The organism is Acinetobacter cumulans (assembly GCF_003024525.3).
GTDB classification, from domain to species: domain Bacteria; phylum Pseudomonadota; class Gammaproteobacteria; order Pseudomonadales; family Moraxellaceae; genus Acinetobacter; species Acinetobacter cumulans.
The window spans coordinates 2420040-2650725 of the sequence record NZ_CP035934.2 but is presented as its reverse complement, the minus strand read 5'-3'; the positions used below and the strand labels follow the sequence as shown (position 1 = coordinate 2650725).

Sequence of the window (230686 nt, the reverse complement as noted above, 5' to 3'; positions counted from 1 at the left end):
TAGCGAATAATTGTTCGCTCACGGCATTCATGCTTTGTGGAATAGCCAAGGCAGCCACAAAACGGTCAGGACGTAAAATCACGATAGAGTCTGAAGTTTTACCGAACCATGTGCGAATATCTGTACCGATATCACCGATCGTAATCACACCTTCAAATTTCTTACGGTTTTCATTGCCCAATTGAACCGCTGGAATCACTTGGATAAATTTAACACCCAGTTTTTGCCATTGTTTCATATTTGCTTCTGACAGACCCCATTGAGGATCAACACCCCAAGCAATCACCGCGAAATCATTACCAATCACTTCATCTAGTAAAATGGTTTCACCATTTTCAAGTTTTACGTGTGGTTGAATAAACATTTTGCCTACAGGGCTGTCTTTACTGTTATTGGTTACCAAAGCACCGTCATTGTATTTAGGCATTGGTTTGAAACGCATTTCGAGTAAGTACTGTTTGATTGGCTTGATGTAATTTAATGCATAAGCAATACCATCACGTACAAAACCTTGCCATTTTTTAGGTGGCGCAAGTACATGACCCGCCATAACAGATAGGTCGATCATCGCTTTTGCATGGTCTTTACGTTCTACTTGGTAGGTGTCTAGTAATTCAGGACCTGCATTACCTTTCACAACCAATGCGACTTTCCAAGCCAAGTTGAAGGCATCACGCATACCGCTGTTATAACCTTGACCTTGCCATACTGGCATGATGTGCGCAGCATCACCCGCAAGTAAAATACGGTCTACACGGAATTTATCCGCAATACGTGCATTGTGTGTATAAACACGTTGACGAATGACTTCAATACCATCTGTATTTGGCAATACTTTAGACAATAATTTTGCAATATTTTCTGGTTTGCTTAATTCTTCTTGAGTTTCACCTGGCATCACCATGAACTCGAAACGACGGATACCGTGTGGTAATGCAGCCGATACGTATGGACGAACAGGGTCACAGCATAGATAAATATGTGGTGTTGCTAATGGGTCGTTTTCAATATCAATAACGATCCATTGGTTTGGTGCAGTTTCACCTTCAAAAGGAACACCTAAAGTACGACGTACAATGGAGTTACCGCCATCACATGCAATAAGATATTTTGCAGTGATCACTTCTTCAGCGCCGTCTTTATTCTTCACATTTAAAGTCACACCATCAGCATTTTGGCTAAAGTGTGTTAAATGACGGGCAAAGCGAACTTCAGTGGTTTTGTATTGTTTTAAACCTTGTAGTAAAACATTATCCACTTGTGGCTGAATGAATGCGTTACGACGAGAGAAACCAAATTCACGTGTTAATGGCTGAATATCAGCAAAGCAACGACCTTTAGGCGTTAAGAAGCGCATTGCGTGATTTGGTGTGGTATGAGGCAGTACTTGGTCAACTAAGCCCAATGACTGAATGGTACGTAAAGATTCATCATCAATACCAATTGCACGTGGGTAATCAATTAGACTGTCGAGTTGCTCAACTACAGTGACTTGAACACCTTGTTTGCTCAAGTAGTTTGCAATCGTTAAGCCGACTGGGCCTGCACCCAAAACAGCGACTTCAGTAGTGTAATTTGCTTTATTGCTCATGTGCAAAGATCCAATCATTTGACATCCGTTGAGCTCTATTAAGGTCTAAGTGTTTGGTCTAAACAAGCTATGCATAAGTAGAGACTATGTATGCTATTCATGCCTTATTCAATTGGGTCTTTTTTTTAAGTATTTGATATAAAATAATATAATTAAATTTATGGTATAGATTTAGCTAATTTATCTATTCATTTTTTCTATGGTTGATAGGCATTTTTGATCAAAAAAAGCGGAATAACTGTAAAGGTTATTCCGCTTTTAAAGTTGAATAGAGTTGATGATTCAGCAGTCCCTCAACCCAATCAACTTTATGGCAATAAAACTTCTTCTGGAGTAAAAAGAATTATTGTGCTGCTGGAGCTGTTTCTGCAGAAGCTTCAGATGCTGGTGCAGATGCATCTGCTGCAGTCGTTGTTGTGTCAGTTGTTGCAGGCTGTTCTTGTGTGCTTACAACGACTTTGTCAGTTTGAGGTTGAGTTGCTTGTTCTTCTGTTGCAGCAAAAGTTGTTAATGCTGTTGCAGATAAAAGCGAAGCTAATAATACTTGAGATAATTTCATGATAGGGCATCCTTAAATTTAATTTGATCTTTCTCAAACCAATGCATCACCATCCGTTTGGATGTAGGACATGCTAAAAGTTGAATTAAGGATGATCAATGCAACTCACAAAAGTTACGTTTAGAGATTACTTTTTGTCACATATCCATACGCTTTGTAGGGGAATTGTTGGTATGGCGCCTAGAAAATAATCAAATGTAAATTATTCATGTTCTGATGTGCCATGAAATGACGATTTATCTTCACAGTTGGGTTACATCAAACAGTCAAAGTGCTTGTTTTATGAGAATATTCACATAATCAAGTGTAAGATGATGTTTCGAAAAAACAGAATTTCGGCACATAATGATAAGTACTTCACATTTATTTTTTTCTTGTGTGGTGTGGCATTGAGCTGTCTCATGGTTTATTCGTTTTAGTATTCACCTTCGGTTCTGGTTGATGAGATAGGCGAGATCAAAGCTTTTCACTTGCAAGCTCAAGTCTAAGCCGTTATAAGCAGTAGGTCTTGATGCAAACCTGACTTGGGTGAAGTTTTGAAAATTATCGCAACGCCAAAAGTGATTCCTGTCCATATTATTTCTGGTTTTTTGGGCGCAGGAAAAACCACTTTACTTAAGCATGTATTGAGCCAAAAGCCCGATGGTGAAGTGTGGGCAGTGCTCATGAATGAATTTGGCCAAATTGGGGTAGATCAGGCCTTGCTTCCACAAGATCAGGGCTATGCAGTCAAAGAGCTATTAGGGGGCTGTTTGTGTTGTAGTAGCCAAATGCCTATGCAAATTGCTTTATCGCGCTTATTAAGCGAAAACAAACCAGACCGTTTATTTATAGAACCCACAGGTTTAGGCCATCCTGCACAGCTTTTGGAGCAATTGACTGAACCGCATTGGCAAAGTCATCTCAATATGCGTGCTTTGGTAACAGTGGTAGATGCCTCTCGGTTGCATGATCGTGAGTGGAGCACGCAAAATTTATATGCAGATCAATTAAAAGCAGCGCAAATCGTTGCTTTATCTCATGTTGACCAGATGACGGATGCTGACCAGCAAGCTTTGGATCTTTTAAAACAGGAATATCAACCTTACCAACAACTATGGTTGGATGCACCGCAGGGTCAAGTAGCACTTGCACAGATCGATTTAGCTTACACCGCCAGTACACGAAAAATGCAGCCTTTATTGCAACGCATACAACAGCAACCTGAATTGGCTCAACAAGTGATTAAACAATTGCCTTATCACTATGTAGAAACGAGAGCTGACTATAGTGTGGCAGGTTGGAAGCTTCCTAAAGGTTGGCATTTTCATTTTATGGACTTGCTGGACCTTTTGTGTGAACAACAAGATTGGCTGCGGATTAAAGGAATATTTGCTACGGATGAAGGCTGGAAAAGCTTTAACTTCAATCCTGCACAATTTAATTATCAGTCGGTTGAAGAAGGCATTGATAATCGAATTGAGATTATTTACCCCACCACCGAAGCGCGTGATTGGTTAGCTTTTGAAAATGCTTTAATGCAATGTCGTATTGTAGAGGCAGAGTAGTCAGCTCGTGAGTAATCGCGTGCTAAACCTGTGCCGAATCAGGGGCAATCATGAGCCTTAAGCGATGTTTAATCATCAGCAAAGCCACATTCGATGGGTGAAATCGAGTATGCTAAGCGCCAAATTTGAGGACTTAATGTATGGCGCTTAAAGCTACGATTTATAAGGCAGACTTGAACATAGCCAATATGGATGTACACCAATATGGTGACTTTCAATTGACCATGGCACTGCATCCGTCTGAAACCATTGAACGTCTTATGGTTCGTATTTTGGCCTATGCACGTTATGCCGATGAAGCTTTAGAGTTTACCAAAGATCTCTTTGAAACGGATGAACCTGCGCTATGGGAAAAAGATCTCACGGGTCAGCTGATCAAGTGGATTGAAGTCGGCTTGCCAGACGAAGACAAAGTGAAAAAAGCTTGTGCACGTTGCCAACAAGTCGCGGTTGTGGCTTATGGTAATTCGGTGGATGAGTGGTTTAAGCGTAATAGCAAGCTAAAAACACTTAAAAACCTTGAAGTATGGCAACTTTCAACGGCAACCACAGACGCAATTCAAGCGCTTTGTGAACGTACAATGCAGTTACAGCTGAACGTGATGGATGGTGAATGGACTTTAATTGGCGATTCAGCACAAGCTGTAATTGAGTGGGAACAATTAAAATAAGCTGGGTTTTGACCCTATTGATACGGCCAACTTGTTTCCAAATAGGGCCAATCACATGAAGAAAGATGCGGTTTAGGCTTGCATCTTTCTTTTGTTTTTGGGTATACCAAAGAGAGTTAAAACAACAATAGGCCACAGCATGCCAAATGAGATTTATCATTTGCTGATTGCACTTGCTATTGGTGCAGTCATTGGCGCAGAACGCGAATATCGAAGTAAATCCGCAGGCTTAAGAACCATGATTATGGTGAGCCTCAGTGCATGCTTATTAACTATGCTGTCGCTGAAAATTGGGGTAGAAAATCCAGATCGTTTAGCCGCTAATATTTTAACGGGCTTAGGTTTTTTGGGCGCAGGGGTGATTTTTAAAGATGACAACCGAATTTCAGGGATTACAACAGCCACCACCATTTGGATGACCGCAGCGCTCGGAATGGCCGTTGGTGCAGGTTATGTGGTGCTGAGTTTATTTGCCACTTTTGTGGTATTGGTGGTGCTGGTGTTACTCATGTATGTACAAGAGTGGATAGAGCAGCGCCATCAGGCACGTAAATACCGCATTGTATGCATGTATCAGCAAGAAACCTTAGATAAATATGAAGAGCTATTTAAGCACTATGGCATGCAAGTGATTCGTAACGAACAATATAAAAGTGAACAGAAAATTGTGGGCAGATGGGTGCTCATTGGTTCTGCACAGCACCATCGGCAGTTAACCGATTATTTGTTAGATGATCGCGATATTTTAGAGTTAAGTTTTTAAAGATAGTGACGCAACATGAGGACATATTCGCGCTTTGACAATATCGCGTTGATGAGCTGTTATAATGTCCTTATCTTGTTATATCTGTAATTAGGCAAAATCATGTCAAACGAACTTGAAATTATTGATTTAAAAATTGGTGAAGGTAAAGAGGCTGTAAAAGGTGCGTTAATTACTACGCATTATACAGGCTGGTTAGAAGATGGTACTAAGTTTGACTCTTCAATTGACCGCGGTAATTATTTTGAAACTGTCATTGGGACTGGCCGTGTGATTAAAGGTTGGGATCAAGGGATTATGGGTATGAAAGTGGGCGGTAAACGTAAACTTTTGGTACCTGCGCATTTGGCTTATGGTGAGCGCAAAATGGGCAAAATTATTCCTGCGAATTCAAACTTAATTTTTGAAATTGAATTGTTTGACGTGAAAACACGTGATTAATAGCGAAAAGTGAACATCGTGATAAACAGCAATTGCTGTTTATCACTAAAATTAAAAAATATTTGTCGATTCAGTAATTTAAACGTACATTAAGTTTGATGTGCAAAATATCTAAATAAATTGGATGCTCAAACTAGTGTCGATAGCTGTAAAGTTTCTGTGCAAATTAAAAACCTGGTTATTTTTAGGTTGGTTGCTGGCGTGTCTATCGACTGTGGCGTTTGCACAGTATGAACCAGAGCCTGAGTCTTATTATTCAAAGCACCAGGTCCACACGCTTAATTTTAATACTGACAATACCATTGCCTTAGGTGGTGACTGGTTATTTTATCCAAATCATTTATTACGTGACCCCAATACCGTACTGAGGGCAGAACCTATAACGCTTCCTAGTGCCTTGGAAAAAGGCTTAGGTTCTAACCGTGGTTATGGCACTTATATTGCGCATTTTCGCTTACCTCAACATGCTGTAGGGCGCCGTGTTGCGATTAAAATTCCTCATCAATATGGCGCTTATAAGGTTTTTTTAAATGGCGACTTGCTGGTTCGTGCAGGTGAAGTGAATGCAGATTTGGCTAAAATTGAAGTTGAAAAAGCGCCTAAAATTGCATATTTCGTAGCGAATGATGCGTATTTTACGCTCAGTATTCAGGTCGCTAATACATCTGAATTACATGGGGGCTTAGAAAATCCACTGCGAATTGGCTTAGCCCGCAATATTAATCGGCAGTTTCAACAACAACAAATGAGTATAGCGGCTGTATGTGGTGCAGTGCTCGGTGTGAGTTTATTTACATTATTATTTTCATTGTTTCGTGGCCCAATGGTACGTGAAAGCCAAAAAGAGTTTGTTTTCGGTCTGTTTATTTTATTTTTGGCCTTACATAATCTTTTTACAGCGCCCTATGCTTATACCGCTTTTACCACAATAGATTGGAAACTAGGGGCACGCCTAGAATATTTATTTAGCTACATCGCGATTTTATTTTTTCTCAGCTATATCTATATGCTGAAGCGTAAATATTTACACCGTTATATTTATGGAATGTCAGTTGTTCTTCTCAGTATAAATATGGGCGCGGTATGTGTACTTGAGCCAGAGCAATTTAGTCAGCTTGGTATGTATTGTGCGATTTTTTGTTTGCCGGTAATTATTAATCTTATCTATGGATTTTCACAGACGCTGAAGTTTAAAGAGAGCTATTCTGTGTGGAATCTGTGGGCTGTTATTTTCTTATGTAGTGCATTTTTAAATGACTTCTTGCTCATGGCCAATGTGATTGATTCGGTGTACTTATCTTTTGTGGCGACCAGTTTGTATGCTTTATTAATTATGTTTCAGCAATCGAGAAATTATGCGTTTTATACTTATCATACAGAGCAATTAAATACCCGCTTACGTGAGTTAAACAGTTCACTCGATCAAAAAGTGAAAAGTCGTACTGAAGAGTTGCATAACTTAAATGCAAAGCTAGAATTACAAGTGAAAACTGATGCATTAACAGGTGCTTTTAACCGCTATGCGTTAAATCATGAGATACAACAGCTATTTGATCAAACGCCAACTTATTCAGACAAAACCCTGATTTTTGCCATGTTAGATGTCGATTATTTCAAAAATTATAATGACTATTATGGGCATCTTAAGGGTGATGTGATTTTACAGAGCCTTGTGAAAGTTCTGAAGCAAAGTTTGCCTGAAACAGCATTTTTGGCACGTTACGGTGGTGAAGAGTTTGCAATTGTGATGCATAACGTGCCAATTCCCGTGGCAGAGCAATATTTACTCCAAGTTTTGGATGCAGTCCGTCAGCAACAATTTGAACACCTTAACCGTAGTGATGGCAAAGACTATGTCACATTAAGCATAGGGGTGGCGTATAAAAACCGTGAGCACCCTTATGCAAATATTCATGAGTTAATGAAAGCCGCCGATGTTCAATTGTATGCTGCAAAACAAGCAGGGCGAGACCAACTGAAGGTGAGTCCACATCAAGCTTGAGTCTAATGTTAAAAGATTTATAGTGGGCTTACTTGTTTGACCAATAACATAGAATCACTATTGGAAGGCTGAGTGCGTTCGAAGCCATATTTTTGGTAAAACGGCAATGCGGTCTGTGTACTTTCTAAGGTCAATTGAGGAATATTTTTAGTGTGGCAAGTTTCAAATAATTTGAGTAACAGGGCTTCGCCAAAGCCACGAAGTTGCATCTCAGGGGCAACATAATTCAGTAGAATGTTTCCTTGATCATTCACCATAATAACGCCCGCAATGCGGTACTCATCTACATAGACCCAGCTGTCGTTATAGAGCATCCATAAGGTTAAATTTGCTTGATTCATTTCTTCAAGTAGAATCTGAATGCTACTTTCATCACGTTGATGATCGTCTATACAGGTGCGAATACTTTCGTGAATAATTTTTAATATATGCGGTATATCTTCAATCCTTGCTTCGCGTATCATATTTTTTTCTAATTGATCAATCTGAAAATATTTTTAATTTCACAAGAAAAGGGTTAAACATAAAAGCCAAGAACTGTTGCATTGTGATGCGTTTCTGAAGCATTTGTGCCTGAGTTTTATGTTTTATGACAGTTGTGTTGCGCTTTTAAGGTGACTTTGTTTTGAATATGTGACTTCACAGCGTGTGAATATGGCTGGATGGTTGGTATTTGCGTGCGCCATCTAGAAGAATAATAATGAGATGAGTGCGTAGCTCTACAGGTGAAAAATAATGCTCAATTTTTTATTGTGGATTTGTGTTCTTATTGTCCTGAGTGTGCTTTGGATGGTGATAAAGAAAATTGTGAAAAAGCAACGCTATGTCGAGCGTTTAAAGCGCTATCAAGCACCAGAAAAACTAGCCAATATTAGCGCACAAAGCGCGGGACAAAACGACAGCATTACGCATGTGGTGGATGAATATGAGCAACAATTGTTTGATGATGTTGCCAGCATGTTTTGTGAACAGCACTATGAAGTGAGCACTCTAGATGAAGCTAAAGCATTACAGGCCGAGATTCTGCGCAAAATGCCTGTGACCTGTAAAACCCAAATTCGTGCCTTAGATCTAGATGAATACTCGATTTACTGGAATTTTTACGAGCAGTCCTTGGAATATTATATGGGGCGCTATGGTGTGTTTTATGCGCATGTAGACCGTTTGGGAACAGAGCACAAAAGAGAAATTACCAAAGCTCCCATAGAATGATCTCAAGTTCGGCTAAAGATCATCTTTCATGTCATGTACTCAGTGCTACGTACAAAGGCCTTTGAAACGAGTTCGGCATGCTCACGTCATTAAGCTGATTTTTGCACAGATAGATCTTGAGTAAATGTATTGAGCATATCGTCCCATAGCTTTTCTGCACCTTGGCGGAAATAGCCCATGTGACCAATGGCTTTTAAGCCTAAATCTTTGGCTTGCACATCGATATAATGTAATGGTGCCTGACGATAGTGTTGCATAAAGGCTTGTCGTGATGCTGGTAAGGCCCAGTCATCATCTAAGGCTGCCACTGCATAAATTGGGGTTTTCACTTGAGCATATTGTGCATGCAAATGTTGTTGCTGTGGATCTGCAAAAAAGTAATTCGGGTGTTTGCACCACTGACGCCATTGACGATAAACATCCAATGGTAAATCAGCGCCCATATTAAATTTACTCCATGGCAAATAACCATGTGTAGCTACAAAGGGTGGGAAAATAATATTCCAAATTACTTGCACCTGTACTTTGGTTTTGAAAGGCATATAACCATGCCAGCCGGCGCCTGTGCCAAAGCAGTACATCATTCTTACTAGATCATGATTGCGGGTGAGTCCAAGTGCTTGTCCACCATAAGAGTGTCCAACCATATAAATGGGTAAGTCCGACTGTGCCAAATAATCGATTGCAGCAGTTAAGTCATGTTGGCCCCAATCTAAATAAGACATACGAAAGTTTTGTAATTGTGCAGGTGCGGATTGCGCAATCCCACGGTAATCAAAGGTGAGTACTTGAAAGCCCTGTGTTGTGGCATGGGTTGCAAAGCGTCGATAAAAACCTTGAGGTACACCTGTCGCACTCGCCACGACAATACTGGCCTTGGGCTGTTTACATGTATATAAATGTGCAGCAATACTGTAGCCATCTGCTGTACTGATATAAATAGGTTTTACCGCTTCATTGGTCTGAGTGTGCTGGGTCATAAAAGGCTCTTATCGTTTTATGTTTTTAAATGGTCATATAGGCTTTTCAAGTTCTATTTTTGTACTCGTGTGCTCGAATTGTCAAATGATGGTTGTATACGTACGCGTTCAGAAAGCACATGAGCAGAAAGAGGCGTGCATAACAGAAAGAGGATTGCAGTTATTGTATTTTTTTCCATAATAGCGCTTTTAAAATAAAGTAGGCGACAGGCATGTCGGAGCTCGAAATTATTGCGGTACTGGTGAGTTGTATTGCGGTTGCACTTACGGTATGTCGCCACATGTTGTGCTGGCCGTTTAATTTATTGGCTTATGTGCTTTATGCTTTTATTTTCTTTGATTATAAATTGTATGGTGAAACCATTCTGCAAATCTTATTTATGGGATTGGCAGTGTATGGCTTTTTACAGTGGAAGCAAGGTCAAGCCACAGATCATGAAATTCGTATTGAGCCTTTGCCACAGGGTCAGCTCTGGTTACAAGTTGCAGTGACTGCATTGTTTGGGGTGCTGTTTGGGGCTGGCTTAAAATTCCTCACCGATGCGGCCGTGCCGTGGCTGGATGCGCAATTGGCAGCCTTTAGTTTGTTGGCAACTTATTGGACCAGTCGAAAATATATTGCCACTTGGGTACTTTGGGTAGTGGTAGACATTATTTATGTCGGCATGTTTATTTATAAAGATTTACTGTTAACAGCGGGTTTATATGCCGTTTTTGTGCTGTTGGCGGCCTATGGTTGGTATACATGGTTGCAGGCGAAACACAAACAACAGAGCATGCCGAGTGGATAAAATGACATGGTAGAGAAAGAACATGTTAATTGATTTCAAGCTTGAGCAACAAAAGCAGTTTGATGCCGTGGCCGAGCAAATTTATCAAACACCTGAGCAATTTCTAAATTTTGCGCAGCTTAGCGACGCTTATGCAATACCGTGGTTGCAGGACTTTCCTAAAGCCACACAAATGATTGTATCTGGTTTAGATGATGGTGCAGAGCATTACTGTATGAAGCTTCAATATTTAGCACAATATATGCAGATTGATTATGCCACCCAGATCAGTGTGTTGTGGTGTGGTCGATTTGGGCATAAGCATGCGCTAAAGTTGGTATGAACTAGGCTCTAGGCGATTTAGCGGTATCAACTTTTATTGTATGTTGCAGTATTGGCATATTTAGGTGGTTGGCTCAAATGATGGTTAAGTTTGCAACGATAGGCCAGTTTGCCGATAAAATGTAGATCTATAGTCAATGTAAAGACTCGATTTAAATTATTTAATAGTATGAGTTATTCAATAGCATAAGCTATAAATCAAACTGTAATGCTACAGTGATGAATACAACAATAAAACGAAATATAAAAAGGGTATAACATGGCGCATCAATTTACTGTGCAAGCTTCAATTCAAGGCATTTCATTACAAGATTTTAAACGTTTAGCTGCTCGAACAGAACTACACGAAGCTGTGTGTAAGCGCATTCCAGGGGAGCAACTTGAAATTATTGAATCAGAAAAAATGGGCGATATTTATACGCTGAAGCGTGCTTATAACTTAGATGTAAAAATTCCTGACACTGCGAAAAAATTTTTGAAAGATGCATTTCGTTTACATCGCACGGATGTGAGTAATTTAGAGGCCATGACCTCAGAAGTGATTTTAAAGCCAAATCTTCCACTTAAGGCCAACTGCCAACGCCGTGTGACTGGCGATGACACTCATGTGGTATTTCATTTAGATTGGAATGTGAATATTAAAGTACCACTCATTGGTGGGATGTTAGAACGTCATGCTGAAAGCGAAATCCGTCGTTTTAGCCAAGTCGAAATTGAAATTATTGAAGACGAATTACGCAAGCATTTATAAATAAAGCTTAAGCGCTAGACCTGATTAATCGTGCATGTCTTATAATGTAAAAGCTTGGTCAGAATGCACGTGTTAAGCATCATGCATATATAAAAAAGAGCAGTTTAACTGCTCTTTTTGAGTTTCAAGGATGAGGTGTTTTAAGTGTTGCCCAGCCTTTTTTTAGCACATACTTTGTTAATAATCATTGTTTAACGATTTAATTTAATTCGCGCCATTAGCTCGGCCGAAAGTTGGCTTTCTCAAATTTTGCGCGATACAGCATGGCTGTGAAGAATGCCACCATGCATACCACCCAAACATAGTACAAAGCACCAATTGGGCTAAACGCGCTTAACCACTGTACCAATGGCAAAGTAATGCCTCCAGCAATGGCATAGGCCAAGTTGTATGAAAATGAAATGCCTGTAAAACGAATTTGTGCAGGGAACATTTTCACCATGCTATAAGACACCATTCCGACAGTACCTGAGCTAAAGCCCAAAAGCATATACAACACAAACACAGTCGATGGAGCAACATGACCTAAGCTGTTGTAAAACACAGTAGCCAGTACAGTGACGAGTAAAGAACCAAATAGCATGACTTTGCCCGCACCTAAGCGATCTGCCAATAAGCCTGCAACAATACAACCTGCCATTTGCATAATAATGGCCGCACTTTGCATTTTAAACGCATCGGCACGTTCAAAGCCAAAGCCTGTGCTGAGTAAGTTGGGCATGGCCAAAATCAGGACCACGACACAGCCTGTTAAGAACCATGTAAACAACATACCAATTACGACAGCTGTTTTATGCTTTGCCAGCACCTGTTTAACAGGCAGTTCTTTTGCCAGTGCTTTTTTCTCTTGCATGGCTTTAAATACAGGAGTTTCTTTGAGGTAACTACGTAAATACAGCGCTACAAAACCAAAAATACCGCCAACAATAAAGGGAATACGCCATGCCCAGTCGTGAATTTCAGCTTCAGAAAATTTGAGCGAAATAAACAGTGACATTAAAGCACCTAACAAAATGCCTAAGGATAAACCCGCAGTCAGCAGGCCATTGGCAATCCCAATTTTCTTTTCAGGTACATGTTCAGAAACAAAGGTCCAAGCTGCTGGAATTTCACCGCCAATTGCAATGCCTTGAACCATACGCATAAGTAAGAGTAATAAGGGCGCTGCATAACCAATGCTTTCGAAGGTTGGCATGACACCAATGAGTAAGGTAGGCAAAGCCATGAGTAAAATAGACAAGCTAAATAGGCGTTTGCGGCCCACTAAGTCACCAAAATGCGCCATGACCACGCCACCCAATGGGCGGAAGAAGTAACCTGCTGCAAAAATGCCATAAGTATTGAGCATGGCCCAAAATGGACTGAGTGTACTTGGGAAAAATAATTCAGAAATAATTTTGGCGTAAAAAACATAAATCACGAAGTCATAGAACTCAAGCGCGCCACCTAATGAGGAGAGATGGATCCGTAAATTTGAACAACTCCTATAAGTGATATTCTGCTCCTCAAATGATGTTATAAACATCAATATATGGAGTATTTTATGGCACGTAGACCAAGAAGAAATCATTCAAATGATTTTAAAGCTAAGGTAGCACTTGCTGCGATTAAAGCAGAAAAAACACTTGCTGAATTGAGTGCTGAGTTTGATGTTCATCAAAACCAAATTATTGACTGGAAAAATCAATTGATCTCAGCTTCCTCGCAAGCTTTCGATCAATCAAAAGCTCCAACAGAACCACCCATCGATCTAAAAAAACTACATGCAAAAATCGGTGAGCAGGCATTAGAAATTGATTTTTTAGAAGGTGTGTTGAAGAAACTGGGCCGCTTCAACCACAAAAGTTAATCGACGACTCACTTCAGATTTCAGTATCTAAGCAAGCTAAGCTGCTGAAAGTCTCCCGTGGTTGTTATTACTATCGCCCAAAACCTGTGAGTGCATCAGATCTGAAGCTGATGCGATGTATTGATGAATTACATATGCAATATCCTTTTGCAGGCAGTCGTATGATGCGTGATTTGTTGAATCGTCAAGGACATCATATAGGACGACGTCATACACGTACTTTAATGAAGAAAATGGGTATTCAGGCGTTATATTGCAAACCAAATTTAAGCCAGGCTAATCAAGCTCACCGTAAATATCCATATCTGCTCAAAGGATTGGCTATTCAGCGCAGTAATCAAGTGTGGTCTACGGATATAACGTATATCCCTATGGCAAAAGGCTTTGTTTATTTATGTGCTGTGATTGATTGGCATAGCCGCAAGGTACTTGCGCATAGAGTATCGATTAGTATGGAGGTGGATTTTTGTATTTCGGCTTTAAATGAAGCGATTGAAAAATATGGTCGACCTGAAATATTTAATACAGACCAAGGCAGCCAGTTTACCAGTGATGCATTTATTGATGTATTGAAATCAAATGGCATTCAAATCAGTATGGATGGTAAAGGTCGATGGGTAGATAATGTGATGGTTGAACGATTATGGCGGAGCGTTAAATATGAAGAGGTGTATCTCAAAGCTTATAGCAGTGTCACAGATGCGAAAAAGCAATTAAGTGCATATTTTGAGTTTTATAATTTGAAACGACCTCATTCGAGTCTAGACAAAATGACACCAAATGAGTTTTACTATGATCAGCTACCCCAACAAAACAAGGTGGCTTAACTAGAGCGGAATATCACTTATAAATACGCTTTTAGTTGTTCAAACAAGTGGGACCACCTCTGAGGAGAGGCCAAGTGTTCGTTTGTCTTCACGAGTTAAGCGTGGATGAGCTTCCATGCGAAAATCCAAGGTAAAACAAGTCAGTATCCTTGGATTGTAGATAAGGGATATCTGCTTGAATAATCAAACTTTATTGGTGGTTTAATAACTTTTAATTATATAATTTTGTATTACTTATCATGTAAATATTTAAAAAATAATATGCTTTAGATGAAGTTTATAGACGAATAAATTTAGGAATCACACAAAGAATAAGGCCAAGCGCCAACATGATGCTGATGTTTTCAATAAAATAAGGGTAAATAATTAAAGCAATACCGCAGATCAAGGGCACCGATTTTTGTTGTTTTTTACCATATAAAAAATAGCCGAAGCCGATGGAGCTAAACAGCACACCCAATAAAAGTATAGTCGCGTTCACGCTAACTTCCTCCCTGTAAAATTACATATATAGCAACAGGAACTGAAAATTAACTTAAGTGCATGTGTATCAGTATTTTATATCTCGGTGACTCAATTGCGAGATTAAATTGCGAGATTAAATTGATTAAGATGAGCGCGTCTCTGAGGACTCAGTGCTTTTGGCGAAACGGCCATACACAATACGCACCAACAAAATACAGAAGATGACTGCGCCAATAATGACAATTTTATGTTGATGGGGCAGAAGCATGTGCCAAAAAATATGAAGCCAATGACTGACCTGTAAACCGACACTCACGACCACAAAGGCCCAGATAAAACTGGCAATCAAATTGATCACTAAATAGCGCAGTGCTGGATAATGCATAATGCCAAAGCTCATGGGGATGATGGTTCTTAAGCCCCATAAAAAACGCATGATTAAAATGGCAACTGTGGGATAACGCGCAATAATTTGGCTGGCACGTTCAAATTTTTGATTGAGCCGTGGGCGAGTTTGAATAAAGCCGTAGCCATATTTTGCACCAATGAAATAATACAGTTGATCGCCTAAAAAGCCACCAACCATGGCAATTCCCACCAGAGGCCAAAAAGATAAAATGTGTTGATGTACTGCATAAGCACCGAGCATTAATACGGTTTCGCCTTCAAAAAATGCACCGACAAATACAGCTAAATAGCCGTAATGTTGCAATAAGGCAGACCAGTCAAACATAATAATTTACTTAATCTCAATCCAAAGCAGGTTTATTCTCTCTTACGAGGCTTAAGCCATAATGAAAAAGCATCAAATAATTTATATTAAATAAAATACCTGACAAATAGACCTTTAATATTTGGAGTAACTTGTATGAATACGGTATTAACTGTCGCACAACAAGGTGAGGCTATTCTGAATTTAGTGGCTGTTGCAGTGAGTGAAGCTGAGTTTAATTGTCCGTGGTTAACTGAGCTAACGCAGGCGATGCATGCAACCATGCTGGACCGCAATGGTGTCGGTATTGCGGCACCACAAGTGTATATTTCTAAGCGAATTATTATCGTGGCTTCACGTCCTAATGTGCGTTATCCCGATGCACCTGAAATGGATGCAACTGTGATGATTAACCCTGAAATTGTGTTTCAGTCTGAACAGACCTTAGATGGTGAAGAAGGCTGTCTGAGTGTGCCAGACAGGCGTGGTCAAGTTGCACGAGCTGCCCAAATTCGTGTGCGTTATCGAAGCGTACAAGGCGAGCAGATCGAAACAGAGTTTTCAGGCTTTCCTGCACGTATAGTACAACACGAGGTAGATCATCTAAATGGCGTGCTCTTTGTTGAACGTTTAACAGATTAAAATAATGTTCGGCATTATTTAGCCCCTTGCCTAAACTGCTGTGGTGTTTGTCCCAAATGCCGTTTAAACATGGCACTAAAAGCACTGGGGTTACTGTAGCCAAGTGTCCTAGAGATTTGTGCCACAGATTCGCCAATTGAAATTTTACTTAGCGCATGCGCGATATGCATTTGCTGAATCCAAGCCCGATAAGAAAGCCCCGTTTCTTTTTGGAACATACGCATGAGGGTACGCGCACTTGTGCCAATATCATCGGCCCATGTGCTTAAATCCTTCAGTTGGTCGGGTGTATCTAACATGGTTTTACATATTTGTAGCAGGCGTTTGTCTTGTGGCCAAGGAATCTGAATAGGCAACAGATTTGCTTTATGAATTTCATCGAAGATTAAAATTTGCAACGAGCGTGATAACTCATCTGCGCTCAGCACTTCAGATGGTGGCATACTTTCGAGCGCATTTAAGCGAATCAGTAGTTCATGCAGTAGTTTGCTTACACGAATAATAAAACAATTTTGGCCCATCAGGTCCGCGGCTGCTGTATCGACCAGCGCCGTATTCATTTTGACATGACTAAGTGAAATGACACTGTGCTCGATCCCAGCAGGAATCCACAGCGCACACATAGGCGGTACAATCCAAACATGGTTGGGCGTATACACTTGAATCATGCCACTAGATGCATAGAGAAATTGTGCCCGCGAATGATGATGTGGTGGCGTAATCTCCCGATAGCTATGCTCAGAAGATAAGCCAATGACCAGTTCCGACATTTCAGTTTCAATCAGCAAGCTATGCATGCAGGCCTCATTTTTGTCACTTATACAATGATTATTGGAAGATAATGCTATGAGTGACAATTTACAATCAAAAATCGATCAATACAGACATGGAGTGAACGGGCAATGAACGCTTCAATACCCGTGAAGAATGATGCTGACGTAGCAAGTACGCAGCCACAAGGTATGGTGATTAAAATTGTGGGTGCAGTTGCGGTAGCGCATCTGCTAAATGATTTAATACAAGCGGTTTTACCTGCTATTTACCCGATGCTGAAAGTCAACTTTTCACTGAGTTTTGCAGAAGTCGGTCTGATTTCACTGGTCTATCAACTGACAGCTTCATTATTGCAACCATGGATTGGCCTCTATACCGATAAGCATCCTAAGCCTTATTTGCTCCCAATGGGCATGGTTGTTACGTTCAGTGGTATTGTGCTATTGGCTTTTTCCCCAAGTTTTACCGTACTGCTGATCGCTTCTGCCCTCATTGGGGTAGGGTCATCGACTTTTCATCCTGAAGCATCGCGGGTGGCGCGTATGGCATCAGGTGGTCGTTTTGGCACAGCCCAATCTACATTTCAGGTTGGTGGGAACACAGGTTCTGCTATTGGCCCACTATTGGCCGCGTTGATTATCGTCCCTTTTGGACAGCATGCAGTCGCATGGCTGGTGGTCTTTGCTTTGTTGGCCATTTGGGTACTGTTTGCTGTGAGTCGCTGGAATATTAAACATAGCCTTAGCCAAGCCACATCAAAAGCACAGCAGGTACAAAGCAAGCTACAAGGCAGACAGCTGTTTATTGCATTAGCAACTATTTGCGTGCTGATGTTTGCCAAATTTACCTATATCGCCAGCATCAGCAACTATTTCACCTTTTATCTAATGCATAAATTTGGCTTAAGTTTGCAAAATGCCCAGCTACATTTATTTGCTTTTTTGGCAGCCGTTGCCTTGGGCACATTTGCTGGCGGGCCGATTGGCGATAAAATTGGCCGTAAAGCCGTAATTTGGGTGTCTTTTATTGGCATGGCGCCTTTTGCACTCATCATGCCCTATGCAAATTTATTTTGGACGACCGTGCTGTCTATTATCGTGGGTTTAGTGATGTCATCGGCTTTCGCTGCTATGGTGGTCTATGCGCAAGAAGCCGTACCTGGTCGCGTAGGCATGATTGCAGGATTAATGTTTGGCTTAATGTTTGGTGTAAGTGGTATTGCTGCTGCGGGTTTGGGTTATTTGGCAGATATGAATGGCATTGAATGGGTGTTTGGTGTTTGTTCATTGTTGCCTTTACTGGGTTTAGCAACATTCTTTTTGCCAAAGACGCAGATTAAGCCTGTAGGCTAATCATCGCGCTGTCTGATAGGATCAATCAGGTGGCGCTTTTTATTAGGTCAATGCTGGGTTTGAATTGAAGATTGCTAGGAGAATATGCTCATGAGCGATTCGCAAGCAGAGATTGCATTTTCACTGGCTGATGAACAGCTGAAATTTGAAGTAGACGGGCAAATAATTGAAATTTCAAAAGGTCTGAATTTTATCATTGCGCAAAGTGTGCGTTTTGGCGGTATCGATGCTTTGGCGATTGAAAATATGATCTATGTGATTGAAGAACTACTGGAACAGCTGAAGCTGGATTTTCGCAAACAGCGGAAGTCACAAACTGCTGATGAATCTATGCGACAAATCAGCACGCTGTTTTTTAATGATGCAAAGCACATAGACCGAAATATGCTGGAACATGCATTTAATGAGTGGGTGGAGCGACTAGAATATTATACGAACAAAGTAGGGCATGATTTTAAGCTATGGGCTTACTTTGTAATGATTCGAGAAATGATGCATCATTTGAATGTATTCACAATAAATTTGAATAATTAATTGATATTCAAAGTAAAAGTGGTGGACTATTTAACATTTTTGATTATAATTTTTCTAATTAATCAACTAATTACGATTTAGAGAATAATCACTGTGGCTGAACTGATTCCCCCAAGTATTCAACAATTAAGATCAGCCAGTAGCGGTGAAAGAAAAGTCTATCAGTTATTGGAGCATGTTTTTAAGGATGAAAATGCCATTATTTGGCATGAACCGAAAGCACTCAACCGTTATACGGATTTTATTGTTTGGTTACCAAAGCACGGCTTATTGGTGATAGAAGTTAAAGACTGGTCTAAAGACAGATTTGAAACCTTAAACCCAGAAACATTTACGGGACGTTTTTATAATAAGAATAATGCCAAAAGTGTTTCCGTACAAAACCCAGAAATGCAGGTGCGTAAATGCATGCTGAATATTCTGAATCAATTTAAAAAGACCGCAATATTTTTACAGCAAAATGGGCCTTATCAAGGCAATGTTAAATTTCCAATCACAAGCTGTGTTATTTACACCGAGCTGAAACAGCAAGAAGCCAATGAAATTGGCTTGAGTTTGCCTGCAATTAGCTCCGAACATAAAACCATTTATAAAGATGATTTACGCTTAGTTGCAGAGAATAAAACTTTCAAACAAAAACTGATTCATGCTTTTAAAGAAGTTGCCTTCCCATTTGAAGCCCTAGCTTATGCTGAGGAAAAATTTTTACGCTATATGATTTTCCCTGAAATTCGTGTCAATGAATTTAAGCAAGATGAATTATTTGCCGTAGAGCCACAAGACGTAAAAGCACTCGATTTATCACAAGAATCTATTGCCAAAAATATTGGCGATGGTCATCGCATTTTAAAAGGTGTGGCAGGTAGCGGTAAAACACTGGTTTTAGCTTGTCGCGCAAAATATTTAAAGACGATTTATCCAGACTATAAAATTTTAGTGGTGTGTTATAACAATTCACTTTGCAATCATCTCAGCCAAATGTTTGGTGATGATTTTAATGACAAAATCGAAGTACTGAACTTCCATAGTGTGGTAAAGAAAATTACCAGTGCAAATCTGTCGATGCTGAAAAATGAGAAACAGACTGACTATAACAGTCGTGTCGGTCAAATTTTATTGGATTATCTTGAGGAAAGCGGGTTATCTGAAACCGAACAATATGATGCCATTTTGATTGATGAAGGGCAGGACTTTGCACAAGAGTGGATTATTGGCCTGTCAAAATTAGTCAAAGCAGAAAGCAATAACATTTTGTTTTGTTATGACCCTGCGCAAAATATTTTTAACCGTAAAAAGCCCAGCTGGCGTTCAGTGGGCTTACAGGTACAAGGCAAAAAACCTGTTGAACTGTATAAATGCTACCGTAATACCAAAGAAATTTTAGATATTGCCAAAGCATTTTTAAATCCAAAGCAGTTCGAGAGCTTACAGAATAGTGATGAATATGACCGTGTTTTAGACCCCGATACAGGGGAGTGTAAAACGGGTGAATATCCAAGTATTTATCATGAAAATGATGTGCGCCATTTGGCTGATTTAATTGCCCGTAAAATTCGACAATTGCTGAAGTCGGATATCGCGCCGAGAGATATTGCAGTGTTACAGGCGAAATCGACTGCATACGATATTTTTGTGCATGAGCTGAAAACCAAACTGGAAAGTTATGTTCCAGATGCTGAGGCTGAATTGATTTTCAACAGTGCAGAAAAGAAAGCACTCGATTTGAATAAAAATACCATCAAAATTATGAATGTAGAATCTTCTAAGGGTTTAGAGTTTCCGCATGTATTTTTTGTTGGGTTGGACCACATGCCACGACTGGGAGAGAATCGAGATTTAGATTCTGAGCGTAAGCTGGCGTATGTGGGCATGACTCGTGCGCAGAATAAGTTATTTATTTTAGGATGTGAAAATAAAGGCTTTCTTGCTGATATAAAAGCAATTTATGAGCAAACAGCAGTACCCCAAGAACCAGAAGAAAGTTCCGTGCAGGTCAGCATTGAAAAAGCGGTAGATGAAGCAGAAAGTGCTGAGCCAGAAACCGAAACAGACTCAATGATTGGCCAAAAATGGACAGAAGATGAAGAAGTTCGCCTGATTGATGCTTTTATGGATGAAAAGCTACCAATTAAGGAGATTGCACTGCGCCATAACCGTAAAATTGGCGGGATTCGTGCAAGACTGCGTAAACTACGTTTGATTGATTAAGCGGTTGAAGATCATGACTCGCATTGCTGAAATATAATGATATTTCAAACCATAAAAAGCCCTAAAAACTGCAAAGTAATTAGGGCTTTTTTAGATTCAAACCATTATTTCAAATGTTCAGCAATATCTGTAAAGATTACACCTAAACCATGTGCGCCAGCATCTGGATAGCCAAGACTGCGATCGCCCACAGTTCCTGCACGTCCCATACGCGCTACAATTTCTTTAGTCTTTTCGGCGCCTTGAACAGCCGCTTTTGCACCTAATGTAAAGTTTTCTTTAAACGATTTATCGGTATGGGCAGACCATGAATCTGCACATGGCACTAAGGCGTCAATGAGGGTTTTATCACCGACCACTGCGCCACGCCCAAATGAACGTTCGCCAGTTACTTGAATGCCTTTAACCGCAGCTTGTAGCATGTCTGCAAAATCTGCGGTACTTAACGTGGTTTTACCTTTAATAGCTTTGCTTGCAGCACGGAATGCTGAACCCCAAATTGGGCCAGACGCGCCACCACAATGTTCCATAATAATCATTGAGCAGTTGAGTAGGAATTCATCCATGCGGTCGGCTTGTACCAGCTGATGCCATTCACGTTTTAGCTGTTTAAAGCCTTTAGCTACGCTCATGCCGAAATCGCCGTCACCTGCATGTGCGTCTAATTCACAAAATGGCACTTCATTTTTAATGATACATGCACTCATAACATCCACTACATAGCGCATATTTTCAATAGTGAACTGCTCATTAGAAATTTTGGCATGCTCTGGATGCGTTTCTACATCTGTATTGATACTGCGTTCAGCAGTTTCATTTTGGTTAGAAAACTCAAGCGGAAGCGCAGGAGAGCCATCCATTTTAAATGCAGGTGTGCTGGCTTCGGCATCTAAATAGGTTTTTAGCTCATCATCTAGTGCAAGAAGCGATACAGACGCACCGTTCATGTCGATGCTGGTCATGTAGTTACCAACGAAAGTGCGGTAAATTTTAATGCCTTTATTGGCAAGATGTTGGCAGACATCATGGTTAAATACATACAGCTCTTGTAATGGTGTAGTGCCAAAACCATTTACCAGTACCGCTACCTCTTTTAGGTCTGGGCGGTCAAGGAACAGGTCATCCACAATACGCTGTGCTAATTTTTTAGATGGCAGGATTTTTTCGCGGCGAATACCTGGTTCACCGTGAATGCCAACGCCGTATTCCATTTCGTCATCGGCCAATGTAAATGTTGGTGTACCTTTGGCTGGAACGGTGCAAGAGGTATATGCAAAGCCAAGACTGGTCACGCTGTCGGCAGCTTTTTGTGCTAATTCTTTTACACGTGAAAGTTCATAACCTTGAGCTGCTGCAGCGCCCGCAATTTTATGCACAAATACTGTGCCAGCCACACCACGACGACCCACAGTATATAGGCTGTCTTTGACGGCAATGTCATCTGCCACTTTCACATAATCAACTTTAATACCATCATCAGTTGCCAGTGCTGCACCATTTTGGAAATTCATCATATCGCCAGAATAGTTTTTGATGATCATCAACACGCCTTTGTCTGTTGCGACGTGCTGCAGTGCTTTGTAGATTTGAATTTGTGAAGGTGATGCAAATACGTCACCACATACGGCAGCATCGAGCATACCTGTACCAACAAAGCCTGCATGTGCAGGTTCGTGACCGCTACCACCGCCACTGATCAATGCCACGTTGTGGTGTTTTTCTTTACGTGAAATGATTTTGTGTGACTCAGTAAATGCAAGTTCAGGATGCGCAAGAACAAAGCCTTTGCACATTTCAACAACCAGATTTTCAGGGTTGTTTATGAGTTTTTTCATGGATGTACCAATCTATATTTATAGGGGAGAATGTAAAAAGTTTATTATTATCGAAAAACATCATGTTTGCTGACATAAAAGTGTAAAAACGCAATTTTTTGATTAAAGGTTGTGTTCTTTAATTGAATGGCCTTCTAAAAATGAAGATTACTCATTTGCGATAGGGAAAAATTGCAACGTTAAAAGGGGCTTAAATAATTTGTTAAAAAGAGGCCTAAAGTTTTGCAGATCAACATGGCTAATGGTGCTATAAAGAAAAGCAATCCTTAAATTTAAACAAAAGGATATCAGTTGGAACAGCCATTAAATTTTTTGATTTATAAATATATATGGGCACAATGCTAAGAATAAAAAATAAAATAATTGAATATTTTAAGTCTTTGAAATTTCATTTATTTGAGACAGAAGATGTATTCATTTACTGGCCAGACTTTAATAAGGGCATACTTTTACTTGTATTTGCGCTGCTGATCTTGCTTGGGCATTTGAGTTGGTATGTGGTGAATTACGAGTCTGCAAACCAAATTTGGTTTAGTCAGAGCTATCATGATGAGCGTATTTTTACCACGTGGTGTCAGATATTTTTAACCGCCTTTGTACTTTTGCTTGCTTTAGCATTTAAGCAAAATGCGAAGTTCCGTCATGTTATGGGCTGGCTTATTCCGCTATTTTTTGGGCTACTGCTGCTGTATTCAGCCAAAAGCGTTGGCCTTTATAGCCCTGCATCTATGGGCGGAATTTTGAATATTTTGCTGATAGGCTTTGTATTTTATAAACCCAAAGTTATTTATAGCATTATGCTGATTGTGACCTTGGTTTTTGGGGCGATGTGTTATTTCACGGCCATTGGTACATTGGCTTATGCGCCTTTATTTAGTGATCAGCTAAATCAAAGTGATTTGTACAGCAATACTTTTTGGCTTAAAAGTATGTTGATTCTTTATTCTCCCATATTAATAACTTCAGCATTATTTTTTGAGATATTGCTGCGTCAGTGGCGTAATCGTGATCAGAAAATTGAAATTTTGAGCCAAATTGATGGTTTAACTGGGGTATACAACCGTCGTTATTTATCTGAATTTGTGAATAAAAGACATCAAAAGAATTTCCAAAAATATTCGATGATTCTTTTGGATTTAGATCATTTTAAAAAAATTAATGATAGTTATGGGCATGAAGCCGGCGACTTAGTATTGCGCCAAGTTGCCCATGTGCTCAGACATGCAGTTCGTGAGCAAGATAAGGTTGGTCGTTTTGGTGGAGAAGAGTTTTCTCTAGTTCTAGCCGATCAGGACTTGGCAAAGGCTTTAGAAATTGCGGAACGCTGTCGTCAGGCTATTGAAGCATTGGAGATCACTCTGCCAGATCAAAGTGTTTTGAAAGTAACTGCGAGTTTTGGTATTGCGACTGCACAAGACGGTATGAGCATGGATGAAGTGACGCGTTTGGCGGATCAGGCTCTATATAAATCGAAAGAAAATGGGCGGAATCAGGTGCAGTTTGCTGTATTAGCATGATTGATTTATCTCCTCCTTATGGGAGGAGAAACACTGCCTCGCAAGGGGGTGAGGGGTTTGATATTTGATAATGGGCTGATGATGAATGAGATTGATAGAGTAGTGGAAGCTATTTATCATTACTGTCTTAAAGAATCTCCCTCTTGCGAAACGTAGTTTCTCATCTTTGTTAAAGAGGGACTTCTCGCGAATTTGATGGTAGTTGTGGATTCACGGTGTTCCTCCTTTTTTCAAAGGTGAGCCATGTATGGCGCAAGAGAAGGGATTAAAATATTAAAAAAGTAGAATAAAATGAAACCTTACAATAAAAATTTAAAACAAGTTTCGCGCGACCTGCGTAACAATATGACTGATGCTGAAAAGTTGTTGTGGTCACGGCTTCGCAATAAGCAAATACTAGGTTTGCAATTTTATAGGCAAAAGCCAATTTTGAATTACATCGTCGACTTTTACTGTCCTGCTGCCAATTTAGTCGTTGAGTGTGATGGTAGTCAGCACTATATGGATGAAGGATTGGAAGCAGATCGAGTTCGAGATGAGGCTTTGGCTCAGCTTGGGTTGAAGGTGCTGAGATTTGATAATGGGCAGGTGTTGGGGGAGATTGCTGGGGTTGAGGAGGCTATTTATCATTACTGTTTTAAAGAATCCCCCTAAATCCCCCTTTGCTAAAGGGGGACTTCACGCGAATTAGAAGAAGATTTTGGATTCGCGTTGTTCCTCCCTTTTTCAAAGGGAGGTTAGGAGGGATTATTTAAATATTGCATCACCAAAAATATTATAATCATGCATAATAGCTTCAAAAGATTTTGAGTCGGCAGTTTTATCGAGATTATCTAAAGCCATTTTCTCTACTTTTTCTTGTTGATCATTAGACATACTTCTTCTTTTTTCTTGGATTTCTAAAGCTTTATTCTTCATATATCCAAGCAGATATTCTGGCATTACAAGATTTGATGGTTTACATATTCCTTGTTTTAAAGAAACCCGGCTTGCCCTCATTTTTGATGAAAAATTGGAATTCACAATTCCTAAGATAAGAAAGGTAGGAAGTTTGGTGAATGTGTAAATATCATTATCTCCTTGTAAGACATCTACACCAATACTTCTAAGAAAATATCTATTTATGTTACTTGGTAAGTTTAGTGATTTAGGTGGAGTGTCTATTTCAGATAAAGGAAAGATATGTTGTTCATATTTATATAAATTATCTTGTTTACCTAAAATGAAATTTCTTAAGTTTAATTCAGCAAGATCGATCTGATTTATGAAGTATTCACTTTCATTTTCAAAATTAGAATTCTTATTTCTTATGTAGATTAATGTTCTCCATGAAAGCGAAGCACAGAATTTTGCTAACCAATCTTTATACTCAATAACATAGTTTTTTTGATCTAAAAAAGGTATAAACATTTTTTCAGAGAATTGTTTTTCCCAACTTGAAAATAGAAGCTCACAATCGCTACACAAGAGGTATTCCTTAATAACATTTTGTTGCCTTTTATTGATGTTATCTACATTTCTAAGATATCCTGTAGCGCTAGTCTTTTTAAGCCATTTACCAACAAATTTGGGTATAAAGTGGCTTTCTTTTAACTCTTTTGATTCATGGCAAAGCGCGCATATATGATTCATTTTAAAAATATATATGTTTTTAAGATTTAGATAATATCACCTAACTTTTAATATTAATCAATTAATCTTCCCAACCTCCCTTTAATAAAGGGAGGAGCAGTCACGTAACTCATTAGATACGCAAAAGTCCCCCTTTGTAAAAGGGGGATTTAGGGGGATTACCTAAAAATTAAAGTAAATCTTTTAGTTCTTTAATTCGTTGATCAATAAGATCGGCATTGCATGATAGATTGATTAACTTAGAGCCTGCACCTTGTACGCCACTAGAAAGATAAGAAACTAATTCATCACAATGACTATTTTTATATAACAACCAATTCTTTTGAGAGGTTTCTAAAATTTTCTTACCTTCCTCATTCATAGTGTTATAGAGCTTTTGATAAGTTTGGTTGAGCTTGGTTTTATTAGATTTTAATTCTTTTTCATAACAGGCAATTTCATCATAAACATTACTTGTTTTACACTCTGCAAAAGCAAAAGATGAAATAAAAGGTAAAACTAAAAGTAAGAATATTTTTTTCATTTTATAAAATTCGTTTATGTGTTTTTAAGATTTTTGATTATAAATAAAAAATCCCCTCATTCGAGGGGATTTTTTTCAAACTAATTACTGAACTGAATCATCCAAATTCGGCGCTAACCAACGCTTCGCTTCATCTAAAGTCCAACCTTTACGCTTCGCATAATCCTCAAGCTGATCGCCTGCGATTTTACCCACGTTAAAGTATTGGCTTTCAGGGTTTGCATAATAGAAACCGCTGACAGATGAAGGTGGCCACATTGCAAAGCTAGTCGTCAATTGCGTGCCAATCTTGTCGGTAGAACCTAACCAGTCAAACAACGGCGCTTTTTCAGAATGCTCAGGACAAGCAGGGTAGCCCGGTGCAGGACGGATGCCCACATACTTCTCTTTAATCAATTCTTCATTGCTTAAGGTTTCAGACGCTTGGTTGCCCCAGAACTCTTTACGAATGCGCTCATGCAAATGTTCCGCAAACGCTTCTGCAAAACGGTCACCTAAAGATTGCGCAAGAATTGCAGAGTAGTCATCGCCTTTGGCCTTGTACTCATTTGCCATTTCTTCTGCACCAAAGATCGATACAGTGAAGCCACCCAAGTAGTCATCAACATTTGCATCCGCAGGCGCAATAAAGTCCGCCAATGACAAGTTTGGTTTACCCGTTACTTTGTCAGACTGCTGACGGATATGCTCAAAAGTATGCGTCACTGTTTTCGCAGTTTCATCAAACACTTGAACCGTGTCCGCAGCTGAACGGGCAGCAGGGTAAATACCAAAGACAGCACGTGCATCAAAACGTTTGTTGTCGATAATATCTTTCAGCATGGTCTGCGCTTGTTCATACAAGTCAGTTGCTGCTTCACCCACCACTTCATCAGTCAGAATCGCAGGGAATTTACCCGCCAAGCTCCACGAAATAAAGAACGGTGTCCAGTCGAAGTATTCAACCAAAGTTTCCAATGGATAATTGGTCAGCGTTTGCGTACCAATAAAGTTTGGCTTCACAGGCGCATTGGCTGCAAAGTCAATTTTCAAACCATTTTCAACCGATTCAGCATACGTCAGTTTTGCTGCTTTAGGCTGTTTGTTAGCAATACGCTCACGCACTTTTTCATATTCTGCACGGGTTTCCTCAACAAACTTCGGTTTCATTTCTTTAGAAAGTAAAGTTGTTGCAACACCTACCGCACGTGAAGCATCGGCTACATAAATGACTGCATCATTTGAATATTGCGGATCAATTTTCACTGCCGTATGCGCTTTAGACGTCGTTGCACCGCCAATCATCAATGGAACATTAAAGCCTTTGCGCTGCATTTCTTTGGCAACAAACACCATTTCATCCAAAGACGGAGTGATTAGGCCAGACAAGCCGATGATGTCAACTTTTTCATCAATTGCCGTTTGCAGAATCTTCTCGCAAGGTACCATCACGCCTAGGTCGATAATGTCATAACCGTTACAGCCAAGTACCACGCCTACGATGTTTTTACCAATGTCGTGCACGTCGCCTTTTACAGTCGCCATCAGGACTTTGCCCTTAGACTGACCGCCAGACTTTTCAGCTTCAATGAACGGGTTTAGCCAAGCTACCGCTTGTTTCATTACACGTGCAGATTTCACCACTTGCGGTAAGAACATTTTGCCCGAACCGAACAAGTCACCTACGACGTTCATGCCGTCCATTAATGGACCTTCAATTACATCCAGCGGACGTTTGGCTTTAAGACGCGCTTCTTCAGTGTCTTCATCAATAAAAGTCGTGATGCCTTTCACCAAAGCATGCTCAAGACGTTTTTCAACTGGAAGCTCACGCCATTCCAAGTTTTCAACTTGTTTTTGCGCTGCGCCTTGACCGCGGTATTTCTCAGCCACTTCAAGCAGCTTCTCAGTCGCATCGTGCTGACTTTCACCTTGGTTTTGGTTCAAAATCACATCTTCAACTGCAGCTTTCAGTTCAGCGTCAATATCATCATAAATCGCCATTTGACCTGCGTTTACGATACCCATAGTCATGCCTTGCTGAATAGCATGGTACAAGAACACTGAGTGAATCGCTTCACGAACGGGTTCGTTACCGCGGAATGAGAACGATACGTTAGACACACCGCCTGAAATCATCGCGTGTGGCAAGTTTTGCTTAATCCAGCCTGTCGCTTCAATAAAGTCCACAGCATAGTTGTTGTGTTCTTCGATACCTGTAGCGACTGCAAACACGTTCGGGTCAAAAATGATGTCTTCAGCAGGGAAGCCCACTTCATTCACCAATACATCATAAGAACGCTTGCAAATTTCTTTTTTACGTGCAGCAGTGTCGGCCTGACCATTTTCATCAAAGGCCATCACAATCACGGCAGCGCCATACTGACGGCACAAACGCGCTTTATGCACAAACTCGTCATAGCCTTCTTTGAGGGAGATCGAGTTAACAACTGCTTTACCTTGTACGCATTTTAAGCCTGCTTCAATGATTTCCCATTTAGATGAGTCAATCATGATTGGCACACGTGAAATTTCAGGCTCAGATGCGACTAGATTCAGGAAGTGCACCATTGCGCCTTCTGAATCCAGCATGCCTTCATCCATGTTGATGTCGATAATCTGAGCGCCAGCTTCAACTTGCTGCTGTGCAACTTCTAACGCTTCGGCAAAATTTTCTTCACGGATTAAACGCAAGAATTTTTTAGAACCTGTCACGTTGGTACGTTCACCGACGTTCACAAACAGCGAATCTTCTGTAATGTTGAACGGCTCTAAACCGCTTAAACGGCAAGCGGGTTTGGTTTCTGGCACTTGGCGTGGGGCAATGTCTTTTACGGCATTGGCAATGGCGCGGATGTGATCCGGCGTTGTGCCGCAGCAGCCACCAGTAATGTTAATCAAGCCACTTTCTGCAAATTCTTTAATGAAGGCTGCAGTTTGTTCAGGGGTTTCATCATAACCGCCGAAGGCATTTGGCAAGCCTGCGTTCGGATGCGCTGAAACAAAAGTATCGGCAACGTCTGCAATGGTTTTGACGTGTGGACGCATGGCATCTGCACCCAGAGCACAGTTAAAGCCAATCGACAATAAGTCGCCATGACGCACGGAGTTCCAGAATGCTTCAGCGGTTTGACCGGTTAAGGTACGGCCAGAGGCATCTGTAATGGTGCCTGAAATCATCAATGGCAATTCATAGCCAAGCTGATTAAACACTTCTTTCACTGCAAAAATGGCAGCTTTACAGTTTAAGGTATCGAATACAGTTTCAATGAGCAGAATGTCCGCACCGCCTTCAATCAGGGCATGCGCAGCTTCAATATAGTTTTCTTTTAACTCATCAAAAGTAATGTTACGGAATGCAGGGTCATTTACATTTGGCGAGATTGAGCAAGTGCGCGAAGTCGGTCCAAGCACACCCGCAACAAAACGCGGCTTTTCAGGCGTTGAGTATTTTTCACAAGCGGCTTTGGCAATACGCGCTGCTTCACGGTTGATTTCAGTGACTAAATCTTCCATGTGGTAATCAGACATCGAAACTTTTGTGCCGTTAAAGCTATTGGTTTCAATGATGTCTGCACCAGCATCTAAGTAGGCTTCATGAATGCCTTGAATGATTTGAGGCTGAGTCAGCACCAAAAGGTCGTTGTTGCCTTTCAGGTCAGATGCCCAGTCAGCAAAACGCTCACCACGGTAGTCAGCTTCTTCGAGTTTATGACGCTGAATCATAGTGCCCATAGCACCGTCGATAATCAGAATCCGTTGAGCGAGCAGCTCTTTTAGGGTGGTAAGCGTGGACATAAATAACCCCAATCCGATGGAATATAAAATCGGCAAATATATTAACAGAATTCAGTTCATTATTTCTGATATTGAGTTTAATTATTAAGCGCAAAGTTGAGCTTGTTGAATATTTCGCCGTGCCTCAAAGTGGTTGCTGTAGCAAGATTGGATTGTCATAAATACTTCATCAAGTTGTCATATCTCTCTAGCATGCTATGTCTTGGTCTGTAGAACCCTTAAGTACAGCTTATATTTCATGTTTTGTAACATGATCTTTTGCGGTGCAAAAACAGCGTGTTTTAATAATGATAAATGAACAGAAATGGTTGTAACACTATGAATATTAATGATTGATTTGAATGCAAATAAGCATAATTGATGGCAAGCTGTAAAAAATAAAGTATGAAATATTGCTTTATATGACACCGCTTTGTCATATAATTGTCACAATTTAATTGAACAATATGGGGATTCTTAAATCCTCCATTCTTGCTTGCATGAATTCTAATCAAACTCCCGTAGATTCAGCACACCAGTCGACAAACAATAAGTCGACGAATGTTCATGTGCCTACACCGAAATTTTTTATGCCGGTGTTTCTAACGTTAATTATTTCAACGTTAATTTATATTGGTTTTCAACTTACAGCTGATCTTGCGCATGTTCCTGCACTTAGCCTCTACTCCATGATTTTATTGGGTACGGCTTTGTTTATTGCGCTCGGTTTTGAGTTTGTAAATGGTTTTCACGATACAGCGAATGCTGTCGCAACGGTGATTTATACCAACGCATTATCTGCACCAGTGGCGGTGATGTGGGCTGGTTTTTGTAATTTCTTAGGCGTAATGGTTGCCAGTGGTGCAGTTGCCTACGGCATTATTGCATTACTTCCTGTTGAACTGATTATGAACGTCGGTTCAAGTGCTGGTTTTGCAATGGTCTTTGCCATGCTCATCGCCGCCATTCTTTGGAACCTTGGTACTTGGTTCTTGGGGATTCCTGCTTCTAGTTCGCATACTTTAATTGGTTCGATTCTAGGCGTAGGTATCATGAACTACATTCTGCACGCAGGTAGCGGTGCATCGGGTGTAGACATGGACCAAGTGATTAAAGTGGGTAAAGCTTTACTGTTTTCTCCTTTAATTGGTTTTGCATTTGCTGCGGTATTGTTCTTATTGGTTAAAAAAATCTTTAAGAAACAAATGGAATTATTCCAGCCACCTGAAGGCAATAAACCACCACCACCGCTTATTCGTGCAATTTTGATCTTTACTTGTACAGGCGTAAGTTTTGCGCATGGTTCAAATGACGGTCAAAAAGGCATGGGCTTAATCATGTTGATTTTGATTGGTTGTGTGCCTTTGGCCTATTCTTTAAACAAGAATTTAGACCAAGCGCATATTCAATCATTTGAACAATTGTCTGCACAAACAGCGACTGCAATTTATGCACAGCATGATGATATTGCAGATGACAAAGCGCGTGATGTGATTACCAAATACATTCAGACCAAAGAAATTACCCCTGAAGTTGTGCCTGCTTTAGCAAGCTTAACTGATCACTTAGGTGAGCGTGTGGGTCAGTATGGCGATCTAAAAGATATTCCAGAAACTGAAGTTTCTACAATTCGTAACGACATGTACTTAAGTACTACGGCATTTAAGCGTTTAGATAAAGCAGAACAGCTTCCAGCAATGACGGCTGATCAAGCGAAAAACGTCAAAGAATACCGTAATAACTTAGACTCGTTCCTTCAATACATTCCTACATGGGTGAAAGTCGCTGTTGCATTGGCACTTGGTCTAGGCACTATGGTGGGTTGGAAACGTATTGTAGTGACTGTGGGTGAGCGTATTGGTAAGCATCACATGACTTATGGTCAAGGGATGTCAGCAGAGCTTGTTGCAATGACCACAATTGCTGCTGCAGATGGTTTTGGTATGCCAGTTTCAACCACTCACGTATTGAACTCTGCGGTTGCAGGTACAATGGTTGCCAACAAATCAGGCCTGAACTTTGCCACAGTGAAAACCATTCTTTCAGCATGGATCTTCACATTACCAGCGACAATCTGTTTGTCTGGTGGTTTATATTGGTTGTTCTTACAAGTGTTCTAAGCACTTTTAAGGCATAAAAAAACGCTACTTCGGTAGCGTTTTTTTATGCTGTTATTTTATGTTTAGGTGCTCTGTTTAAGTTCTGGCTCGGCTTTATGAGCTAGGCCATGTACGTGCACAGAACCCATTTGAATATGTAGCTAATCAAGCCTTCTTATTGACTGTGTAAGTCGTAGAAAATGAGAAGAACTGATTCATTGCATTATGCTTTTTTCAACATGCGGAGCATGGATTTGATAGGCAGTTTATCTGTTGCAAAGCCATAGACTGCAGCAAATGGCAATGCAGTTCGCGCTAAATATGCAACACGCCATAAACCACCGTGGTTTGCGCCTTTCATCATCAGTTCAAGTGGATGATCTAACTTAAGTTCTGGGTTAGCCACCGATTCAGGATTGCGAAGATCGTGTATCCATAAAGCTGCCATAATGGCATTGGTGGTTTCAGGGGTAAAGGCTTCTACATCAAATAGCTCAGCACCATTAAAGGCTGCTTTTAGCAAAGGATTTTTGGTCACTGAATGCGTGGTTGTAGAGGGCGCAATATTGATACTCACACGTTGACCATTATGTCGGGCTAATGTGGCACGCCACTGTTGAATACGTTTTGCCAGCGCATAGTTTGGTCCTTGTTCCACCACCAAGCAATCAGCAATACCATAGGATTGACCATTGCTGGAAAGAATTAAGTCATGTGAATTCTTTTGGAAAAAGTGCTGAGCACTGAGCGTAGAAATCCCTTGGCTCAGCAATTGCTGCGCTTTAGAGCGATGCGTGAATTTGTTTTGTGATGCTTCAACCACTTCTTTAGGTACAGCATAGACATCGGTTGGTGTGCACATGTATATAAGGCTGGTATCGGGCTTTTGTACACTGACATATTGCATAATGGCATCCATCGCCATAGATACGCGAACGTGTTTTTCACCATCTAAATACGCAATGGCCGCCAAGTCTAATTGATGTTGGCTTTGTGCCAGCCAATGGGCAATTTCAGGTGTTTGCGTCAATAGATTGGCACCAAGCTTTTCTCTAAGCTCTGCTTCGGTTGCTTCGTCTGACAGTGCTTCTATACATGGCGCATATAGTGTGGCATTACCGTGCTTTACGGTGTCTAATATTTTGCCCCAAATACGTGGGTGAGGTAAATCAACAGCGGCAATATTGGCTTTCCATTTAGAGAGCCAGGTAAGTGGGCCAGCCTCAGAAGCTGCACCAAACAGTACAACCGTACGGTCAGATAGATCGAACCATTCTGGGTGCGCTACACAAGCTCTTAAAGCATCAGCATGACTCGGTTCAACAATACCTGCATCTTGCCAATTTTGAAGCTGTGCTAAAAGTGCATCACCTTGCAAGTTTTGCCCTTTATAAGGTACATACCATTCAGGTGCAGCATCACTTTCACCTTTTAATTGAATGGTATGTAAAGGCTTTGCTGGCAAAGACATCACATCAACTAATAAGTGCTTTTCACCATCTCGATAAAACTCAAAACTATGATGCGCTTTATTTAAACCTGAAGTCGCAATATGAAGCGGAGCTTGGTCATTGAGAATGCCATGTTGGACCAAAGCTTTGAAATATTTTGGATATTGTTTACGCCAGTTTTTTTCTTGCGTAGCTTTGAGTGACAGGTTGTGATCGACCGAGGCCAATGCTTCCGCAATAATTTCACGCCCGACTTTGGATGTGCTGGGCTTTTGCTGTGTAGCAGAAATTGGAAACTGGAGGCCTTCTAAAGAACTAGACATGCAAAATATCTCACCTGACATTGTCGTTAATATACATTTGTATACATTATCTATGCCAAATTCGATTCGGTCTTGGCAGAAACTACCAATGTTTTGTAGAAAAATATTTCGAGATATTTCATGAAAAAAAGGAAGTATAAACTTCCCTTTTGATTTCAAGCGGTTTGACTACGTTTAAGGTTGAATGGCTCGTTTCAGCTCTTTGAGCATTGCAATCGTATTATCTAAGCCTGCACCAGTTAAATACCATGAATCAGCATTTACATTAATGACCTGATTGTTTTTCACCGCATCGGATTGGCTTAAAACGGGGTGCGTTTTAATACTATCTTTTGCTGTGTACTGTTGTGTATTGACTGCACCACGGTCTAATAAAATGATGTAATCAGGTTGTGCTTCCACAGCTTTTTTAAGCAATTGAGCATTCTTTTCTGCCAAGGCAAGGGCAGTAGCAGAACCCGCTTCTGGGCGTGGTGCATCAGACTTTTCACTTAGCGGGAGTACAGATTTAAATCCTGTTAAATCATAGACAAAACCAAAACGATCATTGGCTGCATGTAGCATGTAGTTGTCTTTATTTACAAATAGCATGAGCGCAGATTTATTCTGTGTTAAAGATTTAAGTTCAGCCTGTAGCTTTTTAACTTCTGCTAATTTTTCATTGGCAATTTTTTCACGTTTAAATGCTTTTGCCAGTAACTGAGTACGCTGTTCTAAGTCGGCGACATAATGCTCAGTTTGAGCCGATAAGCTTACAGTAGGCGCCAGTTGTTGGAGTTGGCTCTGCGCTTTTGCTGAACGTCCACCTACAAAAATAAGATCAGGCTTGGCTGCTTTTAACTTTTCTAGATCAGGTTCAAATAGAGAACCAGCTTTAATGAATTGATTATTTTGATATTTGGCTAAATCACCATTGAAACTGGTTTCAGGAACAATTTTTGCGTCTATACCTAAAGCATTTAGGGTATCGAGTATAGTAAGATCATAGACAGCAATATTTTGTGGCGCATTTTTAAGTTCAATCGTATTTTGTTCTGTGGCTTTTAACGTAAATGGTGCAGCAAGAGCTAAGCTGGATACAGGAGAAGTTAGCGCTAAAATCACAGTATACAATAATGATTTTTTAATCATCTTCTTGAATATTTCCAAAAAATTTCAATGAATGTATCAGAATAATTATTAAATGAAAATAATTAGCATTATTATTCAGTTTTAATGCTAATCAATACTATTTTCTATTGATGTCATATTGGTTACGAAAGTTGGCTAAAATGACAGCAAAAAAACAATAAAGTGTGATATGCATCACAAAATAAAAGATGTAGATTAAATCATCAAAAGAAGAATTCGTTCTTAGGGGAAAAATTATGAGTGATTTAACGAGCGTCTATTTATTTAGTGCACAAAAATCCAATTTCTCTTCTGCAGTATTTTCTAACTATCTGCAAGCCAAAGACTGGATTGAAAATAATTATTTAAGTGGTGTTTTAATCGAATATCCATTGGATCAGAGTTGTTATGACTGGGCGATTAATGCAGGTCATTTTAAAGAAAAAACTCCGATTGATCGTGCGCCTGTATTTATTGCCAAGTTTGTGTCTGCTTATCAGCGCAATTGGCATTTTGAACATGGTGAGCTTTTGGTCCACACAGATGTTTAATCCTTCTTAAGCAGAAGTGATTAATACCAATCACTAGCCAGTGAACTAAAAAGGGATTCTGCATAAGAATCCCTTTTTTTATGTTGCCAATATCGGTTTTTTACTCAATCTATGCAGTAGGCTCAGTGGTTAAAATGGCAATTGCATCAGCTGATTAAAGAAGTGAGGAAGGACCCTTGGCTCAATAATAATGGTCATGAGGACCCCGTAGGCAGCTCCCCACAAATGTGCACTGTGGTTAATGTTGCTGTTGCCACGCTTGCCAGACCAAATGCTATAAGCCACATACAGCACGGCAAAAATAATGGCTGGAACAGGAATAAAAAATACAAAAATCAGCTTCCACGGCTGAAATAAAATATAAGCAAACAATACAGCTGAAACAGCGCCAGATGCACCTAAGCTGGCCCAGCGATGATCATTTTTATGCTTGAGATAACTGGGAATAATTGCTGCAATCAAACCACCGATATAGAACAGCACAAAGCCCATTTCAAATAAGTAATGGCGATAGAACTGCTCAATAATGCTACCAAAGAAAAATAAGGTGATAATGTTAAATAACAGATGTGCACCATCGGCATGTATGAAGCCATGCGTCACAAAGCGGTCATATTGGCTTTGCTTAATAGCAGGGGGCCAAAAAATCAGACGGTTCATGATTTTTTCGTTTTGAAAGGCAAGAAATGAAACAACCACGGTAATTAAAATAATGGTGACCGTGTGATTAAAGGGTAAGTCCAGCATAGGATTCTGTTCTATATTTTGACTATTTAAGATGCATCATGCCATTAAAAAGGGCTTTAAAGTGAACTTTCAAGATAATTCCGACAATTTTGGTTGATTTTTTTCTACTGAACCGCATCTTCAGGTAAAATAGATAATTCAGCATGAGGAAATATTGTTATGTCGACTGAGAACACCAGCACTGTAGTTGCAGAAGAGATTCCAAATTTATTAATTACACCCAATGCACAAGAGTATTTAAAAGACTTATTGGCTAAACAAAATACGCCAGGTATTGCGGTACGTGTTTTTGTGGAAAATCCTGGAACACCGCGTGCTGAGTGCTGTATGGCGTACAGTGCACCAGAAGAAATTGTGCCTACAGATTACAAGCAAGACTACCCAGATTTTGCAGCTTATGTTGATACCCCATCTATTCCATATTTGTTAGATGCTGTTATTGATTACAACAAAGACCGTTTTGGTGGTCAGCTGACGTTCCGTGCGCCAAACTCTAAAGTGCCACGTGTAGGTCCAGATGCTTCTGTAGAAGAACGTATTACTTATGTTTTACAGTCAGAAATTAACCCAGGTCTTGCAGGCCATGGTGGTAACTGTGCTTTGGTTGAAGTGGTTGAAGACGCAGAACATGGCTTAACTGCGGTGCTTAAATTTGGTGGTGGTTGCCAAGGTTGTTCATCAATTGATTTAACCTTAAAACAAGGCGTGGAAACGACTTTAAGACAACATGTCCCAGAATTGATGCGTGTAGTGGACCAAACAGACCACAGTAATACTGAAGGCGCTTATTTTAAATAAGCACTTAGAAATTAAAAAAATAGCCTCAATTTGAGGCTATTTTTTTTGTGCCACATTTTATGACAGCTACATTTTTGGTGTTATAAAAATGGCGTGTAGATACTTGCTTGACCATTGGACAGTCCACATTCTATCCATTGAGGGGGGAGTACTGTTGCTAAGCTTAAAGTAATAAAAATAATAAACTTGTTTTTATTTAGTGCACTGCTTTCGTAGGTTAAATAAAATGCACGTGAAATTTGGTTATTTATTCACCTTAAAATATGGCCAAATGAGTCTACAAATAGAAGTGACCCTAGTAACTTGGAAAAATCACCATCTCACTTAGCGTGTCGAAAAACCTCACTTTAATGGGATAATGAGTTTCATTTTTTATTGTTGAGGATATGAATTATTAATCAATAATGAGAATAATTATTAATTATAATTGCATTACGTTTGTATTTTGTTACACTGAGCCCCGAAAATCAAAGACCATCCATAGATAGTAAGTAAGGGCATACGAGTATGAATAAGCCATTGATTCGTTCAACTTTAGCATTTGCAGTTGCATCAGCATTCACTGCGCAATTACAAGCAAATGAGCAAAATTCTGCTGTTCAAGAGAATCTGACAAAACTTGAAACCATTGTTGTAACAACCGCTGGCGGTTTCGAGCAAAACATTGCCGATGCACCTGCTTCAATTTCAGTGATTACGGGTGAGGAATTACAAAAAAAATCATATACCGATGTTATTGATGCCGTGAAAAATATGCCGGGTGTTTCGGTACAAGGGGGCGGTAACAATAAGGAAATTACCATTCGTGGGATGGGGGCAAGTTATACCAAGTATTTGGTGAATGGACGTCCTGTCAGTGCTGGCCGAACAGTCAATGGTAATGGTACAGACGGCGGTAAGATTGGCGCTTATTTACCACCTATTGATATGATTGAGCGTATTGAAGTGGTACGCGGCCCAATGTCTTCATTGTATGGTTCAGATGCAATGGGCGGTGTAATTAATATTATTACTAAAAAAGCCTCATCAAGCGATTGGCACGGTAGCATCTCTCCCGAATATACAAAATCAGATAACGACTATGCCAATGACAGCTACGGTGTTGGTTTTTATGCGACAGGCCCGCTGATTAAAGACAAACTCTCTTTGAGCTTGGATGGTAATTTCCAAGGCAATGATGAAAGTGATTATATTGGTGGCGAAGGACAAAAATCAGGTTCAAGTGAATCTGAGAAAAAAGTCAAAAAACTGGGCACTGAATTGGTGTGGAGTGTCGATGAAAACAACGACATTGGCTTACGCTATGATTTTAGTGGACAGCAATACACCACAACTTTAGGTAAGAGTGTTGGTACGGCAGCAGAAGCGTCTATCAACGAAAATGAAAAAGAAATGTACACCTTAACCCACAAGGCGCATTATGATACATTTATTCTTGATTCATATTTCCAAGACGAAAAAACCAAGAAAGTGTATAGTGGCGCAGTTGCGGATCGTAAACAAGAAGACTTAAAAGTATTCAATACACAAGGGACATTCTTCTTGGGCGATCATACTTTAACAGTTGGTGGTCAGTATCAAACAGAAGAAATTACCGATACGACCAATGGTTTAGCGAGTGTTACCGGTGTAACTTCGCTTGAACGTTGGTTATTTGCATTGTATGCAGAAAATGAGTGGAACATTACTGATAATTTTGCATTAACAGTTGGTGCTCGATTCAATAAAGATCAATATTTCGGTGGCGAAATTACCCCGCGAATTTACGGTGTTTATCACTTAACGGATGCTTTGACTTTAAAAGGTGGTGTAAGCACAGGTTATAAACAACCAACCATCAGCCAAATTTCTGAAGGTTTTGGTAGCCGTACTGGTAAAGGTAGTGGTGTGATTATTGGTAATCCAAACCTTTCTCCAGAAAAGAGCACAAGCTATGAGTTGGGCTTTAATTTTTCAGATCCTAGTTTGGGCCTCAATACCAGCTTAATGGTCTTTAAGTCAGACTTTAAAGATAAAATTGTTGAAGACCGCTTATGTGAAACACCAGGAACCACAAACAGTTCACCTGTAGAAGATTGGAAATGTGAGGCGAATGGTAAACCTTACCGTTTTGTTAGCCAAATGATGAACGTGTCTGATGCTGAAATGAAAGGTGTTGAATTCACATTAGATTATGACTTACTGGATAATTTAAGTGCGAGCACAAGCTATACTTATACAGAATCTGAGCAAAAAAGCGGTGAGTTTAAAGGTCAGCCTTTAAATAAAATGCCAAAGCACATGCTTAACATTGGTTTAGATTATGATGTTTCAGATCGTTGGAATACATGGATGGATTATAACTACCGTGGTAAAACCAGTGATTACTTAAGCCGTACGTCTATGGCGAGTGGTACACCAGCTTATGGTACATTTGATGCTGGTGCAGTATTTAAAGCCAGCGAAAAGTTAAGCTTAACAGCTGGGGTTTATAACTTGGCCAATAAAGAAATTACCAATGGAGAATACGATATTGTGTTGGATGGTCGTAGATATACTGTTGGTATGAATATCAAATTCTAATTTGCCAATAAAAAAAGCCGCCTAAAGCGGCTTTTTTTATTTGATCTGTTTGCTTATTCAGATATGGCTAAAATTTTTAAAGTTTCAGCTGCGTAATAGAACTGCTCTAAATAATGGCGTGAACGTTCCCGTAACCAACCTGAAGCGATCATTTGCTGTATGACAGGTTGTAGCAGTGCACTTAATTCATGTTGAATTAGCGCTTCATCAATATTTAAATCGCGCAGTAATAAGTCAAAAGGGCGCTCCGCATTACGCACATACCATGCATACACACCATCATGCACTTGTTGTTTTAAATATTCACTTTGACGAATAAAATCCCAAATTTCTGCACCCATGCCTACAGTGGCTGGGAGGTCTTGAACTTCAATATAATTTTTAAGTACAGACACAGGCATTGCTTTGATTTTATGCCAAAGATTGGCTTGGAAATGATACAGCTTATGGTCATCAAAGTGCTGATTTAATACAGTTTCACTCATTTGGCTGAGCTTTAGAATATTTTTTTGTAAGTACTTGGCAACTGCATCATCTAAGTTTGTATCGGTGACATTTTCTAGTACAGATTTACCCATTTTCATAAAGCGCGATACGCCAGGTACGCTTTTGGCCAGTACTGAGTTATCAAGATAGTCTTGAATGGAATGCTGTATGAGCTGGCTAATCATGGCTGAAAAAGCAGGATTATTCACCATGGTTTTAATAAGGCGTTGACGATGTCCACTTTTACTTGCGACATATTGCGCAATTTTATCTACGGTGAGCACAGGGATAATATCGGCAATTGTTGTGCTGTCATTGATGGGATGCACCAAGGCAAATTTGATATGTTCTGCAATTTGTTCGATTAAAAAACCAGAGGCCGGTGTTTGTAATATTTGCTTTTCAATCAGGCCATGAATCTGTTCAAAAGACCAGAGCTGTTGCAGCGGTTGCTTTCGGAACCATTGATAAAAATGAACAAACTCAGTGTCGACAGTAGGGCTTTGGCTAAAAGTGTGATCTAAAAAATTAAGTTGAGCTTCAATGAGCTGCTCAATCATAGGGTGCTTTTGCATACTGTCTGGGTGTACCTAATTTAAAGGAATGAGTTTATCCGTAAGCGGATTGATAAATTTTTGGCTTTTGGCCAGAAAGGGTAAATAGTGATTCGCCACTTCTTGATCGGCCTCAATAATCGGCATGTGACCGACATTATTAAGAATGACAGGAGCTTCAGCACGTTTCAATAAGGATTTTAATTCATTTGCCGCTTCGACATTAATAATCTTGTCCTGCTTACCCCATAAAATTAAGGTGGGTGCTTCTACATTTCGCGCTAAGCGTGCAAAACTATCAGGTGTGTAAATTCGATTAAGTGTAATGATTTGCTCAATCATTTTTTGTGTTTGAGGCGACTGAGCAATAAGGACTTTTTCTTGGGCTTGTTTGAGTTTAAACGGTACATTTGGTGGCTGTTGCATCAGCTGATGGCTAACTTCATCTAAATCACCGGGTTTGCTCACAATGAGGTTTTTTAAAAAATACGGGTCTTTGCTATAAATAGTATTGGCTTTTTTATAAATGCCTGCACTGTTGATCAAAAATAAACTTTGAGTATCGAAGGGGAATTGTGAAGCATATAAAGTCGCAATAGAACCACCTAATGAATGTCCTGCGATATTCAGCTTATCTTCAACATCAATTTTAATCACAAATTGACGCAGTTGCTCGGTCACATTGGGGACAGAAATATCAAAATCGGAGGGAACTTGAGTATCACCATTGGTTGGTAAGTCTGGAATAATCACATGATAGTAAGGCGTAAGATAATGTGCCACACGATTCCAATTGTCGCGGTTACCTGCAAGACCATGAATCAATAGGATTGAAGGTGAACTTCGAGAACCTCCCTCGTTATAAGTCCACTTTACATTGCCTACTTGTATGCTCTTCGATACTAAGCCAGCGGCTTTTCGTTCTTGGCTTAAATAGTCTTGTAAAATATAAGGCGTGGTAAATGTTGACGTTGGTTGCGTCGTTTGAGCAGCTAAACTTGAGATACTTGTTATACACGCCAAACACAGTCCAGCGAGTTGAAGGATCCTTTGTGCTGTCAAATGCAATCCTTTCATTGACATTCACCCCTTAGAAATGTGCTAAAAATTATTATCGTGATTCGTAGATCAATTTATTGATTGCAAAAAATGCTTTAATTGAAATGACTTATGCTTTTATTTTAATGAAATCGCGTTATAAGTCACGATTTTGTTGTGAACGTGGCGTGAAAAACACAGCTTAAAATGTGATGGAGTTAAATAAAATATGTGTTTTAGGTGTGCATACAACATTGTTGCATTGAGCGAGTTTTCATTCACTTTGATTGTGCTCAGAATGTATGAAGATGTTCAGTCCAGATCGATGCTATTCATTTGAATCGGCATAGCTCTTGCATGGTGGATTGCAAGTAGAATGTGCTTGTGCGAAGTGGTGTGAGATTGAAATAAGTGATAAATGTAACAAAATATTATAAAAAAATTACGCACTATTGCTTTTTGCAAGTGACATTCAAAATAGGCAAGCATAAAATATGTTAACTTCAAATCAGGGTAGAAGAACATGCTAACAGCAGAAGAAGCTTTAGAACGTTTAAAAAAGGGTAATGAACGTTTTGTCAGTGGTCAAACACAACACCTTAAGCTTTTGACGCATCAAGAGCGTGCAGCGATGGCAGAAAGCCAAGAGCCGTTTGCAATTATTTTGGGCTGTTCAGATTCACGTGTACCTGCCGAAATGGTTTTTGACCAAGGTCTGGGCGATTTGTTTGTTATTCGTGTTGCAGGGAATATTGTTGCACCATCTCAGGTGGGCAGTGTGGAATTTGCAGCCGATAGCTTTGGCTGTCCATTGGTCATTGTATTAGGTCATACCCACTGTGGCGCAATTCATTCCACTATCGAAGCATTGATGAATCCAGCAACACCACCATCAGCGAATTTAATGTCGATCGTGAATCGTGTACGTCCATCTGTAGAAATTCTGCTACAAACTGAGCTAAAAGATGATTTAGATAAATTGTCAGTGCATGCAGTACGTTCAAACGTATTTGCTTCGGTAAATCAGTTACGTCATGGTTCTGCAGTGCTTGAAAACCTAATTGCGCAAGGCAAATTAAAAGTAGTGGGCGCGGAGTATTCACTCGAAACAGGTAAAGTAAGTTTCTACGACTTTTAACTGTTGATAGATTCTGCATAAAAAAGGCGCTATGTTTAGCGCCTTTTTTATGCCTCAGTTTTGCTATAAATGACGCTTAATATAGGGATAGGCATTATTCAACAGCATAGGCTGTGCTTTAGCATTTGGATGAATTTGGTCGCTTTGGATCAAGTTTTTATGACCCGCAACGCCTTCTAAAAAGAAGGGCAATAGTTGAACCTTGTATTGCTGACTCACAGTTTTGTAATTATTTTCGAAAGCCTTGCTATAGGCTGTGCCATAGTTTGGTGGAATCTTCATACCAAACAGCACCACCTTGGCTTTAGCTTGCTGACTCTTTTGTACCAATTGTGCTAAATTTTTTTCAATCATTTTTGGTGGTTGCCCACGCAGGCCATCATTGCCACCTAATTCAATCACCACAAGGTCTGGGCGGTGTGTTTGCAATAATTTGGGTAAACGCGCTAATGCGCCACTGGTGGTTTCACCACTTACACTTGCATTGACCACTTTATGTTGTTTCGGATACTGTTGGTCTAAGCGCTTTTGTAGCAAATTTACCCAGCCTTGCTGTGCGGGTATGCCATAGCCTGCACTTAAACTATCGCCCACAATCATAATGGTTTTAGCCTGTACGTACACAGGGAGCATACTCAAACTGAAAAGTAGTGCGCATGGCACAATAGCGATTTTAACTTTAAATTTTTGCACACGTTTTAGCATATAAGCCCGCATATTAGGAAAATTATGAGCCAATCTTCGACTGATAAATCCATCATGCCACAGGCAATTATTTCTGCCCAGCAACTGACACAAAAGATAAAACTTGCAGATAAAGAATTATGTATTTTTGAAAATTTAAATTTAGCCATTCATGCAGGTGAGCAAGTTGCGATTACAGGGCGTTCTGGCTCGGGGAAGTCTACATTATTAGGGATTTTAGCCACCTTAGATCAGGCCAGTTCTGGGCACTTACAGGTTTGTGGAGAAGTAGTTGAAACACTCAATGAAGAACAACGTGCTGTGATTCGCCTTAAACATATTGGTTTTGTCTTTCAGTCCTTTCAGCTTTTACCCCACTTAACAGCACTTGAAAATGTGATGTTGCCTTTACGTTTAGATGCTAAATTTCATTATGCAACAGCAGAGCAAAAGGCACTCGCTTTATTAGAGCGTGTAGGTTTGACGCGACAAGCGGCTCAAACACCCAAGGTTTTATCTGGCGGTGAGCAACAGCGTGTAGCGATTGCACGCGCATTGATTCGGCAGCCTAAAATTATATTTGCTGATGAACCGACAGGTAATTTAGATGGAGCAACAGCCAAAGAGATTGAACAATTGCTGTTTAATCTAAATCGTGAGTTGGGGACTACCTTGGTGCTGGTGACCCACGATCAGCAGTTAGCCCAGCAATGCCAACGCCATTTTGAATTGCATGATGGCCAGCTCATTGAGCATATAAAGGGGAGCTAAGCATGAATGCATTATTTAGCCCTTTACTGCGTCAGAGCTTTCAAACCACTGGGGTTTATTTACTGATTATTGCCTTAACTTTGGCCATCAGTGCCACTACGGCACTCAAGTTTAGCAATGAGCAAATACAACATGCGGTTGCTTTACAAGCGGCTGAAATGTTGGCTGCTGATTTGGTGCTGAACGATACGCAGCCTATTGCTCCAAAATGGCGGGAGCAAGCGCAGGCGCTAGGTTTAAAGCAATCTGAAGTGACGGTATTTAGCTCAATGGCTCATACAGATGAGCAGTTTGTGATGGTCAATGTAAAAGCCATACAAACCAACTTTCCATTGCGGGGTGAACTGACGATTGAGCCCAAAGCTCAACAATTACAGTCAGGTGAAGTCTGGTTGAGCCAACGTGCGATGGATTTGCTCAAGGTCAAATTGGGCGATCGTATTGCAATTGCAGATGGCCAATTTCGAGTGAGTGGCAAAATTTTACATGATTCGAATCAGGAATTAGGCTTTAGTGGTTTTTCCCCAACAGTCATGATTGCACAGCAAGATGTAGCAAAAACCAATGCGATTCAACTGGGCAGCCGTATTGATTACCGCGTGTTATTGGCGGGGGAGCCGAAGGCCATACAACAGTATGAGCAAGACTTTAAGCAGTTTAAAAACCAACAAAAGACTCAATCTACACAGGTCGCACAAGCTGAAGATGAACAGCAGGCAGGACTTCGCTTAAGAAATGCCAGCGAAGGTAATACACGCTTAATGAAGCCGATTACGAATTTGGATACTTTTTTACAACTGGCCAATATTTTAACCATTTTGCTTTGTGGTATTGCCATCGCACTGAGTAGCCAACGCTATATTTTGCAAAATCAAGATCATATTGCGTTACTGCGTTGTATGGGGGCTTCTAAGGTTCAGATTTTTAAGGCCTACCTATTTTTGTTATTGGTGGTTTTTGCTGTAGCAATGTGCTTTGGTACGATTGCTGGCGTGGTGCTTGGCTATGGCTTATTACAGTTGATGATGCAGTTGATTCCACAGCTGAATGTTCCTTTTTCTGCATTTGCCATGTTGTGGGGACCATTACCGATTGCTTTATTGACCAGTGCCACGTTGTTACTAGGTTTTGTGTTGCCTCAGCTTTGGCAACTCCTCAACACGCCACCTATACGTGTGATTCGACAACAAGAAAAGTCTGTGCAGTCTATGTTATTGGTTCTGTTTTCAGGCATGCTTAGCCTCATCATTTTTAGTGTGGTATTGACGGAAAATCTTGTACTCACAGCATGGGTGATGGGGGCTATTTTAGTACTTTGTGCTGTGCTGTATGGCTTGATTTGGGGTTTACTGAAATTTATTCGCCGTTTGAAACTAGGCATTTCTGCTTATGTACGAACGCCGTATCAGACTGCATTTCAAATTACTGCATTGGCTTTGGGGCTGAGTTTAATCACGGTATTGGCCGTGCTCCGCACAGATTTATTGGAGCGCTGGCAACAACAATTACCCGTAGGTACGCCAAACCAATTTGTATATGGTCTACCGCCGTTTGAGAAAGATGCATTTCAGCAACAACTGAACCAACATGGCTGGAAAGGGACACCGCTATATCCAAATGTACGTGGGCGTTTGGTGGCCAAAAATGATCAACCTTTTGCCACGCAATTGGTACAACACAATAATTCATTACGCCGTGAGTTGAATTTGACCCAAGCCAGCACATTTCCAAGTGATAATGTCATTGTGAGTGGGGCCAAACAATTTAGCCAGTCGCATCAGGTTTCTGTAGAAGCAAAAACAGCAACAGAGCTTGGCATTCAAATTGGTGATCGACTGACCTTTAGTTTACCTGAGGGCGTATTACAGGCCACGGTGATTAACTTGCGCAGTGTAGAGTGGGAAAGCTTTAGTCCGAATTTCTTTTTTATCTTTTCACCACAAACGATGGATGCAAACGCGGGTAGCTATTTGGCCAGCTTTTATGTACCACCAGCGCAGAAGCCTTTGTTAATTGACATGATTCAGCAATTTTCCAATACGGTGTTTATTGATGTGAGTTTGGTGCTGGATGAAGTAAAACGTATTGTCGGTTTATTGGTTCAAATTATCAGTATTTTGGCATTATTGGTGGCACTTTCAGGCATCTTGGTGCTTATTGCATGTTTAAACTTGTTAATGGATGAACGTAAGCGTGAAGTCGCTTTGTTGCGTTCATTTGGAAGCTCTAAGCAAAAGCTGAAACGCATGCTTAGTTTAGAAATTGGCTTCATGGGTTTTATTGCGGGTGTCGTTTCCTGCTTTTTTGCAGAAGTCATTAGTGCAATCGCCAGTTATAAAATGGAATTGGTGCTACAGCCTCATTGGGAAATTTGGTGGATCTTACCGCTGTGTATGACGCTAGTGTGTATGCTGATCGGGCGTTATCGACTTAGTTATTTAAGTGACATTCCACCACTTCAAAGTTTAAGAGAACTGAATTAGGTGTATTAGCATCTATTTGAGTTTAGTACATAAAAATGCAGCCCAAGTGAATGATCATTTGGGCTGCATTTGTTGTAACAAGCGTAATTTTAGGCATGTGGTTGTTGTATAGATTGCGTCATCCATTGCAGTAGTTCATGCCAAAATGGTGCAATGGTCGCAACTTTAATTAGGCAATATTGATAGACTACCCAGCAGATCATGCCCCCTGCAATGAGCGCGATCAATTGAATGAGGCGCGGGCGTTGAATTTTTTCACCCCAATACCATGCCAATGCCAAAAAACCACCCATGAGCATGCCACCAATATGGGCGGCATTATTAATCCCACTGATGGTAAAGCCCATGGCTAAGTTAATCCCCATGACCATTAATAAGGTTTTTTTATCCAGTAAAAAACGCTGGTTAGGTAAGTTTGGGAATAATGAAATAACAGTCAATGCAGCACCTAGCCCCATTACCGCACCTGATGCACCTGCACCGACACTGGGGAGTAAACTTGGATTGGCTGTGCCAATTTGCAACAACTCATAAGAATCCTGAATTGCCACATAGCCACTGAGCAATGAACCACTTAGGCCAGCCAGCATATATAGGCCAATATAGTAATAACGTCCTAACATTTGTTCTGCAATATTGCCAAAGATATACAATGCCCACATATTGAGTGCGAGATGAATCAGGCCAAAATGAAAAAACATGCTGGTAAATAAGCGGATGGGTTCCGCTAAATAACTTAAAGGTGCATAATCAGCACCCCAACGAATAGCATCCGCTGTACTTGGGCTCGTAATATCTATGCCATGTAAAACTTGCCAAGCAAATAAACCGACATTAATGGCAATCAGCAGTGCAGTAAACCACCACAGTTGAAGGTTGGTTTTGTTGCGGTGGATTTTAGGGGGTGCGTATTCAGGCATGCTATTCTTTTGCTGTGATTATTCGTTTAAAAATAAGCTTAACACGAAAATAGTGAGATTCAGGAGCAACAAACTGACATGAAAGCCTTTATTGTCCGATCTTTGTTAATTCTAGTCAGTGTGGTGCTATTGATTCAGCTTTGGATCTTTTCAAGTTTAGTCTGGTGGCGTACAAATCCAGTCGACACCACCATGATGATGCGTTTGGATTATTGGTCAACTCAGTCTAAACCCATTCAGCACGAATGGCGTGATTACGATCAAATTAGTGATTATATGAAACACGCAGTTGTGGCTGCCGAAGATGGTAAATTTTTACAGCATAATGGTTTTGACTGGGCGGGTATGCAGTTTGCCATGGAGCGTAATAAAGACAAAGGCAAGGTGGTTGCTGGCGGTTCAACCATTTCACAGCAATTAGCGAAAAACCTATTTTTATATAATAAGCGTTCTTTTATGCGTAAGGGCCAAGAAGCGGTTGCAACGTGGATGATGGAACGTATGTGGTCTAAAGAACGGATTTTAGAGGTTTATCTGAACTCGGTAGAGTTTGGCGATCATATTTATGGGGTGGAAGCGGCAACGCAACATTACTTTGGTAAAAGCTCAAGAAGCTTGAGCCGTGAACAAGCTGCATTTTTAGCAGCGATCTTGCCCAATCCTAAATATTATCAAGATCACCGCGATGACCGTAAATTAAGATATCGCAAAGGCCTTATTTTAAAATATATGCGTTATAGCCATATTCCTTAATGGTTTAAAAATATAAAAAAAGCCGAGTAAAATCGGCTTTTTTTATGAAATTGTCACAAATTTGAAGCATACTAAATATAGCCAGTGAATTAAGCATTTTAGTAGGGCAGATATGAATACGGCAGCGGATACAGCACTTGTAAAACCTGAATATACTTATAACGATCGCTACATTAACCGTGAGCTATCCATTTTAGATTTTCATTTGCGTGTATTGGAGCAAGCTGTTGATCCATTGCATCCTTTATTGGAGCGCATGAACTTTCTATTGATCTTCTCACGTAATCTCGATGAATTTTTTGAAATTCGTGTCGCGGGTATGATGGAGCAAATTGCTTTAGGTTTAGAGAGCCATACACCTGATGGTCTCACACCAAAGCAAGTTCTAGATCAAATTTCAAAAACAGCGCATGCAGCCATTGAGCGTCAATATCGTATTTTAAACGAAGAAATTTTGCCTAAACTACGCGAAGAAGACATTTGCTTCTTGCGTCGTGGAGAATTAACACCTGCACAATCTGCGTGGGTAAAAAAATATTTCCAAGAGCAAGTTGCACCTGTACTTACACCCATTAGCCTTGACCCAGCGCATCCATTTCCACGCTTAGTCAACAAAAGTTTAAACTTTATTGTGACCTTGGAAGGCAAAGATGCTTTTGGTCGTCAAATTGATTTGGCAGTTGTTCCTGCGCCACGTTCATTGCCACGCGTAGTCCGTTTACCTGATGAGCTTACTGGTGGGAAAGAACATCATGTGATGCTGTCAGCAATTATTCATGAGCATGTTTCGGATTTATTCCCAGGCATGACGGCAACAGGTTGTTATCAATTCCGTGTAACACGTAATGCCGACTTAGCATTAAATGAAGATGTAGAAGATTTGGCGAAAGCTTTAAAAGGTGAACTTTCTTCGCGTCGCTTTGGTCGTGCTGTGCGTTTGGAAGTAACTGAAAACTGCCCAGAACACATTTACCAATATTTACTAGAAGAATTCGATTTAGAAGATGAACAACTTTACAAGGTCGATGGTCCAGTCAACCTCGCACGCTTACTTTCAAATTTTAAGCGCCCACATTTGCGTTATGAGTCACATACACCAGTAATTCCAAAGGTGCTGAAAAAGTCTGAAAATATTTTCAGTGCGATGCAGAAGCAAGACATTTTGCTTCATCATCCGTTTGAATCTTTTGCACCCGTAATTAACCTACTACGTGAGGCAGCACGCGATCCACAAGTGCTTGCAATCAAACAAACTTTATACCGTAGCGGTGCAGATTCTGAAATTGTACAAGTACTGGCAGAAGCAGCACGTAATGGTAAAGAAGTCACCGCAGTGATTGAGTTACGAGCACGCTTTGATGAAGAGTCAAATATTGCTGTGGCAAATGTTTTGCAAGAAGCAGGCGCGGTAGTCGTATATGGCATAGTGGGCTATAAAACCCATGCTAAAATGATTTTAGTGGTACGCCGTGAAAATAATAAATTAGTGCGCTATGTCCATTTGGGTACGGGTAACTACCATGCGGGGAATGCGCGTATTTATACCGACTATGGCTTACTCACCACCGACAAAGAATTGTGTGAAGATGTGCATCGTATCTTCCAAGAATTGACGGGCATGGGCAAGATGGCGAAGCTGAAAAAGCTTTTACATGCACCATTTACATTGCACGCACAATTGGTCAATTTTATTGATGATGAAATTGCCAATGCAAAAGCTGGTAAAGCTGCACAAATTATTGTGAAAGTGAATGCGCTGACCGAAGTACAGTTAATTAATAAATTATATGAGGCATCTCAAGCTGGAGTGCAAATTGATTTAATTATTCGTTCGATCTGTTGCTTACGCCCAGGCTTACCAGGCTTGTCTGAAAACATTCGTGTACGTTCAATTGTGGGGCGTTTCTTAGAACATACGCGTGTGTATTATTTTAGCAATAATGGCGATGCACGCATTTATGCATCGAGCGCAGATTGGATGGACCGTAACTTATTTAATCGTGTAGAAGCTTGTTTCCCAATTGAAGATGTAGCCTTAAAAAAACGTATCTATCAGCAAGGTTTGGTGAACTATTTAAAGGACAATCAACAAGCATGGTTATTGCAAGGTAATGGTGAGTGGGTACGTGTACAAGCCAATGAAACGGAAACGTTGCATAATGCACAGCGCGAGCTTTTAAATGCGATTAAATAAACGTGATTAAATCATTGTTGAGTGGTTTGAATAGATTAGCCTGATGCTTTGCATCAGGCTTTTTTATGCCATCGTTTTTCGTCTTATATAAAAAGGCAACAGGACAGACGATGTTTACGGTATGGCTATTGCCTTTTAGTGATAATACAAACTAACCTTCCGCAGGATTTGTTTAATCAGACTACTGACTTGAGCAGGAGAAAGTTGAAGTAGTGATGCGGTTTGTTCCAGCGTTTGTGTGTGTGCAAACTGCTGCAAAATTTGAATTTCAATTGGCGAATACGCTATAGCTGAAGTAGCAAGCGCAGTTGCATGTGTCTGCGCGATTTGAGTAGATGGGGTTAAGTGTGTATTAAGCAGATAACTTGCCAACTCAGGATGTAAAATAGCACCCCCACGTAAAATAATACGAATATGCTCAGCAAGTTGTTCAGATTCACTGGTATTGAGTAAATAAGCATTTGCCCCAAATTTGAGTGCCTGTAAGATTTCTTCACCCTGAATGGATGAATGTAAGCTGATCAAATGAGCTTCAGGATGGATTTTGCGTGTAGTTTGTAAAAAGACTAAATCTTCAAAATTTTCAACAGAGCATAAAATTAAATTTGGAAGATGTTGTTCAATCAGTTGCGTTGCAATGCTTAAATCTGCGCTATGCAAAATAAGATCTTCGGGATAGCCCAAGTTCACAAGTATTGTATGTATGTGTGTGTGCGGCATATTTGGATGTTGATGAATAATCAACACGGGTACCGGTAAACTTAGAATTGAAATCATTATATAGCTCTAAATATTTAAATAAAAATAACCGTAAATTAAAATCAGTATTTCAATGTTTTTATATTGAGTTACTGTGCCTTAAAAAAATGCAGTCGCATATACCTAGAAATGGTGATTTTAAGGGGAAGTTATAATTAAGTATTTGTAGAGCAATTGATATTTTCATTTTTTTAACGCTATGTTGGTTTTGGGTGTAAATGTTTTTGTTTATGTTACAAATATCTATTGCGGTTATTTTTATGTTATTTTTCATTGTAAAATAATAAAATTTACTACATTGGGTTAAAATAAAAAGAATATATACATTAAATGTGTGAGCGGTATATAAATGAGTTTTTTCTAAGTTTTTTTGAGCAGCGTGGGGCTGATCGGGTGGACTTAATGGTTCACTAAAATTTATCATTTGGCAAATTTTTAAAAACTCAGAAAGTATGATTAATGTCACGTAAATTAATCAACTTTATGATATTAGACGATTATTTGTTATAAAAAATAATATTTCTTTGCAAAAATACCCAAAAATAGGGATAGGCAATTACAAACGCTAATCTTAATATAAACACATCTTCAAACTGATCTGGCTAGTGAGAAGATTTCTAAAGGAAGTAGATGATATTTCATTTATGTATTACCTTATTTAGGGCAACCATTTTGGATTGCCCTTTTCTTTTTTTTAATATTAAAAAATAAAATAGCGTTGCTTTAGGGGGAGTTTTAACCATTCTCAGCTAAGTGTTTTGCAGAAGAAAATGAAGTCTTTATCTTGCGATTATCAATGAAATATTTGCTTTAACATAACTGAATTGAAGTATATGTCCGTATATAACTAATTTGGTTTCATACTTCTCACGATGTTAATTCCCTGCGATGCTATTGAGCGAGTCGCGACTGAATACCAAGACAAAACTAAAAAAAACTGTATCTAGCTTATTCTTGCAATAGTTAGCAAAGGAGCTCAGTAGCGCCTAAGGTGGTGATCGTCTGCTTTGCATGGGTGGGGACAGGGCAATAAAAAAACCTGAGCTTATTACACTTTCCCATATAGGACGGATAATAAAACTCAGGCGATGCGCGAATACTTAGCTAAGTTTCAACTTAGTGTAAGTTCTGCGTAATTTTTTGCAAAATTTGAAGTAAAACGTCAAATTCACTTTGTAGCGGTGTACTTTTACGTGTAACCAATGCCAACGTACGGCTAGGACCAGCTTCAATTGGTTTTACAACCAAATCTGGGTTCGCTTTAATCATATTGGTATGCAGTGCAATTTCTGGCAACAAGGTGAAACCAAGATTAGCAGAGACCATTTCAACCAAAGTTGGTAATGAACTTGCTTTTAAGCGATGGTCATTTTTACGTTCACCAATTGGGCATGCGCTGAGTGCATGATCACGTAAGCAATGGCCTTCTTCTAAAAGCATTAAGCGAGAAAGGTCTAAATTATCTAAAGAGCTTGCATGCGCAGCATTTTGGTCGGCTTTGTGGTAAACCAAATATAGATTTTCTTTCGCAATTTCTGCAACTTTTAAGCTACGTGTATCGAAAGGCAGGGCAAGAACAACCATATCGAGGTTGCCATGCTCTAAACGTTCAACAATTTTTTCACTTTGCGCTTCATGCAAATGCAATTGAATTTTAGGCAATTGTTTATGCACTTCATCTAGCAATTGAGCAAGAATGAAAGGTGCAATGGTTGGAATAACCCCAAGGTGCAGATCACCAGTGAGCGGTTCGCTCATTTCACGGCTTAATCGCATTAAGTCTTGTGCATCGGCCAATAAAACACGAGCTCGACCAACAACTTGTTCACCAAGTGGTGTTAAACGTACATTTTGGCGGTCACGTTCTACCAGAACACCACCAAGAAGGCGCTCTAGTTCCATGATACCCCCAGAAAGGGTAGACTGAGTGACGAACGAACGGCGCGCAGCTTCTGTAAAATGCAGCGTTTCTGACAGCGTTACAAGATATGACAGCTGTCTTAGAGATGGTAATGCAGCCATAGTGTCCTAATGTTTATGATTTAAAGTGATCAGCAAATAACCCGCTAAGATATGGAATAAAATGCGGTGGGATATCATGCCCCATTCCATCAATTAATTCAAATTTTGCGCCAGAAATTGCTTTAGCAACTGCCTTACCATGGCTAGGGGGTAACAAGCGATCTTTAGAGCCATGAACCACCAGCGTCTTGTGATCGATTTGTTGATCTAGTTTAAGCAAGGAGCCTGTACATAATATTGCTAAAAACTGTTGAAGTACACCCGCTGGATAATAACTTCGTTGATATAACTTACGAGCGGTCTGAATTGCTTCTAAATGATTGACATATCCAGGGGAGCCAATAATTTTAAAAACTTTCAGACTATGATTCACAATGCCTTCTTCATCTGAAGATTCAGGCTTACCAATTAAGCTAAAAAGTTGCTTTGGAAAGGGTGGGGGTAATAAAGGCTGGTTGTTACTGGTAAACATCAAGCCCAGTTTTTGTACTTTATCAGGGTGCTGTGCTGCTAATATTTGTGCAATCATGCCCCCCATAGATGCACCAATCACATGAACTTTGTCTAAGCCTAAACGTTCAATGAGCAGAGCTGCATCATTGGCCATATCATATAAATTATAGGGTGAGCCTTGATTGTCTAAACCCAGTGCGAATCGACCCATCAGTTTGAGTGTATTTAAGCGTGGGCCTTTGTTTCGAATTTTTGAGGATAAGCCGATATCGCGATTATCGTAACGGATAATGCGATAACCTTGATCAATCAAAGATTTGCAGAAAAAATCGGGCCAATACAACATTTGTGCGCCCAAACCCATAATCAATAATAGAGTGGGGTGTTCAGGATTGCCTCCAACTTCGACATGTAATTCAATGCCATTACCTAAATCCACTTTTGTTTCATGCATAAATGGTGTGTAAGGCGAAGGTTGGTATTGCAGGGCACTATTCATTTTTATTTTCCTGAAAAACTGAACGCTTCAATGCGTGAAGCGTTCATGTATTTAAACCTTAAACTGAAGCAGGAATCAAGTCAGGAACTAACTTGGTCAGACTAAGTCGTTGCTTGGCAGCCGTTGCGCCCAGCAATACAAAACCACGCAGTGTGCCCTCATTATCCAGTGCTTTAGATAGCATGCCATCTTCAAATTCTTCGGTTTCCCACTGAACTTCTACATTTAAAGGTGCAGGTAAAACAGTTAATGGCGCAGCTGGCGTTTTTACAGCAACAGGCATAGCAGGATAGTGCACAGCTGTTGTTTCACCATTTAAGGTTTTTGCTAATGCGCGAGCTTGTTGCATGATTGGCATGACATAAGGCAACAGCAAACCATTAACTTCTGCGCAGTCGCCTAAAGCATAAATGTTGGCTTGATTGGTTTCTAAGTGGCCATTGGTCACAATGCCACGGCTGGTCTGAATGTTCGCTTCTGCAGTCAATGCAAGATTCGGTTGTAAGCCAATTGCAGACAAGACCGCATCCGCTGTAAAGCTTTGACCATTTGCCAAAGCGACGCTATATGATCCATCGGCATTTTTGGCAACTTTTTCAACTGTAGTGCCTAAGACAAATTGAATCCCTGTAGATGACAGCTTGTCTTTAAAAGATTCCGCAACGTGTGTCGGCAACAAACGACCTAAAGGCAGTGGTGCTAAGTCTACAACCGTAACGTCATAGCCTGTATTTTGTAAATCGTTGGCAAATTCACAGCCAATTAAACCTGCGCCTAGAATCACTACACGTTTGTCTTGACGTTGATCTAAGCAGGCACGGAATGATTTGTACTCGCTTAAGCTGTTTACGGTATGAATGTCATCGCTACCATCACCAGCAATGGCTAAGCGAATGGCATGTGCCCCCACGGCAAGCACGAGCTGAGAATAGGCTTGAGTTGAAGCTTCACCTTGAGTATTTTCAAGTTGAATTTCCTGAACTGCCGTATCAATGTTTTTAACCCAAGTATGATTCACAATGCGCATATTGAGCTGTGTTGCCATTTTTTCAGCATCGCCAAGTGCAATTTGTTCGGGTGCTTTTTTGAGTGCAAATGCATTGGATAGGGTCGGTTTTGCATAATTGGCTGCATCGTCAGCACAAATCATAACCAGTTCTTGTTCTGTATTTAGCTTGCGAAATTCACGTGCAGCAGCATAACCAGCCATACCTGAACCAATAATGACAATTGGGTGCATACTCGACTCCAAAGAGATTTTATTTTATTAAAGACGTAAAAAAAGACCATAAGCTTATGGTCTTTTTAAAGATGTATCAGATCTCAACCATTTCAAAATCGGCTTTTGACACGCCACAGTCAGGGCAAGTCCAATCGTCTGGAATATCTTCCCATTTTGTACCTGCGACGATACCGTCTTGAGGCCAACCTTCTGCTTCGTCATAAATCCATCCACAAACGATGCATTGATACTTTTTCATTTGATTCTCCAAAAACCGACCGTATGTATAAACAGTCAGAAATACTCAATCTACTGCAAGACTCTAATAATTTGACTTTAAACAGCATAAACTTCGGTTAAATTTTTACGCAGTTCCGAGCATAAAGTAAAGTGCATAAGAGTTTAAACAGTGAAATTAAAAGCAGAATGTCAGCCGAGGACAGAAATTGTCATTAAACCCATCAGTCATCGTTTCAAGTTTTGTGTTTTTCTAACTTAGCAAGTCGTATAAATCATGCGATTGATCGCACTTTTATCGATCACCATCTTATATAGGATGTACTGGATTAAAACTTTGGCTTTTTAGACTAAAGCCGTGTATGAAAAAAGCTGATTGTTCGTTAAATTATAATTAGAAGAATATATACTGAATATTTTTTAAATAAATGTTTTATTATAAAACAATAAGTTAGTTTGTTTTTGGGTGTTTTTGACTTGAGTTGAAATTGTATATTGACTATTCATTTTGTTGAATAAGCGTTAAAATTCACGCATTCCTTATTTATTTTTTAAATTTCTCCTATGAGCAACTCGTCTACTGCATTGTGGTCACACATTCGTTCGGTCCAAGATTTTCCAAAACCTGGTATTTGCTTCTTCGATTTAACACCGTTGTTCTTAACACAAGTGGGTCCGTTGACGGATGCGCTCATCGCGAGTATTCCTGCAGAACAATTGGCAGCAGTAGATAGCTTTATTGCAGTAGAAGCACGTGGTTTTGTTTTAGCAAGCTTGTTGGCACAGCGTACTGGCAAGGGCCTTATCTTAGTACGTAAAGCTGGCAAGTTACCACCGCCAGTTGTTGGTGTGGGTTATAGCTTAGAATATGGTATGGACCGTTTAGAAATGTCTGCTGAAATTCAAGCGCAAAAAGTGATTATTGTGGATGATGTTTTGGCTACTGGTGGCACTTTAAAAGCGGTTAAACAGTTGGCTGAAAAATGTAATCACGAAATTTTAGGTGCGAGCATTTTCTTAGATCTTCCTGATTTACACCAAGATTTGGGTATGAAAATCTGGACAGTATTAGATGATAAATCTAAGCCTGAAGCAGATGCTGCTTAATGAAGGATTGATTTGAATCAGTCAATCAAAGCCTTGCTGATGCAAGGCTTTTTTTTGCCCAGCACAGAGTTTTGATGTATATGCCCAATTGTGTTGCGCTATGCTTTTTTTGCATAGTATGAAAAGGCATTTTTATATCGCCTGAGCCAACAAGATTATTTTTGGCGCTGTGTCGTTTCAATTTGTTGAATGAGTGCATTAATACATTCAGGATGTGCTAGGCGATGGTGCCCACCTGTATATGTTTCAACTTGCATAAAATCTTCTAATTGGTGTTTGACTTCGTACATATCTAGAATTTCATCGCCCAGCTCCAAATAAGCGAGTTGTGGAATATCATGGTCTAAATCGTAATCGCTAATCGCATGGTAGTCATCACGGAAATTTGGCTTGAGACTTGGATTGGCGATAACACAGGGAATGTGATGAGCATGTGACATTTTTAAAGCCCAATAGCCCCCTAAACTATGTCCCACAATAATCTCAGGTTGAATTTTTTGAATAATATCGTGATAAAAGTCAGCCACTGTCCGAAAATTTAGGTTTCGGTAGTCGATATTGATGCAGTACTTTTGTTCGGCATCAATTGCATGGAATTTTGTAGATTCTTTTGAGGAATCAAGTCCATGCAAAAACAGAATTTTAGATACACAAGAAGTCATTTTTTTTGTTCGCACTGAATTTTTTTAAAATGTCTGGCAATTGAAAATAATGTAATTTTCAATCAATACGATTGACTTATTGTAGGGCTTAATCACAAAAAGATAATTTAGCTATTGGTCTAATCTACTAAGGGATAAGTCATAAGTAGATCATCTTTATCAATATTTTAGGTTGGCTTAACACTGAGTGAAATAGTGATGTACGCCAACAACTTGCTGAGCTAGTGAGATGTATGATGAAGAATTGATAAAAGGTTTATGGTTGCATTAGAGCGTTGTTTTAATGCGTAGGTGAAGAGGGTAAGTCAGCCTTTGGACTGTGCAATTACCGATAGTTGTAAAAGTTGGCTCAGGACTAAAAAAATGGCCATAGTAGCTTAAAAGTGCGGAGCAGAGTGAAAGCACATTGAAATTCACAGAGATTCTTCGAATTTTTCTCTATTTCTGCTATGCTATGCAACTTCTTATTTATTTGATCATATTCGAGGCAGAGATGACGCAAAATAACGCTCAATCGACTTCTGAACAACACATTTCCGAAAACGATTTAATTGCACAGCGTCATGCCAAGTTAAAGCAAATTGAAGAACAGGCAAAGGAAAAGGGTACAAGCCCTTGGCCAAATACGTTTAAACGTGAGCACTACGCACAAGACTTACAAGACCAATTTGCAGACGTATCGAAAGAAGATATCGAAGCGGGTGAAAAGGTGTATGTATCTGTAGCGGGTCGTGTAATGTTGAACCGTGGTTCATTCATTGTGATTCAAGATATGACAGGTCGTATCCAGTTATATGTTGCACGTAAAGAGCTTGCACCTGAAGTATTGGAAACAATCAAAGGTTTAGATCTTGGCGATATCATCGCAATTAAAGGTTATGTGGGTCGCTCTGGTAAAGGTGATCTTTATGTACATATCGAACATTTCGAATTATTAACAAAATCATTACGCCCACTTCCTGATAAGTTCCATGGTCTAACTGACACGGAAGTAAAGTATCGTAAGCGCTACTTAGACTTAATCGTAAACGAAGAAACACGTAAAACTTTTGAAATTCGTGCAAAAGTAGTGTCAGGTATTCGTGCATATTTAACCAATGAACGCTTCATGGAAGTTGAAACTCCAATGATGCATGTGATTCCAGGTGGTGCATCTGCACGTCCATTTGAAACACATCATAATGCATTGGATATGCCGCTATTCTTACGTATTGCACCTGAGCTTTATTTAAAGCGTTTGGTTGTTGGTGGTTTTGAACGTGTATTCGAAATTAACCGTAACTTCCGTAACGAAGGTGTTTCTACACGTCATAACCCTGAATTCACTATGATTGAATTCTATCAAGCTTATGCAGATTATAAAGACTTGATGGAACTCACTGAAAAAATGCTTGAGAAACTGGCAATCGACATTTTAGGTTCTACAGATGTTCCTTATGGCGAAGAAGTGTATAGCTTCAAAGGTCCATACAAAAAAATCTCGATGTTTGATGCGATTCTTGAACACAACCCAAGCTTTACTGCTGAAAATGTCGCTGACCGTCAATTCCTTGCAAACTTTGTTCGTGAAGAACTTAAAGAACAAGTAAAACCTGGTTTTGGTTTAGGCAAACTTCAAACGATTGTATTTGAAGAAACTGTTGAAACTCAATTACGTCAACCGACTTTCATTACTGAATATCCTGCGGAAACTTCTCCATTGGCTCGTCGTAACGATGACAACCCGCATATCACAGACCGTTTTGAATTCTTCATTGGTGGTCGTGAACTTGCAAATGGTTTCTCAGAGTTAAATGACCCAATTGACCAAGCAGAACGCTTCCAAGCACAAGTTGCTGAAAAAGATGCAGGTGATGATGAAGCGATGCATTACGATGCAGATTTCGTTGAAGCATTAGAATATGGTTTGCCTCCTACAGCTGGCCAAGGTATTGGTATTGACCGTTTAGTCATGCTGTTTGCGAATGCACCAAGTATTCGTGATGTGATTTTGTTCCCACACATGCGTCATAAAAATGCTTAAGTGATAAAAACTGAGTGTTAAAAAAACCCGCTTTATAGCGGGTTTTTTATGCAAGCAGTTTTAAAAAAAATTGTGTTGTTTTTTATTGGTGATTAAACAAAATTGAAAAAATCATAAAAAGAATAGTTTAATCATGTTTTTAAATATATCTGTTGGTTATTTTATTGTAAATATTCTTTAAGAAATGATTATTTTTCACGAGAATAATTTAAGAATTAAGGTTGAATTAAGTATTAGAATTTAAGAGAGAAGGTTTGAAAATTGTAAATAAGCGCTGTTTGTCATTTTGGCTGTTGAGTATGTGTGTAGCACCTGTTTGGGCGCAAGGCTTGGTTTTAAATGATGAATCAGTACATCGACTTGGCCCTTAAGTGGAGATGAGGTGCAGCGTGCTTTAGCGTCTGCCAAAGTGAGTACTGTTGCACAGCAAAAAGTGATTCAATCGATCAAAAGTCAATTGACTGCAAACAATACATTATTAAAAGCGGAAGTGTTTGCTGAGTCAGATCAAAAAAATATCCCACAAAACTTTGATGATCATCAAAAAGCTCAGTTTCAAGCGGCTGTAGAATTGAACGCAGGTAGTCAAAATTGGGATGCACGTTTACGTGTAAATGCTGAAACAAACCGTCAATGTTGAAGGTTCATATCTTGCAGGCAAACTTTGGAATCAATGGTTGATTGCAGGTCAGATCCTAACTTACTGGGGGCCAGGGCATGACGGTAGTTTGATCCGTGGTGATGCAAGTCGGCCTGTTTATGGTTTTACTGCGCAGCGTGCCACACAAAGTGCTTTTGACAGCAAGTGGTTGTCATGGGTTGGGCCTTGGCAATATCAAGTTTTTGCTGGACGTTTAGATGATTATCGCGCTATTCCAGATACTAATTTAATTGGTATGCGTTTAACAGCACAACCATTGCCTTATCTAGAGTTTGGTGCATCTAGAACGCTTCAGATTGGGGGTAAAGGTCAGCCTAAGTCATTTAATGCGTACTGGAATGCAATTATTGGTAAAGATAATGACTGTACTGATGGTAATTGTGTAAATGATAAAAATGCATCTAATCAGATTGCTGGTTTTGATGGTCGTTTAAATTTACAGAAGCTGATGAATGTGCCGATGAGTCTGTATAGTCAATATGTTGGTGAAGATGAGTCTGGCTTACTGCCAGCGAAAAAAATGTATCTTGCAGGTGCTGATTATTCTTCATCAATGAAGGATATGCCTTATCAGCTTTATGCAGAGTGGGCTGATACGCGTACTAATGGTGATGCTCGAGGTATTTCATATAATCATCATAATTATAAGGATGGCTACTACCAACATGGTTTCCCATTGGGTCATGCCATGGGTGGTGATGGTCAAATGGTATCTACTGGTGGTAGTGTGACGATTAATTCAGCCAATCGTGTGAATGGACGTGTGTTATTTGCCAAACTTACTGGCAGTGAACGAGGTGCAAAAAATAATTTAGCTTTCCCAGAAAAGGATGAAGTTAATGCACTTGATTTAACTTGGACGCATCAGCTACGTACTGATATTCCTGTCAAATTGAATGGTTGGCTCAGTGATTCTGATCGTCGTGGTACAGATGCTGGGGTGTCTTTGGGGATAGAGTTTCCATTAAATTAATATCTGATTCAGTTATGAATTGAAGAAAGCCCACTTAATTGTGGGTTTTTTAATATGGCTTAATGTGAAATATTTGGTTGAATACATGATTTTTGGACAAAAAAATACGCAATGATTGGGGTTGTCATTGCGTATAACAACGAAACTACTCGCGTAGTCTCGGTAAAGGAGAAATGTATGACTTAGGGTTTCCTAAAACATGGGTAGATCATAAAACGAAAGTGTGGATCATTCATGAGTATTCGAGTTACGCGATGTTACGAAGCGTTAAGAATGCGCACTTTGTGTGACTGATGTCAAAGAATTTGTATAAAAAAAGCCCTTCATCAAAGAAAGGCTTTTAATTTGCGATGAAAATTCTTAGAAATGGAATACACCAAGACCTGCTTTAACTTCATCTAGCGTTTGCTGTGTGATATCGCGACATTTGTCTGTACCATGCTTCAAAATATCCATGATGTAATCTGGATCTTTTGCAAGTTCGATACGACGCTCACGGATAGGCGTGATTAATTCTTTAAGTACACCTTCAAGACGTTTCTTCACTGTACCATCGCCTAAACCGCCTCGACGGTAATGTTCTTTTAGTTCTTCAACTTCTTCTTTGTTTGGATCAAAGGCATCTAAATAAGTAAAGACAACGTTACCTTCCACTTGGCCTGGATCTTCAATACGAAGGTGATTTGGATCTGTATACATCGCATTAACAGCTTTTTTAATGTCTTTGTCAGATGCATCAAGCACAATAGTGTTGCCCAAAGATTTAGACATTTTAGCCTTACCATCGAAGCCAGGTAAACGACCAACATTTGATAAGAGTGCTTTACATTCTGGCAGTAAGTCATGACCAATTTGACGGTTCAAACGACGAACAATTTCATTGGTTTGTTCAATCATTGGAATTTGGTCTTCACCTACAGGCACAATGCTGGCTTTAAACGCAGTAATGTCGGCAGCTTGAGCAACTGGATAGCATAAGAAGCCTGCTGGAATATCACGCTCAAATCCACGCATTTGAATTTCAGATTTAATGGTCGGGTTACGCTCTAAACGTGAAACCGTTACAAAGTTTAAGTAAAGCATGGTGAGTTCATTTAATGCTGGTAAGCATGATTGAACACAAATTGTTGTTTTAGTAGGGTCAATGCCGACTGCCAAATAATCGGTTGCAACTTCAATAATATTGCGACGTACTTTTTCGAAATTATCGGCATTATCAGTCAGCGCTTGAGCATCAGCCAATAACAGGTGTTGGTGATGTGAATCTTGTAAGCCTACACGTGAACGTAAAGAACCTACAAAGTGACCGAGGTGAAGTTGTCCTGTTGGGCGGTCGCCAGTCAAAATCACTGGACGATTATCTTGATTACTCATTATCTATTCCATCTTTGCAGCCAGTGCTGCGATACATTTTTAACGAATGGCAACATTGTACGGGATAATTTTTCAATATGTCAGTCACATTAGAAAACTGCAAAAAAATATCTAAAAAATCATCATGCAGATACATTATTTTGCGTTGAAAGAGATTAAACTCATGCAAAAAATGAGGAAGAATAAAAATGGCCAGTAGTTTGTTGTTATTGCTAGATGATATTGCCACGGTTTTAGATGATGTTGCGGTCATGAGTAAAATGGCAGCCAAAAAAACGGCTGGCGTATTAGGGGATGATCTCGCCTTAAATGCCCAGCAAGTCAGTGGTGTGCGTTCAGAGCGTGAATTACCTGTGGTCTGGGGTGTTGCAAAAGGTTCATTTGTTAATAAATTAATCTTGGTGCCCTTGGCGCTTTTAATCAGTGTGATTGCACCGTGGCTGATCAATCCTTTGCTGATGATCGGTGGTTTATTTTTATGCTATGAAGGTGTAGAGAAGGTTATTCATAGTTTATTTCATAAAAAAGCAAAAACTGCAGAAGATGCACAGCAGGAACTGGAAAATACTGAAATTGATTTGGCTACATTTGAAAAAGACAAAATAAAAGGAGCGATTCGTACCGACTTTATTCTGTCAGCTGAAATTGTGGTGATTTCCTTGGGTACTGTTGCGACCGCAACATTTTTGACCAAGCTAAGTGTGCTCAGTGTGATTGCAGTCATTATGACTGTGGGTGTTTATGGTTTTGTGGCAATGATTGTAAAAATTGATGATTTAGGGCTTTATCTGACTCAGAAACCTTCAGCATTTAAAAATACAATTGGTCGAGGCTTACTGGCATTTGCGCCAAAGTTAATGAAGACGCTTACGATTGTGGGAACCATCGCGATGTTTTTAGTGGGTGGTGGTATTATTAATCATGCTGTGCCTTGGATGCATCATTTTACAGAGGATGCAGTACAATTTGCGCAGGAGCTCCCAACTATGTCGAGTATTATTGGTGCAATAACACCCACGGCAATTAACTTGGTGACAGGTATTGTGGCTGGCCTCTTGGTCTTGTTGGTTGTTCATCTGATTGGGAAAGTTCGACATAAAAGCACCTCGACCCAAATGAAAGAATAGGCTTAACATAACCAAAATAGCTGAATAGGGAGATTGAGATGCGTTGGAAAGGTCGCCGAGTCAGTGCAAATGTAGAAGACCGTCGTGGTGGCGGTGGTGCGAAAGCGGGTGGGATTAGTATCCTCGGTTTAGTCGTGGCTTTTGTTGCGTGGAAGTTTTTTGGTGTTGATCCTCAGCAGGCTTATCAAGCGACTAAACAAGTCACACAGCAGGCGTCGTCTGCGGAAACTAAAGGTTTGGATAATCCTACACCTGATCAGCAAGAGTCCATGCAATTTGTAGGTACTGTGCTTGCAGATACTGAAGATACATGGAATGAAATATTTAAACAGCAGTTGAATGCACAATATACGCCACCTAAATTGGTGATGTTTAATGGTGTAGTGAACTCAGGCTGTGGTACTGCACAAGCTGCAATGGGGCCATTTTATTGTCCAGCAGATCAAAAAGTTTATATAGATACAGCATTCTTTAAAGATATGCGCACGCAAATGGGTATTTCGGGTGAGCAAAATAACACTGAACTGAGTCGTGATGATCAGGCTGGAGATTTTGCACAAGCATACGTGGTTGCTCATGAAGTTGGTCATCATATACAAACACTTTTAGGTGTTTCTCAGCAGGTGCAGCAAGCACGTGCCAAAGCAACGAAAGTACAAGGTAATCAGTTGTCCGTTCGTCAAGAATTACAAGCAGATTGTTTCGCAGGAATTTGGGCAAATCACAACAATGCGCGTACGCAATTTTTAGAATCAGGTGATGTCGAAGAAGCGATGGATGCTGCACATAAAATTGGTGATGATTATTTGCAAAAAAGCGCAACGGGCCAAGTGGTACCAGACAGTTTTACCCATGGTACTAGTCAACAGCGGATGAAATGGTTTGACATTGGTTTAAAGTTAGGTCGAATTGACAGTTGCGATACGTTTAATCAAGCAATTTAAACAAGTTTTATTGCATCAAAAAAAGACTTTCCTCTTTTCTTTTTTTGATGCTGATCTAGATTTTGATTTTAAAGACATGTTTATTTATTTAAGAATTTCTTGAAATTAACTAAAATTCGGAAGCTAACAAATAGGGCTGCGCACGAAAATAATCCAATCCCAAACACTGTAAATTTTAAATTATTTATGTCTTGTTGATATGCTTGTTGTATTTGGGCTTGATCGTATTTGAATTCCTGAGAGTGTTGTGTGCGACTATCCGTATATTTAACTTGATGAATATAGAAGTTGTAGCCTACTTTTAGTAAATCGACTTGATGAATCTGTCGGGTTTGTTGCTGGTTGTATTGATCTGTACAAATATTTGCATAGTGCTCGCAACTAATTTTGGCAATATAACCATTTTGCGCAATCGCAATATATATAGCTGGGTCTGGTTTTTGATTGTTAGAAATTAACACCAATTGCTCTTTCTTTGTGGAAACCAAATGAATCGTTTGAGCATTTTGAAATGTTTGATCAGCTAAACGTATTTCATTTAATTTTGAGATACACGTCCAGACCAAAGAGATGGTGATGAAAAAAATAACAGCCGCGAAACACATGCGGAAAACGGTTTTTACAGTAAGGTGCATAAGATCATCACAACAAGCAGTTTAAACCATAAGACACTAAACCTATGGCAGTTACTTTATGGTAAAACATTCTGTATGAAATAGTGAAATAAACTGAATTGCTACACGAAAATAGTCGCGATTTGAGTACAATATTTACAATCTAAATGAGTTGCTGTTAGGTATTTTTTATTTAAATATATAATTTGAATTTGCTCATTAGCACTCAGGCTCAAAGAATTGGATGAGGAATGGGAAACTTTTTTTTCTTACAGGTATTTACTGTAATTTTTGCACTCTCAATTGCAACTACAATTTTTAATAAGCGGATCTTGGGCTTTCCACAAGCCATTGGTGTGCCTATTGTTTCAGCAATTTTTGTCTTTATTTTACAGTGGGGCGCAAGCCTGCTGAATGGTAATCAATTTGTGGTCATCAATATTCATAATATTGAGGAAGCAGTTCGACATATTGATTTTTATGACTTTTTAATTAATGGTGTGATCTGTTTTATTTTGACGTCTTCCGCGTTGAAATTTAAGGTCTCAGATTTACGTAGCCATTGGAAACCTATTAGTATTTTGGCCAGTATTGCGCTGGTTTTGTGTGCCACGTTCTTTGGGATGGCGCTGTATGGTTACCAATTTTTAATTGGACAGCATGTTGATTTACTGGTGCTGTTATTGCTTGGTGCTGCTTTGGGGGCGACGGATCCAATCGGGATTAAAGGCGTATTAAGTTCTGTACGTGCTCCCCATCATTTAATTGTTAAGTTGGAAGGTGAGTCACTATTTAACGATGCAATGTGTATTGCCTTATTTATGACCTTGTTAAATGTACTGCAGGGTGCGCACGTCACATTGTATGGCATTTTAAAAACCTTACTCTATGAAATTGTGGTAGCTATTATTATTGGTTGGGCTTTTGGTCAGGCCATATTGCGTATTTTACGTGGTAAGCATGAGATGGAGTCACTGATTCTGACTACAGCATTGTTAGCATGTGGGTCTTACTTGGTTGCATTGTTTGCCCATGCTTCTGCACCTATTGCATGTGTGATTGGTGGCTTAATTGTGGGTAACCGCTGGAAAGAGATTTTAGAAGCACGTGAAATCCGTGAAGTGAATCATTTTTGGCATACAGTTGAAGGGATTATTAACTCCTTTTTATTTACGCTTATCGGTTTAGAGCTTTTTATTTTAGATCTCAGTATTAGCTTAATTTTGGGCGGGATTGTTGCCTTCTTAATTTTGCATGCTTCACGCTTTGCTGCCAATTATCTTTCCTTTGCCTTTTTCCCAAGTTTTCGCAAAAAGAGTTACAACGGTAGTTTGGCCATACTGTCTTGGGGTGGGGTGCGTGGTGGGATTTCGCTTGCCTTAATTTTGGCGGTCGCGAACGTGCCTCAGTTAAGTGAATATAGCAGTATTTTAATTGGCTATACCTTTATTGTGGTGCTGTTATCTGGTTTGGTCTGCGGTTTAGGCCTGCCTGCGGTCATGAATGCTTTTTATCATAATCCCAATGAAGAAACCCAAGGCTTTAAAGGTTGGTATCAACGGATGTGCCATAAAATGAACCGTAAAGGTTTTCAATATGTGGTGGGTGAGGATGCATTAGGTAATGAAACGATTACCGTGTATAAGCCAGAAGCATTGATTGATGAAAAGGCTGAGGATGGTGTAGCTGCGGTACATAACCCTGAGCGTGTACAAGAAGTAAAACGCTTAGAAAACCCAGATAACTTCTAAGGATTAGTACAAATTTTATTCTGATATTTATCTTATACATTTAACCTGTATAAGAATTGCGAAAGCCAAATAAAGTATAACTTTATTTGGCTTTTTTATTATTTATGTAAAGTATTAATTTATAACCATTTGACGGAAACTTGGTATATGGCTTTCTATTTTTAAGTAAAAAGCTGGAAATTCGGTTACAAAAAATGTGACTCATGTCACAAAAAATAAGTTGTTGTTATTTAATGGTTATATTACAGTTTTAGGAGTGTAGACATGGCAATTAAACAATATTTTTCAAGCAATTGTGCAAAAAAAAAGCAAAATGTGATATAAAACACATTATTAAAAATAGAGTTTCTAATGGGTTGTATTTTAATGAAAAAGTTAAAAAAACAACACATTGCAAAACTAATCTAAAACAGAAACATACATAACACATATTGAGGGTCACGCTATGACGCAAATTTCTGTTATTTCGAAGGAAAGTCATCAGGTTCTAGAACAAGTCGATTCGAACCGTGTTGGACTTACACAAAACTCAGTTGTTGTAGTTAAGGTCCCGAAAGAGGATGTGGCTTCAATTACGCGAGATGGCAACAATGCAGTAATCACGCTAAAAAGCGGTGAAACTATTGTTATTGAAAATTATTTTGCTGGTGACAAACCAGATAACAGTCTGGTTTTTGAAAGCGATGATGGCGGTTTGTTTTGGGCTAAATTTACGGATGCAAATGGCGCGATTGCAGACGTGATCCAATATCAACCTTTAGCAGAAATTGAGCCTTTACTGTATAAAGATTCTTTGGTTGGTGCAATTTTACCTTGGGCATTGGGTGCTGCTGGTGTTGGTGCAGTAGGTGCTGCAGTTAATAATGGTTCATCAAATAACAATGATGGTACGCCAAGCCCTGTTAAAAAATTAAGTACATTGGTTGTGACTGATAACGTTGAGCCTAAAACTGGCCAACTTACAGCGGGTAGCGCAACAAATGACAAAACACCTGTTGTCTCAGGTACAGGTGCTGAACCAGGCGCGACAATTAAAGTTTATGACGGTAACCAGCTAGTTGCAGAAACTGTCGCAAAAGCAGATGGTAGCTGGAGCGTTAAACTTCCTAAAGAATTGACAGATGGCGACCATTCAATTTCTGCAACACAGACAGTGGATGGCGTTGAAGGTCCTAAATCGGATGCTTTAAATTTCACAGTTGATACTCAAGATCCGACTGTTAGCATTAATGATTTGGGCGATACCAACGATACGACCCCTACGATTAGCGGTAAAACCAACGAGCCAAAAGCTGAAATTGACGTTGTAATTAAAGATAAAAATGGCAATGTGGTTGACAGTGGTAAAGCAAATGTAGATGACCAAGGCAACTGGAATTACACTCCATCAAAACCTTTGCCAGAAGGCGAATACAAAGTTGAAGTGACTGCGAAAGACCCTGCAGGCAATGAAAGCACACAAGATAAAGGTGGTTTGGTTGTAGATACGACTGATCCTACAATTACGATTGATCCGTTAAAACCAACGGGTGACTCAACACCAACGATCACTGGTAAAACAGATCCTGATGCTTCTGTTGATGTAGTCATTAAAGACAAAGATGGCAACATTGTTGATTCAGGTAAAGGCACTGTAGATGGTAATGGTGATTGGACTTATACACCATCTAAACCGCTTCCAGAAGGTCCGTATGAGGTTGAAGTTACTGCAAAAGATCCAGCTGGTAATGATAAAACTGTAACTGATAAAGGCTTAGATGTAGATTCATCTTTACCTGTAATTAGCATTGATCCGCTTAAACCAACCAATGACACGACACCAACGGTGACAGGTAAAACTGAGCCAGGCGCAACAGTTACTGTTGAAGTTAAAGACTCGACAGGTAAAGTTGTAGATTCTGGCCCAGCAACTGTAGATAGCAATGGCAACTGGTCATACACACCATCTACAACACTACCAGATGGCGCATATACTGTTGATGCGACTGCAAAAGATGCTGCAGGTAATCCATCGACTGCGACAGACAAAGGCTTATCTGTAGATACGCAAGCACCAACAATTAGCATTAACCCACTTGCACCAACCAACGACACGACACCGACTGTTTCAGGTAAAACTGAAGCGGGCGCAACTGTTAATGTAGAAATTAAAGATGCAACAGGTAAAGTTGTAGAGTCTGGTCCTGCAACTGTAGATAGCAATGGCAACTGGTCGTACACACCATCTACAACACTACCAGATGGCGCGTATACTGTTGATGCAACTGCAAAAGATGCTGCAGGCAATCCAGCAACTGCAACAGACAAAGGCTTAGCTGTTGATACGCAAGCACCAACAATTAGCATTAATCCACTTGCTCCAACCAATGACAATACACCAACGATTTCAGGTAAAACTGAGCCTGGTGCAACTGTTAATGTTGAAATTAAAGACCCAACTGGCAAAGTTGTAGAGTCTGGTCCAGCAACTGTAGATGGCAATGGTAACTGGTCATATACACCAGCAAACCCACTTCCAGAAGGTCCATATACGGTTGATGCAACTGCAAAAGATCCTGCGGGCAATCCTTCAACAGCAACAGAGCAAGGCTTAGATGTTAATACATCTGCACTTACTGTATCGATTGATCCATTAAAACCAACGCAAGACACAACACCAGATATTTCTGGTAAAACAGCTGTTGGTGCAACAGTAACAGTTGAAGTGAAGGACTCGACTGGTAAAGTTGTGGCTACAGGCCCAGCGACAGTGGATTCAAATGGTAATTGGACATTTACACCATCTACTGCACTTGCTGAAGGAAACTATACAGTTGCAGTTGAAGCCGTAAATGTTGCCAACACGAAAGCAAATGCGACTGCGACGGGTTTAATTGTAGACACTACTTTACCAGCAGTGACTATTGATCATTTGGTTTTAACCAATGATGCAACTCCAACAGTAAAAGGCACAACAGAAAAAGGTGCAACGGTCACTGTTGAAGTTAAAGATTCGACAGGTAAGGTTGTAGATTCTGGTCCAGCAACTGTAGATGCGAACGGCAACTGGACTTATACGCCATCTAAAACACTTCCAGATGGTGCATACACTGTTGATGCAACTGCAAAAGATGCTGCAGGCAACCCAGCTACTGCAACAGACAAAGGTTTGGTTGTAGATACAACTCCACCAACAGTGACGATTGATGTATTAGGTTTGACGAATGCTACGTCACCAATCATTAAAGGTACAGCTGAAGCGGGTGCAACAGTTACTGTAGAAGTAAAAGATGCAGCAGGTAATGTCATTGACTCTGGTAATGCGCAAGTTGATGGCAGTGGCAATTGGACATTTACACCAAATAAACCGCTAGCAGATGGTTCTTATAAAGTTGAAGCGACTGCTAAAGATGCTGCAGGTAACCCTGATATTGCAATTGATACAGGTTTGAAAATTGATACTGTTCCACCAACAGTAGACATTGATAATCTATTTGGTGCTGCTTCAGCACGTATGCTAATGAGTGTTGCAAGTACAACATCAGCATCGTTACCACAAACCAATCAAGTAAAACCAACATTCTCTGGTAATTCGACGAAGAGTGTTGAAGTCATGATTTATCTACAAGATGAATCAGGTAAAAATATTGATTCGGGCTTAGCAAAATTAGACACAGCTACAGGTAAGTGGACTTACACACCATCTCATGATTTGGCTGAAGGCTATTACATGCTTCAAGCAATTTCTAAAGATGCTGCAGGTAACCAAAGTGCGCCAGCTGCGAAAGCATTTATTGTTGATATTCAAGCACCTGTGGTTGAGGTGGATGATGTTGGCTTAACCAATGACGCAACACCTGATGTGAAAGGTAAAGTAAATGAACCTACATCTACAGTGACTGTAAAAGTTGCTGATGCGACTGGCAAAGTTATTGAGACAGGTATCGCAACAGTTGCTTCTGATGGTAAATGGTCATATACCGTTAAAACATCGCTTACAGATGGTGACTATGTTGTATCTGCAACAGCAAAAGACAAAGCAGGCAACATTAGTGCAGAAGATAGTGCAACAGCTAAGATTGATACAGCAGCACCAACATCTACACTTACAGTCAGCCCTACAGGCGAAGTTGTTATCACCTTCAGCGAAGCTGTAAAAGGTTTTGATAAGTCAGATGTGACAGTGAATGGCGGTACACTGCTTAACTTAACACAACAAGCGGATGGTTCTTGGAAAGGCCAAGTTGTTGCGAATGGAACCACAGGCGCGAGTGGCAAAATAGATGTAATTATTGCTGATAGCTCATATACAGATACAGCGGGTAACGCAGGTAAAGGTTCGAGCGTTCTTGGTATGGATGTAGTTAGCGTTGATACCACACCGCCTGCAGCGACGATTGTGATTTCACCTGCTGGTGATGTGACAATTAGTTTTAGCGAGCCAGTAAAAGGCTTTGATGCATCTGATGTCAAAGTGACTGGTGGTACATTGCAAGGCTTAACACAACAAGCAGATGGTACTTGGACGGGTCACGTTGTTGCAAATGGCAACACGGGTGCGTCAGCAAACGTAGATTTAACCATCCCAGCTGGCTCATATACAGACTTGGCTAATAATCCTGGTGCTGCTGCAACTCAATCACAATCTGTACCAAGCATCGATACTACAGCGCCAACGCCAACAATTACGTTGACTCCAGCAGGCGAAGTAACAATCAGCTTCAGCGAGCCAGTAAAAGGCTTTGATGCGACTGATGTGAAAGTGACTGGCGGTAAATTGGTGAATTTAACTGAACAACCAGATGGCACGTGGACGGGTCAAGTCGCAGCAAATGGTGCGACAGGTGCTCCAGGAAATGTAGTTGTTTCGATTGGTGCAGGCTCTTATACAGACGTGGCAAATAACCCAGGTAATGGTGGATTTGCAATTGAAAATGTACCAAGTATTGATACCACAGCGCCGACTTCAACAGTGACACTCGATGCAAACGGCAACTTAAAAATCACATTCAGCGAAGCGGTTAAAGGTTTCGATGCATCTGATGTGAAAGTAGCTGGCGGCACAGTAAGTGGCTTAACACAACAGCCTGATGGCTCTTGGACTGGTAAAGTTGTTGCAGATGGCAACACAGGTGCATTGGGTAAAGTGACCGTGAGTGTTGCAGACAATTCTTATACCGACCTTGCGGGTAATAATGGTAAAGGCAATAGCGCAACAAATGATATTGCGAGTGTTGATACGACAGCGCCGACAGCAACGATTGTGATTACGCCAGCGGGCGAAGTAACGATCAGCTTCAGCGAGCCAGTAAAAGACTTCACTCCATCTGACTTGGTTGTAGCGGGTGGTGCTGTCACTGGTTTGGTTCAACAGCCAGATGGTACTTGGAAAGGTCAAGTCGTGTCGAATGATCCAACAGGCGCACCAGGTCAAGTAGATATTACGATTCCAGCGGGTTCATACACAGACAATGCAGGTAATCCAGGTCAACCAGCAACAGCTAGTCAATCTGTTCCAGGTTTCGATACTACGGCACCAACGTCTACGATGACTCTAGATGCGAATGGCAACTTGAAGATCACGTTCAGCGAAGCAATCAAAGGCTTCGATGCATCTGATGTGAAAGTGACAGGTGGTACAGTGAGTGGCTTAACTCAACAGGCTGACGGTTCTTGGACAGCTAAAGTTGCAGCAGATGGCAACACAGGTGCACCAGGTCTAGTCACAGTTACTGTTGCAGACAACTCATATACAGACCTTGCAGGTAATAACGGTAAAGGTTCAAAAGTTGAAAATATCAGTGTGCCAAGTATCGATACAACTGCGCCAACATCTACGACAACCCTAGATGCAAATGGCAACTTGAAAATCAGCTTCAGCGAAACGGTTAAAGGTTTCGATGCATCTGATGTGAAAGTAACTGGCGGTACAGTGAGTGGCTTAACTCAACAAGCAGACGGTTCTTGGACAGGCAAAGTGGTTGCTGATGGCAACACAGGTGCATCTGGTCTAGTTACAGTTACTGTTGCAGACAACTCATTCACAGACCTTGCAGGTAACAACGGTATTGGTTCGAAAGCTGAAAATATCAGCGTACCAAGTCTAGATACAACTGCACCGACAGCAACGATTGTGATTACGCCAGCGGGTGAGGTAACAATTACATTTAGCGAGCCAGTAAAAGGCTTCGATCCAACTGATGTGAAAGTGACTGGCGGTACGGTGAGTGGTTTAACTCAACAGCCAGACGGTTCATGGACAGGTAAAGTGGTTGCTGATGGCAATACAGGTGCCGCGGGTAAAGTGGATTTAACCATCCCAGCTGGTTCATATACTGACAATGCAGGTAACCCTGGTACTGTTGCGAACCAATCACAATCTGTACCAAGTATCGATACTACTGCGCCAACATCTACGACAACCCTAGATGCAAATGGCAACTTGAAGATCACATTCAGCGAAACGGTTAAAGGTTTCGATGCATCTGATGTGAAAGTGACTGGCGGTACAGTAAGTGGCTTAACTCAACAAGCAGACGGTTCTTGGACAGGCAAAGTGGTTGCTGATGGCAACACAGGTGCACCTGGTCTAGTTACAGTTACTGTTGCAGACAACTCATTCACAGACCTTGCAGGTAACAACGGTATTGGTTCGAAAGCTGAAAATATCAGCGTACCAAGTGTCGATACAACTGCACCGACAGCAACGATTGTGATTACGCCAGCGGGTGAAGTAACAATTACATTTAGCGAGCCAGTAAAAGGCTTCGATCCAACTGATGTGAAAGTGACTGGCGGTACGGTGAGTGGCTTAACTCAACAGCCAGACGGTTCATGGACAGGTAAAGTGGTTGCTGATGGCAATACAGGTGCCGTGGGTAAAGTAGATTTAACCATCCCAGCTGGTTCATATACTGACAATGCAGGTAACCCTGGTACTGTTGCGAACCAATCACAATCTGTACCAAGTATTGATACCACAGCGCCGACTTCAACAGTGACACTAGATGCAAATGGCAACTTGAAGATCACATTCAGCGAAACGGTTAAAGGTTTCGATGCATCTGATGTGAAAGTGACTGGCGGTACAGTGAGTGGCTTAACTCAACAAGCAGACGGTTCTTGGACAGGCAAAGTGGTTGCTGATGGCAACACAGGTGCATCTGGTCTAGTTACAGTTACTGTTGCAGACAACTCATTCACAGACCTTGCAGGTAACAACGGTATTGGTTCGAAAGCTGAAAATATCAGCGTACCAAGTGTCGATACAACTGCACCGACAGCAACGATTGTGATTACGCCAGCGGGTGAAGTAACAATTACATTTAGCGAGCCAGTAAAAGGCTTCGATCCAACTGATGTGAAAGTGACTGGCGGTACGGTGAGTGGTTTAACTCAACAGCCAGACGGTTCATGGACAGGTAAAGTGGTTGCTGATGGCAATACAGGTGCCGTGGGTAAAGTAGATTTAACCATCCCAGCTGGTTCATATACTGACAATGCAGGTAACCCTGGTACTGTTGCGAACCAATCACAATCTGTACCAAGTATTGATACCACAGCGCCGACTTCAACAGTGACACTAGATGCAAATGGCAACTTGAAGATCACATTCAGCGAAACGGTTAAAGGTTTCGATGCATCTGATGTGAAAGTGACTGGCGGTACAGTGAGTGGCTTAACTCAACAAGCAGACGGTTCTTGGACAGGCAAAGTGGTTGCTGATGGCAACACAGGTGCATCTGGTCTAGTTACAGTTACTGTTGCAGACAACTCATTCACAGACCTTGCAGGTAACAACGGTATTGGTTCGAAAGCTGAAAATATCAGCGTACCAAGTGTCGATACAACTGCACCGACAGCAACGATTGTGATTACGCCAGCGGGTGAAGTAACAATTACATTTAGCGAGCCAGTAAAAGGCTTCGATCCAACTGATGTGAAAGTGACTGGCGGTACGGTGAGTGGCTTAACTCAACAGCCAGACGGTTCATGGATAGGTAAAGTGGTTGCTGATGGCAATACAGGTGCCGTGGGTAAAGTAGATTTAACCATCCCAGCTGGTTCATATACTGACAATGCAGGTAACCCTGGTACTGTTGCGAACCAATCACAATCTGTACCAAGTATTGATACCACAGCACCAACTTCAACAGTGACACTAGATGCCAACGGCAACTTGAAGATCACATTCAGCGAAACGGTTAAAGGTTTTGATGCATCTGATGTGAAAGTAACTGGCGGTACAGTGAGTGGCTTAACTCAACAGGCAGACGGTTCTTGGACAGGCAAAGTGGTTGCTGATGGCAACACAGGTGCGCTAGGTGCTGTTACTGTGAGTGTTGCAGATAACTCTTATACAGACCTTGCTGGCAATAATGGTAAAGGCAATAGCGCATCTAACAATATTGCAAGTGTTGATACAACTGCACCAACAGCAGCGATTGTGATTACGCCAGCAGGCGAAGTGACAATTACATTTAGCGAGCCAGTAAAAGACTTCACTCCATCTGACTTGGTTGTAGCAGGCGGTACAGTGAGTGGCTTGACTCAACAGCCAGATGGTACTTGGAAAGGTCAAGTTGTATCGAATGATCCAGTGGGTGCACCAGGTAAGGTCGATATCTCGATACCAGCGGGTTCATACTCAGATGTCGCAGGTAACCCAGGCCAATTGGCAACAGGTAGTCAAACTGTTCCAGGTTTTGATACCACTGCGCCAACATCTACGACAACCCTAGATGCAAATGGCAACTTGAAAATCAGCTTCAGCGAAACGGTTAAAGGTTTCGATGCATCTGATGTGAAAGTAACTGGCGGTACAGTAAGTGGCTTAACTCAACAAGCAGACGGTTCTTGGACAGGCAAAGTGGTTGCTGATGGCAACACAGGTGCACCTGGTCTAGTTACAGTTACTGTTGCAGACAACTCATTCACAGACCTTGCAGGTAACAACGGTATTGGTTCAAAAGCAGACAATATCAGCGTACCAAGTATTGATACCACAGCACCAAGTGTGACAGTTTCATTTGATGTGAATGGTGTGACGGTAATTAACTTCAGCGAGGCTGTAACTGGCTTCGATGCATCTGATATCACTGTAGCAGGCGGTACATTAAACAACCTTGTGCAGGTTTCTGAAACACAGTGGACTGCACAAATTAAGGTGAGTGGTTCGGCAGCAGTTCAAACAGTTGAAGTGTCAATTGGCAATGGTACGTATACAGATAAAGCTGGCAACGCTGGTACTGGTACGACTGTGAAAGGTGATATTACACTGCCAACAGTAGAAATTGATCCATTCGATTTCTTCGCAGCACCAGTTGCTGCACCGGTAATGAAATTTGCAGCGCGTGCATTGCTCGCAGCAGAGCCATTACCTCCTGCAACCAATAACCCTAAACAAACTTTCAACGGTTCATCTGTGAACAGTGTGGAAGTGAAAATCAACATTTATGACAGCTCGGATAAAATTGTTGAGTCAGGTTTAGCGACATTAAATACATCAACAGGCCGTTGGTCATTTACACCGTCTAAACCTCTTGCAGATGGTCAATTCCGCTTAGAAGCAATTTCAAAAAATGCTTATGGTGTGACAAGTGCGCCTGCAAACATCAAGTTTATTGTTGATACAGTTAAACCAACAATTGACATTGATGATTCAGGTGTCGTGAGTGATGCAACACCAAGCTTCTCAGGTAAAACTGAAGCGAATGCGACTGTAACTGTAACGGTTAAAGATGCAGCTGGTAAAGTTCTTGCATCTGGTGCTGCAGTCGTTGCGGCAGATGGTAGCTGGACATATACAGCACCAAATCTTGCAGATGGTACTTATAAAGTTGAAGCAGTTGCGAAAGATCGCGCAGGTAACTTGAGTGATCCAGATTCAACAAATGTAACTGTGGATACCGTTGCACAACTTGACGCATTGACTGTGACAGCAAATCCAGATGGTACAGCAACCATTACTGGTAAGTCTGAGCCTGGCGCGACAGTGACTGTGAAAGATCCAAATGGTAATGATCTGAAAGTAACTGTTAATCCAGACGGTACATTTAGCGCGGTTGCAGCTGCACCAGCAGCGGAAGGTACATATACAGCAACTGCAAAAGATGCGGCGGGCAATACTGCAACATCTACCGCTGTACTTGACGACAACGTAGCTCCAGTTGTGACTGTAGACGTAACGCCAAATGCAGATGGTACTGCGAGCATTACAGGTAAAACTGAACCAGGCGCAACAGTGACTGTGAAAGACCCTGCAGGTAACAATGTTCCTGTAACGGTTAATCCAGATGGTACTTACACAGCAACAGTTCCAGCACCAGCAGCAGAAGGTACATACACTGCAACTGCAACGGATAAAGCTGGCAATGTTGGTACAGGTACAGATGTACTTGTAGATAATGTTGCACCAACGATTGTGAGCTTGGATGTAACACCAAATGCAGACGGTACTGCGAGCATTACAGGTAAAACAGAACCAGGTGCAACGGTAACTGTGAAAGATCCAGCAGGTAACAACGTTCCTGTAACAGTTAATCCAGATGGTACGTTCACTGCGACAGTTCCAGCACCAGCTGCAGAAGGTACATATACTGCAACGGCAACGGATAAAGCAGGTAATACTGGTACTGCAACCGATGTACTTGATGACAATATTGGTCCACAAGTAACGGTAGACATCACACCAAATGCAGACGGTACTGCGAGCATTACAGGTAAAACAGAACCAGGTGCAACAGTGACTGTGAAGGACCCAGCAGGCAATAATGTTCCTGTAACAGTTAACCCAGACGGTACGTACACAGCAACAGTTCCAGCACCAGCAGCAGAAGGTACATATACTGTCACTGCAACAGATAAAGCAGGTAATCCAAGCACAGCAACTGATGTGTTGGATGATAATGTTGCTCCAGTTGTAAGCATCGATGTGGTTTCGAACTCAGATGGTACGGCAACAGTGACAGGTAAAACTGAAGCAGGTGCCACAGTGACTGTGAAAGACCCAGCAGGCAATAATGTTCCTGTAACGGTTAATCCAGATGGTACATATACAGCGACTGTTCCAGCGACAGCAGCAGAAGGTACATACACTGCAACTGCAACGGATAAAGCAGGTAATGTAGGTTCTGCAACAGATGCATTGGTAGATTCTTCTGTACCAAGCATTTTGACTGCACAAGTTGATAGTCAAACGGGTGCATTTGTGACTGGTAAAGCACAGCCAGGTTCATCGATTACGGTATATACAGAAGACGGAAAAACTGTCTTGGGTACAGGTACTGTAGATGCTTCTGGTCAGTACTCAGTTACATTGAATCCAGCTCAGGTAGATGGCGAAACAGTTAAAGTGACCGCCAAAGATCCAGGTGGTGAATCTGCACCAGTAACAGCAGCTGCACCAGACTTATATGCACCAGATGCACCAACTGCACAAGTTGCTACAGATGGTAAATCAGTAACAGGTGTAACTGAGCCAAATGCAATCGTACAAGTGTATGGTGGTAGTAAAGGCACAACTGTGATTGGTACTGCAGTAGCAGGCGCAGATGGCAAATATACAGTGCCGCTCAACCCAGCATTGGTGGATGGTGAAGCTGTGAAAGTTACAGCGAAAGATCCAGGTGGTGAATCGCTTGCGACTCCTGCAACTGCACCAGACTTGTATGCACCAGCTGCACCTACTGCAACGATTAATGCAAAAGGCGATACTGTAACAGGTACAGCAGAAGCGAACTCTGTGATTAAAGTCTATGCACCAGATGGTAAGACTGTAATTGCACAAGGTAATTCAGATGCAAATGGTAACTACAGCATTAAATTGCCAACATCATATACAGATGGTCAAACACTTCTAGTCAGTGCGAGTGATGCAGGTGGTGAATCTGGTAAAACAGGTTCTAAAGCACCAAACATTACTGTGGATGCGGTAGATAACCTAGTCGATGCAGGCATTAACTTTGAATATCCTGTACTGGCAACACGTACTTCTGAGCTATTTAATAAATTTGTTGGTTTCAATATTGGTGAAAAAACATTTAATGGTGTGTTTGTTGTTGGTGAAAACGAAGTTGCAAACGCAACCATTACCGTAACAACGAAATCACTCATTAACTTGTTCGACCAAGCTGAAATGAAGCTTTATAAAGTTGTGAATGGTGTAGATGTACTTGTAGGTACAAATAAGGATGCAGGTTTATTTGACTTACTAGGTATTTTTGGTGAAAGCACACAAATACAAGTGAAAAACCTACTTCCAGGTGAATACAAATTTGCATTCTCAGGTGGATCATTAATTGGTGTTGGTACTTCAATTAGCGCTGGCTTATCACTTCAAGTATTTGATACAGCGAAAGACCCAGTGGTTTCAGGTGTAACCAATAAGTCTGGTAACGTGATTACAGATGCTGATGGTATTTACGGTAAAGACAATGTTCCAGCAGGTACAACTGTAACGACCGTAAATGGCAAAGCTGTAAATGCTTCAGGTACTACAGTGATTACAGGTGACCACGGTACACTGATCATTGCTAAAGATGGCTCGTACACCTATAAACCGACTGAAAATGTAACGAATATTGGTAAGTCTGAAGTATTTAGCTATACAGTAACTGATCCAGTTACAGGTAAATCAGATACTGCGAGCCTCATTATTCACATTGGTACAGCGGGTGATCTTGCTGTGAAATGGGATGCAGCAAATCCGAAAAATGATGCAACAACAGTTGTTGCAACAGACAATACGGATACCATTGGGGTACAAGCTACAAATGCGGTGAGTGTAGGTGCTGCTAAATCAATTAGCTATAGTTGGCTTATCGGTCTCTTTGGTGTTGCAATTGGTAAAACGAGTGGCAGTACTGACATTACTGTAGCGAAAGGCACAATTGAAAATGTAAATATCAATTTTGGTTCTGCACAGCTGGTATCACTACTTGGTAGTACAAGTGTGAATGTGAAAGATACTACTGGTAAAATCGTTGCATCAACAAATGCAGGTACATTGGTTGACGTGATTGGTATCTTACCAAATGGTAATTCACTCAGCATTCCAGGTCTGAAAGCAGGTACGTACACTATTGAGATTGTGACTAACTCTGGTTTAGTCAGTGTTGGCGGTAGTGTAAATGCTTCAATTACACGTAGTGTGATTGATCTTGATGACTTCACTGCGAAATCACTTGCAACGAAAACCACTGGTAATCTACTTACAGATAATGATGGCCATGGTGTAGATGTACTTGCTTCGAAATATACAGACCTGTATATCTCGCAAGATGGTGGTCAAACCTATACTGCTGTGACCACTACGGGTGTTACGGTTAAAGGTGCACACGGCGACTTGAACATTAAAGCTGACGGTAGCTACACATACAGCGTGACAGACTCAGCATTCAAGGTGGGTACTGGTGATCAATTTACATATAAATTGGTTGCACCAAATGGTGATGTTTCAGTGGCTCACCTCAACGTTGAAACAGGTTTTGAGTACAACACAAGTATTGGTAATGATGTGATTACAAGCTCTGTAGGTAATGACGTTTATACAACCAATGCAGGTGCAGATACCGTAATCTTCAAGTTGTTGAATACTGCTGAAGCAACAGGTGGTAATGGTCATGACACTTGGACAGACTTCAAGAAAGCAGATGGCGATAAGATCGATATCAGCGCATTGTTACAAGGTCAAAATGTAACTGCTTCTAATATTGGTAACTACGTATCTGTAGCGAAAGACGGTCATGGTAATACGATTATTAGTATCGATCGTGATGGTCAAGGCAGTACATTCAACGGTAAGACAGAATTGCTTACTTTGAAAAATACAGATGTTACATTACAAGAACTTTTAGACAACAATCACTTGATCTACCATTGATCTAGCAATTGTCTAAATAGTTTAAATAATTAACAATAAAAGAGGGCCCTCGGGCTCTCTTTTTTTATGCTTGAGTCATTCAAAATGCCAAATCCAAACGCTGAGCTAGCCATACAAATTTTAAATGTGGTGAAACTGATTCCGTATGGCAAAGTTGCAACTTATGGTCAGGTTGCGAAGCTTGCAGGCTTACCTAAACATGCACGGATGGTAGGGCGGGTTTTAAAATACCTAGACAATGAACAAGCTATTCCATGGCATCGGGTAATTAATGCACAAGGGCGTTTTAGTGTTGTTGAGCTAAATGCACAGGGTATGAATAAACAACAGCAATTGTTATTGCAAGAAGGTGTAACTGTTATTGAGGGGCGGGTGAATTTAAAACAATACCAATGGCAACCATAAAAAAACCTCTTCAAAAAATTGAAGAGGTTTTAGTGTCATTAAAGCGTTCTTGAAAGCAAAAAAAATCGTGAAAATCTAAGCTAAGCTTTCAAGTGCGACAGATTACTTACGTACAATTAGTACAGGTGCTTGAGCAGAACCCAACACACTTTGTGCAACACTGCCTAAGAAGAATTTTTTCAGACCAGTACGCCCATGTGAGCCAATAATAATCAGATCCGCCTGGATTTCATCTGCAGCTTTCGCAATTTCACTATGCACAACTTGCCCTTCAAGAAGTTTTGATTCAACGTTCAGGCCTGTGCCTTCAAATTTAGCCAAGGCTTCATTGAGTGTGGCTTGAATTGAAACACGTGCGCGCTCAATTAATTCATTTGTTTGCGATGCGCTAATATATTCTGCTGCAATATATGGGTCTAAAGTGAGGACTTGAACCACCGTAATTTTACTTTTAAATGCTTGTGCAATTTCGATGGCTTTATCTACTGCGGCATAAGAAGTTTCTGAACCGTCTACAGGAACTAAGATATTCTGAAAAGTCATGTGAATACTCCTGATCTAAATATAAATTTATAGAGAAATTAAAATGGTTTTAAAGCTTATTAATTGAGCATACCTAAGTTTTAAATAAAATAAAACCTAGTAAATACATAGGGATAATTATTATTGATGAGTTAAAAAATGATGTGTAAACAGATGCTTGTGGATGATTTTGGGTTGAATTAGAAATATCTTGTTATTTAAAAAAATTAAAATAAAAACTTAGCGCTGGAAGATATAGAGAATAAAAAATTTAGCCTCAAACTTAAGCTTGAGGCTGAAAATGTAACGGACGATTAGTCACACTGAATTTGTGTGGCATCGAGTTTAATTTTGGGTGCCAATTGCGCATAGCTGAGAAGTACTTTTGCGGTTTTTTCACCAAAAATTTGTTGCTGAAGCTGTTGAATTTGCTTTTGGCTTAATCTTTGCGAAGCACAGCTTAATGCAATTTGATTTTCACGTGCCAATTCTAATTGTTGCTCTGTATTTAAATCAGCAAAGCGCACGATTTTTTGTTGTGCACGACTCAATTGCGCCATACTGCGTTTTTGTTGCATGCTGAGGAAGCTGTGATGGTTGATCCACTGTGCAACATCACGGCGTACACCGTTGTAATCGACAAAAATAGGCGAGATGATTTGACAGCCTGTAAATAAGCACATGCTCAAGAGCAGGATGAAAATTTTTTGCTGCATACTGTGGCCCTCAGCGGATTTAAAAGGAATTAAGGATAAAAATACGTGAAAAAAATACTAAATACTGTTGAATTTGTTTGTTTTTTGGCTGAAACAATCACATTTGATTAAACACTAAACATTTGCGAATAAAAATGCTTGACGCTGGGGGGCTAAATTTAGATAATGCCCACACAGTTTACGGCTATGTAGCTCAGTTGGTTAGAGCACCGCACTCATAATGCGGGGGTCACAAGTTCAAGTCTCGTCATAGCCACCATTTTTATAGACCAAGCTCTCAGCTTGGTCTCTTTTTTTGTGCTTTAAAAAAGTATAAATAATTCAGCACAAATAAAATGAAAATTCTGTATTTATCTAAATAGATGATGCTGTTGTACTTCGGTTTAAATTTAACTGAGTTCAGATCTAAAAAAAGCCCAAACACTAAGTTTGGGCTTTTTTATATTGCGCATCTGCTGTATTTAATTAGATGCCTGGTTTCCAGCCATTAACGATTGGGTAACGGCGTTCACGGCTAAATGCGCGTGAGCTAATACGTGGGCCAATCGCACCTTGACGGCGTTTGTATTCATTGAAATCTACTAAGCGAATGATTTTTGCAACCACTTCAGCATCAAAGCCTTTGGCAACAATATCATCTTGGCTCATGTCTTCTTCAATGTAAGCATACAAAATCGCATCCAATACATCATAAGCAGGTAAAGAGTCTTGATCGGTTTGATCTGGACGTAATTCTGCTGAAGGTGGGCGCGTAATTACACGTTCAGGAATAACAGGGGATTCTGCAATGCTGTTACGGTATTTAGCCAATTCAAACACGATGGTTTTGTATACGTCTTTTAATACCGCAAAGCCACCGACCATATCGCCATAAAGCGTGCAATAACCCACGGACAATTCAGATTTGTTACCTGTAGACAGTACCAAGTTGCCAAATTTGTTTGAAAGCGCCATTAATAGCGTACCGCGTGAACGCGCTTGCAAGTTTTCCTCTGTAGCATCTGCTGGTGCATTGCCAAAGAAAGGATAGAGCGTTTGCATAAAGCTGTTCACAATTGGATTGATTTCGGCAATACCAAAGGTCACACCCATATTTTTCGCTTGTTCAGCAGCATCTTCCACACTGATTTGTGCAGTATAGGTATACGGCATCATTACGGCTTGTACTTTGTCTGCGCCAATGGCATCAGCAGCAATCGCCAACGTTAAAGCTGAGTCAATACCGCCTGATAGGCCAAGAATTACACCTTTAAAACCAGAGCGTTGTACATAGTCGCGTGTTGCAAGTACAAGGCTTTGGTAAATTTCAGCCATGGTTTCAAGTACAGGAGCAATTGAACCAGCTTTAAAGGTTTTTTGTGCGCCATCGTATTCTGCAATGTACAGCTCTTCTTTAAAGCTTGGTGCTTGTAGTGCAACTTGACCATCTTTGTTCATCACAAAGCTTGTACCGTCGAAGACGAGGTCATCTTGTCCACCGACTTGGTTACAGTACACCAAGTTAATGTGCAATTGTTTAGCCAAAGCACTCATGGTTTCAACGCGATGCTGTGGTTTACCTACTTCATACGGTGAGGCATTTAATACCAGTACAGTTTCTACGTTGAGTTGAGCCAGCTGCTGGACTGTTGGTAAAGACCATACGTCTTCACAAATTAAAATACCAAATTTATGGCCAAAGTATTCAAACACAAGGTGTTGATGTCCTTCGCTGAAATAACGTTTTTCATCAAATACGCTATAGTTTGGTAAATTTTGTTTGTTATATACACCCAAAACTTGACCGTCTTTCATAACGGCAGCTGAGTTATAGCGGTGGCCATCTTCAGTCGTGTTGACGAAGCCAAAAACCAAAACGATATCTTTAATTTCTGCTAATTGATCAAAAGCGAGTTTAGTGCGTTTATTTAAGCTAGGGCGTAGCAATAAATCTTCAGCAGGATAACCTAGCGTTGAAAGTTCTGGGAAAACAATAATATCGGCATTTTGTTTTTTAGCTTCATTTGCTTGCTCGAGCATTTTTGCAGTATTAGCTTCTATATTTCCAATATGTGGAGAGAATTGAGCAAGTGCAATTTTAAAACTATTCATTCCAACTAAATCCTATTCCTATAGGTGAATACACTTAAATTACTGATATTTTTATTATAATAATCCAGTGGAGTGTATTTGCGGATTAATAAACAACGAACTTAAATGCGAAAATTGACATATAAAATGTGTGCTTGAAAATTACTGGCGACGCATAAATTAAGTCTCAGCTATTCTAGCTGAATTTAACATAGATACTAGGGGCTATTTATATCATTTCAAGCTCAAAGCTTGGAGCTTGTCCTAAAAATGTGAGTTTTTGGAGATTTTAAAGGTTAATTTTTGCTAAATATGCGGAGGGTATTTGTGTATTTATGGGGTCTAATAATAGTATATTTTTTAAATCACTTTATATTTCATTATTATAAATAAAATTAATGATATAAAACCGTTCATTATGGTTGAAGAATAATATTTGGAATTTTCTTTAAGAAAATATCACGCGCGATATCACCTTGTTGTTCAATATTATAGCAAGCAAAGGCTTTGTGGGCTTTAAAGCGGTAAGCATAGGGATTGTATTTTCGTGCAGAGAGAAAATAAGCCGTTTGCAACAAGGCACCGCGGAGTAAAACATTGATGCCTTGCTGGTATTGATAAATATGCGTCATTTCATGAATAAACAGTGCTTGGTACGCTAGGCTGGCTTGGCTATAGTCAGCTTTATAATGCCGATTATGTGCATGAATATCACCACAAGGTGCCATCACGACCCAAGGGCTTTGCCAAGGGACAAACAACTGATTCATGATGCGCACTTGGCTGTAATCAATTAAGTCACCAAATACGCTTTGGCACAGTTGAACTTCTGCTGGCGTTAACTGTCGGCACTTAAATTGATCGAGTTTTAAAAAGGGCAGGAGCACAGACAGTATAGGCAACATAGTTAAATCGAGTAATACACTGTGGTTATTAATAGCAGTCTGTGGTGTGGCTTTTCAAGTGTAGACCGCAGAAGGTTTCATCTCTAGAACATGAAAGTTACAATAGTGCGGTCTCACTCAGGTTTTAAGCACTATGAAAAAACGTATTCACACTCTCATTTCTGCCATGAGTGAGCACATGTATGAGCGTGAACAGATTATTGCCCTGAGTTTGCTTGCAGGTGTGGCGGGTTTAAATACCTTTTTATATGGTCCACCCGGTACAGCTAAAAGCTTGATTTCGCGCCGTGTGTCGAGCGCATTTGAAATTACAGAATATTTTGAATATTTAATGAATCGCTTTAGCACGCCTGAAGAAATTTTTGGTCCTGTGTCAATTAAGGCGCTGAAAGAAGATCAATATATTCGTAAAACTGAGCATTATTTGCCGCGTGCTGAATTTGCATTTTTAGATGAAATTTGGAAAGCCAGCCCTGCGATTTTGAATACCTTACTGACTTTGGTGAACGAACATAGTTTTAAAAATGGTGACATGATTCAACACGTACCACTAAAAGTCCTTATGAGCGCTTCAAATGAAATACCAGAAAGCGATCAGGGACTTGATGCACTTTATGATCGTTTTATCTTACGCTTGGTAGTGCCTCCCATACAGCAGGTCAATCATTTTCATGCCTTGTTGCAAGCCAAGCCTGTAATGGCAAAGCCTGAAGTCGACAGCGCACTTAAGATTAAAAAGCACGAGCTTGATGAGTGGCGTATACAGATCTATGCAGTGCAGTTACCTGATGCTGTTTTAGCTGTGTTTGATGAAATTAAACAACGTTTAGCGCTGAATCTGGATGAACTTGATATTTATGTGTCCGATCGACGTTGGCAACGTGTGGCTTATTTGGTTAAGGCTGCTGCTTTTTTAGACCAACGCAGTCAAGTTGCGCTAAATGATTTGTTTATCTTGCAGCATTGTTTATGGACTCAACCCGAGGAAATTGAACTTATTGCTCAAATTGTCGAGGAATCAATTTTAGAGTTTGGCCTAAAGCATGCCTCAGCATTAGATGAATTAATTGTAGAAAAAGAACAGTTAGAACAAGACATTTTAAATGCCTTTTACTATACCGACGACGTGTATGAAAGTTATCTCATAGCTGATACTGAATATTTGCGTGTCACGATGAATTTAGATGAACATTATAAAGATCGAACTTTGTATTTGGCACTGGATAAAATGGGCACCAATAAAGACTTTTTTGCTGTAGATGTTACTGGTGAAGAAGTGCGCGGTATTGTGTGCAATTATAACGGTGGTCGTCGTTGTACCTTAAAGGGTGGCTACTATGGTTTGGAAGAAGTGGTGACGCCTTATATTAAATATCCAAAAGGCAGTCTGCGCAATGTGGTAGATGATGCACAAGTGGTGCAATTGAAAGCACAGATTAAACAGCTCACAGCGAAACTACAACAAGATGCTATGCAACAAGCGCAGGCTTTTGCACATGAGCAACAAGCCTTGCAATCAATATTTGTGTTGCCTGCGCAGGCAGAAAAATTGGCTCAAGGCATGCAAGCAAGAGAAGCGCTGTATCAAATCCAACAACAGGATTGTGTACGTTTGGAACAGTTATGCCAGCGCTAAAAACAGCATCGGCACGGCAAACGCATGCTTCTATTCAGCGTTTAACGGATCAGCTCTATAGTGAGCTTGGGCAATCGAGTGTTAAGCATTGGCTAGATGATCGTAAAGTGGTACAAAAGTTAGATGAGCGTGTGCATGAATGGGCTTATCAGGCTAAAAATAATTTAGACACGCAACATCCTTATTTGGCTGAAGTACAACAGTTTGAGTTTTGGATGGCACAGCCAGAAGTGAGTGCCACGCAATTCAAGCAGATGCAACAACAGTATCAGGCCATGACGGAACGTTTGCAGGACACACCGCTTTTAGATGCATGGCACTATGCAGATGAACCACTGAATGACAATCGTAGGCAACTGCATTTTCAAATATTGAAAGATAAGTGGCAACGTAAGTTAACTGAGGCGATTGCACATTGGGAATTTGAACAATTGGCGCTGATGCGTGATGCATTTTTACAAGATATTCAGGACTTTTTGTTGTCCTTACAAAAAATGTCGAAACATCAAGATAGCTTAGGTGCAGATACGGGTATTTTTATTGATTATTCCAGTGGGAAACTGAGCCCACAAGCGGTTGAAAAATTTGCAGAATGGAGTGAATACTTAGCCAGTGATGTTGCTTTGCAACGTTTGTGTAAGCTGATTGGTTCAGCACAGCCGACACACTTTGCACGTAAGCGTATTGCGACACAGTGGCATAACCAGCCTGATAGTGCTGTTGTTCAGCAGGCTTCAGATGAAATTGCAGGTATACAATTAGGTCGAGAGCTGTCGTGGGCACTGCCGAATGAACTGGCTTTGTTGGCAGATCCTGATTTGCAGATTCTATTTGATTTAAAATATCTTGAATCCAATATCAGTAGTTTTCATTTGCAAGGACAGCAAGCCAGTCGAATTTTTCATGATGCAAAACCGAAGCAAAAGCCCGTGGGTAAAAAAGGTCCGATGATTGTCTGTCTAGACACCAGTGGGTCTATGCATGGTCAGCCTGAACTGATTTCGAAAGCGATGTGTTTGTATTTATCTATACAAGCACTGCGTGAAAAACGTCCCATGTATTTAATTAACTTCTCGACCCATTTGACGGCTATTCAGTTAAAAAAAGGGCAGGCGCTTGATGATGTGATTGAGTTTTTAAGCCAATCTTTTCACGGGGGCACCGACATTATTCCAGCCATGCAACATGCAGTAGATATGCTAGAACAGCCCACCTTCCGCCAAGCGGATATTGTAGTGATTTCAGACTTTATTATGGGTCAGTTGGGTGTAGAGCTGATGCAAAGCATTGAACAACATAAACAGCAAGGTACAGGCTTTTATGCTGTGGCTATTGGTAATTTTAGATTTGATCATTTAGATCAGGGTTTATTTGATCATCAATGGATTTATCAGTCGGCAACTGGCAAGGTGATTGAGCTTCCTAACAAGTCAGTACGAGAGATACCTTTAAAATAGGGCGTGACCTGAACTGATAAGAAAATGGTTTTTAAAGAAAAATAATTGAAAAAATTGTTAGACATGCGTCGAGATAGGTAAAAAATGCCAATCTAAAGACGATTTTTGCAAATGGATTGCATAGCCAGTTGGCTTACTTTTTTTACATCGGTTGGTGTATTGCGTACACCACATTGGCGTATTTCGCAGATCGGATGCGAATAAAAAAGAGTAAGCATTATGCAAATGATTAGCCCAATTAAAAAAGCACTGTCTAAGGTATTTACCACTCCTATATTTGATGAAAATAGCCAATCGAATGTTGTGCCAATTCGTCACATGAAATTTGATTTTGAGCCTCAAAAAATCGATGAAAAATTTTATATGAATGCAGAATTGGCCAGCGCTTATTTTGCCTCATTATCAATTTTTTTGACTCGCGGTGAAGACCTTGTAATTGATACCGCGCGATTTCACCGTGATTTCATTCAAGACCCTGTGCTCAAGCAACGCGTGACCTCACTCATTGGTCAAGAAGCTATACATTCAAAAATGCATGAAGAGCTGAACGAAGCTTATTTACAACGTGGCTTACCTGTGACGATTTTTCGTAAATTAGAACATTATGTCTTTGCTTATGGTTTTGAACGCTTACCACAACCAATGAAGCTGTCATTGATGGCTGCAATTGAGCATTTTACAGCGGTATTGGCTGAGTACATGATGAATCATGAAGAGCTATTTTTTAAATCGAGTGATGAGAAGCAACGTGCCATTTGGATGTGGCACATGCTAGAAGAATCAGAGCATAAAGATATTGCCTTTGATGTATTTCAGGTTTTATCCAGCAATTATGCATTGCGTGTGGCAGGCTTTTTTCCAGCCCTGATCACGATTCTCGGCTTAATCTCAGTTGGTGCTTTCTTTGTGCCGTTTTACCGCAAGCCATCAAACTTAATCAGTCTGAGTTATTGGAAAGATGTACCGCGTAGTTTCCAGTTGATCTTTGGCTTAAAAGACGGGGTTTATGGTAGCAGTATTGGACATATTTTTGACTATTTGCGTCCGAGCTTTCACCCGAATGATCACGATACCTCGGTGTTTTTAGAATATTACAAAGATCGTTTATTAAACCCAGAAACAGGGGTGTTAACGCCGTATTTTACCAAAGAATTTACGCCAGCGTTGCGTGTGTAAGTGCAGATTGAGATAAGGACATATCGATGGGATTATTTAGTCAAAAGAAAAAGCCAAGTCACCAAGCATACGCAGTTGTAACAGGTGCAGGAAGTGGTATTGGACGTAGTTTTGCACTTGAGCTGGCACAGCGCGGTGGTCAAATTGTATGTGCAGATATTAACTTAGAGGCAGCGCAAGAAACAGTAGAGCAGATCCGTAGCAAAACCGGTCAACAAGCTTATGCCGTACAGTGCGATGTGGGAAATAAAGAGTCGGTGCAGGCTTTGGCATCAGAAGCTGAAGCTTTGCTTGGACATCCTGTAAGTTTGTTAATTAACAATGCAGGCGTGGGCTTGGGCGGTAAGTTTGAAGAGGTTTCTCTAGAGGATTGGCAGTGGTGTATGCATGTCAACTTATGGGGGGTGATTCATGGTTGCCACTATTTTGTGCCGAAGTTTAAGCAACAAGGTTTTGGTGCCATTATTAATGTGGCATCTGCTGCAGGTTATACCGCAGCGCCCGAAATGACTGCATATAACGTGACCAAATCGAGTGTGTTGGCATTGTCTGAAACCCTAGCTTCTGAGTTACACGCATCTAATATTCGCGTGAATGTGCTTTGTCCTACCTTGGTTCCAACCAATATTATGAAAAATGGCCGTTTACCGAGTCGTTATTCGGGTATGGCCGATAAATTATTGATGCAACATGCTTTTACCACCAGTGATGCGGTTGCAGCGAAAACACTGAATCAATTGGATGCAGGCAAGCTGTATACCATTCCGCAACCCGATGCGAAGTTATTTTGGTGGTTAAAACGTGCTTCACCAAGTTTGTACGTCAAGCTTTTAGGTTTGGGTTATCCCATTTTTAGTAATTTGACCAAATAAAAAAGTGAATAAAATGAATATGGAAACACAATTAGATCTAGCAGATGAATCTCAGGCCGTATCTGAGCAAGGCGATTCAACACAAGTGAAAACAAAGACAGTGGCGAAGACTGATAGCGCTAAAGCTACAAAAAAAGCAGTTGAAAAAGTACTGCATACTTACGACACAATTGTGATTGGCGCGGGAATTTCAGGAATTGCCGCTGCACATAAAATGCAACAAGCAGGCTATGACAATTATCTTGTGCTCGAAAAAGCAGACCGTGTGGGTGGAACATGGCGTGATAATAATTATCCAGGCTGTGGCTGTGATGTACCTTCAGCACTGTATTCGTTTTCATTTGCACCGAGTCATCAATGGAGTCATTTGTTTGCCAAGCAACCTGAAATTTTAAGCTACTTAGAAGGCGTGGTAACTAAATTTAAGCTACAAGATAAAATTCAGTTTAAGCACGAACTGCTGGAAGCAAAATGGGATGCAAAAGCGCATGTGTGGAATTTGGAAACCTCACAAGGTGCATATCGAGCAAAAACTGTGATTTTTAGCACTGGCCCGATTACAGAGCCATCTTTACCAAAAATTAAAGGTATTGAAAGCTTTAAGGGTGAAATGTTTCATTCTGCGCGCTGGAATCATGATTATGACCTAAAAGGTAAGCGTATTGCGGTGATTGGCACTGGTGCTTCTGCAATCCAATTTATTCCACAAGTACAGCCTTTGGCTAAAGCGTTGGTGGTATTTCAGCGCACAGCTCCTTGGGTATTGCCAAAAGCAGACATGCCACTGGGCAATAAAACCAAAGCATTGGTCGAGCGATTCCCTGCCATTCAGCAAATCTGGCGTGGTAGTGTGGCGCAGATTTTAAATGGCATTAACTTTGGTTTACGTCATCCTAATTTTTTAGAGCCTGCGAATTACCTCAGTCGCCAATTGTTAAAATTGCAAATTAAAGATGACACACTCAGAGAAGCCGTAACCCCCAATTTCTCGATTGGCTGTAAGCGACTTTTATTTGCCAATAACTATTATCCTGCATTGCAACAAGACAATGTTAAATTGGTGCCGCATGGTTTAGTTGAAATAGACGGAAATACCGTCATTGCAGCCAACGGTGAGCGCTTTGAAGTGGATGTAATCTTACTGGGTACGGGCTTTGAAGTGGCTCATCCGCCTATTGGTCAGCGAGTTTGGGATACGGACGGTATTCGACTGTCGGATCGTTGGAAAGACAGTTCTCCTGAGGCGTATTTGGGGGCGAGCATTGAAAAAGTACCGAATGCATTTTTGGTGCTAGGGCCAAATATTTTGGTTTACGATTCATTTATTGGTATTGCAGAAGCACAGATTCAATACATTGTGGATGGGCTACTTCAAATGAAACAGCAGGGCTTAAATCAAATCTCAATTAAGCCAGATGTATTGCGTTACCATAATGTGAAGTTACAAGCCAATCTGCATAAAACCGTATTTAATGCAGGCGGATGCTCAAGTTATTATTTAGATCAAAATGGCCGAAATTTTGCTGCATGGCCGTGGTCCTTAACTGAGTTAAAAACACGCCTACAGAAGCTCGATTTATCGCGTTATGATGTTACTTAAAGCTAAAAAACAGATTTCATTAAAAGCCTGAGTATATCTCAGGCTTTTTTATTTATCGTTTGAATGGGTGCTTCGATAGAATTTAGCTCTTTTTGATTCCGCTTGAATATGCCGAGTACTTAAAACGTCTTAAACGCCTGCCTAAGCTAGCTAATGAGGATTGTGCGTGGGAATCTTAAAATGTTTGTGGTTGCGCTGATATGAGCGCGTAGGCACATCATTGGAGTGACTTAAAAAGCAATATACAGATTTAATTGTTCAGATATAAAAAAACCGCCACAAAGGGCGGTTTTTTTATATCGAAGAATTCTTGCGAATTAACGACCTTGGATGTCGCGTTCAACTTCACCAGTGTAAAGCTGACGTGGACGACCAATTTTGTAAGGTGCGCTGTGCATTTCTAACCAGTGGCTGATCCAACCAACAGTACGTGCAAGAGCGAAGATTACAGTAAACATTTCTGTTGGGATACCAATCGCTTTAAGGATGATACCTGAGTAGAAGTCTACGTTAGGGTAAAGGTTACGTTTGATGAAGTATTCGTCAGAAAGCGCAATACGTTCAAGTTCCATAGCCAAAGCAAGTTGTGGATCGTTGATACCAAGTGCAGTTAACACTTCGTCACAAGTCTCTTTCATTACTTTCGCACGTGGATCGAAGTTTTTGTAAACTCGGTGACCGAAGCCCATAAGTTTAACTTCTTTAGTTTTCACTTTTTCCATGAACGGAGCAACGTTCTCTACAGTGCCGATTTCATCAAGCATCTTAAGAACAGCTTCGTTTGCGCCGCCGTGAGCAGGGCCCCAAAGTGCAGCGATACCAGCAGCGATACATGCGTACGGGTTAGCACCAGTAGAACCAGCTAAACGTACTGTAGACGTAGAAGCGTTTTGTTCGTGGTCAGCATGAAGCGTGAAGATACGGTCCATTGCTTTCGCAAGAATAGGGTCAACTTTGTAGTCACGATCTGCTGGAGTAGCAAACATCATGTACAAGAAGTTTTCTGCATAGCTTAAATCGTTACGTGGGTAAACGAATGGTTGACCTACTGTGTATTTGTAAGTCCAAGCAGCCAAAGTAGGTACTTTAGCGATTAAGCGGATTGCAGTGATTTCACGGTGGTCAATGTTTTCAACATCGAAGCCGTTGTGATAGAACGCAGAAAGCGCGCCAACAACACCACACATGATCGCCATAGGGTGCGCATCACGGCGGAAGCCATTGAAGAAACGGCTAACTTGGTCGTGAACCATAGTGTGGTTACGAACTTTAGCATCAAATACTTCTTTTTGTTCAGCTGTTGGAAGCTCACCATTCAAAAGAAGGTAACAAGTTTCTAAGTAGTCTGCTTTAGTTGCAAGCTGAGCGATTGGGTAACCACGGTGTAAAAGAACGCCTTTACCGCCATCGATGAATGTGATTTTAGATTCACATGCAGCTGTAGATACAAAACCAGGATCAAAAGTAAAGTGACCTGCGGCCAATACATCTTTAACGTCGATTACATCTGGGCCCAATGTGCCGCTGTAAATTGGTAATTCAATTTCTTTGCCATCAAGCTGTAAAATAGCTTTCTTGCCAGTTGCTTCAGACATTCAATAGATCTCCTGTCCCGGTGAGTGTTTATCTGACTCTTAATGCTAATATTTTAATGCGAGAATCAGACGGATCAAAATTTGCTATAAGATTAGTGAGTACTGAAATTTTGTCAATTATACTTATGGATAAAAGTGCCACCTTCACACAGGTTTGGTCATCTCTTTATCCAACTTGAAATGAGTCAATTACAGCATCGACGCAGTATGATAAGTCAAATTAGAGCAGAGTTGCAGACTTAAATGATGTTGCTGCTTTATTTGTAAACAAATTTTAATTGCTAAAAACTCTGAATGTTTCTTATTAATCAAGTCATATTATGACTTAAATTATTATAATTCTCGTAACTTACAGGTTTGTGATTCATGAAAGTGTCGTTTTATTACTCATAATTAAAAGCGCTAAATAGAAGTTGTAAAAAAGTTTGTTTGCTCAAAAAATGACTTATTAAAAGTATAAAATTGGGTGTTTAGTATTCGATTTTTAATTTTTTTGCCAGTTAAATGGCAGTTTTTAGCGTTAAAATTGTGCAAAACATAGAGTTATTCACAGACTAAGTTGTTATTAAGTCACGTGATATTTCACAAATGTTTTTGAAAATAAATAATAAGTATTTAGTTGCTAAATAATGGTGTTGGATAAACTTATGTTTTTGATTAAAATAAAGAGGGGACAGACATAAACTTTTTTTGTGCTTTAGTCTAAAGTAAAAAACAACTATTACAACGCCAAAAACTATTAATGAAAATAACATTTAATATTTGAAAACCAATAACATAGTGTTTAAATCTGATCTTTTTACATTGTTTTTATGTTTAAATTAATTGTTAATGATTCTTATTTAAGGATTTTTTTGATTATTTCCTAAATGGCATTGTTTGTATTTTGATAGTTCACGTTTTATAATTCAGTGTCGTTAAAAGTTTAGGTCTTATTTATCTAGCTTTAATATATAAATAAGTCCGAACAATGCCAGCTTTCCTTCGAATTAATTCCAACAAACTCCGGATGGAGTTTTTACTTACAGGATGCCCGCTGTGAAAAGCAACAGACCTGTCAATTTGTCCATGGGTCAAGTTTTATCAGTAAACTTAAAATCCCCTGTGGCTATTGCATCAATTTTACACCGTCTTTCAGGTGTTATCGTATTTTTACTTGTACCGGTACTGCTTTGGTTATTAGACAAATCATTGTCTTCACCAGAAGGCTTTGCAGCGGTTCAAGAAATCTTTAATGGTTTCATTGTTCGCTTCATCGTATGGGTATTTGTAGCCGGTTTAATCTATCACTTTATTGCTGGTGTTAAGCATTTGCTTGCTGACGTTGGCGTAGCGGAAGAGCTACAAAGTGGTCGTACAGCAGCTACTATCGCATTAATCTTGTCTGCAATCGGTATTATTGCGGCATTTGTATGGATCGTACTCTAATGAAAAGTGCTTCAGGTTTTTCGGGTTCAGGTTCTCGTGATTGGTTTGTCCAACGCTTAAGTGCTGTGGTACTGGCTGTATATACTGTTGTTGTCTTTGGTTGGATCCTTTGCAACAGTGGTTTTACATTTGAACAGTGGTACGGCTTTATGATGACATTACCAATGAAGATTATGTCTTTATTGGCTGTCTTATCTCTTGTTGCGCATGCGTGGATCGGTATGTGGCAAGTATTCACAGACTATGTGACTACTCGTCAAATGGGTCCTTCAGCAAATGGTCTGCGTTTAGTGCTGACTTCTGCAGTTATTATTGCTGTATTTGCATACGCAATCTGGGCGATCCAGATTTTTTGGGCGAATTGATAGGAAACAATCATGGGCGCTATAACCCCTAAAGAAGATTACACAAATATTCCACACGAAACTTTCGATGCAGTCATCGTTGGTGGTGGTGGTTCAGGTATGCGTGCTTCTTACCAACTTGCTCAAGCTGGTTTGAAAGTTGCTGTATTGACTAAAGTATTCCCAACTCGTTCACATACTGTAGCGGCGCAGGGTGGTATCGGTGCATCTCTTGGTAACATGCAAGAAGATAACTGGCACTATCACTTCTACGACACTGTTAAGGGTTCTGACTGGTTAGGCGACCAAGACGCAATCGAGTTCATGACTCGTGAAGCGCCTCAAGTTGTATACGAGCTTGAACACCTTGGTATGCCATTTGACCGTAACGCTGACGGTACAATTTACCAACGTCCATTTGGTGGCCATGCTGCGAACTATGGTGAAAAACCAGTTCCACGTGCATGTGCAGCTGCCGACCGTACAGGTCACGCGCTTCTTCACACGCTTTATCAAAGCAACGTGAAAATGGGTACTCAATTCTTCGTAGAATGGATCGCGCTTGATCTTATTCGTAACGAAGCTGGTGATGTACTTGGTGTTACAGCAATTGACCAAGAAACTGGTAAAATTGCAGTATTCCAAGGTAAAGCAACATTGTTCGCTACTGGTGGTGCTGGTCGTGTTTACCGTGCATCTACTAACGCTTATATCAACACTGGTGACGGTCTTGGTATGGCGGCTCGTGCAGGTATTCCATTACAAGATATGGAATTCTGGCAATTCCACCCAACAGGTGTTGCGGGCGCAGGCGTATTGTTGACAGAAGGTTGTCGTGGTGAAGGTGCAATCCTTCGTAACGATGCTGGTGAGCCGTTCATGGAACGTTATGCTCCGACACTTAAAGACTTGGCACCTCGTGACTTCGTATCACGTTCTATGGACCAAGAAATTAAAGAAGGTCGTGGCTGTGGTCCTAAGAAAGACTACATCTTGCTTGATATGACGCATCTTGGTGCTGATACAATCATGAAACGTCTTCCATCTGTATTCGAGATTGGTAAGAAATTCGCGAACGTTGACATTACTAAAGAGCCAATTCCTGTAGTACCTACAATCCATTACCAAATGGGTGGTATTCCTACAAACATTCATGGTCAAGTAGTTGTTCCTGTAGCTCGTGAAACTGAAGCTTTGGTTGCGAACTACAACAAAGAAACTGATGTGTACTCACACAACGCGGGCGACCGTGATTTCACTAAACCAGTGAAAGGTTTCTATGCAATCGGTGAATGTTCATGTGTATCTGTACACGGTGCAAACCGTCTAGGTACAAACTCATTGCTTGACTTGGTTGTATTTGGTAAAGCTGCTGGTGAACATATTGTTGACTATGTAACTAAACACCATGGTGATGAATACGCTCCATTACCTACAACTGTTCTTGAAAACACTTTGAATCGTGTTCGTCATCTTGATGAATCTACTTCTGGTGAAAATGCTCAAGAAGTTGCAGATGCAATCCGTGACATCGTTCAAGACCACGCTGGTGTATTCCGTACATCTGCACTTCTTGAAGAAGGTGTGAAACAGATTCTTGCGATCGAACCACGTGTACGTAACATTCACTTGAAAGACAAATCTAAAGTATTTAACACAGCGCGTGTTGAAGCTCTAGAAGTTGAAAACTTGTATGAAGTTGCGAAAGCTACATTAATTTCTGCAGCTGCACGTAAAGAATGTCGTGGTGCGCATACAGTGGTAGATTTCGAATTACCACCTGATCATGCTGACTACCCATACGGCCGTCGTGATGATGAGTGGATGAAACACACTTTATGGTTCTCTGTAGATAACCGTCTAGAGTACAAACCAGTACGTTACCGTCCATTGTCGGTAGATGCTATTCCACCTAAACCACGTACATTCTAATTGGGAGAAGTAAGATGAGTAGAGGTACTCGTACATTTAATATCTACCGCTACGATCCTGATAAGGATGCAGCTCCGTACATGCAAACTTTTAAACTAGAGTTGACAGACAAGCACCGTATGTTGCTTGATGCGCTTCTAGCATTAAAAGTGCAAGACGAATCTTTAACGTTCCGTCGTTCATGCCGTGAAGGTATTTGTGGTTCTGATGGTGTAAACATCAATGGTAAAAATGGTTTAGCGTGTCTTTGGAACCTAAACGACTTGCCAGACGTGATTACGATTCGTCCATTACCAGGTCTTCCAGTAGTGAAAGACTTGGTTGTAGATATGAATCAGTTCTACGATCAGTACAACAAAATCCATCCGTTCCTAATCAACAATCAGCCTGCGCCTCCTAAAGAGCGTTTGCAGTCTCCTGAAGATCGTGAACACTTAGATGGTTTGTATGAATGTATTCTTTGTGCATGTTGTTCAACTTCATGCCCATCATTCTGGTGGAACCCAGACAAGTTCTTGGGTCCTTCAGCATTGTTAAATGCATACCGTTTCATCATTGACTCACGTGATACATCTACACAAGAGCGTTTGGAGCGTCTTGACGACCCATTCTCGCTTTTCCGTTGTAAAGGTATCATGAACTGTGTGTCAGTATGTCCTAAAGGCTTGAACCCTACTAAAGCAATCGGTCACATCCGTAACATGCTTTTAGATATGGCTGGCTAATGCGGTACTGACGTAAGTCAAAAAAAACGCACCTTTGGGTGCGTTTTTTTTATGCTGATCATTTATGTCATGGGAATGTCATGAAAACTTATGCAAAATAGCGATGTTTAAAATAGCTTTAAAATATAACGCTACAGTATTGAGTTGCTAGATGTCAGCAAAAATTGATGAAATTTGCAAAATTATTGTGGTTAATAAATGACGGGTTGCTCAGCTGGGCATGTAAATGTGAATGGAAAATGTTATCATATAACGCATAAGAGGGTGTCGGTAGAAATATTGAACACTCTTTTGTTTTATTTGGCACTATTTGTTAAGACTTTAGTATCGATTGCAAGATTTTTGAACTTAAAGCACCATATCTTAGCTGGAAAATATTGAACTGTATTTAGCCAATTTATGGGAGGTATGTGTCAAAAAAATCAATTGAAAACAGGTTACGTGTTAGCATTTAACATACGACTATATGCGAAAAATGTGAATGAAATTGGTACATTTTTTCTACATTTTAAAGCATTAAAGCAGTATATAAATGTCAGATGACATGTTTTGAAGTCGGTTTAGACAAAGTAAATAGTCGAATTTATTTTATCTAAGACGATTTGCAAAAAATTGCCCGGTTTTGCTGGGTATTACAATGAGTGATGATGCCGCTGAGGGGTGTTATTGTTCGTTAATCACATTGGGAAATCCTAATGTAGTGATAACGCCTCATGGCTTAAGCCTAATGGGGACTAATGTCTTTTTACCAATAAGACATTATTAATCATGGGTTCGCTTAAAAAGCATCCTGAAATGTTTTTGCAATAGGAAATGGGTCCACAAATGCAAGAAGTTGCTGACGCACTGCGTCTTGACACTGAACTTTCCGCTGACAGTGCAGCGTATATTGAAGAACTTTATGAGCAGTATTTAACGGCTCCAGACTCAGTGGAAGCTGACTGGCGCGAATACTTCGATAAATTCCCTAAAGGTGATCAACCGCACAGCAATGTACGTGAGCAATTCCTATTATTAGGACGTAATTCAAGTCGTGTTCAACCTGTCGTTCAAAGCGCAGTAAGCACTGATCACGAACGCCGTCAAATTGGTGTATTACAACTCATCGCTGCATACCGTAACCGCGGTCATCAAAAAGCAAAATTAGATCCACTTGGTTTGGCTAAGCGCGAAATCGTGCCTGATCTAGACCTTGCTGCACATGGTTTAACTCAATCAGATATTGATACACCGTTCAACACGGGTAATCTTGCGATTGGTAAAACTGAAGCAACTCTAGGTGAAATGGTTCAAGCGATGGAAGCAACTTATGCTGCTTCAATTGGTGCTGAATACATGCACATTGTTGATACCAAAGAAAAACGTTGGATTCAACAACGCCTTGAAGGTGCTAAAGGTCAATTTGGCTTTAGCGCTGAACAGAAAAAGCATGTACTTGAACGCTTAACAGCTGCTGAAGGCCTTGAAAAATACCTAGGTAACAAGTTCGTTGGTGCGAAGCGTTTTGGTGTAGAGGGTGGTGAATCATTCATCCCTATGGTTGACTCTTTGATTCAACGTGCAGGTTCTGTAGGTTGTAAAGAAGTGGTTATCGGTATGCCTCACCGTGGCCGTTTAAACCTTCTTGTAAACATCATGGGTAAAAACCCAGCTGACCTATTTGGTGAGTTCGAAGGTAAAGCACTTCATAAAAAAGGCTCTGGTGACGTTAAATACCACCAAGGTTTCTCTTCAAACGTTATGACTCCGGGTGGCGAAGTTCACTTGGCACTAGCGTTTAACCCATCACATTTAGAAATCGTTGGACCTGTAGTTGAAGGTTCTGTACGCGCACGTCAAGTACGTCGTAAAGATATCGGTGGTGATGATGTATTACCAATCATCGTTCACGGTGATGCTGCATTTGCAGGTCAAGGTGTAAACCAAGAAACCTTCCAAATGTCACAAACTCGTGGTTACACAGTGGGTGGTACAGTTCATATCGTCGTGAACAACCAAGTTGGTTTCACAACGTCTGATCCACGTGATGCACGTTCTACAGAATACTGTACTGACATCGCGAAAATGATCCAAGCACCGATCTTCCATGTGAACGGTGATGATCCTGAAGCTGTATTGTTTGTTTCTCAATTGGCACACGATTTCCGTCATACATTCCGTAAAGACGTCGTAATCGACATGTTCTGCTACCGTCGTCGTGGTCATAACGAAGCCGACGAGCCAGCTGCAACTCAGCCAATGATGTATCAAATCATCAATAAAAAAGCGACTACTCGTACGCTTTATGCTGACAAACTTGTACAAGAAGGCGTTCTTGATCGTGCTTCTGCTGATGCAATGGTTGAACAGTATCGTTCTGACCTTGAAGCAGGTAAACACGTTGCAAATGCGTTGGTACTTGAGCCAAATACAAAAATGTTTGTGGACTGGAAACCTTACCTAGGCCATGAATATACAGACAAATGGGATACCACTTTCCCAATCGAACGTCTAAAAGAGCTTGGTGCGAAAATGCGCGAGCTTCCTGAAGGCTTCGTGATGCAACGTCAGGTTGCTAAAGTAATTGACGACCGTCTGAAAATGCAGACTGGTGAAATGCCATTGAACTGGGGTGCAGCTGAAACTTTAGCTTATGCATCTATTCTAGATGAAGGCTTCCTTGTTCGTTTAACAGGTGAAGACGTTGGCCGTGGTACATTCTCACACCGTCATGCAAAACTTCATAACCAAGTAGATGGTTCAACTTACATTCCATTATGTAACTTGAAAGAAAACCAACCACGTACTGCAATTTATGACTCATTATTGTCAGAAATGGCGGTTCTTGCATTCGAATACGGTTATGCAACGACTCTTCCGAAGAGCCTTGTAATTTGGGAAGCGCAATTTGGTGACTTCGCAAACTGTGCACAAGTTGTAATCGATCAGTTCATCGCGTCTGGCGAAACGAAGTGGGAACGCGTTTGCGGTCTGACTATGCTTCTTCCACACGGCTTTGAAGGTCAAGGTCCTGAGCATTCATCAGCTCGTTTAGAGCGTTTCTTACAGCTATGTGCTGAAGAAAACATGCAAGTGATCACACCGACTACACCAGCGCAGATTTACCATGCGATGCGTCGTCAAGCACTTCGTCCAATCCGTAAACCAATGATCGTGACTTCACCGAAGTCTCTTCTTCGTCACAAACTTGCAACATCTACATTAGAAGAGCTTGCAAATGGTACATTCCAAACTGTGATCGACGAAATCGACAACATCAACAAGTCAGACGTAACTCGTCTCGTACTTTGTGGTGGTAAGGTTTACTACGACTTACTTGAAAAACGTCGTGAAAAAGAATTGAACAACACAGCAATCGTTCGTATCGAACAATTGTATCCGTACCCAGAAGCGCGTCTTGCTGAGGTTCTTGCACAATATCCAAACGCTACTGAATTGGTTTGGGCTCAAGAAGAACCGAAAAACCAAGGTGCTTGGTTGTTCATTGCACCACGTCTATACGAAGGTGTAATGAAGTCTGGCAAACAACTTCAAATTAGTTACGCAGGCCGTGAAGCTTCAGCTGCACCGGCATGTGGTTCACCATATTTGCATGCAAAACAACAAGCTCAGCTCGTAAATGATGCTTTAGCGATCGTAGCTGAATAACAGGAGATTCTTAATAATGGCAACCGAAATTAAAGCACCGGTATTCCCAGAGTCAGTTGCTGACGGTACAGTTGCAACTTGGCACAAACAACCTGGTGAAGCAGTATCACGTGATGAAGTGATTTGTGATATTGAAACAGACAAAGTTGTTTTAGAAGTTGTAGCTCCTGCTGATGGTACGCTTGTTACAATCATCAAAAACGAAGGTGATACTGTTCTTTCTGCTGAAGTGATTGCTGAATTTGCTGAAGGTGCTGTTTCTGGCGCTGCAGCAACTCAAGCAGTTCAATCTGAAGAGAAAGTAGAACAAGCTGCTGCACAAACTCAAGCGGGCAATGCACCGATTGTTGAACGTGCTCAAGTTGCTGACCAAGCACCTGCAGTGCGTAAAGCATTAACTGAGTCTGGTATTGCTGCAACTGATGTTGCGGGTACTGGTCGCGGTGGTCGTATTACTAAAGAAGATGTTGCAAATCATCAAACTAAACCAGCTGCTGCTCCTGTTGCACCGCTAAGTGTTGCTGTAGGCGAACGCATCGAAAAACGTGTTCCAATGACTCGTCTTCGTAAGCGTGTTGCTGAACGTCTACTTGCTGCTACTCAAGAAACAGCAATGTTGACTACGTTTAACGAAGTGAACATGAAACCAATCATGGAAATGCGTGCGCAATACAAAGATGCTTTTGAAAAGCGTCATGGTGCACGTCTTGGCTTTATGTCATTCTTCGTTAAAGCGGCAACTGAAGCACTTAAACGCTACCCAGCTGTAAATGCTTCAATTGATGGCGATGACATTGTTTACCACGGTTTCTACGACATCGGTGTAGCGGTTTCTTCTGATCGTGGTCTAGTGGTTCCAGTGCTTCGTGATACTGACCGCATGAACTATGCTGAAGTTGAAAACGGTATCCGTGCATACGCTGGTAAAGCGCGTGATGGTAAATTGGGCATCGAAGATATGACTGGTGGTACGTTCACTATTACTAATGGTGGTACTTTTGGTTCATTGCTTTCTACACCTATCTTAAATACGCCACAAACTGCGATTTTGGGTATGCATAAAATCCAAGAACGTCCTATGGCTGTAAATGGTCAAGTAGAAATCTTGCCTATGATGTACTTAGCGCTTTCTTATGACCACCGTCTAATCGATGGTAAAGAAGCAGTAGGCTTCCTTGTAACAATCAAAGAATTGTTAGAAGAACCAGCTAAGCTAATCCTTGATCTTTAATACTTCAGAATAATGCAATGGGCTTAGAGTGATCCTCTAGGCCCATTTTTGGAGATACACATGTCTCAATTTGATTTAGTTGTTATTGGTGGCGGTCCTGGTGGTTATGAAGCTGCTATCCGCGCTGCTCAATTAGGCTTTAAAGTAGCTTGTATTGAAAAACGTATTCATAAAGGTAAACCATCTTTAGGTGGTACTTGCTTAAACGTGGGTTGTATCCCATCTAAAGCATTACTTGATTCATCTCACCGTTATGAAGATACAGTTCATCACTTAGATGACCACGGTATTACAACAGGTGAAGTGAAGTTTGACCTTGCAAAATTACTTGCACGTAAAGACAAAATCGTTGACCAATTAACTGGCGGTATTGACCAGTTATTAAAAGGTAACGGTATTGAATGGTTAAAAGGTACTGGTAAATTACTTGCTGGTAAAAAAGTTGAGTTCGTATCTCACGAAGGCGAAACTCAAATTTTAGAACCTAAATACGTGATTCTTGCGACTGGTTCTGTACCTGTAAATATTCCTGTAGCTCCTGTAGATCAAGACATCATTGTTGACTCTACTGGCGCATTAGAATTCCAAGAAGTGCCTAAGCGTCTTGGTGTGATTGGTGCAGGTGTAATCGGTCTAGAACTTGGTTCAGTTTGGCGTCGTCTAGGTGCAGAAGTTGTTGTATTTGAAGCAATGGATGCATTCTTACCAATGGCTGACAAAGCTTTGGCAAAAGACTACCAAAAACTATTAACTAAACAAGGTCTTGATATCCGTGTTGGCGCTAAAGTTGCTGGTACTGAAATCAACGGTTCTGAAGTTACAGTTAAATACACTCAAGGCGGCGAAGAAAAAACTCAAGCATTCGATAAATTAATCGTTTGTGTGGGTCGTCGTGCTTATGCAGAAGGTCTATTGGCTGATGACTGCGGTATTAAATTGACTGAACGTGGTTTAGTTGAAGTGAACGATTGGTGTGCAACTTCAGTTGAAGGCGTATACGCAATTGGTGACTTGGTACGCGGTCCAATGCTTGCACATAAAGCAATGGAAGAAGGCGTAATGGCTGTTGAACGTATTCACGGTCATGCAGCACAAGTGAACTATGACACGATCATTTCTGTAATCTACACACACCCAGAAGCGGCGTGGGTAGGCTTAACAGAACAACAAGCGACTGAAAAAGGTCACGAAGTTAAAACTGGTCAATTCGGTTTTGCTGTGAACGGTCGTGCGTTGGCTGCTGGCGAAGGTGCTGGTTTTGTTAAGTTTGTTGCAGATGCAAAAACGGATCGTTTACTTGGTATGCACGTGATTGGACCTGCAGCATCTGATATCGTACACCAAGGTATGATCGCGCTTGAGTTTGTATCAAGTGTTGAAGATCTTCAGTTAATGACTTTCGGTCACCCGACATTCTCTGAAGTGGTTCATGAAGCTGCGCTTGCAGTCGATGGACGTGCGATTCACGCGATTCAGCGTAAACGTAAATAAGATGTTAAAAAGAGTGGCTTTGGCCGCTCTTTTTTGTTTTGATGGTTGTTTTTGTATGAACAATCATCTATTAATAAAGAATAAAGAAATTGAATAACAAGCCAATATTGTGTTGATGGATGTCTAAATATTGGTCGGTAATAACAAAGTAAAAGCAGTAAAAAGGTAATTGAATGAATTTACATGAGTACCAATCCAAAGCGTTATTAAAAAAATATGGCATGCCAGTCCAAGAAGGCGTATTTGTTACGACTGCAGAAGAAGCGGTAAAAGCTTTTGAGCAATTGGGTGGTAAATTTGCAGTACTCAAAGCCCAAGTTCACGCAGGTGGCCGTGGTAAAGCAGGTGGTGTTAAGGTTGTAAAATCTGTACAAGAAGCGACAGACTACGTTAACCAAATGGTTGGTTCACGCTTAGTGACCTATCAAACAGATGCATTGGGTCAACCTGTAAGCGGTATTTTGGTTTCTGAAGATGTATATCCTGTAGAGCGCGAATTGTACCTAGGTGCAGTTGTAGATCGTTCAAGTCGTCGTGTGACGTTTATGGCATCCACTGAAGGTGGTGTCGAAATTGAAAAAGTCGCAGAAGAAACACCTGAAAAAATTATTAAAGTTGAAGTTGATCCATTGGTGGGTTTAATGCCATTCCAAGCCCGCGAAGTGGCATTTGCTTTAAATCTTAAAGATGGTCAAATCAACCAATTTGTCAAAATTATGACGGCAGCTTACCAAGCTTTCATTGAAAATGACTTTGCTTTATTTGAAATTAACCCACTTTCTGTACGTGAAAATGGCGAAATTTTATGTGTTGATGCAAAAATTGGTATCGACTCAAATGCCTTGTATCGTTTACCTGAAATTGCAGCGCTACGCGATAAATCGCAAGAAAATGAGCGTGAACTTAAAGCCTCTGAGTTTGACCTCAACTATGTGGCTTTAGAAGGGAATATTGGCTGTATGGTCAATGGTGCAGGCCTCGCAATGGCGACCATGGACATCATTAAATTGTATGGTGGACAACCTGCAAACTTCCTTGATGTTGGTGGTGGTGCAACCAAAGAACGTGTAATTGAAGCTTTTAAAATTATTTTGGCAGATACATCTGTACAAGGGGTTTTAATCAATATTTTTGGTGGAATTGTACGTTGTGACATGATTGCTGAAGCAATTATTGCGGCGGTTCAAGAAGTCAATGTGACTGTGCCTGTAGTGGTGCGTTTGGAAGGAAATAACGCAGAACTCGGAGCAAAACTACTAGACGAATCTGGACTGAAATTGATTTCTGCAAACGGCCTAGCCGATGCTGCAGAAAAAATAGTTGCTGCAGTAAAAGGCTAAGGGGAATCAAGCATGAGCGTATTAGTAAATAAAGACACAAAAGTATTGGTACAAGGCTTTACTGGTAAAAACGGGACATTCCATTCTGCGCAATCAATTGCTTATGGTACAAAAGTTGTGGGTGGTGTAACGCCGGGTAAAGGTGGTCAAAAACATTTAGACCTACCCGTGTTCAATACTATGAAAGAAGCAGTGCGTGAAACAGGTGCGACGGCAACTTCTATCTATGTACCTGCACCTTTTGTTTTAGATTCAATTATCGAATCCATTGATTCGGGTATTGAGCTGATTGTTGTAATTACAGAAGGTGTGCCAACCTTAGACATGCTCAAAGCCAAGCGTTACTTAGAAACATACGGTAATAATGCACGCTTAATTGGGCCAAACTGTCCAGGTATTATTACCCCAGGTGAATGCAAAATTGGCATTATGCCAGGTCATATTCACCAAGCAGGCAAAATTGGTATTATTTCGCGTTCAGGCACATTAACTTACGAAGCTGTAGCGCAAACTACCAAGCTTGGTCTTGGTCAGTCGACTTGTATTGGTATTGGCGGTGACCCAATTCCGGGTATGAACCAAATTGATTGCTTGAAACTGTTCCAAGAAGACCCACAAACCGAAGCCATCATTATGATTGGTGAAATTGGCGGTACAGCGGAAGAGGAGGCAGCTGAATATATCCAGTCGAATGTAACTAAGCCTGTGGTTGGTTATATTGCTGGGGTAACTGCGCCAAAAGGTAAACGTATGGGTCACGCTGGGGCGATTATTTCGGGTGGTAAAGGCACAGCAGAAGAAAAATTTGCTGCCTTTGAAAAAGCGGGTATGGCGTATACACGCAGTCCTGCTGAATTAGGCTCGACCATGTACGAAGTGCTAAAAGGCAAAGGTCTGGTTTAAATACTTGATCTAAACATAAAAAAGAGAGTCTTAGGATTCTCTTTTTTTTTGTGCGCTAAAAGGCGTTTTTAAGCTTGTATATAAGAGCAATAATGGCTTGGGTATTTGTTCGGTTTTAGGGTTAAGTGAAACTGCATGAGAAGATTGAGCCTACTCTTAAATAAGAGTGAAGTTTGAAGGCTCTGAAAAAAACGAAGCCATAAAAAAGCAGTGCGAACACTGCTTTTTTAATTCATCCAGAATGTATAACTCACTCAAAACTTAGTTTTTGCTGGTTTTTAAGCTTTGAGTTAAGCCATTAATATCGCCACCTTGAATGCCAAGTTCACTCATTAAGCTGTCAATTAGCGGGGCTTGAGAGCGATAGCGTAGGGCACTATTCACGACTTGATCAGACAATGCAACTTGACCTTGTTCGCCTTCAACACCAGCTGTTGAGCCAGTTACACCACCAAGACCATTGACTTGCAAAATCTTAATGTCGTCAATGTTTTCCATTGGTTTTACGCTTTCACGGATAATTTCAGGCAAGTACTTCAGCATCGCTAAACGAATCTGCATTTCAACCTGTTCAGATGACAATACGTTATTTGCTTCGTTTACAGCGCGTGTACCTTCAGCATCCACTTGATATTGTTTTTCCATCGCCTGTGCGAGCAAAACTTTCGCATCTGCTTCACCTTTGGCTTTTAAGCGAACTTTTTCGGCTTCTGCTTCAGCTGCAATACGTATCGCTTCAGCATCATCAGCAGCAGCTTGTTTGCCTGCTTCGGCAGCCACAGTAATTGCAATCGCTTCTTTCTCTGCTTTTTCTTTTGCAGATACCAATTCAACAGCCTTTTGACGCTCTGCTTGTTGAATTTGGCGGACGGTAATCACTTCTTCTTCAGCTTTTACCGCTTGAGCGCGAGCTTGATCGGCATGTGCTTTGGCTTCAGATTCTGCACGAGATTTTTCCGCAATCGCAATTGCGCGGTCTTGCTCAGCCAGTTCAATGGTTTTCTTTTGCTCTACTTGTGCTTGCTGAATGATCTGTGACTTTTGAATATTTTGATTTTCAACGTCACGGGCAGCAGTAATACGCTTTAAGTCGACTTCACGTTCAGCTGCAATACGCGCTTCTTCAGCTTCACGTTTTTTAGCTGCTTCTTGCGATGCAATTTCTGCAAGCTGTTCTGCGCGACGTACAGAAATTTCACGTTCTTGTTGTAACTTGGCATATTCTTCTTCACGTAGAATCTGCAAGCGAGCTTGTTCTGCTTCTAAGTTTTTGGTTTTGATCGCTAAGTCAGCATCTTGTTCAATCGCATTACGCTTACGACGGCGGTCTTCAATGGTTTCTGTGAGTTTAGTTAAACCTTCGGCATCGAAGGCATTTTGTGGGTTAAAGTACTTAAAGCCAGTTTGGTCTAAGCCCGTTAATGAAACAGTCTCAAGCTCTAAACCGTTTTTATGCAAATCTTCAGATACGACCTGCTGTACTTTTTGCACAAAGTCGACACGTTTTTCATGTAATTCTTCCATCGCCATTTCAGCGGCAACGGCACGAAGCGAGTCAACAAATTTACCCTCAACTAAATTTTTCAGCTCATTGGGTGACATGGTTTTTTGACCCAAAGTTTGTGCTGCTGTTGCAATGGAGTCAGCAGTTGGTTTTACACGTACATAAAACTCTGCCATCACGTCCACACGCATACGGTCGCGGGTAATCAGCGCTTGGTCATCCGCACGGCGTACTTCTAGGCGTAGGGTATTCATATTGACTGGAATAATTTCATGTAACACAGGGAGCACAATTGCACCGCCACCTAAAATTACTTTTTCACCGCCAAAGCCAGTACGCACAAAAGAAATTTCTTTGCTTGAGCGACGGTAAAGTCGAGCCAAGATAAAACCAATAAAAATAAATGCTGCAAAGATAATGCCTACGCTAATGAGTAGGCTACTTGGAATCATGTCTAACATTGTTGTAAATAACTCAAGATTGTTGTAATTGAATAAAAAATAAAATTAAAGAGAATAAATTAAAGTACTTATACAGATACAGCCTGAAAAACGGTTTTGATTTTATGCGTTAAAATAACAGACTGACCTTGACCAAATGTCGCTTCGGTTTCAGGTTCGACCAAAATGTAATGCGTTGTGCCATGGTGGTCGATCACTTTGGCCTGAGCAGGGTAGTTTTGTCGTGCTTCACCCAAAATAATGGTTGCTGTACGGCCAATTAACTCATCACTATAAATGGCCATCGTTTCATCTTGAGGTAAGATTTTTGCCACTAACTTCGCTACAGTGCGAACCACAGGCATACATAAAAACAGGCAAGCAAATGAAATAAGCCAAACATTAAACAACATGTCGGTCATTTGAAGGGTGATGCCTTGAATGATAAAACCTGTGAGCGCATAGGCTGTTAAAAAGATAATTAACCAAACAAACAAAGGAACACGTCCTAAGTAAAGCCAATCTAAAGCCTTACCCATTAAGCCGTGATCGGCATCAATGTGTGTTTCTGCATTGGGAGTTGCGCTATCTGTTAAAAATTGGTCAAGCAGTGTTTGTGAACCGCCTCCAATGATTGTTAGCAGAATTTCAAAAATCCCAAACAAAAACATTAAGCACAAACTGGTGCTAAATGCGATGTTCGCTGGATGTGTGAATAATTCCCACATATAGGTTGTTCTCTTTTATATTTGGAGTTTTGTTTCAAACATTTAAGCTTAAATATTTGCTGGCTACTCATATTTATTCAATTAAAGATACCATTGAATGATGGAGTTGTGTAAAAAATAGCTGACAAAAATTGTCAAAATGTATAAGAAATTTTCATCTCAATTACATATTTTTTGCATAAAACGTGCTTTAAATCTTGGAAGATTGGCATTTTGTTTGATTGAGTCACGCTTTAAGTGTGGTAAAAATACAGCATGCGTTTACTCAAATTACATGTTTTAAATTGACTCAGCTTTATTATTTTTGTATTTGAGCCTTCAGAATAGAACTTAGCCAGTCCTTATTTAACTGGCTAAACCACAGAGTAGGTGCATGATTTCAATACCTGCGCATCTTAATTTCATACAGTGCTTTAACTTTTGTTATTTCAAACGATGTGTTTGGTGTACATAGGCTCGTATTTAGAGTAAAGAGGTTTGAATACGGACTTTCATATCTAAGGCATTTTGTTCAATAAATGCTTTCATCCATTGCACTTGTTCACCCATAGGATTGGTTTTTACAGCGCTGTCTAAAAATGCCATTTCAGGCAGTGCATATAGTTGCTCTTCAATGGCATTTTTTAATTGGGTAGCATTGCAGGCCAAGGGCATACTAATGGTATAAAAACCTTTCGGATAATTATAAAACGCATACAGTAAATTAAAGGCCCGTTGATCGCCTTTTAAATTACCCGCACCAATTTCATAGCGACGGTCTTGGTTGCTGTGGGTAATCCCAATCACAAATTCCCACTTTTGCTCCGAAAGTCGTAGACCAAATTGCAGACCTAATTGATCAGAGCTCAGTTCATGTTGTACAAAATTATTTAGTGCTGAACCGTCTTCGCTCAAGGCTTCTTGTAAAATAAGCATGTGTTGCTGATGCTGATAGATAAAGCCAGCAAGTTTCGCCTGTGCTAAGCGGGCATTAAGTGCTTCAAGGTCAAAATGGCTATAAGGCATAGTCTATGGGTGAGATTGGCTAGATTCACTTTAATCTAAAGTGAAAAATGAAACTTGCAAATACATGCTTAAGAGTTATTAACTATGGCGTTATTGTTACCTAAACTTAATATTTTGGCGCTAAAGCGCTAGAATCAGCTGGTTTGATATAGTGTGCTTTATTGATTAATTAAAATTGATATGTACTATCAGCAAAGTTTTATATGACGAATTTGCATATCAATATAATAAAACAAGCAATAGTCTAGATAACTAAATCACTATAATGAATATAAATTTTCAAAAGTGTCATAAGTACACGTTTTTCTAAGCTGGTGTTGTCCATGTCGTTAAATGAGGAAAGACTTACTCATCTTAAACAGCTAGAAGCTGAGAGTATTCATATTATCCGTGAAGTAGCAGCTGAGTTTGAAAACCCAGTCATGCTCTACTCGATTGGTAAAGATTCAGCAGTCATGCTGCATTTAGCATTGAAAGCATTCTATCCTGCCAAACTACCATTCCCACTACTGCATGTAGATACGGGTTGGAAGTTTAAAGACATGATTACTTTCCGTGACAACATGGCGAAAGAGCATGGCTTTGATTTGATCGTGCATCAAAACAAAGAAGGTAAGGATGCAGGTGTAAACCCATTCGATTACGGTAGCTCTAAATATACTGACATCATGAAAACTCAAGGCTTAAAACAAGCACTTGATAAATATCAGTTTGATGCTGCCTTTGGTGGCGCGCGCCGTGACGAAGAGAAATCTCGTGCTAAGGAACGTGTTTACTCATTCCGTGATACTAAACACCGTTGGGACCCTAAAAACCAACGTCCTGAGCTTTGGAACCTTTACAACGGTAAAGTGAACAAAGGCGAAAGTATTCGTGTGTTCCCATTGTCTAACTGGACTGAGTTGGATATTTGGCAATACATCTACCTCGAAAACATTAAATTGGTTCCTTTGTACTTGGCTGCTGAACGTCCAGTGGTTGAGCGTAGCGGTACACTGATCATGGTTGATGATGAGCGTATGCGTTTGAACGAAGGTGAAGTGCCACAAATGAAATCGGTGCGTTTCCGTACTTTAGGTTGTTACCCGCTTACAGGTGCGGTTGAATCAACTGCAACAACTTTACCGGAAATTATCCAAGAGATGCTTTTAGCTACCACATCTGAACGTCAAGGCCGTATGATCGACCATGACGAAGCAGGTTCGATGGAAAAGAAAAAGCAGGAAGGTTACTTCTAAGAATCTCTCCCCTTGCGCAGCAGTGCCGCTCATCTTTGAAAAAGAGAGGAGAAAGTCCCCCTTTTATAAAGGGGGAAACAGGGGGATTAAAAGAAACCGATTTCAAAAGAATATGTGGAGCTTTGAGCAATGTCTCATCAATCAGATTTAATTAGCCAAGACATCTTGGCGTATTTAAAACAACACGAAAATAAAGACCTTCTACGTTTCCTGACTTGCGGTAACGTGGATGATGGTAAATCGACTCTAATTGGTCGTTTGCTTTACGATTCAAAATTGATTTATGAAGATCAATTGCAAGCCGTAACACGTGACTCTAAAAAAGTGGGTACTACGGGTGATGCACCTGACTTGGCTTTACTTGTCGATGGTCTGCAAGCGGAACGTGAGCAGGGTATTACCATTGACGTGGCTTATCGTTATTTCTCTACTGAAAAACGTAAGTTCATTATTGCCGACACCCCAGGGCATGAGCAATACACACGTAACATGGCAACTGGTGCGTCGACTGCCGATTTAGCGATCATCTTGATTGATGCGCGTTATGGCGTTCAAACGCAAACTCGTCGTCACTCATTCATTGCGAGTCTTTTGGGTATTCGTAATATTGTGGTTGCAGTGAACAAAATGGACTTGGTTGAATTCTCTGAAGCGCGCTTCAATGAAATTCAAGCAGAGTACAACGAGTTCGTAAACCAATTGGGCGACCGTAAACCTGCGAACATTATCTTCACGCCAATTTCTGCGTTGAATGGTGATAACGTTGTAAACAAATCTCCATCTACACCTTGGTACCAAGGTCAGACTTTAATGGAGACTTTGGAAACTGTTGAAATTTCGCATGATACGAGCAAGCACGAATTCCGTTTCCCAGTTCAGTATGTCAACCGTCCGAACCTCGACTTCCGTGGCTTCTGCGGTACGATTGCACTTGGTGAAGTGAAAGTTGGCGATACCATTACTGCATTGCCATCTGGTAAGTCGTCTACTGTTAAAGAAATCGTGACTTTTGACGGTAACTTAGACTATGCTGTTGCAGGTCAAGCGGTAACACTTACGCTAAATGATGAAATTGATATTTCACGCGGTAACGTGTTGGTAAAAGCGGGCGAACAACCGTTAATTTCACGTTCTGCACGTGCCTCTGTGGTATGGATGACAGATGCGCCTTTAGTGGTTGGCAAACTGTATAACGTGAAGTTTGGTACACAAACTATTCCTGCGAAAGTTGCGAAAATCAACTATCGTACCAATGTAAACACATTGGAAAAAATGGAAGTGTCTGAGCTTGAGTTAAACTCAATTGCGGATGTAACCATCGAGTTTGATGCGCCAGTGGTATTTGACCGCTATCAAGACAGCCGTTACACAGGTTCATTTATCTTTATTGACCGTTTAAATAACGTAACTGTTGGTGCGGGTATGGTTGAGTCTGCAATTGAATGGACTGCACACAACGAGCCTGTGACTGCTGAAGTGCGTGCTGCACGTTTAGGTCAAAAACCTGCTGCGGTAACTGTGACTGCGAAAGCCCTTGAAAATGCGCAAGCGATTGAAAGTTTGTTGATTCAGCAAGGTGTAGTTGCGATTGCGAAAGCTGGTTTAACTGTAGAGCAAATTGCACTAGTTCGTGAAACTGGTGTGGTTGTGATTACAGATACTGCTGAAGGTACTGATGTGACTTATACAGTTGAGTCTGCTGAAGAAGTTGCTGAGAAAATTGTTGAGTTAGTTCGTCTGTAATTGGTTGAATTGATTTAAAAAAAGACCCGCCGAAAGGCGGGTTTTTATAAAAAATATATAAATTTAACGATTTAAGTTGATTTTGTTTTAAGCATCCCAATAAAAAGAAATAGAAAAATTTCATGGATGATTCGATGACAGTACCACGTAACCCTGAATTATATCATATAGCACACATTGATAAACTTTCTTCGATAATATCCCATGGATTATTGTCAGATAGTCTTGTGTCTCAAAATCAGTTTGGTGGTACGGTAATTGGTCTAAGTCATATAAAGCAAAGGCGTTTAACGGAGCTGACTTTAAGTTGTTATCCTAATTTATATGTAGGGCAATGTGTTCCATTCTATTTCTGTCCTAGATCAGTAATGTTATATATGATTAATCAGGGTAATTCGGATTTAACCTACGATGGAGGGCAGTCTAATATCATTCATTTACGTTTTGATATGCATGAATGTGTTCAATGGGCAATAGCTAATAGTAGACGTTGGGTCTTTACCTCTACTAATGCTGGATCTAGATTTTTTGAAGATTACAATAATTTAAGTGATCTAATTTTATTAGACTGGAATGCTATTTTCAGTCGATATTGGAGTAGTTGCCGAGATCAAAAACAAGCAGAATTTTTGATTGAGAATTCAATTCCATGGAGCTTAGTTAAAGAAATAGGTGTTTGTAATCAAGCTATGTTGACTAGAGTTAACACTGTATTGGTTGGTCAAAGCTATAGGCCTCATGTTAGAATTATGCCAGAATGGTATTATTGAGATTTCGTTATGATTAGATTTACTCATGGCGACATATTAAAAGCAGATGTCGAAGCTATTGTAAACACAGTTAATTGTGTAGGAGTAATGGGGAGAGGTATTGCTCTTCAATTTAAAAAAGCATGGCCAGAAAACTTTAAACAATATGCTTTAGCTTGTAAACATAACGAAGTAGTACCTGGAAAAATGTTTGTTTATGAAACACTAGAATTAACAAATCCTAGATATATCGTTAATTTCCCAACAAAAAGACATTGGAAAGGTGCTAGTCGTATCGAAGATATAGATTCAGGTTTAAATAGTTTGGCTTTAGAAATTAAGAATAAAAAAATAAGCTCAATTGCAATACCTCCATTAGGTGCAGGTTTAGGTGGTTTAGATTGGCATAATGTAAAAGATAAAATAGTTCAACATTTAAGTGATCTATCTGATGTTGATATTCTTGTTTTCGAACCACTAAGTTTAGATACAAAAATTGAGAAAGTTATCAATAAGAAAGTTCCCAAAATGACGCCTGGGCGTGCAATTTTAATTGAGCTAATGCAAAGATATTTAAAGGGTTTATTGGATCCTTTTGTATCATTATTGGAGGTTCAGAAACTTTTATATTTTATGCAAGAAGTTGGCGAGCCATTACGTTTGAATTATACAAAGGCGCATTATGGTCCTTATGCAGATAATCTAAGACATGTATTGAATGTGATGGAAGGTCATTATATTCATGGTTATGATGATGGTGGAGATGATCCATCGAAAGCTTTAAGCTTGGTGCCGGGAGCAATTGAAGAAGCTAGAGAGTTTCTTAAAAGCTATCCTGAGACATTAGAGCGCTTCGAAAAGGTTACAGATATAGTAGATGGTTTTGAAAGTAGGTATGGTTTAGAGTTACTAGCATCTGTTCATTGGGTAGCTAAATATGAAGGATCTAATAATAGGGAAGATTTAGTAAATAAAATTCACAATTGGAATTTAAACAAAAAAAATTTTACTCCACGTCAAATTGATATCGCATATAAAAACTTACAAAACAATTATGTATTGTTGTAATTAAAAACCACCATCAAGGTGGTTTTGTTTAATTTAATATGAAGAATTAAAAAATGCATTAAGATGCATCTTAATTAATCTTAAGGTGTATCTTTACAATGTCAAATTCAGATCTTTTCGCAGCTAATAGTAGCCCTGTTAAAACACGCAGATGTCTTTTAGTAGCAGGGCTTTTTTCACTCAAATCGAATCTTTGCCAAAACGCTTCTTCAACTTGTTTACATAACGCTTAAACGGCCAAGTGAACTGCTTTACAAAGCTATTGGGAATCTTATAGCCAACTGTCCCATATACACTCGCCAAATGATTCGGCATATACACCGACTTAAACACCACATCATAAAGCGGAATAAAAGCAGCATAATTTTTATCAATCGCAGGCTTTTCCGAAGAATGATGCCAATGATGAAACTCAGGTGTAGCAATAATCCAGCGCAAATACGGAAAGCGAAAACGCACATTCGAATGAATAAAAATCGCGTGAAAAGAAATAAACACCAAATACGCAAATACCGCAGAAGTATGAAAACCTAAAAGAAAAATAGGCAAAGTAGCAATAAAGCGCGTCATTAAAACTTCAACAATGTGCAAACGAGAAGACGCCAGCCAATCCATTTGCTCCGTAGAATGGTGAATAGCATGAAAACGCCATAAAAAATTCACCTCATGCATAGCACGGTGCAACCAATAGGTTGTGAAATCTACCACAATTAATAGCTCAATAAACTGCAGCCACATCGGCTGCGCTTGCACCCAAGGAACAATCGGGTTAGAAGGCAGGTGCGTAATCCAATATTGAATTGGCATTACGGTTAAAAACGAAAACAGCTGAATCCCCACATGGCTAAACATAAAATACTTCATGTCTGTCACCCAGCCTACACGCAATAACTTTTGTTCCTTATTTTTGGCAAAAAAACCTTCAAGCGGAATAAACACAGCCGCCAAAATAATCAGCGTAATCACAAAGTAATCAAAACCTGCATAAAATGGCAAAGCAGGAAGCGTAGGCGCTTTAATTAAGCCACAGCCCAAAACCACAGCCAGCAAACTAAAACACAGCCCATAAAAACCATATCTATTTTGCTTAATAATGGCGCTATAAGCCCCAAAACCCGCAGCCAAAACAATTCCCGCCAAAAGCGTGTAATAAAACACATCATAATGCTTGCTATACAGTGGGCGTAATTCGGGGGTGGTTAGTACACTAGGAAACAAAAAGCACAAAGCAGAAAATATGCCTAAAAGCCCTAAGGACATGGACATAAACGCACTGATTTTGCCTTGGCCAGCTTGAAGTTCAAGATTCTCAAATTTATGTCGCAGATGATCGGTCATTGTTATTCTTTATATCGTGATTGTTATTGGTTTTAGGCGGTATGCTTAATTTAAACACAGTCGAATTATATACGAAATTGTGCGATGAAATCGAATGCTGAAAAATTTTAGGCTGTACACATCACCAAGATGTACTGCCAAAACAGAGTTGAATTTCAACACATTGCCCAGCAAATCAAACGCTAAAGCTCACGTTAGGGCAGAAAATAAATCATTTGTGCTGATTGTGTATACAGAGTTGAAAATTTTTTAATTTAATATAAGATATATCTTAATAAATCTTAAGGTGTATCTTTGCGATGTCAAATTCTGACCTTCTTGCTGTTAACGATAGTCCTGCTAAAACCCGCAAACGCTTGTTTGAAGCAGGGCACATGAAACTATTGGTGCTACATTTGATCTCTCAAGCGCCTAAGTTCAGCTACGATATTATCAAAGATGTCGGTGCAATCGTCGGCGGTGGCTACAGCCCAAGCACAGGGACAATTTACCCAACGCTGAATTACCTCGAAGAACAGCAATACATACACGCAGAACTGAATGCAGAAGACCGTAAACAATACAGCGTTACGCAGTCAGGCATACAGCACCTAGATGCAGAAAAAGCCACAGTAGAGAAAATTCTGTGCCGTTTTGATACCCGCAAGCAAATTCATAACAATGAACAATACGTTGACATCAAGCGTGCGATGGAAAACCTAAAAGCATCACTACGCATCAAAATTCAGCACTGTGAACTGACATCTGAACAGGTGTATGCCATTGCAGAAAAAATCGATCAGGCGGCCGTCGAAATCAGCCGTATGGAGGTGTCTTAGTGAAACAGCATCAATATGAAATTACACTCAAACACATTGCCGATGCACAGGGCAATCCATCGACCTATACAGAAGCTTTGCAGTTTAATGCCTACAACCATGATGATATGTTTAAGGTGCTGGAGCATTTGAGCAAAGCGCAATTGTTAGATGATGAAAAGACCAAAGCCTTTGCTGTGGGTTTAAAACTGTTTGGTGAAACCTTGCTGGAAAATAAAGACCATCCTTTATTTAAAGATTTCATGCCGCATTTCGGTCAGTTTATGAAAACACTGAAACAAACCGTGAAAACTCAAAATGCACAATCAGCGACGATAGAACAAGGTGAAAGCCATGAATAATCTCCCAAAATTTCATCCTAAGCATCTCACGTGGTTAATGCCTTTGATCCTATCTGGCATTATGAGTGGTGCAATTTCTTGCTTTAATATTTATTTAAAAGTCGGTGCGGTTGAGGGCTTTTTAGGAATTTGGCTACATGCTTGGAGTCTATCGTGGATGATGGCATTTCCATTAATTTTGGTGGTCTTGCCTTTGGTGCGTAATACGTTAATGAAGTTTGTACGTTTACCGAATGAACCGAATTCCAAATAAGGGCTGGGGAATTTGCTTAGTCATTATCTGAGTGTGACTGCATAGCGCTTTGAATGATGGTTGTTAATTCAGAGAGTGATTTGGCACCTGCAATACGTTGAATGACTTGCCCACGATAAAACAGCAAAGTTGAGGGTAGACCATAAACGTTATAACGCAAGGTCAGTATAGGCGAAGAGTTAACATTGACCTTGCCAAATTTGAGCTGTGCATGCTCTGCTGACATTTGGCTTGCACATTGTTCAAATACAGGGAAGTTCTGCACACAGGGCGCGCACCAGTCTGAATAGAAACGAATCACGGCAAAACCATCAAACCATTCATAGTCACTGGCGTTATCTTCATTGTATTCAACAATCTGAGACATGCTCGGCCTATTATTCATTTACGAAATACAGTACAGATTATACATAAGTCCATGATTATTCATTCTAAGGTATTTCTATGTTCAAATAGCGCTTAGATAGATGAATAGTCAATAATTGAAAAGGAAAAACAATGTCACAGCAAAGCATGCAACAGGTCATTATTACTGAGCCAGGCGGTGTTGATAAACTGGCTTATGAAAGCGTTGCCATCCCAGAAGCTAAAGCCGATGAGGTTTTGGTCAAAGTGCATGCCTTTGGTATTAACCGCCCAGATATTTTGCAACGCCAAGGCTTATACCCAATGCCGAAAGGGGTGACGCCAGTACCTGGTTTAGAGGTTGCAGGCGAAGTAGTTGCTGTAGGTACTGATGTCACTTTGTTTAAGGTGGGCGATAAAGTCTGCGGTCTGACCAATGGTGGCGGTTATGCGGAATATTGCGTGGTGCCTGAAAGCCAAACCATTCGTATTCCTGAAGGTGTTAGCTTTACTCAAGCGGCGGCCATTCCTGAAACATTCTTTACAGTTTGGGCTAATGTATTCCAAATGGCGCATGCCAAAGCTGGTGAAACCGTACTGGTGCATGGTGGCGCAAGCGGTATTGGCACCACAGCGCTAATGTTATGTAAATCTTTGGGGCTAAAGTCATTTGCAACCGTGGGTTCAGATGAAAAAGTAGCAGCTATTTCAAATTTAACCACAGCCATTAACTATAAAACTCAAGATTTTGAGCAAGTGATTAATGACGCAACCGAGAATGGCGGTGTGGATGTGGTTTTAGATATGGTGGGCGCGCCGTATTTAGAAAAGAACTTGAATCTGCTACGCCGTGACGGGCGTTTGGTGTATATCGCTTTCTTAGGTGGTGCAAAAGCCAAAGACGTGAAATTGGGGCAAATCATGATGAAGCGTTTGACTATTACAGGTTCTACGATGCGTGCGCGTAATACCGCAGAAAAGGCCGAAATTGCACAAGGCTTGCAACAGCATGTGGCACCGCTATGGGCAAAAGGCGAGTGCCTACCAATGATCTATAAGACATTTACTTTTGATCAAATTCAAGAAGCACATGCGTGTATGGATACGGGTGAGCATATTGGAAAAGTTGTGGTAAATGTGACTGCATAAATGAGCAAAAACTGAATAAAAGCCAGCTCTTTGAGCTGGCTTTTGTTTTTTATAAGAAAGTGTGAGGTGCGTCAAATTATGTGCTTAAAATAAATCATAAAATTTGCCAAAAAGTAAAAAAAATGCAAATTATTCGACACAACCTGTCCAAAGTTTTGTATAAATTAGGTAATTAATAAATCACACTATTTTTTGAAATTTTGTGTTAAATCACATTCAGGGAGGGATTATGAAAATTATTCCAAATGCTTACACGGATTTGCATAGTGGTCGAGCTTTAAAGCGTCTACATAAAGGAATTATACGCAATAAAGTGGTTGTGCGAGATTTGCATAAACTCTATAAAGCTATGTTGCATCTAGAGCGATATATTGACCGTTTAGCACAAAATTAAAGCCCAGCTTCATGTGAGTTTAGGTGTCTTGGGATTAAATCGGGTAGGTTGTCGCTAAAAATAACGCTATTTAAAAAGCGTATTAAAAAGAGATTGTATGAAAGAAAATCCTTCGACGCATGAACGTCTTGCTGAGCGTTTGGCCAGTATACTGACCAAGCTAAATGCAGGAGCACGTTTGTCGATAAAAGAGTTGGCGCTTGAATATTCAGTCAGCACAAGAACGATTAGCCGTGACTTTGATCGTATGAGTAGTAATTTGCCACTTTTACAAGATGAGCAAAGCAAAAAATTCTATTTAGACCCTGCCTATTTAACCAAAGTTAAGCCTCATGATTTTAAGCACTTTGCTCAAATTTCAGGGGTAGAGCAACTGTATCCCTCATTAGATTTGCCTTTTTTAAAGGAACTGTTAAATCAGCAGGCATCAGAGGTGTATAGCGCTAAAGGTTACGAATATGAAGATGCCTCACTATATATTGAATTATTTCAAAGCTTAAGTAGTGCTATACAGCAGCATCGTCAAATTGGTTTTTTATATAAAAATGAACCTAAATTGGTACAGCCTTATCGTTTAATTCATCATCATGGTAGTTGGTACTTGGCGGCTGTCCGTAAAGGACAATTAAGAACTTATCGTTTAAGCCACATGCAGCTACAAGCAACCAAGCATGAATATGAGACATTTCTTCCAGATCATACTGTGTTAAGCAGTTTGCAAGATGAAGACAGTATTTGGTTTGGTCAAGATAAGTTTGAGGTGCAGATTAAAGTCGCTTCGAATATTGCAAGTTATTTTAAGTAACGACGCTTGTTGCCAGAGCAACAGACCTTACAAGAGCTGGAAGATGGGGCATTAATTTTAAGTTGTCAGATTGCACATACCATGCAACTGTTGCCTTTAATACGTTTTTGGATACCAGGCTTATCCATTTTACAGCCAGAAAGTTTAAGGCAAGAACTTAAACAGAGCTTGGCGATGTATTTGCAAGATCAATGTGCTTAGCTATAAATATTGAAATTATTTCAAAATAAATAAAATTTTAACTGTTTTTCCACAGCATCCGTAAGGGTGCTTTTTTTTATGCGTTCAAAACGAAGAAGGGGGATTGACCAATAAAATGATGCGAAAGCCAAATTTTAGGCATAAAAAAACCAGCTTAACGCTGGGTTCTTTATATGCACCAATCAATCTGTAGTAGAAAGATGGTGCCCGAGGCCAGACTCGAACTGGCACGACTTGAAGGTCGGGGGATTTTAAATCCCCTGTGTCTACCGATTTCACCACTCGGGCTTAACAAGATGGAGGCGGAGGTCGGAATCGAACCGGCGTACACGGAGTTGCAGTCCGCTGCATGACCACTCTGCCACCCCGCCATGTCTTGTTGATGCGTATATTAGCAAGCTCAGAAAAAAAAACAATAGCTTGTTCATTCGGATGCGCATAAAAACAGCATATAGCGGAAAATAATTAAAATTATCATGTATTATGTGCAAAATTGATTCATATCATCACTTGGAGATGTGCCGTGGCATTAGTTTTAGATGGTCGTGCATTGGCGAAGCAAATTGAAGCTGACTTGTTAACACGCGTAGAAGCGTTAAAAGAGAAGTCAGGTCGTACCCCAATTCTTGCGACTATTTTGGTAGGTGACGATGGTGCATCTGCAACTTATGTGCGTATGAAAGGAAATGCTTGCCGCCGTGTCGGTATGGATTCATTAAAAGTTGAACTTCCTAAAGAAACCACAACTGAACAATTGCTTGCTGAAATTGAAAAATTAAATGCAAACCCAGATGTTCACGGTATTTTGTTACAACACCCAGTCCCTGCTCAAATTGATGAACGTGCTTGCTTCGATGCAATCTCGCTTGCAAAAGACGTAGATGGCGTGACTTGCCTAGGTTTTGGCCGTATGGCAATGGGTGAAGCAGCTTACGGTTCAGCTACACCTGCTGGCATCATGACGATTTTGAAAGAAAACAACATCGAAATCGCGGGTAAACATGCGGTTGTTGTGGGTCGTTCTGCTATTTTGGGTAAACCAATGGCTGCAATGCTACTTGAAGCGAATGCAACAGTAACGATTTGCCACTCACGTACACAAGATTTAGCAAGCTTTGTTAAGCAAGCAGACATTATTGTGGGTGCTGTTGGTAAAGCTGAATTGATTCAAAAAGATTGGATTAAATCGGGCGCAGTGGTTGTAGATGCTGGCTTCCATCCACGTGATGGCGGTGGTGTTGGCGATATTCAATTGGTAGGTATTGAAGAAATTGCTTCTGCTTATACGCCAGTTCCAGGCGGTGTAGGCCCTATGACGATTACAACTTTGATTCGTCAAACTGTTGAAGCTGCTGAAAAAGCTTTAGGTTAATACAGTTGCCATTGTTGCGGCGGAGTCTTTCCGTTGTGACTTATAAATGTAAGAAGCTCGTATGCTACTTTTGTTTCGGCAAAATGAGAAGCGAGCTTCGCAAGAAAACCATTTGTCATCTGCTGAACTCGACATATTTTGTCTTTTGATTAATGTTGTCGCAGAAACAGTGTTAATTTGAATGAGGTCTGCCTCAAACAGCAGCAGATGACGATGTCGTGTATCCAATACGTTTATAAATTCAAATAAAATTATCCCCAAGGCTTAATATGAGCTGTACTTTCCAATTCCCCCAAGCCCCTGAGCACCTCCTTAAAGCACTGCATAATGTGATTCCACACTGTGAATTGCATGCACAGCAATTGCCTGAAACCCTAATTTCTTTGTGGCTGATTCCTCCTGTATTTCCAACGGATAAAATGGATGACGAAGTCATTCGCCGTATTTGGAATGACACGCCGTATTGGATTTTTTGTTGGGCTTCAGGGCTTGCGATGGCGCAGTGGTTGCTGGCAGAACCTCATCATGTTAAAGACAAAGTGGTGTTGGATTTTGGTGCGGGTTCAGGTGTAGTTGCAATTGCTGCCAAAATGGCAGGGGCAAAGCGTGTGATTTGCTGTGATATTGATCAAGTGAGCTTGGATGCTTGTCGTGCAAATGCCGAGTTGAATAATGTTGAGCTTGAATATTTAGATGATCTGTATAAGGCAGAGCAAGTCGATATTCTGTTGGCGGCGGATGTGTTGTATGACCAGTGTAACCGTTTTTTCTTAGATGAGTTTTTAAAGTTTGCGCCAGAGGTTTGGGTAGCAGACAGTCGTGTCAAAAATTTTAGTCATCTAAAGTATGAAAAACTCGATGAGCGTAGTGCAACCACTTGGCCAGATTTGGATGAATCACCTGAGTTTCGCAATGTCAGCTTTTATAAGACGCTCTAAAAAGTGACTGCTGTAAAAAAATAAGACGCCAATGCGTCTTATTTTTTGTGCATTTACTGCATTATGAGCAAGTGTAACGCACCACACGTAAGGTTGCAGGGCGTGCATCTAGTGCATTTTGTGCACCGAGGTTGTCTGTATTACGTAGGTCTGGTGTATTGCTCAGCCCAAAGCTTGCACGAGAGTTGCCAATTTGACGACCATATTGTTGCGCTGTGGTTGCTGGGTTGGCAATTTCATTAATACTTAAAATATTCAGCTTAAATGTGCGATGTTGGCCAAGTACTTTTTGGCAGGCGCGCTGTAATTTATTTTCGTCTAATTGTTGATTTTGTCGTCCAGCCAAGGTGTAAGCCAGCGTCGCACTTGTGGCATTTTGTGCTTCAATTTGATACCCAGCATGGCCATTATAAGTTTGGGGAGTGCTTTGGCAAGCTGCTAAAAATGTGGTGCAACATCCTAAAGTAAACAATTTAAGTGCTATTTTCATGAAGGTCATTTCCAGTCTTGTTATTTCTATGGCTGAGTATGACATAAACAGACCTTAGACTCGATGGCGAAAATGCAGGTGACCTTATAAAAACATGATGCAGTGTGGAAATATGCCACTGCAGTTGAGCAGTGGCAGGGCGCTTAGTGTTCTTTAATTTGAGAATGGTGTTTAGTGTCTTTCATAAAGATATATACCAGCAGTGAAATAAAGATCATCACGGTGACATAAACAAAGAACCACGATTCATGACCTGCTTCTTTAAAGCTGAGCGCAAAGAATTCTGCAGTACCCCCAAAAATTGTATTGGCTAGCGCATAAGGAAGTGCAACACCTAAAGCACGAATATGCGCAGGGAACATCTCTGCTTTTACTACAGCATTAATAGAAGTATAGCCTGTAACAATGATGAGACCTGCTAAACATAACCAAAATGCAGTCCAATAGTCCTGTGTTTGTCCCAAGGCATCAAACAGCACGTATGTAAATAGAACGCCCAATACACCAAAGGCGATCATAATAGGTTTACGACCAATTCTATCAGACAATGCACCTGCAACAGGCTGTAAGCACATGAAAATAAACAGAGCTAAGGTGGTAATTTGCGTTGCGGCGGGTTTGCTAAAGCCTGAAGTATTGACCAAATATTTTTGTAAATAGGTGGTATAGGTATAAAAAGCCAAAGTACCCCCTGCGGTAAGAAAGAGCACCGTAAAAGCTTCTTTAGGATAGTGTTTAAATAAGGAAAGTAAGCCAGATTCAGGTTGGTCTTTTTCTTTTTGTGCATTTTGAAATGATTGTGTTTCGAGTAAGCCACGACGGATACGGAACACCACAACAGCCAAACAAGCACCAATGAAAAATGGGATACGCCATCCCCAATCATGTAGCTGTTGCTCTGTCAGTAGCCATTGCAGTATCAGTAAAACGCAGAGCGCAGTGAGCTGCCCAGCAATTAAGGTCACATACTGGAAACTCGAAAAAAAGCCTCGGTGGTTTTTCTCAGCCATTTCACTTAAATAAGTCGCACTGGCACCATATTCACCGCCAACACTTAGGCCTTGAATTAGCCGTGCGACCACTAAAATAATGGGCGCGAAGATGCCGATTTGGTCATGTGTAGGTGAGATGGCAATCATTAATGAGCCAATACACATGAGCGTAACAGACAGGGTTAAACCCGATTTACGGCCTTTTTTGTCAGAGTAAACTCCCATAATCCATGCACCAATTGGTCGCATGAGGAAACCGACAGCAAAAATGGCTGCTGCTTGGAGGAGTTGGGCAGTTTGGCTACCTTGTGGGAAAAAGGCATGGGCAAAATAGAGTGTGAAGGCAGCATAGACATACCAGTCATACCATTCAACTAAGTTGCCAGCAGAACCACCCAAGATGGATTTAACCCGCGTTTTGGTGTCCAGCGGCGCAGGCTGCATTGCGGTATTCGTCATTGTTATATCCATTTATTTTTGTTTGAAGTTTTATCTTAAGTCTGCTGCTTTACTGGAAAGGTAACGAAATTAAACAAATTGTATATAAAATGTTCATTATGCCGAAGAGGTGTTACATTGAATTGAGCACTTATTCATGCTGAGTGGTGGTAAATATAAGTTGAGTGAATTTTTTCTTAGTGATGGAATGGTGACTTGGGATTGGAAGAATTAAAAAATGCACTGAAAATAACAATAAGAGGAGACGCTTATGCATGATTTATATGACTTGGCGATCATTGGTGGAGGAATCAATGGTGCGGGTATTGCTGCAGATGCGGCAGGACGCGGTTTAAGTGTCTTCTTATGTGAAAAAGATGATTTGGCTTCGCATACTTCTTCTGCGAGTTCTAAATTGATACATGGTGGTTTGCGTTATTTAGAGCATAAAGAATTTCGCTTGGTGCGTGAGGCATTGGCAGAACGTGAAGTGCTGTTAAAGAAAGCCCCACATTTGGTACATCCTATGCGTTTTATTATGCCTCATCAGCCTCATTTAAGGCCTGCATGGCTAATTCGAGCAGGTCTATTTATCTATGATTATTTAGGTAAGCGTGAACAGTTACTCGGGTCAGAACAAGTATTTTTTGAAAGCCCTGACAGCCCGTTAAAAGCGAATTTTAGCCGAGGCTTTGAATATTCCGATTGTACGGTTGATGATGCGCGTCTGGTGGTGGTGAATGCAATGCTGGCACATGAGCATGGCGCTAAAATTATGACGCGAACGATTTGTTTGTCCGCACAGCGTATGGCGGGTGTTTGGGTGCTGGAATTAGAAAAAGATGGACAACGGTTGTGGATTAAAGCCAAGGCATTGGTTAATGCTGCCGGCCCTTGGGTTGCTCAATTTATTCAGCAAAGTCTGGCGCTAAAACCTGCTTATGGTATACGGTTGGTACAAGGTAGTCATATCATTGTGCCTAAGCTGTATGCTCAAAATAAAGCCTTTATTTTGCAAAATCATGATCAACGCATTGTTTTTGCCATTCCGTACTTAAATCAATATACCTTAATAGGTACGACGGATCGTGAGTATACCGGCGACCCTAATACAGTCGAAATCAGCCCTGAAGAAATCAATTATTTATTGGATGTGTCCAATGCACATTTTAAAACACCGCTGACAGCGCTAGATATTATTGCAACTTATTCTGGTGTGCGACCGCTGTGTGATGATGAGTCGGATAACCCAGCTGCGGTTACTCGTGATTATACTTTGGCTCTAGATGTAACTCTTGATGAAGCACCGCTACTTTCGGTATTTGGTGGGAAGTTGACGACATATCGCAAATTAGCAGAAGCAGCATTAGAACAGTTAAAGCCATTTTTTGGTGATTTGGCACCTCACTGGACGGAAAGTGCGTTATTGCCAGGTGCAGAGCAGTTTTCATCTATAGACCAACTTGCGACTGAGATCGGGTATAAAATAAAAGGGCTAGACGAATATACAATACAGCGCTGGGTTTATGCCTACGGCACACGGGTGTGGAGTTTGATCAAGCAAGCTGGATCAGTGCATGAATTGGGGCTGAACTTTGGTCATGGTTTGTATGCGCTAGAAGTCGATTATTTGGTTGAGCATGAGTGGGCAGTGAGTAGTGAAGATATATTAAAACGTAGGACGAAACTGTATTTGCAATTTAGTGTGGATGATGCGCAGCAATTGGATGATTATTTAACGGCGCTACATGAGCACCGTATGAAAAAGAATGTTGCGTAGTAGATATCTTTATTTACTATTGCGAATTTATTTCTGAAGTCATCCATTTGTTAATCATTGATTGAATTTGTGGAATGGCATCAATTGGATTGAAGTTGTTGGTTTTATTGATGAAATCTGAGCCTATTAACATAGGCTTATATTTGGATTTCCATCTTTCAGCCATTATATATGCGCGTGTAACAAAAATATTGGGTAACTGTGGCACTTTATAATATTTAAAAATTCTATCAGGGAGGCAGGCATCAATTATAATATCATCACCAATCGTAACCCACGCATGAACATTTTGGACGCCAGATCTAATATTGTTTTTGTATTCGTGCGTTAAGTTTTCTAAAGTGACATCAAATTCATCTGTGTGGAAAATTTCAACTTCTCCAAAAACTATTTCAGCATCACAGTTTAGTGCGTTTAACCATGCATATAAAGCTGCAGAAAAATTAATACAAGAGGCTCCTCTATAATTATTTCCAAATTGACTGATAAGAATAGGTAAAATTCTTTCATTTAATAAGAATGATAGTTCTTCAAGTTTTTTATTAGATATTTTTGAATATGGTTTTATGGGAATAATATTTTCAAAATCTAATTTTTTAGATTGTTCCAAAGCTTCGATAGTCTTTATTCTATAGGTGGTAGAATATTTTTTATTCATGAAATTGAGAGATAATCTATTGATTTTATTAATTGTATCACTAAATTGGGTTTATAAGAGTTAATGGTAAAAGATTTAATAAAAATAAAAAAGACCGCATATAGCGGTCTTTTTTTTAATCGCTTAAATGATTAAGCAGATTTAACAGCAGCTAAAAGCTCGTCTTGGCGAGTTTTAAGCGCAGCTGGTAAACGGTCACCTAACTTGTTGAACAATTCAGTGTGGCTTTCAAGTTCTTTGATCCATTGATCTTTGTCTTGAGAAGTAACAAGGTCAAATTGTTCTTTAGTGAAGTCTGAACCAGTCCAGTTCAATTGTTCATAAGTTGGTACACGGCCGATTGGTGTATCAATTGCAGTAGCACGACCTTCACAGCGGTCAATGATCCACTCAAGAACACGCATGTTTTGACCGAAACCAGGCCATACGAAGTTGCCTTCAGCATCACGACGGAACCAGTTCACGTTGTAGATACCAGGAAGCTTGTTGCCAGCAGCAGCAGCTTTCTCGCCTACTTGTTCGCCCATTTCTAACCAATGAGTGAAGTAGTCAGCCATGTTGTAGCCAGCAAATGGAAGCATCGCAAATGGGTCACGACGAACAATACCTTGTTGACCAACAGCAGCAGCAGTTGTTTCAGAGCCCATAGTTGCAGCTTTATAAACACCGTCAACCCAGTCAAATGCTTCTGAAATTAGAGGCACTGTGTCTGCACGACGACCACCGAAGATGAACGCAGAGATTGGAACACCAGCTGGATTTTCCCAGTCAGCATCGATAGAAGGGCATTGACCAGCAGCAACAGTGAAGCGAGCATTTGGATGCGCAGCTTTTTCAGCGCCAGTATGCGGTTGGCCTTTCCAGTTTGTAAGATTAGCAGGCGCTTCTTTAGAAAGACCTTCCCACCATACTTCGCCATTGTCTGTCACAGCAACGTTTGTATAAATAACGTCTTTGTGAAGAGTAGCCATACAGTTCGGGTTAGTCTTAGTATTTGTACCAGGCGCTACACCGAAGAAACCAGCTTCAGGGTTGATTGCATATAAGCGACCGTCTTCACCTGGTTTGATCCAAGCAATATCGTCACCTACAGTTTCAATTTTCCAACCTTCATAACCAGCTGGTGGAATCAACATTGCAAAGTTTGTTTTACCACAAGCAGATGGGAATGCAGCTGCGATGTAGTGTTTTTCGCCTTGTGGATTAGTCACACCAAGGATCAGCATGTGTTCAGCTAACCAACCTTGTTGACGACCCATTGAAGAAGCAATACGTAAAGCTAGGCATTTTTTACCCAACAATGCGTTACCGCCGTAACCAGAACCGTAAGACCAGATTTCACGAGTTTCTGGGTAATGAACGATGTATTTTTCAGGGTTGCAAGGCCAAGCAACGTCTTTTTCGCCCTCTGCAAGTGGCGCACCAACAGTGTGTACGCAAGGTACGTATTCGCCATCAGTACCAAGAACGTCATAAACAGCTTTACCCATACGAGCCATTTTAGACATGCTTACAGCAACGTAAGGAGAGTCAGTAAGTTCGATACCGATGTGAGCAATATGAGAACCTAAAGGACCCATAGAGAAAGGTACTACGTACAAAGTACGACCTTTCATTGAACCGTCGAATAAACCGTTAAGACGAGCACGCATTTCAGCTGGAGCTTCCCAGTTGTTTGTTGCGCCAGCATCTTCTTGCTTTTCAGAGCAGATGTAAGTACGACCTTCAACACGAGCAACGTCAGAAGGATCAGAATTAGCAAGGTAAGAACCAGGATGTTTTTCTTGGTTAAGTTCTTGCATTGTGCCGTTAGCGATCATCAAGTCGATATAACGTTGATATTCTTCTGCGCTACCGTCACACCATTCGATTTTTGCTGGTTTGGTTAATTTTGCAATTTCTTCCACCCAAGCAATAAGCTTAGGGTGACGAACGAATTCTGGTGCGTTCACTTGGGTCATGGTGAGGCCTATCTAAAGTGTGTACAAACTGTACAAAGTCTAATCTGTGCAAAGGGTTACAATGCGCAGATGAAATATTAAAAAAAGTGGCGCTATTAAAGCATAATTTCATAAAAAAAATAAGACTAAAGAAGTGGTAGATTTTATTTGGTAGATAATGCTATTTATGATTTATTTTGTTAAATAACAACAACTTGTGTTATTTTAATTATTTTTTAATCATATTTTTTGTTTTAATGGGTATTATTTATTTTATATATAATTATATAAAACAATGGCTTGTACTTGCTTTGTAATTGGGAAATATTATTGATTAAATAAATGGTGGTAATTCGAATTTTACATAAAGGTGCTATTAATTGTTGATAAATTCTACAAAATAATAATATTCAGGGTTGAGACGTATAAAAAATGTCTAAACAAACGAAACCTTTATCCATTATATATAATCAAAATTCAGGTTTTCATGCCAATCAAAAAGAAGATGGATATGAGGAAATATTGCATATTTTCTCGGCGCATGATTTTGAAATACAGTCATTTGAAATTAGTGAATTTGGAAACTTTGCAAATTTCATGTCGCATGTGTTAGCGCGTCATCAACAACTTGATAATCATGGAGTTGTGGTGGTTGCGGGTGGAGATGGCACCTTAAATGCTGTTGCGCAATACTTAATGGGTACGTCAATTCCAATGGGAATATTGCCTTTAGGTACATTTAATTATGTTGCACGTGTGTTGGATATACCACTGCAATTAAAACAGGCTGCAGAAGTTATTGTGCAGGGGCTAATTCGTGAAACGCATGTTGCCAGCATTAATAACCATATTTATTTAAATAATGCGAGTTTGGGGTTATATCCTTTATTTATAAAAAAACGTGAAATTTATAATCAACGTTTTGGGCGCTTTCCAGTACATGCATACACTTCGGGCTTAGATGTATTAATTCGTGATCGCAAGGAATTAAAACTACAGATTGAAGTGGATACTATTTATTATCCTGTTAAAACACCGCTGATTTTCTTTGGTAATAATCAGCTACAGTTGGCAGATCTAAATTTAAAAATTGCAAAACAGGCTGCTTTAGGCAAAGTCGCAGGCGTAGTGGTTGCTAAGAGCGATAAACTCAGCTTGTTTAAAATGCTGTGGCAACTGATTCGTGGCAACCTAGAACATACTCCAGATGTTTATAGCTTTGCTGCAGATGAAGTCAAAATACATGCAAATAGTAAAAAACTAACCGTGGCTGTCGATGGGGAACTTAAAGAGTTATATCCACCTTTATGTATAAAGGTACATAAACATGCCTTAAAGATTATGGTGCCTAATGTTAGTTCATCTTTCTGATTTACATTTTGGGACAGAGCAACCCGAATGTATACGTGCCTTAGGTGATTTTTGTGCCCTGCATCAACCTGAGCTTATTGTTGTGAGTGGGGATTTAACTCAGCGCGCACGTTTTCAGCAATTTTATGCGTGTAAGCAATTTTTAGAGAGTTTAAAGCGTCCATATTTGGTGGTGCCTGGAAACCACGATATACCGCTATTTCATTTGTGGAATCGATTTATTAGTCCATTTGCGCGTTATCAACTTTTTTTTGGCAATATGGAAACAACGCTAGAAACAGAACATTTCATGATTGTTGGGGTAAATAGCATCCGTCGACGTTACCATACACGTGGACATATTTCTTTGGCGCAAATTGCAGAAGTGGATCAATTGCTTAAGCAAGCGCCACAGCAAAAGCTTAAATACGTGGTTGCACATCAGCCATTTTATATACCGCCACAAGAGAAAGAAGCGTTGAAAGATTGTCCTGTGCTCGGGCGAATGGCTTTACAGACTTGGGCTAAAAATGGATTAAATGGGCTATTGCATGGGCATTTACATCAAGTAGCGCGCTATGATTTAAATCAAATTTATCAGCTGGGTTGTGATCATCCCATTTGGGAGATTCATGCAGGAACGGCGACATCACATCGATTACATCATGGTTTAGCCAATAGTTTTAATACTCTTGATATGCACGGAAATATGCAAGCTTATGTCTTTGATATGGCCAGCCAACAGTTTTGTTTGGCGCAACAATTAGAAGCTTTAATTTAGAAAAGATTGAAACTGCATAAAAAATCTACAAAAAAAGCACTTTTTTTAATTTTAGCCCTTGAAGCAGATTTTTCCATCCCCACAAAAGTGTCATATCAAAATTTTGTCGATGACCTAGGAATAAGAAGTCATCTTCACATCGTAATCAATGACATTTTTAAATGTCTATGGAGCTAGAAATGAGCAAGATTCGTCCTTTACATGACAACGTTGTTATCCGCCGTGTTGAGAAAGAAACTAAAACTGCTGGCGGTTTAATCTTGAGTACTTCTGCTGCTGAACAGCCAGCTCAAGGTGAAATCATTGCAGTGGGTAATGGCAAAGTAACTGACAACGGTGTACGCGCACTCGACGTTAAAGTAGGCGACAACGTACTTTTTGGTGCTTATGCAGGCACTAAAGTAAAAGTTGAAGGTGAAGAACTTCTTGTGATGAAAGAATCTGACATCTTAGCTGTACTTGAAGGCTAAGTTTAGATCTCTCAAACCGAATTCGATTTGAAAAATATATTAAAAATTTTGGAGTAAACCATGTCAGCTAAAGACGTAAAATTTGGTGATTCAGCGCGTTCAAAAATGATCGCGGGCGTAAACGTACTTGCAGACGCAGTAAAAGTAACTTTAGGTCCTAAAGGCCGTAACGTTGTCATCGACCGTTCTTTCGGTGCGCCACACATCACTAAAGATGGTGTTTCTGTAGCAAAAGAAATTACGCTAAAAGACAAGTTTGAAAACATGGGTGCTCAGCTTGTACGTGAAGTATCTTCAAAAACCAATGACATCGCGGGTGACGGTACAACAACTGCAACTGTACTTGCTCAAGCAATCCTAAACGAAGGTATCAAATCAGTAACTGCTGGTATGAACCCAATGGATCTTAAACGCGGTATCGACATCGCAGTTAAAGCGGTTGTTGCTGAAATTAAAGCGACAGCTAAACCAGCTTCTGACTCTAAAGCGATTGAGCAAGTTGGTTCGATCTCTGCGAACTCTGATACAACTGTGGGTTCTTTAATTGCGCAAGCAATGGAAAAAGTAGGCAAAGAAGGCGTAATTACAGTTGAAGAAGGTTCAGGCTTCGAAGACTCGCTTGACGTTGTAGAAGGTATGCAGTTTGACCGTGGTTATATCAGCCCGTACTTTGCAAACAAACAAGATACGTTAACTGCAGAACTTGAAAACCCATTCATCCTTCTTGTAGACAAAAAAATCAGCAACATCCGTGAATTGATTGCTGTACTTGAAGCTGTTGCTAAAACAGGTAAACCACTTCTTATCATCGCTGAAGATGTTGAAGGCGAAGCGTTGGCTACACTTGTAGTGAACAACATGCGCGGTATTATCAAAGTATGTGCGGTTAAAGCACCAGGTTTTGGTGATCGTCGTAAAGCTATGCTTCAAGATATCGCGATTTTAACTGGCGCGACTGTGATTTCTGAAGAAGTTGGCATGTCACTTGAACAAGCTTCTCTTCAAGATTTAGGTACAGCGCATAAAGTTACTGTTTCTAAAGAAAACACAGTAATTGTTGATGGTGCAGGTGTTGCAGAGCAAATTGCTGAACGGGTAACTCAAATTCGTGCGCAAATTGAAGAATCAACTTCAGAATACGACAAAGAAAAACTTCAAGAACGCGTTGCTAAATTGGCAGGCGGTGTTGCTGTAATCAAAATCGGTGCTGCAACTGAAGTTGAAATGAAAGAGAAGAAAGATCGCGTTGACGATGCACTTCATGCAACTCGTGCTGCAGTTGAAGAAGGTGTTGTAGCAGGTGGTGGTGTTGCACTTGTACGTGCTGCAAAAGCACTTGAAGGTGTGTCTGGTGCTAACGATGACCAAAATGTAGGTATTAACATTTTACGTCGTGCAATTGAAGCGCCACTTCGTCAAATCGTTGCAAACTCTGGTGATGAGCCATCAGTTGTAATCAATGCTGTGAAAAACGGTGAAGGTAACTTCGGTTATAACGCTGCAACTTCAGAGTATGGCGATATGCTTGAAATGGGTATTCTTGACCCAGCTAAAGTAACGCGTTCTGCGCTTGAGCATGCTGCATCTGTTGCAGGTCTTATGCTTACAACTGAATGTATGATTACTGAAATCCCAGAAGACAAGCCAGCAATGCCAGATATGGGTGGCATGGGTGGTATGGGCGGTATGATGTAAACCTCAGCGTACCCAAACTTCAAAAACCTCGTATCGTCAGATACGGGGTTTTTTTATGGCGCAGTTTTTGTAATGTAGAGATTGCACACGTGAAAAGACAAAATCACCTAGCTATTTTTTATTTACGTATTAAATGTGTGATATGTATCTAAACTACTTTTTTTTGTGAATAAAACTTATTATTCTTGTTTAGAACAATAATAAAAACAAATGATTAAATAAATGTAATGCAGGCTGGAGTAGGCATAAAGGGGATAAAAATGGATAACCGAGAACACGAAATTATAGGCAGTATTTATGATGCCGCTGTAGATGTGAATTTATGGCCGCAAGTAATTGAAAAAATTGTTCAATATACAGACAGTAAAACCGCCATTTTTACTGCCTTAGATCAATTTAGTCCAAGTTACGATTTTTTATTTAGTCACAATATTCCAGATGAAGCTTTGCATGCCTATCGTGATGAGCGGATTCGCGTGATTGACATGCAGTTACACCGAGTATTGTGGGAAAATTTAGGTGTGGGGCAAGTAGCGAGCTCGGATTTATCGCATTATGGGGAAAACCCTGAAAGTGATGAATATATCTTTTATGAACGGTGTTTGAATCCGACGGGAATTAGTTATATCTCGGCTGTTTTGCTCGATCAGGGTTCACATCGTTGGGCAGTTTTAGGATTACATCGTGCGCCAGATGTAGCGCCGTATCAACAAAAAGAGTTGGATTTTTTAAAGCATTTGGGTGTGCATTTGCGCCGTGCCTTACAAATCCATCGTCAATTTAGTTTGGTTAAACAAGAAAATTTAAGTTTGTATAGTGTGCTCGATCATTTAAAAACAGGTGTAATTTTGCTTGATCATCAGCTGAGTTTGATTTATTCAAACCCTTTAGCTCAAAGCATGCTGGAACACGATTCATGTTTAGATTTGGACTTGTATAATCGTTTAAAAACCCATGCTTATGATCAAAGTCGTTTAGATCAATTATTACATTCAGCGTTGTTGGGACAGTCGGCATTAAACGCAGATGTAGGCGGTGTATTGTCTTTGTCAGATGCGAAAGGAAAACAATTAATGCTGACTATCGTACCTTGTTCTAAATTAAAAAATATGCAGCATCAAAATGCAGGACAACATCAAATTGCGGTATTTCTGACCGATAAGCATCAGCACTATGCCTTGTCAAAAGCCTATTTGCAGCAAGCTTATCAATTGTCTAAACGTGAGTTTGAGCTGTGTGAGTTGTTGTTGAATGGTTGTAAGTTAGAAGAAATCGCGGAACATTGTGGAGTTACGCTCAGTTCGGTGCGCACTTATTTTAAAAATATTTATGAAAAAACCCAATGCAAATCGCAAATTGAACTCATGCATTTATTAATGGGTTGTACCATTCATTTTGAGCATATTGGTTAAAGCTGCCTAAATTTTGCTTAGGCAGCTTTAAAATATGTTTAGTTACTACGTTGTAGGGTAATAGTGTCTTCGCCTTGTGGATGCAAGGTTAGACTTGTTCCGGAGATGCTATAAGTTGCATTAACTTTAGCGCTATCCGAAGTGTCATGTAATCCACCGCAACCGTTGGTGTCATATAACACTTCTGTTACGGCAAGTGTATTGGATGTTATTGAATATTTACCATATTCAATTCCTGGGTTATCGCAATCACCTTCGGTGTCTAACAAGAAATAGAATCCTGTGTCAAAGAAAGCAAACAAGTGAGTTTGATTAAATTGCCAAGTGCCAACTAGACCTGATGATTGTTTTACTTTAGTTAAAATATAGGTGCTATTACTTCCTACATCAGTCAGCACTAGATCTGTGCCATTATAACTTAGGCGGTGGTGACCATCATTGTCAGGATGTGAAAGCCCGTAGTCACCGTTTGTATCTATGGAAATTACAGGGTTCAGCGCTGAGGTTAAAGCATTCCAATTTAATTGTCCGATTTCAATACCAGGCTTCCCTGTTTCATCAGCTACATCTGCTTCACCCAGAGCATAACGTCCATCGGGTAAAATATGTAATAAAACAGCAGATGCATTGGTACGTCCAATTTCCCAAGTTCCAGCAATATCTTTATAGAATTGGCTTGCGCTACTTGTGGTAGCACCTTCTGTATTGGGTCTTGTGAGTATAAATGTACCTTCATTTGGTTCGTGGAGTGTAAGTGATGTCGAATTAACCGTGACTGGTAGACCTGAGCTTGAGTTTGCACTATTGTCAGATAAGCCTGCACAGCCATTTGTATCGATCAGGATATTATCTACGAATAACTTTCCATCTTGAACACGATATTTACCATATTCGATACCTGGTCCACCACAAGGCATTTCTCCAACTTCCACTTGATCGTCCCCAACAGCATCAACCATGATATAGGTATTATTATCTGGATTGAAAACAAATAGTTGCTTGCCTGAACTTGAGTTCCAAGCACCGGCAATGCTCGAATTGTTTTGAGGGACTTTAGTAAATGTTGCACTTTCATTAGGGTTTTGAGCTTCAGAAATTTTTAACTGCGTACCATCAAATGATATTTTCATATCACGTGTTTTTCCAGAATCAGTTAAGCCCCAATCTTCATTTGTATCAATTGAAGATTGCGCCCATAAATCTCCAGCAACAGCATTTACCGATAATTCACCATACTCCATGCCATTTGCACTATCAGATGGTGAGCTAACAATAGGTTCGCCAATCAGGTATTTCCCGTCTGAGGTTACTTGAAGTACGATTTCTGAGTCAGCATTTTTCGCATACCAAACCCCAACGATATCTTTGAGTAGTGTTTGGTTAAAGTTAGCTTGTGCTTCTGTTGCGCTAACTACGACTTTATCTTTAAAATCTTCTATTGTTTGTAGAACAGGTTGAAAGCTTGTAATAAATTCAGTTGTTGGTTTAGAGAGGTCAATTGAGTTTGCAGGGAGTTGACTCACTGAGTCAGGGATTTGAATACCATCGTCATGCCCCCCCTGAGAATCTAAAGATTGTAAAAAAATAAGTAAATTTGTTCGTGTTGTTACATCATCAGCTAACTCCACAGGGGTAATACGATCAGCACCAATCACTGTGCCAATTTCAATATTTCCGATGGAGAAAGTGATTTCATCACCCTCTTGATATTCAAACTCCCCTTGAGCATTTGTACGTTTAGAGACACCATTAATTGTATAAGTTGCACCACTCACAGGCCCATCGGTCAGTACGCCAGTTTTTGTGGTGTTTGATGGTGGGGGAGCAGAACTACCAGAATCATTGTCTGACCCGCCACATGCACTGAGTAAGCCTGCTAAAGTTAAGCATAATAAGGTTTTTTTCATCATGAATTCCTTGTCATCCAAATTGTTATGTCAGAAGTATAGAAATAAGATGAATCTAGGAGCTATCCCAAAATTGGGAGGTCAAATACAAAATCTGTGAGAAAAAATGAAGAAAAAACAATATTTTTGTGAAAAAGTATAATTTTTTGATTTTCAGTCACGGAAGATCCACTCGCCTATGTTAATTTGAAGAAAAATATTGCGTGTTTAAGCCCAATCGCCACCAGAAAGTGATCTTGTTCTATGCTGTCAAAATTTTTTATTGAACGTCCAATTTTTGCAGGTGTGCTCGCTATTATAGTGATGGCCGTACTTCACTTAGCGCTGCAATTGGTGTTGTTGGTGGTCGTGTAGGTCTTTCTTATGTATTTGGCGGTAAATAATTACCCGTAAATACATTTGGATTAAACAAAAAAATCCCCGCAAATGCGGGGATTTTTTATATTTAAAATTTATTTATGTTATGAAAATACGTTACAAGTTAGTAAAAAGAAATTTTAAAAAATATACTTATTTTTTAAAATTTTGTTTTGTTGATAGGGGTTATAAATTTTTTTTTACTAATGGTTATGAAATTGTATTGAAAAAAAAGCTTTAAAAAGATTATTTAAAATAAAAATATCCTTAAATGGGGATGTATTACGGAACATTGTTGAGTATAGGATTTTTTCTTGAATAAAAACTAAATGTCAAGAAAGGTGAACCTTATGAAATATAAATATACAGCCCTAACAGCTTCTATTTTCTATATTATCTATGGCTATGCAGGTATAGCAAATGCTACTGTGCAAGATGATGTAATAGCTCCTAACTATATTCAGACACCAGAGCTGACTGTAAATAACATAAACTCATCAGGATTAATAGCAGCGAATTTAATTAATGCTAATGACCTTACAGCTAATACTATTAATGTTAATGGAGGTGTATCTAGCACATCGCAAAACACGGTGACCCAAACTGTTCAAAATGTGTATTTTACCGATGATTATGGGAATTATGCGGGAAGTGCGATCCAATATTATAATGGTCTAACAAATTTATATTTATCTGGAGATAATACTGTATCTGGGACTTCTAATTTAAATGATACAAATATTAATGGGACATTAATAACAAATAATTTACAAATTAATGGCACACTTTCTGGTGTAAGCCAAATGAATATTAACGATTTGCGTGCAACTGGCCTATCTTTTGTGGATCAAAATGGTCAATCGGATGGTAGTTATATTTATAGTCAAAATGGCCATACTGATTTGCAACTTAATGGCAATGCAAATATAACTACAGCCAATATTAATGAATTGACAGCAAGTAAATTGACCACTGGTGATTTACAGATAAATGGAGCTTTAACGGGAATCAATCAGATGGATTTAAGAAGTTTAAATACATCTATGGTGCAATTTGTGGATCAAAATGGTCAATCTACAGGTTTTATTGATAGTTATAATGGCACGTCAAATTTATATTTGAATGGCAATGCAACTATAAATACCGCTAATATTAATGAATTAACAGCAAGTAAACTGACCACAGGTGATTTACAAGTAAATGGTACCTTAACAGGAATTAACCAGATGGACTTGAGGGGTTTAAATACATCTACGGTTCAATTTGTGGATCAGAATGGTCAATCTACAGGTTTTATTGATAGTTATAATGGCACGTCAAATTTATATTTGAATGGCAATGCAATTATAAATACCGCTAATATTAATGAATTAACAGCAAGTAAACTGACCACAGGTGATTTACAAGTAAATGGTACCTTAACAGGAATTAACCAGATGGACTTGAGGGGTTTAAATACATCTACGGTTCAATTTGTGGATCAGAATGGTCAATCTACAGGTTTTATTGATAGTTATAATGGCACGTCAAATTTATATTTGAATGGCAATGCAATTATAAATACCGCTAATATTAATGAATTAACAGCAAGTAAACTGACCACAGGTGATTTACAAGTAAATGGTACCTTAACAGGAATTAACCAGATGGACTTGAGGGGTTTAAATACATCTACGGTTCAATTTGTGGATCAGAATGGTCAATCTACAGGATTGATTGATAGCTATAATGGCACAGCCAATTTGTACTTGAATGGCAATGCATCTATAAATACCGCTAATATTAATGAGCTGATTGCTGGTGATTTGCAAGTAAAAGGGGCATTAAAAACAAATACTATTGATGTTCAAAATAATTATATCAATCATTTGGCTAATGCTGTTGATGATCATCAAGCAGTTAATTTAGGTCAAGTAAATGGTTTGTTGCGTGATTCTCTTATTGGTGTAAATACATATACAGATAATCAGGTTGCAATTTTACGTCAAGAAGCCTTAGTAGAAACAGGACGTGTAAATCAAGCCGTTACCGATGGAGATAAAGCAACTTTAGCTTCTGCCAATAAAGCCATAGCGGATACGGCAACTGCATTACGTCAAGAAGCTTCCGTTGAAACAGCGCGTGTCAATCAAGCCATTACAGATGGAGACAAAGCAACTTTGGCCTCTGCAAACAAAAATACAGCGGATACGGCAGTAGATTTACGTCAAGAAGCTTCCGTTGAAACAGCACGTGTCAATCAAGCAATTTCTGATGGAGATAAAGCAACATTAGCTTCTGCAAATAAAACCATAGCAGATACAGCAGCGGTATTACGTCAAGAAGCCTCAGCAGAAACTGCACGTGTCAATCAAGCCATTACAGATGGAGACAAAGCAACTTTGGCTTCTGCAAATAAAACTACAGCAGATACAGCAGCGGTATTACGTCAAGAAGCTTCCGTTGAAACAGCACGTGTCAATCAAGCCATTACAGATGGAGACAAAGCAACTTTGGCTTCTGCAAATAAAACTACAGCAGATACAGCAGCGGTATTACGTCAAGAAGCCTCAGCAGAAACAGCACGTGTCAATCAAGCCATTACAGATGGAGACAAAGCAACTTTAGCCTCTGCAAATAAAACTACAGCAGATACGGCTACAGCCTTGCGTCAAGAAGCTTCTGTGGAAACAGCTCGCGTTAATCAAGCAATTTCTGATGGTGATAAGGCAACTTTGGCTTCTGCAAATAAAACCACAGCGGATACGGCAACTGCTTTACGTCAAGAGGTATCAGCTCAAGTTATTCAGGTAAATAAAACCATCACCGATGGAGACAAGGCAACTTTAGCTTCTGCCAATAAAACGACTGCGGATACAGCTACAGTATTGCGTCAAGAAGCTTCAATAGAATCAGCACGTGTAAATCAAGTAATCACCGATGGTGATAAAGCAACTTTGGCCTCAGCAAACAAAAATACAGCAGATACGGTAGCAATTTTACGTAAAGAGACATTAGCTGAAACTGGTAGGTTGAATACGGTAATTTCAGAAGCAGATGCTAATACCCTTGCGCAAGCGAAAGCATATACTGATGCAAATTTGAATGGTTCCCCAAATGTTGCGGTGAGCTCATCACAAGGTTTACAGCAAGCTACTGCATCTGGACAAGATTCAATAGCAATTGGGCAGAATGCAAGTACGGGTACTGGTGGTGCTTCTGCTTTGGCTATGGGACATAGTGCAACAGCTAACGGAGCTTCATCAATAGCGTTAGGATCTGGTGCACAGGCTTTGGGTGTACAAACTGTTAGTATTGGTACAGGAAATATTGTTAGCGGAGATCGTTCTGGCGCGTTGGGTGATCCAAATATAGTTTCAGGTAGTGCCAGTTATGCTTTTGGTAATGATAACACCATTTCAGGTGATAACACTTTTGTATTGGGTAACAACGTAAACACCTCAGCACAAAATACAGTTGTTCTTGGAAATAACTCAAGCTCAACAAGGAATAATACTGTATCCGTTGGTTCAACAGGGAGTGAGCGTCAAATAACTAATGTTAAGGCAGGGACTATAGATACTGATGCAGTAAATTTAAAGCAAATGAAAGATGCTGATCAAACAATTTTAGCATCAGCCAATGCATTTACAAATGAGACTGCAAAAACGATTAGAAGTGAGGCAACAGCAGAATCTGCACGAATTAATTCTGTAATTGCTAAAACAGGTGTTGATACATTAGCGTCAGCAAAGTCTTATACAGATACGCAAGTAAGCGTATTGGATTCACGTGTTAGTCAATTAAATAGTCGAGTGGGTGATGTAGAGCAAACATCGTATCGGGGGGTTGCAATTGCACTTGCTGCTCAACAGCAAATTCCAAACATTGGTGCAGGTCAAGTTGCAGTATTTGGTGGTGTTGGTCACTATGAAGGCGAATCTGCTGCTGCTTTAGGTCTTGCAAGCGTGCTAAATGATGGCCGTACTGCATTCAGTGCTGCACTAGGTTTTGCTGGTGGTAATGAAGTGGGTGGTCGTGTAGGCGTATCTTATGTGTTTGGCGGTAAATAATTACCCGTAAATACATTTGGATTAAACAAAGAATCCCCGCAAATGCGGGGATTTTTTATATCTCGATTTAAAGCTTAATTAAGTGATAAATATGATATTTTTGACAGAATACTAAAAAAATGAATATTTAGGAAAAGTAAACAATAAAAAGGCAACCTTATGGATATTGAAATTGAAAATCATATCATTGGGGAAATATACGATGCCGCGGTCAATCTTTCTTTATGGCCTGAAATACTCAAAAAAATTGTGGATTATACAGCCAGTAAAACCGCAATATTGACAGTATTAGATTTATTAAACCCTAAATATAATATTGTTTTTACATACAATATTCCTCAAGCAAGCATAGACGCTTACCAAGATGAAAATGTGAAAGCAATCGATATGAAGCTTCATGTTCCACTATGGGATAGCATTGGTGTTGGTGGTGTCATGCATTTTGATTTAAGTCACTATGCAAGCAGTACAAATGCAGACAAACAAGAATTTTATGAGAAATGCTTAAAAATTACTGGCATTAGTTATATTGCTGCCGTATTACTCGATAAAGGGGAATATCGCTGGTCAGTTTTAGGTATTCACCGTGAAGCAGTCAATCAAGAGTTTAGTCACGACGAAATGATGTTCTTTCAGCGACTGGGTGTGCATATCCGTCGTAGTTTACAAATCTATAAGCAATTAAGCTTTGCGCAGACAATGGGGCAAAATTTATTTCAAATATTAGACTTAATCAAAATTGGCATTATTTTAATTGATGAAGATAAAGTTTTAAAATACAGCAATAAAGCCGCACAGGCCTTATTAGAGCAATCTAAATTATTCGAATTTGATCAAAAAAATCGTTTGCTGGTCAGGCGGGATCAACAAGCTAAATTTGAAAAAACTGTACAGAGTGCGCTCTATAAGCGCCAAGACACACATCATGATATAGGTGGTGTACTTGAGTTGAAAGCCAAAAATGGACAAGACTATATGCTAAGTATTACACCTTTAAGTAGTATTCAGCATTTAATCCAGATTGAGCAAGGTGCATTTGCTGTGTTGTTCTTATCTGAAAAGCAACAACAATATTCACTTTCGAATGATTACTTAAAGGAAACTTTTGCATTAACTACACGTGAATGTGAAATGTGTGTGCGCTTCGTCAATGGCGCGAATATGGAAGATATTGCGACGCAATGTAGCTTAACAATTAGTTCGGTACGAACGTATTTTAAAAATATTTTTGCCAAAACCCAAAGTACCACTCAGGTTGAATTGATGCGTAAGCTGATGAGTTTGTCGATGGGTTTTGAGCATATTGTGTAATGGAACATGAGCTTCATTCATTAGATCATGTTCCATTCAGTTTATAAGTGACTCAGTGTGCTTACAGGTTCATCTTCATATTGGATATTGATGGTTTTATCGTTGAGGCTATATTTAAAGGTATCTAAGTCATATTTATGCTGACTTAAATCTCCCCATGTGTCGACTAGACCTAGGCAACCTGTGGTGTCGTATTGAACAGATTCGGCTTTTAAAATGCCATTGCTTGCAGAATAAGTTCCATACTCAATACCTGGGCCACCACAGTCTTCATTACTTAGTCCTACGTACAAATATGTTTTGTCGTTATACATGGCGACGAGTGCATCAGCATTTTTCCAAGCACCGACGATGCTGTTGCTTTCACTCGGGAGTTTGGTTAATACAACAGGTGTAGGGTCTTCAGTGAGTAACTGTAACGTTCCTTCTGTTTTGCCATACAGTAAGCTAAATGGTTGACTCGAATCAGAAAGTCCCCAGCCACCATTGGTGTCTTGAGTTAATGGGCTAACCACTGTTAATTTGCCTGTGAGTGGATCCCATTTAAATTTGCCTTGTTCAAATCCAGATTGTCCATCATTGTCGGCAGGTCCTACTTGTGCAAAGATAAAGTGTAGGTATTTATCTTTGTTAACAGTTTCAACTGCACCTTTAATATAGAGCAAAACTCTGGTGCCGTTATTGCTATAACTCCAAACACCTTCATTGTCTTTGGCAAAGCTATCAATGAAGTTTGCTAAGGCCGTTTCTGAAGGGACCACAGCAGTTCCAGATGCTTTTACAGCTTGAAGGAAAGTGGCATCGGCTATAAATGACGCGGTAGGTGTATTCAATACAATTGTTTTGTCTTTTAAAGCCTCTACGGTCTTGGTGGAAATTTCAATACTATTGCTATGATTTTGGTCGGCATCTAAAGATTGAAGCAAAATGATTAAATTGTTGTGGATAACTGGATCTGTAGCGAGTTCAAGTGGAGAGATTTTTGCTTGCGCTGTGACCGAGCCAAGCACTATATCACCGATAGAAAAGGTCACTTTGTCGCCTTCATTATACTTAAATGAACCTTTACCATTTGTTGATGATGCATCACCGGTTGTACCCTCATAGCTGACAACACCTTGGCTATTTTTAGATACATAGTGCACACCACTGATTACAGCATCAGTCAAAATACCAATTTTATTCGTCGTGCTTGGTGTTGTGGGGGTATTTGGATTGCCATTATTATTTGTGGATTGACCATCAGATGAACTGCCACCACCACAGGCTGTGAGGAGTGTAACTATAGCAAGGCTAAGTAGGGTATGTTTCATGGATTGATCCTTTTTGATGCTTCTTGTTATGTTTCGATCTTAAAAATCTTTATTACAATCGACTATCTTCAAATAGGGATGATTTGAAGCTTTTTTTAAGATAAATTTAAGTTTTTGATTTGTTGCATCCACTAAATAAAAATAAAAAATGGCTGTTTGAGTTTTTTGTAGGTTATTATTTTATAAGGTTAATTTTGTTATAATCTAAAAATCCTGCATTGGGGTATAAATGGATTAATTTATACAATGCACATATTTTTATAAATTTTATTTCATATTCAAATGTTTATTTTTTTCTAAAAATAATGCTGAATTAATAGCCATATTTTATAAGTTTAAATGATTATAATTCGCATTAATTTTTTTGGATTGGTTTTTCGAAGTGCAATATCCACGTTCGACCTTGTCATTTTCAATTCTGGTGGCTTTAAGTTCTATAACTCATGCAGAAGTCTCTCCAGAACCACTCAATACAGAGGCACAACAGCTACAAACAATTACCGTGAAGGCACCCAAGCAAGAAGCCAAATATGTGGCAACTAAAGCACAAGCTGTGCTTCGAACGGATGCTCCATTGTTTGAAACTGCACAAGCCATAAGTGTGTTAACTCAGCAACAACTAGAACAAAAGCAAGTGCAAACAGTTGCGGAAGCATTGGATGGTGTAGCTGGCGTGACTTCCGGCCAATATGGTCGTAGAGGGTGGGATGACTTTGTTATCCGTGGGCAAATTTCAAGCTCGCAAACATATATAGATGGCTTGCGTATTCAAACCTCAGACAATGTTTTACGTTCGGAGGATATTTCTGGGCTTGAATCGATTGAGGTTGTGAAAGGGCCGACTTCAGTTGGATTTGGTTTAAGCTTACCTGGTGGTATGGTCAATCTTACCACCAAACGCCCACATGCAAGCACAGAGGCTAAAGGAACGCTCAGTGTGGGGAGCTATGGATTAAAAGAGGGGACATTCGATCTCAATTATGCACCGAATGACACAGAAAAAGGTGCATTTCGACTGGTTGGTCGGGTATCAGATCAAGATGATCCAACCGATCAAGTTTTTTTCAAAAATTATTATATTGCAACATCTTATAATTTTGATTTAGGTGAAAAAGATGAGCTTTCGGTTATCGCCAGTTATCAGCATAGAAATTATTTACGCCAGCAAGGTATACCTTTTAGTAATGGAGAATATATAAATTATTCGCATAACTTATTTTTTGGTGATCCAGATTATGGTTATGACGTGGATGTGTACCGCTTAGGGGCGAACTATGCACATTATTTTGATAATGATTGGATTTTTAAACAAAATTTTGCTGTGACACAAACCAATACTGTTGGTAATTCTATCTTAGCGTCAGGGCGTAGTAGCTTGCCCATTATTAAGCGTGCAATTAATAATCAAGATAAACAAGATGTCAATTATGCATTGGACACCAATGTGCAGCGTAAGTTTGACTTTGGCGCAGTGCAATATGATTTGATGGCGGGTTTAGATTTAATGCACGAGCGCAGTGATTATTATCGCCGTACAGATACCATTAATGACTTTAATGTGAATGCACCCAATTATGGTGATGTTGTTATTAAAAAGCCGGGTACACCTAGCCATGAAATGACGTATAGCCAGTATGCTGGAGCATATATACGTAATACGCTAAGCATTGATGATACCTGGATCATTGGTTTATCTGGGCGTCATGATTGGACACAGGTAGAAATTAATAATTTACTCAATGGCTCAAATCAGAAAAACTCCGATAATGCATTTACGGGTAGTGCTTCTGTCATGTATCGCATCAATGACATGTTTGCGCCCTATATGAGTTATTCGACCTCGTTTATGCCTGTCACCGATTCAGGCGAAGATGGTCGCTTATTAAATCCAGAAAAAGGTCAGCAGACTGAAATTGGGGTCAAGCTCCAAGCTTTGGATCAACGCTTACAAGGCTACGTGGCTTATTATGATTTGACCCGTAAAAATGTAACAGAAACAGATAGCTCTGGAAATTTTTCAATCCAAACAGGTGAGCAAAAAACCAAAGGTTATGAAGCAGAGCTGGCGGCAACGTTGAATCCACAGTGGAAAGTATTGGCTAGCTATAGTTATATTCCGACAGCAGAAGTCACTGAGAGCTTGACTGCAAGCGAGATTGGCAAGCGTACGAATCATGTGGCGAAAAACGCAGCATCATTGTCAACGCAGTATTATTTTAGTCCAGATCAATTGGGTTGGCGTGTAGGTGCGGCTATGCGTTACCAAGGAGCGCGTACTGCACAGCGTGGCACAGATTATGTAGACCTTCCAACTTATGTGCTTTTTGATGTAAATGCAGGTTATGAAGCCAAAGACTGGAGTGCAGGGTTAAGCCTGAAAAATCTATTTGACCGTGAGTATTTGGCAGGTACAACGCCGAATGCACAGTTGGTGAATTGGGGAGACCCGCGTATGCTACGTTTTAACCTAAGTTTTAAATATTAATTCATTATTTAATAATTGTAGAACTGATAAAAAATCCCTGCTCAAGAGCAGGGATTTTTGTTTGCGAATACCAAATGGGAGAAACTAAGCGCTGAGCAAAAACTTAGGATTTAGTGCTGTTCTTTAATTAGTTTGTAATTCAACTTTGTATCAAGTGCTTGACCTGTTTCCTTATCGCGAGCTTCAGCAAAATTTTCACCAATAAAGAATTTACGTTGATCGGCATTCTGATCGAGGGTAATCACTGAAGGTTGATTGGCATCAAAACTAAATGTTCCTTTGACTTTAGACTCGTGTTCTTTGCCTTTACCTTGATATTCCTCTGTCAATTCATAGGTTTTATCTGATTTTAACTCAAGCTCAGTTTTAATGCCTTCGCAGTCTGCGCAAGGGAATACCCCTTTATATTCGCCTGCCCAATCTAAGGCATTTTCAGCGCTATCACTGGTAGATACAGAGGGAGTTGTGGTGTTAGTAGATGTTGCTTGTTCAGTTTTTTCAGGTGTTTGTGGTGCTGTCGTTGTATCATTTTTACTACAAGCACTTAATGCAACTAGAGATAGTACGCTAATGAAGATAATTTTTTTCACGTGATTTGACTACCGTATGAGGATGAGTAAAAAATAATCTATTTTAAAATAAGCTTGTACAGTGATCTTGTAAACGTATAAAAGTCTAGATGAAATTTTGACGCTAGCGCCTGAACAGATGTATTTTATTTGGTTGTTTATTAAGCGAATCTGTGTGTTAATTTGCAATAACATCAGTACAATCAGAGCACTTTAAATGGGGTGTGAGTGGTTGCTGTGTTAGAAAAATTGGCAGAAAAAAGTCTCAATGCAATGGGTTGGGAAATTGATAATCATTGGCCACTTGATTTGGATCAATGCGTAATGATTGCTGCACCACATACCAGCAATTGGGATGCACTTTATGCACGCTTAGCATTAAAGGCAATGGGTGTAAATGTCCGCATTACGATTAAAGACAGCTATATGAAATTTCCATTTGGACCTTTTGTTTGCGCAATGGGTGGCATTGGAATTGACCGTCGACCAAAAGTTGAGGGTGAGCAACGTTTAAGTATGGTTGAAGTCATGAGCAACTTATTTAAAGATCATCCCAAGTTGGTCATGTTAGTTACACCTGAAGGTACTCGCGCGAAACAAGAACAGTGGAAAACTGGCTTTTACCATGTTGCAACCAATGCAGGTGTGCCAATTGCATTGGCTTATATGGACTATGCCAAGAAAAAAACGGGTGTAGGCAAGATTGTTTATCCGACTGGGGATTATGAAAAAGATATGGCGGAAATTATGGATTTTTACGCACAAATCCATGCCAAATTCCCAGAAAGCTTTAGTGTAGATCAGCGCTATTATGTTGAATAAAAAATAGGGCATAAGCCCTATTTTTTATGGTGGTTGCAGGTTTATGGCAACGCTTTACAAGGTATATTTTATTTAAGGCTGTATGCCACCTAAATTTTGACAGGCTGCTTTATAAATAAAGAATTGTTGCTCAATCACTTGATCTAAAGGTAAATCAAACAAGTGTTCTCCTTGTTTGTAGCTTTGAATATAGGATTGCGCTTTTTGTTTGCTCGATGCCAATTTGTGCTCATGAAAACTGGTAATCGAGCTGCCCCCCATTTGGGATGTTTCAATGTTATTGCAATGAAACTGAGCATATAATTTTTCGGCTTTACGGATTTCGCTAGATGTGCCAAACATACAACCTGTAAGCAACAGCAGTAGTACAGGCATGAAAATATATTTCATGAGAGATCAATAGGAGGTGTGGGCGTATAAATGACTATTGTATAAATATCTAAAATTAAAACTGTATAGATTTTTTGAACAATTGATCAAAAAATAAAAAAATAGATCTGACATATACATGGGTAAATTGATTTTAGCTGAAAATAACTAAATTCAACCGAGATTAAAATATTCGTCAGAGGAAAAAGTTTTGAATTTAACCCAGCAAAAAATGCATTTTGATGACTTAAATATACGGACGTTTACATCTTCTTCAAGGTCTCTTCAGAATATATCTGAATAATCAGCTTCATGTATGGTGGGATGTCAAAGGTTGCACTGATGTTATTAACACGTTGTAAAAAGTCTTTCGCAATTTTATGTTTAGTTTTGGCCAGTTCAAGTTATGCTGCTGATGTTCCAACAGATATACATGCGATGACAACACCACAAACCATAGCTGTGACACATCTCATTCCAATGACCAGTGCAGTATTGAGCTCAGTTGGTCATTCTGATGATCCAGATATTAAAGAGGCAAGGGAAGAAGAGTCTCCCGTACGTGATTCGAGACCTTTACGTACAACACGGCCCAAGTAGCGAAGTCTTTTGCTTTAAGTCGCTTGTACGATACTACTGAAAACAAGAAAGCAACCTGAAGAGAATAACAAGGTCAAAACACTGTGTTTAAATTGACGCTCTGAAATTTTATAAAATAGTTTTGCACCCAGCATTGCGGGAACACTTACTGCAATGAGTAATAGCAAGGCATAGGGTAATAGTTTGGTCTGTAACGTACCTTGGGCTAAATAAGCTACGAGGGTAAACAGTTGAATGGCAAAATTAAAATGGCGCAATATATAGCGCTGTTCTTGCTTTGGGCGTTGTTTGAGCATGAGCCATGCGGAAGGCAGTGAGCCACAGAACCCGCCCAAGCCACCTAAAATACCGCCCAAAAAACCTATACTGGCATCTGCATAATGACCAGACTGTTGAATCTTTTTAATTTGTGGATTAAACAGCATGATGGGGCACCACAGAATTAAAAATACACCAAGCAATAGCTTGAAAGTATCTGCCTGAATTAAATCTAAAAAATAGCTACCCAAGGGCACGCCAATTAAGCCTGCAATAATATAGGGAAGAACTAATTGTCGCGACGAAGTATGTTGTCCGCGTTCTTGTCTGAGGGAAATCACATGACTCCACACGGAAGCAAGTACCACTAAAGGTGCGGCTAATTGTGGTGGAAGTACCCAAACCCAAAAAGACATGGCCACGAGTGCAAAGGCAAAACCTGTTAAGCCTTGTACAAAGCCTGCAAGCATTGCACCAATGATAAAAATCAGCCAAGTCATGACAATCATATACGTTAATTGAGGCGCTTATCTTAGCGAATTAAAAGTACTTTATTTAAATGCAATTGGCCTAAGCTTAGCTGAAATTACGATATGTCTTGGATATATAAATACAAAAAGGATCTTTTGTGATTACGACTAAAAAAGACGCATATTGCGTCTTTTTGGGGAGAAAGCTATTGAACGGGCAAATGCACAAAGTTCTAAAGTAGCGCTAAAGCTAAAATTTAAGCGGGTACAGTTTTTTGAAATAAGCCTGCACGTACGGTTCCTGCTTTGGTTTCTTTAACTTTATGCCACGTATGAGGGAGTGTCAGTTGGCTTAAATCACGATCGGCTTCAACATAAATAAAGCCTTGGTCTTTAATGAGTGGGTCCGCTAAAGTAGCTAATTCTTGCCATAAATCTAAGCCATACGGCGGATCTAAAAACACCAAATCAAATTGTTGTTTTAAGCTGGGTAAGGCTTGTTGTGCAGTGCTCACTTTGAGTTGAGCTTGTGCCTTGGTCACACGTAGTAACTCAAGGTTTTGGGTTAAAAATTGAGCCTGATTGCGGTCAGGTTCAATCATCACAACTTGGCTTGCACCCCGAGACAGCGCTTCAAAAGCCAAAGCCCCTGAGCCTGCGCAAATATCTAAAACTTGTGCATTTTGCACATCCCACATCAGCCAGTTAAATAGTGTTTCACGTACTCGGTCAGGCGTTGGTCGAAGACCATCAATCGATGCGAATGGGAGTTGGCGACGTTTCCACTCTCCGCCAATAATACGTAATTGATTTTTCATAATTCAACTCATTCTACATCGTTTGATGGTGTAACTGGTGCAGTAATAGGTGCAGATGCTACTGGGCTTGATGCAGGTGCTGCATTGTGGCTATTTGCGTTACTATTGCTTTGAGTCGTTGCATTCGGGTCCGCAGATAATATAGTGCTACCACTAGGCAGTTCACCTGGTTTAATACCAGCAGTCATTAGGCCACCGCTAATTTGATGGTTAGCAGGACGAATAGGGTTTTTCTTACGTTGCAATAACCAATAATCAAAAATTGGACGCGCTAACTGGGCCGCCGAGCCACCATGACGACCATTTTCCCATACTACGGCAATCGCAATTTCAGGATTTTCTGCAGGTGCAAAGCCCACAAACAAACCGTGGTCCAGCTGACGTTCTGTTAATAGTGCTTCGTTGTAACGTTTACCCTGCGCAATACTTTTAACCTGAGCTGTCCCTGTTTTACCTGCAATATGATACATCGGTGTACGAATACCACGGCCTGTACCGCTTTCCACTACATCAACCATCGCATCACGCATTTTGATCCAATCTTCAGGCTTACCATTAAATTCGATATGGCCATCAGGTGCATTGTGTGCTTTATAGGCTTTAAAGCCTTTACTGTCACGGAGTACATGGGGAGTCACATGCGCGCCCTGATTGGCTGTGATTGCGGTTGCCATGGCTAGTTGTAGTGGTGTAGCTGTAAAAGCACCTTGGCCAATACTGACTGAAATGGTTTCACCTTTGAGCCATTTTGACTTACGGGTACGCATTTTCCATTCAGGGCTTGGGTATAGACCTTCACTTTCACTTGGTAAATCTACGCCAGTTTTCGAACCAAAACCAAATTGGCGCATCCAAGTGTTCATTTTTTCAATACCCATACGATACGACAGGATATAGAAATAAGTATCACAGGAAACGTTTTGAGCTTTATGCATATTCACAGAACCGTGACCTGTTTTTTTATGGTCACGGAAGCGGTGGCTATCACCTGGTAAAGTGAAATAACCCGGATCGGCAATCGCCGTATTCCAATCCACTAAATTATAGTGCAACCCACCCATACCAAACATTGGTTTAATGGTCGAACCTGGTGGGTACGCGCCTTGTACAGCACGGTTATATAGTGGCTGATCTAAATTATCACGTAGTGCGCTATAGTCCTTGCTGCTAATCCCTGTCACAAAAAGGTTGGGGTTAAAGCTTGGGCTAGACACGAGCGCTAAAATTTCACCTGTACGTGGGTCCATGGCAATAATTGCACCACGGCGCCCCGCCAGTTGTTCTGAGGCAATGGTTTGCAAGCCATAATCTAAAGATAAAAACAGATCATTACCGCGAACAGGATCTTTACGGCCTAAATGACGTAACACATTTCCGTGCGCATCTGCTTCAACAGATTCATTGCCAGGTAAACCATGTAATAACTCTTCATAAGACTTTTCTACCCCAATTTTACCAATCAGGTTTGTCCCCGCGTAGAGGTCTTTATCAATACTTTTTAGTTCTTTGTCATTAATACGCCCGACATAACCAATCACATGGGCAAACAGTTCGCCATGTGGATAATAGCGCGTCATTTGGGTCTCTATATTGACCCCAGGGAACTGATATTTAACTTCACTAAATTTGGCAATCTCAATTTCATTTAAATTGAGTTTAAGTGCCACACGTTCGGTTTTTTTAGAGGTTTTAATACGACTTTTGAAGCGATCAATATCCTCTTCAGTCAAATTTAAAATTGGAATTAAACGTGCAACAGTGTCATCAATATCAGGAATATCTGCACGGCTCATGGTGGCAGAAAATACTGGATAATTATCTGCCAGCAATACGCCATTGCGGTCATAAATATAACCACGAGCAGGTGCTAAAGGCTGTAGGCGAATACGGTTTTGATCTGATGCCGTTGAAAACTCTTGATAACTGCTGATTTGGAGATAGGCATAACGCACCACCAACAACAGCATAAAGAAAATAACGATACCCGCTGAAATCAGTACCCGATTGCGATAAATGCGCTTTTCTTGCTGTACATTTTTTAAAGGAAAGTGCTGCTTCATACGCGATCGGCTTGACTCAGAAACTGGAGGGAAATTTGAAGATCAATATTCTAACGCAAATGCAGTTTTTTTGATAAATAAAAAAAGTCCGTTTCGTATGTTCTGTTTAAACTTTGACTTTGCAGACATGAAAAAGGTAAATTCCAGTATATAAGGATGCGAATAATTCTGATAAAGTCAAATCGCATAAAAATAGGAAATCTATTACAAATATAATTAAGGAAGATGGTGGAAATAATGAACAAAGTTTATTCTTTGTTAGCTTTCATATTGGTGACCAATGCTGCCTATGCCCAAGACAATAGCTTTCTGCCAGAAGCAAAGCTAAAGCAGGGCGATGCGCAGACATTGAACCTCGGGGTCGGTTTTACGCAAAAAATGATCCATTTAAATACCGAATGGGTGAATCCATACGGCATTGCTTATGTGAAAGGCGGTGTATATTTAAATGATGATCATACTGCAGGTGGGCAAGTTGGTTTTCGCTACCCAGTGCAATTTACAGGTAAAGATAAAAACGGTTATTACCTAGGTGTATACGCAGGCCATATTGACAGTAAAAAAGTCGATAATAGCTATGAAAGTCGCTTAGGCGGTGGTGTGGATTTAGCCTATGTCATGATGAGCCGTGAACGTATCAGCACATTTAGTGTGGGTATTGGTGCGGGTGAAAAACTCACGAATCAGGATGGCACTGTTGCTGCAGAAACAAAACCGCAGCTACAATTCTCCTATACTATAAGTATAGGATTATAGTAACAATATTCTCTGTGATCTCTTTAGAATTGACTTAATAAAATTAAATATGGAAATGATACATGCTTGAGTACGTCAGTGAATTATGGCAAACCTTTACGCAACGTCCAGATTTTTGGGCCGTGCTCAGCATTATCCCTGTTACTGCATTTGTTACATGGGCACATGTATGGATGGCGCTAAAAATGGTGTTTTACCCAATTAATTTTTGGGGTTTCCATGTAGGTCCATTGCCTGTGGGTTGGCAGGGGATTGTGCCACGTAAAGCGGGTCGTATCTCTGGGATTATTACCGATAATACGCTATCAAAATTAGGCTCTCTACAAGAGTTTTTAAATGCGATGGACCCTGAAGACATGGCGCGTATTATTGGTGAGCAAGTGGGCTTTGAGCTCGAACATCTCATTGATGAAGTCATGATTGATCGTAATGCCGTGCTGTGGGAAAACCTTCCATATTCGATCAAACGTCGAATTTATGCGCAAGCGCAAAAACAATTGCCGGGTACCTTAAAAGAACTTGTGACTGAACTGACCATGAACGTTGAGTCACTGGTCAACATGCGCGACATGGTGGTCAGTCAAATGGAAGGCGATCGTAAGCTTATGGTACGCATGTTCTTAAAGGTAGGCCAAAAAGAGATCAACTTTATTTGGCATATTAGTGCACTTATTGGGATGTTCTTTGGTATTTTCCAAATGATCGTTTGGTTTGTGGTGCCTTGGCATTGGACAGTTCCATTTTGGGCAGCCATTTGGGGCTTCTTGACCAACTGGATTGCTATTTGGATGGTGTTTAACCCTGTAGAGCCACACTACGTACGCTATCCACAGTTTTTTGAGTTGACCAAGGGGCGCAAATTCCCATGGATTAAACCTGTAATTCCACGTATGGGAACTTACAATATTCAAGGTGCATTTATGAAGCGCCAAGAAGAAGTGTCTGATGTCTTTGCCAGTGTAGTCACTGAAGAATTAATCACCTTAAAGTCGATTATGACGGAAATGATGTATGGTTCTAAAAAAGACAAAACGCGCCGTATTGTGAAGCGCCATATTAATGAAATTATGGAAACACCATTGGTAAGAACGTCTTTACAGCTGTCTTTAGGACCAAAAGAATACGCAAAACTCAAGACAGACTTGATTGACCGCTCAATAGAAATTACGATGGTGCCTGTATGCGACCCTGCGTTTAATGCGAGCCGTGCACAGAAAATCTTTCAAATGTTTAAAGAACGTATCCGTGAGTTAACGCCAAAAGAATTTCAAAACCTATTACGACCTGCTTTTCAGGAAGATGAATGGATTTTGATTGTACTTGGGGGTGTAACTGGTTTTATCGCTGGTACAATACATTTGTTCGTGGCTTTCTTATAATTAGATGCTGGCCAGCAAGATCGAATTTGATTGATCATCGCTGAGCAGTGTCATACATATTGTTTTAAATGAGGATGTTTATTTATGCGCATTATTTTACTCGGACCACCTGGAGCAGGTAAAGGTACACAAGCTCAGCTGATCTGTAAGCGCTACAATGTCCCACAAATTTCAACCGGTGATATGCTCCGTGCTGCAATTCGTGAAGGAACTGAACTAGGCCTTAAAGCTAAAAGCGTGATGGACAACGGTGGCTTGGTTTCAGATGAGCTGATTATTGGTCTTGTAAAAGAACGTATTGCTCAACCTGACTGTGTAAACGGCTGCATCTTCGACGGTTTCCCTCGTACAATTCCACAAGCGGAAGCGTTGGAAAATGAAGGCATCAATATCGATCACGTGATTGAAATTGATGTACCAGACGAAGAAATCGTTCAACGTCTTTCTGGTCGTCGTCAGCACCCTGCATCTGGTCGTGTTTACCATATCGTCTACAACCCACCAAAAGTGGAAGGTAAAGATGACGAAACTGGTGAAGATCTTGTACAACGTCCAGATGACCAAGAAGAAACGATCCGTAAACGTTTAGCTTCATATCATACTGAAACAGAACAATTGGTTGGTTTCTACCAAGGCCGTGCGGCTTCTGGTGAAAATGCACCTACGTATGACAAATTGAATGGTCTTCGTCCAATCGAGAACGTTCAAACTGATTTGTTTGCGATTTTAGATCAGTCAAAATAATTCGATTTTTCGAATTTTGACTTTCAAAGAGCCCTAAGTCATATTAGGGCTCTTTTTGTTGGTTTTGATAAATAGGTTAAATCATGGAAATAGGTGTTGTTTTAATGATGCTGGTGACGGTTGCTGTCGTTATTGGTGTTTCTGTGATGAGTTATAAAATGCTGGTAAATGTACGTAAGCAAGAAGCTTTAGAACGAAAACAAGCAGGTGCTCCAGAGCGCCAATTGCATCCTAAAATTAAACAACAACAAGATCAAAATAATAAATAAGCCATTGATTTTGGATCATTCATAAAAAAGCTGAACTTAAAGTTCAGCTTTGCTGTTTTTGATTTGTATGGGGCGGGTTGCGCCAAATTCAAAGCGGTCTGGCCAGTTGCAAACATCGGACACAATGCATTCATTACATTTGGGTTTACGTGCAATACAGCAATAACGACCATGTAAAATGAGCCAATGATGAGAGTCTACAATAAATTCTTTGGGGATGACTTTTACTAAGCGGTGTTCGACTTCGAGCACATTTTTGCCTACCGCTAATCCAGTACGATTACCTAAACGAAAAATATGTGTATCTACCGCCATTGTAGGTTGGCCAAATGCAGTATTCAGCACCACATTGGCCGTTTTACGTCCTACACCGGGTAAGGCTTCAAGGTCGGCACGGTTATTTGGCACAATACTGTTATGCTTTTCAATGAGCATTTTGCAGGCTTTAATCACATTTTCGGCTTTTGAATTATATAAACCAATGGTCTTGATATATTCTTTGAGTCCTTCTACACCTAGGGCATAAATGGCTTCAGGAGTATTGGCAACGGGGAATAATTTATCTGTGGCTTTATTTACGCTTACATCGGTCGCTTGTGCGGACAGCGTGACGGCAACCAATAATTCAAAAGGATTAGAATAATTGAGTTCTGTTTCTGGGTGCGGACGCTGCGCTCTTAAGCGTTCAAAAAAAGTCTGAATTTGCTTTTTAGTCATGTTTTTTACAGTCATGCAGATGCTCCTTGCAATGCATTGAGTTGTGCAGTTAGTTGCTCAAGCATTTGGCGTTTATTGGCATCCTCACGCACACTAAGCTGTTTTTCTAACTTCTTAATTTGTGTGCGAATTTTAGCTAATTCAATCGTGGTTTTTGCATCCAGTTTAACCGCAACTGGTTCAGGTTTTTCAGCCACTTGTATGTCAGGCATAGCGGTAGATTGCGCAGAAAATTGAGCAAAAAGAGCAGTATCAATTTCAGCACGAACAACAGGCCCTTTACGATCTACACGACGCTTTTCTTCACGTTGAATGTGTGAGTAATAACGATCACGTAAATCATTTTGCTCAGCAATACGAATAAGGTCTGTCGGAACATTTTGTAAATCTTCGACCAAATCAATGCAGTCTACAGGGCAGGGTGGAATACATAGTTCACAACCTGTGCATAAATCGGTCAAAATGGTATGCATCAGTTTGCCAGAGCCAATGATGGCATCTACTGGGCAGGCACTAATACATTTGGTGCAACCAATACATTCATCTTCACGAATAACGGCTTTCATTCGTTGTGGGCGACCATCGCTCTGTGTTGGCCAAACACTTTCTTCAGCGGTCAGTTTGTCACGACCTAACAAACTGGCGAGTGCATCAGCAACAGGCTGACCACCTGGAACACATTTGTTGGCATCTTCACCTTCCGCAATCGATTTGGCATAAGGTAAGCAACCATCGCGGTGACCACATAAGCCACACTGGGTTTGTGGTAACAAGGCATCGATACTTTGGATAAGGGAAAATTGAGTGTTCATGTGAAACCAAAACTGCGGGGCAGACAAAATGTTAAAAAATGGCTGAAAAGCAATACTAGCATGTTTTTGAACATAATTCTTCTGCACGAAAATAGCACTATAAATGCATTAAAATCGCGCAAAAAAGTAATCTAATATATGCATAAAAGTTATTAAATGTATAACTAAAAGTGTTGTTAGTTTTAATTAAATTGCTGTTGTTAAACAAAAAATAAAGTTTTTTTAAAAAACTGTTGCTGAATGTAAACAAAAGATATTTAATGTTTTGCGCCAAAATAAATCATTGATTGAAATTTTGACCAATTTTGATCCATTTCTGCTGAGGATTAAGCGTTGAAATACAACAGCCTTAACGACTTCCTAGATTACGTAAAATCACGTGATGCTCATCAACCAGAATTTCTTCAAGCTGTTGAAGAAGTAATGACCAGTCTTTGGCCATTCATTGAAAAGAATCCACAATATGCTGATTATGGTCTACTTGAACGCCTAGTAGAACCTGAACGTGCGATTCAATTCCGTGTATCTTGGGTTGATGACAAAGGTCAAACGCATGTAAACCGTGCTTTCCGTGTTCAATATAACTCGGCAATTGGTCCATTCAAGGGTGGTATGCGTTTCCACCCATCTGTAAACCTTTCAATTCTTAAATTCTTAGGTTTCGAACAAACATTTAAAAACGCATTGACTACTTTGCCTATGGGCGGTGGTAAAGGCGGTTCAGATTTTGACCCTAAAGGTAAATCTGAAGGCGAAATTATGCGTTTCTGCCAAGCGCTTATGATCGAGCTTTACCGTCACCTTGGTTCTAACACGGACATCCCTGCGGGCGATATCGGTGTTGGTGGCCGTGAAGTTGGCTACATGGCGGGTATGATGAAGAAGCTCAGCAATGACACTTCAAGCGTATTCACTGGTAAAGGTTTGACTTTCGGTGGCTCATTGGCTCGTCCAGAAGCAACAGGTTACGGTACTGTGTATTTCGCTGAGGAAATGCTTAAGACTCGTGGCGATAGCTTTAAAGACAAAGTGGTAACGATTTCAGGTTCTGGTAACGTTGCTCAATTCGCTGCTGATAAAGCAATGTACCTAGGTGCGAAAGTGGTTTCACTTTCTGACTCTGCTGGTACTGTATACGTAAAAGACGGTTTCACAACTGAACTTCTTGCTGAAGTGATGGAACTTAAAAACGTTAAACGTGGCCGTATTTCTGAGTTTGCGTCTAAACACGGTTTTGAATACCTTGAAGGCAAACGTCCTTGGGGTATTAAGTGCGACATCGCGCTTCCATGTGCAACTCAAAATGAATTAGATGAAGCTGATGCTGAAGCTCTTCTTGCAAATGGCGCAATCTGTGTTGCTGAAGGCGCGAACATGCCTTCAACTTTGGCTGCAGTAGAGAAATTTGTAGAAGCGAAAATTCTTTATGCACCAGGTAAAGCATCAAATGCGGGCGGTGTTGCAACTTCTGGTCTTGAAATGTCACAAAACGCAATCCGTTTGGGTTGGACATTTGAAGAAGTTGATGAGCGTCTACACGCGATCATGAAAGAAATTCACCGTAACTGCGTGAAATTCGGTACTGAAGAAGACGGTACTGTGAACTATGTAAATGGCGCGAACATCGCTGGCTTCGTAAAAGTTGCTGATGCAATGCTTGCTCAAGGCGTTTACTAAGTTCTACGCAAGTTCGAATTAAAAAAACCGAGGCTAATGCCTCGGTTTTTTTATGCGCTTTAAAAGCCAAAGCTTGATATGCGCGAAGTAGGGTGAATCCTATATTCGTTACTGCTTCAGCGATGCTTAAAGCTTATAGCGTGCCTTTTACCGCTTCACGCTCTACAGCCATATCATAGATATAGGCATATTTAGATTGATCCGCAGCTGGGTTTTTCAGCTCATAACGTTTAATACGGATGATCTGACGCTCATTTGGGCTGTGTTGAAAGCCTTCAATTTGGTCGTAGAACAATGTCCAGTCTTTATCAACTTGGGTTTTTATCCCATTTTCTGCATATTTAATTTCACGCACTTGTAAACAAGTTTGTCGTGCAACGCCTGTGCATTGTTTGGTTTCAGGGCTGATTTCTAAAAAGATGGTTTCAGCTTGAGTTTGGTATTTCGTTTCAGGTGTCATTTTTCCAGTAAAAACATACTGCTTACCATTTTTTGCTGTCAGCGTTAGGGTCGGCGCATTGATGTCATTTAAATTGAATAAAAATGCGGTTTTACCGCCATCAAAAATTTGACTTGCAATGCCTTCTTGTTGCATACGGTCTTGTGGGCAAGCCATCATTGTAGCGGCCATATTCCCTGTAACAATCGTATTATTTTCAGCTTTCCAGCTTGTACTTAAGTTATTACAGCTGGTTGAAATACCAAGCGTACCATTATTCAGGAAATTTAAAACCAAAGGCTTTTCTGAACCTGTATTGGTGCTCCATTGGTATGAACTTAAAGTCTTACTTGCATTTTGCTGTTGTAATACAGACACGGCTAGATCTCCTGCTTTTTGTAGATCAGCGGTTTGGCAGGCAGCCAGTGTGAGTGGAAAAAGAGCAATGGCTAAAAATTTTAATTTCATATTTTAGTCTACAAATAATTGATTTAAATAACAGAATTTAGAATACATAAATTAAATCATAAACTAATGGATACATTTTGGGCATTTAAGTATCAAAATGTATCCATAAATAAATATTTGTTAATATATAAAAATAAATTATTAAATGCTTTTAAATTAGTCAAAGCGATAAATGTCACGTCCTAAAGCGCCCATAGAATAGCTATGATGCACAATGTTAAAACGGTTGCCAGTGCCCATGGCAAAGAACAGTGGTGCAAAGTGTTCTAGGGTTGGATGATTACGCATGACATAGGGGATCTCTTGCCAATCAAGCACTGCATCAAAATCATGGTGTTGTAATTTAGCCACGACATAATTACGAAATACTGAGCACCATTCAGGAGTGGTTGGCTTAGGATTTTGCCATTCGATTTCACGTAAATTGTGGGTAATACTGCCAGAACCAATCAGTAAAATTTGCTGTTCACGCAGCACCGCTAAAGCGCGTCCAATCTTATAAATTCGTTCAGCGGATAAGTTCATTGGCAATGAAATAGAAATGAGTGGAATATCTGCTTCTGGGTACATGTGTAGCAAAGGCATCCACACGCCGTGATCACGTGGACGTGTGTTATTGGCATGCGCTTCAAATCCTGCTTGAGCCAGTAGTTCTAAAATATGCTCAGCAAGCTCAGGCTGACCGGGCGCTGGATAGCGTATCTCATAGAGTTCGCTCGGAAAGCCACGGAAGTCATGCCATGTTTCAGGACGTGAAGCTGTACTGACTTCTATATCTTTACTCTCCCAATGGGCCGACATCACAATAATGGCTTTGGGCTTTGGTAGGTTAAGACTCAGGCGTTCGAGTGCAGGCCCAATTTGCTCGGGATTGATGGCTAACATTGGAGAGCCATGAGAAATGAATAAGCCAGGCAAAGTCTGTAGCTTCATAGGAGAGATATGCCCTAAATAAATTTAGGCATGTACATTTACATGCCCAAAATGAAAAAGTGAATCTTTATAACATGATTCTACACAGGAATAAGTGTGTAAAAATGACAGTTGAATTTAAGTGAAATTAACCTGCACGATGGTAAGGGTGGTTATTATTAATACTCATGGCTCTGTAAAGTTGTTCAATCAGCATCACGCGTACCATTGGGTGAGGCAGGGTGAGCTTTGAAAGCGACCAATGCCATGCAGCAGCCTTACGCACGGCCTCAGAGTGTCCATCTGGCCCACCAATCGCCAACACAATATCATTGCCTTCAAGCATCCATCCTTTCATGGTTTCTGCCAGCTTTTCTGTACTGAACTCACGGCCACCGACTTCTAAAGCAATGAGTACTTCATTGTGCTTCATTGCATTTAAAATACTGTCACCTTCAATTTGGCGGTATTTTAAAATGTCAGCTTCAGAATCGTTTTTGCCTCGTTTTGCCATAGGCAATTCAATAATCTGCGTTTGTACAAAAGGCTGAATACGTTTGAAATAATCTTCAAATCCAGTAAGTACCCAAGCAGGCATTTTTTGGCCAATGGTCAAAATACGAATTTTCATAGTGAGCAGGGTAACAACAAGAAACGCCTATTATAACGATGTAATACGCTATTGCGAATTTCAGACACAAAATGCAATTGAATTAGGTCGAATATTGTTGCTTTAATATCCGAATAGCGTCTGTGGTCTACGCCATAACTGGTCAAAATAATGATATAAAACCATCAGTAGTGAGAATAATAATAATGCCTCAACCCTGCAAAAACTCTGTTCAATCCCTTGGTTTAATCCTTAGCCTTTTATCGTTATTCAGTTTGAGTTCTATAAGCTTTGCTGCTGTACCTGCAGATGCTAAAAATTTGCGTGTATATATGGAGCAAGTGATTGGTGCTCAAGCAGGTCGTCATGCCAAAAACATTCAAGAGTTAAATCGAGTATCGGCATGGATACGCGAGCAAATGCGCTTGTTTGGTGTGCCGTGTCAGTATCAAAACTATACGGCAAATAGTTTGCCTTATCGTAATGTGGTGTGCTCTTTAAATGCGGGTAAAAAACAAAAGGTGATTGTGGGAGCACATTATGATGTGTTGGAAGACACCACGGGTGCTGATGATAATGCCTCTGGTGTGGCAGGCGTGATAGAGGTTGCACGTATTTTGGCCACAGAAAAAACCAGTTTAAAACATAATGTCGATTTTGTTTTTTATACTTTGGCTGAGCCACCATATTTTGGAACAGAAAATATGGGAAGTTTTATTCATGCTAAGTCTGTAGCCAAGCAAAAACAAAATATTGCTGGGGTATATATTTTAGAGATGATTGGCTATTTTGATGAAAATGAGGTGCAACAATATCCAGCAGGATTAAAGTGGATTTACCCAGCACATGGTAATTTTATTGCTGCAGTGGGTAATTTAATGTCACGTGATTTGACTTATGACTATTGCGCAGCCATGAGAAAACTCAATCAACTGCAATGTGAGCGTTTGATTGCACCAAGTTTTATGCAAGATTTAGATTTTTCAGATCATTTGAATTATTGGAAATTTGATTTCCCTGCGATAACCATTACAGATACCGCGATGTACCGCAATAAATACTATCACACTCGTCAAGATACTTTGGATCGTTTAGATACCGAAAAAATGGGGCAAGTGGTGAATGGCGTTGTCAAAATGCTACTTAACTGAGAAGCATAAAAAACGCAGTCCAGAAAGCCATCGGACTGCGAAAGGTGGTTACCAACCTGGAGATGTTGGTAGCCATTCTAGATGTAATCATCTAAGAGCAAAAAAGAAACATACAGCGCGTATGATCTTATTAAAAATATGGGGGAGTGTGGTTTATATTTCAAGCGAAAAAATTAAATCAGTATAAAAATATAAAGTTTTAGTTTTGAATTTTATTGTTAATTTAAACTTTATCAGTAATTTAGCTTATTTAAATAAAATTCATTTTTTTATGTTTTTTAATCAAGTGTTGCTTGCTAGGAAGCAATGAACAGAGTCGTCATATTCAATGTGAAGTGCTTGACGTACCTTAATTACACCTTTAACCCTTTTAACTGAGTCTAAGTTGAGGACAGTAAAAAGCCCTGTCGAAACAGGGCTTTTTACATTGCTATAATTTAATTAATGACGGGCAACTTTCGCTTCATCATTGGCTTTTACAATCGGTGCTTTTACCAAAGGTTTTGGCATGTCTACTAAAGCTAAAGGTAAAATCTCATCAATCGATTTCACGGCTTTAATTTCTAAACCAGCTTTAACGTTCTCTGGAATTTCAGCCAAATCACGAACGTTTTCCTGAGGAATAAACACTAATTTAATTCCACCACGGTGTGCAGCTAAAAGTTTCTCTTTTAGACCACCAATTCGCATTGCACGGCCACCTAGGCTTGTTTCACCCGTCATTGCAATATCTGGGCGAATCGCAATACCTGTGAATGCCGAAACTAAAGCAGTCGTGAGCGCTAAACCAGCAGATGGGCCATCTTTTGGTGTTGCACCTTCAGGTAAGTGTACGTGTACATCTGTTTCTTCAAAACGTGAAGACTCAATACCTAATTCATCTGCACGTGTACGTACAACGGTCATGGCTGCGGTAATGGATTCTTTCATTACATCGCCAAGTGAACCTGTGGTAATAAACTTACCTTTACCTTTCACTGCAGCAACTTCAATGGTAAGTAATTCACCACCAACAGAAGTCCACGCTAAACCATTCACACGACCCACTTGAGCTTCATCTTCAGCTATGCCAAAGTCGAATTTGTGTGGACCTAAGTAGTCTGGTAAGTTGCCTGAATTCACTTCAATTTGAAGATTTTTGGCTTTTTTGCTGACCGCTTCTTTCACCACTTTACGCGCAATTTTAGACACTTCACGCTCAAGGCTACGCACACCAGCTTCACGTGTATAACGCTGTACGATGTCGCGAATGGCTTCTTCATGAACTGTTAATTCTTTTGCACGTAGACCATTATTTTTAATGGCTTTAGGCACAAGGTAACGCTCAGCAATATTCACTTTTTCATCTTCGGTATAACCCGGTAGACGAATCACTTCCATACGGTCAAGCAATGCTTCAGGAATATTCATGCTGTTTGCAGTACAAATGAACATCACTTCAGATAAGTCCAAATCAAGATCTAGGTAATGATCGTTGAACTTATTGTTCTGTGACGGATCGAGTACTTCAAGTAGCGCAGAAGCAGGATCACCACGGTAGTCTTGTGCCATCTTGTCGATTTCGTCGAGTAAGAACAGTGGGTTCTTTACGCCAACTTTTGTTAAAGACTGCACAATTTTACCCGGCATCGCACCGATATAAGTACGACGGTGACCACGAATTTCTGCTTCATCACGTACGCCACCAAGCGCCATACGGACGAACTCACGGCCTGTTGCTTTTGCTACAGACTCACCTAATGAAGTTTTACCTACACCAGGAGGACCCACTAAGCATAGAATCGGCCCGCGTAATTTTTTCACGCGTGACTGTACTGCAAGGTATTCCACAATGCGGTCTTTAACGTCATCTAAGCCGTAGTGGTCTGCATCTAAAATTTCTTGCGCTTTGGCCAAGTTAATGCTGACTTTGCTGGCTTTATTCCAAGGTGTATCTAAGATCACCTCTAAATAGTTGCGAACAACAGCAGCTTCGCTTGACGCAGGTTGCATCGCTTTTAATTTACGGAATTCATTTTCTGCTTTCTTACGCACATGCTCAGGCAAATCTGCTTCAGCAAGACGTTTTTCAATTTCTGCAACGTCATCTTCTGCACCGCCATTCATGTCAGAAAGTTCACGCTGAATCACCTTCATCTTTTCATTGAGGAAGTATTCGCGCTGATTTTTCTCCATTTGACGTTTTACAGAATCATGCAGTGTTTGTTCAATCTGCTGTTCTTCAGACTGTTGCAACAAATAAGTCATTAATTCTTGCAAATGCGCTTCAAAAGCATCGTGCTCTAAGAATTTTTGTTTCACATCAATGTTTAGCGGTACACGTGTTGCAACAAAGAACAATAATTGCAGTAAGTCATCAATTTTATTGGCAGCCGCAATCAGTTCACGTGCATTACGTAGCTTAGCCTCAGCGTACTGAGCAAACAGCGTGCGTAGTTCTTCAACACGATTTTGCTGTGCATCAGCATCAGTATCAATGGTCATTGGACTTAAGCTATGCTCAGCAGTCAAATAATCATTGTCATCAATGATTTTTTCGAGTTTAGAGCGATGCAAGCCTTCAATTAAGACCTTAATGCAGTTCTCGTCATTTTCGTGATTTACAACCTGCACAATCTTCGCGACAGTACCGTATTGATATAAGTTTTCGTGATCAATTTCTTCTGTAAGCGAATCTTTTTGTGCAACTACAAATACTAGATTGTCACTGTTACGAGCCACATTCACTGCGTTAATCGATTTTTCACGACCAACAAACAGTGCAATTTGCATATGCGGGTAAACCACCACGTCACGCAACGCTAAAAGCGGTAAAACGCTAGGAACTTCGAGTTCTAAGCTTTCTTCATTCATAATAAGTTCAGACATGGGCACTCCTAATGAGTGACAACGGTGTTGCCATATTTTTTATAGTGATGGGTATTTTAAAAATTACAAGGGCGACGTGATATAAATTGTGCAAAAAATAAGTAAATATATGTTTTTTAACCATTGTTAATGGTCAAAATGATCAATTTAACGTTTGAAACGTAGAATGCGTTGCGGCGTTAACAGTGCATCGAGGGGTTGATCCCATTTTTCACGCTTTAAACATGATTTATAAAGTTGAAACTCATGTGCAAGCCCTAAGCGAAAAGGTCGCTGAATAGCGCTGGCAAGGGTTTTATCATAAAAGCCACCGCCCATGCCAATTCGAGTACCTGCTGTGTCACAGGCCAATAACGGCATAAGCACTAAATCTAAATGGCCAATATGTAACCCTCTTGCACGTATAGGCTCTCGCATCCCTAGACGATGGGGTACAAAGCGCTGTGTACGGAATTGATGCTGTGAAATTCGCACCCATTGTAAGCGTTGGTTCATATTACAAATGAGAGGTAAATACACTGCTTTACCGTGTGCAAAGCAATATTCAATGATTTTTTGGGTATGGATCTCACCAAAGGCATGTAAATAGATACCAATGTGCTGGGCATGTTGAAATTCTGCGAGGCGAATTAAACGGTTGAGAGAGGCTTGTTCAGCTTGTTTTTGTTGGAATTTATTGAGGCCACGGCGTTGCTGTCTTAATTGTTTGCGGAGCTGTTTTAAATCGACACAAAATTCAGGCATACGAGAAGCAGAAGTAACAGAGCGTATGGATAGTCTAATCTTTTTATAGAACAACTGCATAGCGTTTGTATTGCGAAATGGGCGCTTGTGTGTAGTGACCATGAGTTTACGGTTCATCGGATTGGGTTTTTTTGGTCGGATAAGCTTATTTATTGTTGAACTACATTTGTATATTAATTTGTCTTGATCTGGCCTTAGAAAGGAAAAGCCAGCAAGTTTAATCCGCAAGAAAATAAAAATATGGAAATACAGGAAGGACAAAAATGACAAAGCGTACACCATTATTTAAATACGGTTTAGGGACAGTTTTGGCACTTGCAAGCTGTTGTGGCCTGAGTCATGCAGCCCCATTAAATAGCCAGCAAGTTTTTTTGTGGGCAATAACTGGGATGGCACGGTAACAGTGATTCGGCCTTCGGGTGACTTTGCTAAAATTGGCGTGATTAATATGGTGCCAGATCGTAAAGAGCGCCTGAAAGAAATCTATTTAAACCCCATCAAGCTGGTGGCGTATAGCTATATTCGAAATACCGCTGGCGAGGGCAATGACCAATTGGTTGACGACATGTATTCCACGCCAGATGGTAAGTCTGTGGTGGCATCGCGTCCAAGCTATGCAGATGTGGTGTCTATTGATATTGCAAGTGGAAAAATTAATTGGCGAACTTCTGTAGAAGGCTTCCGTGCAGATCACATGGCAGTTTCACCTGATGGTTTACGTGTGGCGGTATCGGCTTCTTCTGGTAACGTGGTGCAGGTATTAGATATTCAAACGGGTAAAGAATTAGGTCGCTTTGATACTGGTGATAAACCTCATGAAAATATCTATTTTGCGGGTGGCACTAAAATTATCAACTCAGCCATTGGTAATGTTGAAACGCCAATGGATGCAAGCTGGCAAGATTTTACCAAAGGAAAGCGTTATCTCACGATTGCAGATGCCAATAACTATAAGATATTGAAAAAAATTGACTTCAGGCCAGCGCTGGATGCCTTTGGACGTAAAGATTTATCCAATGCTGTTCGACCGATGGTGTTAAGTAAAGATGAGTCAAAAATTTATGCCCAAGTATCATTTTTTAATGGTTTGATTGAATACGATTTGAATCAAGACAAAATCACACGCATTGGTCAACTACCAGGTAGCTCAACGATTCCTGCTGACCGTACCAAGTGGGTGAATGACTCACGCCATCATGGTTTATCGATGAGTGCAGATGGTGAGAAACTGTGTGTCGCAGGCACGATGGATGATTATGCAACTATCGTTGACCGTAAAACTTTAACCGCAGCCAAGTTAATTCCAGCAGGTAAACCGTATTGGGCAACCCGTAGCCCGAATGGCAAAAGTTGCGTGATTTCTGAAAGTGCCAATGATGTAGTGACCGTAATTGATTTTGAGACAGGCGAGAAAGTGCTGAGTGTACCCGTTGGCAATCATCCTCAGCGTGTGCGTATAGGATATGCACCTGCAGGATGGAGCAACTAAGGTGATGGACTGCATAAAGCGAGTACATTCCACTCGCTTTATGCATGAAGTTTTAAGCAATTTCGCGTAGATACAAGGATGAGCAAAAGGAGTGCTTATGCGTCATTCATTACAATATGCAAGTTTGGCCCTCGTGGTTGTGTTGGGTGGATTTGGGCTGAGTAAAATATTACAGCCAGCAGAAGCTATGCAAACGCAACAACAGAAGAGCGGCGAGGTAGAGCGACCATTACAAAACACTGTGTCACAGCCTCAGTCTAAAGAGACACAGCAGACGACGACGCTTATTTCGCAAGTACCACAGCAGGTGAGTCCTGAACTTATTCAGCAACGCGACGAGCTATATCAAGCTTTTGAGCAACTAAGTTATCGTTTAAGTCATGGGCAACAGGTTGATCCTCGTGAAGTCGATCGATTGCTCAAAACGCAAGTGAATTTGGTTCGTGTAGGTGCATTAACAGCGGCTGATGCGATTCACTATAGTCAGTTTTTAAAAAAGATCATGCCTGATATGGAACGCAGTTTGGATGGATATATTCAACAGCTTGAGCAATTGAAATCTTAATTGAAAAGTATTGGGTATAGCCGATTCGATTGAGTCTTAAGATAAAAAATTGGCGATAAAAAAACTTCCCGAAGGAAGTTTTTTTATGTTTTTACAGCATACTCAGTTTGATACACACCGTGTCATGCTTAAGCTTGAGCATTAAAGCCCTGCAATTTTAGCGCGAGCAGCATGTAATTTTTTATAGCTTTCAATCAGACGTAAATGACGGTCTAGACCTTCAAGTTGCATATTAGTTTCAGTTAAACCATAGAAACGAACCTCGCCTTCAACTGTGCCCATTACTGCATCCATACGTTCATCACCAAACATGCGACGGAAATTGTAGGCATAGTCTTCGAGTTCCATTTCATCATCCAGCATGACTTCAAGAACTACATTCATACACTGATAGAATAAACCACGTTCAACAGTATTGGTGTTGAACTGAAGGAATTGGCCTACCAAATCATGTGCTTCTTCAAATTGCTCTAGTGCAAGATAGATGAGAATTTTCAGCTCTAAAATGGTTAATTGCCCCCAAACGGTATTGTCATCAAACTCAATACCAATCAAGGTTTTAATTTCAGTGTAGTCATCTTCATCCGCTTCTTCTAAGCGTTCAACTAAAGCCTCAAGTTGTTCGTCATCTAAACGGTGCAGATTTAAAATGTCTTCACGGTAAAGCAGTGCTTTATTGGTATTGTCCCATACAAGGTCTTCAACCAAATAAATTTCAGAATAATCAGGGACTAAAATACGGCAGGCTGTTGCACCAAGGTGTTCATAGACCGCCATATAAACTTCTTTGCCCATCTCTTCTAAAATAGCAAACAAAGCGTCCGCAGATTCTTGGTTGGCATTTTCACCTTCACCAGCAAAATCCCATTCTACAAATTCGTAGTCAGACTTTGCGCTAAAGAAGCGCCAAGACACCACACCGCTTGAGTCAATAAAGTGCTCTACAAAGTTATTAGGTTCTGTGACTGCATTTGAACTAAAGGTTGGTTTTGGTAGGTCATTTAAACCTTCAAAACTACGGCCTTGTAATAGCTCAGTTAAGCTACGTTCAATCGCGACTTCCATATTTGGATGTGCACCAAAGGATGCAAACACACCGCCAGTACGTGGATTCATTAAAGTCACACACATGACAGGGAATTCACCGCCCAATGACGCATCTTTAACCAATACAGGGAAGCCTTGTTCTTCAAGGCCTTGGATGCCTGCAACAATACTTGGGTACTGAGCCAAAAACTCAGCAGGTACGTCAGGCAAAGTTAATTCACCTTCTAAAATTTCACGCTTAACTGCACGTTCAAAAATTTCAGATAGGCATTGTACTTGTGCTTCCGCTAAGGTGTTACCCGCGCTCATACCATTTGAAAGATATAAATTTTCAATCAAATTTGATGGGAAATATACAGTTTCTTTATCAGATTGGCGTACAAAAGGGAGTGAGCAAATGCCACGTTTTGTATTGCCTGAGTTGGTGTCGTAAAGATGCGTACCCAATAACTCTTCATCAGGATTGTAAATTTCCAGCGTATATTCATCTAAAATTTCGCTTGGTAATTCACCATTTGGACCCGGTTGGAACCATTGTTCTTCTGGATAATGCACAAAAGGCGCATTGGCGATTTCTTCACCCCAGAATTGGTCGTTATAGAAGAAGTTACAGTTTAGACGTTCAATAAACTCACCGAGTGCAGATGCTAAAGCACTTTCTTTCGTTGCACCTTTACCATTGGTAAAGCACATTGGCGATTGAGCATCACGAATATGTAAAGACCAAACATTTGGCACAATATTACGCCAAGATGCGATCTCAATTTTCATGCCTAAGTCCGCCAAAATACCCGACATTTTGGCAATAGTTTCTTCTAAAGGACGGTCTTTACCTAAAATATAAGTATTATTTTCAGCAGTCAGGCTTGGAATCAGCAAGGCTTGAGCATCAGCATCAATGCTTTCAACTTCTTCAATAATAAATTCTGGACCCGTTTGAATAACTTTTTTAACAGTGCAACGGTCAATTGAACGCAAAATCCCTTGGCGGTCTTTTTCAGAAATATCTGCAGGCAACTCCACCTGAATTTTGAAAATTTGCTTGTAGCGGTTTTCAGGGTCAACAATATTGTTTTGAGAAAGACGGATATTGTCTGTCGGAATGTCACGGGCTAAGCAATAAACTTTGACAAAATAAGCCGCGCAAAGTGCAGAAGACGCTAAAAAATAATCAAAAGGGCCTGGTGCCGAACCATCACCTTTATAACGGATTGGCTGATCGGCAATCACCGTGAAGTCATCGAACTTAGCTTCTTGTCGAAGATTGTCGAGATAATTAACTTTGATTTCCATGTAGGCACCTAAATTCTTAGTTGTCATCACGGACAAATAAGCAGTAAAAATGAATCAAGCCGAACGCTAGGATAAACATTGACTTAAAAAATATGAGCGGACACTGACATACAAAACTTTGGTGTTATGTAAGGCATAGTCCTGAATGCAGCATATTATAGAGGGAATTTGCAGTGATGATAACTTTAAGTCGCTTATTCATACGCTTTATGTTTGCTTTGACGATTTATGTCCCTTCAGCACAATAAAAGTAGGACATTTGCTTGTGCTTTAAAAGGTTGATACTAGGCAGTATTGTGGACAACTGATCCCTCTAAATTCTTAAAATATTTCTGTTCAAAAGCTTCTGGGCTTAACCAACCATTTGCAGAATGCCTTCTGACCCGATTGTAATAAATCTCAATATAGTCAAACAAGACAGCATTCGCCTCTTTTCGAGTGGCAAACACACTGTCATGTACCACATGACCTTTCAATGTATGAAAAAAGCTTTCGGTCACTGTATTATCCCAACAGTTCCCTCTGCGTGACATGCTTTGAATACAGTTATTCGTTAATAATAGCGTTCTAAAATCACAACTACAGTACTGTGAGCCTGAGAAGCATTGCTTCGCAAGTGAATGTACCATGACACCCGTTGGATACCCTTGACGAGCCATTGCATAATGAAACGCATCACACACCAATTGACGGTCTATTCGATGGCTGGTTTGCCACCCCACAATACGACGACTAAATAGATCCAGCATCACACATAAATACAGCCAACCTTGCTTGGTACAGATATAGGTAATATCCGTTGTCCAAACCTTGTTAGGCTGAATGACTGTAAATTGACGCTCTAACAGATTGGGTGCTGCAGGAAAACGATGGTTTGAATCAGTCGTATGCTTGTATTTACGCGAAATCCTGCTGCGTAAACCCAGCTTTTTCAGCATTTAACCATTTCTTGTATCTCCAAAGTTAACGTTACGTTATCTTTAGAGGGAAGTGCTGTCCATTATTTTGGCTAGGACAGAAAAGCGGCTACTAATTTAATAGTAGTCATTTTGTTCTTTCTGTAGGTTTCGACTTTAGTTAAACGTCTTTGAAAGTCTTTTAATACCTTCGCCATTTATGGCTTAAAGTTGTGCTAAATACGAGTGAGGGAAATGACAAAGAATTTATTGTATATTTGGCAGGATATTAGAAAAATAAATAAAAACAGAATTTTATAATAATTATAAGAGAGAAAATAAATAGCTCCGAAGATGCCGCTGCATGTCGTTACCCTGAACCCGAAGAAGTTCAAGGTGGACGCGACGCATACTTGCTGGGTTTCCTACACGAAGGTAGGCATACACTCTAAATATGCAGAACACAATCCGGAGATTTAAGTATCGGCAGGGATATAGACGCGCTGGCGAACACCTCAGAGTTATGCCAAGTATAGCGAATAACGAGGCTTTGGCAAATCTTTTGGCATGTATAACTGTAAAGCGATGTTTAATTGGCTAGGCTTTAGGCAAAAAAAATCTTGCTTATTCAGCAAGATCTTCTACTTCTTCAAGAATAGCTTGGAGCAAGCGCTCACAATGTTCGTACTCTTGTAAACTTTTATTCATACTGAGCACTTCTTGCATCAACTCTAGCGCTACCATAATGATCAGTTTGCTAGGTTCCATACGCGGTGCTTTACGACGGAACTCATCATATTTGTCATTGAGGAGTTGAGCTGCGCGTTCGAGTTCTGGCTGTTTTTCTTGCGTTGTGGCTAAACGAAAGTTATGCCCTAAAACTTTTAAATCTACTGGAATTGCTTCGCTCATGCTTAAACTTCCTCATTAACATCGGCAGGGTGGGCCAATTGTTGAATTTCTTGCGCATGATGATCTTGTGCGGTACCCAAGACAGATAAACGCTGAATAATCGCTTCAACTTTTGCTTTGGCATGCTCATTTTTTTGTAATAAGCGTTCGCGTTCTTTTTCTAAGTTTTGAATTTCTTGCTGCGCATGGCGCTGCTCATTCTGAATTTTCTCTTTGACAATGCGTAACTCATTACGCTCAGACAAAATTTCTTGAAAGCGATTTTTTAAATCGGTGCAACTTTTTTCTAAACGACTATAGCGATCCGCTAAGGCCGAGGCATCTGTATTGAGCTTTTGAAATTGACTTCGAGATTCAGCGAGTTGCTCAGTCAGGTTATCAATTTCTTCTTGTTTCTTGGTGATGATGCCATTTTTTTGCACAATTTGACTATGGTGCTGTTCATTCGCTGAGTTCTTATCTTCAGCTAAAGCATCATTTTCCGATTCATAATGCGCGAGGCGTGTTTTTAAAACACCTATATGCGCTTGCAGACGCTGTAATTCTTCTAACATATCGTGGTCGCACAGTATTGCAAACAAAGGTAATATATAAGAAGTATAGAGATTGGATAAACGAATGCAAGACGATATTTCAGGTTGGTCGGAATGGGACCAAAATTTTAAGGCAATTGAAGAGATTTCAAGCCCAAGTGAGTTACACGGCCTGCTTACAGGTATAGTTTGTGTGTCTCAAGCACCTACGCGTGATGAGTGGGAACAAATTTTATCTACACTTGAAGTGCTCGAAATTCATCCTGAAGCTTTAGCAATACTGACTGACGAATCAGAAGATATTGCAAATGCATTGTCTGATGACGAATTAGACTATTTACCCCTACTTCCAGATGACACACATTCATTGGCTGAGCGTGTACAAGCCTTGGCAGATTGGTGTGCAGGTGTGGTGCTTGGTTTTGGTTTGGCAGCAGGTCACTTACGTGCTGAAGAACATGAACTGATTGAGCATTTACAAGATGTCGCTGCTGTAGAGTTTGATGAATCTGACGATGATGAAGAAGGCGAAGAAAGCTACCAAGAATTATACGAATTTGTGCGTTTAATTCCTGTAAGTTTGTCGATGGGGCGTAAGAAAGTAGAAGTGTCTGAGACGCCTTTATTGCAACTACACCTTGGTAAATCAAATTCCCAAGCAAATGCTGACAGTACTAATGTTGTAGAAATGTTTACACCGCACCGTCCGAGTTAATCGGGCGTTGTGTTTCCAAATTTCATTTTCAATTCGAGCTTTTAAAAACCAATGAAAAAACTGACTCAAGAAGACTTTCAAGAACGTCGTGATCATCTCGCAGCTGAAATGGGTTTACGCAGTATTGCTATTATTTCGACGCGTGCAGAAATGTTACGTAACCGAGATGCTGATTATAAGTATCGTAGCGATAGCAGTTTTTTCTATTTGACAGGTTTTGCAGAGCCTGAAGCGGTTGCGGTGATTGAAACCTTTGATTCGGAAGAAGACGGCTATAGTTATAGCTTATTTTGCCGTGAACGTGACCGCGAAATGGAAATTTGGAACGGTTACCGCGCTGGTGTAGATGGCGCGGTAGACGATTATGAAGCAGATGAAGCTTATGCGATTGATTTGCTTGATGAGGAAATTTTAAGCAAGCTTCAAAATAAAGATAAGTTATTTTACCGTATTGGACAAAATGCCGAATTTGATGCACGAGTTACAAAATGGTTAGCAACAGCGGGGGGCGAAAGCCGTCGCGGTCATGCGATACCGGGTCAAGTGATTCAGCTTGACCGTATTGTAGATGAAATGCGTTTGCAGAAATCTGCAGATGAAATTGAACTGATGCAAATTGCTTCTAATATTTCAGCACAAGCACATACACGCGCTATGCAAACGGTTAAACCGGGCATGATGGAATATGCGCTAGAAGCTGAACTGAATTATGTTTTTGGTAAAAATGGCTGTGTGCCGTCATATAACAGTATTGTTGGTGGCGGTGAAAATGGCTGTATTTTGCACTATGTAGAAAATGATAAAGAATTAAAAGACGGCGATTTGGTACTGATTGATGCTGCTTGTGAATATCAGCAATATGCATCAGATATTACCCGTACTTTCCCAGTCAACGGCAAATTTAGCCCAGAACAAAAAGCGCTTTATAATGTCGTGCTAGATGCGCAAATTGCTGCGATTGATGCGGTACGCATTGGCAACTCTTATAAAGAACCGCATAACGTTGCAGTACGTATTTTAGTTCAAGGCTTACTGGATCTTGGCATCATGCAGGGTGATCTTGAGGAAATTATTCAGAAAGAAGCCTACCGTCAGTTTTATATGCATGGCACAGGGCATTGGTTAGGTATGGATGTGCATGATGTGGGTTCATATAAACTAGATGGCGAATGGCGTGCTTATGAAGCAGGGATGGTCGTGACTGTAGAGCCAGGATTGTATATTGCACCAGATGATGAAACAGTGGATGCAAAATGGCGTGGTATTGGTATCCGTATTGAAGATGATGTGGTGGCAATGCCAAATGGCCCACATGTTTTAACAGCAGCAGTTGTGAAATCTGTAGAAGATATTGAAGCGCTGATGGCGAAAGCGAAAGTTGCTTAAGTTAAGACAGTAGTAAAAAAGCCGATCAGATGATCGGCTTTTTTACTTCATTTAAAGATTAAGATTTTTGCAAAAATTCAGTCGCTAATTTTAAAAATTCTTCCGGTTTTTCATATACAGCCATATGTCCAGCTGCCAGTTCAGCATATTCAGCGTGTGAAATCAGCGCTACAGCGTCTTTGGCCAGTACACTTGGCACCATGTAGTCATAAGTACAGCCAATCACCAAGGTCGGTTTGTTGATTTTCTTCGCTTGAGCAGTCACATCGGTATGAATCAGCAACTCAGCTTGGCGGATAAATCCTTCCCAATTATTGGTTTGCAGCGTGTTTTCTAAGGTTTGCGCCATGGTATTTTCATCCCATGCCGAGGTGAAGTTTGCGCTAAAACCTGTTTGAATAATAATACTCGACATCGCTTTACGGTTGTTTTGACCTAAATCTTTCCATAGCTCAAATTGGAGCTTAGTGCGTGCATTGCCTTTAAGATAAGGGGCCAATAACACCACAGATTTTACATATTCTGGGTATTCTGCTGCGATATAAGTCGAAACACTGGTGCCTAATGAAAAGCCAATTAAATCAAATGGCACAGCATCGGCAGCTTTTGCCGCTGCAATCACTTGTTCTGCCAATTGAGCAGTGCTTAAAGGCTGGCCCTCATCGGTTGTTTCACCTGAACCCGAATAGTTTGGACGAACCACTTTATAGTGCGGGGCAAGAAATTCAACAAAATGCCCCCAGTTCGACTCGGAGTTTGCGCCTGCGCCATGCACCAGCACGATGTTTAATGGGCCGTCGCCATCAACGCTATAGGAGATTTTTGCATTTTCGATTGTTGTAAATAAGTTCATTCGTTGTACATTCTCATGTGTTTGGAATGAAATCACTATAAACTCTGACAGCACTGTGAGAGTCAAGGGGGTAAAAATGCAAATTGGTCAATTAGCTAAAAAATCAGGCATCAGTATCCGCATGCTTCGTTATTATGAACATCAAGGATTAATCGTTCCGATGCGCAGTGAGTCAGGCTATCGCATTTATAATGCCAAGGATGAAGAGCGACTTCGCCGTATCCGCATCTTGACCAAGGCAGGGCTGACTTTACAAGCCATCAGCCTGTTACTGCCGTGTATTTCGGTTGAACAACTAGATGTCGATCCTTGTGAACAAGTCATCGATTCGCTGAAAAATGAATTAGACAATATCAATAAAAAAATTGAAAATCTTCAAATCAGTCAGCAGTATTTGTCTGATTATTTAAACATTTTACAGCAAAAAAAGAGCATGTTGACTTAAGTGCATAAAGCGTCATGTTTTGGATAAAACACGATTTTCTCAATCATTCTAAAAGCTTGAGCAACTTACTGATACCATACTCAATATCGGTTTTTTTGACATGATCGCGGGCCAAACTTGAAATGCCAATCAGGAAACTATCAAAGATAGTGGCTAATCCAATGCTGTCTATATCCGTTGATATCTCACCAGATTCGATGCCACGCTGTAGGGTTTGAATAAAGCCTTGGCGGGTTTTATGCCGAGATTGTTGCAATATTTCCGTTACATGCTGGTTCTCTGCAGAAGGCGCCAACACGGTGCTTAAAGCCACCATACAACCCAAAGGATGACTTGGATCATATTGCATATCTAAAGATTGCTGTAAGGCTAAGGCGATCGCGTCTTTCGCAGATAGCGTGTTATCCCACAGCGCCTCAGTTACCGTTGCATAGGTATCGATGTAGTATTGGCTTACTTCTTGAAACAAATTTTCTTTAGAGCCAAAGGCTGCATAAAAACTCGGGGAAGAAATATTGCCCATAGCCACTTTTAGTTGGCTTAAAGACGTTGATTCATAACCATAATTCCAAAATAAATACATAGCCTGCTTCAATGCCTCATTGCGATCAAACTCTCTAGGGCGTCCAGTCTTCGCCATCTCAATTCTCCTGTCACAGAATATTAATATACTAATCGATATAGAAGTCGTTGACAAAAGTCTATTCGTTGTTTTTAATTATGTACTGATCGATATATAAGTGTAAGCGCAATTGAAATGGCGCAAAACAATCAGTCAATTAAAAGTGAATAACATGATGAAACAGTTAGAAAATGTATCGCTGGATTCTAAAAATAATGCGCCGATGCCAGTTTTTGCTTTATTGGCACTGGCCATGACTGGCTTTATTTGTATTTTTACCGAAACCATTCCAGCAGGTTTATTACCGCAAATCTCAGCAGGGCTGAATGTTTCTGAAGCCCTAGCGGGACAGTTGATTACGATTTATGCCCTTGGTTCTTTACTGATGGTAATTCCACTCACCATTTGGACACGTGCATGGCCAAGACGCCGTACTTTACTCCTGACGGTATTTGGTTTTTTGCTTTTTAATTCAATTACAGCGCTGTCTGATCATTATATTTTGACTTGTATTTCTCGCTTTGGCGCAGGTGCCGCAGCAGGCTTGGCATGGAGCCTATTGGCAGGTTATGCAAGACGCATGGTCAGTCCAGCTCAGCAAGGCAAAGCTTTAGCGATTGCCATGGTCGGGACACCCATTGCGTTGTCACTGGGCATACCTTTAGGCACTTGGCTGGGGCAGATGATTGGTTGGCAAATGACATTTTTCTTGATGTCTGCTTTGGCGATTGCCTTGGTGATTTGGATCTTTATTGCAGTTCCAGACTTTCCCGGTGAAACAACCCGATCAGAAAATTTAATTTTCAGCGTATTAAAAATACCCGGTGTATTTTCAGTACTGGCAGTGATTGTGACGTGGATGCTGGCGCATAACATTTTATATACCTACATTACGCCATTTTTGTCTTTGTCCCATTTGGATGCACATGTAGACCAGATTTTATTTTTATTCGGTGCGATGGCTTTACTCAGCATTTGGTTTACAGGTCATTTAATTGATCAGCATTTAAGACATTTGGTCATTGCCAGTTTATCGATCTTTTCAGTGATTTCATTGCTCTTAGGACTGTTTTTATTTTCAGCGCCAGTGGTGATTTTTAGTATTGCCATTTGGGGACTGACCTTTGGTGGCGCTGCAACACTTTTACAAACGGCATTAGCACAAGCAGCAGGACAGCATGCCGATGTTGCCTTATCCATTAATGTGGTGGTTTGGAATGGCGCAATTGCACTGGGCGGTATTTTGGGTGGCTTATTGCTCAATCAATTTGGCGCACAAGTTTTGCCTTGGGTCATGCTGTTGATTTTAGTCGTGGCGTTCATCATTGCGCTTTGTGCCAAGTCGAATGGCTTTAAAACTCAGTATCTCTAAACCCATATTTCTAAAGATGAAACAAACAAAAAACGATTCTAAGCAAACACGAAATGAAGATTTAAACGTTGTTCAGTTTGAGTCAAACGCAACAATCAACAAAGCAGTAAATACGCAATCAAAGAGGTTTAATTTTATGAAAAAACTACTACTCGCAACATTTACGTCACTGACTTTAGCTCAATCCGTGATGGCTACACCGCAACTGAATACCACACATGAATTTCCTGTGATGAAGGGATATAGCAGTTATTATGATGATATTGATGGCGTGAAACTGCACTATGTGAAAGGCGGAAAAGGGCCTTTGGTATTTTTAGTTCATGGTTTTGGGCAGTCTTGGTATGAATGGCACCAGCTTATGCCGACTTTAGAAAAAAATTACACAGTTGTTGCGGTCGACTTGCCGGGTCTTGGGCTTTCTCAGCCGCCAAAATCTTTTAAAGGTTCAGATGTATCTGAAATCTTATATAAGTTGGCAACAAAATTAAGCAATGATCAGCCGTTTTATTTGGTTGCACATGATATTGGCATTTGGAATAGCTATCCAATGGCAGTGAAGCATCAAGATAAAATTAAAAAATTGGTGTTTATGGAAGCGCCGATTCCAGACAAAAGCATGTATGAATTCCCTGCATTCTCAGAACAAGGCGAATCATTGGTTTGGCATTTCAGTTTCTTCGCAGCCAAACAAAACCTAGCTGAAACCTTAATTAAAGGACATGAAAAATTCTTTTTAACCCACTTTATTCATGAGCATGCCACCAATAAAACAGTATTTACACCACAAGTGTTAGACATGTATGCCAAGTCGTATTCGAAACCGCATACGCTCAATGCATCATTTGAATATTACCGTTCTCTGAATGATTCAATTAAAGAGAATGAAAGCATTTCCAAAACCAAATTGAATATGCCAGTGCTTGCGATTGGCGGAGGCGGTCATGGTGGTATGGGGCAATTCCAAGTAGATCAAATGAAGCAATATGCGACCAATGTGACGGGTAAAGTGATTCCAAATTGTGGTCATTGGTTACCTGAAGAGTGTGCGCCTGAACTGAATAAAACTGTGGGTGACTTTTTAAATGCCAAGTAAACACTAAGGATAAAACAACAAGGCTTAACATCAAGGCATCAGGTTTTTAGCTTGATGTGTCCATTTGAATGCATCAAAACATGACCAGTTCAAATGAAGTCGATTTAAATAAGCTGTGGCTGAGTCTGATGAACTCAGCCATTGTTATGATGATCTTGATTGATTTGCTATTTTTTAAGTGGAATATTTACGTCAAGCTAGGCTTTATTTTGTATTTATTCAGTGCAAATACCCGCAACAAATTTGTATTTCATTATAAAAAATCATGCCCTTGATGTAAGATAAAATCCATTACAGAGTATATGTATTTCGAGTGAATTTCCTAAATTCGAATACTTGATAAAAAAGGAAGCAAGCATGCAGCAAGAAGTCATCATTGTCGGTGGTGGTATGGTCGGTTTAAGTCTGGCACTCATGTTGGCCAAAGCCAAAATTGGCGTAAAACTTTTAGAAGCCATCAAATACCCAAATTATGATGATGCAAACCTTGCGCCTTATCACTCGAGTTTTGATGCACGAAACAGCGCTTTATCACGCCGTAGTGTACAAATTTATCAAGAATTGGGCTTGTGGGATGCATTACAAGAACATGCAGTTCCGATCTTAGAAGTGAATATTACAGAACAAGGTAGTTTTGGTAAGGCACGATTACTTGCAGATCAAGAGAAAGTCGAAAGCTTTGGACAAGTCATTGAAAATGCATGGTTAGGCCGTGTACTCCTTACGGAAGTTAAACAAGAACCATTGATTGAACTGATTGATGGTGTGCAAGTGACTTCACTCACGCAAGATGCAGACTTTGCTTATATTGAAGCTAAGCGTGGCGATTATACCCATAAATTACAAGCAAAAATCGTGATTGCAGCAGATGGTCGTGACTCATTTTGCCGTAAAGCCCTAGGCGTTGGCGCATCAGAACATGACTATGACCAAGTTGCGATTGTAACGACGGTACAAACTTCTAAACCGCATGGTCATGTAGGCTTTGAGCGCTTTAGTCCATTGGGGCCATTGGCATTATTGCCATTGCCAGGTGAATACCGCCGTTCAGTGGTATGGCCTGTTCCGAAAGGCACAGAACATGAATGGATTGGCGAAGACAAAGACCAACATTTCCTAGATGCTTTACAAGAAACCTACGGCGATCGTGCAGGAAAATTCCAAAAAACCGGTAAACGCTTTAGCTTTCCTTTGTCACAAGTGCTTGCAGAAAAACAAGCAGTGGGCCGTGTGGTATTAATGGGCAATGCTGCACATACCATTCACCCAGTTGCAGGTCAGGGCTTTAACCTGTGCATGCGAGATGCGCATGTCTTGGTGCGTTATTTAACTGAGCAAGTGGAAAAAAATGCCGATTTAGGCGAAGCAAATATGCTACAAGACTACGAAAAATCACGTCTCAAAGATCAGCAACGTGTCATTAAGTTCTGTGATTCTGTGGTACGTGGCTTTAGTAATCAAAATCCTATGCTGAAATTGATTCGCAACACAGGTTTAATGTGCTTTGAAAATATTCCGGGCATGAAGCAACTCGTAGCCAATTATGCGATGGGATTAAAATCATGAGTACATCAACACATGTTCTTGATGCTGTAATTGTCGGTGGCGGTTTAGTCGGCGGCTTAACGGCATTACTGTTGGCGCAAGGTGGTGTACAAGCAACTGTACTCGATGCTGCACCTATTTTAGATGCAGAAAAAACTTTAGCTGTAACCAATCCACGTGTATTGGCACTGAGCCAAGCGACTATTCATTTGCTTAAAACTGTAGGGGTATGGGACATATTGGCCCGTCAGCAACCTTATACAGGCATGCAAGTGTGGAATAAAAACGGCTATGGTGAAATTAACTTTGGTACATCGTCAGAGCAAACACCAAAAGTTGAATATGCCCTCGGTTCAATGGTGGAGCCGAGTATTTTGAATCTGGCTATTCAGCAAAAAATGTTAGCTACGCTTCACGATTACCGAACTCAAGTGAAAGTAAAACGCATTGAGCGCGGTGTAGGTGTTTGGTTAGTACACTTGGCAGATGGCACAACGCTACAGACCAAACTGCTGATTGGTGCAGATGGTGCAAACTCATTTGTTCGTGAGCAAGCTTTTATTGAGCTGGATGTACTTGACTATAAACAAGCAGGTTTAAGCTGTGGTATTCGTACGGCACAAAAAAATGCGCATGTTGCCCGTCAAATTTTCTTAGAAACTGGGCCTTTGGCGTTTTTACCCATGACCAGTTTAAAAGCTGAAGAAAATGGCCATTGGCAATCTATTGTGTGGACCTTGCCAGATGATTATGCAGAAGAATATGCCAAGCTATCCGATGCTGAATTTACAGCATTGCTCACTCGTGAAAGCCATCACATGCTGGGTGAAGTTTTAGAGGCAACAGCGCGGGCAACTTTTCCATTGAAAGCTCGTGCCGCACAGCAATATGTGCAAGATGGCTTGGCCCTCATTGGTGATGCTGCCCATGTGATACATCCATTGGCAGGTCAGGGTGTGAATATTGGTTGCTTAGATGCGGCCGTGTTATGTGATGTACTATTACATGACAAAGCGCGTGGCGTGTGGGCACATGAGCAAAGCCTCAAGCGTTATGAGCACCGCCGTAAAGGACAAAACGATGCCATGATGCATAGTATGTCTGCGATTGGTTGGATGGAAACCACACAACTTTTCCCTGTGGTCTGGGCGCGCAATTTTGGATTAAAGCAGGTTGAAAAATTACCAATGCTCAAAGATGCTTTTATGTCTCAAGCTAATGGCTTAGGGCTTTTAAAAGATACGCGTTATTCGGCTTAGCCTAAATTTGATATTTTTTAATCAATTGTTCATACAAGATTACGATTTTGGTTAAAAAAAATACAATTTTTAGATATTAGCCTCTAGGCGAAAAGCTCAGAGATTGCTAAATTCCTTCTAAATTGAGATTTAAATTTTACTTAAACATACAAGTCATTGGTGGGGAGATTTAAGATGACGGATATGAATGATTATGATGATGCAGAAGATTCTGCAGTTGATGATGATGAAGCGAAAGCCGCTGAAAAAGGCGCGTCAGATAGCGAAGATAGTGCATTAGACACAGATGTTGCCGAAGCGGAAACACTCACTGTAACGGCGAAGCAAAAGCAACGCGATGCTTTAGAAGATGAAGTCGCTGCGTTCTTAGCGCGTGGTGGTCGTATTACTGAAGTGCCACCAGACGAATCTGCGTCACGCGATTAAGTGCCAAAAAAGCCAAAAAACACCGCATTATGCGGTGTTTTTTTTCCTCATATTTTATCTGTTGTAGTGTTACGGTCGGACGAGTATGAGTGTTTTTTTGAATATTTGCGCCAAAGTGCAAATAAGGGATACAAGACCAAATGTGCGAATAAAAGAAACATACAATTGATAATAAAAGCTGCCCAATAGGGCGGTGCATGCATTGCACCCATACATGCAATAAAGCTTTGAAAGATAAGTACAGTACTTAAAAAAAGATAAGCATTATAGCGATGATGTGCCCAAAAAGGAGTGAATTTGAGCACATTGCCGATCAGAAAATAAATGGAATACAGTATACAAACCATAAAAACGGCATCAGGTGACGGGTCGACCAAATCCTCAAAGCGGTAATGTCGATACGGTCGTGTGCTATAAAAACCGATATGTAATAAACCTAAAATCCAAAATAGATTGAATGTGCAAATCGGGAGTACGCTTTTTATCATGATTTTCATGCGTAAAATAATTCTCAGTTTTTGTTTTTAGATAGCGTAAAACAAAATGCAGTAAGGTGACAGTGTAGCAGAATGAAATATTTAGCTTGCACTAGATCAAAACAAGAGAATATCTAAAATTAAAAAAAGCGTATGACTTTATAGGAAATACGCTTTTCATTTCGTTTGGATGTGCTGATGGCATCAGCTCTGCGCATGAAGAATGTTAATCTTCTTGCTGAGTGAGTTCTAAAGCACGTTGATAGGCCACTTTTTTCTTGATACCAGTTAAGTCTGCAGCCAATTGAGAAGCCGCTTTAACTGAAAGGTCTTGGAGCAAGCGTGTTAAAAGCTGATCTAGCTTTTCTTGTTCCAAGTCTTTTTCTTCAGTTGCACCGCCAATCACAAGTACAATTTCACCTTTTTGTTGGTGATGATCAGATTCAACAAAACCAACCAACTCACCCAAAGTCATTTTTTTAATGGTTTCAAATGTTTTGGTAATTTCGCGTGCAAAACCGACTGGACGATCAGCACCAAAGACTTCGGCCATATCTTTTACACAATCTAAAATACGGTGTGGTGCTTCATAAATAATCATGGTTTGTGTTTCGTCTTTCAGCTTATTTAAGGCATTTAGACGTTGTGACTGTTTAGAAGGTAAAAATCCTTCAAAACTAAAGCGGTCACTAGGTAGGCCTACAGCACTGAGGGCTGCAATGGCTGCACAGGCACCCGGCACAGGAATGACTTGGATGCCTTGTTCCTGAGCTGCACGAACTAGCTTAAAGCCAGGGTCACTAATCAGCGGTGTACCTGCATCACTAATCAGCGCCATGTTTTCACCATTCAACAAACGCTGAATAAGCTGTTCAATTTTATTGCTTTCATTGTGCTCATGACATGCAGTCAAAGGTGTTGGAATATTAAAGTGTTTGAGCAATTGTGCAGAAGTTCGTGTATCCTCAGCGGCAATAATATGAACAGACTTCAAAACGTTAATTGCACGATAACTAATATCATCTAAGTGCCCGATTGGAGTCGCAACAACAAATAACTGAGCACTCATAGGTTTCTCCATGTGGAATATAAGACCAAATAATAAAAATAAAATACTTGTGACCACCATTTTGGTGGGGGCAGTATCTTATGCCCAAGCAGAGGTATTGGTTATTTTACCTGAATCTGGCCCTATGGCGCGAGCTGCAAACAGTATTAAGCAAGGTTTCATGAGTGCTTATCAGGCATCAGGCTCAAAAGTGCCTGTAAAATTCGTAAATACTGATCAGACAAGTATGCCTGCACTATTGAAAAAAAATGTGAACGCCAAAACGCAAATGATTGTTGGGCCGTTGGCGAGATCAGAAGTGGATGCGCTTATTAAAGCAAAGCCGAAATTAAAAGTCTTGGCCTTAAATGAAGGGACATTGCAGGCAAGCAATGTGCTACAATTTAGCCTTGCAAAAAAAGATGATGCCAGCGCATTAGCCCGCGTGATGAAACAAGATCAGATCGAAGATATTTTAGTGCTGCGTCAGTCTGGAACAGAGTCTGAAAATGAACTATTTTTAATGGCCTTAATGACGAAAACTGAATTACCCATCCATGTGCTCGAACAGCAGCCGAAAACATTAAAAAAAGGCCAAGCCCTCGTATTACTTGGTAATAATGAATGGTTACTTAGTTTGAAGTCATTGCCGAAAAAAAATATTTACACTTTATCGAATGCCTTAGAGCAGCATAAACCTTTACCACTCGGGATAAAGTTTTGCGATGCACCAGCCTTGTTTGAACCCGATTGGGAAGATATGAAGCACGCATACGCACAACAAGCTGTAGGCTTGCCATACCAGCGCTTATTGGCCTTTGGCGGCGATGCATGGCAAATCAGTGCACTGTATTTAAAAACACCCAAAATGAAAACGGCCAATTTTGAAGGACGAACTGGGCAACTTAGTCTGAATGGGAACCAAATTCAGCGGATACCACATTGTTATGCCTATCAGGCCAAAGGGTTAAAGCAGGTTTAATGACTTTTTGATAACTGAAAAAACAAGATTTAATACATCGAGACTAAGTAGAAAAATGTGAGCTGAGCACCTTAAATGACACAGGCAAGGAAGTTAGGCCAATGGGCTGAAACTGAAGCAGTTAAAATTGCACACGAAGCGGGTTATACCTTAGTCCAAGCAAATTATCATAGTCGTTATGGTGAAATAGATTTAATTGTGCAAAAGGACCAAGACTTGGTATTTATTGAAGTCAAAGCACGATCACAAACCCATTATGCACAGGCAAGTGAAACCGTATCACTTAGCAAACAGCGCAAACTCATGCAAACGGCCTTAATATTTTTACAGCAATCACCACAATACAACGCATGTTATTGCCGTTTTGACGTGATTTGTTTTGATTTTTATCAACACTTTGCAAAATCCATACAGTATGACTTTTCAAAATGCCCTTATGATCAGCAGTGGATAGAAAATGCTTTTACTTTTGAGCAAGAGTTTATTACTCTTTGAACAAAATATACTGTGTAAATGCATAGATAGAATACGATCAAAAAATAGTGAAGGAGTCTTGCTGAGTGCTTAAACGTATTGCAATGACAATGTTTTGTGTAGCAAGTTTATCTGGCTGTGCAAGTTTTATTTCTGGTGGTACAGGGAGTGCACCTGTAGGGACGGAAAATGGCGCACGTTCTTTGGGTCAGGTCTTTATAGACTCATCTATTGTGCGCACTGCAAAAATTAACTTATATAAGCTCGACACACGCTTTAAGCAATCACGTGTCAATATTGAAAGTTTTCATGGCAATGTTTTGCTCACTGGCCAAGTACCAGACCAAGCTTTAAAGCAACTGGCTGAAGACAATGTCAGAGCCATGAGCGATGTAAAAACCATTCATAATTATATTACTGTAGGCAATCAAATTAGCTACGGCACCATTATGCAAGATACAGCAGTGACTGCGAATACACGTGCATTATTGATGAAAGCGCCAGTGGTTGCTGAAAGCAAAGTCCATGTGCATACCGAAGATGCAGTATTGTACGTAATGGGACGTTTAAACACGGCTGAGCTGAATGATTTGAATCAAGTGCTCCAGCAAGTGGGGAATGTCACTAAAATTGTGACCCTAATTGATAATGTTGACCAAGTTTCTTCGAGCTCACCTGCGGTTGCATCAAGTTTTGCACCGATGGTGAATGCCGTACCTGATACGCAAACTCCTGTTGCAATAGACCCTGATGCAGTAGAACCCAATGCCCCTTAAACAATTTTCGTCACATTTACAGCGTCTTAAAAGCCAGCTTGATCAAAAAACAGCGTTGGCTAAAGCTATATATCGAGATTTTCGTATTTATGACTTGGGGAGTTTTGCGCTCAACCGAATGACACCTAAATCGGGCTATACGGTACAACGCAACATTCCCTATGGTTTAAAAACTCGTCACCGTTTAGATTTGTACAAAGCCAAGCAATTGCGTGATTCACAGCCACTATTGGTTTTTGTACATGGTGGGGCTTGGATGCATGGTGATAAAAAAGAATATCACTTTGTGGGTGAGGCCTTTGCTAAAGAAGGCTTTAATGTGGCGGTAATAAATTACCATTTGGCACCTGAGCATATATTTCCAAGTTCAATTGATGATTTAACATTGGCATTGAATTTTTTAAATCAATCGAATCTGAAATTGAATATTGCAGTGGAAAATATAGTGCTTATGGGGCATTCAGCAGGGGCATTTAATGTGATGTCCGCGCTGTACCATCCTACGCCGTATCGTTTGCAAAATTTGCAGGCTATTCGAGCGATTATTGGCTTGGCTGGGCCTTATCACTTTGATTATAAAGGCGACCCGCTATGTGCGGATGCTTTTGATCAGAACATCCCGTATCAACAAGTGATGCCTTATTACTTTATTGAACAAAACCACGTGAAGCATTATCTGTTTACTGCGGAAAAAGACAATGTAGTCGGCCTAAGTAATAGTACAGATTTAAATGAAAAGCTTTTGGCTTTAGGTAATCACAGTCAATTGATACCTGTGCCTCGTGTAGGGCATATCACGATGATTGGCTCGGTTTCGAGTTTGTTTAGCCGATTCTTTAGTACTAAGCGTCAAATTTTGCAGGCTTTGGACGATGTTTTTAAATAGAGCATCCTAAACTCAGTTTTATTGTGACTTAGATTAGCATTTGAAGTGCAACACCATGTTGTTGCCATAATACCTGACTCGGACTTTTAAAGCCGAGTCTTTTTCTTGGCCGATGATTCAAGCGTTGAGTGATTTCTGAAATATATTCATCCGTATAGTCATTTAAATCACTGCCTTTTCTAATATATTGCCTGATTAAACCATTGGTATTTTCATTTGTACCACGTTGCCAAGCACTGTAAGGATCAGCGAAATACCACTCTATCCCTAATTCTCTAGCAGTATGCTCATGCAAGCTGAACTCCTTGCCATTATCTGCTGTCATTGTTTTTAGCTGATCTTTAACTGGATTCAATAAGCTGATTGTGGCTTGGCAAACTTCCTCTGCCTTGCGTGAACTACACTTTTTCAGCCAAAGATAACCCGTCTTCCTGTCTACAATCGAGACCAATGATTGCTGATGGTTCTTGCCTACAATCGTATCTATTTCCAGATCACCAAAGCGAGTCCGAAGCTCTATCTCTATAGGTCGATAATGAATGCTTTTACGATTGATCAGCTGACCACGGGTTTCAGGAGAGCCATATTTTCTCTTTCTTTGATTTCTGAAACGCAGGTTGTGAAAGAGTGTCCCACCCTTGCTTTTATCCTGTTGTATGAAGCGGTAGATGGAATGCAGACTAACTGAAACATGAGAAGCGATTTGCTCGGGACTCCATTGAATATCAAGATAAGAGATGACACGCATCCAAAGCTCATTAGGAATTGTTTTAGGGTTTGAACAATGCCGTCGTCGAGCCAATTTATGGGCATGTTGAGCGAAATAGCCATTTCTCGCTTTATTACGCAGAATTTCCCTAGAAATTGTTGAGGGAGAGCGATTTAAACGCAAAGCGATATAACGTTTGGAAAAACCTTCACGTAACAAGGTATAAATCTGATATCTTTCTTCTTGAGTAAGATGAGTATAGTTCATGATGCAACTTTGACTTTGGTCGGTCGGAAGCATAATGCTAACTCATCTTGCTTTCTTCCAATACATTAATCTCTGTTGCACTTCATTTGAGAATCTAAGTGATTAAAAAAACCGCTTCTGATGAGCGGTTTTTTTTCGATACCAGATCAATGATCTACAGGCTTTATAGCCATTCTTTGGTATCGTCAGCCGTGGTTGTGCCATGAATGACATGCATAATCATGGCATGTGCGATACTGCCTTTAAATGGAATTTCGGGTAATTGATCAAATTTAAAGAAGGCTGCATCGCTAATTTCTTCTTCTTGTAAGCATAGCTCACCAGATTCATATTCAGCTTTAAATGCAATCATCAGGTTACTGGGGAAGGGCCACGGTTGGCTGGCCAAGTATTGAATATTTTTGATTTTTAAACCGACTTCTTCTTCGGTTTCACGGCGTACTGCATCTTCGAGTGTTTCACCCACTTCTACAAAACCTGCAATTAAGCCGTACATTGGGCGGTATGCTCGTGCATTTTGAGCCAGTAGAATTTCATCTTTACCACGGGTAATAACCGTAATGACACATGGATTAACACGAGGATATTGATGATATTGGCATGCAGGGCAGACCATGGCATATTCAGTGGCATGAACTTCTGTTTTATGGCCACAATGGCTACAAAACTTATGATTACGACGCCATTCTAAAAGTTGAATTGCACGGCTGGCTTGTTCAAACTCTTTGACATTCCACAGCTGTAATAATTGGCGAATGGGAACGAGTTGATAGCCTGCGGGAATTTCATCTTGCTCTGTAAGATCACGGGCAATCACTTGATCACCCGTTTGAAGCCTCAGATCACTTGCTATACTTTCGACACGAGGAAGTTGAAATTGGTCATCAACCAATAATTGCTGTTGTTTAAAAATATAGGCAAGCGATAGATTTGACATTAGGCCACGGCTTTAAGTTTCTCACTACTGTCCAATGCTACCTGAAACATACTATGTAGAACAGGCTGTTTGTTTTTTAAATTTTCAATCAGCATGTCTGCACTTGCAAGGCCATCAAGTAGATGGTTAATTTCAGCTGCTTCAATTGCAGTAGAAGCCTCAACACGCGAAGAAACGAACTGTGCATTGGTATTTAGCGCAACTTGTCCTGTTTCGGCATTCAGGAACAGCATTGAACCACCAATTTCACGTAATTGAACTGCGACAGGCGCGAGACTCTGTAGGTCATTATTCTGTAAATATTGAACCAGTGTTTCGCTTGCTTGATCAATCAGTGCTTTGGTTTCGTTCAAGAGTACTTCATGTGCTTCATCTAAACGGTCGAGTGAAATATTCATGTTATTTACACGAAGTTGTAGACGGCTAGATGTGTGATGACGCTCTAAAACGCCAATTGAGTTCATGGCAGACAGAATGCAATTCATTAATTGCTGTGCAAAAGTCTCTTCTTTTAAGATTTCGCTTTGGCTTAATGAATTGGCCTGACGTTCTAAATCTTTATGCGCTTCATTTAAATTAAGTACTTTAAAGATATTTGCCAGTTCTAACAGCTTTGCTTGAAGTTCCTGAGTTTTTTCAGGTGACATATTTTGGTAGTTGAACTCGATATCGTTACGAATTTGCGCCATTTCAGTGGTCACAAGTTCGCTAATCGTGTGCATCGTACCAAAGTCAGGACCATATAAATGACGGCTAAACACTTGCAATTGCATGTCAGTTAACAGGTCTTCACCAATATTTAACTTGCCACGAATGTGCTGAGAAACTTCATCTTCTTGGCTAATACATAGACTTAAGATATTAGATAAATCAACTAGGCTCGCTTTAAAGCGCTCTGGCGAACTGAAGTACTGTGCAATATTGCGCTCAATAGACACCAGTGTGCGTAAACGTGGCTCATTAATCAGCAATTGATCAATTTGATTTAATGCCACAAACACCAAATTCCAATACTGTTTACTTGGGTGTTTTTCTGAAAGGCTGGCTAAATATGTCCCTACAATTTTTAATGCTTGTAAGTCGAGTTCGCTTTCTTCTTGCTTAATTAACTTGTTGAGTGACAATTTGTATAAGCGGTGCACGTATTTAGATTTTTCTAAAGTCGGTGCTTGAGGAAGATCAAAATCTGGTGTGATGCAATCGAGTAGTGATTCAATGTGCTGACCTTCAGTGGTCATTGGTTTACCCAAGCATGCTTCTAAGCGGTTGAGTGTATCCAACAAAAACTGCGGAATTTTTACTTCGCGTAAGCAAATAAACTCGATGTAGCGTTTTAACATGGTGGTGCCTTCGCTGAGTGCGATGACATCTTTGGTTTGAATTGTGGCAGGATTCCCCATGATCTTGCGCATCAATTCTGCTGAGTATTGAGCGATCTTTGCTAAACTTGCCATATCAATCAGTGCAAGTACTTGCGCACATTGTTCAAATTGATTAAGAGCGTCGTCAATACCGAAAGGAAGGGTTTGATCTTCGACTAAAGTGCTGACTGCTGATTCGACCAATTTGATCGAGTTATCAACCTCATTTTTTATTATCAGCAATGCTGTTGGATCAAAATGTATAGAGGTTTGGTAAGACATGGATCTGCACCTTTCCTAGTGTTTTCTCTTGTTTGTGAACCGCCATAAAAGGCGGACCATCTTTTATCTTTAACTATAACGTAAGTGTTAATGTTTTAAATACAAAAATATACTAGGAAATTTAGTTTTTATTTTGCAAAAAGGCAAGGCGTTCCATGTTTTTCTTCAAATTGTTTGATCCAATTCTCATGCGCTTCGAGTTCTTCAGCACTTGGAAGGATCACGGGTAAATCAATTTGAATCGATTGGCGACTGTTTTCACTCTGCGCATTTTCTGTGTGGGTGAGGGCATCAATATCAAAAGAGACCTGACCACCCGTCATGGCTAAGTATACGTCTGCTAGAATTTCAGCATCGAGCAAGGCACCGTGGAAGGTACGGTCACGTTGTACAATTTCGTAGCGTCGGCTCAGCGCATCCAACGAGTTTTTTTGCCCTGGATGTTTGGCTTTTGCCATTGCCAAGGTATCGGTTACGGCACAGACTTCTGAAAGCGCAGGGAAGCCCGCACGTTTAAACTCCATGTCTAAGAAGTTCATATCGAAGCTGGCGTTATGCGCAATAATTTCTGCACCTTTGAGATATTCAAACAGTGCAGGGGCAATTTCTTCGTATAGTGGTTTGTCTTTTAAGAAATCATCACTAATACCGTGGACATTTTCTGAGTCGCCGACGGGTTTAAGTGGCTTGATATAAATATGAATAGAACTACCGGTCAGTTTACGGTTGATCATTTCAATCGCGCCGACTTCAATAATACGGTCGCCATCTTGATAGTAAAAACCTGTGGTTTCGGTATCGAGAATCAGTTGGCGTGGGCCATGCGCTTCAATGCTAGGTGGGGTAACCATAATCATTGGATGCAGACCTTCAGCAGGTAAAATCACTGAACTTGAGTTTGCACTGAATGTGGTTGCAAGTGTGTTATTAGGCTGTGTGTTTTGAATGGACACAGGTGCTTCAGTTGTGTTTAAAGCAGGATCATTTTGCACGGCTTCAGGTGCAGTTTCTGTAACAGCTACAACTTCTGATGGTGGCTCAATTTCCGCTTCCCATTCTGACTCGTCTTCAGGTTCTTCTTCATCACTGCCAAGATCTAAACCAAAGGGATCATTTAAGAGCCAGTCGGGTTCAATTTTTTTTTTCGTTTCAGTTGCAGGAGCTTGTTTGAGCGCTAAAGCAGTGTTTTCTGCACCTAGATTCGCCAGTTGATCCGCCATTTCATTGCCTGGATGTCCTGCATGACCTTTGATCCAGTTCCATTCAATATCACGCCCTTGGCAAGTTGCGTCTAATTTTTTCCATAGATCTGGGTTTTTGACATCTTTCCAGTTTTTCTTTTTCCAGCCATGAATCCACTCTGTAATGCCTTGTTTGACATAGTTAGAGTCGGTCCAAATCACTAATTTAGCATCTGTTGGGCAGTGCAAAATACCTTCAATGGCTGCCGTAAGTTCCATGCGGTTATTGGTGGTTTCTGCTTCACCACCACAGATTTTTTCCTCAGCATTTTCGCCAATAATATATGCGCCCCAGCCACCCAATCCTGGGTTACCTTTGCAAGCGCCATCGACATAAAGCGTAATTGACTGAGCCATAAAAACTGAATCCGAATAAAAACATCAAAACTGAATGGCATATTGTATAACGCAAATCCATTCGATAGGTCTATATCAGGCTTATTTTTTAATTTCTTGTAACATTTATACTGAAATAGCGTTAAATTAACGCCTTGTGTCTGCGCCATGCTTCACTACAATGGCATATCAAAAAAAAATTTATACGAGATGTTCGGATTCTTTTATGTATAAACCAAGCAAGAACTGGTACGAGTTGACTTTGCCTGCATTATTCAAAATAACCGTTTTAGGATCGGCACTAGCAACCCTGGGTTTAGTGGGCTGTGCATCCTCGACCACAGCGACAAGTGCGCATAAGTCAAAAGTGGCAGGTTCGTCAGGTTTCTTAGATGCCAATAGCTTGGATGGCTTAGAAGATTTGTTATCTGCAACGGATATGCGTGCAGTGGAAGGTGATCGCCTATTGGTGCTCAAACATGGTGATGTTTGGAAGCGAATGACGGTCGGTTTCAAAATGGATTTAAACCATTGGGATTCGCGTATTGAAGCGCAGCGTGGTTGGTTCGCATCGCGTCAGCCCTATATTGACCGTTTAAGTGCGCGTGCGTCGCGTTATTTGTACCACACTGTAAAAGAAGCTGAACGCCGTGGTATGCCAACCGAGTTGGCGTTATTGCCAGTGATTGAAAGCTCGTATGACCCAGCAGCTACATCGAGTGCAGCAGCTGCGGGCTTATGGCAGTTTATTCCAAGTACAGGCCGTATTTATGGCTTAAAACAAACTACACAGTATGATGGCCGTCGTGATGTGGTGGAATCAACACGTGCAGCCTATGAGTTTTTAGGTAGCTTATATAATCAGTTTGGTTCTTGGGAATTGGCTTTGGCTGCTTACAACGCAGGCCCAGGTCGTATTCAGCAGGCGATTAACCGTAACCAAGCAGCAGGCTTACCAACGGATTATTGGTCATTAAAATTACCACAAGAAACCATGAACTATGTGCCACGCTTTTTGGCCGTTGCACAAATTATTAAAAATCCAAATGCGTATGGTGTGAGTCTTCCGCCGATTGCAAACCGTCCACACTTTAGAGAAGTGAGTGTTGGCGCGGCTAATTTAAATGAAATTTCTTCTGTAACAGGACTCAGCCGTGCGGAACTCTATGCATTGAACCCAGGTCATCGTGGGGATCAAATTGATGCAGCAAGTCCAATGAAGATTTTAATTCCTGCAGATATTAGCCCGTCAGTGGATGCAAAACTGAAAAAGTTATCTTCAGCATCGACAGGTTATTGGGCAGGTGGTGCAGCTTCAAGCCTGCCAAAGAACAACGTGACCATCACACCGTCTAAAGTGACACCGCCTGAGATGAACACGACAGTCATCACACCGTCTAAAGTAGCACCACCGGTGATTACGTCAACTCAAGCAAGCAAAACTACGCCACCAGCGCTAACTGCAAGTACAGTAACTAAGGGCAAACCGTTGTCGGTAACGCCACAAGGTTCATCTGCTTTGGCAGCCTTTGCAGCAAATACAGATATTCCAAGTGCACCGCGTATTCCTGTTGCGGTTAGCCCAAGTAAAGCCACGACAGTTAAAGTGACTGCTGAGCCTCCTGTAAGCACCAAAGAGCGTGAACAGATTATGGCGGCCATTAAGGCCGAAGGTGAAAATAAAACGGTTGATGAAGTTTTAAAACCTGTTGCGACTCAAGCAGAGCAAGCTGAGGTGGTTAAAGAGTTAAAAGCTTTGGCGCCACAAGGAACAGAAATTGTTGATCCCTATGATGGCAAAATTAAGCTGACAGCGATTCAAACCAGCCAATCGATTGCAGATCAACAAGGCAAAGAGCTGACCAAAGGCTTCGCTTATCCGAAGAGTGTTGCAGAGCAAACTGGCACTGACTCGGATGAAGCAAAACGCAACCAAGGCAAAAATGTCATTAAAACTGATTCTGAAATTGTTGTCGTAGCACCTAAGGGCAAACGCAGTACATATACCGTGCAGGCGGGTGATACCTTAGCGGTCATTGCCATGAAAAATGGTGTGAACTGGCGTGATGTCGCGAAGTGGAACCAAATGGATGCTGATGCCAAATTGTATGTTGGTACAAGTATTTATTTATATGACGCAAAACCGATTGTTGCTGAAGAGCCGAAAGCAAAAGTACAACCTGAGCATTATGTGGTGAAAGCCAATGATACGTTGACAGGTGTTGCAAGCCAATTTGGCTTGTCGGTAAAACAGCTGGCAGATTTCAATGGTTTAAATACGACTAGCGGTCTATTTGTAGGTCAAAAGTTGGCACTGAAAGAAACACCAGCATCAAAAGCAAAATTAGCTGCTGAAGCTAAAAAAGCTGAAACCGAAAGCAAAGTACAAAAAGTACAAACCAAAGTCTATACGGTGAAGCGTGGTGAATATTTAAAACTAATTGCTGACCGCTATGCTTTATCAAATCAGGAATTAGCAGACCTAACCTCGGGCCTCACAGCAGGCAGTAGTTTAATGGTTGGACAGAAAATTAATGTTCCATTAAACGAAGTTGAAAGTGCTTCAAGCAATTCAAATAAAGTTGAGTCGAAGCCAGAAACAAAGTCTGAACCAAGCTTTAAAACTGAAAGTTATAACGTCCAACGTGGCGATACCCTGTATAGCTTAGCCAACCAAAGCAAGATGACTGTTTCAGATTTTGCCAATTTAAATAATATTGCTGCAACAACCTCTTTACGTATTGGTCAGACGCTTAAAATCCCTGCATTAAATAAAGCACCAGAGCAATATACGGTGCAATCAGGTGATACGCTCAGCGCGATTGCAAATCGCTTTGAACTCAACATGGATGATATTGCGAGTTTAAATGGCTTTAGCCGTAATGCATCTTTGCGAGTAGGTCAGCGTTTAAAACTCACTGGTGAAGTGCCAGTGGCAGTAGTGAAAGCAGATCCACGTAAAGACAGCAAATCGGATACACGTGTAAGTAGTGGCGAAGCCAAAGATACGCATGTAGTGAAAGCGGGTGAAACATTGTCTGCGATTGCGCAAAAGTACCAGCTACAGTTGAGCTATTTAGCGGATTTAAACGGATTGTCACGTAATAGCACAGTACGTGTTGGGCAACGCTTGAAGATTGATGGTGATGTGCCTAAAGTAGAAGTCGATACACCCAAAACGAGTAAAGTAACGACACAGGCGAGCTCATCGTATAGCGGAAGCACTGAAAGCTATACAGTGAAGTCAGGCGAATCACTGAATGCGATTGCAAATCGTACGGGTGTGAGTGTTGCAGACTTGGCTGCGTTGAATAACCTAAATGCGCGTGCAGGTTTACGTGTCGGACAAAAAATTAATGTACCAAAGTTAGTCACGGAATACCGTATTAAACGCGGTGATACCTTGATTGGCTTGGCGAATCGCTATGGTTTGGATACTGCTGCTTTGGCTGATATGAATAATATGCAACCGAGCGCATCATTACGCATTGGTGATGTGATTAAAGTACCTAACTAAGCCAATACCGTGCAGGAAGCAACGTGAATAATTTATTTGCCAAGGGGCATCCTTATGTAATGGCACTTGGATGTGTCATGGCAATACAAGGGGCATGGGCTGCAACGCAGACCACGCCCTATATTGCAATTCATAGTCAGCCTTTATATGCCAACTTAGCGGCCATGCCGTATGCAAATGCTAAAGCGCCTAAAGGCGGTTATTTAAGTACAGCCAGCAATGGCACATTTGATAATCTTAATAGCATGAATGGTAAAGGGAGCTCTGCAGATGGCGTGAATTATCTATTTGATTCACTCATGAGCAGCTCTTTAGATGAGCCAGGGGTGATGTATCCCTTGCTTGCCACTAGTGCAACCTTTGACCCAAAAAAGACTTCGTATGTCATTTTTAATCTGAATCCTAAGGCTAGGTTTAGTGACGGTTCGACCGTTACTGCTGAGGACGTTAAATTCAGTTTTGATGCTTATCAAACCAAGTCAAATCCAGGTTTACAAATGTACTTGGCAGATTTAGCAAAAACAGAAGTGTTGTCTAAGCATCAAGTCAAAATGAGTTTTAAGTCGGACAACAATGCAGAAATGCCACTGATTTTGTCGCAGTTGCCGATTTACTCCAAAAAAGACTGGGCCAAAAAAGATTTTACCCGCATCAGCATGCAGCCGATTTTAGGCTCAGGGCCTTATGTGTTGGATAAAATTGATGCAGGACGTAGCTTGAGCTATAAGCGCAATCCAAACTATTGGGCTAAAGATTTGCCAGTCAACAAAGGCCGTTATAATTTTGATCGTTTAAAGTATGTGTATTACCGTAATTTAGACATTGCCTTTGAAGGGTTTAAGTCGGGTCAATACACCTTGCATGAAGAGTTCACCGCACGAAAATGGGTGACGGCTTATAATTTTCCAGCAGTTAAAGATGGCATGGTGGTGAAATACCGCTTTAAGCACAATAACCCGATTGCGACACAAAGTTTTGTATTTAATACCCGCCGTAGCCCTTTTCAGGATATTCGCCTGCGGCAGGCTTTAACGTATGCCTATGATTTTGAATGGCAAAATAAGGCGCTGTTTTATGGACAATATACACGTCTGCAAAGTTATTTTAGCAATAGTGAATTAGAAGCCAAAGGTGTGCCGTCAGCAGCTGAAATGGCGGTGCTCAAACCCTTGCTGGCAAAACTTGATCCGATTCAACGTGCTGGCGTATTAAAAAATTGGAAGTATCCAGTTTCGGATGCCAGTGGCTTTAACCGCAATAATTTATTGATTGCGCGTCAGTTGTTACTCAATGCAGGCTATAAATATAAAAATGGCTATCTGCTGGATAAAAAAGGCCAGACCATTCAGATTGAGTTTTTAATTCATCAAGATGGCTTGCAGCGTACGCTGATGCCATTTGTACGCAATATGAAGCGTTTGGGTATACAGGTGAATATCCGTCAAGTAGATGTACCTCAATATATCGAACGTATGCGTAGCAAAGATTTTGATATGACTACGACGGTAATGCCTCAATCTTTAAGCCCAGGCAATGAACAGGCGCAGTTCTGGGGAAGTGCATCGGCGGATCAGCCTGGGAACTACAATTATGCCGGGATTAAAAATCCAGTCATTGATGCTATGGTCGAACAGGTGATTCGAGCGCCAGATCGGTCAGCCTTGGTGACGCGTACGCGGGTTTTAGATCGTTTGCTACGAGCAGGTTATTATCAAATTCCAACTTATGGCAAAGGAGAAAACTGGCTCGCGTATTGGAATATGTATCAGCAGCCTACAGTCAAGCCAAAGTTATCGACAGGTATAGATTACTGGTGGAGTGACGCAGTGCAAGCGCAAAAGGTTGCTAGCTATTTGCGTAAGCAATAAGCCCAAAGTAAAAGGAATAACATCATGGGCACTTATATTTTAAAACGGCTGTTGCTGATTATCCCAACGCTGTTGGCGATTTTACTGATTAACTTTGTGGTGATTCAGATTGCACCCGGTGGACCAGTAGAACAAGCGATTCAACAGGCTGAGTCTTTTCAGGGGATGGGCACGGGCGGTGGTGGAGAAACTGCACAAGACACCAGCAAATACCAAGGTGCTAAAGGCTTAAGTGAAGAGATGGTGCAAAAGATCGAAGCGCAATATGGTTTCGATCAGCCTGCACATATTCGTTTTTGGAATATGCTCAAAGGTTATGCCACTTTAGATTTTGGCACCAGCTTTTTTAAAGATAAGCCTGTGACCCAATTGTTGTGGGAAAAGCTTCCAGTGTCTTTATCTTTGGGGCTGTGGAGCACGTTGTTGATTTATTTGGTGTCTATTCCATTAGGTATTAAAAAAGCGCGTCAGCATGGCTTAGTTTTTGATAAAGCAACATCGCTTTTGTTAGCTGTGGGCTATGCAATTCCTGCTTTTGCTTTCGCAATTCTGCTGATTGTGTTTTTTGCAGGTGGCTCTTATTTTCAATGGTTCCCATTACAGGGCTTGGTTTCGGAAAACTTTGCTGAATTGAGTCTGTTTGGAAAAATTGCAGACTATTTCTGGCACATGACCTTGCCTTTGCTGGCGATGGTGATTGGCGGTTTTGCAGGGCTGACCTATTTGACCAAATATTCATTTATGGAAGAGCTGAATAAACAATATGTGCTGGCAGCGCGCTCTAAAGGCTTAACTGAGTCTCGTGTGCTGTATGGGCATGTGTTCCGTAATGCCATGTTAATTGTGATTGCGGGCTTACCAGAAGCACTCATTGGCATCTTCTTTGTGGGTAATTTATTTATTGAAATTATTTTCAATTTAGATGGACTCGGCTTGCTTGGCTTTGAAGCCATTGTGCAACGAGATTATCCAGTGATTTTTGGTACCTTATTTATTTTCACCTTGTTGGGCTTAATCCTGCGTTTGATTAGTGATGTGCTGTATCAGGTGATTGATCCGCGGATTAACTTTGAATCACGGGGGGCAAAATAATGTCTCCGATTATGCAGGCACGTTTAAAGCGATTTAAAGCAAATAAATTAGGTTTTGGCTGTTTTATTCTTTTTGCGATTATTTTTGTGCTGTCATTGGGTGCAGAGCTGATTGCCAATGATAAGCCACTGCTGGTGAAATACGGCAGCAGTTTGTATTTGCCAGCTTTTAAAAGCTATCCAGAAACTGAATTTGGCGGTGTATTTGAAACCGAAGCAGATTATAAAGACCCAGCAGTGCAGCAGCTGATTGAAGAAAAAGGCTGGGCTGTGTGGCCCATCAATCATTTTTCTTATCAAACACCCAACTTAGAACTGGCTGTACCTGTGCCGTCAGCACCGACGTCACAAAATTGGCTTGGTACAGATGACCAAGGCCGTGATGTGCTGGCGCGTATTTTATACGGCCTGCGAGTGTCACTGCTGTTCGGTTTTGCTTTAACGTTGGCTTCTGCAGTGCTGGGCATTATTGTTGGTGCGGTGCAGGGCTATTACGGTGGCTGGATTGATTTGATTGGACAGCGGATATTAGAAGTGTGGGGTGGTTTGCCAATGCTGTTCATGGTGATGATTTTGGTCAGCATGTTTACCCCAAGCGTGTACTGGTTGTTTGTCATTATGCTGCTATTTGGCTGGACGGCATTGGTCGGATTGGTACGGGCTGAATTTTTACGCGCGCGTAATTTTGATTATGTACGGGCTGCGCGCAGTTTGGGGGTGTCGGACCGAACCATTATTTTTCGGCATATTTTACCTAATGCCATGAGTTCGAGCTTGTCGCAGCTGCCGTTTATGCTCACGGCAAATATTACCGCTTTAACTGCCTTAGATTTTTTGGGTTATGGTTTGCCACCCGATGCAGCTTCTTTAGGTGAGCTACTGTTACAAGGCAAAAATAATTTAAATGCGCCGTGGCTGGCTCTTTCAGGCTTTTTCACCTTGGCGATTGTATTGTCATTATTGATTTATATTGGGGAGGCGGCGCGAGATGCATTCGATCCAAGACGTCAATAAAACACAACAGAACAGCATACTTTCAGTTCAACAGCTGAGCATTCATAACGAAGCACAGCCTTTGGTGCAAAAGCTAAGTTTTGAGCTGGCAGCGGGCGAAACACTGGCCATAGTGGGCGAAAGTGGGTCTGGAAAATCCATTAGCAGTTTGGCTGTATTGGGTTTATTACCGAAAAATTTACAGCTGAGTGGGCAGGCGCTACTGAATGGTCAAAATCTGCTGACTATGCCTCAGCCTCAGTTGCGGTGTATACGTGGTGATAAAATCGCGATGATTTTTCAAGAGCCAATGACTGCCCTGAATCCGCTGCACCGAGTAGAAAAAATTATTGGTGAAAGTCTATTGCTACGTGGTTGGTCGAAAGCCAAAACCCGTGAGCGGGTGATTGAACTGCTACATGATGTAGGCATACCAGAACCTGAAGAAAAACTAAAGCGCTATCCACACGAGTTATCTGGTGGTCAGCGTCAACGCGTTATGATTGCCATGGCATTGGCGCTCGATCCGGATATTTTAATTGCCGATGAACCGACGACTGCTTTGGATGTGACACTGCAGGCGCAAATATTAAAGCTACTCAAATCACTGCAGCAAAGTCGTAAAATGGCGATGATTTTAATCAGCCATGATTTAAATTTGGTGCGTCAATATGCGGATCAAGTGATCGTGATGTATCAAGGCCAAGTTGTGGAACAAGGTGCGGTTGAGCAGATTTTTAATGCACCTGCGCAGAATTACACCAAAGATTTGCTGAATCATGATTTTGGTGAGGCCTTAAGGCTAGATCCACAGCCTGCGGTGCTGGAGTTGTCTGATGTTGGGGTGAAATTTCCCATCAAGCAAGGTCTGCTCAATCGGGTAAAAGATTATTTTGTTGCGGTAGAACCATTAAGCATGGCGCTACAACAGGGGCAGTCGATTGGCATTGTGGGGGAAAGTGGTTCGGGTAAAAGCTCGCTGGCTTTGGCAGTTGCACGTTTAATAGATGCAGATGGGCAAATACTGCTACAAGGCCAAGATCTGAATCGGCTGTCGGAAAAGCAACTGCGTCCGTTGCGTAGTGATTTTCAAATTGTATTTCAAGATCCGTTCAGCAGTTTAAATCCACGTTTAAATGTCGAGCAAACCATTGGTGAAGGTTTGTCGCTCAAGCGGATGTCCAAAGTAGAAATACAGCAGCGTATAGATGAAGCTTTGCAAAAAGTAGAGCTACCCGTGTCGTTTAAATTGCGTTATCCGCATGAGCTATCTGGCGGGCAACGACAACGGATTGCCTTGGCACGGGCGTTGGTGTTGCAGCCGAAAGTGTTAATTTTGGATGAGCCGACTTCTGCGCTTGACCGTACTACACAGCGTGCGATTGTGCGATTACTCCGTCGTTTGCAACAGGAATATCAAATGAGCTATTTGTTTATTAGCCATGACTTGCAAGTGGTGAAAGCACTGTGCCAAAAAGTACTGGTACTGCATCATGCCAAAGTGATGGAGTTTCAAGAAACAGCACAGCTCTTTGCACAGCCACAGACGGATTACACCCGTAAATTGATAGAAGCCAGTCAGTATTAATTGAATTAAGCTAATTTGACAATATAAATTGTCTATCTGCTATTGACGCTGAGTAGAATACGTTTAGAGTAAAAGCACTATTTAAAGAATAATGGAATTTCAAATGAGCCATCTTGCAGAATCGATTCAGATCCGTGGCACGCAATTCAAGAACCGCATTATTAAGGGGGCGATGAGTGAAGCATTGGCAAATACTCAAGGACAGCCGAATCATTTGCATTTTGGTTTGTATGAAGCTTGGGCCAAAGGCGGATTAGGTTGTGCGATTACCGGTAACGTCATGGTCGATTTACGTGCTAAAAATGAGCCAGGCGTAGTCGGGGTTGAGTCTGAACGTGATTTGGCTTTATTAACCCAATGGGCTGAAGTCGGCAAAAAGCATGGCATGGTGCAATTGGTACAGCTATCACATCCTGGTCGCCAATGCCCTAAGGGTTTAAATAAAGAAACTGTGGCACCTTCGGCAGTGCCATTTAGCCCCATGTTAGCCACAACTTTTGGTACGCCACGTGCTCTACGTGAAGATGAAATTTTAGATATCATCCAGCGCTTTGCTACAGCGGCGGCAGTATGTGAAAAAGCGGGTTTTGAAGGTGTACAGTTGCATGGTGCGCATGGTTATCTGATTAGCCAGTTTTTATCGCCTTTAACCAATCAGCGTAATGATCAATGGGGTGGCTCAGTAGAAAACCGCATGCGTTTTTTATTGGAAATTTATAAAGCCGTTCGTGCAGCAACATCGGATCAGTTTATTATTGTAGTCAAGCTGAACTCAGCAGATTTCCAGCGTGGCGGTATTACTGAAGAAGACGTGATTACCGTGTTTAAAGCGATTGATGCTGCGGGCATTGATTTGATTGAAGTATCGGGTGGTACTTATGAAGCGCCTGCGATGGCGGGTGCGAAAGAGGATAAACGTAAAGCATCGACGATTGCCCGTGAAGCTTATTTCCTAGACTTTGCCGATAAAATCCGTAAAGAAGTGAAATGCCATTTAATGGTAACAGGCGGTTTCCGTACCGTTGAAGGCATGAATGCGGCGCTGGACAGTGGTGCATGTGAGTTTGTAGGTATTGCGCGTCCATTTGCAGTAGAAACGGCATTGGCAGATCGACTGATTGCTGGGCAAGATGTGCGTTATGGCGTAGACAAAATTAAAACAGGTATTCCAATGGTCGACAAAATGGCTATTATGGAAATTATTTGGTATGCCGCGCAATTTAAAGCCATTGGAGAAGGCAAGCAGCCAAATCCAAAACTCTCACCGTTAAAAGTCTTTTTTAAATATTTAAAAGGTAATTTAACTGCGGTGATTAAAGGTCGTGTGAATTCACGTAAATCGGCTTAATCTTAAATTTATTTTTTTTAAAATTGAAAATCAGCGTGTCAGTGGAATGACATGAACGGTGTAAGGCTTACTGTGTGATTTGCCAATAGCGCTGAAATTCTTCAGCAGACCAGTGTCCTTTCTGTAAAGCAGTTTGGAATGCGGGTCTGCTTTTTATTTGTTTTAAATATTGGGCGAGTGCTGGATAGTCGCTAAATTTTGCATGGGCAAATTCACAGGCTAGTAATGGAAACCATAGTAAAATATCAGCACTGCTGAATTTATCTCCAGCCAGCCATGTGTGCTGCATGAAATGGCGATTCAGCATTTGTAGTTGTTGATCCAGCTCAGGGTTTAAATAAGCACGATTAAAGGCAACTTTAAAGGCAAGGCTAATAAAGCGAACTGGCCAAGGCGTTTGTTGTGCGATTTGCGTAAAGACCTGTTTTAACGCCAAGTTAGGCATGAAGCTGGCATCGGCAAAGTTTTTATAAAAGCAATAATGCCAATAATCTGGATCTGATGGCAAAACCACAAGTTTTTGTTCGAGCTGGCAGAGGTATTCAGCAATGGCGCTACTTTCGCTTAGCGACTGTATTTTTCCTTGTTTTTTGATCTGCAGAGTTGGGAATTTCATCTCTGCTTGAGGCGCATTTTGATCACAAATAATCAGTTCATAATTTGGGTTTAATTCTTCTAATAGCCAAACAATGCGTTGAGAGCGGGAATTAGGTAAATGAAATAATGTGATCTGCATAATTCTTATATTGGTGTGGAGTTTTATGTGGGTATGGAATGAAGCACTTTGAGTATCTTTATCTTATGCTGTATGGCCAGTGGATGGCAATTTTTTATAAATGCATTGGCAATAAAAAAGCCCAAGTCGTAATGCTTGAGCTTTTTCATAAGATGTTGCCATCTTGAATATGGCGTCCCTACGGGGATTCGAACCCCGGTTACCGCCGTGAAAGGGCGATGTCCTAGGCCTCTAGACGATAGGGACAGTACAGAAAGCAAATTTTAAAACCGTTAATTAAAGTCTAAGTTTTTAGACTAAATAATGGCGTCCCTACGGGGATTCGAACCCCGGTTACCGCCGTGAAAGGGCGATGTCCTAGGCCTCTAGACGATAGGGACTTAATAAAATGTACTTCTGAAAATTGGCGTCCCTACGGGGATTCGAACCCCGGTTACCGCCGTGAAAGGGCGATGTCCTAGGCCTCTAGACGATAGGGACGTTTCAGAGGTGGGCGTATAATAGGGTGAAAACAGGGGGGTGTCAAACGCATTTGAAGAAATAATTTCAGTTTTATGTGCTGAGTGCATAAATTTAAAACAATCTTGTAAGAATATGGGAAAAATACATTGTTTTGGGTTAATTTGTGAGCGAATTTAGGATGGCATGAATTACTTCTGGATGCTGTAAATAGCCAGCAATATCGTGTGGGTGTTCAATAGATGTACGAATCTCACGATTTAAAATAGAGGGGCTGAAATCAAAAGGTGATTTTTGTAGTGCTAAAGCTGCTAAAAAATCATCATGCGAATAAAAGTTAATCCAATCTCCTTTGAGTGAAGTAGGTCGCTGAATGGGTTGAGGTAAACGCTTTTGAATGGTTTGAAATGCAAGCGGGCAGCCTAAAGTAATCAAACTGCGGATGTTCATTTCTGGGTGTTCGAGCAGGTAGTGATAGGCAATAACCGAACCCAATGAATGCGCGACAATAATATTCGGTTTGCTGTCATGCAGTTGCTGATGAATGCGTAAATGTACAGCGTGCATAAAATGACTATTGGATAAGTATAAATCTGTTTCAACTAAAAACTTATGCAAGAGTGTGGTGTGTAGTTTAGGAAAATCATTCATCCATAATGCAAAGTGATGTAAGGCATAATCTTTGCGGAGCGCACTAAATTGATGAAATTTTGTGTGAAAATTTGGCTGTGGCTGTTTGGGTTGAATAATTGGTTGTAATGGTGTTTTGATTGTAGACGTTGCTGTGTTTGGTTTCTTTTGTCCATAGGTATTGAGATGTAAAAAGGGAAGATGTGGCCAGGTTTGAGGCAGAAGTGTGCTGGCACTAAGTACATTACTGAGATGATAACGTGAGAGTAAATCACCATAAAATGGCATGCGAAAATGTCGTTTTAAGTAGGTGAATGCAACCTGTTGCGGTGTTTGATTGAGTGCTTGTTTAAGCAAGCTGAGCCAGCGCTTTTCAATCGATTACGCTGTTTCATGCTGCTGGTTCATCCCGTGAATAAAAATAATATTCATCAGTCATTCTCAAGGATATGAGTGCTATTTTAGTTTTAGTATAGATAAAAAAAGAGCAGCCTAGGCTGCTCTAATTTGCTGCTGAATTGTCAGCAAGAATGATACTTACGATGCATTTTTATTGTGATAAAACGCATAGTAGCTTGCATAACATGCAGCAATAAATGCCAAACAGCCAAAGAAGCTGATGCGCATTGTTGGATCAAACACCATACTGATACAAGTAATGAAGCAGAAAATAAAACCTAGAATCGGCACGATTGGGAACAACGGTGCAGCAAAACCAAGTTCTGATTTTGTATGACCATCTTTATACCACTGACGACGAAAGTTGAACTGACTTAAGCAGATACTCATCCATACAACCACCATGGTAAACGCAGCAATACCCAGTAAATTGGTGAAAATGGCTTCAGGTGCAAATTGCTCAGAGAGCAAGCCTGGCATACCACCAATCATGGTCACAATAACCGCGACGTAAGGAATACCATGTGAATTCACTTTCGAAAATACAGCGGGCAATTGCTTGCTATAAGACAGTGACCACATCATACGAGATGCTGCAAATAAGCCAGAATTGGCTGCTGACAATAGCGCAGTGATAATCACAAAGCGGATAACGTCTTCAGCGTATGGAATACCGATATGCTGGAATACGGTTACGAATGGTGAGCTACTCACTCCATTATTGCCTAGACCGGCTTCTTGGTGTGGCAATAGGCAGGTAACGACTACAATGGTACCCACAAAGAAAATTAACAAGCGGAAAATTGCTGTGTTAATGGCTTTAGGTACGTTTTTAGCAGGGTCTTTGGTTTCACCAGCAGCAACACCAATCAATTCCGTACCAGAGAATGCGAAGTTCACAATTAACATGGTGGTAAAGATTGGGAAGAGGCCTTCTGGGAACCAGCCTTGAGCAGTTAGGTTATTAAACAGTGGTGCTGTTTCTTGACCTTGGTAGCCAAGCACACCAAAAATAGCCAATAAACCAAGCAAAATAAACGCCACAACCGTAACGACTTTAATTAAAGCGAGCCAGAATTCAGATTCTGCAAACCATTTGGTCGAAATCATATTTAAGGTAAATACAAAAGCGCCAAAGATCAGTGTCCACATCCACATGGAACTGTCTGGGAACCATTCTTGCATGAGCAATGCCGCTGCAGTAAATTCTGTTCCAAGCGTGACTGACCACGTGAGCCAGTATAACCATGTGATAGTATAACCCGTGCCTGGTCCAATATAGCGTTTGGCATAAGCACCAAATGAGCCAGACTCAGGCATGTGTACAGCCAGCTCGCCTAAGCAGAGCATGACCATATAGGCGATAATACCGCCTAAAAAGTAAGAGATGATGGCACCTACAGGCCCCGTTTGTGCAATGACTTCACCCGACCCTAAAAATAGGCCTGTTCCGATTGCGCCACCAAGCGAAATCATGACCAGATGTCGAGTACTCATAGCGCGTTTTAAAGGCGCAGAATTGCCCTGATGTGAAGCATCATTCGGAGATGAGTGCATAGGAAAAGATTAAAATATCAAGAGAATGAAGCGAGCTATTGTAGTGAAAAATTGTAAATCTGCAACGAAATAATAGTAATTTTGAATAAGTGCTGATCAGGTGCGATCAAGATATGGCGTCCCTACGGGGATTCGAACCCCGGTTACCGCCGTGAAAGGGCGATGTCCTAGGCCTCTAGACGATAGGGACGTTGCGAGGTGATGCGTATATTAGGGAGTTTTTAAAAAGCTGTCAAACTGGAATTGCGGTAATTTTTAAAATATTGAATTGTTTGATTAAAAAATGAAGGGTATTGAAAAGAATAAGAAAATATTGGCGATAAAAAACGCAGTGAGAACACTGCGTTTAAGTCAAAACCAATCCATTGAGGTATTAATGCTTAATTTTTGTTGTGATATAACCAATAATAACTTGCATAACAGGCAGCCATAAACAGTAGACAGCCAATAAAGCCTGAAAGCATTTCAGGGTCGGCAGCCATACTTAAACCTGTTGCGGTACAGCACACAAAACCAAGGATGGGTACTAAAGGGAACCAAGGCGTTTGAAATTTAAGCTCAGCAACGCTATGACCTTGCTTTAACCACTGGCGGCGGAAGTTAAATTGACTCCAGCAAATACTCATCCACACAATCACCATTGTAAAGGCTGCAACACCCATCAAGTTTTTAAAGATGACATCGGCACCAAATTGCTCGGAAAGTAAACCCGGTAAGCCACCAATCATCGTTACCCAAATGGCAACAACCGGCACACCAGCTTTATTCACTTTGGCAAATACACGAGGCAGTTGCTTTTGAGCGGAAAGTGCCCACATCATACGTGAAGCCGCGTATAAACCTGAGTTAGCCGTAGAAAGCAGTGCGGTAATAATCACGAAGCGAATAATGTCTTCAGCATAAGGAATGCCCATGTGCTGGAACACAGATACAAAAGGACTGCTACTTAAGCCACCATGACCGCCAACGTTTAAGCCTGCATCGGTATAGGTAAGTAATGAGCTAATAACGATAATGGTACCCACAAAGAAAATAATCAAACGCCATACTGCAGCATGAATCGCCTTGGGTACGTTCTTTTCAGGGTTCTCGGTTTCGCCTGCAGCAATACCAATCATTTCTGTACCATTAAAGGCAAAGTTCACAATCAGTAATGTGGCAAAGAGTGGAAATAAACCATTCGGTAGCCAGCCATGCTCCGTTAAGTTGTTAAACATAGGAGCTGAGCTATAACCATCAAATGGAATAAAGCCAAAAATACATGAAAAGCCCAGTAAGATGAACACCAGTACAGTGGCAACTTTGACCATTGAAAGCCAAAATTCAGACTCTGCAAAAGCACGTGTTGAGCTTAGATTAGAAATGAGCACGCCCGCTGCGAAGATGAGCGTCCAAAGCCAAATGGAGGTTTGTGGAAACCATTCCTGTACCAATATCGCGGCTGCGGTAAATTCTGTACCTAAGGTTGCTGACCAGCCCAGCCAGTACATCCATGAGACCATGTAACCTGTACCTGGGCCAATATAGTTTGTTGCAAATGCACCAAATGAACCTGATACAGGAAGGTGTACGGCCAATTCACCTAAGCACAGCATTACCATGTAGGCAATCAGACCACCAATAATGTAGGCCAATACAGCGCCTAAAGGACCAGCTTGTGAAATTACTTCACCAGAACCCATAAACAAGCCAGTACCAATAGCGCCACCAAGTGAAAGCATAATGAGATGGCGAGTGGTCATCGCGCGTTTTAAGGAGGGTGAATCCCCACTTGCAGGAGTCTGCGAAGAATCAGAAGGAGTTGTCATACAATAACTTAGATTTGAAAAATATATTTTATATTTTCATTGTGTGAAAAATCACATATATCGTTATTTTCAAATAAAAGCCGTAAATAGATTTATAAAATAGATACATTTGCAGCCGTTGATTTGGCTGCAAGAAAGACAATCAGAATTAAATTTAGTGCTGATCTTGAGGATGAGAAACTTGCTGTTCGGACGAATTTGTTGCAGGTTGTTGGCTGTTGTTGGAAACAACAAACAAATACAAAGCCGCTGGAAATAAAATAAGCAGAACCAATAAAATTTTCTTAAGCATGTTGAGTACAATTAAATATCTTAGTGAAATTATAAATCAAAATGCGATGACTGTAAGTGTGAAAGTCGCTTTCATACTTACAGTGTTATGGCAGGCTTAATTTTGCTTCTTTTCTTGTAGAAACTGGTAGAGTTCAGGGTGTTTACTTGCAAAATTACGTTCTTCTATCAGGGTATATGTCTTTGCATTAGGGTGAATACCCGCTTGCATTAATTTTTTTACGAGGCTGATTGATGGATTGCGACCTTGAATATTACTGTTAATTAAATTGTCGCTATTGCCTGCATAACCAATGCCAATACTGAGCAGGTAGTCTGAAACTTCTTCAAGTCCCCATGCAATGGCATTGGACTGTAAATTAAATTTTTCTTCATAGGGGCCGAATTTATACATGCCTTCGCTTTGAAAAAAGTCTTCAGCTTGTAAAAACTTGAGCTTATGAATCATTTCAGTTTGATCAATTTTTCCTTCGGCATCTTTTAATTGGCCGTTAATAATCCTAAAAGATATTTTGCCATTTAAAGGTTTACAGTTGGCTGTAAATAAGCGTTTGGTTTGTTCAACAGTTGTACCCGTTAAGGCCAATTCACAGAGTTTCTTTTTTTCATCATCAGGCATTTTACTTTTGGCAATGGTGCCATTTTCAAAGTCACGAACAATGGCCTCCCAGCCGTAGGTATAAGCTACCTTGTAGTAACGTGTCGCTTCTTCGCTTAGTTTTTTTGCTTTTCCAGATGGGGCTACTGACTGATGCGCTAAATCATTTGAGTGATTTTCAGTTTGATCTGAAGTATTTGCTGTTATGGATTCTCGTTGTGTCGTGCCAACTTTAGAAATTTGTTCTGGGGCAGTGTGTGTATTTGAATTTGGTCGAAAGAAGTAAACGATCAGGCTGATACCCAATATACAAATTCCGAGCAGCAGAATAATTTTTTTCATTGTTGGTCTATTTATAAATGAATCAAGCGCATTTTGAGGCGCGCTTGATGGGGGGATTAGAATTTATAGCTAAGGTCAGCAATAAAACGACGTCCTTCTTCAGAATAAAGCTTACCAGCATCGGTCACGTTCTTATTTTGTTTGTTTAAAACGTTTGAAACGGTTAAGCCGAAGGTCATGCTTTGCTGTGGTGTGATTTTCCAGTCATAGGTTGCGCGGGCATCCCAAGTAAATTTGCTGGCAAAATCTTCTTCTTCCATAACTGAGATATCTGAACCATCCCACGATACTTTATCACCCGTTGCGACGTAGTTTGTTGAAGCAGAACGAAAGTTTAAAAAGTTATGCAGGGTAAACGGTAGCGCTGTCCCTTTCATTTCCCAGTTTAAACGCGCTGTAAATGGGGCATCTTTCACTGGAAGCTGACTTTTTGGAATAATTAAGCCGTTTAAAGACACATAGGCATTACGCGAGTCAGTATCCATATCTTTATATGAACCGCGTGTGGTTTCATTTTCAATATAGCTTAAGCCGAGCGCAAGTTTGTGCTGTGTCTGGCCAATGTCCCACGGATTAGTGTTGCTGATTGTAAATGTATAGGTATCGGCTTGACCGCCGTCAACATTGGCATAAGTGCGGTAGTCTAAGGCTTGCGTGCCCGCCGCTGTGGTTTTGTAAATACGGGTTTCTTCAATTCGGTCTTCAAATTGACGATTTACCCATTTTAAATTCAAATCTAAATTTTTGATTTGGCTGCTTACTGCAAACACTTTTTCATCGCTATACGGTGTTTTGACATCCGTTGCGCGAACTGCTGCAGCTTGTGAGCTTGGATAAGTGGTCACCCAGCCGTAATTATTGCTTTCATCCCAATTTGAGTCATAACTTGCAGAACGCGATAAATTCGCATAAGTCGTGTAGGTTTTTTCATCGAGCTCAGTCATGAGGAAGACATTGCCGTAGTAACGGTTAAAGCCCGCTGTAAATTTAAGCGTATCGTTTGAAAATGGTAGGTATTCGAAAGTCGAGCGTGGTGCAATGTTGAGATTTGATCCCAAAGAATCATAATCTGCACGTAAACCTAGGCGCGCACGGAAGTTCTGCCAGCTCATGTCGTCTTCAGCAAAAACATGCCACTGGTCTTGGCGGGCAGTAAATTTACCTGCATTGTAAAATGTACCTGAGCGTGAGTACTGACCTGTCCAAGATTCCCAAGGCTTGGTTGAGCTTGGGCGGTACTGTAAATCGGCTTCATCACATTGAGCATCGCCAACTGCACAAGATGCCGTACCTAAATTTGCACGTGTGGTGTATAAAGCCATCGCGTCAGGGCGTTCCCATGAGCCTTCATTATGCTGATAGCCTGCACCCGTTTTAAAACGATGCGTGGTATTGGCCAATTTAATCGGATCGAAAATGGCTTTTAAGTCATAAGACAGGGTTGATTGCTGGTTAATAATATTGCCACCAAAACCGCCTTCAGTCAGAGTGTCACCATCTTTTGATCCTGGTACCCAATCTTTTGAACCCGCTGCATAGTTCCACGAGGTCGAACTATTGCTTTTTAAGCGTCGGTCTAGCTCAGTCGTGCGATAGTTTAGGTTTTGTTCGAGCTGTAAAGCATTGAATTTATTCTTGGTATTAAAAAATAAAGTGTCGGTAATGGTATCAATTGTATAGTCGGAGTTGATCTTATTTTTATAATAGCCTTCTTTGTCGTATTCGTAGTGTTCAACACCAAATTGATAAGCTTGCTGATCATCAGGATTAAAATAAGCTGTGAATCCAGCATTGTTATTCACTTCTTGGGTTTTAATCTTGTCGTTTTCACCCAAACCACTCATGACAGGAATACGTGAACCACGTGTTGCACCAAAGGCGTTAAATCCCCAAGCTTCATTGAAGCGTCCGTAGACATTGGCGCTGATACCTTGTGTGGTGTATTCCTTATGATGTTCCGTATCTTGATCTTCAAAAGCTGCTTCTTCTGCATCATTGACATAATTAAAGCGGGACCAAGCAGAATTAGTGTAGTCATAGCTGATAGAGCCATGCAATTTGCCAATTTCAGATTTAGGCGCACAGGTTTTGGCAGAAATTACACCACCCTGAAAATCGCCATGCTCAGCGCTGGCATTACTATCAATGACCTCAAGTTCACAAATTAAGTCTGTATTGATGTTGGCGGTTTGAGCATTGCTCGGAGCGCCATAATAATTTGAATCTGCGCTTTCACCAACGGGGTCAAAGGTGTTTGATGTATTGACGCCGTTTACCGTAAATTTATTGGCAAAGTTTGGTGCACCATTAATTGAGATTTTTTCTGGTGCAAGAGAGGCTTGATTACCACTACTATAAGCTTCGCGGTCAAACTGAACATTGGTGTGAGTCTTTAAAAAGTCACTGATACTTTTTTTGCCATTCGGCATCTCTTTAAGCTGTTCTTGATTGTATTTTGCTGTACCGACTTCTTTATGTTGATCTGCTTCAACTACAATCGTATTCATTTGAATTTCGATTGGAGAGGGACTAGTTTCCGCCGAAAATACCTGTGCAGATGGAAGTGCAATAAACATAGCAACATAGAGGGAAGAGTGACAAAAGCGCATAGAGAGTGACGGTGTGAAACGTAATGCAAGCGATTATCATTAACTTAATGAAATTAATCAATAAGAATGAGAATTATTTTCAATTCAAGAAAGCGATTTTATTAAAATAAAAAACCAATCAATAGATTGATCGGTGTGAATTTAATTAGAGATTTTACAGAGAATAGATATGGCGTCCCTACGGGGATTCGAACCCCGGTTACCGCCGTGAAAGGGCGATGTCCTAGGCCTCTAGACGATAGGGACGTTGCGAGGTAGAGCGAATATTAGAGATGTTTCCGATGAAAGTCAAAATAATTTCTTTATTATTCAATGCAATTGCTTTTTTCTTGAACATTTCTAAGTTGATGATTCAATAAATACTGTAGGCCTCTTTCATTAATAATTTAAGTACCACTAAATGATCATTTTTTGATTTTTAAAAGAACGCTCGTATTACATGGTTTGGAATTGGCTAAAGGTAGATATTTACCTAAATATGAAAAGAGATGAAGAATATGGAGTGATTCTTCATCTTAAGGATTTTAGAATTTAAAGGTTACGTCTGCGACCACTTGGCGTCCAATTTCTGAATACAATTTAGAGCCTGCAACATATAAATTATTTCGGTTGGTCAAGTTGTTTATGGTCAGACCGAAAATAGCTGAGTGGTCTTTATTAATCTTGTGCTCATAGGTGGTACGCATATCCCAACTAAAACGAGGTTTCACATCTTGAAGCACATACGTATCCAGTTTAACGCCTTCATGAATCACTTTGTCATTTGAGCTGAGCACTTGCTCAAAGCTGTCTTTATAACTGAAGAAGTTAGAAATCGTGAGCGGGAGATGGTCAAAATGCATATCCCATTTTATACGTGCAGTAATGGGCTGATTAAAGTTTGATGCTGGACGGTCGGCATAATGAATAATTTTTCCATTATAAGAAACCAATTCTTCCATGTCTGCTTCGTTATAGTCTTCCGTATAATCCGGTGTACCGCGGAAAGTTTGGCTGTAATTTATGGCTAAGCCTAAGTTATGATGAGTTCCTTTAAATTGAAGTTGTTCAAGAGTATCTATGCCCAAAGTTACGGTATTGTTCTTTCCGTAGCTATTGTTACCAAATTCAAATGATCGATTGAATCCACCACCCACTGAAATGCTACTTCGGTTACGCGAGATTTCGTCTTTATACTGGCGATTCACCCATTTTAACGCGATATTGGTGTTTTTATATTGGCTAGCGATACCTAAAATAAATTCATCTGCATAAGGTGTTTTTAAGTCAGATTTGCGGGTAGCACTCACATTATAGTTTTGCTGTTCAGTCCACGCGGCATTTTGATCCTCACGTGAGATTTTAAAGTCTAAGCCCATTAATGCTTGACGTAAATCGGTGATATAGGTGGGTGCACTATAGTAACGATTCCAACCAGTAGTCAGCTCTAGGGTTGGATTGTAAAAGGGTTGATAACTAAATCGAGTTCGTGGCGCAATATTTAAATTATTATTTGACTGGTCATAATCGGCGCGGACACCAAAGCGCGCTTTAAGCTTATTCCAGTGAATATCATCTTCAGCAAATAAGTAGGCTTGCTGGTATGTACCTTGGAATGTACCTGCTTTATAAAGCGATCCACTACCAAAATATTGGCCATTATAAATTGTAGGGACTTTAGCATTGATAAATGTGCCTGTTGTTGCCTCATCACAAAATAAATCATCAGCTTGGCATTGGCCACCATCGAGATCATATAGGTTTTTAGCCACGCCTGAGGTCACGCCGTAAAAGGTCATGTAGTCTTTGGTTCGTTCCCATTTAACGTCATTGCGGTTGTAGCCTAAACCGGCACTGATGTGATGCGCAGTTGAAGCAAAATTGATGACATTAAAGATACTTTCTAATTCATAGTTGAAGCTATGTTGGGCTAAATCAATACTTGCATTCGATGAACCTTCCATAGCTTTTGAGCTCGGATCAGACCAATTTTTGGAGTCAGGCGCGTATAGCCAATTGATACCGTAGTTTTTGTCAGCCAGTCTCGAATTATCAATTTGCTGATAATTAATTTTTTGAGTGACCTTGGCCAGATCATATATTTTACTGTGCTGCGCGAAAATTAAAGCAGATTCGTTATGGGTATTATGGTGAGAATTGATGCGTTTTTCTGCGTAGCCATTACTTTCTGAATTACCCAAAGTCAGACCAAATTTCATTGAAGTGAAAGGGTCAGGATCATAGAAAAAAGTCCCGCCTAAATTTTGATTTATCTTCTTTTGATCAATCATTTTCGGGCTGTCTAAACCACTGAGCACATTAATATTTGATTGTCGGTGCGAGGCAAATAAATTAATGCCACTATGTTCTGAGAGCTTGCTGTAAATATTGGTACTTAAACCTTGGCGGGTATATTGTTTTTGGTTTTCTTGTGAAGACTCGCCATCAAACAGGCCTTTATCTGCATCTGTTTTTAGGTGATAGGAAACCCAGTCACTACTGGTATAGTCATAAGAAATACTGCCATGAATTTTGCCAATTTCAGAGGTTGGTGCACAGGTGTCTGCTGAAATGACGCCACCCGTAAATCCACCATGCTTGGCGCTGATATTGCTGTCGAGTAACTCCAAATTACACAGTAAGTCCGTATTAAGTGCAACGCCTTGAGAGCCTGCGTCAATACCGCCATAGATACTTGTCCCTGCACCGACTGGATCTAAAATATTGGTATTGCTCACCCCATTAATCATAAATTTATTTTGAAATGATTGTGCGCCGTGAATTGAAATTTCGCTGGGTTTTAAATTGGCTTGTGTGCCTGCAGCTAAATGATTATTACTAAATTGAACATTTGGATTCACTTTTAAAAAATCTGTAATGCTTTTTGAGCTGTTGGCTGTGCGTTGAAGATCTTGCTGGTTATACGTGCTTCTTCCAATCTCGGGTGCCGCTTTGGCCTTTACCACGATGGTGGTGAATTTTAAATATTCATCATCTGAAGGAATTGGACTTTCTAGATTTGTTTCAGCCCAAAGATTTGAGCTGAGGATGCTACATACAGCGAGCGTTAAAGTAGAAGGAGCAAATCGCATAATAAAATTTAGTAATTGAAAACAAAAATGATTATCATTACATGTTGGTGTAATATCAATGCAATTGAGAATTATTTGCATCAATAAAGGTGTATTTAAGTCAAAAAATAAACAAATAAATTAGAGGAAGCAGAAAATAGCGTCCCTGCGCGGGAGGGGCTTAAAACATATTAGATAATTTTAAGTCGGGCAGGGACGTATAGCGTGGCGCGGAAGCTTATTGTTCCGATACCAATGTGTCGAGCAAATGTGGTCCGAGTTTATTTAAAATAAAGCAGAACAATTCAGCCGTTTTTTGCGTGTCATACAGTGCAGAATGTGCTTCTTTACCATCGAATTCGATACCCGCTTGAATGCATGATTTAGCCAAAACAGTTTGACCAAACATAACAGCGCTTAACGTAACGGTGTCGAACACAGAAAAGCTATGAAATGGATTTTGATTTTTAGTGCCTGTACGAGCAATGGCAGCTTGTACAAAACCTAAGTCAAAATGTGCATTGTGTCCTACCAATACAGCGTGGGTGCAGTTTTGCTTGCGGCGCACTTCATTGACAGCTTTAAATATACGCTTAAGCGCAGATTTTTCGTCTTCAGCCATGGCCATACGCATGGGATTGAAAGGATCAATACCAATAAAGTCCAATGATCTGCGGTCTAGGTTTGCACCTTCAAACGGATTGATATGCGCGTGGTGCGCTTCGCCCGGTACAAATTTGCCCTCTGCATCATACACAATAGGTATGGTTGCAATTTCCAGTAAGGCATCAGTCTGTGCATTAAATCCTGCGGTTTCGACATCGACAACAACAGGCAAGAATCCACGGAAACGCTGACCAATTACTGGTAGAGTTTCATCAGTCACACTTTTCTCCATTGGATGGTTTTACCCGCATACAACGGAATAATTTTTTCACCATCCAAATAGTCAAAACTTTCAGGGATCACTTGATCTTCTTTTACCAATGTAATGGTATTGGTATTACGTGGCAGGCCATAGAAGTCCGCGCCGAAGTGGCTTGCAAAACCTTCTAAACGGTCAATTTTGCCGACTTGATCAAATGCTTGAGCGTATAGCTCAATTGCGGTAGGTGCACTATAACATCCTGCACAGCCACATGCATTTTCTTTAGCATTTTTTGAGTGTGGCGCGCTGTCTGTACCCAAGAAGAATTTAGGATTACCACTTGTAGCCACTTCAAGGAGTGTTTGCTGGTGCGTTTGGCGTTTTAAAATAGGCAAGCAGTAGAAATGAGGCTTAATCCCACCCACAAGCATGTCATTACGGTTAAATAATAAATGTTGTGGTGTGATGGTCGCTGCTACATTACGGTCTTGTTCCAATACAAAATTGGCTGCTTCGCTAGTCGTGATGTGTTCTAGTACTAATTTTAGTTTCGGGAACTGTTTTAATAGCGGAGAAAGGACTTCATCTAAGAAGCGCTTTTCGCGGTCAAAAATATCAACGTGGTTATGGGTCACTTCACCGTGTAGGAGTAATGGAACTTGATGTTCTTCCATTTGCTCAATTACACCGTAGACTTTAGAAATGTCGCTTACGCCACTATCAGAGTTTGTGGTAGCGCCAGCAGGGTAGAGCTTAATCGCGTTAACAAATTCTGAATCTTTAATTTTTTTGACTTCAGCAGGTGAAGTGTTGTTGGTGAAGTACAACACCATACGAGGGTCAAAGTGAACACCTTCAGGAACATGCGCCATGATACGTTCGCGGTATGCATTGGCTTCTTCTACAGTCTTAACGGGTGGAACAAGGTTTGGCATACAAATCGCGCGAGAAAACTGCTGCGCTAAATCTGGAACTGTTCGTTTTAATGCTAAACCATCACGTAAATGCGCGTGCCAATCATCTGGCTGCAGAAGAGTAATCGTATTCAAGGCAAATTCAAACTTGGAAATAAAACAGATGATAATGCAAAAAGTGTGAAAATGGTAACGGGAATTAAAGACAAATGGTGTGATTTTTATAAATAAAATGACAATTATGTGTTATTTTGACATGAATAAAAAAACAACATGTATGCTTGGAAATGGAATACAAGTATCACCTTGCAAAGCTGCAATACGACAAAGAAAAAGTTGAAGAGTTGATTGCTCAGCAAAGCAGCAGCATTGGACGCGTGTTTCCACAAAAAATGGAGCATGAGTTCTGGCAAAAAAACCTAGAGCGGGCCCGTAAGCATATTGAAAGAAACTTATGGTCTGGGGTTTTGGTTTATTTTTTATTTGTTGTGGTCATGGTGCCCACAGATTATTGGATTGTAGATCCGAATTATTTTAAGCATGATTTTTCTCAATGTTTGTTGGGTTTATTAAATGGTGCGATGAGTCTTCTCGGCCTTTATTTTTTTTCTACACAGAAGAAATTAAAGCCCTATTTTAAAATTGCATCGATGGTTGTGTTTTTTTGGACTATTGTCTCAATGTCTTGGCTCACGTTTACGGTACAAACGGAAGACTTGAAGCATCAGGCTTTAGTTATTATCTGCGTTATTTATATTTTGGCTTATATACTAACGGGTATACGTCCCTTGCACATGCTGGCGATTGGGGTACTGGCCGCCATTTGTTCTGTGGTGATTTTGGTATTATCCATTGAAATTAACATCTTATTATTGGCACGTGTGCTTATTGGTGCGAGCTTTTTAGGCTTTGTCATTAGTCACATGATCTTTGCACGTGAGCGAATGATTTATTTATATACTGCGCGCGCTAAAATTAGTGAACAAATCCATCGTATACATAACACAGAGCTTTTACATTTAAGTCAGCACGATGAGCTCACACAGATCTCTAATCGTCGTACTTTTGATGAAATGCTGCATAATTTCTATACGCAATCTCGTGCGGATGAATCACCCCTTGCAGTGCTATTTATTGATGTTGATCATTTTAAAAACTATAACGACTTCTACGGCCACCAAAAAGGCGATGATGTTATTTCGGCAATTGCGCTGAATATTAAAAACGCCATTCGTCACATGGACTTTGTTGCACGTTATGGAGGCGAAGAGTTTGTCGTGCTTTTACCTGAAACAGATGCACATGGTGCTTATGCAGTGGCATCTAATATTTATAAAGCAATTGATCGTTTAGAAATTCCACATGAAAAATCATTGGTCTCTAATCGAATTACCATTAGTTTAGGTATTACGGTATATCGCGGAGAAGAGATGAGCCAAGACGATCTTTTGAGTATTGCTGATCAGGCACTTTACCGTGCGAAGCAACTGGGGCGTAATCAAATTTATTATCAATCTATCCGTTCAGTCACGTTAACTTCTTAGATATAGTCGGGCTGTAAATGCCATTCAAGCGAATCACGCTAAATTGAATCATCTCTTTAAAATAAAAAACCGCGCTCAAGGCGCGGTTTTTTTAGACTGAACTAAAACTTAGTTTTTGTCTTTAAGTTGTGGAACAGCAGAAGCTGTACCCACTGCAAGTAAACCTGCACCAGTGTAGATACCCAATTTTGCACGAGTATCAGTGATGTCGAGGTTACGCATAGTCAATTGACCAATACGGTCTGCAGGAGAGAACATAGAATCGCCTTTTTCCATCGTTAAGCGTTCAGCTTCGTAGGTAAGGTTTTCAGATTCAGTGTTCATGATGGTGTAATCATTACCACGACGAAGTTCTAAAGTCACTGTGCCAGTTACAGCTTTAGCAACCCAACGCTGTGCAGTTTCACGAAGCATAAGCGCTTGAGAATCGAACCAACGGCCTTGGTAAAGAAGACGGCCTAAACGTAAACCATTGATACGGTATTGTTCGATTGTGTCTTCGTTATGAATACCTGTCACAAGACGCTCGTAAGCGATGTGAAGAAGCGCCATGCCCGGAGCTTCGTAGATACCACGAGATTTAGCTTCGATGATACGGTTTTCGATTTGGTCAGACATACCTAGACCGTGACGGCCGCCGATACGGTTTGCTTCAAGAATGAATTCAACTGGATCTTCGATACGTTGACCGTTGATTGCAACTGGGAAGCCTTCTTCGAAAGTGATAGACACTTCTTCAGGAGCGATTTCAACGTCTTCTTTCCAGAACGCAACGCCCATGATTGGGTCAACAATTTTGATGCCAGCGTTAAGGTATTCAAGATCTTTCGCTTCGTGCGTAGCACCAAGCATGTTTGAGTCAGTTGAATACGCTTTTTCTTTTGACATTTTGTAGTCAAAGCCATTGTCGATCAGGAACTGTGACATTTCTGCACGGCCGCCTAATTCGTCAATGAAAGTTTGGTCTAACCAAGGCTTATAGATTTTAAGTGCAGGGTTAGTCAACAAACCATAACGGTAGAAACGTTCAATGTCGTTGCCTTTGTAAGTAGAGCCGTCACCCCAAATGTTAACGTCATCTTCTTTCATTGCTGTAACAAGCATAGTACCTGTTACTGCACGGCCTAGCGGCGTAGTGTTGAAGTATGGAACACCGCCAGTCGAGATGTGGAACGCGCCACATTGAATCGCTGCAATACCTTCTAATGCAAGCTGCAAACGGCAGTCGATTAGACGAGCTTTTACTGCGCCGTAAGCTTCAGCTTTACGCGGAATCGCATCATAGTCATCTTCATCAGGCTGACCTAGGTTTGCTGTGTAAGCATACGGTTCAGCGCCTTTTTGTTTCATCCACAATAAAGCAGCTGAAGTATCTAGACCACCAGAAAAGGCAATACCAACTTTTTTGCCTACTGGGACATTCTGCAAGATAGTTGCATTATCAGACATTGTTAATCCTAACGATATTAATATAGGCACCTAGAGTGGGTGGCCCGAGAGAATATAGATTTCTTTAATTGTAGCACTTTTAGCGCTAAATTTTTTCAAAAAAAATTGCACTGAAAAAAATTAATAGATTAAAAAGCTAAATTTAATCGGTTCTGATTATGGTTGTGCTTTGGATTGTTATTGCTTTAGTGAGATTAAGTGACCTAAAAGATAGGACTGAGAGCGTCAAAAAATGAGGTATTTTCATTGAGGTGTTGCTATTTTTCCAATGTATTGCCTCATACAGATCATGTTAAATGAACAGGTGCCACATTTAGCTATATGGGGCAAGTTTTGGTTGTGGCTCATGATGTGCTTTAGCCAACAGATGCATTTTGTAGTAGGAGATGTTTTTTTTGCTGGTTGTTGATTAGTCTTCATCGGCTTAAAACCGCGATCGAAGTGTTGAGAAACAGATTACTTTTATTAATATTTAATAAAGATTTATAGAATGTTATGCTCGGTGCAGTTCACTAATTTATATGTATGTATCCAATAGGGCCATTGCATAAAACATTTGTCGGAGAGAATTGATGCTCAACAATAAATTGCCACCACTTTATTCGCATTTAAAAAGTAAAAACGAGACATTAAGTTTAATTCATGGCATTTATGCAGGAATATTGAGCTGTGCATTGGCAGTTGTATTGTATTTGGAGTATCAGCAACATACGATGAACGTGGTGGAGCTAAGTGTATTGTGTGCTGGCATTGGGCTGTTAATTGCACTCAATATTGTGGCTTGTCTCAAAGTGAAGAAAGGTGCCAATCAGGGACTGATTTTGTCGCGGATTTTAGCTGTATTGATGCTTTTGAGCTTTCCGATCGGCACGCTACTGGGTGCTTTTGCATTATGGAAAAGTTTAAAGTCTCAGTGGGAAGTTTAAACTTCAGGTGTGGGGGGCGGCTGAAATTATTTTTAAATGAAGCTTGCTTAGAGTAGAAAGGTCGTTTGAAATAAAGTCGTGATAGCTGGTGCTTTGCCTGCATAGCTGTTTAAGCACATTTTTTTGATAAGCAATTGAAAATAAATATGACAAAACATGTATTTTTTGTTTTAAAAAATATCTTAATTATTCAATTATCTATAAGATTTATTGTAGGAAGTGATCTGAATAATTGACGTTATTGACAGTTTCTACAGATAAAAAAATAAAATTGCCATAAACAAAAAATAAAAACGATTTAAAGTAGTATGCAACAAGTTGCAAAGCCCATTATAAGGATTCGCCATGACAACTAGCTATGCAAATATATTAAAGCCCCTGCATTTAGGATTTACCACCATTAAAAACCGTGTGGTCATGGGTTCTATGCATACCGGGCTAGAAGACCGTTTTTATAATTATCCTAAATTGGCTGCCTATTTTGGTGAGCGTGCCAAAGGGGGAGTTGGTCTGATTATTACGGGCGGTATTTCGCCTAACCGCTCGGGATGGCTATTACCTGCTGGCGGTACAATGAATACCTTGGGTGATATTGCACCGCATCGTTTAGTCACACATGCTGTACATAAGTATGGCGCAAAAATATTGATGCAAATCTTGCATGCAGGACGTTATGGTTATCAGCCGTTTGTTGTATCTGCGAGTCCAATCAAATCGCCTATTTCGCCATTTAAACCACGTCAAATGAGCGAAAAGCAAATTTTAGATACCATTCAGGACTATGCACATACCGCAGGCCTTGCACAAAAAGCTGGTTATGATGGTGTGGAAATTATGGGGTCTGAAGGTTATTTACTGAATCAGTTTTTAAGTCGTCATGTGAATCAGCGTCAGGACCAATGGGGTGGTGACATTGAAAACCGTATGCGCTTTGCAGTGCAGATTGTGAAAGCCATTCGTGCACAAGCGGGTGAAAAATTTATTATTTGTTTCCGTTTATCACTATTGGATTTAGTGCACGATGGCAACACTATGCAAGAAGTCATTACCGTGGCGAAGGCCTTAGAAGAAGCGGGCATAACCCTATTAAATACAGGCATAGGTTGGCATGAAGCACGTATTCCAACCATTGTGACGTCAGTACCACGCGCGGCATTTGTGGACTATACCGCAGAAGTGAAAAAGCATGTATCTGTGCCAGTGATTGCATCTAACCGTATTAACATGCCTGAAACAGCAGAAGAAATATTGGCTGAAGGAAAAGCCGATATGGTGCAAATGGCACGTCCTTTATTGGCCGATCCATTTTGGGTAAATAAAACGGCGACCAACCGTGTTGATGAAATTAATACTTGTATTGCCTGTAACCAAGCGTGTTTAGATCATACTTTTAAAAATCAACGCGCAACGTGTTTGGTCAACCCTCGCGCAGCTTATGAAACTGAATTGATATATGTAAAAGCCAAAAAAGCTAAACGGATTGCCGTAGTGGGTGGTGGTGTGGCAGGTATGTCTGCAGCGACTGTGGCAGCCAGCCGAGGCCATCATGTGACTTTATTTGAAGCGACTAATGAAGTTGGCGGTCAGTTTAACTTGGCTAAAGTTGTGCCAGGCAAAGAAGAATTTCACGAGACTATTCGTTATTTCAAAGTGCAGCTTGAAAAAACGGGTGTCGATTTGCGTTTAAATACCAAAGTAAACCGTGAGCAATTAGAGCGTGAAGGTTTTGAAGAAGTGATTGTGGCAACAGGTGTTGTGCCACGTGCTTTAAAAATTGAAGGCAGTGATGCACCTCAAGTCTTATCTTATGCTGAAGTTTTACGTGGTGCGCCTGTGGGTGAGCGCGTTGCCGTGATTGGTGCGGGTGGTATTGGTTTTGATGTGTCAGAGTTTTTACTCAAGCCACCACATCAAAAACAGCCACAGCCTTTAAATGAATGGCAACGTGAATGGGGCGTAGATCCAAATGTAAATTATGTGTCTGAAGGTGGTATGCAACCTGCTGAAATTCATCCACCAGTACGTGAAATTTATTTGTTACAACGTAAAACTACAGCTTTGGGTGCGGGTTTGGGCAAAACCTCTGGCTGGGTTCATCGTGCACAATTAAAGAAACATGCGGTGCGTATGCTACGCGGTGTGCAGTATAAAGCTGTGACCACTGAGGGATTGTGGATTGAAACAGCTGGGCATGATCAGTTGTTGCGTGTAGATACCGTTGTGGTGTGTGCAGGGCAAGAGTCTGTGAAAGATGTGATGCCTCAATCTACTGAACATACACTTGCAAATTACCATATTATTGGTGGCGCAAAATTGGCAGCAGAATTAGATGCGAAGCGTGCAATTCGAGAAGGTGCTGAATTGGCAGCCAGCTTATAATGGTTTTGGTGAAACAATATTCATTTGAATGGTTTAACTGAATTTTTTGCTTGTCATCCTAGGGAAAGCACCGTATGATGGCGCACATGGAAGCGTGGCAGAGTGGTTTAATGCACCGGTCTTGAAAACCGACGAGGGCTTATACCCCTCCGTGAGTTCGAATCTCACCGCTTCCGCCAAATATCTAAATAAGCCCTTGTTTTTACAAGGGCTTATTTTTTGTCTGTAGTTTTACCCCACAACCTACCCCTCATCAAATTTTGGATTGGATTGGCTACTTTTAGCTGTATTTAGAAGACTAAGGAATGCAGTTTAAAAAACTGTATTTAAATCTAACTATATTCTTATTCAAACGATTCTTAATTCTAAATATTTTCACTATCCATTTGCTTAGCTTGCTTGACGCTCTATAACGTGCAGATTATCCTTAGCCTGCTGACCTACATCGTCAGCGGGTTTTGACAGACCCATTAACAAAGACAATATGCGAAATCTCATTTTGCATGTTGTGGACCCGTTCGTCCCCCTTTCTTTGCGGTAGGGCGGAGGGGGGACGCGCTTGCGCGTGCTGGTTTCTTTGTTACCAGTCTGTCAACCCTCCTTCGTTCTGCCACCATCAATTGACAGTGATTTGGCAGGATTCTTTTAAAACAAAGGAGTACGCCATGCGCTTACATCAATACCGTCTTTCACATTTCTCTTTTTTCATGTTTGTGCGATTGGGTGATTAGACCTGATGTCGTGCAGTCAATGCATAGCTGTGTCGATGACTTTCTAAGAATAAAACTTTTTCAAGTACATATTACCGATATGAAGATGAATCTCTCATGCTGTTTTGAGGGTCATAGATCCGTGTGCTTTATCGTCTATAACACTTCAAAAAAACATAGATATTCATTCCAACATTCATGCATGGGGAGCACTGCGTCTGATTAAGACCAAGACGAGTGATGCCTATAAAAAGAGAAAATGATTATGTTTAAAACCTTCCTAAAAACTGCCCTTATTTCATCACTACTTGCAGGTGCATCATTGGCGCAGGCAGGCTGGTTTGCGCAAGCCAGTGAAGCTTATTTTGTTAAGGCCCGCAATTTGGGTGGTGGGGTGTATCAATGCATGTATAAAACCAATCCGGGCAACCGTGGTTGGCGTAATTTTACGGTGAACTTTCAGGGTGGTTGTCCGCGCTTTGTTCACTTTAATGCTCAGAATGTTCAAGTCACTGTACCCAACTAAAGACGGGGGAGCATTTGAGATGAACCAAAAAACCATATTGGGCTTGGCGGCAATCTTAGCCCTGACCTTGATCAGCATTGCAGGTTTCTATTTCTTTAGCCCCAAACATGCAACTGAAAAAACTGTTCAAGCAGCTAGTACTTTGGAGGCCAGCTCTGCACAGCCTCTAGAATCTGCCAGTTCAGAGCCAGCTTCAACCGAGATTGCAGCGGCAGAAGTGGATGGGATTGATGTCAAAGAATTGACCACGGGAAGCAAAAGTCTGAGTCCATCAGGTCATGAACCTGAATTACTCAGCTTTGAGTTTGATAAAAACCTAAAGTCTGTCGATACCTTACTGTCGATGCTGCCTTATGACGAACTGCCTCAGTTTGAGCAGGACAACATAGACAAGTATCAACGCTATGTCTTTGCTAAAGCCGCAAAAGACACAGGCAAATCAGTGAAAGACTTCAGCTTGCAGGAACACGGAGCACTGGAATCGGAGCAGGCGGGTAATCGTTACTACGTTTATAAATTTGATAATGGCACAGACTGTGAAATTCATCTGGTCAGTATTGATTTAAATACGGGCGATTATGGCGTGAGCTATAACTACTGCTAAGGATGAAATGTATGAAGCAATTTTTAAAACCCTTTCTGCTAGTAGTGACTGCAACGACAGGAATGTTGTTGAGTGGCTGTAACTCTGGCCTTGATCCAAACACGTTTACGGTCGAACTCGATGTAATTGATACCAGTAACTGGTATGCCCAAAATCAATCCGCTACGGTATTAACGATCCGTTCTAACAGTGCAGATCCGATTGATGTGACCAATGTGCTGATCAACAACGGTGAATGCAGTTATGAAGGTTATCGCCGATCATTGGAATATCCGCAGCATTTTAAAATGGGTTTGCGTTTAAGGCTGAAATTAACCGGTTGTGGCTATGACAATGTGGTGCAGGTTGATGTCGAGACAGATAAAGGCACTGCAAGCTATAGCTTTCAATAGCGACTCTCCTCGACAAAGTAAAATTTAAATCAAACCGTGTCCTCAATGGGCACGGTTTTTTTATGCCCTCAATTCAGCTTTTCGTACCCAATTCATTTAACAAGGAATATTCAATGTCCTTAATTCAATGCCCCTATTGTCAGTCCACCCATGTCAGACAGACTGATTCAAGTCATGCAAACGCCAACTATTTCGAACAACTGCAACGCTGTATTTCACCGACACAGATGGCGCTGTTTGGCATGCAGCTTGCCAAAAAGGCAGGATTCCCGCCTTTTACAGGCGCAGCCATCGGTGTTGTGGTGGGTGGTGTATTGGTTATTGTCAGTCAGTACTGCTATGAAAAATATTACAGCAATGCCGAGCAGTATGTCTGCTTGGATTGCCAACAACAGTTTGCATGGGCGAGGTAATCACTTCTCAGCCATTGCACTGGTACATCGTTGAATAAATCGATTCTTTAAAACATCACATTACACATTCTTTTTAGGAATAATCAAAATGGCACATCAAATTGAACAAATGGCGTATGTCGGACAAACCCCGTGGCATGGTCTAGGCAATCAACTTAGCCCAAACCAACCGATTGAAGTCTGGGCCAAGCAAGCAGGTATGGATTGGCGCATTGAATCATCCAATGTCAGTTACATGGCTCAAAACTCACGTGGACAAAGCATCATCATGCCGTATGAAGAACAACGGGTACTGTACCGTTCAGATACTCATGCCCCTTTATCGGTGGTGAGTCAGCGTTATCAGGAAGTCCAACCGATGGAAATTCTGGAGTTCTACCGTGATCTAACCGAGCAATCTGGCTTTGAACTGGAAACCGCAGGTGTACTTAAAGGTGGGAAAAAGTTCTGGGCCTTGGCACGCACAGGCCAAACAGCAGAATTGAAAGGTGGGGATGTCAGCAATGGCTATATCCTGCTGGCAACAGCATGTGATGGCACCTTAGCCACAACCGCACAATTCACCAATATCCGTGTGGTGTGTAACAACACTTTAGCCATTGCCTTGCGTGGACAAAGTTCCAATGCGGGCGTGGTCAAAGTACCCCACAGTACTAAGTTTGATGCCGACAAAGTCAAAGATCAACTCGGTATTTCAGTGAAAACATGGTACGACCACATGTATGAAATGAAACAACTCACCCAGCGTAAAGTCACTCAGAAAGAAGCAGCAGCTTATTTTGATGCGGTATTTAACAACAATAGCCTAAGTGCGATGGAACAGGACGATAACATTATTCAGTACTACCGTAATGTTGCATCTCAAGCCAATCAACAGCCCAATAAAATGGAGCCCAATGGACGTGCCATGACCAAAGTCATGAATATGTTTAATGGGCAGGGACGTGGAGCAGACTTATCTTCAGCCAAAGACACCGCCTATGGACTACTTTGTGCAATCACAGAATTTGTCGACCACGAACGTCGTGCGATGAGTACCGATCACCGCCTTGATTCTGCTTGGTTTGGTGCAGGGGCAGCATTGAAACAACGGGGATTAGAGCAGGCTTTACATTTAGCCGCTTAAGCTTGATTTAATCTTTAGACTTTATCATTAGAGCATCTGATCAGCACGATCATGTGTCCTCCTGATTAACGATCCCTCTTTGCCACATCTTCGGATGTGGCTTTTTTATGCCGTTTTTTAGAACGTATTGAGATGAGGAACATCACATGAACCCAAACATGACCACAACACCAACAGTGCAGCACAGCACTTTAACTACAACCAATTCAATTGCTGTCGTTGATTCAGGACGGCTACATCCACAACCAAGCCCTTCAAAACGTAGTTTAAATGCCAAACGTCTGATCAACACCAAACAACTGGACTATCAGGCATGGCTGGAAGTGCGTAAGCAGGGAATAGGCAGCAGTGATGCCGCAGCCGCCTGTGGCTTGAATCCTTATATGTCGATGCTGGAACTGTGGCTGATTAAAACAGGACGGGTACAGCAGAATATTGATGATGAAAGCTCAGGATATGCACCTTTATATTGGGGTAAGCAATTGGAACCCTTGGTCGCAGAATACTACAGCATGCACACCAACAATAAAGTCCGTCGGGTCAATGCTGTACTGCAGCATCCTGATCCTGACAAAGCCTTTATGTTGGCGAATCTGGATTATGCCGTGGTGGGCAATGAAGACGTGCAAATACTGGAATGTAAAACCGCAGGGGAATATGGTGCCAAACTGTGGCGAGATGGTGTGCCGTTATACGTGTTGTGTCAGGTACAACATCAACTGGCGGTGACAGGCAAGCAAGCGGCACATATTTGTGTGTTGCTGTGTGGACAGGAAACCAAAATCTACAAAGTCAGTCGTAACGAAGCCCTGATTGAACAAATCATTCAGGCGGAACGGCTGTTTTGGGAATGTGTTGAAAATGATGTTCCGCCAGCAGTGGATGCCAGTGAATCGGCAGCCAAAGCTTTACAACAGCTCTATCCTGAACATACTCCACTGAGCTGTGTTGATCTAACGGAGGTCCAACTTGCCAATGAACTGTTTGATCAACTGATTAAAGAAAAGAAGCAGATTGAACAACACCAAACTCAGTTTGACCTACTTAAACACCGTGTTCAGGCACTGATGCAGGAACATGAACGTGCTGTATTTCAGCAGGGTTCGGTGACATGGAAAAAGAGTAAGGACAGTATTAGCCTAGACACCAAGTCCTTACTTCAGCACCAACCTGAACTCATCCAACAATACCCATTGCAGAAAGCAGGCAGCCGTCGTTTCAACATTTATCAAGATTAGCTCAAAGCTCAGAGTTAGTCACTCAGCAAGAAACAACCTGAAATCCCGTGCAGCCCTGCATGGGATTTTTTTTATGCCGATTTTAATTTAAGCAAATAGTGCAACACATCTAAACATATCAACGACAGAGGAATTTCAACATGATTAAAGGTCTAGCAATCACACCACCCATCTTGGGACGGATCAGTATTGGTCGTGTAATAGAAAAGAATGGCAAGCGTCTACCTGAGAAAGACGATCAGTTCACCATCACTAGTCAAATACAGGGTAAGGACGGTTGGATTAAACACCCCTTGGATGAGAAATTGCGTAGTCAAGCACCGAATCAAAAGCTGCGTAGTATTCCTGTACGTATGATCTTTAATGATCCTGAACTCAATCTTCGAGCTGAATATAGTTTATTTGACCGACAGACAGGTCGTCCGATTTGTGTGGGGAATGGTCAGACTTGCCAACGCATGACATCACAAGGTGTAGAGCAACATCCTTGTCCATCCCCCGACTTATGCCCACTTGGACAAGGCGGGCACTGTAAGCCTTATGGACGCCTGCATGTCAATTTAGGTGAAGCCGATGAGTTTGGGACTTTTATTTTCAGAACTACAGGCTTTAACAGTATTCGCACTTTGGCAGCACGTTTGAATTACTACCATGCGGCATCAGGTGGTTTGTTGTCGTGTTTACCATTGCAGCTCACCTTGCGTGGGAAAAGCACCACCCAAAGCTATCGTCAGCCTGTGTATTACGTGGATTTAACGTTACGGGAAGGTGTGGATTTGCAATCCGCGATACAGACAGCCAAGGAGATTGACCAACAAGGTAAGCAGGCAGGGTTTGATCAGGCGGCATTAGATCAGATTGCGCGGCAGGGTTTTGCCAATGCCAAGTTTGAGGTGCATGCAGAGGAGGGGATGGAATTGCTAGAGGAATTTTATCCAAACAATGACAGTGCTGCAGATACAGAGCATTCAGCGCAATTGGGCTATGTGCAGGAGATTCAGCAAGGTTTAAAGCAGAGTGTGCAAGCAGTGAATTAGATCTGTTTGGACGCCCTCGAATTATTTTTTTCGGAGCGTCCTGATTATTTGAGCGGAAGACAGCTCGCTTAAATAATTTGAAGAGAACATGTCATGAATGCATTTGTTGGACAAACCTTTCAAGTGAATCAATTGATTAACTTAAAACAAGTTGTGGAGTTAATTGATGTGTGTCGATCAACCATCTATGAAATGATCAATGAGAAATAAAAATACTATGATCATACATTTCCTCGACCTATGCGCTTAAGTGAATCTCGTATTGGCTGGTCAGCTTGGGAAATCAATCAGCGGATTGAAGCCAAGTTGGAAAGCCAGTAATGGATGGGAGCTTCGGCTCCCTTAATTTTTTTGTTATTCAGGAGTGATAATGCAGGCTTCAAAAATAGCGATCAGTCCATCTAGCCGGCAGTTGAATCCATCAATATTGGCCTGAATCCAAACTTCTTTATTGTCAATTTTATCCCATTGTACGCCATAGCCGCAGTGGGCGAGTAAATGCTCAAAGAAAATACGCTGAGTGCGTCCATTGCCTTCTCTGAAAGGGTGAATGACATTAAGTTCACAATAAAAATCAGCGATTTTTTGGATAAGTGCTGGTTTTGCTAAACCTTGAAAATAGTGCTGCTGCTCAAGTTGCTTGAAGAGCTTATTGGCTTCAATTTCAATACGCGAGAAGGTACAAAAGCGGGTATCGCCTTTGGCAATATCCACTTGTCTTAGTTCACCTGCCCAGGCATACAGGTCTGAAAAGAGCTGAAAGTGAATGGATTGCAGGTATTTGAGATCGTAAGGTGGCTCCGCATACTCAATTCGTGTGCTGGCATACTCAGTCAACTCCAGTTCTGCCTGTTGCAGAATTTTAGCATCCTG

180 protein-coding genes, 9 tRNA genes, 1 other RNA gene and 6 pseudogenes (2 of these 196 only partly in view) are annotated in these 230686 nt (G+C 40.6%); 110 read left to right on the top strand and 86 right to left on the bottom strand.

Annotation, left to right across the window (positions count from 1 at the left end; genetic code table 11):
- Positions 1–1591: the 5' portion of a bifunctional 3-(3-hydroxy-phenyl)propionate/3-hydroxycinnamic acid hydroxylase gene (locus C9E88_RS12490; RefSeq protein ID WP_106985046.1), read on the bottom strand. The gene continues 17 nt to the left of window position 1, outside the view; only the first 1591 of its 1608 coding nucleotides appear in the window; its start codon is at positions 1589–1591; the stop codon falls past the left edge of the window.
- Between the two features lie 343 nt (positions 1592–1934).
- Entirely contained in the window at positions 1935–2150 is a 216-nt protein-coding gene (locus tag C9E88_RS12485) for a hypothetical protein (protein WP_106985045.1), read from the bottom strand.
- Between the two features lie 536 nt (positions 2151–2686).
- Between C9E88_RS12485 and C9E88_RS12480 the strand changes: the two genes are divergently transcribed.
- The 5 genes from C9E88_RS12480 to C9E88_RS12460 all read left to right on the top strand — a co-directional run bounded on the left by C9E88_RS12480 (position 2687) and on the right by C9E88_RS12460 (position 7574).
- The gene (locus tag C9E88_RS12480; protein WP_106985105.1) at positions 2687–3697 is read left to right on the top strand and encodes a CobW family GTP-binding protein; all 1011 of its coding nucleotides are present in this window, start codon (positions 2687–2689) and stop codon (positions 3695–3697) included.
- A gap of 140 nt (positions 3698–3837) precedes the next feature.
- Positions 3838–4368 (top strand): YaeQ family protein, encoded by a 531-nt coding sequence (locus C9E88_RS12475; protein ID WP_106985044.1) that lies wholly within the window; start codon positions 3838–3840, stop codon positions 4366–4368.
- Positions 4369–4507: 139 nt separating this feature from the next.
- On the top strand, positions 4508–5131 hold the full coding sequence (locus C9E88_RS12470) for an MgtC/SapB family protein (protein WP_106985043.1): 624 nt from the start codon (positions 4508–4510) through the stop codon (positions 5129–5131).
- 102 nt (positions 5132–5233) lie between these two features.
- Complete coding sequence (locus C9E88_RS12465; RefSeq protein ID WP_106985042.1) at positions 5234–5572, top strand: FKBP-type peptidyl-prolyl cis-trans isomerase; 339 nt, start codon at positions 5234–5236, stop codon at positions 5570–5572.
- A 136-nt stretch (positions 5573–5708) separates the two neighbouring features.
- Positions 5709–7574 carry a sensor domain-containing diguanylate cyclase gene (locus C9E88_RS12460; protein ID WP_227865796.1) on the top strand — a complete coding sequence of 622 codons (1866 nt, stop codon included), beginning with the start codon at positions 5709–5711 and terminating at the stop codon, positions 7572–7574.
- Between the two features lie 17 nt (positions 7575–7591).
- On the opposite strand, the gene C9E88_RS12455 is transcribed toward C9E88_RS12460, so the two are convergent.
- Complete coding sequence (locus C9E88_RS12455) at positions 7592–8038, bottom strand: GNAT family N-acetyltransferase (RefSeq protein ID WP_106985040.1); 447 nt, start codon at positions 8036–8038, stop codon at positions 7592–7594.
- A 271-nt stretch (positions 8039–8309) separates the two neighbouring features.
- Here C9E88_RS12455 and C9E88_RS12450 point away from each other — a divergent pair, with 271 nt between their 5' ends.
- On the top strand, positions 8310–8786 hold the full coding sequence (locus tag C9E88_RS12450; RefSeq protein ID WP_106985039.1) for a hypothetical protein: 477 nt from the start codon (positions 8310–8312) through the stop codon (positions 8784–8786).
- Positions 8787–8875: 89 nt separating this feature from the next.
- On the opposite strand, the gene C9E88_RS12445 is transcribed toward C9E88_RS12450, so the two are convergent.
- Positions 8876–9766, bottom strand: a complete 891-nt coding sequence (locus C9E88_RS12445) for an alpha/beta hydrolase family protein (protein WP_106985038.1) — start codon at positions 9764–9766, stop codon at positions 8876–8878.
- Between the two features lie 212 nt (positions 9767–9978).
- Between C9E88_RS12445 and pnuC the strand changes: the two genes are divergently transcribed.
- The 3 genes from pnuC (at position 9979) to C9E88_RS12430 (ending at position 11629) form a co-directional block, all read left to right on the top strand.
- The gene (pnuC, locus tag C9E88_RS12440; RefSeq protein ID WP_106985037.1) at positions 9979–10557 is read left to right on the top strand and encodes a nicotinamide riboside transporter PnuC; all 579 of its coding nucleotides are present in this window, start codon (positions 9979–9981) and stop codon (positions 10555–10557) included.
- Positions 10558–10579: 22 nt separating this feature from the next.
- Positions 10580–10879, top strand: coding sequence for a hypothetical protein (locus C9E88_RS12435; protein ID WP_106985036.1), 300 nt, complete (start codon positions 10580–10582; stop codon positions 10877–10879).
- Between the two features lie 258 nt (positions 10880–11137).
- Complete coding sequence (locus C9E88_RS12430; protein WP_106985035.1) at positions 11138–11629, top strand: DUF2505 family protein; 492 nt, start codon at positions 11138–11140, stop codon at positions 11627–11629.
- A gap of 217 nt (positions 11630–11846) precedes the next feature.
- Here the strand turns inward: C9E88_RS12430 and C9E88_RS12425 are convergent, their stop codons facing one another.
- Positions 11847–13148 (bottom strand): MFS transporter, encoded by a 1302-nt coding sequence (locus C9E88_RS12425; protein ID WP_227865954.1) that lies wholly within the window; start codon positions 13146–13148, stop codon positions 11847–11849.
- Between the two features lie 24 nt (positions 13149–13172).
- Here C9E88_RS12425 and C9E88_RS12420 point away from each other — a divergent pair.
- Positions 13173–14305 (top strand): IS3-like element ISAba14 family transposase gene (locus C9E88_RS12420; protein ID WP_223155595.1). Its coding sequence is split into 2 segments (ribosomal slippage): positions 13173–13425 and positions 13425–14305, totalling 1134 coding nucleotides; the frame shifts between segments, so codons are not numbered across the junction.
- Positions 14306–14582: 277 nt separating this feature from the next.
- On the opposite strand, the gene C9E88_RS12415 is transcribed toward C9E88_RS12420, so the two are convergent.
- Together C9E88_RS12415 and C9E88_RS12410 are read right to left on the bottom strand one after the other, a co-directional pair.
- Positions 14583–14786, bottom strand: coding sequence for an amino acid transport protein (locus tag C9E88_RS12415; RefSeq protein ID WP_106985781.1), 204 nt, complete (start codon positions 14784–14786; stop codon positions 14583–14585).
- Between the two features lie 126 nt (positions 14787–14912).
- Positions 14913–15503 carry a DedA family protein gene (locus C9E88_RS12410; protein WP_106985780.1) on the bottom strand — a complete coding sequence of 197 codons (591 nt, stop codon included), beginning with the start codon at positions 15501–15503 and terminating at the stop codon, positions 14913–14915.
- 135 nt (positions 15504–15638) lie between these two features.
- On the opposite strand from C9E88_RS12410, the gene def reads away from it, so the two are divergent.
- Positions 15639–16124, top strand: coding sequence for a peptide deformylase (gene def, locus C9E88_RS12405; protein ID WP_106985779.1), 486 nt, complete (start codon positions 15639–15641; stop codon positions 16122–16124).
- A gap of 14 nt (positions 16125–16138) precedes the next feature.
- Here the strand turns inward: def and C9E88_RS12400 are convergent, their stop codons facing one another.
- Positions 16139–16921, bottom strand: a complete 783-nt coding sequence (locus C9E88_RS12400) for an AraC family transcriptional regulator (protein WP_106985778.1) — start codon at positions 16919–16921, stop codon at positions 16139–16141.
- A gap of 105 nt (positions 16922–17026) precedes the next feature.
- On the opposite strand from C9E88_RS12400, the gene C9E88_RS12395 reads away from it, so the two are divergent.
- The 3 genes from C9E88_RS12395 to C9E88_RS12385 all read left to right on the top strand — a co-directional run bounded on the left by C9E88_RS12395 (position 17027) and on the right by C9E88_RS12385 (position 20992).
- Entirely contained in the window at positions 17027–18250 is a 1224-nt protein-coding gene (locus C9E88_RS12395; RefSeq protein WP_106985777.1) for an MFS transporter, read from the top strand.
- Positions 18251–18340: 90 nt separating this feature from the next.
- The gene (locus tag C9E88_RS12390; RefSeq protein WP_106985776.1) at positions 18341–18784 is read left to right on the top strand and encodes a hypothetical protein; all 444 of its coding nucleotides are present in this window, start codon (positions 18341–18343) and stop codon (positions 18782–18784) included.
- A gap of 93 nt (positions 18785–18877) precedes the next feature.
- Positions 18878–20992: a 3'-5' exonuclease gene (locus tag C9E88_RS12385; RefSeq protein ID WP_106985775.1), complete on the top strand. Its 2115-nt coding sequence runs from the start codon at positions 18878–18880 to the stop codon at positions 20990–20992.
- Positions 20993–21096: 104 nt separating this feature from the next.
- Here C9E88_RS12385 and dhaK read toward each other — a convergent pair whose 3' ends face one another.
- Positions 21097–22827 carry a dihydroxyacetone kinase subunit DhaK gene (dhaK, locus tag C9E88_RS12380; RefSeq protein WP_106985774.1) on the bottom strand — a complete coding sequence of 577 codons (1731 nt, stop codon included), beginning with the start codon at positions 22825–22827 and terminating at the stop codon, positions 21097–21099.
- 380 nt (positions 22828–23207) lie between these two features.
- Between dhaK and C9E88_RS12375 the strand changes: the two genes are divergently transcribed.
- Positions 23208–24344: a GGDEF domain-containing protein gene (locus tag C9E88_RS12375; RefSeq protein ID WP_162368843.1), complete on the top strand. Its 1137-nt coding sequence runs from the start codon at positions 23208–23210 to the stop codon at positions 24342–24344.
- Between the two features lie 291 nt (positions 24345–24635).
- Positions 24636–24998 (top strand): endonuclease domain-containing protein, encoded by a 363-nt coding sequence (locus C9E88_RS12370; protein WP_106985772.1) that lies wholly within the window; start codon positions 24636–24638, stop codon positions 24996–24998.
- Between the two features lie 93 nt (positions 24999–25091).
- Here C9E88_RS12370 and C9E88_RS12365 read toward each other — a convergent pair whose 3' ends face one another.
- From C9E88_RS12365 to metH, 3 genes are all read right to left on the bottom strand, one after another.
- Entirely contained in the window at positions 25092–25976 is an 885-nt protein-coding gene (locus tag C9E88_RS12365) for a hypothetical protein (RefSeq protein WP_106985771.1), read from the bottom strand.
- A gap of 169 nt (positions 25977–26145) precedes the next feature.
- Positions 26146–26499, bottom strand: a complete 354-nt coding sequence (locus tag C9E88_RS12360) for a lysozyme inhibitor LprI family protein (protein WP_106985770.1) — start codon at positions 26497–26499, stop codon at positions 26146–26148.
- A gap of 84 nt (positions 26500–26583) precedes the next feature.
- Positions 26584–30276 carry a methionine synthase gene (gene metH, locus C9E88_RS12355; protein WP_106985769.1) on the bottom strand — a complete coding sequence of 1231 codons (3693 nt, stop codon included), beginning with the start codon at positions 30274–30276 and terminating at the stop codon, positions 26584–26586.
- Between the two features lie 479 nt (positions 30277–30755).
- Here metH and C9E88_RS12350 point away from each other — a divergent pair, with 479 nt between their 5' ends.
- On the top strand, positions 30756–32375 hold the full coding sequence (locus tag C9E88_RS12350; RefSeq protein ID WP_106985768.1) for an inorganic phosphate transporter: 1620 nt from the start codon (positions 30756–30758) through the stop codon (positions 32373–32375).
- Positions 32376–32577: 202 nt separating this feature from the next.
- Here the strand turns inward: C9E88_RS12350 and C9E88_RS12345 are convergent, their stop codons facing one another.
- Together C9E88_RS12345 and C9E88_RS12340 are read right to left on the bottom strand one after the other, a co-directional pair.
- On the bottom strand, positions 32578–34128 hold the full coding sequence (locus tag C9E88_RS12345; protein WP_106985767.1) for a hypothetical protein: 1551 nt from the start codon (positions 34126–34128) through the stop codon (positions 32578–32580).
- Between the two features lie 174 nt (positions 34129–34302).
- Complete coding sequence (locus C9E88_RS12340) at positions 34303–35259, bottom strand: ABC transporter substrate-binding protein (protein ID WP_106985766.1); 957 nt, start codon at positions 35257–35259, stop codon at positions 34303–34305.
- 236 nt (positions 35260–35495) lie between these two features.
- Here C9E88_RS12340 and C9E88_RS12335 point away from each other — a divergent pair, with 236 nt between their 5' ends.
- Positions 35496–35789 (top strand): DUF7710 domain-containing protein, encoded by a 294-nt coding sequence (locus tag C9E88_RS12335; protein WP_106985765.1) that lies wholly within the window; start codon positions 35496–35498, stop codon positions 35787–35789.
- A 129-nt stretch (positions 35790–35918) separates the two neighbouring features.
- Here the strand turns inward: C9E88_RS12335 and C9E88_RS12330 are convergent, their stop codons facing one another.
- Positions 35919–36536: a rhomboid family intramembrane serine protease gene (locus C9E88_RS12330; RefSeq protein ID WP_106985764.1), complete on the bottom strand. Its 618-nt coding sequence runs from the start codon at positions 36534–36536 to the stop codon at positions 35919–35921.
- Between the two features lie 159 nt (positions 36537–36695).
- On the opposite strand from C9E88_RS12330, the gene nfuA reads away from it, so the two are divergent.
- Entirely contained in the window at positions 36696–37334 is a 639-nt protein-coding gene (gene nfuA, locus C9E88_RS12325; protein WP_106985763.1) for a Fe-S biogenesis protein NfuA, read from the top strand.
- 507 nt (positions 37335–37841) lie between these two features.
- Entirely contained in the window at positions 37842–39896 is a 2055-nt protein-coding gene (locus C9E88_RS12320) for a TonB-dependent receptor domain-containing protein (RefSeq protein ID WP_106985762.1), read from the top strand.
- A 53-nt stretch (positions 39897–39949) separates the two neighbouring features.
- On the opposite strand, the gene C9E88_RS12315 is transcribed toward C9E88_RS12320, so the two are convergent.
- Positions 39950–40957: a hypothetical protein gene (locus C9E88_RS12315; protein ID WP_106985761.1), complete on the bottom strand. Its 1008-nt coding sequence runs from the start codon at positions 40955–40957 to the stop codon at positions 39950–39952.
- A gap of 15 nt (positions 40958–40972) precedes the next feature.
- The gene (locus C9E88_RS12310; protein WP_106985760.1) at positions 40973–42013 is read right to left on the bottom strand and encodes an alpha/beta fold hydrolase; all 1041 of its coding nucleotides are present in this window, start codon (positions 42011–42013) and stop codon (positions 40973–40975) included.
- 484 nt (positions 42014–42497) lie between these two features.
- Between C9E88_RS12310 and C9E88_RS12305 the strand changes: the two genes are divergently transcribed.
- Complete coding sequence (locus C9E88_RS12305; RefSeq protein WP_106985759.1) at positions 42498–43112, top strand: carbonic anhydrase; 615 nt, start codon at positions 42498–42500, stop codon at positions 43110–43112.
- Positions 43113–43175: 63 nt separating this feature from the next.
- Here C9E88_RS12305 and C9E88_RS12300 read toward each other — a convergent pair whose 3' ends face one another.
- Positions 43176–43817, bottom strand: a complete 642-nt coding sequence (locus C9E88_RS12300; protein WP_106985758.1) for an arylesterase — start codon at positions 43815–43817, stop codon at positions 43176–43178.
- 24 nt (positions 43818–43841) lie between these two features.
- On the opposite strand from C9E88_RS12300, the gene C9E88_RS12295 reads away from it, so the two are divergent.
- Positions 43842–44567: an ABC transporter ATP-binding protein gene (locus tag C9E88_RS12295; RefSeq protein ID WP_106985757.1), complete on the top strand. Its 726-nt coding sequence runs from the start codon at positions 43842–43844 to the stop codon at positions 44565–44567.
- Positions 44568–44569: 2 nt separating this feature from the next.
- Positions 44570–47050, top strand: coding sequence for an ABC transporter permease (locus C9E88_RS12290; protein ID WP_106985756.1), 2481 nt, complete (start codon positions 44570–44572; stop codon positions 47048–47050).
- 89 nt (positions 47051–47139) lie between these two features.
- On the opposite strand, the gene C9E88_RS12285 is transcribed toward C9E88_RS12290, so the two are convergent.
- Positions 47140–47970, bottom strand: a complete 831-nt coding sequence (locus C9E88_RS12285; protein ID WP_106985755.1) for a rhomboid family intramembrane serine protease — start codon at positions 47968–47970, stop codon at positions 47140–47142.
- A 78-nt stretch (positions 47971–48048) separates the two neighbouring features.
- Here C9E88_RS12285 and mtgA point away from each other — a divergent pair, with 78 nt between their 5' ends.
- Both mtgA and ppk1 read left to right on the top strand, forming a co-directional pair.
- Positions 48049–48723, top strand: coding sequence for a monofunctional biosynthetic peptidoglycan transglycosylase (mtgA, locus tag C9E88_RS12280; protein WP_106985754.1), 675 nt, complete (start codon positions 48049–48051; stop codon positions 48721–48723).
- 112 nt (positions 48724–48835) lie between these two features.
- Positions 48836–50917: a polyphosphate kinase 1 gene (ppk1, locus tag C9E88_RS12275; protein WP_106985753.1), complete on the top strand. Its 2082-nt coding sequence runs from the start codon at positions 48836–48838 to the stop codon at positions 50915–50917.
- A 135-nt stretch (positions 50918–51052) separates the two neighbouring features.
- On the opposite strand, the gene C9E88_RS12270 is transcribed toward ppk1, so the two are convergent.
- The 5 genes from C9E88_RS12270 to rubA all read right to left on the bottom strand — a co-directional run bounded on the left by C9E88_RS12270 (position 51053) and on the right by rubA (position 56131).
- A complete protein-coding gene (locus C9E88_RS12270; RefSeq protein WP_106985752.1) occupies positions 51053–51694 on the bottom strand; it encodes a transcriptional regulator in 642 nt (213 codons plus the stop codon).
- Between the two features lie 1098 nt (positions 51695–52792).
- Positions 52793–53698, bottom strand: coding sequence for a LysR family transcriptional regulator OxyR (gene oxyR, locus C9E88_RS12265; protein WP_106985751.1), 906 nt, complete (start codon positions 53696–53698; stop codon positions 52793–52795).
- 13 nt (positions 53699–53711) lie between these two features.
- Positions 53712–54650, bottom strand: a complete 939-nt coding sequence (gene estB, locus C9E88_RS12260; RefSeq protein WP_106985750.1) for an esterase EstB — start codon at positions 54648–54650, stop codon at positions 53712–53714.
- Between the two features lie 58 nt (positions 54651–54708).
- Positions 54709–55890: an FAD-dependent oxidoreductase gene (locus C9E88_RS12255; protein ID WP_106985749.1), complete on the bottom strand. Its 1182-nt coding sequence runs from the start codon at positions 55888–55890 to the stop codon at positions 54709–54711.
- A gap of 76 nt (positions 55891–55966) precedes the next feature.
- Complete coding sequence (gene rubA, locus C9E88_RS12250; RefSeq protein WP_068974687.1) at positions 55967–56131, bottom strand: rubredoxin RubA; 165 nt, start codon at positions 56129–56131, stop codon at positions 55967–55969.
- A gap of 542 nt (positions 56132–56673) precedes the next feature.
- Between rubA and C9E88_RS12245 the strand changes: the two genes are divergently transcribed.
- Positions 56674–57216, top strand: coding sequence for an adenine phosphoribosyltransferase (locus tag C9E88_RS12245; RefSeq protein ID WP_106985748.1), 543 nt, complete (start codon positions 56674–56676; stop codon positions 57214–57216).
- A 155-nt stretch (positions 57217–57371) separates the two neighbouring features.
- On the opposite strand, the gene C9E88_RS12240 is transcribed toward C9E88_RS12245, so the two are convergent.
- The gene (locus C9E88_RS12240; protein WP_106985747.1) at positions 57372–57878 is read right to left on the bottom strand and encodes a YqiA/YcfP family alpha/beta fold hydrolase; all 507 of its coding nucleotides are present in this window, start codon (positions 57876–57878) and stop codon (positions 57372–57374) included.
- Positions 57879–58371: 493 nt separating this feature from the next.
- Between C9E88_RS12240 and lysS the strand changes: the two genes are divergently transcribed.
- Both lysS and C9E88_RS12230 read left to right on the top strand, forming a co-directional pair.
- Positions 58372–59901 (top strand): lysine--tRNA ligase, encoded by a 1530-nt coding sequence (gene lysS / locus C9E88_RS12235; RefSeq protein WP_106985746.1) that lies wholly within the window; start codon positions 58372–58374, stop codon positions 59899–59901.
- 299 nt (positions 59902–60200) lie between these two features.
- Positions 60201–61535 (top strand): annotated as a pseudogene (locus tag C9E88_RS12230) (capsule assembly Wzi family protein).
- A gap of 360 nt (positions 61536–61895) precedes the next feature.
- On the opposite strand, the gene trpS reads toward C9E88_RS12230, so the two are convergent.
- Positions 61896–62909, bottom strand: a complete 1014-nt coding sequence (gene trpS, locus C9E88_RS12225) for a tryptophan--tRNA ligase (protein WP_106985745.1) — start codon at positions 62907–62909, stop codon at positions 61896–61898.
- Between the two features lie 188 nt (positions 62910–63097).
- Here trpS and C9E88_RS12220 point away from each other — a divergent pair, with 188 nt between their 5' ends.
- Together C9E88_RS12220 and ypfJ are read left to right on the top strand one after the other, a co-directional pair.
- The gene (locus C9E88_RS12220; protein WP_106985744.1) at positions 63098–64036 is read left to right on the top strand and encodes a DUF808 domain-containing protein; all 939 of its coding nucleotides are present in this window, start codon (positions 63098–63100) and stop codon (positions 64034–64036) included.
- Between the two features lie 38 nt (positions 64037–64074).
- Complete coding sequence (ypfJ, locus tag C9E88_RS12215) at positions 64075–64980, top strand: KPN_02809 family neutral zinc metallopeptidase (RefSeq protein WP_106985743.1); 906 nt, start codon at positions 64075–64077, stop codon at positions 64978–64980.
- 80 nt (positions 64981–65060) lie between these two features.
- On the opposite strand, the gene C9E88_RS12210 is transcribed toward ypfJ, so the two are convergent.
- Complete coding sequence (locus C9E88_RS12210; protein WP_106985742.1) at positions 65061–65615, bottom strand: hypothetical protein; 555 nt, start codon at positions 65613–65615, stop codon at positions 65061–65063.
- A 230-nt stretch (positions 65616–65845) separates the two neighbouring features.
- On the opposite strand from C9E88_RS12210, the gene C9E88_RS12205 reads away from it, so the two are divergent.
- From C9E88_RS12205 to C9E88_RS12175, 3 genes are all read left to right on the top strand, one after another.
- Complete coding sequence (locus C9E88_RS12205) at positions 65846–67345, top strand: cation:proton antiporter (protein WP_106985741.1); 1500 nt, start codon at positions 65846–65848, stop codon at positions 67343–67345.
- A 445-nt stretch (positions 67346–67790) separates the two neighbouring features.
- Positions 67791–81206, top strand: a complete 13416-nt coding sequence (locus C9E88_RS17860) for a BapA/Bap/LapF family large adhesin (RefSeq protein ID WP_227865794.1) — start codon at positions 67791–67793, stop codon at positions 81204–81206.
- A gap of 84 nt (positions 81207–81290) precedes the next feature.
- Positions 81291–81611: an MGMT family protein gene (locus C9E88_RS12175; RefSeq protein ID WP_106985740.1), complete on the top strand. Its 321-nt coding sequence runs from the start codon at positions 81291–81293 to the stop codon at positions 81609–81611.
- 102 nt (positions 81612–81713) lie between these two features.
- Here C9E88_RS12175 and C9E88_RS12170 read toward each other — a convergent pair whose 3' ends face one another.
- Positions 81714–82154, bottom strand: coding sequence for a universal stress protein (locus C9E88_RS12170; RefSeq protein WP_106985737.1), 441 nt, complete (start codon positions 82152–82154; stop codon positions 81714–81716).
- A 293-nt stretch (positions 82155–82447) separates the two neighbouring features.
- Positions 82448–82849 carry a hypothetical protein gene (locus tag C9E88_RS12165; RefSeq protein WP_106985736.1) on the bottom strand — a complete coding sequence of 134 codons (402 nt, stop codon included), beginning with the start codon at positions 82847–82849 and terminating at the stop codon, positions 82448–82450.
- 182 nt (positions 82850–83031) lie between these two features.
- Here C9E88_RS12165 and C9E88_RS12160 point away from each other — a divergent pair.
- Positions 83032–83108, top strand: a tRNA-Met gene (locus tag C9E88_RS12160).
- Positions 83109–83314: 206 nt separating this feature from the next.
- Here the strand turns inward: C9E88_RS12160 and C9E88_RS12155 are convergent.
- Positions 83315–84940 carry an NAD+ synthase gene (locus tag C9E88_RS12155; protein ID WP_106985735.1) on the bottom strand — a complete coding sequence of 542 codons (1626 nt, stop codon included), beginning with the start codon at positions 84938–84940 and terminating at the stop codon, positions 83315–83317.
- Positions 84941–85335: 395 nt separating this feature from the next.
- Positions 85336–85824, bottom strand: coding sequence for a hypothetical protein (locus tag C9E88_RS12150; protein ID WP_106985734.1), 489 nt, complete (start codon positions 85822–85824; stop codon positions 85336–85338).
- Positions 85825–85957: 133 nt separating this feature from the next.
- On the opposite strand from C9E88_RS12150, the gene C9E88_RS12145 reads away from it, so the two are divergent.
- From C9E88_RS12145 to C9E88_RS12125, 5 genes are all read left to right on the top strand, one after another.
- Positions 85958–87460, top strand: coding sequence for an AAA family ATPase (locus C9E88_RS12145; protein ID WP_106985733.1), 1503 nt, complete (start codon positions 85958–85960; stop codon positions 87458–87460).
- Positions 87448–88917, top strand: a complete 1470-nt coding sequence (locus C9E88_RS12140) for a VWA domain-containing protein (RefSeq protein ID WP_106985732.1) — start codon at positions 87448–87450, stop codon at positions 88915–88917. The genes C9E88_RS12145 and C9E88_RS12140 overlap by 13 nt, the downstream gene beginning before the upstream one ends.
- A gap of 219 nt (positions 88918–89136) precedes the next feature.
- Positions 89137–90093, top strand: a complete 957-nt coding sequence (locus tag C9E88_RS12135; RefSeq protein ID WP_106985731.1) for a metal-dependent hydrolase — start codon at positions 89137–89139, stop codon at positions 90091–90093.
- Positions 90094–90119: 26 nt separating this feature from the next.
- Positions 90120–90965, top strand: a complete 846-nt coding sequence (locus tag C9E88_RS12130; RefSeq protein WP_106985730.1) for an SDR family NAD(P)-dependent oxidoreductase — start codon at positions 90120–90122, stop codon at positions 90963–90965.
- A gap of 13 nt (positions 90966–90978) precedes the next feature.
- Positions 90979–92565, top strand: coding sequence for a flavin-containing monooxygenase (locus C9E88_RS12125; protein WP_106985729.1), 1587 nt, complete (start codon positions 90979–90981; stop codon positions 92563–92565).
- Between the two features lie 317 nt (positions 92566–92882).
- On the opposite strand, the gene gltA is transcribed toward C9E88_RS12125, so the two are convergent.
- Entirely contained in the window at positions 92883–94160 is a 1278-nt protein-coding gene (gltA, locus tag C9E88_RS12120) for a citrate synthase (protein WP_106985728.1), read from the bottom strand.
- 1029 nt (positions 94161–95189) lie between these two features.
- On the opposite strand from gltA, the gene sdhC reads away from it, so the two are divergent.
- The 9 genes from sdhC to sucD all read left to right on the top strand — a co-directional run bounded on the left by sdhC (position 95190) and on the right by sucD (position 107202).
- The gene (gene sdhC, locus C9E88_RS12115) at positions 95190–95588 is read left to right on the top strand and encodes a succinate dehydrogenase, cytochrome b556 subunit (RefSeq protein WP_130125670.1); all 399 of its coding nucleotides are present in this window, start codon (positions 95190–95192) and stop codon (positions 95586–95588) included.
- Positions 95588–95953, top strand: coding sequence for a succinate dehydrogenase, hydrophobic membrane anchor protein (sdhD, locus tag C9E88_RS12110; protein WP_106985726.1), 366 nt, complete (start codon positions 95588–95590; stop codon positions 95951–95953). Before sdhC ends, sdhD begins: the two co-directional genes overlap by 1 nt.
- 12 nt (positions 95954–95965) lie before the next feature.
- Positions 95966–97864, top strand: coding sequence for a succinate dehydrogenase flavoprotein subunit (sdhA, locus tag C9E88_RS12105; RefSeq protein WP_106985725.1), 1899 nt, complete (start codon positions 95966–95968; stop codon positions 97862–97864).
- Positions 97865–97878: 14 nt separating this feature from the next.
- Positions 97879–98589 carry a succinate dehydrogenase iron-sulfur subunit gene (locus C9E88_RS12100; protein ID WP_106985724.1) on the top strand — a complete coding sequence of 237 codons (711 nt, stop codon included), beginning with the start codon at positions 97879–97881 and terminating at the stop codon, positions 98587–98589.
- Between the two features lie 825 nt (positions 98590–99414).
- Complete coding sequence (locus tag C9E88_RS12095; protein WP_106985739.1) at positions 99415–102237, top strand: 2-oxoglutarate dehydrogenase E1 component; 2823 nt, start codon at positions 99415–99417, stop codon at positions 102235–102237.
- 16 nt (positions 102238–102253) lie between these two features.
- Positions 102254–103468, top strand: coding sequence for a 2-oxoglutarate dehydrogenase complex dihydrolipoyllysine-residue succinyltransferase (gene odhB, locus C9E88_RS12090; RefSeq protein ID WP_106985723.1), 1215 nt, complete (start codon positions 102254–102256; stop codon positions 103466–103468).
- A 60-nt stretch (positions 103469–103528) separates the two neighbouring features.
- Positions 103529–104959 (top strand): dihydrolipoyl dehydrogenase, encoded by a 1431-nt coding sequence (lpdA, locus tag C9E88_RS12085; RefSeq protein WP_106985722.1) that lies wholly within the window; start codon positions 103529–103531, stop codon positions 104957–104959.
- Between the two features lie 173 nt (positions 104960–105132).
- Positions 105133–106299: an ADP-forming succinate--CoA ligase subunit beta gene (gene sucC / locus C9E88_RS12080; protein ID WP_106985721.1), complete on the top strand. Its 1167-nt coding sequence runs from the start codon at positions 105133–105135 to the stop codon at positions 106297–106299.
- A gap of 12 nt (positions 106300–106311) precedes the next feature.
- A complete protein-coding gene (gene sucD / locus C9E88_RS12075) occupies positions 106312–107202 on the top strand; it encodes a succinate--CoA ligase subunit alpha (RefSeq protein ID WP_106985720.1) in 891 nt (296 codons plus the stop codon).
- 261 nt (positions 107203–107463) lie between these two features.
- On the opposite strand, the gene C9E88_RS12070 is transcribed toward sucD, so the two are convergent.
- The 3 genes from C9E88_RS12070 to C9E88_RS12060 all read right to left on the bottom strand — a co-directional run bounded on the left by C9E88_RS12070 (position 107464) and on the right by C9E88_RS12060 (position 110879).
- On the bottom strand, positions 107464–109167 hold the full coding sequence (locus tag C9E88_RS12070) for a flotillin family protein (RefSeq protein ID WP_106985719.1): 1704 nt from the start codon (positions 109165–109167) through the stop codon (positions 107464–107466).
- 68 nt (positions 109168–109235) lie between these two features.
- Positions 109236–109874 carry a YqiJ family protein gene (locus C9E88_RS12065; RefSeq protein ID WP_106985718.1) on the bottom strand — a complete coding sequence of 213 codons (639 nt, stop codon included), beginning with the start codon at positions 109872–109874 and terminating at the stop codon, positions 109236–109238.
- A gap of 462 nt (positions 109875–110336) precedes the next feature.
- Complete coding sequence (locus C9E88_RS12060) at positions 110337–110879, bottom strand: hypothetical protein (RefSeq protein ID WP_106985717.1); 543 nt, start codon at positions 110877–110879, stop codon at positions 110337–110339.
- 323 nt (positions 110880–111202) lie between these two features.
- On the opposite strand from C9E88_RS12060, the gene cysD reads away from it, so the two are divergent.
- The 4 genes from cysD to darG all read left to right on the top strand — a co-directional run bounded on the left by cysD (position 111203) and on the right by darG (position 115677).
- The gene (cysD, locus tag C9E88_RS12055) at positions 111203–112117 is read left to right on the top strand and encodes a sulfate adenylyltransferase subunit CysD (protein ID WP_106985716.1); all 915 of its coding nucleotides are present in this window, start codon (positions 111203–111205) and stop codon (positions 112115–112117) included.
- A gap of 129 nt (positions 112118–112246) precedes the next feature.
- Complete coding sequence (gene cysN, locus C9E88_RS12050; protein WP_106985715.1) at positions 112247–113860, top strand: sulfate adenylyltransferase subunit CysN; 1614 nt, start codon at positions 112247–112249, stop codon at positions 113858–113860.
- Between the two features lie 134 nt (positions 113861–113994).
- The gene (darT, locus tag C9E88_RS12045) at positions 113995–114630 is read left to right on the top strand and encodes a type II toxin-antitoxin system toxin DNA ADP-ribosyl transferase DarT (RefSeq protein WP_106985738.1); all 636 of its coding nucleotides are present in this window, start codon (positions 113995–113997) and stop codon (positions 114628–114630) included.
- 9 nt (positions 114631–114639) lie between these two features.
- Positions 114640–115677: a type II toxin-antitoxin system antitoxin DNA ADP-ribosyl glycohydrolase DarG gene (gene darG / locus C9E88_RS12040; protein WP_106985714.1), complete on the top strand. Its 1038-nt coding sequence runs from the start codon at positions 114640–114642 to the stop codon at positions 115675–115677.
- 180 nt (positions 115678–115857) lie between these two features.
- Here the strand turns inward: darG and C9E88_RS12035 are convergent, their stop codons facing one another.
- Complete coding sequence (locus C9E88_RS12035) at positions 115858–117015, bottom strand: sterol desaturase family protein (protein WP_106985713.1); 1158 nt, start codon at positions 117013–117015, stop codon at positions 115858–115860.
- 299 nt (positions 117016–117314) lie between these two features.
- Between C9E88_RS12035 and C9E88_RS12030 the strand changes: the two genes are divergently transcribed.
- The 3 genes from C9E88_RS12030 to C9E88_RS12020 are packed head-to-tail and all read left to right on the top strand — an operon-like array spanning position 117315 to position 118427.
- Positions 117315–117833, top strand: coding sequence for a PadR family transcriptional regulator (locus tag C9E88_RS12030; RefSeq protein ID WP_106985712.1), 519 nt, complete (start codon positions 117315–117317; stop codon positions 117831–117833).
- A complete protein-coding gene (locus C9E88_RS12025) occupies positions 117833–118174 on the top strand; it encodes a DUF3861 domain-containing protein (RefSeq protein ID WP_106985711.1) in 342 nt (113 codons plus the stop codon). Before C9E88_RS12030 ends, C9E88_RS12025 begins: the two co-directional genes overlap by 1 nt.
- Positions 118167–118427 carry a DUF2798 domain-containing protein gene (locus tag C9E88_RS12020; protein WP_106985710.1) on the top strand — a complete coding sequence of 87 codons (261 nt, stop codon included), beginning with the start codon at positions 118167–118169 and terminating at the stop codon, positions 118425–118427. Before C9E88_RS12025 ends, C9E88_RS12020 begins: the two co-directional genes overlap by 8 nt.
- Before the next feature lie 16 nt (positions 118428–118443).
- Here the strand turns inward: C9E88_RS12020 and C9E88_RS12015 are convergent, their stop codons facing one another.
- A complete protein-coding gene (locus C9E88_RS12015) occupies positions 118444–118794 on the bottom strand; it encodes a thioredoxin family protein (protein ID WP_106985709.1) in 351 nt (116 codons plus the stop codon).
- A gap of 131 nt (positions 118795–118925) precedes the next feature.
- On the opposite strand from C9E88_RS12015, the gene C9E88_RS12010 reads away from it, so the two are divergent.
- The 3 genes and pseudogenes from C9E88_RS12010 to C9E88_RS12005 all read left to right on the top strand — a co-directional run bounded on the left by C9E88_RS12010 (position 118926) and on the right by C9E88_RS12005 (position 121321).
- Entirely contained in the window at positions 118926–119921 is a 996-nt protein-coding gene (locus C9E88_RS12010; protein WP_106985708.1) for an NAD(P)H-quinone oxidoreductase, read from the top strand.
- Between the two features lie 229 nt (positions 119922–120150).
- Positions 120151–120315, top strand: a complete 165-nt coding sequence (locus tag C9E88_RS17630) for a hypothetical protein (RefSeq protein ID WP_165382512.1) — start codon at positions 120151–120153, stop codon at positions 120313–120315.
- Positions 120316–120412: 97 nt separating this feature from the next.
- Positions 120413–121321, top strand: a pseudogene (locus C9E88_RS12005) (helix-turn-helix transcriptional regulator).
- Between the two features lie 201 nt (positions 121322–121522).
- On the opposite strand, the gene C9E88_RS12000 reads toward C9E88_RS12005, so the two are convergent.
- Positions 121523–121609, bottom strand: a tRNA-Leu gene (locus C9E88_RS12000).
- 9 nt (positions 121610–121618) lie between these two features.
- Positions 121619–121692 (bottom strand) — tRNA-Cys (locus tag C9E88_RS11995).
- A gap of 152 nt (positions 121693–121844) precedes the next feature.
- On the opposite strand from C9E88_RS11995, the gene folD reads away from it, so the two are divergent.
- Together folD and C9E88_RS11985 are read left to right on the top strand one after the other, a co-directional pair.
- Positions 121845–122693 (top strand): bifunctional methylenetetrahydrofolate dehydrogenase/methenyltetrahydrofolate cyclohydrolase FolD, encoded by an 849-nt coding sequence (gene folD / locus C9E88_RS11990; RefSeq protein ID WP_106985707.1) that lies wholly within the window; start codon positions 121845–121847, stop codon positions 122691–122693.
- A 269-nt stretch (positions 122694–122962) separates the two neighbouring features.
- Positions 122963–123631: a class I SAM-dependent methyltransferase gene (locus C9E88_RS11985; RefSeq protein ID WP_106985706.1), complete on the top strand. Its 669-nt coding sequence runs from the start codon at positions 122963–122965 to the stop codon at positions 123629–123631.
- Positions 123632–123692: 61 nt separating this feature from the next.
- On the opposite strand, the gene C9E88_RS11980 is transcribed toward C9E88_RS11985, so the two are convergent.
- Together C9E88_RS11980 and C9E88_RS11975 are read right to left on the bottom strand one after the other, a co-directional pair.
- Positions 123693–124121, bottom strand: coding sequence for a hypothetical protein (locus C9E88_RS11980; protein WP_106985705.1), 429 nt, complete (start codon positions 124119–124121; stop codon positions 123693–123695).
- A gap of 143 nt (positions 124122–124264) precedes the next feature.
- Positions 124265–125584, bottom strand: coding sequence for an MFS transporter (locus C9E88_RS11975; RefSeq protein ID WP_106985704.1), 1320 nt, complete (start codon positions 125582–125584; stop codon positions 124265–124267).
- A gap of 238 nt (positions 125585–125822) precedes the next feature.
- Here C9E88_RS11975 and glpD point away from each other — a divergent pair, with 238 nt between their 5' ends.
- Positions 125823–127331: a glycerol-3-phosphate dehydrogenase gene (glpD, locus tag C9E88_RS11970; protein ID WP_106985703.1), complete on the top strand. Its 1509-nt coding sequence runs from the start codon at positions 125823–125825 to the stop codon at positions 127329–127331.
- Positions 127332–127347: 16 nt separating this feature from the next.
- Here the strand turns inward: glpD and C9E88_RS11965 are convergent, their stop codons facing one another.
- Both C9E88_RS11965 and C9E88_RS11960 read right to left on the bottom strand, forming a co-directional pair.
- Entirely contained in the window at positions 127348–127989 is a 642-nt protein-coding gene (locus C9E88_RS11965) for a hypothetical protein (RefSeq protein WP_106985702.1), read from the bottom strand.
- A gap of 131 nt (positions 127990–128120) precedes the next feature.
- Positions 128121–129950, bottom strand: a complete 1830-nt coding sequence (locus C9E88_RS11960; protein ID WP_106985701.1) for a phosphoenolpyruvate carboxykinase (GTP) — start codon at positions 129948–129950, stop codon at positions 128121–128123.
- Positions 129951–130361: 411 nt separating this feature from the next.
- Here C9E88_RS11960 and C9E88_RS11955 point away from each other — a divergent pair, with 411 nt between their 5' ends.
- From C9E88_RS11955 to C9E88_RS11935, 5 genes are all read left to right on the top strand, one after another.
- On the top strand, positions 130362–131300 hold the full coding sequence (locus C9E88_RS11955) for a diacylglycerol/lipid kinase family protein (RefSeq protein ID WP_106985700.1): 939 nt from the start codon (positions 130362–130364) through the stop codon (positions 131298–131300).
- Entirely contained in the window at positions 131281–132060 is a 780-nt protein-coding gene (locus C9E88_RS11950; protein WP_106985699.1) for a metallophosphoesterase family protein, read from the top strand. The genes C9E88_RS11955 and C9E88_RS11950 overlap by 20 nt, the downstream gene beginning before the upstream one ends.
- Positions 132061–132239: 179 nt before the next feature.
- Positions 132240–132530, top strand: a complete 291-nt coding sequence (locus tag C9E88_RS11945) for a co-chaperone GroES (RefSeq protein WP_005008328.1) — start codon at positions 132240–132242, stop codon at positions 132528–132530.
- A gap of 60 nt (positions 132531–132590) precedes the next feature.
- Entirely contained in the window at positions 132591–134225 is a 1635-nt protein-coding gene (gene groL / locus C9E88_RS11940) for a chaperonin GroEL (RefSeq protein WP_106985698.1), read from the top strand.
- A gap of 260 nt (positions 134226–134485) precedes the next feature.
- Positions 134486–135637: a helix-turn-helix domain-containing protein gene (locus C9E88_RS11935; protein ID WP_106985697.1), complete on the top strand. Its 1152-nt coding sequence runs from the start codon at positions 134486–134488 to the stop codon at positions 135635–135637.
- Between the two features lie 38 nt (positions 135638–135675).
- Here C9E88_RS11935 and C9E88_RS17855 read toward each other — a convergent pair whose 3' ends face one another.
- A complete protein-coding gene (locus C9E88_RS17855) occupies positions 135676–137544 on the bottom strand; it encodes a hypothetical protein (RefSeq protein ID WP_227865792.1) in 1869 nt (622 codons plus the stop codon).
- 243 nt (positions 137545–137787) lie between these two features.
- On the opposite strand from C9E88_RS17855, the pseudogene C9E88_RS18010 reads away from it, so the two are divergent.
- The 3 genes and pseudogenes from C9E88_RS18010 to C9E88_RS11920 all read left to right on the top strand — a co-directional run.
- Positions 137788–137853: pseudogene (locus tag C9E88_RS18010) on the top strand (hypothetical protein); the annotation flags it as partial.
- A 398-nt stretch (positions 137854–138251) separates the two neighbouring features.
- The gene (locus tag C9E88_RS17665) at positions 138252–141953 is read left to right on the top strand and encodes a YadA-like family protein (RefSeq protein WP_162368842.1); all 3702 of its coding nucleotides are present in this window, start codon (positions 138252–138254) and stop codon (positions 141951–141953) included.
- 159 nt (positions 141954–142112) lie between these two features.
- Positions 142113–143264 (top strand): LuxR C-terminal-related transcriptional regulator, encoded by a 1152-nt coding sequence (locus C9E88_RS11920; RefSeq protein ID WP_106986151.1) that lies wholly within the window; start codon positions 142113–142115, stop codon positions 143262–143264.
- Positions 143265–143305: 41 nt separating this feature from the next.
- Here C9E88_RS11920 and C9E88_RS11915 read toward each other — a convergent pair whose 3' ends face one another.
- The gene (locus tag C9E88_RS11915; protein ID WP_106986150.1) at positions 143306–144577 is read right to left on the bottom strand and encodes a hypothetical protein; all 1272 of its coding nucleotides are present in this window, start codon (positions 144575–144577) and stop codon (positions 143306–143308) included.
- A 382-nt stretch (positions 144578–144959) separates the two neighbouring features.
- Here C9E88_RS11915 and C9E88_RS11910 point away from each other — a divergent pair, with 382 nt between their 5' ends.
- A complete protein-coding gene (locus C9E88_RS11910; RefSeq protein ID WP_106986149.1) occupies positions 144960–147062 on the top strand; it encodes a TonB-dependent siderophore receptor in 2103 nt (700 codons plus the stop codon).
- A gap of 110 nt (positions 147063–147172) precedes the next feature.
- Here the strand turns inward: C9E88_RS11910 and C9E88_RS11905 are convergent, their stop codons facing one another.
- Positions 147173–147652, bottom strand: coding sequence for a copper resistance protein NlpE (locus C9E88_RS11905; RefSeq protein ID WP_106986148.1), 480 nt, complete (start codon positions 147650–147652; stop codon positions 147173–147175).
- Between the two features lie 216 nt (positions 147653–147868).
- Between C9E88_RS11905 and C9E88_RS11900 the strand changes: the two genes are divergently transcribed.
- Positions 147869–148453, top strand: coding sequence for a 1-acyl-sn-glycerol-3-phosphate acyltransferase (locus tag C9E88_RS11900; RefSeq protein WP_106986160.1), 585 nt, complete (start codon positions 147869–147871; stop codon positions 148451–148453).
- A 72-nt stretch (positions 148454–148525) separates the two neighbouring features.
- On the opposite strand, the gene C9E88_RS11895 is transcribed toward C9E88_RS11900, so the two are convergent.
- Positions 148526–148843, bottom strand: coding sequence for a hypothetical protein (locus C9E88_RS11895; RefSeq protein ID WP_106986147.1), 318 nt, complete (start codon positions 148841–148843; stop codon positions 148526–148528).
- A gap of 321 nt (positions 148844–149164) precedes the next feature.
- Here C9E88_RS11895 and C9E88_RS11890 point away from each other — a divergent pair, with 321 nt between their 5' ends.
- On the top strand, positions 149165–149422 hold the full coding sequence (locus C9E88_RS11890; RefSeq protein WP_120366151.1) for a hypothetical protein: 258 nt from the start codon (positions 149165–149167) through the stop codon (positions 149420–149422).
- A 14-nt stretch (positions 149423–149436) separates the two neighbouring features.
- Here C9E88_RS11890 and C9E88_RS11885 read toward each other — a convergent pair whose 3' ends face one another.
- The 3 genes from C9E88_RS11885 to mrdA form a co-directional block, all read right to left on the bottom strand.
- Positions 149437–150180 (bottom strand): sulfite exporter TauE/SafE family protein, encoded by a 744-nt coding sequence (locus C9E88_RS11885; protein ID WP_106986159.1) that lies wholly within the window; start codon positions 150178–150180, stop codon positions 149437–149439.
- A gap of 227 nt (positions 150181–150407) precedes the next feature.
- The gene (gene rsmD, locus C9E88_RS11880) at positions 150408–150968 is read right to left on the bottom strand and encodes a 16S rRNA (guanine(966)-N(2))-methyltransferase RsmD (protein WP_106986145.1); all 561 of its coding nucleotides are present in this window, start codon (positions 150966–150968) and stop codon (positions 150408–150410) included.
- A gap of 8 nt (positions 150969–150976) precedes the next feature.
- Positions 150977–153028, bottom strand: a complete 2052-nt coding sequence (mrdA, locus tag C9E88_RS11875; protein ID WP_106986144.1) for a penicillin-binding protein 2 — start codon at positions 153026–153028, stop codon at positions 150977–150979.
- A 237-nt stretch (positions 153029–153265) separates the two neighbouring features.
- Here mrdA and C9E88_RS11870 point away from each other — a divergent pair, with 237 nt between their 5' ends.
- The 4 genes from C9E88_RS11870 to C9E88_RS11855 all read left to right on the top strand — a co-directional run bounded on the left by C9E88_RS11870 (position 153266) and on the right by C9E88_RS11855 (position 156176).
- Positions 153266–153784: a hypothetical protein gene (locus tag C9E88_RS11870; RefSeq protein WP_106986143.1), complete on the top strand. Its 519-nt coding sequence runs from the start codon at positions 153266–153268 to the stop codon at positions 153782–153784.
- A 62-nt stretch (positions 153785–153846) separates the two neighbouring features.
- Positions 153847–155163, top strand: coding sequence for a DUF445 domain-containing protein (locus tag C9E88_RS11865; RefSeq protein ID WP_106986142.1), 1317 nt, complete (start codon positions 153847–153849; stop codon positions 155161–155163).
- Positions 155164–155247: 84 nt separating this feature from the next.
- Positions 155248–155907 (top strand): adenylate kinase, encoded by a 660-nt coding sequence (gene adk, locus C9E88_RS11860; RefSeq protein ID WP_106986141.1) that lies wholly within the window; start codon positions 155248–155250, stop codon positions 155905–155907.
- Between the two features lie 83 nt (positions 155908–155990).
- Positions 155991–156176: a hypothetical protein gene (locus C9E88_RS11855; RefSeq protein WP_106986140.1), complete on the top strand. Its 186-nt coding sequence runs from the start codon at positions 155991–155993 to the stop codon at positions 156174–156176.
- Positions 156177–156212: 36 nt separating this feature from the next.
- On the opposite strand, the gene nth is transcribed toward C9E88_RS11855, so the two are convergent.
- Positions 156213–156908 carry an endonuclease III gene (gene nth, locus C9E88_RS11850; protein ID WP_106986139.1) on the bottom strand — a complete coding sequence of 232 codons (696 nt, stop codon included), beginning with the start codon at positions 156906–156908 and terminating at the stop codon, positions 156213–156215.
- Positions 156905–157705, bottom strand: a complete 801-nt coding sequence (locus C9E88_RS11845; RefSeq protein ID WP_106986158.1) for an RnfABCDGE type electron transport complex subunit B — start codon at positions 157703–157705, stop codon at positions 156905–156907. The genes nth and C9E88_RS11845 overlap by 4 nt, the downstream gene beginning before the upstream one ends.
- Before the next feature lie 333 nt (positions 157706–158038).
- Between C9E88_RS11845 and gdhA the strand changes: the two genes are divergently transcribed.
- Positions 158039–159382, top strand: a complete 1344-nt coding sequence (gene gdhA, locus C9E88_RS11840) for an NADP-specific glutamate dehydrogenase (RefSeq protein WP_106986138.1) — start codon at positions 158039–158041, stop codon at positions 159380–159382.
- 133 nt (positions 159383–159515) lie between these two features.
- On the opposite strand, the gene C9E88_RS11835 is transcribed toward gdhA, so the two are convergent.
- The 3 genes from C9E88_RS11835 to rlmH all read right to left on the bottom strand — a co-directional run bounded on the left by C9E88_RS11835 (position 159516) and on the right by rlmH (position 161832).
- Positions 159516–160289, bottom strand: a complete 774-nt coding sequence (locus C9E88_RS11835) for a DUF4377 domain-containing protein (protein WP_106986137.1) — start codon at positions 160287–160289, stop codon at positions 159516–159518.
- A gap of 156 nt (positions 160290–160445) precedes the next feature.
- Positions 160446–161222, bottom strand: a complete 777-nt coding sequence (locus C9E88_RS11830; protein ID WP_106986136.1) for a dioxygenase family protein — start codon at positions 161220–161222, stop codon at positions 160446–160448.
- A gap of 127 nt (positions 161223–161349) precedes the next feature.
- Positions 161350–161832 carry a 23S rRNA (pseudouridine(1915)-N(3))-methyltransferase RlmH gene (gene rlmH, locus C9E88_RS11825; RefSeq protein WP_106986135.1) on the bottom strand — a complete coding sequence of 161 codons (483 nt, stop codon included), beginning with the start codon at positions 161830–161832 and terminating at the stop codon, positions 161350–161352.
- A 185-nt stretch (positions 161833–162017) separates the two neighbouring features.
- On the opposite strand from rlmH, the gene C9E88_RS11820 reads away from it, so the two are divergent.
- Positions 162018–162962 (top strand): M28 family peptidase, encoded by a 945-nt coding sequence (locus C9E88_RS11820; RefSeq protein WP_410160619.1) that lies wholly within the window; start codon positions 162018–162020, stop codon positions 162960–162962.
- A 441-nt stretch (positions 162963–163403) separates the two neighbouring features.
- Here C9E88_RS11820 and lon read toward each other — a convergent pair whose 3' ends face one another.
- Together lon and C9E88_RS11810 are read right to left on the bottom strand one after the other, a co-directional pair.
- Positions 163404–165830 (bottom strand): endopeptidase La, encoded by a 2427-nt coding sequence (gene lon, locus C9E88_RS11815; protein WP_106986134.1) that lies wholly within the window; start codon positions 165828–165830, stop codon positions 163404–163406.
- A gap of 147 nt (positions 165831–165977) precedes the next feature.
- A complete protein-coding gene (locus C9E88_RS11810; RefSeq protein ID WP_106986133.1) occupies positions 165978–166574 on the bottom strand; it encodes a 5-formyltetrahydrofolate cyclo-ligase in 597 nt (198 codons plus the stop codon).
- A 263-nt stretch (positions 166575–166837) separates the two neighbouring features.
- On the opposite strand from C9E88_RS11810, the pseudogene C9E88_RS11805 reads away from it, so the two are divergent.
- Both C9E88_RS11805 and C9E88_RS11800 read left to right on the top strand, forming a co-directional pair.
- A pseudogene (locus C9E88_RS11805) lies at positions 166838–168063 on the top strand (YncE family protein).
- Between the two features lie 97 nt (positions 168064–168160).
- Positions 168161–168628 (top strand): hypothetical protein, encoded by a 468-nt coding sequence (locus tag C9E88_RS11800; protein ID WP_106986132.1) that lies wholly within the window; start codon positions 168161–168163, stop codon positions 168626–168628.
- A 141-nt stretch (positions 168629–168769) separates the two neighbouring features.
- Here the strand turns inward: C9E88_RS11800 and C9E88_RS11795 are convergent, their stop codons facing one another.
- From C9E88_RS11795 to C9E88_RS11775, 5 genes and pseudogenes are all read right to left on the bottom strand, one after another.
- The gene (locus C9E88_RS11795) at positions 168770–170968 is read right to left on the bottom strand and encodes an OsmC domain/YcaO domain-containing protein (protein ID WP_106986131.1); all 2199 of its coding nucleotides are present in this window, start codon (positions 170966–170968) and stop codon (positions 168770–168772) included.
- Between the two features lie 284 nt (positions 170969–171252).
- Positions 171253–171906, bottom strand: a pseudogene (locus tag C9E88_RS11790) (IS3 family transposase); the annotation flags it as partial.
- A gap of 299 nt (positions 171907–172205) precedes the next feature.
- Positions 172206–172389: non-coding RNA, 6S RNA (ssrS, locus tag C9E88_RS11785), on the bottom strand.
- 99 nt (positions 172390–172488) lie between these two features.
- Positions 172489–172776: a cell division protein ZapA gene (locus C9E88_RS11780; RefSeq protein ID WP_106986130.1), complete on the bottom strand. Its 288-nt coding sequence runs from the start codon at positions 172774–172776 to the stop codon at positions 172489–172491.
- A gap of 2 nt (positions 172777–172778) precedes the next feature.
- A complete protein-coding gene (locus C9E88_RS11775) occupies positions 172779–173330 on the bottom strand; it encodes a hypothetical protein (RefSeq protein WP_106986129.1) in 552 nt (183 codons plus the stop codon).
- Between the two features lie 64 nt (positions 173331–173394).
- Here C9E88_RS11775 and C9E88_RS11770 point away from each other — a divergent pair, with 64 nt between their 5' ends.
- Complete coding sequence (locus C9E88_RS11770) at positions 173395–174024, top strand: UPF0149 family protein (protein ID WP_106986128.1); 630 nt, start codon at positions 173395–173397, stop codon at positions 174022–174024.
- Between the two features lie 51 nt (positions 174025–174075).
- Complete coding sequence (pepP, locus tag C9E88_RS11765; RefSeq protein WP_106986127.1) at positions 174076–175410, top strand: Xaa-Pro aminopeptidase; 1335 nt, start codon at positions 174076–174078, stop codon at positions 175408–175410.
- Between the two features lie 58 nt (positions 175411–175468).
- On the opposite strand, the gene C9E88_RS11760 is transcribed toward pepP, so the two are convergent.
- Positions 175469–176263 (bottom strand): alpha/beta fold hydrolase, encoded by a 795-nt coding sequence (locus tag C9E88_RS11760; protein WP_106986126.1) that lies wholly within the window; start codon positions 176261–176263, stop codon positions 175469–175471.
- Positions 176264–176339: 76 nt separating this feature from the next.
- Here C9E88_RS11760 and C9E88_RS11755 point away from each other — a divergent pair, with 76 nt between their 5' ends.
- Complete coding sequence (locus tag C9E88_RS11755) at positions 176340–176708, top strand: MerR family transcriptional regulator (RefSeq protein WP_106986125.1); 369 nt, start codon at positions 176340–176342, stop codon at positions 176706–176708.
- Between the two features lie 43 nt (positions 176709–176751).
- Here C9E88_RS11755 and C9E88_RS11750 read toward each other — a convergent pair whose 3' ends face one another.
- A complete protein-coding gene (locus C9E88_RS11750) occupies positions 176752–177348 on the bottom strand; it encodes a TetR/AcrR family transcriptional regulator (RefSeq protein ID WP_106986124.1) in 597 nt (198 codons plus the stop codon).
- 154 nt (positions 177349–177502) lie between these two features.
- Between C9E88_RS11750 and C9E88_RS11745 the strand changes: the two genes are divergently transcribed.
- The 5 genes from C9E88_RS11745 (at position 177503) to C9E88_RS11725 (ending at position 183028) form a co-directional block, all read left to right on the top strand.
- Positions 177503–178702, top strand: a complete 1200-nt coding sequence (locus C9E88_RS11745) for an MFS transporter (RefSeq protein WP_227865788.1) — start codon at positions 177503–177505, stop codon at positions 178700–178702.
- A gap of 136 nt (positions 178703–178838) precedes the next feature.
- On the top strand, positions 178839–179798 hold the full coding sequence (locus C9E88_RS11740) for an alpha/beta fold hydrolase (RefSeq protein ID WP_279678461.1): 960 nt from the start codon (positions 178839–178841) through the stop codon (positions 179796–179798).
- Positions 179799–180155: 357 nt separating this feature from the next.
- Complete coding sequence (gene ubiH, locus C9E88_RS11735) at positions 180156–181364, top strand: 2-octaprenyl-6-methoxyphenyl hydroxylase (protein ID WP_106986122.1); 1209 nt, start codon at positions 180156–180158, stop codon at positions 181362–181364.
- A complete protein-coding gene (locus tag C9E88_RS11730) occupies positions 181361–182602 on the top strand; it encodes an FAD-dependent monooxygenase (RefSeq protein WP_106986121.1) in 1242 nt (413 codons plus the stop codon). Before ubiH ends, C9E88_RS11730 begins: the two co-directional genes overlap by 4 nt.
- Before the next feature lie 174 nt (positions 182603–182776).
- On the top strand, positions 182777–183028 hold the full coding sequence (locus C9E88_RS11725; RefSeq protein ID WP_106986120.1) for a hypothetical protein: 252 nt from the start codon (positions 182777–182779) through the stop codon (positions 183026–183028).
- A gap of 702 nt (positions 183029–183730) precedes the next feature.
- On the opposite strand, the gene rsmI is transcribed toward C9E88_RS11725, so the two are convergent.
- Positions 183731–184573: a 16S rRNA (cytidine(1402)-2'-O)-methyltransferase gene (rsmI, locus tag C9E88_RS11720; RefSeq protein ID WP_106986153.1), complete on the bottom strand. Its 843-nt coding sequence runs from the start codon at positions 184571–184573 to the stop codon at positions 183731–183733.
- 10 nt (positions 184574–184583) lie between these two features.
- Between rsmI and C9E88_RS11715 the strand changes: the two genes are divergently transcribed.
- The 4 genes from C9E88_RS11715 (at position 184584) to C9E88_RS11700 (ending at position 187670) form a co-directional block, all read left to right on the top strand.
- Positions 184584–185534 (top strand): penicillin-binding protein activator, encoded by a 951-nt coding sequence (locus tag C9E88_RS11715; protein WP_106986119.1) that lies wholly within the window; start codon positions 184584–184586, stop codon positions 185532–185534.
- Between the two features lie 75 nt (positions 185535–185609).
- A complete protein-coding gene (locus tag C9E88_RS11710) occupies positions 185610–186029 on the top strand; it encodes a YraN family protein (protein WP_106986118.1) in 420 nt (139 codons plus the stop codon).
- A gap of 65 nt (positions 186030–186094) precedes the next feature.
- The gene (locus C9E88_RS11705) at positions 186095–186784 is read left to right on the top strand and encodes a BON domain-containing protein (RefSeq protein WP_106986117.1); all 690 of its coding nucleotides are present in this window, start codon (positions 186095–186097) and stop codon (positions 186782–186784) included.
- Entirely contained in the window at positions 186774–187670 is an 897-nt protein-coding gene (locus C9E88_RS11700) for an alpha/beta hydrolase (protein ID WP_106986116.1), read from the top strand. Before C9E88_RS11705 ends, C9E88_RS11700 begins: the two co-directional genes overlap by 11 nt.
- Before the next feature lie 28 nt (positions 187671–187698).
- Here the strand turns inward: C9E88_RS11700 and C9E88_RS11695 are convergent, their stop codons facing one another.
- From C9E88_RS11695 to dnaQ, 4 genes are all read right to left on the bottom strand, one after another.
- Positions 187699–188646: an IS30 family transposase gene (locus C9E88_RS11695; protein WP_162368824.1), complete on the bottom strand. Its 948-nt coding sequence runs from the start codon at positions 188644–188646 to the stop codon at positions 187699–187701.
- 163 nt (positions 188647–188809) lie between these two features.
- Positions 188810–189583 (bottom strand): NAD(+) diphosphatase, encoded by a 774-nt coding sequence (nudC, locus tag C9E88_RS11690; protein WP_106985839.1) that lies wholly within the window; start codon positions 189581–189583, stop codon positions 188810–188812.
- Positions 189583–191226 carry a chemotaxis protein gene (locus tag C9E88_RS11685; protein ID WP_106985840.1) on the bottom strand — a complete coding sequence of 548 codons (1644 nt, stop codon included), beginning with the start codon at positions 191224–191226 and terminating at the stop codon, positions 189583–189585. The genes nudC and C9E88_RS11685 overlap by 1 nt, the downstream gene beginning before the upstream one ends.
- Positions 191227–191354: 128 nt before the next feature.
- Positions 191355–192824, bottom strand: coding sequence for a DNA polymerase III subunit epsilon (dnaQ, locus tag C9E88_RS11680; protein WP_106985841.1), 1470 nt, complete (start codon positions 192822–192824; stop codon positions 191355–191357).
- Positions 192825–193029: 205 nt separating this feature from the next.
- Between dnaQ and C9E88_RS11675 the strand changes: the two genes are divergently transcribed.
- The 6 genes from C9E88_RS11675 (at position 193030) to C9E88_RS11650 (ending at position 203208) form a co-directional block, all read left to right on the top strand.
- Positions 193030–196320 carry a lytic transglycosylase gene (locus tag C9E88_RS11675; RefSeq protein ID WP_106985842.1) on the top strand — a complete coding sequence of 1097 codons (3291 nt, stop codon included), beginning with the start codon at positions 193030–193032 and terminating at the stop codon, positions 196318–196320.
- Positions 196321–196379: 59 nt separating this feature from the next.
- Positions 196380–198188, top strand: a complete 1809-nt coding sequence (locus C9E88_RS11670) for an extracellular solute-binding protein (RefSeq protein ID WP_106985871.1) — start codon at positions 196380–196382, stop codon at positions 198186–198188.
- 24 nt (positions 198189–198212) lie between these two features.
- Positions 198213–199280 (top strand): microcin C ABC transporter permease YejB, encoded by a 1068-nt coding sequence (locus C9E88_RS11665; protein WP_106985843.1) that lies wholly within the window; start codon positions 198213–198215, stop codon positions 199278–199280.
- Entirely contained in the window at positions 199280–200293 is a 1014-nt protein-coding gene (locus tag C9E88_RS11660) for an ABC transporter permease (RefSeq protein WP_106985844.1), read from the top strand. Before C9E88_RS11665 ends, C9E88_RS11660 begins: the two co-directional genes overlap by 1 nt.
- Positions 200268–201860: an ABC transporter ATP-binding protein gene (locus C9E88_RS11655; RefSeq protein WP_106985845.1), complete on the top strand. Its 1593-nt coding sequence runs from the start codon at positions 200268–200270 to the stop codon at positions 201858–201860. Before C9E88_RS11660 ends, C9E88_RS11655 begins: the two co-directional genes overlap by 26 nt.
- Before the next feature lie 103 nt (positions 201861–201963).
- On the top strand, positions 201964–203208 hold the full coding sequence (locus tag C9E88_RS11650) for an NADH:flavin oxidoreductase/NADH oxidase family protein (protein ID WP_106985872.1): 1245 nt from the start codon (positions 201964–201966) through the stop codon (positions 203206–203208).
- Between the two features lie 67 nt (positions 203209–203275).
- Here the strand turns inward: C9E88_RS11650 and C9E88_RS11645 are convergent, their stop codons facing one another.
- From C9E88_RS11645 to pyrC, 15 genes are all read right to left on the bottom strand, one after another.
- Positions 203276–203944: a glutathione binding-like protein gene (locus C9E88_RS11645; protein WP_106985846.1), complete on the bottom strand. Its 669-nt coding sequence runs from the start codon at positions 203942–203944 to the stop codon at positions 203276–203278.
- Between the two features lie 170 nt (positions 203945–204114).
- Positions 204115–204190: transfer RNA gene (locus C9E88_RS11640), tRNA-Glu, on the bottom strand.
- Between the two features lie 58 nt (positions 204191–204248).
- A tRNA-Glu gene (locus tag C9E88_RS11635) sits at positions 204249–204324 on the bottom strand.
- A 24-nt stretch (positions 204325–204348) separates the two neighbouring features.
- A tRNA-Glu gene (locus tag C9E88_RS11630) sits at positions 204349–204424 on the bottom strand.
- A 138-nt stretch (positions 204425–204562) separates the two neighbouring features.
- Positions 204563–205411, bottom strand: a complete 849-nt coding sequence (locus C9E88_RS11625; RefSeq protein WP_227865950.1) for an alpha/beta fold hydrolase — start codon at positions 205409–205411, stop codon at positions 204563–204565.
- Between the two features lie 159 nt (positions 205412–205570).
- Positions 205571–206989, bottom strand: coding sequence for an amino acid permease (locus C9E88_RS11620; protein ID WP_106985847.1), 1419 nt, complete (start codon positions 206987–206989; stop codon positions 205571–205573).
- A 114-nt stretch (positions 206990–207103) separates the two neighbouring features.
- A tRNA-Glu gene (locus C9E88_RS11615) sits at positions 207104–207179 on the bottom strand.
- A 190-nt stretch (positions 207180–207369) separates the two neighbouring features.
- Entirely contained in the window at positions 207370–208797 is a 1428-nt protein-coding gene (locus C9E88_RS11610) for an amino acid permease (protein WP_106985848.1), read from the bottom strand.
- Positions 208798–208951: 154 nt separating this feature from the next.
- A complete protein-coding gene (locus C9E88_RS17620) occupies positions 208952–209089 on the bottom strand; it encodes a hypothetical protein (protein ID WP_165382509.1) in 138 nt (45 codons plus the stop codon).
- Between the two features lie 96 nt (positions 209090–209185).
- Complete coding sequence (locus C9E88_RS11605) at positions 209186–210028, bottom strand: hypothetical protein (protein WP_106985849.1); 843 nt, start codon at positions 210026–210028, stop codon at positions 209186–209188.
- A 56-nt stretch (positions 210029–210084) separates the two neighbouring features.
- Complete coding sequence (locus tag C9E88_RS11600) at positions 210085–212535, bottom strand: TonB-dependent receptor plug domain-containing protein (protein ID WP_162368841.1); 2451 nt, start codon at positions 212533–212535, stop codon at positions 210085–210087.
- 272 nt (positions 212536–212807) lie between these two features.
- Positions 212808–212883: transfer RNA gene (locus C9E88_RS11595), tRNA-Glu, on the bottom strand.
- 278 nt (positions 212884–213161) lie between these two features.
- Complete coding sequence (locus C9E88_RS11590; RefSeq protein WP_106985873.1) at positions 213162–215708, bottom strand: TonB-dependent receptor; 2547 nt, start codon at positions 215706–215708, stop codon at positions 213162–213164.
- A 217-nt stretch (positions 215709–215925) separates the two neighbouring features.
- Positions 215926–216585, bottom strand: coding sequence for a ribonuclease T (rnt, locus tag C9E88_RS11585; RefSeq protein ID WP_106985851.1), 660 nt, complete (start codon positions 216583–216585; stop codon positions 215926–215928).
- Positions 216570–217604 carry a dihydroorotase gene (gene pyrC, locus C9E88_RS11580; protein ID WP_106985852.1) on the bottom strand — a complete coding sequence of 345 codons (1035 nt, stop codon included), beginning with the start codon at positions 217602–217604 and terminating at the stop codon, positions 216570–216572. Before pyrC ends, rnt begins: the two co-directional genes overlap by 16 nt.
- Before the next feature lie 152 nt (positions 217605–217756).
- On the opposite strand from pyrC, the gene C9E88_RS11575 reads away from it, so the two are divergent.
- The gene (locus C9E88_RS11575) at positions 217757–219013 is read left to right on the top strand and encodes a GGDEF domain-containing protein (protein ID WP_106985853.1); all 1257 of its coding nucleotides are present in this window, start codon (positions 217757–217759) and stop codon (positions 219011–219013) included.
- 108 nt (positions 219014–219121) lie between these two features.
- Here the strand turns inward: C9E88_RS11575 and argG are convergent, their stop codons facing one another.
- The gene (gene argG, locus C9E88_RS11570) at positions 219122–220462 is read right to left on the bottom strand and encodes an argininosuccinate synthase (protein ID WP_106985854.1); all 1341 of its coding nucleotides are present in this window, start codon (positions 220460–220462) and stop codon (positions 219122–219124) included.
- A gap of 572 nt (positions 220463–221034) precedes the next feature.
- Here argG and C9E88_RS11565 point away from each other — a divergent pair.
- From C9E88_RS11565 to C9E88_RS11515, 11 genes and pseudogenes are all read left to right on the top strand, one after another.
- A complete protein-coding gene (locus C9E88_RS11565; RefSeq protein WP_106985855.1) occupies positions 221035–221388 on the top strand; it encodes a hypothetical protein in 354 nt (117 codons plus the stop codon).
- Between the two features lie 345 nt (positions 221389–221733).
- Entirely contained in the window at positions 221734–223767 is a 2034-nt protein-coding gene (locus C9E88_RS11560) for an NADPH-dependent 2,4-dienoyl-CoA reductase (RefSeq protein ID WP_106985856.1), read from the top strand.
- Between the two features lie 88 nt (positions 223768–223855).
- Positions 223856–223946 (top strand) — tRNA-Ser (locus tag C9E88_RS11555).
- 796 nt (positions 223947–224742) lie between these two features.
- Positions 224743–225003 carry a hypothetical protein gene (locus tag C9E88_RS11550; RefSeq protein WP_106985857.1) on the top strand — a complete coding sequence of 87 codons (261 nt, stop codon included), beginning with the start codon at positions 224743–224745 and terminating at the stop codon, positions 225001–225003.
- A gap of 19 nt (positions 225004–225022) precedes the next feature.
- Positions 225023–225607, top strand: coding sequence for a hypothetical protein (locus C9E88_RS11545; RefSeq protein ID WP_106985858.1), 585 nt, complete (start codon positions 225023–225025; stop codon positions 225605–225607).
- An 11-nt stretch (positions 225608–225618) separates the two neighbouring features.
- Positions 225619–225999, top strand: coding sequence for a hypothetical protein (locus C9E88_RS11540; RefSeq protein WP_106985859.1), 381 nt, complete (start codon positions 225619–225621; stop codon positions 225997–225999).
- 113 nt (positions 226000–226112) lie between these two features.
- Positions 226113–226412, top strand: coding sequence for a hypothetical protein (locus tag C9E88_RS11535; protein WP_004692366.1), 300 nt, complete (start codon positions 226113–226115; stop codon positions 226410–226412).
- Positions 226413–226500: 88 nt separating this feature from the next.
- Complete coding sequence (locus C9E88_RS11530; protein ID WP_106985860.1) at positions 226501–227538, top strand: DUF932 domain-containing protein; 1038 nt, start codon at positions 226501–226503, stop codon at positions 227536–227538.
- Positions 227539–227684: 146 nt separating this feature from the next.
- Positions 227685–228776, top strand: a complete 1092-nt coding sequence (locus tag C9E88_RS11525) for a YqaJ viral recombinase family nuclease (protein ID WP_106985861.1) — start codon at positions 227685–227687, stop codon at positions 228774–228776.
- Positions 228777–228916: 140 nt separating this feature from the next.
- Positions 228917–229813, top strand: coding sequence for a recombination directionality factor (locus C9E88_RS11520; RefSeq protein ID WP_106985862.1), 897 nt, complete (start codon positions 228917–228919; stop codon positions 229811–229813).
- 93 nt (positions 229814–229906) lie between these two features.
- Positions 229907–230134, top strand: a pseudogene (locus C9E88_RS11515) (helix-turn-helix transcriptional regulator).
- 33 nt (positions 230135–230167) lie between these two features.
- Here the strand turns inward: C9E88_RS11515 and C9E88_RS11510 are convergent.
- Positions 230168–230686: the 3' portion of a putative adenosine monophosphate-protein transferase Fic gene (locus C9E88_RS11510; protein ID WP_075696208.1), read on the bottom strand. 78 nt of this gene lie beyond the right edge of the window; only the last 519 of its 597 coding nucleotides appear in the window; the start codon falls outside the window, past its right edge; it ends in the stop codon at positions 230168–230170.

What these genes read in the sequence shown, in the direction of transcription:
- C9E88_RS17860 (WP_227865794.1), top strand. Translation starts at nt 67,791, where the DNA reads ATGACGCAAATTTCTGTTATTTCGAAGGAAAGTCATCAGGTTCTAGAA.
- C9E88_RS12290 (WP_106985756.1), top strand. Translation starts at nt 44,570, where the DNA reads ATGAATGCATTATTTAGCCCTTTACTGCGTCAGAGCTTTCAAACCACT.
- C9E88_RS12245 (WP_106985748.1), top strand. Translation starts at nt 56,674, where the DNA reads ATGAGCAACTCGTCTACTGCATTGTGGTCACACATTCGTTCGGTCCAA.
- gltA (WP_106985728.1), bottom strand. Translation starts at nt 94,160, where the DNA reads ATGTCTGAAGCAACTGGCAAGAAAGCTATTTTACAGCTTGATGGCAAA.
- rubA (WP_068974687.1), bottom strand. Translation starts at nt 56,131, where the DNA reads ATGAAAAAGTATCAATGCATCGTTTGTGGATGGATTTATGACGAAGCA.
- C9E88_RS12465 (WP_106985042.1), top strand. Translation starts at nt 5,234, where the DNA reads ATGTCAAACGAACTTGAAATTATTGATTTAAAAATTGGTGAAGGTAAA.
- C9E88_RS12335 (WP_106985765.1), top strand. Translation starts at nt 35,496, where the DNA reads ATGAGTGATTTAACGAGCGTCTATTTATTTAGTGCACAAAAATCCAAT.
- def (WP_106985779.1), top strand. Translation starts at nt 15,639, where the DNA reads ATGAATACGGTATTAACTGTCGCACAACAAGGTGAGGCTATTCTGAAT.
- C9E88_RS12010 (WP_106985708.1), top strand. Translation starts at nt 118,926, where the DNA reads ATGTCACAGCAAAGCATGCAACAGGTCATTATTACTGAGCCAGGCGGT.
- C9E88_RS11750 (WP_106986124.1), bottom strand. Translation starts at nt 177,348, where the DNA reads ATGGCGAAGACTGGACGCCCTAGAGAGTTTGATCGCAATGAGGCATTG.
- C9E88_RS11685 (WP_106985840.1), bottom strand. Translation starts at nt 191,226, where the DNA reads ATGTCTTACCAAACCTCTATACATTTTGATCCAACAGCATTGCTGATA.
- C9E88_RS12450 (WP_106985039.1), top strand. Translation starts at nt 8,310, where the DNA reads ATGCTCAATTTTTTATTGTGGATTTGTGTTCTTATTGTCCTGAGTGTG.
- nth (WP_106986139.1), bottom strand. Translation starts at nt 156,908, where the DNA reads ATGACTGTAAAAAACATGACTAAAAAGCAAATTCAGACTTTTTTTGAA.
- dhaK (WP_106985774.1), bottom strand. Translation starts at nt 22,827, where the DNA reads ATGAAAAAACTCATAAACAACCCTGAAAATCTGGTTGTTGAAATGTGC.
- C9E88_RS12475 (WP_106985044.1), top strand. Translation starts at nt 3,838, where the DNA reads ATGGCGCTTAAAGCTACGATTTATAAGGCAGACTTGAACATAGCCAAT.
- C9E88_RS11670 (WP_106985871.1), top strand. Translation starts at nt 196,380, where the DNA reads ATGGCACTTGGATGTGTCATGGCAATACAAGGGGCATGGGCTGCAACG.
- C9E88_RS11975 (WP_106985704.1), bottom strand. Translation starts at nt 125,584, where the DNA reads ATGGATATAACAATGACGAATACCGCAATGCAGCCTGCGCCGCTGGAC.
- C9E88_RS12035 (WP_106985713.1), bottom strand. Translation starts at nt 117,015, where the DNA reads ATGACCGATCATCTGCGACATAAATTTGAGAATCTTGAACTTCAAGCT.
- ppk1 (WP_106985753.1), top strand. Translation starts at nt 48,836, where the DNA reads ATGAATACGGCAGCGGATACAGCACTTGTAAAACCTGAATATACTTAT.
- C9E88_RS11895 (WP_106986147.1), bottom strand. Translation starts at nt 148,843, where the DNA reads ATGAAATATATTTTCATGCCTGTACTACTGCTGTTGCTTACAGGTTGT.
- C9E88_RS12340 (WP_106985766.1), bottom strand. Translation starts at nt 35,259, where the DNA reads ATGATTAAAAAATCATTATTGTATACTGTGATTTTAGCGCTAACTTCT.
- C9E88_RS12305 (WP_106985759.1), top strand. Translation starts at nt 42,498, where the DNA reads ATGCTAACAGCAGAAGAAGCTTTAGAACGTTTAAAAAAGGGTAATGAA.
- C9E88_RS11650 (WP_106985872.1), top strand. Translation starts at nt 201,964, where the DNA reads ATGAGCCATCTTGCAGAATCGATTCAGATCCGTGGCACGCAATTCAAG.
- C9E88_RS11655 (WP_106985845.1), top strand. Translation starts at nt 200,268, where the DNA reads ATGCATTCGATCCAAGACGTCAATAAAACACAACAGAACAGCATACTT.
- groL (WP_106985698.1), top strand. Translation starts at nt 132,591, where the DNA reads ATGTCAGCTAAAGACGTAAAATTTGGTGATTCAGCGCGTTCAAAAATG.
- C9E88_RS12470 (WP_106985043.1), top strand. Translation starts at nt 4,508, where the DNA reads ATGCCAAATGAGATTTATCATTTGCTGATTGCACTTGCTATTGGTGCA.
- C9E88_RS12400 (WP_106985778.1), bottom strand. Translation starts at nt 16,921, where the DNA reads ATGCATAGCTTGCTGATTGAAACTGAAATGTCGGAACTGGTCATTGGC.
- rnt (WP_106985851.1), bottom strand. Translation starts at nt 216,585, where the DNA reads ATGGAGAAAAGTGTGACTGATGAAACTCTACCAGTAATTGGTCAGCGT.
- C9E88_RS11540 (WP_106985859.1), top strand. Translation starts at nt 225,619, where the DNA reads ATGAAGCAATTTTTAAAACCCTTTCTGCTAGTAGTGACTGCAACGACA.
- C9E88_RS11520 (WP_106985862.1), top strand. Translation starts at nt 228,917, where the DNA reads ATGATTAAAGGTCTAGCAATCACACCACCCATCTTGGGACGGATCAGT.
- C9E88_RS12165 (WP_106985736.1), bottom strand. Translation starts at nt 82,849, where the DNA reads ATGCAGCAAAAAATTTTCATCCTGCTCTTGAGCATGTGCTTATTTACA.
- C9E88_RS11550 (WP_106985857.1), top strand. Translation starts at nt 224,743, where the DNA reads ATGTTTAAAACCTTCCTAAAAACTGCCCTTATTTCATCACTACTTGCA.
- C9E88_RS12410 (WP_106985780.1), bottom strand. Translation starts at nt 15,503, where the DNA reads ATGTTTGACTGGTCTGCCTTATTGCAACATTACGGCTATTTAGCTGTA.
- C9E88_RS11795 (WP_106986131.1), bottom strand. Translation starts at nt 170,968, where the DNA reads ATGGAAATCAAAGTTAATTATCTCGACAATCTTCGACAAGAAGCTAAG.
- C9E88_RS11755 (WP_106986125.1), top strand. Translation starts at nt 176,340, where the DNA reads ATGCAAATTGGTCAATTAGCTAAAAAATCAGGCATCAGTATCCGCATG.
- C9E88_RS11700 (WP_106986116.1), top strand. Translation starts at nt 186,774, where the DNA reads ATGCCCCTTAAACAATTTTCGTCACATTTACAGCGTCTTAAAAGCCAG.
- cysD (WP_106985716.1), top strand. Translation starts at nt 111,203, where the DNA reads ATGTCGTTAAATGAGGAAAGACTTACTCATCTTAAACAGCTAGAAGCT.
- nfuA (WP_106985763.1), top strand. Translation starts at nt 36,696, where the DNA reads ATGTCGACTGAGAACACCAGCACTGTAGTTGCAGAAGAGATTCCAAAT.
- sdhC (WP_130125670.1), top strand. Translation starts at nt 95,190, where the DNA reads ATGCCCGCTGTGAAAAGCAACAGACCTGTCAATTTGTCCATGGGTCAA.
- C9E88_RS11955 (WP_106985700.1), top strand. Translation starts at nt 130,362, where the DNA reads ATGTCTAAACAAACGAAACCTTTATCCATTATATATAATCAAAATTCA.
- C9E88_RS12430 (WP_106985035.1), top strand. Translation starts at nt 11,138, where the DNA reads ATGGCGCATCAATTTACTGTGCAAGCTTCAATTCAAGGCATTTCATTA.
- C9E88_RS12445 (WP_106985038.1), bottom strand. Translation starts at nt 9,766, where the DNA reads ATGACCCAGCACACTCAGACCAATGAAGCGGTAAAACCTATTTATATC.
- rlmH (WP_106986135.1), bottom strand. Translation starts at nt 161,832, where the DNA reads ATGAAAATTCGTATTTTGACCATTGGCCAAAAAATGCCTGCTTGGGTA.
- lysS (WP_106985746.1), top strand. Translation starts at nt 58,372, where the DNA reads ATGACGCAAAATAACGCTCAATCGACTTCTGAACAACACATTTCCGAA.
- dnaQ (WP_106985841.1), bottom strand. Translation starts at nt 192,824, where the DNA reads ATGGCTCAGTCAATTACGCTTTATGTCGATGGCGCTTGCAAAGGTAAC.
- estB (WP_106985750.1), bottom strand. Translation starts at nt 54,650, where the DNA reads ATGAATAGTGCCCTGCAATACCAACCTTCGCCTTACACACCATTTATG.
- C9E88_RS12390 (WP_106985776.1), top strand. Translation starts at nt 18,341, where the DNA reads ATGAGCGATTCGCAAGCAGAGATTGCATTTTCACTGGCTGATGAACAG.
- C9E88_RS12015 (WP_106985709.1), bottom strand. Translation starts at nt 118,794, where the DNA reads ATGTCTCAGATTGTTGAATACAATGAAGATAACGCCAGTGACTATGAA.
- C9E88_RS11855 (WP_106986140.1), top strand. Translation starts at nt 155,991, where the DNA reads ATGGAAATAGGTGTTGTTTTAATGATGCTGGTGACGGTTGCTGTCGTT.
- C9E88_RS12295 (WP_106985757.1), top strand. Translation starts at nt 43,842, where the DNA reads ATGAGCCAATCTTCGACTGATAAATCCATCATGCCACAGGCAATTATT.
- C9E88_RS11610 (WP_106985848.1), bottom strand. Translation starts at nt 208,797, where the DNA reads ATGACAACTCCTTCTGATTCTTCGCAGACTCCTGCAAGTGGGGATTCA.
- adk (WP_106986141.1), top strand. Translation starts at nt 155,248, where the DNA reads ATGCGCATTATTTTACTCGGACCACCTGGAGCAGGTAAAGGTACACAA.
- C9E88_RS12135 (WP_106985731.1), top strand. Translation starts at nt 89,137, where the DNA reads ATGCAAATGATTAGCCCAATTAAAAAAGCACTGTCTAAGGTATTTACC.
- C9E88_RS12350 (WP_106985768.1), top strand. Translation starts at nt 30,756, where the DNA reads ATGAATTCTAATCAAACTCCCGTAGATTCAGCACACCAGTCGACAAAC.
- C9E88_RS12070 (WP_106985719.1), bottom strand. Translation starts at nt 109,167, where the DNA reads ATGTTAGACATGATTCCAAGTAGCCTACTCATTAGCGTAGGCATTATC.
- trpS (WP_106985745.1), bottom strand. Translation starts at nt 62,909, where the DNA reads ATGAGTAATCAAGATAATCGTCCAGTGATTTTGACTGGCGACCGCCCA.
- rsmD (WP_106986145.1), bottom strand. Translation starts at nt 150,968, where the DNA reads ATGAAAAATCAATTACGTATTATTGGCGGAGAGTGGAAACGTCGCCAA.
- mtgA (WP_106985754.1), top strand. Translation starts at nt 48,049, where the DNA reads ATGAAAGCCTTTATTGTCCGATCTTTGTTAATTCTAGTCAGTGTGGTG.
- C9E88_RS11945 (WP_005008328.1), top strand. Translation starts at nt 132,240, where the DNA reads ATGAGCAAGATTCGTCCTTTACATGACAACGTTGTTATCCGCCGTGTT.
- lpdA (WP_106985722.1), top strand. Translation starts at nt 103,529, where the DNA reads ATGTCTCAATTTGATTTAGTTGTTATTGGTGGCGGTCCTGGTGGTTAT.
- C9E88_RS12300 (WP_106985758.1), bottom strand. Translation starts at nt 43,817, where the DNA reads ATGCTAAAACGTGTGCAAAAATTTAAAGTTAAAATCGCTATTGTGCCA.
- nudC (WP_106985839.1), bottom strand. Translation starts at nt 189,583, where the DNA reads ATGTCAAATCTATCGCTTGCCTATATTTTTAAACAACAGCAATTATTG.
- C9E88_RS11665 (WP_106985843.1), top strand. Translation starts at nt 198,213, where the DNA reads ATGGGCACTTATATTTTAAAACGGCTGTTGCTGATTATCCCAACGCTG.
- C9E88_RS12455 (WP_106985040.1), bottom strand. Translation starts at nt 8,038, where the DNA reads ATGATACGCGAAGCAAGGATTGAAGATATACCGCATATATTAAAAATT.
- C9E88_RS11775 (WP_106986129.1), bottom strand. Translation starts at nt 173,330, where the DNA reads ATGTTAGAAGAATTACAGCGTCTGCAAGCGCATATAGGTGTTTTAAAA.
- C9E88_RS12345 (WP_106985767.1), bottom strand. Translation starts at nt 34,128, where the DNA reads ATGTCTAGTTCTTTAGAAGGCCTCCAGTTTCCAATTTCTGCTACACAG.
- C9E88_RS11870 (WP_106986143.1), top strand. Translation starts at nt 153,266, where the DNA reads ATGAACAAAGTTTATTCTTTGTTAGCTTTCATATTGGTGACCAATGCT.
- C9E88_RS12220 (WP_106985744.1), top strand. Translation starts at nt 63,098, where the DNA reads ATGGCCAGTAGTTTGTTGTTATTGCTAGATGATATTGCCACGGTTTTA.
- C9E88_RS11885 (WP_106986159.1), bottom strand. Translation starts at nt 150,180, where the DNA reads ATGACTTGGCTGATTTTTATCATTGGTGCAATGCTTGCAGGCTTTGTA.
- ypfJ (WP_106985743.1), top strand. Translation starts at nt 64,075, where the DNA reads ATGCGTTGGAAAGGTCGCCGAGTCAGTGCAAATGTAGAAGACCGTCGT.
- C9E88_RS11560 (WP_106985856.1), top strand. Translation starts at nt 221,734, where the DNA reads ATGACAACTAGCTATGCAAATATATTAAAGCCCCTGCATTTAGGATTT.
- C9E88_RS11965 (WP_106985702.1), bottom strand. Translation starts at nt 127,989, where the DNA reads ATGAATAAAAAATATTCTACCACCTATAGAATAAAGACTATCGAAGCT.
- sdhD (WP_106985726.1), top strand. Translation starts at nt 95,588, where the DNA reads ATGAAAAGTGCTTCAGGTTTTTCGGGTTCAGGTTCTCGTGATTGGTTT.
- C9E88_RS12065 (WP_106985718.1), bottom strand. Translation starts at nt 109,874, where the DNA reads ATGTGGGAATTATTCACACATCCAGCGAACATCGCATTTAGCACCAGT.
- C9E88_RS11590 (WP_106985873.1), bottom strand. Translation starts at nt 215,708, where the DNA reads ATGCGATTTGCTCCTTCTACTTTAACGCTCGCTGTATGTAGCATCCTC.
- C9E88_RS12125 (WP_106985729.1), top strand. Translation starts at nt 90,979, where the DNA reads ATGAATATGGAAACACAATTAGATCTAGCAGATGAATCTCAGGCCGTA.
- C9E88_RS12330 (WP_106985764.1), bottom strand. Translation starts at nt 36,536, where the DNA reads ATGCTGGACTTACCCTTTAATCACACGGTCACCATTATTTTAATTACC.
- C9E88_RS11600 (WP_162368841.1), bottom strand. Translation starts at nt 212,535, where the DNA reads ATGAATACGATTGTAGTTGAAGCAGATCAACATAAAGAAGTCGGTACA.
- C9E88_RS12140 (WP_106985732.1), top strand. Translation starts at nt 87,448, where the DNA reads ATGCCAGCGCTAAAAACAGCATCGGCACGGCAAACGCATGCTTCTATT.
- C9E88_RS11865 (WP_106986142.1), top strand. Translation starts at nt 153,847, where the DNA reads ATGCTTGAGTACGTCAGTGAATTATGGCAAACCTTTACGCAACGTCCA.
- C9E88_RS12315 (WP_106985761.1), bottom strand. Translation starts at nt 40,957, where the DNA reads ATGCAAAAGCACCCTATGATTGAGCAGCTCATTGAAGCTCAACTTAAT.
- C9E88_RS11565 (WP_106985855.1), top strand. Translation starts at nt 221,035, where the DNA reads ATGCTCAACAATAAATTGCCACCACTTTATTCGCATTTAAAAAGTAAA.
- C9E88_RS11770 (WP_106986128.1), top strand. Translation starts at nt 173,395, where the DNA reads ATGCAAGACGATATTTCAGGTTGGTCGGAATGGGACCAAAATTTTAAG.
- C9E88_RS11820 (WP_410160619.1), top strand. Translation starts at nt 162,018, where the DNA reads ATGCCTCAACCCTGCAAAAACTCTGTTCAATCCCTTGGTTTAATCCTT.
- C9E88_RS12170 (WP_106985737.1), bottom strand. Translation starts at nt 82,154, where the DNA reads ATGACTTTTCAGAATATCTTAGTTCCTGTAGACGGTTCAGAAACTTCT.
- pnuC (WP_106985037.1), top strand. Translation starts at nt 9,979, where the DNA reads ATGTCGGAGCTCGAAATTATTGCGGTACTGGTGAGTTGTATTGCGGTT.
- C9E88_RS11980 (WP_106985705.1), bottom strand. Translation starts at nt 124,121, where the DNA reads ATGAAAATAGCACTTAAATTGTTTACTTTAGGATGTTGCACCACATTT.
- C9E88_RS17630 (WP_165382512.1), top strand. Translation starts at nt 120,151, where the DNA reads ATGAAAATTATTCCAAATGCTTACACGGATTTGCATAGTGGTCGAGCT.
- C9E88_RS11525 (WP_106985861.1), top strand. Translation starts at nt 227,685, where the DNA reads ATGAACCCAAACATGACCACAACACCAACAGTGCAGCACAGCACTTTA.
- C9E88_RS12370 (WP_106985772.1), top strand. Translation starts at nt 24,636, where the DNA reads ATGAAACCTTACAATAAAAATTTAAAACAAGTTTCGCGCGACCTGCGT.
- C9E88_RS12100 (WP_106985724.1), top strand. Translation starts at nt 97,879, where the DNA reads ATGAGTAGAGGTACTCGTACATTTAATATCTACCGCTACGATCCTGAT.
- C9E88_RS11725 (WP_106986120.1), top strand. Translation starts at nt 182,777, where the DNA reads ATGACGGATATGAATGATTATGATGATGCAGAAGATTCTGCAGTTGAT.
- C9E88_RS12145 (WP_106985733.1), top strand. Translation starts at nt 85,958, where the DNA reads ATGAAAAAACGTATTCACACTCTCATTTCTGCCATGAGTGAGCACATG.
- darT (WP_106985738.1), top strand. Translation starts at nt 113,995, where the DNA reads ATGACAGTACCACGTAACCCTGAATTATATCATATAGCACACATTGAT.
- C9E88_RS11845 (WP_106986158.1), bottom strand. Translation starts at nt 157,705, where the DNA reads ATGAACACTCAATTTTCCCTTATCCAAAGTATCGATGCCTTGTTACCA.
- C9E88_RS12130 (WP_106985730.1), top strand. Translation starts at nt 90,120, where the DNA reads ATGGGATTATTTAGTCAAAAGAAAAAGCCAAGTCACCAAGCATACGCA.
- C9E88_RS11800 (WP_106986132.1), top strand. Translation starts at nt 168,161, where the DNA reads ATGCGTCATTCATTACAATATGCAAGTTTGGCCCTCGTGGTTGTGTTG.
- C9E88_RS11960 (WP_106985701.1), bottom strand. Translation starts at nt 129,950, where the DNA reads ATGACCCAAGTGAACGCACCAGAATTCGTTCGTCACCCTAAGCTTATT.
- C9E88_RS11890 (WP_120366151.1), top strand. Translation starts at nt 149,165, where the DNA reads ATGTTATTAACACGTTGTAAAAAGTCTTTCGCAATTTTATGTTTAGTT.
- C9E88_RS11710 (WP_106986118.1), top strand. Translation starts at nt 185,610, where the DNA reads ATGACACAGGCAAGGAAGTTAGGCCAATGGGCTGAAACTGAAGCAGTT.
- C9E88_RS11605 (WP_106985849.1), bottom strand. Translation starts at nt 210,028, where the DNA reads ATGAAAAAAATTATTCTGCTGCTCGGAATTTGTATATTGGGTATCAGC.
- C9E88_RS11810 (WP_106986133.1), bottom strand. Translation starts at nt 166,574, where the DNA reads ATGCCTGAATTTTGTGTCGATTTAAAACAGCTCCGCAAACAATTAAGA.
- C9E88_RS11935 (WP_106985697.1), top strand. Translation starts at nt 134,486, where the DNA reads ATGGATAACCGAGAACACGAAATTATAGGCAGTATTTATGATGCCGCT.
- sdhA (WP_106985725.1), top strand. Translation starts at nt 95,966, where the DNA reads ATGGGCGCTATAACCCCTAAAGAAGATTACACAAATATTCCACACGAA.
- C9E88_RS11530 (WP_106985860.1), top strand. Translation starts at nt 226,501, where the DNA reads ATGGCACATCAAATTGAACAAATGGCGTATGTCGGACAAACCCCGTGG.
- C9E88_RS12155 (WP_106985735.1), bottom strand. Translation starts at nt 84,940, where the DNA reads ATGAATAGTTTTAAAATTGCACTTGCTCAATTCTCTCCACATATTGGA.
- C9E88_RS17665 (WP_162368842.1), top strand. Translation starts at nt 138,252, where the DNA reads ATGAAATATAAATATACAGCCCTAACAGCTTCTATTTTCTATATTATC.
- rsmI (WP_106986153.1), bottom strand. Translation starts at nt 184,573, where the DNA reads ATGAGTGCTCAGTTATTTGTTGTTGCGACTCCAATCGGGCACTTAGAT.
- C9E88_RS11730 (WP_106986121.1), top strand. Translation starts at nt 181,361, where the DNA reads ATGAGTACATCAACACATGTTCTTGATGCTGTAATTGTCGGTGGCGGT.
- C9E88_RS12255 (WP_106985749.1), bottom strand. Translation starts at nt 55,890, where the DNA reads ATGCACCCAATTGTCATTATTGGTTCAGGTATGGCTGGTTATGCTGCT.
- C9E88_RS12435 (WP_106985036.1), top strand. Translation starts at nt 10,580, where the DNA reads ATGTTAATTGATTTCAAGCTTGAGCAACAAAAGCAGTTTGATGCCGTG.
- C9E88_RS12030 (WP_106985712.1), top strand. Translation starts at nt 117,315, where the DNA reads ATGTCAAATTCTGACCTTCTTGCTGTTAACGATAGTCCTGCTAAAACC.
- C9E88_RS17620 (WP_165382509.1), bottom strand. Translation starts at nt 209,089, where the DNA reads ATGCTTAAGAAAATTTTATTGGTTCTGCTTATTTTATTTCCAGCGGCT.
- C9E88_RS12020 (WP_106985710.1), top strand. Translation starts at nt 118,167, where the DNA reads ATGAATAATCTCCCAAAATTTCATCCTAAGCATCTCACGTGGTTAATG.
- C9E88_RS11920 (WP_106986151.1), top strand. Translation starts at nt 142,113, where the DNA reads ATGGATATTGAAATTGAAAATCATATCATTGGGGAAATATACGATGCC.
- C9E88_RS11985 (WP_106985706.1), top strand. Translation starts at nt 122,963, where the DNA reads ATGAGCTGTACTTTCCAATTCCCCCAAGCCCCTGAGCACCTCCTTAAA.
- C9E88_RS11915 (WP_106986150.1), bottom strand. Translation starts at nt 144,577, where the DNA reads ATGAAACATACCCTACTTAGCCTTGCTATAGTTACACTCCTCACAGCC.
- glpD (WP_106985703.1), top strand. Translation starts at nt 125,823, where the DNA reads ATGCATGATTTATATGACTTGGCGATCATTGGTGGAGGAATCAATGGT.
- odhB (WP_106985723.1), top strand. Translation starts at nt 102,254, where the DNA reads ATGGCAACCGAAATTAAAGCACCGGTATTCCCAGAGTCAGTTGCTGAC.
- C9E88_RS11620 (WP_106985847.1), bottom strand. Translation starts at nt 206,989, where the DNA reads ATGCACTCATCTCCGAATGATGCTTCACATCAGGGCAATTCTGCGCCT.
- C9E88_RS11950 (WP_106985699.1), top strand. Translation starts at nt 131,281, where the DNA reads ATGTTAGTTCATCTTTCTGATTTACATTTTGGGACAGAGCAACCCGAA.
- C9E88_RS12060 (WP_106985717.1), bottom strand. Translation starts at nt 110,879, where the DNA reads ATGCCTTATAGCCATTTTGACCTTGAAGCACTTAATGCCCGCTTAGCA.
- darG (WP_106985714.1), top strand. Translation starts at nt 114,640, where the DNA reads ATGATTAGATTTACTCATGGCGACATATTAAAAGCAGATGTCGAAGCT.
- argG (WP_106985854.1), bottom strand. Translation starts at nt 220,462, where the DNA reads ATGTCTGATAATGCAACTATCTTGCAGAATGTCCCAGTAGGCAAAAAA.
- C9E88_RS12320 (WP_106985762.1), top strand. Translation starts at nt 37,842, where the DNA reads ATGAATAAGCCATTGATTCGTTCAACTTTAGCATTTGCAGTTGCATCA.
- mrdA (WP_106986144.1), bottom strand. Translation starts at nt 153,028, where the DNA reads ATGAAGCAGCACTTTCCTTTAAAAAATGTACAGCAAGAAAAGCGCATT.
- C9E88_RS12210 (WP_106985742.1), bottom strand. Translation starts at nt 65,615, where the DNA reads ATGCACCTTACTGTAAAAACCGTTTTCCGCATGTGTTTCGCGGCTGTT.
- C9E88_RS11535 (WP_004692366.1), top strand. Translation starts at nt 226,113, where the DNA reads ATGTCCTTAATTCAATGCCCCTATTGTCAGTCCACCCATGTCAGACAG.
- C9E88_RS12095 (WP_106985739.1), top strand. Translation starts at nt 99,415, where the DNA reads ATGCAAGAAGTTGCTGACGCACTGCGTCTTGACACTGAACTTTCCGCT.
- C9E88_RS11830 (WP_106986136.1), bottom strand. Translation starts at nt 161,222, where the DNA reads ATGAAGCTACAGACTTTGCCTGGCTTATTCATTTCTCATGGCTCTCCA.
- C9E88_RS11675 (WP_106985842.1), top strand. Translation starts at nt 193,030, where the DNA reads ATGTATAAACCAAGCAAGAACTGGTACGAGTTGACTTTGCCTGCATTA.
- C9E88_RS11760 (WP_106986126.1), bottom strand. Translation starts at nt 176,263, where the DNA reads ATGAACTTATTTACAACAATCGAAAATGCAAAAATCTCCTATAGCGTT.
- C9E88_RS12240 (WP_106985747.1), bottom strand. Translation starts at nt 57,878, where the DNA reads ATGACTTCTTGTGTATCTAAAATTCTGTTTTTGCATGGACTTGATTCC.
- lon (WP_106986134.1), bottom strand. Translation starts at nt 165,830, where the DNA reads ATGTCTGAACTTATTATGAATGAAGAAAGCTTAGAACTCGAAGTTCCT.
- pepP (WP_106986127.1), top strand. Translation starts at nt 174,076, where the DNA reads ATGAAAAAACTGACTCAAGAAGACTTTCAAGAACGTCGTGATCATCTC.
- C9E88_RS11835 (WP_106986137.1), bottom strand. Translation starts at nt 160,289, where the DNA reads ATGAAATTAAAATTTTTAGCCATTGCTCTTTTTCCACTCACACTGGCT.
- C9E88_RS11575 (WP_106985853.1), top strand. Translation starts at nt 217,757, where the DNA reads ATGGAATACAAGTATCACCTTGCAAAGCTGCAATACGACAAAGAAAAA.
- sucD (WP_106985720.1), top strand. Translation starts at nt 106,312, where the DNA reads ATGAGCGTATTAGTAAATAAAGACACAAAAGTATTGGTACAAGGCTTT.
- oxyR (WP_106985751.1), bottom strand. Translation starts at nt 53,698, where the DNA reads ATGGCTGCATTACCATCTCTAAGACAGCTGTCATATCTTGTAACGCTG.
- C9E88_RS11660 (WP_106985844.1), top strand. Translation starts at nt 199,280, where the DNA reads ATGTCTCCGATTATGCAGGCACGTTTAAAGCGATTTAAAGCAAATAAA.
- C9E88_RS17855 (WP_227865792.1), bottom strand. Translation starts at nt 137,544, where the DNA reads ATGAAAAAAACCTTATTATGCTTAACTTTAGCAGGCTTACTCAGTGCA.
- C9E88_RS12485 (WP_106985045.1), bottom strand. Translation starts at nt 2,150, where the DNA reads ATGAAATTATCTCAAGTATTATTAGCTTCGCTTTTATCTGCAACAGCA.
- C9E88_RS11695 (WP_162368824.1), bottom strand. Translation starts at nt 188,646, where the DNA reads ATGAACTATACTCATCTTACTCAAGAAGAAAGATATCAGATTTATACC.
- sucC (WP_106985721.1), top strand. Translation starts at nt 105,133, where the DNA reads ATGAATTTACATGAGTACCAATCCAAAGCGTTATTAAAAAAATATGGC.
- C9E88_RS11745 (WP_227865788.1), top strand. Translation starts at nt 177,503, where the DNA reads ATGATGAAACAGTTAGAAAATGTATCGCTGGATTCTAAAAATAATGCG.
- C9E88_RS12150 (WP_106985734.1), bottom strand. Translation starts at nt 85,824, where the DNA reads ATGTTGCCTATACTGTCTGTGCTCCTGCCCTTTTTAAAACTCGATCAA.
- ubiH (WP_106986122.1), top strand. Translation starts at nt 180,156, where the DNA reads ATGCAGCAAGAAGTCATCATTGTCGGTGGTGGTATGGTCGGTTTAAGT.
- C9E88_RS11645 (WP_106985846.1), bottom strand. Translation starts at nt 203,944, where the DNA reads ATGCAGATCACATTATTTCATTTACCTAATTCCCGCTCTCAACGCATT.
- C9E88_RS12310 (WP_106985760.1), bottom strand. Translation starts at nt 42,013, where the DNA reads ATGAAAGGATTGCATTTGACAGCACAAAGGATCCTTCAACTCGCTGGA.
- C9E88_RS12365 (WP_106985771.1), bottom strand. Translation starts at nt 25,976, where the DNA reads ATGAATCATATATGCGCGCTTTGCCATGAATCAAAAGAGTTAAAAGAA.
- C9E88_RS12360 (WP_106985770.1), bottom strand. Translation starts at nt 26,499, where the DNA reads ATGAAAAAAATATTCTTACTTTTAGTTTTACCTTTTATTTCATCTTTT.
- C9E88_RS11545 (WP_106985858.1), top strand. Translation starts at nt 225,023, where the DNA reads ATGAACCAAAAAACCATATTGGGCTTGGCGGCAATCTTAGCCCTGACC.
- metH (WP_106985769.1), bottom strand. Translation starts at nt 30,276, where the DNA reads ATGTCCACGCTTACCACCCTAAAAGAGCTGCTCGCTCAACGGATTCTG.
- C9E88_RS12205 (WP_106985741.1), top strand. Translation starts at nt 65,846, where the DNA reads ATGGGAAACTTTTTTTTCTTACAGGTATTTACTGTAATTTTTGCACTC.
- C9E88_RS11780 (WP_106986130.1), bottom strand. Translation starts at nt 172,776, where the DNA reads ATGAGCGAAGCAATTCCAGTAGATTTAAAAGTTTTAGGGCATAACTTT.
- C9E88_RS11715 (WP_106986119.1), top strand. Translation starts at nt 184,584, where the DNA reads ATGTGGAATATAAGACCAAATAATAAAAATAAAATACTTGTGACCACC.
- cysN (WP_106985715.1), top strand. Translation starts at nt 112,247, where the DNA reads ATGTCTCATCAATCAGATTTAATTAGCCAAGACATCTTGGCGTATTTA.
- C9E88_RS12395 (WP_106985777.1), top strand. Translation starts at nt 17,027, where the DNA reads ATGAACGCTTCAATACCCGTGAAGAATGATGCTGACGTAGCAAGTACG.
- C9E88_RS11740 (WP_279678461.1), top strand. Translation starts at nt 178,839, where the DNA reads ATGAAAAAACTACTACTCGCAACATTTACGTCACTGACTTTAGCTCAA.
- C9E88_RS12175 (WP_106985740.1), top strand. Translation starts at nt 81,291, where the DNA reads ATGCCAAATCCAAACGCTGAGCTAGCCATACAAATTTTAAATGTGGTG.
- C9E88_RS12285 (WP_106985755.1), bottom strand. Translation starts at nt 47,970, where the DNA reads ATGCCTGAATACGCACCCCCTAAAATCCACCGCAACAAAACCAACCTT.
- C9E88_RS12270 (WP_106985752.1), bottom strand. Translation starts at nt 51,694, where the DNA reads ATGATTTCAATTCTAAGTTTACCGGTACCCGTGTTGATTATTCATCAA.